Raw genomic sequence first — 230,686 nt, forward strand, 5'->3', positions numbered from 1 at the left:
CCCCTATCGGCTTAGCCGGTAGGGGCTTTTTTTTATGTCACTGGAAAGCCTGCCAGCGGAAAAGCGCTCCTGCATTTTCCGCATTTCCGCCATCCGTGGCGGTCACGTCCGCGGACATTGTGATTCGGGTCATCCATGACCCTCACCCCTTGCGGGGCAGCTTGCAGCTGTCCAAAATGGCTATCCTGCCATTTTGTCAGGCATTTAAATGGGAAAATCCCCGGTCTCGAAAGAGGCCGGGGATTTTTTTTGCCCCAAATTTGTGATCCGGGGATGAATGCGCCTGCTTTATATTGGTGCAAATATTTCTTTTGTCGTGGCAACTACAAAACTGACAACAGTCAAAAATAGTCATTTAATACAAATAGATATTCTTCTTTCCGCTATTCCCCTCAATCAGGCCTGATTTTTGCTGCTCCTTTTCGGCGTCCAACAGAATACGTCAAATAACGTATATAAACGCAAATACGCACCGAATCAGTGCTTTTAGTTCAGGTGTTGATTCGTTGCGGTGCGTTGTGTGCAAACAACCAGAAAACGGACATGTGACCGCGCGTGGTCAATGAACCGACGGGAGATGAGCCATGAAACTGATTACTGCAATTATAAAACCTTTTAAGGCTGATGACGTTCGCGAAACGCTCAATGACCTGGGCGTTAGCGGCATGACTTTGACCGAAGTAAAAGGGTTTGGCCGACAGAAGGGTCACACAGAGCTTTACCGAGGCGCCGAGTATGTCGTCGATTTTCTGCCTAAAACAAAAATAGAAATCGCTGTGCCGGATGAGCTTGTCGAAACAGCGGTGGATGCCATCTGCAAAGCTGCCGGGACTGGCAAAATTGGTGACGGTAAGATTTTTGTGGTTTCTCTGGAGCAGGTCGTGCGTATTCGCACCGGGGAAACCGGGGATGCAGCAGTTTAATAGACCAATTTACAGATCTTTGTTCCGACGGGGAAAATGTTCATCATGTTTAATCTCATAACAAAAAAATCATTCAGCCTGTTCGCTCTTCTGCTTTGCCTGATGCCATCCATTGCGATAGCTCAGGATGAACTCAATGGCGCGAACACAGCCTGGATTCTTACCGCAACCGCTCTCGTGCTTTTCATGACGGTACCCGGTCTTTCGCTATTTTATGCCGGATTGGTGCGTAGCAAGAACGTGCTCTCTGTTCTGATGCAATGTTTTTCAATTGCAGCAGTTATATCCGTTCTCTGGCTCCTGTACGGTTACAGCATTGCGTTTGGACCCGCCGAAGGTGGCTGGTGGGGCGGATTGAGTAAGGCGTTTTTTGCCGGCGTCACTGTGGATTCTCTGTGGGGGGATATCCCGGAACCACTATTTGCCGCTTTCCAGATGACCTTTGCGATTATTACACCGGCGCTGATCGTTGGTGCCTTTGCCGAGCGAATGAAATTTTCCTCACTGATGCTGTTTGTCATTCTCTGGTCTACGCTGGTTTATTTCCCGGTATGTCACTGGGTATGGAACAGCAATGGCTGGTTATATCAGATGGGGCTGATCGATTTCGCCGGCGGGACTGTTGTCCACGTCACCGCTGGTGTGGCTGCCGTTGTAATGGCCGTCATGCTGGGAAAGCGTCGTGACTTTCTGACCACGGCCATGATTCCGCATAACCTGACCATGACCATTACCGGCGCTGGCATGTTGTGGGTGGGCTGGTATGGCTTTAACGCTGGCAGTGCCCTGGCCGCAAACGGCAATGCCGGTATGGCATTGTTGGCGACGCATATGTCGGCAGCCGCAGGCGCGTTGACGTGGATGTGCATCGAATGGATCCGGCATGGCAAGCCCAGCGGTCTGGGTGCTGTAACCGGTCTTATTGCAGGTCTTGCGACCATCACCCCGGCAGCGGGCTCTGTTGGTCCGGCGGGCGGCATGGTGATCGGCGTCATGGGCGGTTTTCTGTGCTTCTTTGCCACCAACTATCTTAAACACAAGCTCAAGATTGATGATTCGCTGGATGTGTTCCCGGTACACGGTGTTGGCGGCATGCTGGGCACCTTGATGGCAGCCGTGTTTGTGTCGCGGGAACTCGGTGTTTTCAGTGGTAACGGTTACGCGGAGGGCATGGCGCTGGGATCACAGCTGGGCGTGCAGGCAATTGGTATCCTGGCAACCGGTGTTTATACGGCTGTGGTGACCATCATTCTGATGAAAGTTGTTGGTATTCTGACGTCGGGCAACCGCGTCACGCCTGAGCAGGAGCAGACGGGTCTGGACATCAGCGATCACGACGAAAAAGGCTATTCCATGTGATCAGTGCGGCGGGCAGGGATGCCCGCCTTTGATCTGACTTATACGGGAGGCGTGGTTCAGGGCATCGGGCTGACGCCGATCAGCACCGTATGCAAAACCATGGCGAACGCTGCCCAGGCAATAACACCAATGACAATGGTAGCCATATCGCCTTTGAGCGTCCCGGAGGCTCTGATAACGCCATTTTTTCGATCTCTGCGTCGCAGCACGGCAAAGCCGGCGATAGCCCACACCAGTAAACTGCCAAACAGCAGCACATCAGCCAGGCTGCCGTTAGCCAACAGGTGCGCAAAAGCCCATATTTTGACCGCTGCGAGCATGGGGTGGCCAAGTTTGGCTTTGATACGGTTTTGCGGTACGTAGGCTGCTGCCAGCAAAATGAATGCGATCAGGGTCAATGGCATGGCCAGATGCCGGGCCCACACGGGTGCCATCCACAACCAGTTCGGGTTGGTGCGTGCATCACCATAACCTATGACGATTAACACAAACCCAAGGATGGCGACCGCCGAATACAGCAACTTCCAGGTGTTGGCTCCCAGCTTTCTGATCATGCCCTGACGCCAATCGTCAGCGACAATGCCCGTGAAATGCATGCCCAAAAATAACAATAATCCTGCAATCAGCAGCGCCATAGAAAGAGTTTCCAGTAATCCGGTGAATGTGAGTGGCAGCATACTCAAGTCTGACAGGGTGTAGCAAGCAATGACTGACGCTAAAGATGCGGTTATAAGCTGTTAGCACACGGCGATGATATTTAGTATGATGCTGCTTCTTGAGAAAGATGGATATAACGCATGTCTGAGCTAATAGCTGCTGGTTTCAATCTCGCCCTTTACGGTATGGGCTTTGTTTTTATCTTCCTGATATTACTGGTTATGTTGACCACATTGATGTCGTCCCTGGTGCAGCGATTCCTGCCCACACCGGCGGTGACCATGCCGCGCAGGAGTTCAGGTAAAAAGCAGCCTCAGCGGCCATCTTCCAAGGCTACAGATCAGGGGAAACTGGTTGCCGTGATCAGTGCAGCCATCCGTCAACACCGCTCAGGTGCAGACCAATAATACATAACAACCGCTCCGTATTTGCGGCTGACTTTCCGGGGAACCATATTGTGCGGCGACCAAGGCTGCGCAATGAAATAACAAGAAGGGCTTGAGTACATGAGTGATAATAAAAAGCCGTTAGGCATCACAGACGTTATTCTGCGCGATGCGCACCAATCACTTCTGGCAACAAGGCTGCGGCTGGATGACATGTTGCCCATCGCGGCCAAGCTCGACAAAGTCGGGTTCTGGGCCGTCGAATCCTGGGGCGGTGCGACATTCGATGCCTGCATCCGTTACCTGGGTGAGGACCCCTGGGAGAGAATACGCAAACTGAAAGAGGCCATGCCCAACACGCAGCAGCAAATGTTGTTCCGGGGGCAGAACATTCTGGGTTATCGCCACTACGCCGATGACATCGTCGATCGCTTTGTTGAACGTGCGGCTGTCAATGGTGTTGACGTGTTCCGTGTGTTCGACGCGATGAATGACACGCGCAACCTGCAGCGCGCCATCAAGGCCGTCAAAAAACAGGAACGTCACGCGCAGGGTACCATGGCGTACACCATCAGCCCGGTTCATACCATTGACTCCTGGCTCAGTATGGCGCGGGAAATTGAAGACATGGGCGCGGATTCGCTCTGCATCAAGGACATGGCCGGCCTGCTTGCGCCCTATACTGCCTACGAACTGATCACCGGCCTCAAGAAGACGATTTCCATACCGGTACACATGCAGTGTCACGCCACCACCGGATTGTCGACCGCGACTTACATCAAAGCGGTCGAAGCCGGTATCGACAATCTGGACACGGCGATTTCGTCCATGAGCCTCACTTACGGCCATACGCCGACAGAAACCATGGTAGCCATGCTGGACGGTACGGAGCGGGCCACTGGGCTGGATATTGAATTGCTTGAGGAGATTGCCTCCTACTTCCGGGATATCCGCAAGAAATATGCGCGCTTTGAAGGGGCGCTGAAAGGCATCGATTCGCGCATTCTGGTAGCTCAGGTCCCGGGCGGCATGCTGACCAACCTGGAAAACCAGCTGCGCGAACAGAAGGCCACTGACCGGCTGGACGAGGTTCTGGAGGAAATACCCAGAGTGCGCGAAGACCTGGGCTTCATCCCGCTGGTGACACCAACCTCGCAGATTGTCGGCACGCAGGCAGTTCTGAACGTGTTGGGTGGTGAGCGTTACAAAAATATCACCAAGGAGACCGAAGGCGTCTTGAAAGGCGAATACGGGGCAACCCCGGCGCCGGTCAATGCGGAGCTGCGCAAGAAAGTACTGGCGGGCAAGGAGCCGGTGACCTGCCGTCCCGCAGATTTGCTGACACCTGAATTTGATCGTCTCAAGGAAGAGCTGGCCGGGATCGCCAGTGACAAAGGCTTCAAGCTGGAGAACGATATCGACGACACGCTGACGTATGCCCTGTTTCCGCAGCCAGCACTAAAATTTTTCCAGAACCGTGATAATCCGGATGCCTTCGAGCCTGCTCCTGAAGCGGAATCTGCCAATGCGGCACCTTCAGCAGATCCCCGGCAAGATAAGGCCCCGGCTGGCAGCGTCTCGAAAGATGGTGTCTACACCGTGGAAGTTGATGGTAAAAGCTACGTCGTCAAGGTCAGCGCGGGTGGTGACGTGACCGAGATGAAAGCTGCAGCCAAGGCCGAACAGCTGGACTCGCCACCCGCCCAGAGTAGCGGTGAAGGGCATGATATCAAGGCGCCACTGTCAGGCAGTGTCTATCGCATTGTCGCCACTGAGGGTGCCGAGGTGGCTGATGGTGACGTGCTGCTGGTTCTCGAAGCCATGAAGATGGAAACCGAGATTCGCACTAACCGTGCGGGCGTGGTGCGCACGGTCCATGTTGATGAGGGAGAAAGCGTCAGCGCAGGCGATGCCCTGGTGACTCTGGAGTAAGCAGCATGGATCAGTTGATAGAACTCTGGCATGCAACCGGCATGTATCAGATCGAAATGAAACAATTGGCGATGATTCTGGTCAGCCTGGGTTTGATGTACCTGGCGATCGCCAAAAAATTTGAGCCATTGCTTCTGGTGCCCATCGGCTTTGGCGGCCTGCTGGCCAATATACCCGGCGTCGATATTGCTGTCGGGCAAGGGGTTCTGGCGCAGTTTTATTCGATTGGTCTGGAAACAGGCATTTTTCCGCTGCTGATCTTTCTTGGCGTCGGGGCGATGACTGATTTCGGGCCTCTGCTCGCGAATCCGAAAACGCTGTTGCTCGGTGCTGCGGCGCAGTTTGGTATTTTTGCCACAGTGCTTGGAGCATTGTTTTTTACCGACCTGGGCTGGTTTGACTTTAGCTTGCAGCAGGCCGCAGCTATAGGGATCATTGGCGGTGCTGACGGGCCGACTGCTATTTATGTGGCGGGCATACTGGCGCCGGAATTACTTGGCGCCATTGCCGTTTCGGCATATTCGTACATGGCGCTGGTGCCATTGATACAGCCGCCCATCATGCGGGCACTGACCACCGAAAAAGAGCGGCGTATCGAAATGTCGCAACTGCGTGTGGTCTCGCAGCGGGAGAAAATTTTGTTCCCTCTGGTGCTGCTGATCCTGGTTGCGCTGGTCATACCAAGCGCGGCACCGCTATTGGGGATGTTCTGTTTCGGTAACCTGATGAAGGAGTGTGGTGTTGTCGATCGCCTGACAAAAACTGCACAGAACGCGCTGATCAATATCGTCACTATCATGCTGGGCCTCGCGGTCGGTTCCAAACTTATCGCGGATGAATTTCTGGTGCCCAGTACGCTGGGTGTGCTCGCTCTGGGTATTGTTGCCTTCTCCATCGGCACCGCGTCAGGCGTTCTGATGGCCAAGCTGATGAACGTTTTGTCATCCAGCAAGATCAATCCCTTGATTGGCGCCGCCGGTGTTTCGGCGGTACCCATGGCCGCACGCGTTGCCAATCGGGTGGGCACTGAAGCCAATCCGCACAACTTCCTGTTGATGCATGCCATGGGGCCCAATGTTGCAGGTGTTATCGGTTCAGCGGTAGCCGCCGGTGTGCTCATCCAGCTGGTTGGCTGACGACACAGACCACATGTCTGCATGGATGTGTGCGACTGTGTGTGCAAGCAAGCGTATGTAAGATAGTCGCTTGCACACCTTCGCCCGCTCATGTCACACTGATGTCACGGTAAATGTTTAGTGTCAACTTTGTTGCAATAATTATACAGAGCCGCTATTTGTGTCATTAAGCCCTATATTCTATGTCCTCGATACCAACGTATTAATTCACGACCCCTCGGCTATCTGGAATTTCGACGAGCATCAGGTCGTCATTCCAATGACGGTGCTTGAGGAGCTCGATAATCTGAAAAGTGGACGTGGCGCTGTCGCCGCAGATTCGCGCCAGGCAATTCGCGAAATCGACCGCATACTCGGCAAAGCGACACCGGTTGACGTTGAGCAGGGTGTACCAATAGATCGTGGCAAACAGTTGCCAAGTCTCGGCACACTCTCAGTGTTGATGACCGAAACGCCACAGATTCACCGCATGCTCCCCGAGCACCTGAACGACAACAAGATCCTGAACGCCGTTGCACTGTTGAAACAACAGCACCCGGCCCACCATGTGGCGCTGGTGACCAAAGACATCAATATGCGTCTCAAGGCAAGGGCCTGCGGCATTGATGCCGAGGATTACCAGACGGACCAACTGCTCAGCGATATCGCAGAACTCAACAAAGGTTATATCGATTTTGGTGACAGTTTCTGGGATCGAATCAGCGCAGTGGAGACAGAACAAACCCACAGCGGTGAAACATTCCATCAGATTCCGCGAAGCGCCGTAGCGCAGGAAGTGTACCCGAATCAGTTTTTCTTTGATGCTGCCGGTTTCCTGGGTCGGGTGTCGCGCCTGACGGAAACCCATATCATTCTTCGCCACCTGGACAAAGACAGGCTTATGCAGCGGGAGACCTGGGGGTTAAAGCCCAGAGATATTTTTCAGGCCATGGCGATGAATCTGCTGTTGGACCCGGACGTGCATCTGGTGAATCTGACGGGCTCTGCCGGATCAGGTAAAACCATTCTTGCGCTGGCGGCCGCAATCGAGATGACGCTGGATACCAAGCTGTTTCGCCGTATCATAGCCACCAGGAGCACTCAGGGGCTGGACGAAGACATCGGTTTTCTGCCGGGCACTGAGGCGGAGAAAATGGAGCCCTGGCTGGGTGCGATTACGGACAACCTGGAAGCCCTGCACTGGGATGATGAGAATGCCGCAGGCAGTATCGATTATGTATTGGCCAAGGTGCCGCTACAGTTCAAATCCCTGAACTATATTCGTGGCCGGAGTTTTCAGCACAGCCTGATTTTGATCGATGAGTCTCAGAACCTCACGCCCCACCAGATAAAAACCATTGTCACCCGCGCGGGCACGGGGTCCAAGGTGGTCTGTCTCGGCAACCTTGCCCAGATAGACACACCCTACCTCAGTCCAACCAGTTCAGGCCTCACCTACCTGACCGAACGTTTCAAGAACTTCGCGCACGGTGGCAATCTGCAACTGCAGGGTGTTCCACGCTCCTTGCTGGCAGCCTACGCCGAAGAGCACCTCTGATCAGTCGCTGTCGACCAGCTGGTTCATGGTATGCGACGGATTGTCCGGACAGGGTTTGCCTATCTGGTGAGCCGGGACACCCACCACGGTGGTATGCGCTGGCACATCCCTGAGTACAACACTGCCGGCGCCCACTTTGGCGCTGCGTCCCACTTCGATATTGCCCAGTACTTTGGCACCGGCAGAAATCAGCACACCTGAGCGTATCTTCGGATGCCGGTCGCCCTGTTCGTTACCGGTTCCGCCCAGGGTAACGGACTGCATGATTGAGACATCGTCTTCAATCACTGTGGTCTCGCCGATCACAATGCCGGTGGCATGGTCGAACATGATGCCTTTACCCATCACGCAGGCCGGATGAATATCAACGCCGAATACTTCCGAGTTGCGGCTTTGCAGATACAGCGCCAGGTCGCGTCTGCCTTTGTTCCACAGGAAATGCGCCACGCGGTGCACCTGAATGGACTGGTAACCTTTCAGATACAGGATGACGGGCAGAAATGCGCTGGTAGCCGCGTCACGATCGTACACCGCCTGGATGTCACAGGCAGCATAATCAACGATAGCAGGCGACTCTTTAAACGCGGTGTCCACCAGTTCGCGGATGGCGACTGCTGACATCACGTAATTGGCCAGTTTGTGCGCCAACAGGTAACTGAGTGCCGAGCTCAGGCTTTTGTGATTCAACACACACGCGTAAACATAGCTCGCCATCAGAGGTTCACGGCCGATAAGCTCGCGGGCTTCTTCCTGCAGTTGTTCCCAAATATTTTCCGGCATCCCGATTCTCCATCGCTAACAATCTGGCGGAAGCCGGATTATATAGCAGGACGACGCTTATGACACGGTGACATCCGTGCTTGCGGTTGCGGACAGAACATGATGGTGTTGCAGCGTTTCGGAGCCGTCATGACGGGCGGCAAGCAATGCCTTGCGCATGATGGTATTGGCCAGCCGTGGTATTCCGTTACTGGCCTGCCAGACGGTATCAATGATGCGTTCGGTGAGCAGCGTTTCAGGGTCGGCTCCGGCGCGAACAATGCGTTCGCTCAGGTAGCTCCGGATCTGCTTTCGATCAAACGGGTGGATTTTGAAGCTGTTGCCTGCCAGATCCGCGAGAGGTCGCAAGGCAATACCCTGCAATCGCTCCTCCAGCTCCGGTTGTGCGAACAGTACCGCTTGCATTCCCTGCCGACCGGCTTCCGGCGGAGACAGCCAGTCGATCAGGCGAAGCAGAAATTTTTCGGGCAAGGCCTGTGCTTCGTCGACCAGCAGAACGGTACGGCGCTGATCCGGGGCTTCCTGCGTGAGCAGGTCTTCGCCAAGCATCTGGTCCAGGTCCGAGTCCAGGTCCAGGTGCGGATAGGGCAAGTATAAGGGACGGTATCGGCTTTTGTGGGATCGAAGGCTGTTCAACAGTTTGCGGCAAAGCACGGTTTTGCCCAGTCCGGGCTCGGCAATAACGGTTTGCAGCGGTGCACCGTTGACCAGAGCGAGCAACAATGAATCGAATATCTGCAGGCAACCATGTCCGTCCCAGAACATTCTGAGGTCGGGTGTGTCGCTAAAAGGTGCGAATGTGAAGTCCAGCGGATTCAGCGTCATTTTTGCGGGATGCCTCCAGAGAGCTTCAGGCTAAATCAGTCGACGGCGGTTTTCAAGCATATAGCGCTGAACGCAAGGCTAATGTTTCGCCAGTCACTGCCGTTAGCTAATGCATAATAAGATCATATCTGCCACAGCGGCAGGGCAATGTAATTCAGAGCAGGGACCCGTCATGTTCAGCAAATTTACCATTCGCACCCGTATCGGGCTCATTGTTTTCATCAGCGTGATAGCTATTATTGGTTTGAGCGTGACGTTGCTTTTGCAGGCGCGTGAGCGTTTCATGGACCAGCTGCGTGAAGGCAGCGTCAATCAGGTACAGATGATCCACGAGGCGCTGAGCGGGCTTGATGATCAGATTCGTGCCGGCACCCTGGCTGAATCCGAGGCCAAGCGCCTGGGGCGCTTCATGATTAACAACACCATGGTCGATGAGCGCAATTACCTGCTCCTGTACCATCGGCTTGGACAAATCCTGGCCCACCCGTTGCGCAATGTCGACAGCGCACTTGATACCGACGCACAGGTCAGGCAGGCCATGCAGAACGCCAGTACCACGCCGGAAGAACGCATGCGGGACCTGGGGTACCGTGATCCGACGCCGACCATGACCGAGATTATCGAGCGCTACACCGGCAGCGACTACACCGGTTTTGCGGAGTACCTGTATTTTCCGGATCCCTTGTTCGGATATCGATTCCTCACCTTCACCGACGATCCTCTGGCGCATCCTGAGGCGGAAGTGAAGACTGTGTATGCCGAGCTGTTTGAACCCTGGGGCTGGGTTATTATTCACGGTCTCTACGAGGATGACATTCGTGCCGAGTTCAATGCCTGGGCGATGAGCTCAGCGGCTATCATTCTGGTCATTCTGCTTGTGCTCGTGGCCATCGCCTACTTCCTGTCGGCGTCGATTACCCAGCCTCTGAGCACGGCTCAGGCCTACATGCAGGACATCGCGCAAGGGTCGGGCGATCTCAGCCGCCGTTTGACGGACGATGGCAATGATGAGCTGTCTCAACTGGGCGCAAGCTTCAATACCTTTGTCGGCAAACTGGCTGACATCATCCGACAGGTGTTGTCCACCAATGCCGAAGTGACTGGCAAGTCCGCGCAGTTTTCCGACATGATCCAGCGCACAGCCGGTCGATCAGCATCGCAGCTGGAGGAGACCGAGCTGCTGGCGTCATCCACAACTGAGCTGTCGTCATCCCTGGCAGATGTTGCCGAAGGTGCCCAGACCAGTGTTGCCGCTGCCAATGAGGCCAACGGCGCAACCCAAAAAGCGACCGCTGCGGTCTCCAATACGCGCTCTTCCGTGGAAAAACTGTCTGGTTCACTGACATCAATCCAGCTGAAAGTTCACGACATGCGAGATCACAATGAAAAAGTCCATTCCGTACTGGAGGTCATTGAGGGCATCGCCGAGCAAACCAATCTGCTGGCGTTGAACGCCGCCATCGAAGCCGCCAGAGCGGGTGAGCAGGGACGCGGTTTTGCGGTTGTTGCCGATGAGGTGCGCAGCCTGGCACAAAAAACCCAGGCATCCACACTGGAGATAAATACCATTATCCAGAACCTGCAGGACAACACGGTGCAAATCGTTACCGCCATGGATCAGGGTGTCAATCTGTCCAAGGAGTGCGTGGGATCGGCAAACTCCGCCAATGAACTATTGGAGTCTGTTCTGGCCTCGGTATTGTTGATTTCGGAACGCAGCCAGGACATTGCCAGTGCGGTAAAACAGCAGTCCGAGGTGACGGACGGGATCGCCAAAAGCAGCGTGAAAATCGCCGCTGACGGCCGTCTGAATACCGAAGATTATCTGAAGTGCAAACAGTACCACGAAGAAATCGATATGTTGTTGAGTGCTCTGGATGGCCTGGTCAATCAATTCAAACTGGGAGATGGCGTTCGCCGCTGAGGCAGTTTTTCGCGCGTCGACGGCGAGTCAGTGAGGCCTTTTACCGGGCCTCATTTGTTATCGTGACCCGTCGCGCGTAGCCGCGCTGTCTTTCACCGGCGCCGCTGACCACTTCCAGCGCCAGCTGATAGCGACCATCAGCAAAATCCCGGGTATCCAGCATTAACTCAAAACCGACCATGGGTGCGCTGGGATCACTGTGTGCCTGGCGGATGTCGACCACGTCATGGCGCTCCACCGAGCGGCGGGTTTCACCGACCACTTCACCGTTCAGCAGTATCCGTATTCTGCTGACCCCCACGTTGTTATTGACTGCCCACCCGCTCACAACAATCTGACCACTGACGGTTTCGCCATCAACAGGCTGGTCCAGCCAGATGTGGCCGGGCCTGGGGCAAGTCGTGGCCGCCGCTGTGGCATCAGCCTGTATGTTGCTGCCAAGATAGAAGCTGAATATCTTGTCGCCCTGGTACAGAAAAAATTGATCCAGCAAGGTCAGTTCGCTGAACAGACTGCAGGCTCTGTCCATGACTGCGAGTTTTTCATCGACACTCAAGGCACTGTCTTCGGTGATAAAAACAGCCTGTTCACCGGGCAACTGGCGCAGCCCGGCTTCGTCTTTTTGCCATATTGCATATTGCGCGTAACGCCCGTCACGAACTGTTTTGTCCTGGTCTATGGTGTAGGTCCGGGCGTCATCGATGGCAAATTCAATTTGTGCACTGGTGTAATAATTGTCAGTGACGACAACACCGTCTGCAGGTATGTCATATCTTTCCTGCAGCGCCTTCAGATGGTTCATCAACGGCTGCCAGCCGGCCATCTTGTTGGAGAGCACGCCGACGCCGAAGTATGCCTGCAGTTGCTGATTGAAGCCCTGTGAACCGATGCCAACAAACAGCAGCAGGGTGCCGATGAGTCCGGTGACCGGTATCGCCCCTACCACAAAGCGGCTCCGTTTTTCATGGTAACGCCCGGTCAGCCAGCCTCCTGCCGCCGACAGCGCCAGTGGCGCGTACACGAGCAATGGCAGATAGCCTGACAATGGCCAGTGCAGGGTTGTGCGCGTGGTGTCGCTCCAGGGTGCCAGAAGCAGGTAAACACCAAGATTTGTCGCGGCGAAAGCGGCAAACAGACCGGCACGGGTGTCGCCCTCGCGGGCTTTTTTGAGCAGAATCCATAATGTCAGCCAAAGCGTCGCGTACATCAATGGCGTCACGATGGTGCCCTGAATCACAGGGTGCAAAAGCCCTTCCAGCTGAAACTGCCATGGGTGTCTGCTGAGCAGGTGGTAGTCTATGCCACTGAGGTCATGAACCAGATTAAAACTCAATGCCGGATAAAGTCCCGACATGGCGATCAGGCCCGACACCCATAGTCTGGCGCTGCGCCAGTAATACCAGTGGCTGCGGCTGACGAACATGAAAATCAGTGCAGCCAGAACATACAGGGAGAAGCGGTAATGTGTGCTCAGGCCCAGCGCGGCAAATGCCCCGGCCAACAGCCACCAATGCCAGTGACCACAGCGCGTGGCGCGCTCAAGGCATCCCAGGAACAATAGCCCCCAGAAGATCAGCGGCACGTCAGGCACCGCAAGCAGGCCCAGAAAAGCCGCCATGGGCAGGCAGAACGTCAGCATGGCGGATATCAGGGCATGCCTGTGGCCGGTCAACGGGCGTGCCAGCCAGTAAACCAGGGCAGGGGTGCTGCAGCCCATCAGTAAAAACATTGAACGTACCGCAATAGCGTGATGTCCGAACAGCTCCGCGCCGAGACCCGCCAGCAGCGCCGCCATGAATGGCAGATCACTGTAGGCGAGGGCAGGAAACTGCGATGCCTGCCAATAAAATATCTCATCGCTGTACAGTTCAAGCCGGATTGCCAGAAAAAGTTTGATGGCAGTTGTCAGTATTGCCAGCAGGCACAAAATGCCGACGGTCCTGGCGATGGATCTGGGTTCTGTCTGAGGCATGGGGTTGCTCAACGCGGCACTGTTTGATGACCGGCATTATAAGAATCACTCACTGTAAGTAAAACAAAAAGGCGCATATTAGGGGCGTTATGCGTCGCTTTCGAATTCAGGGTGGAGGTACAGCGCTTATCCGTGTTCTAATCCGTGCATTCGAGTTTTTGTGACGAACGCATGTACGCCTGTATAGATCTAGGTTCCAACAGTTTCCACCTTCTGATCGCCCGTTGGCACGAGGGTAGCTACGATATCGTTGAACGTTTCAGTGAGAAGGTTCAGCTGGGCGAAGGCTTGGCTGAAAGCGGGGTCATCAGTGAGCGCGCATTCGCGCGGGGCATGGCTTGCCTGGATACGTTTCGCCAGGCTCTGGCGCGTTATCCGATTGAACGCTGCTGGGCTGTGGGGACAAATGCCCTGCGCACGGCGGGCAACGCCGATCTGTTTTTGCACAAAGCCAGCGAAAAGGGTTTCCTGATTGATGTGGTGCCCGGGCTGCAGGAAGCGGCATTGGTCTATGCTGGTGTCATCTCTGCTCTGCCCGACGATGAGACCCCTCGCCTGGTCATCGATATTGGTGGCGGCAGCACGGAGCTGGTGGTCGGAAGCGGGCAGCGTTGCCTGCAGTCGCACAGTATGGCGATTGGCTGCATCAGTTGGCGGGACATCTGGTTTCGTGATCCTCCGCGCACTGAACCGGCGTTGTCGCAGGCCATGGACAATGCGGTGACCGCTGCGGCAGAGGTATTTTCCGGTATTGCCGGCAAATTGGCGGAGACGCCCTGGCGTGAAGTGTATGCGTCGTCGGGGACGGCAAAAATGTTAAGCTCGGTGTGCGCTCAGAGTGGCCCGGGCAAGCGGCAGGCAACCGGTGTTAAACTGGAGACCTTGCAGTCACTGAAGCCGGCTATCATGCGTTCAGTGCTGGAACCCGGGTTTTCCCTGCCCGGGCTCAAGAATGGTCGGCGGGAGTTGATTCTGCCGGGCTGGGCGGTGCTGAACGGATTCATGACCGCGTGTCAGGTAACAGATCTGAATTTCAGTCCGTCTGCATTGCGCGAAGGCATGTTGCACTACCTGGCGCAAGCATCCGCTACAGGCGAGTCGCCGTTGCATGCGTTGCAAGCGCACTGAGCAGCAAGGCCTGCACACCCTCCGCCGGATCATTCGCATCGGCTTCCAGTTTCAGGTAGCTTCCGTCCGCCTGCAACGTCCAGCTTTGTTGCCGGTCTGCCAGGTACATTTCCAGTTCTTCCAGAATCCGGTTAGCGCCTTTTTTCTTCAGAATCGGAAATGCAATTTCGATACGCTGTTGCAGATTTCGTTCCATCCAGTCGGCGCTGGAGCAATACATGGGTGTTGAGCTGTTGGCGAAATAATAAACCCGGGAATGTTCCAGGAAACGACCGATCACTGAAACCACGCGAATATTGTCGGATACCCCGGGTACACCAGGTTTTAAACAGCAGATGCCGCGCACGATCAGATCAATTTTTACGCCGGATTGGGAAGCGCAGTAAAGCTCACGGATAATGGTCGGGTCGGTCAATGAATTTATCTTGGCGATAATTCTGGCCGGTTTGCCTTCCAGAGCGACCTGTTTCTCCTGCTGTATCAGCTGCACGAGACCTTTCATCAACCGGAACGGTGCATGCAGTATGACCTCCGGCGATATTTTTTTCCCCATGCCCGTGATCTGCTGAAACACTTTGTGTATATCAGTGCAGACTACCTCGTCGCAGGTCATCAGGCTGTAGTCGGTATACAGCAGCGAGTTTTTGCGATGGTAGTTACCGGTACCCATGTGTGCATAACGTTTCAGGCGGCCGTTCTCGCGGCGCACAATCAATAGCATTTTTGCATGCGTCTTGTAGCCCATGACGCCGTATACGACCACTGCCCCGGCTTCCTGCAGGATGCTGGCAAACTGGATGTTCTCTTCCTCGTCAAAGCGCGCGCGCAGCTCTATGACAACGGTCACTTCTTTGCCGTTTCTCGCCGCTTCGGCCAGCGCTTCAACCAGCTCCGAGGATTCGTTGGTGCGGTACAGTGTCTGTTTGATCGAGATGACCCCGGGGTCTTTGGCAGCCTGTCTTGCCCAGTCAATAATCGGGATGAAGGACTGGAACGGGTGCAGCAACAACTGGTCTTCGCGTGTGACGGCGGTGAATATGCAGTTGCCTTCTTCCAGCGCTGGTGGCGTTCCCGGCGAGAAAGGCGGAAAACGCAGTTCCGGCCGGTTCACCATGGTGGTCAGCGCCATCAGGCGTTGCAGGTTTACCGGGCCGTTCAGGCGGAACAGTTCCTCTTCGGTGAGATTGAAGCGCTCAAGCAAAAAGTCAGTCAGCTCTGCGGGGCACCCGGCACCTACTTCCAGTTTGGCGGCGGCGCCGAACCGGCGCAGGTGAAGTTCGCCCTGCAGGGCGCTGGCAACATCTTCGACCTCGACATTGCTCATCTCCAGGTCGGAATTCCGCGTTACCCGGAACTGATGACACTCTTTCACTTTCATGCCGGGGAAAAATTCCTCGACATGGGCGTGAATGACGGATGACAGGAAAATGAAGTTGTCCCCGTCAGGCATGATATGGGTCGGTATCTTGATCAGTCGCGGCAGTGCTCTGGGGGCCGGTACAATCGCAAGTCCGCTGTCACGACCAAACGCATCCTTGCCTTCCAGTGACAGAATGAAGTTCAGGCTTTTGTTGACCAGGCGCGGGAACGGGTGAGCCGGATCCAGTCCCAGCGGACTGATGACCGGCAGGACTTCATTGCGAAAATAATCCTGGGTCCAGGCAACCAGATTGTCATTCCATTCGTGACGGTAGAGGAAACGAATATTTTGCTCCGCCATCGCCGGCAGCAGCTCTTCATTCAGGATCCGGTACTGCTCCTGCAGGGCAAGTCTCACTTGTTGGTGCAGCTGGCTCAGGACTTCCTGGGGATACTGGCCATCCGCGCCCGGACGCTGGCGGCCAAAACCCAGTTGTTTCTTGAGTCCGGAGACCCGGATTTCGTAGAATTCATCAAGATTGGAGCTGAATATCAGCAGGAACATGAGTCGTTCCAGTAACGGGTGCTGCTGATTCCTGGCCTGCTCCAGTACGCGCAAATTGAACTGCATGTAACTGAGTTCGCGGTTCAGATAATACTGACTGTCGCCCAGGTCGATATCGGCAGATACGGCCGGGCAGCGGCTGACTTCTTCGCTTGAATTAGCATCTGTAAGTTTGACCACAGATGACTGACTGCTGCTCATAGCTCTTACCTTTGAAGACGCGATCGGGTATTCTATATCAGCTGGATGTCGATTACATGGAATTCAATGTGACAGTTTTTTGAAGGCTGTGTATCGCGCAGATGCAGGTGCCGATACCATGCCGCTTTGTCATATTATTGTCATATTTTATCTGTAGTGTACGGGTGCCGGAGAGAATGCTCCGCAACAAGCCCGCAAGGAATCCTTTGTTATGAAAACAGATGCAGGTGTTCACGGTCACCACATTTCGCAGCAGTTCAATCTGGAGCTCGAAGAGATCAAGAGCAGCATGCTGGAGATGGGGGGTCTGGTCGAAAGGCAGCTGGGCGATGCCCTGGCAGCGCTGATCTCGGCTGACAGTGAACTGGGTCGTACCGTTCGTGCCAACGACGATGCGGTAAATGATATGGAGCTGAACATAGACGAGGCCTGTAATCGCATTCTGGCCCGTCGGCAGCCGGCTGCAAGCGACCTGCGTCTGGTGCTGGGTATCATCAAGGCAACCAATGACCTTGAGCGTATCGGCGACGAGGCGGCGAAGATTGCCCGCCTGGCCATTGAGCTGGCGGATCAGGGTGATTCATCAAAAGGCTACGTTGAAATCCGTCACATCGGTGAGCGTGTGCGCCACATGGTCAATATGGCACTGGACGCGTTTGCCCGGTATGACGCCGAAGCGGCGCTGGCGGTTGCCAGAGAAGATGTCAGCGTCGATCTTGAGTACGGCACTGCCATGCGCGAGATGATCACGTTCATGATTGAAGATCCGCGCAGCATTACCCGTGTCCTGAATGTCATATGGGCTCTGCGTTCGCTGGAGCGTGTCGGTGATCACGCCAAGAACATTGCCGAGCATGTTGTGTACATGGTGATGGGTACGGATGTCCGGCATGTCGGTCTGTCGGGTATGGAAGAGCAGGTAAAGTCCGAGCTCAGATAATTCGTTTCAAGCCCGCCCGGAAACCTCTTTTTCACCTGTGCGCGCTGCCGCCTGTGCGGCGGTCAGCACGCGATCTGCCGGTAACAGACAACTGAACTGGCTGCCTTTTCCTACCGTGCTGGTGATTTCCAGACGACCGCCGTGCCGGGCCAGAACGTGTTTCACAATGGCCAGCCCAAGCCCGGTGCCGCCGGTATCGGTAGAGCGGCTTTCATCAACCCGGTAAAAGCGCTCTGTCAGTCGGGGGATATGGTGGGATTCGATACCGGGTCCATTGTCGGACACCGTGATGCGAAGACCCTCGACCGATCTGCTGGCCGACAATTCGATACTGCCTTCCGCCTGGGTATATTTGGCTGCATTGATGGCCAGATTGGAAATGGCGCTGTAAAGCTCATTGATGTTGCCCCGAATGTAGATGTCCGGATCACAGTCCAGCGAGAAAACCTGATTCTTGTCATGCGATACCTGTTCGGCGTCCTGCTTGATTTCGCGTAACAGGGACTGCAATTGCACGGCAGATAACTGTTTGGATGCCGAGCGGGTCTCCAGTTGTGACAGGGTCAACAGGTCCCTGATGATATTTTCCATGCGCTGGGATTGCTGGTACATCTGCTCCAGCGGTCTGCCCCAGCGCGGCGGGATGTTCTGGCGATCATCCAGCATGGTCTCCAGGTAGCCGGTAATGACCGTGATGGGGGTGCGCAACTCGTGCGAGACATTCCCGACAAAATCTTTCCGCATCATTTCCAGGCGGTGCAGCTGGGAGATATCCCGCACCAGCATCAGTCGCTCACCGTCACCGAAACTGGTGATCTGAAATTCAAGCATCAGTGACGGATTGACGGGTGAGCCAAGCTTCAGCGGGCTGTTAAAGTGCGCTTTGTTGTAGTAGTCGATGAATTGGGGTTCGCGGATAAGGTTGGTGACCGGTTGATTGCGATCCTTCGGGCTCTGGAATCCCAGCAGGCGCGATGCTGCCGGATTCCACCACTCCAGGCCGTTTTTGCTGCTGATCATGACAACCGCCATCTCCAGCGCGCCGGTTGACTCCTGCGCCTTGTCGATGATGCTGCGCAAATGTGTCAGCGCATCGCGTTCGCGTCGTTGCAGCAGGTAGATACCGTCAAAAACAAAGCCCCAGATGCCTCTGCCTTCCGGCGGCGGGCTGGGTTCGGACAGCTGGTTATCGCGCAGCCAGTTGTACAGGCGCCGGAGCTGGCGCAGATGGTAGATCAGGTAGACTACGGTGCCGACCAGCACTACCAGAGCTGGCGCATTGGTCAGCCAGCCAATCAGCAGCAATGCCACAAAGATCAGTGACAGTCGTTTTATAGCGGAGTGCCAGTCAGATAACAAAGGTCAGGCCTTTCCAGGTTGAGACTGGCGCGACTATAACCAAAACAGGCACGTCGTACCAGTGCGTTTGGTCCGGGTTCAATCGGCTCTGGTAGAAAACCGGTAGCCGGCCCCGCGCACAGTCTGGATCAGGCCCGCGTAGTTTATGCCCGGTCCCGAGGCGGATGTCAGGGCTTTGCGCAGTCGGCCTATATGCACATCGACAGTGCGTTCTTCAAGGTAGACGTTGGCGCCCCAGACCTGATCCTGGATGTGATCTCGCGAAAATACCTTCTCCGGATGCGTCATAAAAAAATTCAGCAATCGGTACTCTGTCGGGCCCATATCTACCGCGTGATCGTCAAGCGTGACACGATGGCTGGCCGGGTCGAGTTCGAGGTCGAACACACGGATGGGCTTGTCTCTCAGGTTGCCTGTGCTGCGTCGCAATACCGCCTTGATTCTGGCGACAAGTTCCCGGGGCGAAAAAGGTTTGGTGACGTAGTCGTCCACACCGACATCCAGCCCCTGCACTTTGTTGTCTTCGCTGGTTTTTGCGGTGAGCATGATTATCGGGATATCCGCCGTCAGTTCTTCGCGCTTCAGTCGCCGTGCCAGTTCGATGCCACTGCCACCCGGTAACATCCAGTCGAGCAAGACAAGATCGGGGCGGCGATCCACAATATTGACGTGCGCTTCGAGCGCTGTTTCCGCTGTCATGCTGGAAAATCCGGCAGTGTCCAGTGCGATTCCGATCATGTCACGAATGGCTGCTTCGTCATCGACAATCAGGATGGTCTGTTCAGTCGTCATACTATTGCTACCTTCGCCGTTGATGCTGTAGCGTATTAAATCAGTGAAATATTACATTTTCATGACATTTTGCAAGCAAAACACTGCCCGCATTGAGCCAAAGCAACGATTTGTGCGTATTTACCTGACTCTAATCTAGAGTCTTGTGTCAATGCGGACCATGCCTGATGTATACTGCGTTTCGCAAAACCCACAAGGTTGCAACCCTACCCACAATGCAGGTTACGCTAGCTGCAGTAAATCAGAAGTTAAGGAGAGACCATGGACATTAAGTCAGTCAAAGTTTTAAGTCTTGCCATTGCGCTTGGAGCGCTTGGCATGTCAGCGCAGTCGGCCGTTGCAGATGAGGACCGGTTTTATATAGCGCCCGGTGTTCAGTGGATGGATTTTGACAGTGCGCGTCAGTCCGATGACGAGTTTGGCTACACAGTTGGTCTGGGTTACGGGTTGAGCGACAACCTGGCGCTGGAATTGAATCACGCCAATATCAAGATGAACACGCTCGCCGGCATGGAGCGACTGCGCAGCATCCGCCTCGATGCGGTTTACAAGCTCGACAACAGTGTTGGCGTGCTGTCACCGTATTTTGTTACCGGCTTGGGTCACACCCACTTTTATTCTGACGATGACACAACGCTGAATGCCGGTGCCGGTCTGACCTATCGTTTTAATGATCGTGTTGAGTGGCGCACCTCGGCCCGCACATTCTACGGGTTTGATGACGGTACCTATGACTTTGGCATAGACACCGGTCTGGTATTCCACCTGGGCGAGTCCCGTGCGGCTGCCCCGGTAGGCCCGACGCCAGCGCCTGCAACACCGCCTGCCGTTGTGGATTCGGACGGTGATGGTGTGCCCGACAGCCGTGATGCCTGTCCCGATACGCCACGCACCTATGCCGTGGACGATCGTGGATGTCCAATCATGATTGAAGAAGTCGCACGCATCGAGCTGAACGTTGAGTTTGCCTTCGACAGCGCCGAAGTACCGGCGGCGTATTTTGATGAAATACGTCGAGTGGCCGACTTCATGGAAGAACATGACGATACGGTTGCTGCACTGGGTGGACACACGGACAACATTGGTGCCGAAGAGTACAACCAGGACTTGTCCGCGCGCCGTGCCGCAGCGGTGCGTCAGGTGCTGATTGACCGCTTTGGTATCAGTGCCGCGCGTATCACCTCGTCAGGTTATGGTGAATCGCAGCCGGTAGCCAATAATGCGACGGCAGATGGTCGCGAGCGCAACCGTCGCGTGGAGAGCGTTCTGTCTTCAACAGAGCAGCGCCCGCAGCTGCGCGATTGATGTAACGCTTGTTCCGTAAATAAAACTCCCTGTCGTCCCCCGGATGGCAGGGAGTTTTTTATTATCAGAGCGGTATGGCATGACTGACAAAGAATTTTCCGGGTATCGGGCCGATGCTGATGTGACCTGGCGCAGGGTCGGGCAGCACTGGCCACGCCCATCGCAAACCTGGCGCCAATGCCTGCTTGACCCCGGGTCTCTGACGCAGCGATTGCAGACGTTGAGTAACGGTCATTTCAAAGTTCAGGTCCTGGACGAAGGCTGGATTTACGGCAGTCCGCATACGTTACCAATCTTCGGTAGTCGCAAAGCGACACAATTGATGTGGTCGCGCCGGGTGCTTTTGTGCGGGTATGATCAACCCTGGGTTGCCGCGCACTCGCTGATTCCGATCAGCAGTGTGCAAGGCTCATTGCGTCAACTGCTGTGGTTGCGCGACCGCCCTCTGGGAGGCTTTCTGTTCCGTCACCCGCATTTGCGCCGGGATGAGCCCGAGTTGGTCCGCATGGATGAGTGCTGGGGGCGGCGCTCGGTTTTCCATCTTGAGGGTAAATCCCTGCTGGTGGCAGAATTTTTCCTGCCCGAACTTATCAGGCAAATTCAGAATCAACAAAATGCGTTTAATACGACAGGACTCAGACCATGAGTAAAAAAGAAAGGACGGCTGTTGCAGGAACACTTGGCGGGTTGCGTATCGTTGACCTGACGCGAGTTCTGGGCGGGCCCTACTGCACCCAGGTACTCGGTGATCATGGCGCGGAAATCGTAAAGATTGAACCACCGCAAGGCGATGAGGTGCGGGACTGGGGGCCTCCGTTCCACGAGGGCGATGCCGCCTATTTTATTGGTGTCAATCGCAACAAACGGGCCATGGCACTTGATCTGCGCCAGGAGGAAGGCAGGAAACTGCTGCTGCGTCTTCTTGAGGATGCAGACGTGCTGTTGGAGAATTATAAACCCGGTACCATGGAGAAGTGGGGGCTGGGCTACGAGGACGTTCTGAAAGAACGCTTCCCGCGGTTGATTCACTGTCGCATCAGTGGTTTTGGTGCTGATGGCCCGCTGGGTGGTTTTCCCGGCTATGACGCGATCGTTCAGGCGATGGCTGGGTGGTTCAGCGTCAATGGCGAAGCAGACAGTAAACCAACGCGGCTGGGTGTTGCCATGGTTGATATGGGAACGGGGCTGTACAGTGCCATCGCAATACTGATGGCGCTGTATGAGCGCCAGCGCTCAGGGCAGGGGCAATACATAGACATGACACTGTACGACTGTGCAGTGTCCCTGATGCACCCTCACGTAGTGAACTACAATATGTCGGGGCAGATTCCTGTCGCCACTGGTAACGCGCACCCCAATATCAGCCCTTATGAAACCTTCAGAACCCGCACCGTCGATATTTTTATCGGCGCCGGCAATAATCGTGCATTCGGTAAACTGTGTGATGAAATCGGGGCGCGGGCGCTTGCGGATAATGCCCGTTTTGCCAGCAACGCTGACCGTGTCAGGAACCGGGAGAGTCTAAAGGCAGAAATTGAATCGCGATTGATGAAAATTGATGGCGATGAGCTTTGCCAGCGCTTGTTGTCTGCCGGGTTGCCGGCCGGGCCGATATACAACACTGCTCAGGTGGTGGAGCATCCCCATACTGTTCACCGGGACATGAACCTGTCAAAGGATTGGTACAAAATGACCGGCATACCTATCAAGTTTTCGCGAACCCCCGGGCGGCTCGACCGATTGCCACCGAAGTTTGGTGAGCACAACCGGGAAATCCTGGCAGAAATGGGCATCGTCGGAGACGCCTTTGATCAACTGGTGGCCAGCGGCATCGTGCCGGACAAGCGTAGCTGAGGGTCTGGGGTTCGTTTGCGTCTGTTACCCAGGCTCAAGGCTGTTACCCAGACTCAAGGCTGTTACCCAGACTCAAGGCTGTTACCCAGGCTCAAGGCTGTAAACAGTCATTGTCACATTGTCGGTGCGGACTGCTTTGCCATCGAGCAGGGCGGGTCGAAATTGCAGTCCTTGCAGGCCGTCCCGACCACGTATGCGGGCGGCAGTGCTGTCGGGTTCGGCTGCGATGACCCGTGTCCGATCTGTCTGTCCGTTGACACCGATGCTGAAGTGCAGGGTGGCGCTGATACCCGCTGCCTCGCTCATAAGTGAATTACCCGGCAAAGCCTCATAACGCAAACCGGGAATGCCATTGTGGACTATTGCCATTGCGGGCATCTCTACCTGATTGATGGTCGCCTGGTCACAGACCGGTTGCCTGACGTCCAGGCGGGCTGAAAAAGACGGCATTGGCAGTGGCACCGGACAGGAAAAAAATGCATTCAGGTCGTCCAGGGAATGCCCTGCCTGCAAAAAAAGTTCCCAGGCACGTGCGTAATAACTGCTGGCAGAGCCGGTTGTGTTTTGTCCCCGATCGGGTCCGGCGATTGCGCCAATGCGCAACTCGTATTGCTGACGCAGCAACACCGAGTCGCCCAGGTACAATTGCACCATGGCGGCAGCCTCCGGATCGGTGCTGGACAATTCTTCCGCCTCTTCGTTTGGCGGCGTCGACACAGACGCCAGTTCCTTGATCAGCACGTAGTGTCGCATCATGGCGGAACGATGTGACCGTTCGACAACCGTGCTGGTGCGCGCACCATAAGCCGCTTCAATATCCTGGATGCTGTTCAGACGCTCAGTCGGGCGTAAATTGCTGGTTTGCAGGCCTTGCGTGCGATTAATCAGCTGTCTGCTGGTATTGGAACTGTCCACTATCCCCAGGGCAATGTTCAGCTCCGCCAGTGCATGATCATAGATCATGGTCTGCATGACAGCTGGTTCAGCTGCTGTTTCGCGCGCCAGTGCCAGGGCTGACTCCTCAATGTCTCGTAGCTGGAACAGATAAGCGGCCTCGTGCTGGCGCGGTCCGCGGCTCAGCAGAAGGCGGGTCCAGTCGCGCATGACTTTGATATTATTTATTTTTTCGCTATCAGAAAGAGTGTTGGAGCGCTCCAGCAGCCACGACAGATAGGTCAGGCGATCCTGCATGCCCAGCCAGTTCTGTTGTGCCGCCATGATGGAGAGCTGGCGATGCACCAGTGCTATCTGGCCGTCTGTGTACAGGCCGTCATTGACGCGCAGAATCTGAATTTGCTGTTCGACGACCTCGTTGGCTTCTCTCAGTTCGCCAACGGAAATCAGTGCTTCGCTCAGACCGTTCAGCGCGTTCAGAACGCCGGGGTCGTATTGGCCCTGCACGCTTTGCAGCAGGGCTACCCGCTCGCGAAGAATATTGAGGTGCTCAACCTGCGCTGCCAGTGATGAACCGGGAGGCAGGCTGTCGTTCTGCGTCCTGTCTGAGGCTGCCGGTGAGTCGACAGATGCGGCAGCCCCGGCAGAAAACCACATGCCGAGGGCCAGACAGCATGCGCATATGGTCTTGCTTACAGCCAGGCGTGCGTCATCCCGTGCGTGTGTTGACGACATAATTCCCCTCCCCACTGATTATTGCCTGGGCGATGATGCTTGGCATGTTGCTGCCTTTGTTTGTCTTTGTCATCGCCAATGCGGGTGTTTCCTGAGTATATACAAAATATCGCCCCAGAAAAGTGATTGCGTCGACGACACAGGTCTTGTCGACGAGTGCTTGACTAAACATGGGGATTTAATTAGATTGCGCTATCAACCAAATGTTGCATGTAAATTTATGACTTTTTCATCCGATCGACTGTTTGCTCTGGCACTGCCCGCATTTGCGGCAGCTGCACGCCGTGCGCGTGCGGCGGCGCTTTGCTGCGCCTGCGCGACAGAGTGTGATGGGGAAGGGACTGATCGACTGAAATAAAGTAACAGTTAACAAACCAATCAAAAACCTCTGTGCGCCGACGGCCACAGAGGTTTTTTTTTGCCTGATTTTTAACCCTGTCGTTGACTGACATGATGTGATGAGCGAGGAGATTATGGACGTAATGCAAATAGAGGATTCACTGGGGCTGACAGTATGCAGGCGTCAGCCTTTGGTTATAGAGCGAGGCGAGGGCGCGTTTGTATGGGACGATCGCGGCAACCGCTTGCTGGACCTGACCGCTGGCTGGGGGGTGACAAGTCTGGGCCATGCGCATCCGGTCATACTGTCGGCGTTGGCAAACCAGGCTGCCTGCATTATACAAAACCCGAATTCGGGGTTTACCTACTCGCCTGCTCGCGCGCGCCTGCTTGTTGAATTGCAGCAGGTGCTGCCTGACGGGCTGGATCGCATCTATTTCGCCAACAGCGGCGCGGAGGCCAACGATGCCGCCCTGAAATTCGCCAGAAAGATCACCGGCAGGCAACGGGTGCTCGCGATACACAATTCATTTCATGGCAGGACACTGGCAACGCTGTCGGTATCTGGTAGCTCAGGCAACAGTGCGCGCTTTTTACCGAATGTACCGGGCAATGATTTTGTGAGTATTGACGAATTTGGCGCCGAAATCGATGGCGATACTGCCGCCGTTATCATTGAACCGGTTCAGGGCGAAGGGGGTGTCAAGGCGGTCCCGCACGATGTCCTGCAAACCCTGAAACAGCAATGTCGCTCACACGGGGCATTGTTGATCATTGATGAAGTGCAGACCGGATTCTGTCGTACCGGGGACTTTTTTGCCATCAGCGAAAGCGGCGTCACACCCGATATCATGACCATGGGCAAAGGCATTGCCGGTGGCTTGCCGTTTGCGGCGTTTGCCATGACGCAGGAACTGGCCGACGCTGTGCAGCTGGGTGATCACGGTGGTACCTATTGCGGCAACCCGCTTATGTGTGCCGTATCGGCGGCGGTTGTTGGTTGCCTGCGGGAGCAGCGTGTTGACAACCATGTGAAAGCTCTCGGGCAGGTAATGCTGCAGGACCTGAGGGAGCTGCAGCGCGCTTTTCCGGACCTCATCTGCGAGGTGCGGGGTCGTGGTTTCATGGTAGCTCTCGCCTTGCACGAGGATGCCTGGGTCTGGCCCTTGACTGATGCCTGTCAGCGACAGGGTGTCATTGTGACGCCGACCCGGAATGCGGTTGTGCGATTGCTGCCCAGCCTGCTGTTGACGGCCGGGGAATGGCAGCTGGGCCTGTCCGGAATACGGGCGGCGCTGGTCGAATTGCGACAGCAGTGCGCCGGTCAGGCGCGCTGTGCATGAGGTATATCACTGGTTGTTAGGCAGACTGCTGGTAGGCTAGTATGCAGGTCATCCGATTGCTCAATATTGTTGATATACAGGAGTTTATATGAAGAATAACAAGATGTTACTTGCCAAAAGGCCTGTTGGCGAACCGGGCGATGACTGTTTCAGTCTGGTTCAGGAGGATGTCGCTGAAATACAGGACGGACAAATTCTGATCAAGGTCCTCTGGTTGTCGCTGGATCCTTACATGCGCGGGCGCATGAATGATGTCAAATCATACGCGCAGCCGTTGCAGGTGGGAGATGTCATTACCGGCGAGTCCGCTGGCGTGATTGTGGCATCAAAGTCCTCTCGTTATGCGGTCGGTGACCATGTGACTGCCCATATGGGTTGGCAGACCATGATTGTCGCCGATGATGATGATCCCAGGCTGATGAAAGTTGACCTGAACAACGGCAGCCTGTCAGCGCACCTCGGCGTTGTCGGCATGCCGGGGCGTACGGCGTTTTTTGGTTTGACCGAAGTCGGTAAACCGCAAAGCGGAGAAACCCTGGTGGTTGCTGCGGCTTCAGGTGCAGTCGGTTCGGTGGTAGGGCAAATTGCACGTACCCTGGGTTTGCGCGCCATTGGTATTGCCGGTGGCGAAGAAAAGTGTCGCTATGTCAAGAAAGAGCTCGGCTTTGATGATTGCCTGGATTACAAGAGTGGCGATCTGGCGGAGAAGCTGAAAACGGCCTGTCCCAATGGCATCGACATCTATTTCGAAAACGTTGGTGGTGATGTCACCAGGGCTGTCGCTCCGCTTCTTAACAAGGGGGCGCGGGTGCCCATCTGTGGTTACATCTCGAATTACAATGACACGGACATTACCAAGGGCGAAACGCCCTTCCATATTCTGAAAACACTGGATGATGTGCCCGAGCACCGCTTCTTTGTTGTGACCGAGTGGCAGGATCGCTGGCCTGAAGCGACCGAAAAACTGGGCGCCTGGGTCAAGGCGGGTAAAATCAAGTATCGGGAATCTGTTGGCGAGGGCCTGGAAAACGCACCCGAGCTGTTCCGTGGATTGTTGCGTGGCCGCAATTTTGGCAAACAACTGGTGAAAATAGCGGACGAATGAGATGACTGAAACACACGTATCTTCTCTGGCTGTTGGGCGGCTGTTTGACCTGGCCGGTAAAACGGCGCTGGTAACCGGGGGCAGTAGCGGTCTGGGTCTGATTATGGCTGAGACCTTGCTGCGAGCCGGTGTGCGCGTGGTGATAGCCTCGCGTAAACAGGACAAATGTGATGAAGCATTGGCACAATTGCAGCCGCTGGGTGATTGCCAGGCGGTTGCTGCCGATGTCACGCAGCCAGAGGACCGGCAACGGCTGCGGGATTTTTTGCAGCAGCAGTTTGGTGAGCAGGGGCTGTCGATATTGGTGAACAATGCGGGTGCCAATTGGGGGGCCAAAATCGAGGACTACCCGGACGACGCCTTTGCCAAAGTCATGACCACCAATGTGAATGCGGTATTTTCGCTGACCCGCGAGTTATTGCCGCTGTTGGGGCTGGCTGCCACGGCGCAGGATCCGGCGCGGGTGATCAATATCGGGTCCATGGACGGCCTGCAGGTGCCTGTTGTGCAGCGGGTGCCAACATTCGCTTATTCGGCCAGCAAGGCTGCCCTGCATCACCTGACGCGAACCCTGGCTGTTGACCTCGGGCCTCGTCATATCACCGTCAACGCGGTGGCGCCCGGCTTTTTCCAGTCCAGAATGACTGATTATGTGTTACGCGAATTTGGTGATGACATTGCCGCTGACAGCCCCATGGGCAGGGCCGGTGAGCCGGAAGAAATAGCCGGCGTGCTGGTCTACCTGGCGTCACGGGCAGGTGCCTATACCAATGGCGCCGTGATCCCGGTTGATGGCGGAACCCATATCAGCAAAGGTACGCGAGCCTGGATGGAGGCTGATCAGCAGTAAGCGTTTCCGTGGCCCCGGTACGCTGTTATAATGATAGGCAGCAAAATTCATAGAAATTATAATTGCTATCAAGTGTCTGTCGACAAATACTTGTCGGTAGATGCAGATACCGTAATTTGCTGAAAAAGGTAGCTGAAAAAATTAGCTGAAGAGGGAGCAGACATGAGTTTATTCGATCTTGGCGGTAAAGTAGCGCTGATCACCGGTTCCACCAAAGGTATCGGTCTGGCTATCGCGACGCATATGGCCGACGCTGGCGCCAAAGTAGTGATATCCAGCCGCAACCAGGATGCCTGTGACGAAGTCGCTGCCGGTATCAACGACAGAGGTGGCGACGCACTCCCGGTGGCCTGCAACATCAATTACAAGGAACAGTTGAAGACACTGGTCGACAAGACCATCAAACATTTTGGCAAAATCGACATTCTGGTCATCAATGCTGCCCTCAATCCGTTCTACGGTCCGTCTCAGGACATCCCCGATGAGGCCTTCGACAAGATCATGCATTCCAACATCGGCAGCGCGCACCGGTTGTGCCAGTTGGTGTTGCCAGGCATGGCAGAAAACGGTGGTGGTGCAGCCATCATCGTGTCGTCTATTGCCGGGCTCAAAGGCACTGACGTGCTGGGTGCCTACGGTATCTCCAAGGCCGCGGATATGCAGATAGCGCGCAACCTGGCGGTCGAATGGGGTCCGAAGAATATCCGTGTCAACTGTATTGCCCCGGGGCTGATCAGGACGGACTTTGCCAAGGCGCTGTGGGAGAATCCGGAGACTTACAAAGCAACGGTGTCAAAGTACCCCCTGCGCCGAATCGGTGAGCCGGACGAGATAGCAGGCGCGGCGATTTACCTGGCATCTGATGCCGGCAGCTTTACCACGGGACAGACACTGGTTGTCGACGGTGGTGGCACTATCACGGGGTGAGAGTACAGGCACTGGGTGAGTACAGGCACCGGGTTAATAGTAACCAGACTTTTATAACACGAAGAATATCATGAGGAACCGCGAATGAATCTTGGACTGTCAGAAGAAATGCAAAAAGTGCGCGAGAAGATTCGCGAATTCGTCGAAGTTGACGTCGTTGCTGTGGAGAAGGAGTACCACGACGAAGTCAGTGTGGGCGATCGCTGGTCTCACACGCCACGGCAGGACGAAATCATGGAAAGTCTCAAAGCCAAGGCCAAAACCCTGGGTTTGTGGAATTTTTTCCTGCCCAAGAGCCAGGGCGGCGCTGGCATCAGCAACCTGGAATATGCACACCTGGCCGAAATCATGGGCCGCAGTCGCCTGGCTTCCGAAGCATTTAACTGCAGTGCACCGGACACCGGCAATATGGAAGTGCTCGAACGTTATGGTTCGGAAGAACAGAAAGAGCGCTGGCTGAAACCTTTGCTGGCCGGCGAAATCCGTTCGGCGTTTGCCATGACAGAGCCTGATGTTGCCTCATCAGATGCCACCAATATCGCCACGCGTGCGGTACTCGATGGTGATGAATGGGTCATCAACGGTGAAAAATTCTATATCTCCGGCGCTGGCGATGCGCGATGCAAAATCATGATTGTGATGGTGGTGACCGACCCGGAAGCACCCAAACACAGCCGCCAGTCGCAGATACTGGTACCGATGGACACCCCCGGCGTTGATGTTCTGCGACCGATGGAAGTGTTTGGCAAGGACGATGCACCGCACGGTCATATGCACATCCGGTTCAGCAATGTCCGTGTGCCAAAAGAGAGCATCATTCTGGGCCGCGGGCGTGGTTTTGAAATTTCTCAAGGGCGTCTGGGGCCAGGTCGCATCCATCATTGCATGCGTTCCATCGGCGCTGCTGAGCGCGCACTGGACCTGATGTGCACACGGGCGCTGAGCCGTGAAGCGTTTGGCAAACCGCTGTCAGAGCTGGGTGGTAACTACGATGTGATTGCTGACAGCCGAATCGAAATTGAGATGTGTCGACTGCTGGTTTTCAAGGCTGCCTACCTGATGGATACCATTGGCAACAAAGCGGCCCGTGATGCGATTTCGCAGATCAAGGTGGCTGTGCCCAATATGGCTTTGCGGGTTATTGATCGTGCGATTCAGATGCACGGCGCCACGGGTGTGTCGCAGGATACGCCGCTGGCTGCGTTGTGGACGTCACAGCGCACACTGCGCCTGGCTGACGGCCCGGATGAAGTCCACCGCCGGGTTGTTGCGCGCAAGGAACTGGCACGCTTCGCCTGAATCAGGAACTCGCGCATTGAAAATTGCCATTGTCGGAACCGGTATCGCTGGTCTTACTGCCGCCTACAAGCTGCATGACCAGCATGATATTACTGTATTCGAGGCCGATGACCGGCTGGGCGGCCACACGGCGACCATTGATGTGACTGTTGATGGTCGTCGGTATTCGGTTGATACCGGGTTTATCGTGTTCAATGACTGGACCTACCCCGGTTTTATCACGCTGATGGACGAACTGGGGGTTCGCTGGCGCGACTCGGACATGAGTTTTGGTGTCAGTTGTCAGACCAGTGGCCTGGAGTACGCCGGGGTCAGCGGTCGCTTTGCCATGTACGACGGGTTGTTCGCACAACGCAGGAATCTGCTCTCACCGTCGTATATCAGTATGCTGCTCGATATTCTGCGCTTCAACAAACAGGCCATCAGTGCTTGTGAGCAGGGACAGATTCCGGACCTGCTGCTTAAGGACTATGTACAGCACCTGGGCTTGAGCGACAAATTCAGAGACTATTATCTGGTGCCCATGGCCTCTGCCATCTGGTCGACGCCGTTTCGCCAGATGCTCGAGTTTCCGGTCCGTTTCATGCTGCCGTTCATGTATGCCCACGGCTTGCTGAATGTGCACAACCGTCCGCGCTGGCGCACCCTGGTCGGTGGCTCAAGTGCCTATATCAAACCCATGAGCGCGGGGTTTGCCGATCGGATTCGGCTGTCGACCCCTGTGCTTGGCCTCGAGCGTTCTGCCAATCACGTAACCTTGTACACCAACGACAGCGCGGAGCAATTTGATCAGGTTGTGCTCGCCTGTCACAGTGATCAGAGCCTGGCGTTGTTGCGTGACGCCAGCGCGGATGAGCGTGATGTTCTGTCGGCCGTGCGCTACCAGCCCAATGATGTGGTGCTACACACCGATACCTCGGTGATGCCTGCGAACAGACGCGCGTGGGCGAGCTGGAATTATTACCTGACCGCTGACCGCAGTGGACTGCCACGTGTCACTTACGATATGAACCGTCTGATGGGGATTACCGGTGACTCACAGTTTTTAGTCAGCCTGAACGATACCGACCGGATAGATGCAGCAAAAATACTGGGCCGGTTCGACTATGCCCATCCCGTCTTCAGCCGCGACGCAGCGCATGCCCAGACACAATGGTCACTGATCAACGGTGTTCAGCGCACCTGGTATTGTGGCGCGTGGTGGGGCAAGGGGTTCCATGAAGACGGTGTGGTCAGCGCACTGCGGGTTGCCGGGGCGCTGACCAGTCAAACCTGACTCTCAGAGTGAGGTGACCAGGTCTCAGGTCAGATTGCCAATTTCACCCGGCCAGTCCCTATTGTGTGGCAACTCGCGGCGATACAGTTCCTGCAGAGACAATGTCTCCATATCCAGTAACAGCAAACGCAGATAGGATGCCTGATCCTTGTTTTCCGCGCTCTGACCTACCGTCAGTAAAATGCCGGCATCCAGTGGCGACCATTGCAGATTAAAAATCCGCTCATCGGTGGTGAATGCCACCCATGGGTCGGCGTCGGTCAGGGCCGGGCGCAGGTTCAGGCTGGAAATGCCGTCCCGAAATTCAACGTAAGCCAGCAACTGGCCATCGGGTGTCAACATCGCCTGTCCGGGTCTGAGGTCCGTTGCGGGTGGTCGCTGTAGCGTCTGCAGGGCATTTTCTGGCGCGTTGCCAAGCCTGGTAATGTACAACGGTGCCGCAGCGCTTTCCGCCAGGTTTGTGGGCAGGGCCCGTGCATCCTGCCCAAGTCCGGAATCGGCATGCCCGGACGAGCCGATAACCCGATCGTAGACCGGCGGCGAGACGTGCTGTGCATCTGCGGTAAATGCCGGATCTGTTGGCAGCTGTGCCACCGGTAAACGGCTCTGGCCGTCATCACTGACCCGCAGCACCAACGCCAGTGCCAGAATAAAGCAGGCCGCTATGCTGGGCGTCCAGCGTGTGATCCAGCGTCCCGCGGCAGTTTTGCCTGACGGTGGCAGCGTTGGCTCATCACCCGGGCGTCGGCTTTGCAATGGGCGCACAGAGTGCGCATCGACAACAGTCGGTGTCCGGGTCAGCCGATACCCGCGTTTGGGTATGGTCTGGATCAATGCCGTGCGATTGGCGCCCGGTGGTGTCAAACAGCGACGCAGATCAGACACCGCGCGGGTAAGGGAGTTTTCATTGACCACAACCCTTGGCCACAGCACCGAAATGATGTCGTCACGACTGACCACAGATTCGGCAGACGCGGCCAGCAGGCACAGCAGGCGCATCAGCCTGGGTTCAACCTGTTGTTGCGCCTGACCGCCCCCGGCCTCGCCAGCATCGCCCCGGAACCTGATCAGGTTGCGTGTCGGATAGACATGCCAGCAATCCAGCACGAACGCCCGGCAGCTGATCAAAGCTGCGTATGACACGGCGTTCTCTGCGGGGTCCGGCTGTGTATTGGATTCGCTCATGCTTGTGCTTTCCATATCGCTCATGGCTGTTGCTGTTCGCTCATGGCTGTTGCTGTTCATATCTTACCGCAAGGCTATGTCCATATAGGACCGCGGCAGGCCCAAAAAGTGCCAATTTCACAAATTCTGGATGTTTTTTTCCGGTTTTCCTCAGGTATATGGCGTCTGACGGGCCTATCTTCAAGTCCGTAGTCGGGCAGCGCTGATACCAGCCTGACCCTATAATTTACGGAGGTTACTGGCGATGACATCACAAATCAGGTTCAAGAGTTTCACACACAGGTATCTGCTCAAGGCCATGCTGGCTGTGGCTGTTATGGCCGCCGGACTTGCCTCAATAGCATCTCTGCAGGCGGAAACACAGCAGGTTTACGACAACAGCATGCCGTCTCTGGCCCCCATGCTGGAAACAGTCACCCCGGCAGTGGTCAATATTTCGGTTAGCCGGGTAGAGCGCATGCCTGATGTATTCGGTTTCGGGAGCAATGGACAGCAGCCACCGGTCAGGCGATCGCGAGGTGCCGGTTCCGGTGTTGTCATAGACAGCGAGGATGGCTTCATCATCACCAATCACCATGTTGTGGCGGGCGCCGATGCCATCACGGTGGGTTTGCTGGATGGCCGTGTGCTTGAAGCTGAGTTGATCGGCAGCGACGAACAGACAGATATTGCGCTGTTGCAGGTAGAAGCCGATCGCCTGAGCGCGGTTGAGCTGGCGGACGTCAGTCGCTTACGGATTGGCGACTATGTGGTAGCAATAGGCAATCCGTTCGGCATTGGTCAGACAGTGACCTCCGGCATTATCAGTGCGCTTGGACGCGCCGGCATCAACAACGACAACTACGAGGACTTCATTCAGACGGATGCGGCCATTAATGTCGGCAACTCCGGCGGGGCGCTGGTTGATCTTCAGGGGCGTCTGGTCGGTATCAACACCGCCATCATATCGGGTTCCGGGACCAGTTCCGGTGTCGGATTCGCAGTGCCGGTCGACATGGTTGCGGCGGTCGTGACTCACCTGGAACGTGATGGCGTCGTCCGGCGCGGTCAGCTGGGGGTCATCATTCGGGACCACACGCCCCTGGTTGAGGAAACGCTGGAACTGGGTGCCGAGCGTGGTGCCCTGATCATGCAGGTCATGCCAGGTTCGGTGGCAGATGAGGTTGGACTGCAGGTCTCCGACCTGGTGGTTTCCATCAACGGCAAGAACATTGTCGGCAGCCGGGAGTTGCGCAATGCGGTTGGCCTGGCAGGTGTCGACCAGGAACTGGAACTGGGCATTCTGCGGGACGGAGAGCCCGTCAGCGTCACTGCCTTGATCGTCGCCGGCGAAGATCAGGCATCGGTTGCGACGAACGGTGAGCCCAACAATGCACGTCGGGCAGATGAGACGCGGTTTCTGGGCGCACGCTTACAGGATGTCGTGGGTGCGGAGACTGGTGTTGAGATCGCGGATGTTGATCAACGCAGCCCGGCGTGGGCGGCAGGTCTGCGTCCCGGAGATATTGTTCAGGAGGTAAATCGCCAGCCTGCAGCATCGCTGAGCGAGTTTAATCGATTGTTGAGCAAGGAACCCGAGGTAATTGCCCTGGGTGTAGTGAGGGGTGGACAAAAGCTGTTAGTGATTTTGTCCTGAGCCCTTTTTAGCCGGTCTGCCGCCCTGGCAGGCCGGTTTTTTTATGTTGATTGCAATGTCTGGCATTGACTGCCAGGGCTGCAAACACTTGCAAATTCCGGGTGACATGGTATTTTCCATGGCAAATCTCTACACCCACGGAATGCCGTATTTTGCCAGTCACCGCAAAACTCCGCTTATTATCAATATTCTCTGATCCACGATGTGTCGTGTCCGTGATCTGCTCCCTGATATCGACGCTGGCGCTGGCCGATGATCCGGCTCCCTCAACTTACTCAACATCCTCAGCATCGCTGCTTCAGCAGGGCACCCAGCCGACGTTCTATCAAGTGCCCGGGCAGTTGCCGACGCCGATAACGCAAGGCGATATTGCTGACTTCAGCACCTACAAGCGCTGGTTGCAGCAGGAAGTGACGGAACAGGGAATTCCGGGTGTGGCGTTGGCGATTGTTTCGTCGTCGGATATCCTGGATTTGCAGACCTACGGCCTGCGGAGTGTGCAGCAAGACCTGGCGGTGGACAGCGATACCGTTTTTCGTATTGCCTCGGTTTCAAAAACGTTTGCCGGCACCGTGGCCTCGCAATTGGTAAGCAGCAATATATCCACCTGGGACGAGCCCATTTCAACCATCCTGCCCTACGATATTGGCACCGACGCCGCGACCAGGCAGATGACACTGCGGCATGTGCTCAGTCATACAACCGGGCTGATGCCACACGCCTTCTCCAATATGCTGGATGCCGGTGTGGCCTATCAGAAGATTCAGGAAAAATTTCACGAAATTCCTACCGTATGCCCGCCCGGTAGCTGCTATGGTTATCAGAATGTGGTCTTTTCCCTGGTCGCCGATGTTGTGGAGGTCAGCCTGCGAACCACATACGATGATTTTGTGGTGGAGAACATCTTTCTGCCGCTGGGCATGAACCAGGCATCGATGGGCTATGAAGCGTTCCGGGACAACCCCAATGCCAGCTCACCTCATCAATTCGCACGTGGCGGCTGGCGCCTGAGTTCGGTAAATGAGGCTTATTACACAACCGGGCCGGCGGCCGGCGTCAATGCAACCATCCTTGATATGGCCCGCTGGGCCCAGGCCAATCTTGGCGGCGCACCCGACGTGCTGCCTCGTGCACTGCTCGATATTCAGCATACACCCGTGGTAGAAACGCCGCGCGGCAACTACTTCAATCGCTGGCCAAAAGTCAAAAATGCCTGGTACGGCCTGGGCTGGCGAATTCTGGATTATGACGGCATGCGTGTGATTCATCATGGCGGCGGTGTGCGTGGCTACCGCTCCGAGATTGTGCTGGTACCAGCTTACGATATAGCACTGGTTGTCATGTTCAATGCTGAAACCCGGCTGGCCAACGATGTCGTACCGCATTTTCTGGATAATCTTCAGGCCAATATCAACGCGCTTTAACCGGCGTTCCCCGAGCCATCAGACGTTAATTTGCAGAGAACACTATGAATGACACCCTTGATTTGTTGAAGTCCCATCGCAGTATTCGAAAATTCAATGAACAGGCGCTGCCCGCAGGTTTGCTGACGGATATCCTGGCCGCTGGTCAAAGCGCAGCCACCTCCAGTTTCCTGCAGGGTGCCACCGTGATTCGGGTAAGCAATCCGGAGAGCCGGGCGCAACTGGCGGCATTCGCGGGTAATCAACCCTATGTAGCCAGTGCGGCCGAATTTCTGGTGTTCTGTGCTGACGTGCGCCGGGCGGGCAACTGTTGTGAACGGTATGACAAACCTTTTTCAGGTGATTACACCGAACACTTTATCATTGCCACCGTTGATGCAGCCTTGATGGCGCAAAATACGGTTGTCGCTGCCGAGTCGGCCGGGCTTGGCATCTGCTACATCGGTGGGCTCCGCAACAACCCGCGCCAGGTGTCTGATTTACTGAAACTGCCGGTGGGTGTTTACCCGGTGTTTGGTTTGTGTCTGGGATACCCGGACCAGGACCCTGAGGTGAAACCCAGATTGCCGTTGTCCGTTATTGTCAAAGAAGAGGTCTATGACGATAGCCAGGACGCCGCTGTCATTGAAGAATATGACGAGCGCGTGCGGGCGTATTACCGTACGCGAACCGGCGGCGGCCATGGCATTTGCTGGAGCGAACAGGTGGCTGCCCTGCTCAGTGAAAAAGCCCGGCCACATATGCGGGGTTTTCTGGCTGAACAAGGCTTTGACATGAAGTGAGTAACAGGCAGCGACTGGCGTGCCTGTCAAATGACCCTGATTGATCGCAGCTGGTCGATGTCAGCCTGCGAATATCCCAGCTCCTGCATGATCTGATCCGTATGTTCACCCAACAGCGGTGCACGGTGTTTCACCGCGGTTGGTGTAGCAGACAGGCTGAACGGGGTGGTCATGACCGGGGCGGCTTTGGCTGCGCCGGGATACTCCAGCTGCTTTAACATGCCGCGTGCTGCTACATGCGGGTCATCCAGTACCTGTTGTGGTGACATCACCGGACCCGCGGGTATGCGAGCCGCTTCCATGGCCGCCAGAACCTCTGAGGAACTGCGTTCTGCGCACCAGCGAGCCAGGCGCTCGCTGATCAGTTCGCCATTGTCGCCGCGGGTGATGTCATCCTTGAATCGTGGATCGTCCAGCCACTCCGGTTCACTCATCAACTCCACCCAGCGCGCGAACAATGGACCGCCAACGGACTGAATCAGCACCCAGCCGTCCCGTGTCCTGAAGGTGTCAGCAGGTCCTGATGTCTGCGACCGGTTGAGGGTCGCGCTACGGTTACGCTCAATCATGGCCTGTTCAATCAGGGTGCCGTTCATCATGGTCAGTGCCGTATTGAACAGGGAGGCTTCCACCACCTGGCCCTGACCGGTTTTCTGACGTTCCAGCAGCGCCGCCATGGTGCCAACGGCGCTGAGGCTGGCGGTACCAAAATCAATAAAAGGCGCATAGGATTTAACGGGTTGCTCCGGGGTGCCGGACATGTACATGGCGCCCGACATGGCCTGGCCGAGTCCGTCAAAGCCCACCCGGTTGCTGTAAGGCCCGCCGGTACCAAAGGCTGAAATCATGGTCAGGATAATGTCAGGTTTGATTGCCGTCAGGCTGTCATAATCCAGACCCATGGCATGCAAGGTGTCCGGTGGCAGGTTGGCGACAACAACGTCAGCGCTGGCCACCAGCTTTTTCACGATCTCCCGGCCTTCGGGTTTCATCGGGTTCAGGGTCATGCCCAGCTTGTTGCGGCCCATCTGCATGAACAGGGCGCCATCACCGGTATCACTGACCGGGGACAGGAAACGGTCTTCACTGCCTTGCACTTTCTCGATACGAATGACCTCTGCGCCCATGTCGCTGAGCAGGCTGGCGCAAAATGGCCCGGCAATGTAGCGACCAAAATCCAGTACCCGAATACCTTCCAGAACGTTGCTCATCTGTGTCTGTTTCCCCCTGAATTAAACCTGGCCGGATTCTATCACAGCTCTGGTACGGCGCGCTGCCGGGTCGGCGTAGCGTCCGGTTTACAAACACAAGGCCACTTCTGGTACTCTTCGGGCATCAAGTTTTTTTGCAACTGAAGGTGGAAACCATGAAATCGTTGAAACTGCTGGTCCCTGTTTATACTGCCGCTATTAGCATTGCCGTTGTGCTGGGTGCTGGTTCGTTGCAGGCAGCGGAAAATCCGGGTTATGAATTTGACCCGGGTCGCAGCCAGGGCGGGATCGGCAAATTTTACATGGGTCGTGAGATATCCGGTGTCATGGGCCACCAGGCGGCCGGCTGGCTGGAGCGGGAACAACGGACACATGAGGAAATGCCTGACGAGGTTGTCGCCAATATGGGCCTGGAGCCCGATCATGTGGTCGCTGATATAGGTGCCGGTACCGGTTATTTCAGTTTCCGAATGGCGCCTCTGGTGCCCGAAGGCAGGGTACTGGCAACCGATATTCAGCCAGAGATGCTGGAGCTGCTGGAGCAGCGCAAAACGGAGCTGGGCATCACTAATGTAGAGCCCGTCCTGGGCCGTATAGACGACCCCGGTTTACCGGCAAACAGCGTGGATGTGGTGCTGCTGGTTGATGCCTATCATGAATTTTCGCACCCGTTTGAAATGCTGGATGGCATCAACGAAGCACTGAAACCGGGCGGGCGCGTGATTCTCATTGAATATCGCGCCGAGGATGACAGCGTGCCCATCAGGCCCTTGCACAAAATGACGGAAGAGCAGGTGGTGCGTGAGATGAGCGTCTTCGGCCTGAACTGGGATGACACGCTGGACTTTCTGCCCTGGCAGCACATGATGATTTTCAGCAAACCTGAGTAGCACTCAGGTTGTACATCAGAAGGTCTTGCGGACCTTCAGCGCCAGCTTCTGACCATTGCCCCAGCATGCGTTCTGGATCTCGCTGATATTGCCCGAGGCAGCGGAGCCGTTGTAACGGACGCGGTTGCGGCAGGTTTTTTCGTCCAGCGTATTGTTGGATTCCAGCCGGAAGGTGACGTCATCAAACAGCACTGTCGACACAAACATGGTCAGGCTGGGCCCGTTGTCGATCTGGTCGATGGTATTGACCTCGATATCGCGCTCGCCGCCATTAAGCGGGTGCCCGTAGTCGAAGCCATAGTTCAGGTTCCAGTTGACTATGTCGTGCTGGAAGCCCAGTTCAGCACGGCCGCGGCCATTAATGCGCTCAGTGCTGCCGAGTATCGGGTTGGTCACCTCTGAATCAAACAGATACAGACTTGATGAGAGAATGGCATCAGGCAATCCCAGGATACCGAGTCGGGTGCTGCCATCCAGATACACCCCCCAGCGCTTGGCATCACCAATATTGCCGGCGGCCGACACGGGCTGGTCAGGGTTGCTGGAGGCATTGATGCGACCGATCTGGTCTTCCAGGTCGCGCATGAAAAACCGGGAACTGACGACGCCAGCATCGTTGGGAAGGCGGTATTCCATGGTGAGTTCGTAACGTATTTCCTGGGTCGGCACCAGGTTCGGGTTACCGGCGTCAGCCTCTTTGTCATTGTCGCTGGTATTGGCCGTGGCCGAGAAGTTGGCGAAGCTCAGCTGCTGAACCTGCCGCGCCACAGTTGCGCGCAGTTGCAGTGAGCTGGTGATGTTGAAGCGGTAATCGATGGACGGGCGCCAGAACTGGAAATCCCGGCTCTGGTTCAAAGCGCCGCTCTGGCTGATTTCCGACGTTTCATAAACCAGGCTGCTCTCCAGTGTCATGCGATCATTCAGTGTCCAGTTGTGAACAGCGAATCCTTCGTAGCGCATCTCTTCAACGCTGGAACCCAGATTGGACAGGCCCAGCGCAGGACGAAGGTTGCCAAACTGCGGAGAGGGCGCCGCAGTGCCGACGTCCCGGCCGATCAGCAGGCTGGAATCGAGAATGGTCTGCGCGCGCTCAGCGCCCAATTGCATGTCCTGAACGTCTGACAAGGACCAGCTATAGGTGCTTTGCGCAATGCGCTCCCGGGTTCGGCTATTGGACTCGATATACAGCGACTTGCGTTCGGCGTCTGATGATTGCGGTGCATCGTTTTGAAAGCGTTCGCGGATATTGTTGTCGGTTTCATCATTGACGACAAACAGGAACAACAAATTGCTGCCGTCGTCGAATTCAAGCTCATAGTCACCGCCAAGCTCCCAATTGTTTTTCACATAGTCGATTGGTTCGCGCTCGGCATGGTCAATAACATCGGGTGTTTGCGGGTTGCGGTATTGACGGACGGAGTCGACAGGGTGATCCGAGGTGCCGTAAAGTGCGTTTAACTGCATGCGATGCTGGCCCATGCGGTAGCCCATTACGGTGCTGGCTTCATAGGCCATGCGGTCACGAGTCTTGCTCTCGTCCATGATTTCCGTTGGCACCAGCCCGGGGGTGTAGCTGGTTTCCAGGCGTTGTTCGCGGTTGTATTGCGGATCTGCCTGCAGATTGAACAGAGCACTGAAGTTGCCTGTTTGCCGACTGTGAGAAATGGAGGCGCCGGGCTGCAAGGTGCCGTCAGAGTGACGGTCACTGCTGATCTCGACTGACGTGCTGGCACGGGTGTCCGCATCCTGCAATACAACATTGACGACCTGTCCGGAGCCACGAACAGCCAGTTCACTGGAGGTGCCGCGAATAATTTCGATACGCTCAACTTCGCGGGCCGCAATACGTCGCAGCTGGTCCCGGGGGGAGTTGCTCTTGCCGGCCAGGCGTTGGCCATTGATCAGCAGGTCACCGCCGCTACCCAGGCCGCGGCCACCACCGCCATCACTGATGCTCACGCCGGGGATCCGGTCTATCATGTCATTGACGGAGATCGGGTTGTAAGGCTGGAAGAAAGACGCCGGATAAATCACGGTGGAATCTTCAGCGCCCGTATCAGCGAACTCCTGAGCAATTTCGTCAGCATTTGCCAGTTGGCTGGTATTTGTTAAGCTGATTGCCATAAGGCCGAGCGCGCCGATACGAAAAAACGGCGAAATGGGCGAGATAAGCATGCTGCGAATCATTGTGGATTCAGTCCTTGTGCTTGCGTAAAGTAGCAATGGGGTTGTCAACGTTTGGAATAACTCTAATGTTATCAAAAAAATGGCGCTCACTGTTGTGACAATTTGTGAGAATCCTGGGGCGGATTGCCATAATTCAGGCCGAAAAATGACGCAAAAGGATCAATCAGATGCGAATATTGATGACAGGTGGCACCGGTTTTATCGGCACGCATCTGGTAGCGGAGCTGCTGAGCGCGAAACACGAGCTGACGGTGCTGGTGCGTGACTATGCCAGGGGCCGTCTGCTTCTGGGCTCAACCCCGGAGCTCGTGCGCAGCCTGGACGAGATTGAACACGACAGGCATTTTGACGCCGTCATCAATCTGGCCGGTGCCGGAATCGCCGATAAACGCTGGACGCGGGCCCGCAAGCGGCTGTTGCTAAACAGTCGCCTGCAAACCACAACGGCGCTGGTACAGCTCTTTCAGCGCCTTCAACAACCTCCGGCAGTGTTCCTGAGTGCTTCTGCAGTGGGTTTTTACGGTGCTCACGGGCCCGAACCGTTGACCGAGACCTCGCCGGTGCATGATGAGTTCAGCCATCAGCTCTGTCGGCGCTGGGAGGAAGAGGCACGCAAGGCCGAGGTGCTCCATATCAGGGTGTGTGTTCTGAGGCTGGGTGTTGTCCTCGGGTCCGGCGGCGGTATGCTGGGCAAGTTGCTGCCGATGTTCCGCCTGGGGTTGGGGGGGCGTATTGGTGATGGTGAGCAGATGCTGTCATGGATACACCGGGCTGACGTTATTGCGGCGATTCAGTTTTTGCTGGCCAAAGACACTGAGTCGGGGGTATTCAATCTGACCGCCCCCGCTGCCGTGACCAACCGGGAGTTTACTCGTGAGTTAGCCGCGGTAGTGAAAAGGCCGGCGTTCCTGCCGCTGCCAGCGCCGGTCGTGCAATTGATGTTCGGAGAAATGGGTGATCGCTTGTTGTTGCACGGCCAGAATGTCATACCTGCCCGATTGCAGGCGGCGGGGTTTGAGTTCCGGTACCCGGATCTGCGCCCGGCATTATCAGCCTGCCTTTGCGATTCCGGATCGAATTAAGGATAATACCGAGCCCGCTCAGCGGGTACGCTACTGTTGTCGTCCGTCAGCGGTGGCTCATGGTCAACACAGCATTTCGCATAAGCACGTGAGGGGGAAACCAGACTATGCAACGCGAGTCAATGGAAGTCGATGTCGTTATCGTTGGGGCCGGACCAGCTGGCCTGGCGACTGCCTGCCGTTTGTTACAACTGGCCAAGGAAGCAGAAAAAGAGATTTCCGTCTGCGTGCTTGAAAAAGGTTCGGAAGTTGGCGCGCACATTCTGTCCGGCGCCGTCTTCGAGCCGTCGGCGTTGAATGAGCTGTTTCCGGACTGGAAAGAGAAGGGCGCACCTTTGCATACAGCGGTGACCGGTGATGATATTTATTACCTGCCCGGTGAAAAGAAGTCCATTCGCTTCCCCGATTTACTGGTACCAAAGCCCATGCGCAATCATGGCAACTATATTATTTCTCTGGGCAATCTGTGTCGCTGGCTGGCAGAGCAGGCGATGGAGCTGGGCGCAGAAGTCTTCCCCGGTTTTGCGGCTGCTGAAATTCTCTATCATGACGACGGCACCGTGAAAGGTGTGGCGACAGGTGATATGGGCGTAGATGCCAAGGGTGAGAAAAAAGACGCCTACGAGCCCGGATTTGAGTTCCACGCCAAATACACCATTCTGGCAGAGGGCTGTCGCGGACATCTGGGCAAGGAGTTGATCGCCCGCTTCGAACTGGATAAAGACAGCGATCCGCAGCACTATGGTATCGGCCTGAAAGAAGTCTGGGAAATACCCGCGGAACTGCACAAGGAAGGGCTTGTTGTGCACACTGCCGGTTATCCCATGATCGGCGCCAGCTATGCCGGTTCCAGCGGCGGTTTTCTGTACCACGCCGAAAACAATCAGGTCTATCTGGGCTTGATTGTTGACCTGGGATACAAGAACCCGCATATCAGCCCCTTCGACGAATTCCAGAAATTCAAGCAGCACCCGGTTATCCGCCAGTATCTTGAGGGTGGCAAGCGACTGAGCTACGGCGCGCGTGCATTAAACAAGGGCGGCCTCAACTCTTTGCCCAAGATGAGCTTCCCCGGTGGCCTGCTGATCGGTTGCGATGCCGGCACGCTGAACGCTGCCAAAATCAAGGGCAGCCACACGGCCATGCGCTCGGGCATGCTGGCGGCCGAGTCGCTGTTTGAATCATTGCAGCAAGACGCAGTGAAACCGGGTAATGATCTGACGGAGTACGGTGCACGCGTGAAGTCCTCTTCACTGTATGACGAGCTGCACAAAACCCGTAATTTCAGCGCCGGATTTCACAAGTTTGGTTTCTGGGTTGGCAGCAGCCTGAGTTTTATCGAGCACAATATTTTTGCCGGTCGTTTCCCGCTGACCTTCAACGACAAATCCCATGATTATGCGCAGCTCAAACCGGCGTCCGAGTGTCCCAAAATCGACTATCCGAAGCCGGATGGAAAAATCACCTTCGATAAATTGTCATCGGTGTTCCTGTCCAACACCAATCATGTGGAAGATCAGCCCTGCCATCTGCAGTTGATTGATCCGGAAGTGCCGATAAAGCACAACCTGCCCATATATGATGAACCGGCGCAGCGTTACTGTCCGGCGGGTGTCTATGAGGTGCTGGACGATGGTCAGGGCGGCAAGCGCTTCCAGATCAATGCGCAGAACTGTGTCCATTGCAAAACCTGTGACATCAAGGATCCGTCACAGAATATCCAGTGGGTGGTGCCGGAAGGCAGCGGCGGTCCCAGCTACCCAAATATGTAAGGCACCCCAATATGTAAGGCGCACGGACGCCTGACAGCCAACAGGTGCTGTCAGGCATAGGAGTTTTGTACCGGAATATTCCGCTCGCAATCACGGTCTTGTAACCCACAATACAGAATTTACAACGGGGCGCAGGGGAGCAGGGGAGTAGGAAAAGTCAGTGCAAAATTGTGTGTTACGAACATTATGTCGTGGCATCGTCGCTGGCGTTGCGCTGGTGATGTTGTCGGCGTGTCAGTTGCTCAGTCTCAACCCGGGTTTTGCACCCGACGCTGACATGGAGCAGCGAGCACTGGGAGGCGAGCCTGTTGCAACGCCAGTTATCGATCTGCTGGCTGTTGATGACGCTATGGCCAGCTTCATGGCACAGCATATTGACCCCGGGTTGCAAGGCTGGGATCTGGTCGCGCGATTACAGGAGCTGTTATTTTCTCCGCAATTTCTCGATGTAAAGTATGACGATTCGGCGAACCTGACGGCATCGGAAGCGTTCGCGCAGCGCCGGGCAAATTGCCTGTCACTGGTCAATCTTTATATCGCCATGGCCCGGCATCACGGGCTACAGGTGCAGTATCAGACCGCACAGATCAGGCCGCAATGGGACCGGCGCGGCGAGTTACTGGTGCTCAGTGAACATATCAATGCACTGGGTAGCCTTGGCGGCAGCAGTCAGTACATTGTCGATTTCACGCCCAATGTCCAGTTACAACAGCAAACGGCCGAGGTCATCAGCGATGAGCAGGCGCTGGCGCTTTATTTCAACAATATCGCTGTTAGTCATCTGGTAAACGGGCGCATTGACGAGGCGCTGACCTGGTTTCGTTACGCGTTGGCAACCGACCCCGATCTGGCAATTGCCTGGAATAACATGGGCAGTACCTGGAACACCGCGGGCGATGATGAACTGGCCGAATACAGCTATATGAAGGCGGCCTGGCTGGATAAAAATTACCCGACGGCAGTTAATAATCTTGCCCGGTTCTATTCTGTGCGGGGCAATGAGGCCGAGGCTGCGCGCTATCGCCGCGCAGTGCAGGGCTACAATAATCGTAATCCCTATTACCATTATGTGCAGGGCAACATCGCTTTCAGTGAAGAGGATTACGATCAGGCGGAAAAACACTACCAGCGTGCCATACAGCGAAACCGCCTGGAGCCCGATTTTTATCTGGCCCTGGGTCTGACTTACCGGGAACGGGGGCAGGAGGCGCGGTACCGGGAAGCAACCGAATTGGCTGTCGCCCTGCGGGAACTGGGTGATCAGACCTACCGGGCCAGCCAGGCCCGGGTCAGAAGGGTGGATAATCGTTCCATACTGCGAGCGAGCAGTGCAGGCTTCAGCGTTCGCTTTATAGAATAGTGCCTTTTGCAGATTGAGGCGTTATATAGAATGCTGATTTGATTTTGCGCTGTCTTTAGCTCGCAACACTCACTGTGATGTTTATGTTGTAAGGGCTCAACAGTGCTTCAGTCTCTTCCTTCCGGGCAGCGTCCTGCAAAACCACGCTTGCTGTCATACCCTTTTTACTGTCAATTTTCGTTTCTACCATGGCATTGATGTGCTCCCGCTCCAGGTGCTCCTGAAGCACCGCCGCACTGATTTGCTGCCGCAGGGCGGGGCGAAAGATCTTGCCAACGGCCGTCATCGGCATGGCATCAATGATTTCTATCCGTTTGGGCACTGCCGCGCGTTCTGTCACATTGCTTTCGCAATAGTTTAGCAGCTCCTGTGCACTGGTCGTGCTGCCGGGCCGTGTCACCACAAAAGCCATTGGCAATTCTCCCGCATACGGGTCCGGCATGCCCACGGCGGTCGCACTGATCACGTCCGGATGCTGGTTCAGTGGTTCCTCTATCATCTCCGGGTCAATATTGTGACCACCGCGGATAATAAGATCTTTGGCGCGTCCGGTCAGATACAGGAAACCGTCATCATCCAGATAACCAAGATCGCCGGTATTGAACCACGTCTTCTCTATCCAGGCTTGAGCATTGTCAGATTCGGCTTTGTAACCGGCAAATACCTGTGGTCCCTTGACCAGGACAACACCGCTCTCGCCGGTTGCACAATCTTTGCTGACAGCCGTACCGTTGAGCTGGACGACCCGGACCCGCGAATAAGGCAGGCGCAGGCCCACGCTGCCCGGCGGTTGCACCTCAGGCGGGCGGGTAATCAACGAGGTGGTTTCGGTCATGCCGTAGCCGTTGGTGACGGAGAGCTGATACTTATCTTCAAAACGTTGCTCAAAAGCAGGTGACAAGGGTGCGGCACCTGAATTGATGCGCTCAAGGCTGCTGATATCTTCATCACCCACCGGCACCTGTGCCAGTGCTGTCAGTACTGTGGGCACGGCCGCAAAACTGTTGGCCCGAAAGCGGGCAACATGGTGCCAGAGGTTCTTGATGACTTCCGGGTTGCGGAAACCGGCCGGGGTGAGCAACACAATACGGTTGCCGGCAGCGAAGGCGCCAATGCCCAGAATGATGACACCGAATATGTGGAACAGGGGCAGGCCACAGAGCGCCGTTTGCCGCCCCAGATGCGAGTTGATGACTTGTGACAACTGACCCAGGTATGCCATGTTGCCATGCGTCAGCTGGGCTATTTTGGGTTTGCCAGTCGTGCCACCGGTGTGGAAGCAGGCGGCAATGGTATCAGGCGTCAACTGCCTGGGCCTGGTCAGTGACTGGCCGTCCTGTTCGGCGACGGCCACATTGTAATCCACCAGTTTTATGTCACGCCCGGCAATTTCCGGCATGCTGCAGGGGTCTGTCAACCCGGCCTGGTGCACCACCAGAATGGTATGGATGTCTGGCAGTGAGAGCAGGATCTGCAGTAATTTTTCCCACAGCTGGACATGGTCAGACGGTGCCAGGCAGGCAATGATGCGCGCATCGGCAGCCTGGATGATTTCGGAGATATGGCCGGGTTCCAGTAGCGGGTTAATCGGGTTGGCGATGCCGGCAACCTGACTGCCCAGAATCAACGGGTGAGACTGTGGCAGTATGGGTAACAGAATGGAAACGGCTTCATTGCCTTGCAGGCCCAGACTACTCAGCAAATTCGCGGTTTGCCGGGTCACGCTGGCCAGGTCATTAAAACTCAGGGTCTGGGGGATTTCGTCGCGGCGCCCGGTGAGCAGAAAATCCAGGGCCGGATCGTCACCGTAGCGCTCGGCGCTCTGCTCAATCAGTTCAAACGCAGTTTGTGCAGGGAATTGTTCTGGCAGCGGTTTTTTTTCGAAGGCCTCGATGTCCGGCATTGTGTCGAGTATGGGTCTGTTCATTATTCGGTGCCTCTCCTCTGCTGTTTTTGTGCACCGAGTTATAACATGATCAGCTAACCCGCGCGACAGCCATTTCGCACATCTGCAACAAGCCTTCGCGGAAGCTGGAGTCAGGCAGTGATCTTATCCGGGCGCGCGCCAGGTCGGCCTGTTCATGAGCCTTCTGACGGGTATAATCCAGGGCGCCCGTGCTGCGAATGATACGAATGACCTGGTCAAGGTTTTCCTGGCCGCCGTCAACAATGCTTTGTTGCAGTAGCGCTTTATCAGCGCCGCTGCTGTGCTGCAAGGCGTGGATCAACGGCAGGGTCGGTTTGCCCTCGGCGAGGTCATCGCCAATGTTTTTGCCCATGGCGGAGACGTCGCCGTCATAGTCCAGCACATCGTCCACCAGCTGGAAGGCCATGCCCAGATGCATGCCTGCTGCCTTCAGCGCTTGCCGGGTCTCGCTATTTGCGCCAGCCACGATGGCGCCGCAGTACGCAGCGGCCTCAAACAGCACCGCAGTTTTGTCGCGGATGACGCGCATGTAGTCGGCTTCGCTGGTGTCCGTGCGGTGTTTGTTCAGTAATTGCAGAACCTCACCTTCGGCAATGACATTGGTCGTGTCGGCCATGACCTGCATGACCTCCATATTGCCAATTCTGACCATGACCTGAAATGCGCGTGAGTAGATGAAATCGCCTACCAGCACGCTGGAGGGATTGTTCCATTGTTCATTGGCGGTAGGGCGCCCACGGCGCATGGACGACATGTCCACCACATCGTCATGCAACAACGTTGCGGTATGAATAAACTCGATGACGGCGGCCAGCTTGACGGCATCGTCGCCGGTAGCGCCGCAGCAGCGGGCGCTGAGCAGCACCAGTATAGGACGCATGCGCTTGCCGCCTGCATTAATGATGTAGTGGCCGATATTCTCGACCAGGTCGACATTAGAATGCAGCTGGTCGACAATAAACTCGTTGACGGCCTCAAAATCGGTCGCAACAACGGCGCGGATCGTATTGTGCATGGGCTATAATATACCGTCTATCTGTAGGGTGCGCTGGACAGGGAGTGCGCCGGCAATGCTAGGGGTGAAGCTCGAAGCTGTCAAGCGACACAGATAATGGCTTGCCGTCGTGCCACATTCACTGCATAAATCAGTGAGAAATGCTTGCCACAAGCCCCTGCTTCTCGTAAAATGCCCGCCCTTATAGATTAGAGCGCAACGGCCATGGCCGCGGCGCTACAGGTTTGCGGTCCCGCGCAGTTGTCAGGGAAGCAGGCCAGAGTTCCCAAATACTGGAGTTTCATATGTACGCGGTTATCGAAAGTGGTGGCAAGCAGCACCGGGTTGTTGAAGGCGAAACCTTGAAGTTGGAAAAGATCGAAGTTCCGACTGGCGAGAAGATCAACTTTGACAAAGTGCTGATGGTAGGTGAAGGCGAGTCCGTCAAGATCGGCGCGCCTTACGTTGACGGCAGCACCGTGACCGCTGAAGTGATTGCCCAGGGCCGCGCGCCCAAGGTGACAATCATCAAATTCAACCGTCGTAAGCACTACCGTAAGCGTCAGGGCCACCGTCAGTGGTTCACGGAAGTTCGTATCACGGGCATCAACGGCTAAGTTTTCAAGGGCTAAGACAGTCCGGGAGTAGATCATGGCACATAAAAAAGCAGGCGGTAGCACCAGTAACGGTCGCGATTCGATATCCAAACGACTGGGTGTAAAACGATTCGGCGGCGAGCAGGTACTGGCCGGTAACATCATTGTTCGTCAGCGTGGTACACGTTTCCATCCCGGCACCAATGTCGGTATTGGTAAAGACCACACGCTGTTTGCGAAAGCGCACGGTCGCGTACTTTTTGAAGTAAAAGGTGCAAAGAACCGCAAGTTTGTCAGCATTGTAGAGGCCTGAGGGTCTGATACCTTGCGCGGCCGGCTTCTGTAACCGGCAAGCAACAGCGGTAATGTGATCAGTAAAGCCCTGTCAGTTGACGGGGCTTTTTTGTATGGGTGGTAAGCAAAGTGAAGTTTGTAGACGAGGCTGAAATCACAGTCGAAGCAGGCAGGGGCGGTAACGGCTGTCTGAGTTTTCGTCGGGAAAAATTTATTCCTAAAGGCGGGCCCGATGGCGGCGACGGCGGTGACGGCGGTAGTGTCTACCTGGTGGGCGACAACAACCTGAATACGCTGGTCGACTTTCGTTTTCAGCGGCGTTATATCGCACAGGCTGGTCAAGGTGGCATGGGAGCCAATTGCACCGGCCGTGCCGGTGACGATCTGTTGGTGCGGGTGCCGGTCGGCACCAGTATTGTCGACAAGTATACAGAAGAGCTGATTGCTGACATCGCCGAGGATGGCCAGACGGTTATCGTTGCCAAGGGCGGTTTCCATGGCCTTGGCAATACCCGATTCAAGTCCAGCACCAACCGCTCGCCAACCAAGCATACAAAGGGCACCGACGGCGAAGTCCGAACCCTGCAGTTGCAGCTTAAGGTCATTGCCGATGTCGGCCTGCTGGGGTTGCCCAATGCGGGCAAATCCACCCTGTTGCGTGCAGTGTCTGCGGCCCGCCCCAAGGTGGCCGATTACCCATTCACCACGCTGGTGCCCGGTCTGGGCGTGGTGCGTATCGAGATGGAACGCAGCTTTGTGATGGCCGATATCCCGGGCGTTATTGAAGGTGCCTCTGAAGGTGCAGGTCTGGGTTTCCGCTTTCTCAAACATCTCTCGCGCACACGCTTGTTACTGCACGTGGTTGATGCGGTGCCGCTGGATGAATCCGATCCTGTTGCCCACGCAAAAGGCATCGTAGATGAACTGGCCGGTTTCAGTGCCACGCTGGCGCAAAAAGAGCGCTGGCTGGTACTTAACAAAACTGATATGGCGGATGCTGAAACCCTGGCACAGCTGCGCCAGCGGTTTGTTGACGAACTGGGCTGGGACATTCCTGTTTACCATATTGCCGCGATCAACGGTGAAGGCTGCAAGCAGTTGTGTCACGACATCATGCGATCGGTTGAAGAACATCGACGCCTGTTGGCCAGTGACGAAGATTATCGTGAGGTTGAGCGCGCGCGCGACCAGCAGATGGAGTTCGAAATTCGCCGCAGTATTGAAAAAACGCGCAAACACCGCGCAGCCGATGCCAGTGACGACGACTTCGACGATTTTGATGATGACGATGAAGATGGTGTGACTGTCGTTTATGAATAAACAGAAAGACGGCACCGGCGCGCGGCGCTGGGTCGTAAAAATTGGCAGCTCGCTGATTACCAACAATGGCAGCGGGCTCGATCGTGTGGCGATAGAGAACTGGGTGCGCCAACTCGTCAGCCTGCAGCAGGGCGGTATCGAGGTTGTCCTGGTGTCGTCCGGGGCGGTCGCTGAGGGTGTCAAACGCCTGGGCCTGAAAAAACGCCCCAGGGAAATCCATCTGCAGCAGGCAGCTGCCGCCGTTGGCCAGATGGGCCTGATTCAGGCCTATGAGAGCTGCTTCCAGCAGTATGGTGTGCACACTGCCCAGGTGCTGCTGACGCACGATGATCTGTCTAACCGCCGTCGTTATCTCAACGCGCGCAGCACCCTGGCTGGGCTGGTGGATATGCGTGTGGTGCCGGTGATCAATGAAAATGACACGGTGGCCACGGCAGAATTGTGTTTTGGTGACAACGATACGCTTGGTGCCCTGGTGGCTAACCTGCTGGGAGCAGATACCCTGGTCATTCTGACAGATCAGAAGGGTCTGCATGAAGCCGATCCGCGCACACAGGCCGATGCGCCATTGATTGCCGAAGCGATGGCCGAGGACAATCGGTTGTTGGCAATGGCGGGGGGTGGCGGCAGTCTCGGTCGTGGTGGCATGATCACCAAGATCACCGCCGCTCGACTGGCGGCCCGCTCGGGCGCGCGCACAATCATTGCCAGCGGCAGGGAGCCTGATGTCCTGACCAGGCTGGCGCAGGGCGAATCCATTGGTACCCGGCTGTTACCCGACAAGCAGCCCATGGCGGCGCGCAAGCAATGGCTTGCCGGCCACCTGAAGGCAAAAGGCCAGCTGGTGATCGATGCTGGCGCGGTCAGGGTTTTGCGTGAATCAGGCCGCAGTCTGTTGCCGGTTGGGGTGACTGCAGTCAACGGCCAGTTCGATCGTGGCGAGATGGTGGTTTGTGTTGATGAAACCGGACAGGAGATTGCCCGGGGTCTGGTCAACTATGACAGCCGTGAGGCGGCGCAGATACTGCGGCAGTCGAGTCGACAGATAGAAACTGTGCTGGGATACGTCGGTGACGTTGAAATGATCCACCGCGACAATCTGGTACTGACCGAGTAAACTGCGGTTTTTGATTGTCCGCAGAGCCTGAAATTCAGGCACAAAAAAAGCCGGTTGTGACCGGCTTTTTTTAAAGCTGTTTTAAGGCAGCTTTTTTTAGGTTTACGCTTTCAGTGCCAGAATGGCAGCATTCAGACGGCTTTTGTGACGAGCGGCTTTATTCTTGTGAATAATGCCTTTGTCTGCCATACGGTCGATGACCGGAACTGCACGGTTATAAGCAGCTGTGGCGTTGTCATAGTTACCTTCCTGGACCGCGGTCACTACTTTTTTAATGTAGGTGCGAACCATGGAACGGAAACTGGCGTTGTGGCGGCGAGCGACTTCATTCTGACGTGCGCGCTTACGGGCTTGTACGGTGTTGGCCAACTGATGCTCCTTACGATACTGTCAACGTGTGGCGAAATTCAAGACGCAGTACTATGCCGATATTCGCGCCCCATGTCAAGACTCTGTTATCAATACTATGACACAAGTTGCGCCGTTTCGAAACCCGTCATGGCAATCCATGATTGTCCCCCTGTCGTAACTCCGGACGTATGTTAAGCTGTATGGCTATCATTGGTGAAACCAAAGGAGTATTGAACCATGACCAAGATTGATATCGGAATCAAGCAGTCAGATCGTGCCGAAGTCGCTGAAGGCCTCAAGCGCCTGCTGGCAGACTCGTACACGCTCTACCTGCAGACCCACAATTTTCACTGGAACGTGGAAGGCCCCCGATTCCGTGAGCTGCACTTGATGTTCGAAGAGCACTACACAGAGCTGGCGGTGGCAGTGGACGATATCGCAGAGCGCATTCGCACGCTGGATGTGCCGGCGCCGGGCACTTACAAAGAATTTGCCCGCCTGAGTTCGATCAACGAAGTGGACGGCGTGCCGGATGCCAAGAAAATGGTGGACCTCCTCACCCATGGTCACGAACAGGTGGTGAAAACCTGTCGCGATGTCCTGAAACTGGCCAACGAAGCCGATGATGAATCCACTGCCGCAATGGCCTCGGATCGTATGCGCATCCACGAAAAAACCGCCTGGATGCTGCGCGCCATCAACAAGTAATGTCCACCGGCGAACTCCCGACAGAGCTGGCTGTCGGGAGCCGGCAACAGGTCTTCAGGTCTTCAGGTAAAAAGGTACCACACCAGGAAGACCAGGCTAAAGGCGGTCAGGTAGACCATTCCCACCCATGCCCACACTGTCATCCCGGCAGAAATGCCTTTCCCCCGCACCAGGCTGAAGTTGAGCCAGGCAAAGAACGGTGTGGTCAGGAACGCCAGCGTCATGGCGAAGGTCAGCATCGGGCTCAGCGCACTCTGGAAGAACAGAATAACCGCCATGCCCGTGACGGCCTGTGCAATAATCCAGGCCGTCAGGGTCCGGTTGCGACGCTCTTTGCCTCTGCCCAACAGAAGATGGAAGGACTCATCCAGGGTGCGGGCATAACCGTCCAGCACTGCCAATGTGGTGCCAAACATGCACATGAAAGCAATAAAGGCGATGAACAGGCGCGCCCACTCGCCTATGGTAGCGGAATACATGGCAACCAGCTGTTGCGCAAAGGCAGCCCCGGCCATGGCTATTTCCTGCTCCGTGCCATGCTGCAGCAAAGCACCCAGCGCGACGAAGACCACTGCCAGCACAACGGCGACGGCGTAACCCAGATTGAAATCAAACAGTCCGTCAGGCAGGGACACGCGGGTCAGCTTCTGTTTGGAGCGAAGCCACATGGAACTGATGGCTGACAACTCGATGGGCACGGGCATCCAGCCCATGGTGGCGACGATAAAGGCCAGTGCGGACAGTTGCCAGGGCGAAGGACTGACGTAGTCGGCTGGCGCCATCGGGCCGTTCTGCCAGGCAATGGCCACGGCGATCAACGTGCAGATGGTCAGTACCAGCATCAGCGCCCGTGACAGGCCGTCAAGCACACGGTAATGCCCGGCCAGCAGGATCAGCAGGCAGACTGCCAGCAGAAGCAGGCAGAGCAGGGTCAGCGACAGATTGCCGGGGATGAAATACTGCAACAGACTGGCCGTCAGCAACAGCACGCCGGCGGTATTGACCACCGCCGCAATCAGGTTCAGTGCGGTGAACGCGATCAGCCAGCCCCGGCCCTTGTCCTGATAACCTTCCACCAGACTTTTGTTGTGCCACAGCGTGTACTGCACGCCAAAGCGGAAGAACGGATATTTCAGCACATTGACCAGTACAATCAACCATAACAGTTGCCAGCCGAACAGGGCGCCAGCCTGGGTGGAGGCGACCAGGTGAGAGGCGCCAACGGCGGCGGCCGCCATCACCAGGCCGGGGCCTGTCGCTTTCCAGCGCTCTATAAGTCTTGATTTTTCCATAGTATTTTTTTTATTAACCCGTCTTCTGATATCGTATTTTTCCATGATGGTGCGATAATACGCCCTGCGCAGCATAATGGAATGCAGGCCACCGGTACAGACCCCGGGATTTGAGAGCAGACTTTGACCAGGCAAACAACTGACAATCAGGGATCCGAACCCCCGAAACTGCGCCGCGGGCTGCTGCGCTCCAGCGCGGTTACTGGCAGCATGACCTTTGTTTCCCGTATTCTTGGCCTGGTCAGGGATGTGGTACTGGCGCGTGTCTTCGGCCCGGGCGATGGCGCCGATGCATTTTTTCTTGCCTTCAAGATACCCAATTTTTTGCGCCGCCTGTTTGCCGAAGGCGCCTTTAACCAGGCATTTGTGCCGGTGCTGTCGGAGTATCGCAGCACGCGCAGTCTGGCTCAGGTGCAGGAACTGGTTAATGCAGTGGCAGGGTATCTGGGTTCGGTATTGTTGCTTATTACGGCAGTGGTGGTGCTGGCAGCGCCCTGGATTGCGATTCCCGTTGCCTACGGTTTTACCGCCGATCCGGTCAAATTTGCGCTTTTTGTCGACATGTTGCGCATTACATTTCCGTACCTGCTGCTGATCTCACTGACTGCCTTCGCGGGCTCCATACTCAACAGTTATGACCGGTTTGCGGTGCCGGCACTGACACCGGCGCTGCTGAATCTGTCTTTGATTGCTTCTGCCTTATTGCTCAGCCCGTATTTTGCGCAACCGGAGATTGCGCTGGCCTGGGGCGTGCTGATCGCCGGGGTTGCCCAATTGTTGTTTCAGTTACCGTTTCTGGTGCGATTGCAGTTGATGCCCAGACCACGTCTGGTGAAACAGCACGAAGGTGTGGGTCGTATCATCAAACTGATGATACCGGCCCTGTTTGGCGTTTCCGTCAGTCAGATCAATTTGTTGCTGGACACCTTTATTGCCTCTCTGCTGGTTGCAGGCAGCGTGTCCTGGCTTTACTTTTCCGAACGGCTGATGGATTTGCCGCTGGGCATCTTTGCGGTAGCGGTCGCTACTGTGGTGCTGCCCAGTTTGTCGCGCCGCCATGCCGAGCGCTCCAGGGAAGAGTTTGCGGCGCTATTGGACTGGGCACTGCGTCTGATTCTGTTGATCGCGGTGCCAGCCAGTCTGGCGCTGGTGCTGCTGGCGCAGCCCATGATCATCACCTTGTTCCAGAACGACAATTTTACTGCCAACGATGTGGTCATGGTGACTTACAGCCTGCAGGCGTATTCCCTGGGTTTGCTGGCTTTCATGAGTATCAAGATTTTTGCGCCGGGATTTTATTCACGGCACGATACCAAAACACCGGTGCGCATTGGCATCATTGCCATGGTGGCGAATATGGTCATGAACATCCTGTTGGTGTTTGTGCTGGATATGGCCCATACCGGCCTGGCGCTGGCGACATCGCTGGCCGCCTATCTGAATGCGGGACTGCTGTTCATGGGCCTGCGCCGGGAAGGCGTGTTTGATTTTCAGCCCGGCTGGCTGGTGTTTGCGTTACGCCTGGTTGCTGCCAATGTCGTCATGTGCCTGTTTCTGCTTTACATCGTCGGCGACTGGAGGCTATGGCTGGCATGGGATATCTGGCAGCGGATCCAGCAAATGGCCCTGCTGTGCTTTGGTGGCATGGCCCTGTACCTGCTGACGCTGTGGGTAACGGGCATGCGGCCTGCCGACTTTCGTCGACAGGCCTGAGCTGTATCAGGGCACGGATCAGGGTTTGCGGAATAGCAGGGTAAAGCGGTCGGTGCGCCCGGTTACGGATTCGTGGCCGACTTCAAGTGTCAGGTCATCCGCTACGCTGGCGTGCAGGTCACTGAAATCGACCAGTTCAAAGCCGGCATCCTGGATCTCCTTGATCACCAGCACCGGATCAAGGCGTCGGCCGTTTTCGCGGTTGTCCGGCTCCAGATGACGGCGGGTATGATCTTTGACGCCGTACAGGCCGCCGGAGCGCAGGCTGTTGAATATGGCATCGTTAAGATGCGCCCGGCTCTCTGCATTCATGTTATGCAGGTTGCGGAAGGTCAGCACCATGTCCAGATCTTCCACCTCAAACTCAAAAGGCGCCAGCTCACGTAACGTCATTCCGTCAGGCAGATTAAGGACTTCCACTTCATCGAAACCGGGCTCGTTGAGTACCCGTTCCGCTACTGTGTCGGTGCCAATGGCAACATAGAGTTTGCCGCTGCCACGCAGCGTCGGCGCCAGGATCTTGGTATACCAGCCAGCACCCGGGACCAGTTCCAGCACCTGCATGTCATCGCGCAAACCGAAGAATTCGAGCGTTTCGACAGGCCTGCGTTCGATATCATCACGGGCGATTTCCGCCGGGGTACGTGTGGCACCCTGCATGGCCATTTCGATCTTGTTGCGGGTACTGTCGAAGTCGTCAGTCTGCGCCCATGCCGCGGGTGCTGTGAATCCCAGGCCCAATGTCAGGCTGAGTGCCAGTGCGCCTCCTGCTTTGAAACCGATACGTTTGTTCATGTTAAGTCTCCTGGGTGAATATCCGGCGGTTGTCCCGGGTCAGTGTCAGGCACGGGATACAAATTTTCCGGTAACGGTGCTGACCTTGATCATCTCACCGGTGGTGAGGTATTCCGGCACCTGAATTTCAAGACCGGTGCTCAGTGTGGCCGGTTTGGGCCGTGCAGTTGCCGAAGCGCTGCCGCCACCAGGCGGGGTGCTGAGCACTTCCATGACCACGGTCTGAGGCAACTCTATGCCCAGCAGATTGCCGTCCATGATCAGTGCGGTAATGCCGTCAAGCTGGTCGGTGATATAGGGAATGTCATCCTCAACCTGCTCCGCGTTGATACCGTACTGACTGTAGTCCTCGGTGCTCATGAAGTACAGCATATCGTCTTCGCGGTAGGAGTACTGTACGTTCATGCGGCTGCAGTCAGCGATTTTTACAACATCGTCGCCTTTGTAGGCTTCGTCCAGTTTTTGCTGGGTTTTAAGGTTGGTGTAACGCACTTTGTACATGGTGACGCCCCCGCGCGAGGACGGGCTTTTGGCCTCAAGCTGGCGTATCAGGTGCGGTACGCCGTCAATATCAACAATCATGCCGCGTTTCAGTTCATTTGCTTTCATGACGACGTTTTCCTCAAGATCAGGCGCATACTGTCCGCGCCGGAAACGAAATGTACTGTATCCCCGGCAACCTGTAAATATTCGGTTTGCTGACACCGCGCGCACCCGGCCTGTGGCAGGTGGACAGTGGTCACGCACAGCTTTCGCTGCCGACGGAATAAAGGTATAAACAGGTGGCAGCATGAACAGTTTGCAGAGCAGTAACAAGAGCAGCGACAAGAGTAAGTAAAGATGCCAAAAACAAAACACGAAATTGATAATTTTCATATTATTTCAGCCGAGGAGCTGCCCACGCCGGCGCAGTTGAAACAGGAGATGCCGCTTGCCGGCAGGGCACTTGATACCGTGTTGGCGGGGCACCGCGGCGTCAAGGGTATTCTTGATGGCGAAGATGATCGTCTGATTGTGGTGGTCGGGCCATGTTCGATTCATGACACTGAGGTGGCGATGGACTATGCGCGCCTGCTGAAACCGCTGGCAGATGAATTAAAGGATACCTTGCTGATTGTGATGCGCGTGTATTTCGAGAAACCGCGAACCACCGTGGGCTGGGAAGGGTTGATCTACGACCCGTATCTGGATGGCAGTCACCGGATAGAGCATGGTTTGCGCATCGGCCGACAGCTGATGCTGGATATCAACGAACTGGGGTTGCCCATCGCCGTTGAAGCACTTGATCTGATATCGCCACAGTATCTGCAGGATCTGGTGAGCTGGACTGCAATAGGCGCCAGGACCACAGAGTCACCAACGCATCGCAAGCTGGCCAGTGGCATCTCGTCGGCCATCGGTTTCAAGAATAATGTTGACGGCGGTTTGTCGGTAGCGGTCAATGCCATTCGCTCGGCATCAGCGATCAACACGTTTATCAGTGTTACCGAAGAAGGCAGGGTTGCTGCGTTTCGCACCTCGGGCAATCCGCATTGCCATGTCATTCTGCGCGGCGGTAAAGAGCCGAATTACGAGGCCAGGTACGTGGCCGCTTGTGAGGAAGACCTGCGCAAGGCCGCGATCACCGAGAATATCATGATCGATTGCAGTCACGGCAACTCAAGCAAGCAGTATGAACGACAACTGGACGTTCTGCAGGACGTTACCGCGCAGATTGAAGGCGGCAATCGGTCCATAATCGGCGTCATGCTGGAAAGTAATATCAACGCGGGCAATCAGCCGATTCCGGATGATCTTGAGGAGATCCGTTACGGCGTTTCCATAACAGATGCCTGCCTGGACTGGGCAGCGACCGAGGCGGCATTGCGTGACACGGCAACCCGTTTGCGTTCGATTCTGCCCGCCCGAAAACGCGGCTGACCGGGCAGGTGATGCCGGGGCCGTCCGCCCATACGGGTGGCGCATGAGGGATGAATTGTTGATCTGTATCAAGCGACAGTCACTTGGTCAGGTGTTACGGGTCCGGTCATTGCCCGCTCGCTAGTATTTCACTATGATGATTTCACTATAAAGGCAGCAAGCAGTTTTTTGTTAATTGGGCAGTTTTTTGTTAATTGGAGAGTCGGGATATGACGGATTACAAAAAGATTCTGGTCGCGGTTGATGGCTCTGATGAGTCAGACAGGATTATCACCAAGGCACTGGCGATCGCTGGCGACAGCAACGCACAGCTGGACGTGGTGATGGTGTTCGAACCTCTGCTGGGCAGCTACTCATTCGAGTTGAACATGGCTGACTTCGAAAAAGTCCAGAAAGAACACCAGGAGCAGGTTGCCAGTAAAATGCGGGCAAAAATGGCGGCAGTGACCCCATCAGTGCCAGCATCCCAGGTACATTTCCTGCGCGGCAAACCGGCCTCTGAAATCAAGAAGCTGTGTGAAGAGCTCGGGACTGATCTGCTGGTCATTGGCAGTCATGGCCACAACCCGGTGCGTGCCGTGCTGGGTTCCACCGCCAATGCCGTATTGCACGGCATTCATTGCGATGTCCTGACTGTCCGGGTATAACAGTTTCATTAGGTCGACAGTTTCCTGAGGTCTCAACTCTTCAGGACGGCAGCGATACTTTGAGCCAGATACTCGATGTTGCTGCTGTTGATGCCAGCAATATTGATGCGGCTGGAGTCCACCAGGTAAATACTGTAATCGTTGATCAGGGTATGTACCTGACCCGCGCTCAATCCCAGGAAAGAGAACATGCCTTTTTCCTGCTCAATGAAACTGAAGTCGCGATCAAGGCCCTGTTTGTTCAGTTCAACGACCAGGGCTGAGCGCAGGTTGTTGATGCGTTCTCGCACCTCGGTTAATTCCAGCTCCCAATCCTGATTCAGTTCTGTATCGGCAAGAATCTCGGCAACCACACTGGCGCCATGGTCAGGCGGCATGGAATAAATGCCGCGTGCGGTAGCAGAGATCTGGCTGGTGGCTGCCCGGGCGGCATTGCTGCTGTCGGCAATCACCGTCAGGGAACCGGTGCGTTCGCGGTAAAGACCGAAGTTCTTGGAGCACGAGCTCACCACGATCAGTTCCGGCAGGGTTTCTGCCAACAGGCGTACGCCAAAGCTGTCGTCAGCCAGACCGTCGCCCAGTCCCTGATACGCGAGGTCAATAAACGGCGTGAACCCCTTGCGTTGTGCCAGCTCTGCTACGGCTTGCCACTGCGCCTGATTCAGGTCGGCGCCACAAGGGTTGTGGCAGCAGCCGTGCAGCAGCACCAGGTCGCCGGCACCTGCCGTGCTGATCTGTTCCATCATGGCATCAAAGCGGATGCCGTGATTGTTGTGATCGTAGTAGGGGTAGGTCTCGATTTGCAGACCGGCTTCACCCAGCAGTGGAATGTGATTTGCCCAGGTCGGATCGCTGACCAGAATTTTGCTGCCCGGTTTTACTTTCTGGATAAACTCTGCGGCCAATCGCAGGCCGCCGCATCCGCCAGGGGTTTGAAAAGTTGTGCGGCGATCACCCAGCGTGTGGCGCAGAGTAGTGCCCAGCACCAGGTCGGCAACCCGTTCGTTGAAGGCCGCCGACCCTGCGGGTGACACGTAGGTTTTAGTCGTCTGATTCTGCAGCAGTCTGGCTTCCGCCGCTTTCACTGCCCGCATCACCGCTGTATTACCTTGCTCATCTTTATAAACACCCACACCCAGATCGATTTTACGGGGATTGGGGTCAGTACGGTGCGCAGCCATCAGGCCCAGGATGGGGTCGGCGGACAACGGGTTCAGGCGTTCAAACATGCGAATGTTCCTGTTCAGGTGTTGGCTGGGTTAGAAGTGCTTGCGCAGTGTCTGTGCTTTCAGGGTATTTTGCAGCAGCGATACAATTGTCATCGGCCCGACGCCGCCCGGTACCGGGGTGATCCAGCTGCACTTGTCCTTGACGGCAGCAAAATCGACGTCACCTGCCAGCCGGTAGCCGGATGTTTTGCTGGCATCGGGCAGGCGGGTAATGCCGACATCGATGACCACAGCGCCGTCTTTGACCATGTCGGCGCCAACGAATTCGGCCTTGCCAATAGCAACGATCAGTATGTCTGCACTGCGACATATGGCCGCCATATCCTTGCTGCGGCTGTGCACGATGGTGACTGTGCTGTTTCCCGGGTTGGTATTGCGCGACATCAGCAACGACATGGGGGTGCCGACGATATTGCTGCGACCGACAACCACGCAGTGTTTGCCTTCGGTTGCAATATTGTGATGACGCAGCAGCTCCATGATGCCATTGGGTGTTGCCGAAATGAACGTTGGCAATCCCAGGCACAGACGGCCGACATTCTCCGGACAAAAACCGTCGACATCCTTGGCCGGGTCTATCGCCAGTGTGACGCGGGTTTCGTTGATATGAGCAGGCAGGGGCAGCTGGACAATAAAACCATCAATGTCATCATCGCGGTTGAGTTTGTCGATTTCGGCAAGCAGAGCCTGCTCGCTGACGTCACTGTCCAGGCGCACGAGGGTCGATTTGAAACCCACCCGCTCACATGCCAGCACTTTGTTGTTGACGTAGGTTTCGCTGGCGCCATCACTGCCCACCAGTACGGCAGCCAGATGCGGGATTTTTCCGCCAGCGGCACGCAGCTGCTCGACTTGCGCGGCTATCTCCGCCTTGATCGTTTCTGCTGTTTTTTTGCCGTCGAGTAATTGCATGATGGAAGCCCCTGTTGCGTAAAGGAGGCAATCATAAACGAGCGCTGGCGGTGGCTCAAGCTACCATTTGCCGGTATTGGGCATGCTCAGCCAGGGTTCCTGTGCCGGCAGAGGGTCGCCCGCCTGCAGCAACTCTATCGAGATGTTGTCCGGCGAGCGGATAAACGCCATACGGCCATCGCGCGGGGGCCGGTTGATGGTGACACCCTTGCTTTGGAGAGAAGCGCACAGGTCATAGATATTATCGACGCGATAGGCCAGGTGGCCGAAGTTGCGGCCTTCACCGTACGCTTCCGGGTCCCAGTTCCAGGTGAGCTCAATCTGGGCGTTTTCATCGCCTTCGGCGGCCAGAAAAACCAGCGTGAAGCGCCCCTGCTCGCTGTCGCGCCGGCTCAGCTCCCTGAGGCCGAGTTTGTTGCAGTAGAAGTCCAGAGACGCATCAAGGTCGCTCACGCGCACCATGGTGTGCAGATATTTCATTGTGTTCTCCCGGGGGTCTGGTTTCGCGGTTTACTGCGGTGTGTCCTGTTCTGTGGGGCTGATATCCAGGCGCAGAGGGACATATTCGCCGGACTGGTTCCAGTCGCCTTCCATCGCCGTCACCGTCCCGTCGTCGGCCAACACCAGGCTGCCATAGTATTCAACCTGGATGCTGCTCAGCCGAATGGTGACCTGTTTGTCCTTGATGTTGACACTGTCGACAGGCAGGCCGGTGCGGAACTGACCGGGGATGTCCAGTGTGCCGGTGTGAGAGTCACCGTTGTCTGCTTTGTGCAGATTGAATATCACATCGATGGGGTCGTATTGTGCGGCGACCAGTGTGCCTTGCCAGCGACCCGTGAGATCCTGCGCCAGGGTGCTGCTGGCAGCCAGCACGGCGGCGCAGGCCAGGGCAAGACTTAAAACAGAATGGTGTATGTATTTGGTCATGGCAACAGCATAGCGCGCGCCTGCTGATAAAAAAAGAGGTTGCTGCCCCAAAGACAGCAACCTCGTCCAACACTTCAAGCCTGGGGCTTATCGTTGAAGCATTATTTCTTCAGGTACTCAAACGTCAGGTTGTAGGCCACGTTGCTGGTAATCGGCCCGATCTGGGTCTGAGTAGTGGTTGTCGCCGTAAACTGTGCGCGGTAAAAGACCCGGTCGTCAGTGACACTGACTTCACTGACCTCAATGTCGCCGAAGGTGCTGGTGTCGACGCCGTCAGCGTCTGCCAGTGCCTCTTTGACATCGTCTTCCAGCGTACTGATTTCGGCATTACCCGGCGCCGGTATGCTGTCAATGGTAAAGGTGAACGGTGTGCTGACGCCGCTGGTAGAAACCGTGCCGGAAATCGTCAGGTTATAGTCACCTTCGGGCACTTCAACGACCGGCTCTTCGATCGGATCAACAGGCTGACCGGTCAGTTCGGCCAGTGTGTTGGCAATGGTACCAATGGTCACCGGCGCGCCGTCACCAAATTCTCCGCCCAGGACATAGACAGTATTGTCCTTGATGCCAATGTAGATTCCGGTGCTGTCGTAGTAGCGGTAAATATAGCCGTCCAGGATGCTGAACGCAGTGTTCACAGCCGTGCTGGGAAACAGGTCTGCATACAGTTCTTCGGCCTTGGCGACCAGATTACTGACCTGGCTCATGTCCGGAGGCGTGCCGCCGAGCAATGCGCAACTGGTGGAGTTGCTGACTTTGTCGCCAGTGAACTGACCCAGGAAAGTACCTGATGCAGACAGTACATTGGCCTCGTTAAAACTGCCGGATTCGACGTCGGATATTGCCAATTGCACATCCAGAGCGGGCACACTCCAGGTCGCCTCAGCGCCGGAGACCGTCGGGCTGCTTAACACCAGGTCCGCGATGCAGACGGTGCCGCCGGCAGCGATAACCATGTCTACGGTGGTGCCGTTTTCCAGGGGAGAGCCGCTCTGAGCTGATCCAAAGGTCAACGAGTAGGTTCCTTCCAGCGATGCCGGGATTGATGCTGATTGCGCGTGTACTGCACCGTTGCCGATCATCAGGGTTGCTAACATGCAGGGCGCCAGGATCTGCCGCAGCGTGTTTTTAAAATTGGCCATTACAATTGCTCCATATCTATCATGTGTCGTTGAGGGTCATCGGACAGTGATAGCCTAGGTTATTAGTGTGGTGGCGGGCACCCCCTGATCGGGGGGCACGATCAATCCCGCGGGTAAAAATGCTATTATCCCAGTCTGGTAAATCAGCGACTTAGTTACTTTGGATAAAAAATCTATTTATGGAAGCAGATAACAGAAGCAAATATGTTTTGACAGTATCCTGTCCCGAAGCCAACGGTATTGTGCGTGCGGTCAGTGATTTTCTGTTTCAGCGCGGGGCGACGATCAGTGAGGCGGCCCAGCATCGTGACCCGGTCATTGACCGGTTCTTCATGCGGGTGGAGTTTGAGGAGGTGGAAGCTCACTTGCCTGCCACCGAAAAACTTGATGAGGACTTTGCTGCTGTTGCCAGGCAGTTTGACATGCAGTGGAGTTTTTTTGATCTGCGTAAACGCCCGAAACTTTTGCTTGCGGTATCGCGGCACGGACATTGTCTGAACGATATTCTGCATCGCTGGAGCAGCGGCGCTCTGCCAGCGGATGTGATAGGCGTGGTCTCCAATCACGAGGATATGCGCGGTATAACCGAATGGTATGGCCTGGACTATTTTTACCTGCCATTGACGCCAGATACTAAAGTCGCGCAGGAAGAGGCCATGCTCGATATCGTCACCAGCAAACAGGTGGATGTGCTGGCGCTGGCGCGCTATATGCAGATCCTGTCGCCGCGCATGTGCGAGGTGATGGCCGGTCGTGCCATCAACATACATCACTCTTTCCTTCCCGGCTTTAAGGGCGCCAACCCCTACCGCCAGGCTTACATGCGTGGCGTCAAAATTATCGGGGCGACAGCCCACTACGTCACTACCGAGCTCGATGAAGGACCTATTATTGAACAGGCAGTTGAACGCATTGATCACAATTTTGATATTGATGAGTTGATGCAGATTGGTCGGGATGCCGAATGCGCGGCGTTTGCCCGTGCCCTGAAATGGCATTGCGAGCATCGCATTATTATCAATGGCAATAAAACCGTGGTGTTCAAGTAATCGGCCGTTGTCCCGGAGGTCCTCAAGGAGAGGGTAGATGTTGATTGCGCTTGGTACACTGGCCGGTGGGCTGGGTTTGTTCCTGTTGTCCGTGTCGATGATCACAGATGGCCTCAAACTGGCTGCCGGTGGCGCCCTGCGCAATATTCTCGGGCGCTCGACAGCAACACTCTGGCGCGGCATTGGGTCAGGCGCTTTCCTGACCAGTCTGGTGCAATCCTCCAGTGCCGTGACAGTGGCTACCATCGGCTTCGCCAACGCCGGATTGCTTGGTATTCATCAGGCTCTGGGCGTTGTGCTTGGTGCCACCATTGGCACAACAATGACGGGTTGGCTGGTGGCCGTGGTCGGTTTCCAGTTCAGCATAACCGCGTTTGCGCTGCCGCTGATTGGTGTCGGCATGCTTTTACGCCTGGTGGGACCATCGCGGCGTCTTGGTGCTCTGGGCGAGGCCATCGCTGGATTTGGCCTGTTTTTTATCGGCATTGATTTTCTGCGTGGGGCGTTTGAAGGCTTTGCGCAAACCATGGATCTGGCCAGCCTGTCGCCTGAAGGTTTTGTCGGCGCTGTTGTGTTCGTCCTGGTGGGGTTTGTGATGACGCTGCTGACACAGTCATCCAGTGCCGCCATTGCCATAACCCTGACTGCTCTGACAGGCGGCCTGATCAGTTTTCCGGCTGCTGCTGCCGCAGTGATTGGGGCCACCGTAGGCACCACGTCTACATCGGCGTTGGCGGTAATCGGCGCCACGCCCAATGCCAAGCGGGTGGCAACGGGCCACGTCATGATCAATGGTTTTAATGCGGTTGTGGGCATCGCGATGTTACCCGCTGTGATCTGGCTGGCTGCCAACAGTGACATTATGCAATCCAGCCCAGCGCTCGGTCTGGCTTTTTTTCATACCACGTTTAACGTGGCCGGTGTGTTGCTCCTGATTCCAGTCATGAAACGCGTCAGCACCTGGCTGGAAAACCGCTTTGTGGGGGTCTCGGAGATGCTGGGTCGCCCGCAATACCTGGACAGTAATATCCTTGCTTCGCCATCGCTGGCCATGGATGCATTTTTTCTTGAACTCAAGCGCATGGCAGAACTATCCCGTGCTCATGCAGTTGCGGCGATGAACAGCGAGGGTGCCCCAGAGCCCGGCCTGCAGGCGCAGCATGACGGACTGCGACAGTTGGTGCGCTATGTTGAAAAATCGGTGACTGATCTGGAGAGAGACCGCTTTGGCAGTCATGTGGCCGTGCAGTTGCCCATGATTCTGCGCATTGCCAATTACATAGATGAGGCGGTGGCACACGCGCAGGCCAGCGCCGAAACTGATTCCGATGTTGAGTCTCTGCTGCAGACGGCGGTGCGTGAGAATATCCTGGCCTATCGTAAAGCGGTGTTGAATCAAGTGGCTCTGTGCGACCCACAGCGACCGGATTTCAGCGTGGAAGAGGTCGACAATGCCTACCAGGCACTGCGCGTGACCTGGCGTGAACTAAAAACCGAACTGCTTGATGCCAGTGTTCGCGGCCAGGTGCCGGTGCAAGGCCTGAATCCGGCAATCGACAGTCTGCGCATGATATTGCGGGTGGCGGAGCGGACAACCCGCATCGCTATTCGGCTGACGGAGCTGAGGCAGCCGGACGGTGCTGAGGTGGTGAGTGCCGCAGTCGACTCATACTGAGCCTGTATTACATGATTGTCATATATCTGTCATACAAGATCATTATAGTGGCGCATGTGATAACTGATTCACTTTTGTTGCCCTGAAGGAGATCGAACTGATGTTGAGATTCAAACAAATTTTTGCTGCTGTAGCGGTAGCCGGTACCGTATCGCTGTCTGCTCAAGTGGCAGCGGATGTTGATCCGAATCTGCCTGACTACGAACGAGCATCCGGTGTGTCCGGCAACCTGTCCAGTATCGGTTCTGACACCCTCAATAACCTGATGACGCTGTGGGCGGAAGAGTTCAACAAATTTTACCCGAACGTCAATGTGCAGATTCAGGGTGCCGGTTCCTCGACTGCGCCGCCCGCGCTGACTGAAGGCACTGCCATGCTGGCCCCGATGAGCCGTGGCATGCGACAGTCCGAGATTCAGGCGTTCGAAGAACGTTTTGGTTACCCACCCACCGAACTGCCGGTGGCAGTGGACATGCTGGCGGTCTACGTCAACCGTGACAACCCCATTGAAAGCCTCAGCCTGCCGCAGGTTGATGCCATATTCTCGGCCACCCGCCGTTGTGGCTTCGATCAGGATGTCACGCGCTGGGGCCAGCTCGGCCTGACCGGCGACTGGCAGAACCGCGATTTTGCTCTGTACAGCCGCAACGCGGTATCCGGCACCTATGGCTTCTTCAAAGATAACGCCCTGTGTGGCGGTGACTTCAAGCCCAGTATCAATGAGCAGCCCGGTTCATCATCTGTGGTACAGGGGGTCACCGAGTCGACCAACGGTATTGGTTACTCCGGCATCGGCTACCGAACCTCCGGCGTGCGCGCTTTGCCGCTGTCGGCAACCCATGGCGGCGAAGTATTTGAAGCAACGGCGGAAAATGCTGCATCAGGGGATTATCCGCTGTCCCGCTATCTGTTTGTCTACATCAACAAACATCCGAATCGCGAACTTGACCCGATGATTCGTGAATTCGTCAAGATGCTGTACAGCAAGCAGGGCCAGGAAGTGGTCAATCGTGATGGTTTTGTCACTTTGCCAGCGGCTCTGGCCGAGCGTATTTTGGGTGAACTGGGGATTGAGTGAGGCTGTCATCATCATGTCATGCAGATGATCTAGTCTGCAGTCTCTCCCCTGGGAAGATAGAACGACAAGGATGTCGACCTTAATTTGAAATAAGACAGGTTTGTCACAAAACGGTCATATTGGGCTGTTAAGCTCCGCACCGAAATCAGCCGTTAACGCTTGAATCCAGCCTCAGGAAGGTTAAAATCAGCGGCCTGATATCAGAACCTGAAATCAGCACCTCACAAAGAGCCAGGACAGAGCTTGCCGATGACCGACAACACCCCAGATTTACCTGCCCCGGGCAAAAGCAGCAAGAGTCTGTTGCCCGACTACACCAGACGTCAGGCATTGCGCAAGAAGCGTATGCGGCGTGACAAACTGTCGCGCTGGGGCATTACCGCAGCGGGTTATGGCGTGGTGATGGCGTTGGCCACCATTTTTATCTACCTGTTTTATGAAGTCGCCCCTATTCTGCGCGGCGCAACAGTCACCCCTCAGGACAGTTACCAAATCCCGGATACCGGCGCCAACACCTATCAATTGCTGCTTGACCGGTACGAAGAGCTGGGTATTCAGTATACGGACCGCGGCGAGGCTGTGTTTTTCAACGCCAATACCGGTGCCGAGACCCAGCGTTTTGCCATGCCGGTTCCGGATGATGCCAGCGTGACCAGCTTCGGCGCGGCCGAAGCCATTTCCAATACCACGGTTTTCGGTTTCAGCAACGGTGAGGCCGTTGTCGCGCGTCACGCCTTTGATATCACTTTTCCCGGCAATGTCAGAAGTATCAGCCCGCAAATGCAATTCCCGCTGGGTGAGACGCCAATTGTGATAGATGAGCAAGGCAGCGCCCTGCGACTGATCGCGGTCGAGAATATGCAGCGTGGCGCTGGCGGCACCGCCGTCGCCGCTATCACTGACGACGGTCGCCTGTTGCTGGCTAACATAACCACGCGGACCAATTTGCTGTCGGGCGCGGTACAGGTCAACCGCACGGTCAATACGCTGCCCGGATTTCCCGGGCGGGCAGAAAAACTGTTGCTGGATAAGTCCCTGCGCAACCTGTTTGTCATTGATGACCGAGGGTTGGTGCATTATTACGACATCACCACGCCGGCGCAGGCGCGGCTGGTGCAGTCCGTTGATGTTGGTGGCGGTAGCCGGGTGACGGCTGCCGAGTTCCTGGTGGGGGCTGTTTCCATCATTTTTGGTACTGAACAGGGTGACCTCAGTCAGTGGTTCCTGGTCCGTGATGAACAAAATGAATACAGCCTGGAAGAAGTGCGCCAGTTCAACTCCCATGGTGCCGCCATCACTGCAATCGCGCCCGAATATACCCGTAAAGGGTTTGTCGCCATCGACGATTCAGGCCAGCTGGGTGTGCACTATGGCACTTCGGCGCGCACCCTGTTCCTGGATTCAGTGTCGGAACAGCCCCTGCGGCAAGTGGCCATTTCCCAGATCAATACCGGCCTGTTATGGCTGGACGGGCAGGGGGATGTGGTCAGCGCCGATCTGTGGAATGAGCACCCGCAGCTGTCCTGGGATGCCATGTGGAACAAGGTCTGGTACGAAGGCCGTGCTGATCCGGAATACATCTGGCAGTCCTCCTCGGGCTCGGATGAGTTCGAGTCCAAATTCAGCTTGATGCCGTTGACCGTGGGTACGCTGAAAGCAGCATTTTATGCCATGTTGTTTGCCATGCCACTGGCCATCGCCGGGGCCATCTATACCGCCTACTTCATGACACCCAAGCTGCGCGGTGTGGTCAAACCCAGTATTGAGATCATGGAAGCCTTGCCGACCGTCATTCTTGGTTTTCTGGCGGGTTTGTGGCTGGCACCCTTCGTCGAAGACCACCTGCCTGCAGTCTTCAGCTTCTTCATATTGATGCCATTATTGATGCTGCTGTTCGCCTATCTGTGGACCCGATTCGCGGGCGGTTTGCGCAGTCGCGTATCCGATGGCTGGGAAGCCGCGCTGCTGGTGCCGGTTATTCTGGTGTTCGGCACGATCTGTATCCAGGCCAGCCCCTGGGTGGAAGTGTGGTTCTTTGATGGCAGCATGCGACAGTGGTTCACCAATGTGGGTATCAACTACGATCAGCGCAACGCCCTGATTGTGGGTATTGCCATGGGTTTTGCGGTTATCCCCACCATTTTTTCGATTGCTGAGGATGCGGTTTTCACTGTGCCTCGTCACCTGACTCAGGGCTCGCTGGCGCTGGGTGCCACCAGTTGGCAGACGGTCATGGGCGTGGTCCTGCCCACCGCAAGTCCGGGCATTTTTTCTGCCGTGATGATGGGTTTTGGTCGGGCTGTGGGTGAGACCATGATTGTGTTGATGGCTACCGGCAACAGTCCGGTGGTCAATTTCAATATCTTCGAGGGCATGCGCACGCTGTCGGCAAACATCGCCGTGGAACTGCCGGAAACGGCGGTGGGCTCATCGCACTTCAGGGTATTGTTCCTGGCCGCACTGGTGCTGCTGGCGCTGACTTTTGTTGTTAATACCATCGCCGAGATCATCCGGCAGCGATTGCGGCAACGCTACAGTAATTTGTAACAGGCTTCTCAGAGCCACAGGCAACACCGCCCTGTGGCTTACGATTGCAGAGAGAACATGGCATGAGACAATGGTTTAAAAGTGGCACACCCTGGATCTGGCTGAATGGCGGCGCAGTTGCCATGTGCATGATCATGGTAATAGGCCTGATTGGCCTGATTGCAGTCAGGGGCTTCGCCCACTTCTGGCCGTCGGATGTGGCGGTTATAGATATGACCGACGCCAGTGGTGAGCAAAGCACCATCATGGGGGAGCTGGTGCGCAGCCAGGTTATCTCGGCTGCTGTCGCGCGCGACTCCGGCGAAACCGTGCCCGATGATATCGAACTGGTGACGCGTCACCTGTTCAAGCTGGGCAACCGTGATCAGACTGGTCGCGATTTTGTCTGGTATCTCGAACTAGGCATGGGGCCCTGGCAATACCCCGAGGATGTGTTTGTTGTCGAGCGCCGTGAATGGGGCAATTTTTACGGTCAGCCATTGGCGCTAATACGCGAAGGCAATGTCATCAGTACACCGGGCGACGCTGACTTCTGGCCGCAGTTGCAGGCGTCAGTTGATCGCAGCCTGGCCCTGTTCAATGAAATACGACGGCTGGAGCGTGGCGAAATCGGGCGTATCAACACCGGTATCGAGCAATTGCGGCTGGACGAGCGCAATCTGCAACTCAATCCGCCACCGGCAGATATCGAGGCCAGGGAGCGTGAGCGGATAGCCGCTGCCAGTGCCCGCTTTGACGCCGATTATGCCGTTCTGCGTGAGGAACTGGATGCCATTTACCAGAGCACGCAACGCGATACCCTGCGTATGCAAACGGCCAATGGCAACGAGGTCGACATTACTCTGGCCACCATTGTCCGTGTCACCGCACCCAATGCCATGTCCGTATTTGCCAAACTGGTGCAATACGTCGAACGCTTGTGGGAATTCATGGTGGACGAGCCGCGTGAGGCCAATACCGAAGGCGGTATTTTCCCGGCAATTTTTGGCACGGTGACCATGGTTCTGGTCATGTCCATCATGGTGACACCGTTTGGCATTCTGGCGGCGATCTACCTGCGAGAGTATGCCAAACAGGGCACCATGACCCGTATCATTCGCATCTCGGTGTACAATCTTGCCGGTGTACCGTCGATTGTTTACGGGGTGTTCGGTCTGGGCTTTTTTGTGTATTTCCTGGGCGGCAACATCGATCAACTGTTTTACGAAGCCTCTTTGCCAGCCCCGACATTCGGTACCCCGGGCCTGTTCTGGGCCTCTTTGACGCTGGCGCTGTTGACCCTGCCCATCGTCATTGTGTCAACCGAAGAGGGCCTGGCGCGTATTCCCAGTACCATCCGGCAGGGCAGTCTGGCACTGGGTGCCACCAAATCTGAAACGCTGTGGAAGGTGATTGTGCCGCTGGCAACGCCTGCGATGATGACCGGTCTGATCCTGGCTATCGCCCGCGCCGCCGGAGAAGTCGCGCCACTGATGTTGGTGGGGGTTGTGAAACTGGCACCGACACTGCCTATCGATGGCACTTTCCCGTATATTCACCTGGAAAGAAAGATCATGCATCTGGGCTTCCATATTTATGATGTTGGTTTCCAGAGCCCCAACGTTGAAGCCGCTCGCCCACTGGTTTATGCCACGGCGCTGGTGCTGGTCATGCTGATTGTGATTCTCAACCTGACAGCCATCAGCATTCGTAACCATTTGCGTGAACGATATCGCAGCGCCAGCGATTAACAAATTAAAGGAAGAGTAACGCACGATGACAACTCAGACTGCCAACAACAATCCTGCATCAACTGCCGGACACGATCGTCCCGCGATATCGGCGGCCGGCGCGCGCAAGGTTTCCGAGCGTGAAGCACTGTCCCTGGCCGACGAAAAATCCAAGATCGAAGTCAACGACCTCAATCTCTACTACGGCAATGAACATGCGCTCAAGGGCATCAATCTGACCATTCCGGAGAAGCGGGTCACTGCCTTTATCGGACCTTCAGGTTGTGGCAAGTCAACACTGCTGCGCTGCTTTAATCGGATGAATGACCTGGTGGATATTTGCCGTATTGAAGGCGAAGTCATCATGGACGGTAAAAATATTTATGACCGTGACGTGGACGTGGCCGAATTGCGTCGCAACGTGGGCATGGTGTTTCAGAAGCCCAATCCGTTCCCGAAAAGCATCTATGAAAACGTGGCCTACGGGCTGCGCCTGCAAGGCGTCAGTTCGCGTCGTGTGCTGGACGAAGTGGTTGAGAAATCGCTGCGCGCTGCTGCGTTGTGGGACGAGGTCAAGGACAGGTTACAGGACAACGCCTTTGGTATGTCAGGCGGTCAACAACAGCGTCTGGTGATTGCGCGTGCCATTGCCATTGAGCCGGAAGTTATCCTGCTGGATGAACCGGCGTCGGCGCTGGATCCGATTTCAACATTAAAAATTGAAGAGCTGATCAACGAACTCAAGCGCGACTACACCATCATCATTGTGACGCACAATATGCAACAGGCAGCACGCGTGTCCGATTACACTGCGTTTATGTATATTGGTAATCTGGTCGAGTATGGTGATACTGATACTTTGTTTACCAATCCATCCAAAAAACAGACCGAAGATTACATTACCGGTCGTTACGGCTAGCAGGTCGTTGTTCATCACCCCGCCAGAGTGATTACCTTCTGTTACTGCCTCCAGGTCCATCGCAGCAAGGCATCACCCAGTTCCTGTCCGGGACCGGCGTGTGCCTGTGCGTGGTTAACCAGCGCGACCACGACGTAGTGTTTGCCTGAGCGGGCGTGCACATATCCCGCTATGCCGGTCACACCATTGAGTGAGCCGGTTTTGACGTGGCTGCTGCCGTGGCCATCACCCCCCGCCAGTCTGTTCTGCATGGTGCCGTCCAGCCCGGCCAGCGGCAATGATGCGACGAACTCCGGCATCGTGGGTATGACAAAACCGCGTTGCAGGACTGCGCCCAGCATGGCGCTGGTCAGCCGGGTGTCGCGGCTCAGCCCCGAACCGTTTGCCATCACCATGTCGCTGTGATCGATACCAATGTCGGTCAGGTACCCGCGCACTGCGTCAACCCCCTTGTCAATGCCTGCCGGTTCCCCGGCGTGCTGCAGGCCCAGTGTCAACAGCAGTTGCCGCGTCATCAGGTTGTTGCTGTATTTGTTGATGGATTTGATGATGTCGGCGAGAGGTGGTGATTGCCATACAACAAACGGGCTTGCATCGTCGGTTGTGCTCAGGCTGTTTAAAGTCGCCTGACGAAGTTCACCGTCAAACTCTCCGCCCAGTTCCTGCCACAAAGCCTGAAACAGGCCGTAGTTGTATTGTGGTGCATCCAGCACGGCGCGGGTCATGCTGTATTCGCCGCAGCTGGCAGGATGCCTGCCGCTGAAGGTAACGGTGTTGGTGTCTTTGTTGTCACTGAAACTGATACCACGCTGGAAGCCGGTGCAGGCAGAGTTGCTCTGCTGCAGCTGGTTATTGATGGTCAGATTTGGCAGCGTCGGATCGCTGCGTATGATGACGTCCCGACCGTTCTGGTGGGGGTAGAAGTAGAAATTGACGACCTGAAAATTGAACAGCAGGGCATCGGGGGCAACGTTGTAGGCACGGCCTGACTGATTGTCTATTGCGGAGTCGTTATTGACTGTCGCATCGAACAGGCTGTTGTCGATGACCAGGTCGCCGGTGATCCGGTTTACACCGCGGCGTTGCAGCGTTCTAAGCATGCTGCGTACGTGCTCTTGCACCAGAAAGGGATCAGCGCCACCACGAATCAGCAGGTCACCCTGCAGCGTGCCGTTGCTGACCGGGCCCAGCGCATATAGTTCGGTTTTCCAGGTGTAGTCGGGACCGAGCAGTTCAAGCCCGGCGAGTGTGGTCAGGGTTTTGATGGTGGAGGCGGGGTTCATGGCTTGTGCGGTGTTGACAGCGAGCAGGGGGGTCGGGTTGCCCACTTCCTGGACCAGCAGTGTGTAGGCGTTGGCGGGGAAGTTGTGGCCGTTGGTGACGACGCGTACTTCGGGGGGTATGTCGCTGGTGTTCTGGGCTGTTGCATGCTGAGACAGTGCGCTCAGGAGGAAAAGGGCAAAAACTGTGGTGGCTTTGTGGATGAGGTTTAGGTGCATCATAGGCCGTTCTATAGGGTTGTTGATGGTAATCACTTTCGCTGACATGGGGGTTGTCGTCAAGGGTTTCTTGTTGGACTGAATGCTTGAATGCCGGACCGGGCGATAGCGGATGGCTGCTTTCGGGGACGCCCGTAAACCCTTCCCTGGGGGGCTCGGATGCGACCATCCAGGGTCGCATACGCCCCTCAAGCCGCCATCCGCCACCGCCCGGTCCTGAATGTGTGCAGTCCCTGAGCCGGTTAAATCTACTGGACATTCATGATGCGGCGTTTGACCTGGGTGGTGCCTAGCTGGTTGTCGAACATGTCGATGGTGGCTTTGACGCGGGCAGTGGTGGTGGTTTGTTCGGTGGCGTTGTTGACGGGCTGGTCGGGCAGGGTCGGATTGAAGAATGCGTAGGTGTCGTTGTGTTCGGCGCTGGCATAGTCGTAGCCAGCGTCTTCGTCGCAATCAAGAAAGGCACTGCGACGTTCGCGGGTCAGGCAGTCGGGGTGCATGGAGCGACTCTCACGGTCCTGCCCGGCGCGGTTGCGTGCGGCGGTGCGCAGATCGGTGAGTGAGGGGACTTGTACGGATGGCGGCGCAGCGGGTGTGGCAGGCTCTTCTATCAGGGTTGGCTGCTGAGCGAGGGTTTCAGTTGTTAATGTGTCCGGCTCGGCTGTCTCAGTGTCTGTTGACGGTATGGCCTCGTCGGTTGTCACTGGGTCGTCTGGTGGTGATGGCAGTTCCTCGTTGTTGCTGGCTGCAGTGGCCTGCGTCGGTGGTTGTTGCAAGCGTATCTGAATGCTGGGCTGGGCGGTCGTTTGCTCTACCTGATGACCATCGCGGTTGGCGGCGTAGGCGGCCAGGGCAAGAATAATCACGTGCGCGGACAGGCTGATCAGCAATGTGACTGGCAGGATCCGGGTTGATTCGGGGATGTGCCGGGTATCCGGGTCGTCGTCCAGCTGCAGATCGGTCAGGATCGGGGGCTCTGGTCGAGTATCCTGATTTGTATTCTGCGGATGCTGGGTGGTGTTCATCGGCGGTTGTAATTGTTGGCAACGATGCCCATTGGACTGTTTATATGTCTGTCAGTTCCGTTAGGCGTTGCCGGTCTGCGGGAGCACTTCGTATCCCGGTTCGAGCGGTGGGGTGTGACTGCTTTCGGGGACGCCCGTAAAACTCTTCTGACCGCCATGGAAGGCGGAAATGCAGGTTTTGCAGGAGCAAAAACCGGCCATGGGGGGCTCGGATGCGACCGTCCAAGGGTCGCGTACGCCCCTCAAGCAGTCACACCCCGCCACCCGAACCTGTTGTAGCGTTTCACTGCAGAACCGAGTCAATCCTATGAGTATTGCGTTCAGGCGGTCAGCATGGGTGCTAGGAATTTTGCGGTGTGGGACTTTTTGCTTTTGGCGATTTTGGCCGGAGGACCCTGGGTGACGATTTTACCACCGGCATCGCCGCCTTCAGGACCGACATCAATGACCCAGTCCGCTTCTGCAATAACGTCCAGATTGTGTTCGATGACAATTACCGAATTGCCCGTGTCGACCAGGCGATGCAGTACGCGCAGCAGTTTCTCCACGTCGGCCATGTGCAGGCCCACCGTCGGTTCGTCCAGCACATAGAGTTTATGTGGCGGTTTGCTGCCCCGGAGTGCAAGGTGCGGTTTGGCCTTGGCCAGCTCTGACACCAGTTTGATGCGCTGGGCTTCGCCGCCACTCAGAGTGGGGCTTTGCTGACCCAGCGTCAGATACCCCAGACCGACATCCTGCAGCAGACGCAGCGGATGATAAACCGAAGGCACCGGCTCGAAGAACTCAACGGCCTGATCAATGTTCATGGCCAGCACTTCACCGATATGCTTGTTCTTGTATAACACGGACAGGGTTTCAGCATTAAAGCGCCAGCCACCACAGTCTTCGCAATCCACCCGCACATCGGGCAGGAAATTCATTTCTATTTTCTGCATGCCATTACCGGCGCAGGTTTCGCAACGGCCACCGGAGACATTAAAAGAAAAACGACCCGGCAGATAGCCTCGCAAGCGGGCATCCACAGTGTCGGCAAACAGTTTGCGAATGGTGTCCCAGATGCCAATGTAACTGGCCGGGCACGAGCGCGGGGTTTTGCCGATGGGAGTCTGATCCACCTGCAGGATGGCATCGATCTCCTGCCAGCCGGTAATGTCGTCGCAGCCGTGCCACTTGATGGCTTTACGCTTCCTGCCTTTCTGAACCAGTACCTGGCGCAGGTTGTCGTACAACACAGAACGGATCAGTGTGCTCTTGCCACTGCCGCTGACACCACTGACAGCCACCAGTCGCCGCAGCGGAATACTCAGCGAGATATTGCGCAGATTATTGAGCTGGGCGCCGCTGATTTCCAGCGACTGCGGTTCCAGAGCATCACGTGCCTGCTGGTCGCGCAGTTCCATCAATGGATGACGAAGAGGGTTGGCCAGGAATTGACCGGTCAGCGAGCGCTTGTTTTTCTTCAACTGGGAAAATGTGCCGGATGCCACAATCTCTCCACCCAGTATGCCGGCGCCGGGCCCGACATCAATCAGATAGTCGGCTTCAGCCATGGTGGCATCGTCGTGTTCCACCACGACCACGGTATTGCCATGCTGCTGGAGTTCACGCAGGGTCTTGATCAACAACTGGTTGTCGCGCGCGTGCAGGCCGATGGTGGGTTCGTCCAGAATGTAACATACACCCTGCAGATTGGAACCGAGTTGGGATGCCAGCCGGATGCGTTGGGCCTCGCCTCCGCTCAGCGTCGGGGCCGCCCGGTTCAGGCTGAGATAACCCAGGCCAACCTTTTGCAGAAATTTTAATCGGCTGTTCAGCTCCACAACAATATCGCGGGCGATGGATTGCTGTTTTTTATCAAAACGGACCTGGGCCAGCGTCTTCTCAGCCTTGTCGACTGACTGGGCTGTCAAGTCGGCAATGTTCCATTGCTGGAAACGCACCGCCAATGCCGTCGGATTCAGGCGACTGCCTTTGCACTTGCCACAGGTTTTACCGGCATGTTCGTGATCGCGTTCGAGCCAGGTGTCTTCCTCACCGGTCTGCTCCTCGTCAAATTGTGCTATTACCTCGCCCGTCCCGAAACAGCTTTTGCACCAGCCGTGACGCGAATTGAACGAGAACAGGCGCGGATCCAGGTCATCAAAACTGTCACCACAGGACGGACATGCCCGCCGGGTTGAAAACAGGCTGTCTTTGCGTGATTTTTTGCCACTGGGTCTGGCAGCGACCATAAGCAGGCCATTGCCCACCGCCAGTGCCCGATCCACCAGCGCGGTCAGGGCTGTTTCCTGTCGCGCGTCTACCTGGCAACTGCCTATCAATACTTCAATATTGTGTTCTTTGTAGCGATCCAGCACGGGCCAGTTATCGGCGGGCAGGTAGTTGCCATCGACACGCAGTTCGCTGAAACCTTTGCTCACCGCCCAGGCGGCGAGCTCTTTGTAAATACCCTTGCGCGCGACGACAGCAGGTGCCAGCACATTGATATCGACGCCCTTCCAGTCCTGCATCAGGCGGGCCAGAATCATTTCCCGGCTTTGCGGCTCGATGGGGACATCACAGCGTGGGCAATGCTGTGTGCCCAGTTTGACAAAGATCAGGCGCAGGAAATGATAGATCTCGGTCAGCGTGGCCACGGTACTTTTGCGGCCGCCACGGCTGGTGCGTTGTTCAATTGCGACCGTGGGCGGAATGCCGTGAATGGCATCAACATCGGGTCGTGTCGCTGGTTGCACAAATTGCCTGGCATAGGCATTCAGTGACTCCAGATAACGGCGCTGCCCTTCGGCAAAAACAATATCAAATGCCAGCGTACTTTTGCCGCTGCCGCTAACACCGGTGACCACGGTAAATTGGTTCCAGGGAATGCGGACATCGACGTTTTTCAGGTTGTGCTCGCGCGCGTGATGTATCTGGATTGCCTGTACCGGTTTAACAGCCTTGGTGGTTTTTTGGCCGGGCTTTTGTAAGGTCTGGTTTAAATTCCGGCCAGCCTGACGTTGATTGCCCCGTTGTTGATTAAGCAGCCGATCGCTTTCATATTGCACCAATGCCGCGGCGGTATATCCGGGTCTGCCGGCGAGGAAGTCGTCCGGGCTGCCCTGGGCTACCAGCTGTCCGCCATCATGACCGCCTTCCGGACCGATATCGATAATCCAGTCGGCGCTGCGGATAATATCAAGGTTGTGCTCGATGACGAGCAGCGAATGGCCGGCGTCAATCAGTTTGCGGAAAGCCGCCAGCAGCACGCTGATGTCATGGAAATGCAGCCCGGTCGTGGGTTCGTCAAACAGAAACAGTATACCTTTGTGTCTGGACCTGCCTTTCTTGTTGCGCTGGCGTGACACGTCAGCCAGATGGCCTGCCAGTTTCAGTCGCTGGGACTCACCACCACTGAGTGTGGGTACCGCCTGGCCCAGCTGCAGATAGTGCAGCCCGACATCCACCAGTGGTTGCAGGCAGCTGGTCACTTCAGCATCGTCAGCAAAAAACTCCAACGCTTCACTGACGGTCAATTCGAGCATGTCTGCGATCGACAGGGCCCGGCTGTCATCACGAGGATCAAGCAGGGTGATGTCCAGGATTTCGCGCCGATAGCGACGACCATGACACTCGCTGCAACGCAGATAGATATCACTGAGAAATTGCATCTCCACGTGTTCAAAACCGTTGCCGGCGCAGACCGGGCAGCGGCCGTTGCCGGAGTTGAAGCTGAATATTCCGGGAGTATAAGCCCGTTCCCTGGCCAGGGGCTGAGCAACAAAACGCTTGCGAATAACGTCAAAGGCCCCGACATACGTGGCGGGTATGGAGCGGGTGGTCTTGCCTAGAGGACTCTGATCAACCAGCACCACGGTGTCCGGGTGCTCATATCCGTGAATGGACTGATGACTGCCGGGCGCTTCCGTTGTAATCCCGTATTCACGGCACAAACCACGGTACAATACGTCGCGCATCAGCGTGGATTTGCCCGAACCGCTGACACCGGTCAGGCAACACAGTCCGCCGAGTGGAATGTCGACATCGATGTCTTTCAAATTGTGTTCACTGGCGCCTTTGATACTGATGTACCGGGATGTATCTCCACCGCTGCTGTCATTGACTACAACCAGGTCCTGGACATTACGCTCTCCGCGCAGGTACTGGCCGGTCAATGATTGCCGGTCACGCAGCAGTTGTGCCGGTGTGCCCACGAAGCGCACTTCTCCGCCGTTCTTGCCGGGTCCGGGGCCGATATCGATGATCAGATCAGCAGCCAGCATGACCTGCGGATCATGCTCAACCACAATCAGTGAATTGCCTGCATCACGCAATCGATGCAGGATATTGACCATGCGCTGCATGTCCCGTGTATGCAGACCGATGCTGGGTTCGTCCAGCACGAACAGGGTGTTGACCAGCGAAGTGCCCAGCGCTGTCGTCAAATTGATGCGCTGAACTTCGCCACCACTCAGGGTTCTGGATTGTCGGTCAAGCGTCAGGTAGCCCAGTCCTACGTCCAGCAGGTAACCCAGACGCGAACGAATTTCGCCCATCAACAGATCGGTGGCGGTATCCAGGTTCGATGGCAGTTTAAGCTGTGCAAAAAAGTCAGCGCACTGTTCCAGTGGCAATTGCATCAATTCATTGATGGCATACTGCTGTGCCAGTTTCCACCAAAGGGCTTCGGGTTTCAGGCGCGCACCATGACAGGTACCGCATTCGGTGTAAGCGCGGTAGCGGGATAGCAGCACACGAATATGCATTTTGTAGGCACGGCCTTCCAGCCAGTTGAAAAAACGGCGCACACCGTACCAGACACCTTCGTCCCAATCCCCTTCGCCTTCCAGTACCCACTGTTGCTGTGCCCGGCTGAGCTTGCGCCAGGGTGTATCCAGTGGAATTTTGCGTTTGCCAGCCGCTTTCTCCATGTCGAGCTGACATTCGTGGTAGCTCGGGCTTTGCCAGGGTTTGACGGCGCCTTCGCGCAAGGTTTTGCTGGTATCGGGAATGACCAGATCAAAATCAACACCGATAATACGGCCGAAGCCTTTGCAGCTCGCGCAGGCGCCTATCGGCGAATTGAAGGAGAACAGGCTGGGGCTTGGGTCACTGAACTCGCGATCGCAGTGGGCACAATGCAGGCGGCTTGAGTATTTTAGTACCTTTGCCGAGTCGGTATCCGGCGCAGCGTATATCACAACATGACCGCTGCCATGGTGCAGCGCGGTTTCGATGGCTTCGGCCAGTCGGGCCTGATTTTCCGGTGTCAGGCGCAGTCGGTCCTGCACTGCATGTACCTGACCCTCAGTCTTGCTCTGGATGCGGGTGTAACCCTGCTGCGTCAGCCATTGCATGACCTCCTCGTCAGTGAAATTGTGTGGTACCGAGACCGGCAGACAGATGTGCAGGCGTGTATCCGGCGCCACTGAATCATACAATGCCGCAACAATGCTCTGTGTCGAATCGCGTTTGACTTCACGCTGGCAGTCCGGGCAATGCAAGTGCGAAAGGCGGGCATACACCAGTTTCAGATAGTCATTCAGTTCGGTCATGGTGCCGACTGTAGAGCGCGAGGTTCTGACCGGATTGGTCTGATCAATGGCAATGGCGGGCGGAATGCCTTCGATGCTGTCCACCGCAGGCTTGTCCATGCGATCAAGAAACTGACGTGCGTAGGCGGAAAAAGTTTCTACATAGCGGCGCTGGCCTTCGGCATATATCGTGTCGAAGGCCAATGTTGATTTGCCCGAACCGCTGACCCCGGTGATCACGATCAACTGATTCACGGGTAGTTCAAGGGTCAGATTTTTAAGATTGTTCTGGCGGGCGCCACGGACGATGATGGATTCGACCACTGATGTTGATTTTTTTTGCGTCATAGGAGTTCAGGTAATAGTGTGTCAGATAGTAGGGCGTCAGAAAATGGGGCGTCAGAAAAAGTATGATGAGTGCCATGATAGCGTTATGTAGGCCAGATATTGTCCTATTTAAAGCAGGGTGCCGTTAAAAAAGGTGGCAGGGCTGGTGTAAGCTCAGCGTGATTGCCTGCTCTGTGCTTTGATCGCTGCCTGAATGCGTTGCCGGGTGCCAGCGTAATTGTCACTGAAGTCACCGCCAAGCTCAACGGCTTTGTCTGCCAGTGTCAGCGCCTGCGCCAGTTCTGATTGCTGCAACAATATCTGCGCCAGATTATTGTAGGCGGGTGCGTAGTCTGGGTGGAAATCAATGGTCTGGCGGTAGTGCCGCGCGGCGCCATCAAGATCATCCTGGCTGTACAACAGGTTGCCATAACCCATCAACAGACTGCTGTTGCCGGGCCAGCGCTCAAGGCCGCTTTGGTAGGCCCGGCTGCTTAGTTCGGCCGGGTTGTTGCCCTCCAGGGCGACAACGGCATTAAAATAGCGTTCAGGTGTTGCGCTCAAAGGCATGATGCCGGGTTCAACAACCAGCACCGCCCAGTGATCGGCGCGCGCCCAGGTGCGCTCGAAGGTCGCCAGCGGCACTTCATAGTTTTCGGTCAGGGCGGAGTTGAGAATCACATGCCCCTGTACCAGGTCAAAACCCTTCAGCACCGCAAAGTGCCATTGCGGATACCAGTCCAGGCCCAGGTTCTGCATCACCAGCACCGGGTGGCCGCGGCTGACTTCGCTGAACATGGCCTGCAGGGTAGGGGGTAATTGGTAGGCCAGCCGCCCGAAACTGCGGGCGGCGGCTACCATTTCAATCTGAAATGAACCCTGTCGCCCTGGCACATAGACCAGCGGCACAAGATCATCCGGGCTTACCTGAACCTGGCTTGCACCAAGCACGGTGGCCAGCGCGGCGGGGCCGCACTGGTAATCTTCCTGCGGATAAAAAGGCACATCGGGGACAAGGACGGCGTCACTGAACTGTGCCGGCATCTCATGCAGCAGCGCCGCGGATTGCGGCGGCGATACACAGGACGCCAGCAGGATCAGGCTGAACAGAGGCAGTAACAGCGCTTTCATGCAGACCTTGCCCGAATGTTCAGATTCCCGGGAAAATGTCAGTCACGCCGGCAATATCCAGCAGGATGAAAATCAACAGAATGGTCAGCACGGCGCCCAGCGCACCTTCACCAGCAGGCAACTGATCGAGTTGGCCCTGGATCTGCAGCAGTTCTGCTTCGGTCAGGTTGTTGATACGGTTTTCGATGTCGGTTGCGCTGATGCCGTAGGCCATCATGGTGCTCTGAACATCATCGCGCGCCATCAGGTTCAATACGCTGTCACGCTGCATTTGCAGTTCCGACTGCATTGCCAATTGCTTGTTGTCTACTATGTCGGCGGTTGCAGGGGCGGCGATGCCACCGGCAAGAAAAGCAGCCATCATCGTGTACATTACAGGCTTTTTTAGGGTATTTATCATGGGTAACATCCTTTTTGGTTGAGTATGACAGCGTCTTGATTAAGCGCTGTGGCTGATACGCTGGCCAGGCCTGCCAGGCAAATTTTGTATGCACATTTTCGTCTGCCTACAAACCTTGCCCCGCGGCGGCCACCTGCTATGCAGCCAAGGGTGTATTAACCACCTTAGCCGGTTGATAGTCAAGTGACATCGGTATTTTGTCCGGGTCGAGCGTTTGTCAGAAAATAAAAAAACCACCGTCAATCAGAAACTTATCGCCAGTATGGTAGGCGCTGGCAGCGCTCGCCAGGTAAACGGCAATGCCACCAAAATCATCCGGCTTGCCCCAGCGGCGCATCGGTATCCGGGGCAGAATGGCATTGGCGAACTTTTCGTTATTATAGTTCTTGTCCGTCATCTCAGTATGAATGTGTCCTGGCAGAATGCTGTTGGCAGTGATACCAAAGCGGGCGTATTCCACCGCCAGACCCTGCATGATGGAGATCACGGCGCCCTTGCTGCCGGCGTAGTGCTCGCCGCGGGCCATGCCGCACAAAGCGCCGAGTGATGAAACTCCGATCAGACGACCACCCGGATCACCGTTCTCCGCGCGTTCCGTCATGTGCCCGGCAGCGGCACGTAAGGTGTAAAAAAAGCCATCGAGGTTGATGTCCATGACCTGTCGCCAGTTGGCGGTTGGCATCTGGTGAAAGCGATCAAAGCCCGAGCCAACGCCTGCATTGGCGATGCAGGTGTCGACCCGGCCAAAGTGCTGCACAGTGTTTGCGAAACAGTCGCTGACCTGGTTTTCATCGGCGACATCACAGACCATTGCGAGCACTTTTTGTCCGGGATGGGTGGCTATCGCGCTGAGCTCCGCGACTGCCTGCTCGTTCTTGTCCGCATTGCGACCCCAGATGCAGACACTGGCACCTGCCATCGCCAGGGCTCGCGCGAACCCAAGGCCAATACCGCCGTTGCCGCCGGTTATCAAGGCAACTTTTCCGCTCAGGTCAAAATAATTGTTATTCATGGTGTGATCTCCTTGGGTGTGATTTTGTTCTATGCATGGCAGTCACAGTGCGTGGCAGTCACAACTAGTATGTTAGTATCAAAAACGACAGCTCCACAAAGCAACAGAAGTACAAAAGCAGTCAACAATGGAAATACCAATAACTGAACAGGAGTCAGGTTATGCCAAGCAAACAGCTATTAGGATTGATTCTGCTGGTGGTCGGCGCAATCATGCTGTACTTCGGATGGCAGTCCACCCAGTCGGTCGGTGATCAACTGACCGAAGCCATGACGGGGCGATTTACCGATGAAACCATGTTGTTTCTGATTGGTGGCGTCATCGCACTGGTCGCAGGTGCGTATTTCGCGCTCGGGCGCCGATAACCGTTATCGGTCTGTCCGGGGCCCGGCTCCTCAGGCATCTTTAATGCCGTTGAAGATGGTTTTGCGGGGTCGGGCCATGACCCGTTCGACCATGGGTATAAAAAACGCCAGCGGTCTGGACTCGTAGTCCGGGTCAAACGCCTTGCCATCGTACACTTCGCAGAAATGCCGGGTGTACTCGTAGTAGGGCGAGTCCCGGTATTTATCCCGCATGTTCCGGTCACCGCCCAGGTGATGAAAGTAGTCGTAGCCCTGAAAGATCTGATGATGGCGCAGCAGCCAATGGTTGGCTTCGGAGACAAAGGGTTTCAAAATGGCAGCGGCAATTTCGCCATGATCGTAGGTACCCAGGGTGTCGCCGATATCGTGCAACAGGGCGACCACCACGTATTCTTCATCCTCGCCGGCTTCCCAGGCGCGGGTCGCAGTTTGCAGGCAGTGTTCCAGGCGATCGACCGGAAAGCCGCCGCAGTCACCTTCCAGCAGACGCAGGTGTTTGATAACACGCGTCGGCAGTTCGCCGGCAAACCCCTTGAAGGCTTTGCCAATGATCTGCCAGTCTTCCTGACTGCTTTCCTGGAAACTCTTGAAGCTGGCTTGCTGCTGATCGCTCATGTTGAACCTGCCCTGACTGTTGTTGATTGTTCATCATCGCCGCCCGATTCTATCATGGCACAGGGAGTTTGCCAGGTCCGGCCAGCCTCGGGGGGCGGCAACCTGAATGCAACCGACTTGCCCGTTAACGCAATTTGCGTAACTGCTGACTGAGCGTTGCGCGTGACAATTCGCCGACATGTGCATCGGTCATGTTGCCGTCCGCATCAAAAAAGTAGGTGCTGGGTAAACCCCGGGTATCGAGCAGGCGCGCGGACACGGCGCTGGCATCCAGCAGCACATTGTTCAGGGTCAGCCCTTCGTCTGCCAGATAGTCCATGATCCGGTCAGCCGATTCGGCCTGATTGATAAACACATAGTTGACCCCGCTGTCGCGCTGCTGGGCCGCTTCCAATACCGGCATTTCCCGCCTGCATGGCAGGCACCAGGTGGCCCACAGATTGACCACCATGGGCCGGTCATTGAGTGATTGCAGATTGACTTCGGCGCCGGTGAGAGAACTCAGTGCTATGGGCGGCAGGGCGGGGCGGGGCGGTTCGGTCCGGCTGATGCTCAGGGTGCCGCCGCCCCACACTGCGGCGCCACTCAGCACTGCCAGCGCCAGTGGTTTGCGCATGCCGGGATGTTTCCAGCCGCGATACATGCCAAACAAGGCGGCAGCCGCAATACCGGCCACAAAATCAAAGCCGCCATCGCGGATATCGATAATGCTGAGCGGCTCAATCAGATAGTCTTCCAGGTACAGCAACACAAAAGCCAGGCGTGAACTGATAAAACCCAGCACCAGCATACCGGTAAGCGTCGGCTCCAGGCGTATACGCCGGTGACGGGTCAGCAGCCAGCCAGCCAGCAGCGCGATGGCAAAACCGGCGAGCACCAGCAGGCGCTCAACAGACAGGGCAAGGGGACCAGCAACTGTGATCAAAGACAACACCTCCGGAAGCACGGCCGCCCGCTGCGGCTGGACGGGCGCAGATTATAACATCCATGTCTGCGGAGCGCTGCCGCGCAGGCGCTGGTGCCGGGCTGCAGCCAATTGCATTGGTTTTTTCCGGCGCTGTGGTTTATCGTCACGGCTTGAAACTTAAAACAGCAGGAACCGGTATGCAGGAGCCGATATGAAAGTCATCAGCAATCAACGCCTGTTCGGTGGCGAACAGGTTCGCATCGAACATCCGTCAGAGTCGCTGCAATGTGTTATGCGCTTCTCCGTCTATCTGCCATCGGGCATGTCGTCAGACCAGAAACTGCCCGTGCTTTACTGGCTGTCGGGACTGACCTGCAATGATGAAAACTTCAGCACCAAGGCCGGCGCGCAGCGCGTGGCTGCCGAACTGGGCATGGTACTGGTCGTGCCCGACACCAGCCCGCGCGGTGCTGCCGTGCCCGACGATGACAGCTACGATATGGGGCAGGGGGCAGGCTTCTACGTCAACGCCACCCAGGCGCCCTGGAAAGCGCACTACCGTATGTATGACTACATCGCCAGGGAATTGCCCGGGTTTGTTGCCACACATTTTCCGGTGAATGCCAGGCAAGCCATCAGCGGGCATTCCATGGGCGGACATGGTGCGCTGACTATCGCCGCCAGGAATCCGTCGCAATACACCTCGGTGTCAGCATTCGCACCTATCGTCAATCCCATGGCCTGCAGCTGGGGTCAAAAAGCACTGACACAGTATCTGGGTGATGATCGCAGTGCCTGGGCTGAGCACGACAGCGTTGAATTGATTAAAGAACATGGTTTGCCATTGCCCCTGTTGGTGGATCAGGGCACCGCCGATGAGTTTCTGGCGGGGCAGTTGCTGACCGAGAATCTGGCAGCAGTCATCCGGGACAAGGCGGACGCGACTATTCGTTATCAGCAGGGTTATGATCACAGTTATTATTTTATAGCGTCATTTATCGAAGACCATTTACGTTTCCACGCAAAGTATTTGCTTGCGTAGCAGTATCAGCAGAGGACAAAGCAGATGAAAACAAGAGCAGCCGTGGCATTTGGTGCCGGAAAACCACTGGAAGTGCTGGAAGTCGATCTGGAAGGCCCCAGGGCAGGTGAGGTGTTGGTGGAGCTGAAAGCCACCGGTGTGTGCCACACGGACGCATTTACGCTTTCGGGTGATGACCCGGAGGGCATATTCCCGACCATTCTGGGGCATGAAGGTGCCGGTGTGGTGGTTGAAGTGGGGGCGGGCGTCAAATCTGTGGCGGTGGGTGATACGGTGATTCCCCTGTATACACCGGAATGCCGGGAGTGCGACTACTGTCTGCATCCCAAAACCAATCTATGTCAGGCCATTCGCAGCACTCAGGGTAAAGGCGTAATGCCTGATGGCAGCAGTCGTTTCTCGCTGGATGGCAAGCCTCTGATGCATTACATGGGGTGTTCCACGTTTTCCAACTATACCGTGTTGCCCGAAATTGCTGTGGCCAAGATCCGCAACGATGCACCGGTAGATAAAGTCTGCTACATCGGTTGCGGTGTCACCACCGGAGTAGGCGCGGTGGTGTTTGATGCCAAAGTTGAGCCGGGATCGCGTGTTGTGGTTTTTGGTCTGGGCGGCATCGGCCTTAATGTTATTCAGGCTGCGCGCATGGTCGGGGCGCGACAGATTGTGGGTGTCGATATCAATCCGGCCAAGGTCGAGCTGGCAAAAAAATTCGGCATGACAGATTTTATCAACCCGAAAGAAGTCCATGATGTGGTAGAGGCGATTGTGGAAACCACCAAAGGCGGTGCGGACTATACCTTTGAATGCATCGGCAACGTCAATACCATGCGGCAGGCGCTGGAAGCCTGTCACAAAGGCTGGGGTGAATCGATTATTATCGGTGTCGCCGGCGCGGGGCAGGAAATCTCGACACGACCGTTCCAGCTGGTGACCGGCCGGGTGTGGCGTGGCAGTGCGTTTGGTGGTGCCCGCGGCCGCACCGATGTACCAACGATCGTTGACTGGTACATGGAAGGCAAGCTGAACATTGATGATCTGATTACGCATACCATGCCACTGGATAAGATCAATGATGCCTTTGATCTGATGCATGAGGGTAAATCGATACGCAGTGTCATTTTGTACTGACTGTTTCGTCAACGGTGTTGTTGCTGCCTTATAAGCCGCGTTGCCATTCTTCACGCAATGGAATGCGGCCGGGCTGATTGATGGCGGTGCGAATGGTGTTGAGCATCTGGTTTTTGTCTTTACCCAGCACGCCTTTCAGGACCAGATAGTTGGATGCATGATCACTGCGGAAGATGGTGCTTTCCAGCTCCAGGTGATCCAGAAAGACTTCCATTTCGCGAAACAGTTCCGGTTTGTTGAGCTGACGCCAGCGGCCATTGAAATTCGTTTTAAAGCGTTCGCTGCCGTGCGGAAAATCGACTACCAGGGTGGACAGATATTCCGGCTGCGCAGCATTCATCAGGCGTGCGCTTTCGATGGCATGGCGTTCACTGAGTTCCGGGCCGCCCAGACCGTTAAGCACCATGACTGAACTCTTGATGCCAGCGGCTTTCATTTTCTCCAGTGCTGACAGTGAGCTGGCGAAACTTTCGCCTTTCTCAATCAGTGTCAACAACTCGTTGTCACCGGTTTCACAGCCGACATACATCAGGCTGAGTCCTTTGGCACGCAGGTCGCGCAAATCCTCTACCGATTTGTTTTTCAGGTTGCGCGGCAGACAATAGGCACTGACACGGGGTTTATGCGGCAACCAACGGTTCAGCATGTCCATGATCTCATGCAGTCGGCGAACTGACAGGGTCATGGCATCACCGTCTGCCAGAAACACCCGGTAGACGGGGTAGCCGGCGTCGACGATGCTTTTTAGCTGTGCTTCCGTTTGCTCGAGCGGGACGGGTTTAAAACGTTTCTGTTCGGCCGTATACATGTCGCAGAACGTGCAGTTGTTCCAGGAACAGCCGTTGGTAACCTGCAGGATAAGGGATTTCCACTCGCTGGGTGGACGAAAAACCGGTTCAATATAGGATATGGGATACATGGTTGCCAGTATAACAACTGTGCGCGACCCTGGCGCCAGCTTCGCGTAAAATACCCGGTTTTATCGCGGACGGGTGGTATACATGGATATCGTGGTCGCTGTCGTACTGGTTTTTGTTGGCGCATTTGTCCAGACGGCGGTCGGTTTTGGTCTGGCGGTGATTGCTGCACCCGTGCTGTTTTTCATCAACCCTGATTTTGTGCCGGCGCCGGTCACGGTATGTGCCCTGCTGCTGTCCTTGATCAATGCCTGGGCGTTTCGTGACGGTGTGTCCCTGCAGGGATTAAAATCCGCCGTGATTGGACGCATACCCGGTTCGCTGGCCGGCGCCGGTCTGCTGCTGATGATCGACAAGGACATGCTGGCGCTGTGGATAGGGCTGACGGTGTTGTTTGCAGTAGGTGTCAGCCTGTCATCATTACGCTGGCATCCCACGCCCGGGCGGATGATGACAGCCGGGTTTCTGTCAGGGTTCATGGGCACCAGCACATCCATCGGCGGACCGCCCATGGCGCTGCTGTGGCAGCATCAGGATCTGGCTTTGATTCGTGCCAATCTGGCCGCGTTTTTTGTGGTCAGCTGCCTGATTTCATTGATAATTCTTGCGCCTATTGGGCATTTTGGCCTGATTCATCTCTGGCTGTCTCTGCCTCTGTTGCCAGCAACTGTTCTGGGTTACTGGGTCGCCCGCAAAACCATGCATCGACTACCGGCGCAGGCTATCCGGGGTGGCTCATTGGCGTTATGCGCATTTTCAGGCCTGTACGCAGTGTTTTCAGCGCTGCTGTAATGGCTGAAAACAGTGGCCGGGAGGCAACACTGTTTTAGACCACACGCTTGATGTACACTGATGAGCTGCAAGGTTTTTACAGGGAGATATCCAGCGTGGATGATAACGTCGTGGAAACAATAACTAACAGCTGGCCACAGGACACAAGTATCGAGGCTTTCCGTCGCACGTGGATACTCGAAGGCGAGCCGCTGTGGCAGCGCGTCTTTGCCGTACACCATGAGCGCATGCAGATAAAGAACGGTAAAACAGCGCTGCGCAACCTGCAGAAAATTTTTACCTGCACCTTTCGTCTGGCTAACAGTCAGGGTTTCCACTCCATGAGTCTGCGCGACTTGAGCCGTGAAACTCAGATCAGCATGGGCGGGCTCTATGCCTATATCGGCAGCAAAAGTGACCTGGCGTCCGCCATTGAGGCTGTTGTCAGGCAAACCATCGATGACGTCATGTCCGACCTGGAACAACACAAGCTGGATCCCTACCATCGGCTGAAAGCTGTTATAAATGCCGACCTGTACATGAATGACATCATGCATCCCTGGTACTATTTCTGCTTTATTGAGGCCAAAGGTCTGGATAAAGCACAGCGTGAAGCTGCCACCCGGATGGAATTGAAATTTGACCAGCGACTGCAGGAAATATTCCGTGACGGCATAGAGTCAGGCGTATTTCATCACGACGGCAACCTGGCCCTGTTAGCGTCAAGCACAACGGCTATGCTGCAACAGTGGTACCTGAAGCGCTGGAAGTTTCAGCATCTGAAAGTCAGTATTGCAGACTACGCCGCATTCGTTTTTCAGCACGTTCTGGGTAGTCTGAACTGTGCCGCGCAGGCCGAAGAAGATTCTAGTCTGCGTTCTCAGGCCTGATACCTTTCTTGTCGGCGTAGAAGGCACGAATCTGTTTGATGTCGGCCTCTGCGTCGCCGGTAGGATAAAAAAAATCTGCCAGACCGGCCTCTTTTTTACTCACGTCAAGATACCCCATCAGAATAGGGACGCCCGCATTGTTGGCGATGTGATAAAAACCGGTTTTCCATTCCGCCACTTTTTTACGAGTCCCTTCCGGTGGCACCAGCACCACAAGCTGTGGGTTTTCCTGATACCGCGCTGCAACCTGCTCGACAATGCCGTGATGTGCGCGCCGGTCAACTGGTATGCCACCAAGCCAGCGCATCAGACCACCAAACGGGAACATGAACAGGCTGTGCTTGCCCATCCAGTGCAGTTTCAATTGCAGTTTCAGTACCACCATCAGCATCAACGGGAAGTCCCAGTTGCTGGTATGCGGGGCACCGATCAGCACAAAGCGTTGATCTTCGATGGGTTTACCTATCGCCCGCCATCCCAGCAATGTCAGAATGCCAGCCGCCATACCTCGCAATAAGGGCGTCAGCAGGGGTGTGTTAAAAACGGTGGTGCGCATTGTTGTTATTTTTTTGGGTGCTGAATCGGGCATTTACCAATCCTGAAAATAATCGTTAAAGTCTTCTTCTTTGAGTGGACGGCGGGGGCCGTCAATACTGCCCAGGTAAATGAACCCGAGGATGCTTTCCGGCCCTGTCAGGCCCAGGGCCCGGGTCACGGTTTCATGCGTCGCCATGGGGCCTGTGCGCCAGATGGCACCCACATCCTGCGCGTGTGCGGCAATCATCATGTTTTCCACGGCGGCGCCGGTTGCCAGTTGCTGTTCCAGCACGGGTACCTTCGGGTGGTCTTTGGGGCTGCAGATGGCAATAATGATCATGGGTGCGCGCAGGGGCTTGCCGCGCAACTTGTCGAGTTTTGCCGCTGTGATATCAGGCTCATCCTGCAGCGTCGCCTGCACAAAAATATCTGCCAGGCGCTCACGGGCCGCTCCCTGCACAGTCAGGAAGCGCCATGGTCGCAGCAGTCCGTGGTCAGGAGCGCGCATGGCCGCCTTGAACAGGTTGTTGAGTGTCTGTTGATCCGGTGCCGGGTCTGTCAGTCGGGAAACCGATACCCGGCTGTGCAATGCGGTTAGTGCGTCCATCCAAATGTGTCCGTTAAAATGTCTGTCTGGTTTTTCAGCTACAGCGTCGACTACAGTTGTCTGACGTCGGCATGAGGGTCCTGGACAATGCCCTCTTCGTTTTTTTTGCAACTTACCCAAAGGATAAATCACGGATGCGGGGCTGGCCAGAGTTTTGCAAAACCGTCCACTGTGGGCAGATCAGGCAACGCCGACCACGTCAAGCTGGGTGCGTTCCTTGTTGAGAACGCGGCGGAAGGTCAGCCACGACAACAGGGCCATCAACAGATTGCCCAGGAAGGCGCCGGCGAAAAATCCGGGCAGGTCAAACAGCGTGCTGCCAAGCCAGGCCAGCGGTACATAAAATACAAAGAAGCGCGCCATGCTCAGATACAGGGCCACCATGGGGCGGTGAATGGCGTTCAGGGCCGAATTGCACAGAATTATGATGCCCTGCATACCGTAACTCAGCGGCATGATCCAGATGTACAGGCGGATGATACTGGCCACCTCTTCGTCGCGGGTAAACACCCAGGCGATCAGTGAGGCTCCTGCTGCCATCAGCAGGTAAATCAGTAGTTGCCAACCCAGTACAAAACGCATCGACAGTCGGCAGGCTTCTTCAATTCGATCCAGGCGGCCTGCCCCCAGATTCTGGCTGACAAATGGCGGCAGCGTGCTGGACAGGGCCAGGATCACCATGCAGGCCATGGATTCCAGTCGCGAGCCCACGCCAAAGGCCGCGACGGCGGTTTCCCCATAGCCGGCAATAATGGCGGTCATGACGCCGGCGGCAACAGGGGTCATCATGTTGGCGCCTGAGGCAGGAATGCCGATACGCAGCATTTCACGTGCGGACGTTTTGAACACCTGGGCAGAAGGCAGGCCCTTGTGGATCAATTCATGGCGAATGGCCAGAAAGTAGAACAGGTACACGCAGGCGGCAACCCAGGAAAACAGCGTCGCCAGCGCGGCGCCCTGAATACCCATGGCCGGCACCGGGCCCCAGCCAAAAATCAGGAGGGGGTCCAGTGCAGCATTTACCAGGCCTGCGGCTGCCATCACAATACTGGGCGTGCGGGTGTCACCGTTGGCACGTAACACCGAGTTGGCGCAGATCAGGGCCACCAGCAGGACGCTGGTGGGCAGCCAGATATCCATGTAGTCGCGAATGGCTGGCAGCATTGCCGGGGATGCGCCCAGCAACAGGAAAATCTGATCCAGCAACAGATAACCAACCAGCGCCAAGGCGCCAGCCAGGGCAATGGCGACATAGTTGGTGACGGTAGAGGCTTCTTTGGCTTTTTCGATTTCGCCGCGGCCGATGTATTTGGCGACCACCGCCGAGGTGCCGATGCTGAGCCCGATGGCCAGGCTCATGATGGTAAAGGTGACCGGAAAGGTGAAGCTGATGGCTGACAGGGCTTCGGTGCCCAGCATACTGATAAAAAAGGTATCAACAAGGTTGAAACTGAACATCATGAACATGCCCAGAATCATGGGTATGGTCATGTTGACAAGTGTCGACGCAATGGGACCGTCGGTCAGCTGGTAACGCTTGTTTGCCCTTTTTTCTGCCATGTCAGGCCATCGTGGTTAACGGATTATGATGCGCAGGTTTTATGCTTTCAGTGATTGCCTGATCTGAAGCAGGTGTTTAAAGACCTTGGGGTTGGCAAACAACAACTCTTTGCTGCCCTGGGTTTGTGGATTGCCCTGCGGGTCGCTGAGCAGGGCGCCTGATTCCAGCAGAATCAGCTGTGCCGCAGCCAGCGAGGTGTGGTGCTGAGGGCGACACCAGCCGGCGTCAAGACGGCCCGCGGCCACGTATACCATATCAAGCGGCGCGCATCCGCTCATGCGGACGTAAGCGGGCAATGCCAGCAATTGTTCCTGTAACTGGATCAGAAAGCTGTCCGTGGCAGGTTGTGGGTCCAGCCCGATATAGGCGTTCTCCAGCGATGTCAGTTTGCCGGTGCGCATACGACTGTCGTTCAACTGCGCACCGGCGCCACGGCTGGCGCAGAACTCCTGACCGGCGGCCGGGTTCAGCACCACACCGTGGGTAATGCCTTTGGCTGTTTTCAGGGCAATGGAGATGCAAAAGGAACCAAAACCACGCTGAAAATTGCGATTGCCCGCCAGAGGATCGATCAACCAGATGTTGTCAGTGTCGGCACCGGCCGTATAACCGCTCAGGCGCGACTCTACGCTGAAGTCCGGATAGGCTTTGCGCAGGTGATACAGGATGGTACGCTCGGCGTCCACATCCATGCTGGTAATCAACTCACCGTTGTTGTCTTCGATGATGCTGACACGGTCCAGGCGGTCGCTGACGTGGATGATCTGTTCGGCTGCGCTGCGCGCGGCTCTGAGGGCGATATTGATAACGGGATGCATGATGGTCGCTTAAATGTTTGGTTATGTCGGTGTTAAAAGACGGTGAATGATAGCAAAATGCTGGCAGTCAGTCCTTAACTAGTTGTTATAATCCCGCCCCTGAATAAAACTATCCGCTGGAGTCGTGTTTTGCCCGAAGACAAGCCCACAAGCCATCCCCCAGGCCACCCCACAGGCGACCTCATAGAAAGACCGGATCAGAACGCTGCGCTCGACCTCAGCCGGGTCCATGTTGTGCTGGTCAATACATCCCATCCCGGTAATATCGGCGCTACTGCCAGGGCACTGAAAAATATGGGAATTGCCAATCTGCGCCTGGTCGACCCGCGCGATTACCCCAGTGATGTGGCAACGTGGCGAGCGGTTTCCGCCACCGATGTGCTAGAGCGGGCGAAGGTGTTTCCGACCCTGGTCGATGCGGTGGCTGACTGTTCCATGGTGATTGGCACCAGCGCGCGCTCGCGGCGGATGCCCTGGCCCATGCTGTCGCCCCGACAGTGTGCCAGACATGTGCTGATGGAAGCTCAGCGCGCTGCTGCCAGCGATGGCGGACAGATTGCGCTGGTGTTTGGCCGTGAAGATACCGGGCTGACCAATGAAGAACTGCAACAGTGCCACTATCATGTGCAGATACCAGCAAATCCGGACTACAGTTCACTGAATCTGGCTGCTGCGGTCGCGGTGATCTGTTATGAAGTGCGCATTGCCATGCTCGAGCGCGCCGGTGACAGGCTGCTGGGCGCAGATGCGCCAATGTATGACCCGGCGAGTGAAGACGAGTACTGGGACGTACCCAAAGCCGATGGTCACCAGATGGAGCTGTTTTATGAGCATCTGGAAAAGACGCTGGTGGCGATGGATTTTCATGACCCGGAAAACCCGCGTTTGTTGATGCCGCGTATGCGGCGCCTGTTCGGGCGCATTCGCCCCGATAGCATGGAAATAAACATATTGCGCGGTGTGCTGACCTTCGTTGATGAGCACGTCAGGCGCGCCAATGTCAGCCAGACCCAGACAGACTTGAACCAGACAGACAAGACCGATAAGGATACCCAGTAGTATGACCGTCATGTTCAACAAAATTGCTGAAGAAATCGCCGCCCGCCCGGAGCAGGTTGCTGCCACTGTGGCCATGCTGGATGATGGCGCCACGGTGCCTTTTATTGCGCGTTATCGCAAGGAAGTCACAGGCGGGCTGGATGATATTCAGTTACGTAAATTGCAGGAGCGCCTGATCTACCTGCGGGAGATGGACGAGCGCCGTGATGCCATATTAAAAAGTATCCGCGAACAGGAAAAACTGACACCGGAACTGGAACAGCAGATTCGTGCAGCCGACACCAAGACCACACTGGAAGACCTGTATCTGCCGTACAAGCCCAAGCGCCGCACCCGCGCCCAGATTGCGCGTGAAGCCGGTTTACAACCGCTGGCTGACATGTTGTTCGCCGAACCCGAACGTTCGCCGGAACCGGAAGCTGAGGCCTTCATCAATGCAGAACTGGGTGTGGCCGACGTCAAAGCGGCGCTGGACGGTGCACGTCACATTCTGATTGAACAGTTCGGCGAGGATGCAACGCTGCTGGGTAAACTGCGTGATTTCTTCTGGTCAAACGCGCATCTGTCGTCAGAGCTGATACCGGGCAAGGAGCAGGAAGGCGCCAAGTATCGCGACTATTTTGATTTCTCCGAAGCCGTCACCAAAATTCCACCGCATCGGGTCATGGCGTTGTTCCGCGCCCGCAATGAAGGCATTCTGAATCTTAAGGTTGATATTCCGGTGGATCCCGCTGCGCCGCCGGTCAAACACGGTTGCGAAGTGATGATCGCCTCGCACTGGAAAGTGCTTGATGAAGGGCGCGCCGCTGATACCTGGTTGCAGGAGGTGGTGCGCTGGACCTGGCGCGTGAAAGTGCATACGCATCTGCAAACGGATTTTCTCACGCAATTACGCGATCTGGCCGAGGAAGAGGCTATTCAGGTATTTGCGCGCAACATCAAGGATCTGCTGCTGGCACCACCGGCGGGTAAAAAAGTCACCATTGGTCTGGACCCGGGTCTGCGTACTGGTGTGAAGATGTGTGTCGTAGATGCCACCGGCAGGGTGCTGGACCATGGTGCCATTTTCCCGACCGCGCCACAGAACAAGGTCGTTGAGGCAGCCGCCGTGTTGCGTGCCATGTGTCAGAAATACGATGTGCAATTGATCGCTATTGGTAACGGTACCGCATCACGTGAAACTGATCAGTTTGTGGCCGCGTTCTGCAAAGATCATCCGCAGTTTGGCCTAAATCGTGTGCTGGTCAATGAAGCCGGAGCGTCGGTCTATTCTGCTTCCGAATTCGCCTCGCAGGAATTGCCGGATCTGGATGTCACCATTCGTGGCGCGGTATCCATCGCCCGGCGCCTGCAGGATCCGCTGGCCGAGCTGGTGAAGATTGAGCCCAAATCCATTGGTGTGGGCCAGTACCAGCACGACGTCAGCCAGGTCAAGCTGTCGCGCAGCCTGGACGGGGTGGTGGAGGATTGCGTGAATGCGGTGGGCGTGGATGTCAATTCGGCGTCGGCGCCGCTGCTGAAACGGGTGTCCGGGCTGACCCAGTCGCTGGTGGGTAATATTCTGGAATTTCGCGACAAAAACGGTCAGTTCCGCAGCCGTGATGATTTAAAAAAGATACCCAGATTCGGCGACAAAACTTTTGAGCAGGCCGCCGGTTTTTTGCGCGTTCACGAAAGCAGCAATCCGCTGGATGCGTCATCGGTGCACCCGGAGTCCTACCCGCTGGTGGAAGAAATTGCACGACGCCATGGCCGTGAAGTCAAATCGCTTATTGGCGACAGCGCCTTCTTGCGTTCCCTGAAAGCCAAGGATTATGTTACTGAGGTTTTTGGTTTGCCGACCGTGGAAGATATTCTGCGTGAGCTGGAAAAACCGGGGCGCGATCCTCGGGGCGAGTTCAAAACGGCCACATTCAAAGAAGGCGTGGAAACCCTGTCTGACCTGGTGCCTGCCATGATTCTGGAAGGTACGGTAACCAATGTCACTAACTTTGGTGCGTTTGTTGATATCGGTGTACATCAGGATGGCCTGGTGCATATTTCGGCGTTGTCGGACAAGTTTGTGAAAGATCCGCACCAGGTGGTCAGCGCCGGGCAGATAGTCAAAGTCAAAGTGCTGGAAGTCGACAAGGAGCGCAAGCGTATCGCCTTGACCATGCGCCTGGATGACCCCTTGCCGTCGGAAACCGGTGCCAGACCATCACGACCGGGTCCGACATCAGCGGAGTCCAACAAGCGCAAGAAGGACTTTGCGGCGGCGGCTCAGAACAAGCGGCAGACGGGAACGATGGCCTCGTTGTTTGAGCAGGCTCTTAAGAACAAACGCTGAGGGCTCTTAAGAAAAAACGCTGAGGGCTCTCAAGAAAAAACGCTGAGGGCTTTCAAGAACAAACGCTGAGGGCTCTCAAGAACAAACGCTGACAGGAAGCTGGCGCGGCTTTGGCTTCCTGCGTCTCTCTACCTCCTGCATCCATGCAGTCGTCGGCTTTGGCTCCCTGCGTCTCTCTACCTCCTGCATCCCTGCAGTCGTGCGTTGTTCTTAGAGGCTGCGTGTGCGTTTGGGCCGGGCATTTCTCCGCGCCTTCGCCGGGCGCGCTTTACGGCCCGGCTTGTCATCAGGTACCAGCTGATGCAGGCCATCACCGATCAGATCGGCCCGCCCCATCTTGCGCAGCGTGGTGCGCAGTATCGGCCAGTTCTTTTCGTCGTGATAACGCAAAAAAGCCTTCTGCACCCGGCGATCTTCGATGTTCTTGATACTGCCGACCTGCTCGCTTTTGTAGGTTACTTTTTTCAGTGGATTTTTACCCGAGTAATACATGGCCGTCGCCAGCGCCATGGGTGAGGGGTAAAAGGTCTGTACCTGATCCGGCTTGAATTTGTGTTTTTTCAGCCACAGGCCCAGGTTCATCATATCTTCGTTGTCAGATCCCGGATGCGCGGCAATAAAGTAGGGAATCAGGTATTGCTTCTTGCCTGCCTTGGCGGAAAAGTGATCAAACATTTTCTTGAATTCGTCGTAGGAACTGATGCTGGGTTTCATCATTTTCGACAGCGTTTTATCTTCGCTGTGTTCCGGCGCGATCTTCAGGTAGCCGCCGACATGATGGGTGACCAGTTCTTCCACGTACTCCGGGTCTTTTAACGCCAGGTCATAACGCAGACCAGAGGCGATGGCCACGCGCTTGACGCCGGGTATGGCACGGGCCTTGCGGTACAATTGGGTGGTTGGCTTGTGGTCGGTTTCCAGGTGCTGGCAGATGGTCGGGTATACACACGACAGCCGTTTGCAGTTTTTCTGAATGTCGTGTGATTTGCAGTTGAGCTTGTACATGTTGGCGGTGGGGCCGCCCAGGTCGGAAATCGTGCCGGTAAAACCAGGTACCATGTCGCGTATTTTTTCGATTTCTTTCAGAATCGATTCTTCCGAGCGGCTCTGAATGATGCGGCCTTCATGCTCTGTAATCGAACAGAAGGTGCAGCCGCCAAAGCAGCCGCGCATGATGTTGACCGAAGTCTTGATCATGTCATAAGCCGGAATTCGGGCATCGCCGTACGACGGGTGCGGCCGACGCTGATAGGGCAGGTCAAACACGCCGTCCAGCTCATCCGTTTCCAGCGGAATGGGCGGCGGATTCACCCAGATATCCAGGGTGTCGTGTTTCTGCACCAGGGTTTTGGCGTTGTAGGGGTTGGACTCCTGGTGCAGCACGCGTGAAGCGTGGGCGTACAGTGCCGGGTCGTTCTTCACCTTGTTGTAGGACGGCAGCCGGATATAGGTTTTGTCCGGATCGGTGTCGAATTTGCGCTGCAGTGGCAACGGGATAATCCGTATTGCCGTCACCTCGTCGTCGGCCGCTTTGGCTTCAGTTGCCTCGCGAACTTTGCGTGCATCGGGTTCGGTGATCTGATCGTGCGGCACATCATACGGGTTGGGGATATCGTCAATCCGACCTGGCCAGTCAATGCGGGTGGAGTCGATTTCGGTCCAGCCGGGCGGTGCCTCGCGGCGCAACACAGCCGTACCGCGCAGATCGCTGAGCTCCTTGATGGTGCGGCCATTGGCAACACCATGGGCTATTTCTACGAGTGCGCGCTCGGCATTGCCGTATAAAAGTATGTCGGCATTGGCGTCGATCAGCACCGATTTCCGGACCTGATCGCTCCAGTAATCGTATTGCGCGATACGGCGCAGACTGGCTTCGATGCCGCCGATGACGATCGGGGTCTTGTAGTAGGCTTCGCGACAGCGCTGGCTGTAGGCAATAACGGAGCGATCCGGGCGCTTGCCGGCTTCCGCATTGGGCGTATAGGCATCATCGGTGCGGATGCGCAGATCCGCGGTGTAGCGGTTGATCAACGAATCCATGTTGCCGCCAGTGACACCAAAAAACAGGTTGGGCTCGCCCAGGGCCTTGAACGGTTCAGCGCTGTCCCAGGCCGGTTGTGCAATGATGCCCACGCGGAAGCCCTGCGCTTCCAGCAGGCGGCCGACCACGGCCATGCCGAAGCTGGGGTGGTCAACATAGGCATCAGCGGTGACAATGATGATGTCGCAGCTGTCCCAGCCCAGGGCGTCCATTTCCGCGCGTGACATGGGCAGGTAGGGCGCCGTGCCAAAACATTCGGCCCAGTAGGGCTGATAGGAAAACAGGTGTCTGGGTTTGACGGCCTGCTTGCTCTCCGGGACGGTTTCAGGTCGCGACCGGGATTTTGTCGAGGTTTCAGGCTGGGCAGGTGTTGACATCAGGCGGGGGCCTTCCGGCGGCTGGCCGGTGCTTTGAAGTTGGGTACACAGAAATAAGGTACAGACCGCTATTCTACAGCATTTACCGGCTGTCTAGAAATAAACTCATGGGCATCTCGGTGCCGTTGATATCAAGTACCTCATTCTGCACCCGGATCGTGCTGCGTGCCCGGCCATTGGCAATGTGCGCCCAGCCCTGCTGCTGGTAGACAACAAGCGCATCAGCCGCCGGACTTTGCAGCAGGGCAGTGGCATTGGCGTCTATCGACAGTGTCATCTGCAGTGCCCGCAGAACTGCTTGCCAGCCCTGCCAGGAAGCGTGGGCGGGCCAGCTGGCACGGGTTTCCAGCCAGTGATCACCGGCAAAGGCGGTGAACCCGGTGATGGCATCAAATTCCAGATATCCCTGCGTGTTGAGTCGAAGCAGACCGGAGCCGGAAAAATTGGCTTCATTCTGGTCAGGCGAGGGCAGCAGGCGAATGTCGGCGAGCGCGAACATGGAGTCGTACAGATGCCACATGATGGGGCCATGATTCAGGTGCAGAATGGCTGATTGTTGCACCGGTGACAGACCGTCAGCGGAAAAAATGCTGCTTGCCATGCTGAACTGAACGTCGCTGCTGAACCAGCCAGAGCGTACGCTTTCAATCTCGATATTGAGTGCCTGCGCGCGCTCCAGCGATTGCAGCAGAGGCGGGCGCAGCAGCAGGCCGATCAGTGGTGGCGTAACCACAGTGACCAGCAGCACGGGAATCAGAATCAGCAGCAGTGTCAGGCTGGCCAGTTTTTTCAAGGTGGACATAACTTGGGTAGTCAATCGCTTGTGTGAATGAGTCGGCGAGGTAACGGGTTGTCACTATAACAGATTGGCAATTTGACACGATAGGAGGAGTCCGCCCGGCGTTAATCCGTTTGCAATACATTGGCCTATTGGCTATCGTTTATCGGCTTTTCATAGAGGTTCCGAGTGTCTTTTTCTGCCTGTTGCTGGCCGGATGCACGGAGAAGTCATGATGGGTTGGAAAAATAAGCAACATGTAACCGTAATTTGGCATTTTACATAAGAAAAATTAAGTGAGGTTTTGCATGTCAAGATGGCTTGGAAGTATCAATAAAGCCCGTGTTATGACAGGCGTTCTATCCGGTGTCGCCTGCTTGCCCCTGTACGCACAACAGAGCGCCCAGAACACTGATCAGGCAGCTGCGCAGCAGCCCGATGTTGAAGAAGTTGTTGTTACCGGCTCCTACCTGCGCGGCAGTCCGCTGGATGCGCCGTCACCGGTACAGTCTGTTGACAGAGCGTCAATGGAAGCTCAGGGCGCTTCCCAGATATGGGATGTCATTAAAAATCTTGAAATTAACTCAGGGTCTATTTCCAACGAAGGTGCCGACGGCAGTAACGCCGCACTGGGTAACCTGTCCGGTACCGCCAATATCAATCTGCGCAACCTGGGTGAAAACTCAACGCTGACCCTGATTAATGGGAGGCGCCAGGTCGCCGCTGCCACGACCACGCCGTCCGGCGGCGAGTTTGTTGATATCAATACCATCCCACTGGTGATGGTGGATCGTGTTGAGATACTGACCGACGGTGGTTCGGCTCTGTATGGCTCTGATGCCGTGGCCGGCGCTGTCAATATCATTATGCGCACGGACTTTGAAGGGCTGGAGATATACGGCGACGTGCAGAACATCGAGAGCGCCGGCAGTCGATTTGATAAAACCGGCAGCGTCATCTGGGGCTGGGCCAATGACAGTGGCAGCACCAACCTGGTGCTGGCGGGTGAAATGTTTCGCCGCGATCCGGTGCCGATCACCGCTGCGCGCTTCTATGACGAGCGCTCCGAATTTACCGGCGTGGTGGGCGGTCTGGGCACGCTGATCAATCAGGCTGCGTTTGGCGCCCGGCTCAATGAGGCCTATATCAACCAGAGTGCGATTGATCAGGCTGTTGCGGAAGGTGGCACCAATGCGTTGCGTTACACCGACCCCCTGTGTTCGCAGTTGACCTCGGCAGATGGTTCACCGCTGTTTACCGGTACGCGCACCGCTCAGCGTGGCGAGCCCAATAGCAGTTGCCGGGAAGATGATGCCCAGTGGCGTCTGCTGACGGTGGGCATGGAGCGCGACAGCCTGTCTGCTGCGTTCAATCACAGTTTTAATGAAGCGGCTGAATTCTATTCATTCGGCCAATGGTCACAGAGTGACATTGAGCGTTCGGACTCGGGTTATGTGACTGCACGCGGCCCCAGCTTTTTCCTCGCTCAGCCCGGGGCGCACGCCGGCAATCCGGCCTGGGGTGGCTACGGCATTGGCCAGACCGCTGAGCTGGGCTATTTTGCCCCGGCCGTGGGTTTAAGTCGTCCGACCGCCTCTGACATCCCCAATGCACCGATCTCGCTGGCCAATGGTGGCCCCAATGTGCCCATGTCGGGCACGGTACAGACCGGCAATTTCCCGCGCAGCGGTGGCAACACCAACATGAACACCACGGAAACCATGGGCCTGCAGGCCGGTGTCAAAGGTGAGTTCTACGCGCTGAATGATCGTCGTTTTAACTATGACGTCGGTGTGTCCTGGAGTGGCACCAGTTTTGAGCTGGAATATCAGACCTTCCAGCGAGACCGCGCCGAACTGGCCGTCAACGGCCTGGGTGGCCCCAACTGTACCCCCAACGGCGTCAGTGACTTTGACTTCCGCAGTGCCCGTGGCGCGGTTTCACCGGCTCTGCCCACGTTCTGGGACTTCCTGGGTGATACCTTTACCCAGGAATACTTCCCCGGTTTTGTGCATACCACACGGGAAAGCCTGTCGCTGGCACTGACCAGCAACAACCACGGGCAGGGCGGCTGTGAGTTCTACAACCCCTTCCTGACCTCGGTGACCGATCCTGATCTGGGTAATTCCCAGGCCTTGCTGGACTGGATGACGCCGACCGTGCTGCGCGCCGACAAGCGCAACAAGCTGGCGGTGTTTGATGCCGTGGTGACCGGCGAGATGTTTGAAATGGCTGGCGGTATGTCCCAGTTTGCGCTGGGTGTGCAATACCGTCAACAGAACAACAAATCCAAGGCGCCCTACCTGAATGACCCGGGTATCCCGAGCGCGATCCTGGGCTGGAATGCCAGTGGTGACGTGGACGAAACGCATTACGTCAGCAACAACTACGAATGCTCTCAGTGTATCTTTAACTACGACCTTGATCGCAACGTGCGAGCGATTTTCTCTGAATTTTCGCTGCCATTGCTCAATAATGTGGAGACGCAGTTCGCTGTGCGCTACGAGGATTACGGCGGCTCAATCGGCGGCGAACTGACCCCCAAGGTTGCCGCCAGCTGGCGCCCGGTCGAGGAACTGCTGTTCCGCGGTTCGTTCTCGCAGTCGTTCCGCGCGCCCAATCTTGCGGTGATTGAAGAAGGACTGGAAGCGGGTCAGGTGACCTTCCGCGACCCGCTGCGCAATCAGGCCGTGCGTGCGGGGCTGGCGGCGGTGACCAATGCCAACGCCGAGCCCAATACCACCTACAGCGTTGGTGCTCCGGCACCGGATGTGGGCAATGAGTCGGCCAATACCTTCAGTGCCGGCTTTATCTGGACGCCGTTTGGTGTGCTGGACGGCCTGAGTGTGACCACGGATTTCTGGCGCTTTGAAGTCAAGGACCGGGTGATGCCGCAGCCGGCAATCTCGTCTATCGCCGGTGAGCTGGATGCATTTGCGTCAGCAGCTGCCAACACAGGCAATTATGTGCTGAACTCGTCGCTGGCCAATGATGCTGCCCAGCCCTATGTTGCCTGTGACCCTGGCGCCCTGGAAGCACAGTGGGGCACTGACCCGCAGGCATCACAGAACGAGGCAGGACAGGTCATTGAGGGGTCGCGTCTGGACTGTGTGGTGGATCCGCGTGAGTACGTGGTGCCCAACGTGGTCCGTACGCAGGGCAGCACGGAAGGCGCACTGGTGACTATTGTCAGTTCCACAATCAATGCCGGTGAGGTGATTTCCGACGGTTTTGACCTCAAGCTGGGTTATGACTGGGCGACTGATCTGGGTCGTTTCCGGGCCGGCCTGGACTTCACCTATGTCAATCAGTACACGCTGAAGGATGTGCCCGGGCTGGATCTGGGCCTGCTGGAAAGTGGCGTGTTTGATGCTGCCGGTACCACCGGTGATGGCATTCTGGTGCGTTCACTGCCGGACAAAAAGGGCAATCTGACCCTGAACTGGTCCAGCCTTGATCTGCGCCACAGCGTCACCGTGGTCAACCGCTTCATTGGGTCCTACGACGACCTGGCTTACCGCAACACCTTTGAGAACGGTAACGACTACGTGCGCTCAGTGGTGCGTGACAAGGTGGATAGCTACAACAGTATCGACCTGCAGTACAGCTATACCCATGAATGGGCTGACAGTCGGTTTGGCACCAGCATCTTTACCGTGGGTGCACTGGATGCCTTTAACGCAACACTGCCATTTCGTTATGCCGGTGCCCTGAACTACGATGCCACCGTCTTTGATGGCCGTGGTCGCCGCTTGTATGCCAGGGCCTTGTTACAGTTCTGACAACCTGAGGGCAGACCGGGTTGTCTGATGCCCGGACTGACAAAAAGCCCCGCTGGCTGATCTGCCAGCGGGGCTTTTTGTTTTTTAGCGACAACCCGGCACCTTTTTGCGGTGAAACGAATTTTTGTAGCCTCATATCGGCAAAAAGCAGAACCAATATCAACCTGGCAAATATGCGCCATTCCCTGAGTTTATGCTGTCTCCGCAGAGGAGGCAGGCATTGCCTTTCCGGTGCCCGATAAAATGTGTGAACTGGTTCAATTTCGATTGCATTGGCTGTTTCAATTGGATACAGTTTGTGGCGATTCCCTGTAGTTCCGGTCTACCTGTATGGATACCTGGCCGGAGTAGTATTGAGTTGCTTGAGTTGTAATAACACTAAAAAACGCATCTAAGCAGTGCATACGTTTCTAAAAATAATAATCACGGGGGAATATCCATGTCCAAATGGCTTGGTTTCCGAAATAAGACCCTGGTGCTGACCAGTGTAATGTCAGGTGCAGCCTGTCTGCCTGTTTTTGCCCAGGATGCTGAACAATCCGATATCGAAGAAGTTATTGTCACCGGTTCCTATCTGCGTGGCAGCCCATTGGATGCTCCATCTCCGGTGACCACCGTTGACAGAGCGTCAATAGAAGCACAAGGCGCGGCCCAGATCTGGGACGTGATCAAAAACCTCGAAATCAATTCCGGTTCTTTCACCAACGAAGGTGCAGGCGAAGGCGCTGCCCTGTCAGGTACGGCCAACGTCAACCTGCGTAACCTGGGTGAGAACTCCACGCTGACGCTGATCAACGGCAAGCGTCAGGTGTCTGCTGCTACTGTCACCCGTAGTGGCGGCGAATTTGTTGATATCAATACCATTCCACTGGTCATGGTTGAGCGCGTTGAAGTGCTCACTGACGGTGGCTCCGCCTTGTACGGCTCGGATGCGGTTGCGGGCGTGGTCAACGTCATCATGCGCACCCAGTTTGAAGGTCTGGAAGTTTACGGCGATATCCAGGCGCTGGAATCGGCGACCGATAAACAGGATAAAACCGGCAGCGTGATCTGGGGCTGGGCCAGCGACAGCGGTGATACCCACTTCGTCATTTCCGGTGAAATGTTCCGCCGTGACCCGGTGCCGGTTGAGGCTGGCAATTTCTATGATGAGAATGCCGAGTACACCGGTGTTGTCGGTGGCATGGCGGGCAACATCAGTGCCACCATGGCCAACCCGGCTTTTGGTTCACAAATCAACCAGGCCTACATCAATACTGCCATCACGCAGCGCAACATTGCTGAAGGCGGATCATCCAACACGGTCCTGACCGACCCATTGTGTGACGACCTGACCTCTGCTGACGGTCGGCCGTTCTTCACGGGGACTCGAACCGACCGCCGTGGCGCCAACAGCGGTGTCTGCCGCGAGTTCACTGAAGAGTGGAATTTCATGACCGTGGGTATGGAACGCGACAGCATCGCGGGTGCCTTTAACCATACCTTCAACGAAAAAGCCGAGTTCTACTCCTTCTTCCAGTATTCCGACACCACGATCGAACGAGCTGACTCGGGCGCTCATGGCTCTCGTGGTCCCACTGTGTTCCTGGCGGCGCCGGGTTCACATGCGGGTAACCCGCAATTTGGTGGATATGGCATCGGCATGACCGCCGAACTGGGTTATTACGCTGGCAAAGCCGGGCTGACGCGGCCGACCAGCATTCCCAATGCGCCGAATACGCTGGCTAATGGCGGTCTGAACGTGCCGTTCTACGCCAGTGTGCAGGATTCGAACACGCCAAGAATGGGTGGCAACTCCAATATCACCGAATCGGAAACCCTGGGTGTCCAGGCCGGTATCAAAGGTGAGTTCTACGCCCTCAATGATCGACGGTTTAACTACGACGTGGGATATTCCTGGAGCGGCACCAGCTTCGAGCAGGAATATCAGACTTTCCAGCGCGACCGTGCCGAACTGGCCGTTAATGGCCTGGGTGGCGCCAACTGTACCCCTAACGGTATCAGTGACTTCAACTTCCGTGACGAGCCGGGCCCCTTCGGCGGTGCGATTCCCACCATGTGGAACGTCAGCAACAATGCCTACTATAAAGGTTATACCCAGACATTCTTCCCGGGTTTTGTGTTCACCACCCGCGAAAGCCTTTCGCTGGCTTTGACCAGTAATAACCAGGGTCGCGACGGTTGTGAGTTCTACAACCCCTTCCTGACGCAGATGACCAATCCGGACCTGGCCAACAGTGATGCGCTGATGGACTGGATGGCACCCACTGTCAAACGTGCCGACAAGCGCAACAAGCTCGGTGTGATTGACGCGGTGATTTCCGGTGAATTGCTGGAACTGCAGGGTGGTATGGCCCAGTTTGCGCTGGGTGCGCAATATCGCATGCAGAACAACAAGTCCAATGCTCCGGCCATGAACCAACCAGGCCTGCCTAATGCCATTCTGGAATGGGGCACCAATGGTGAGCCCAACACCACGCACTATGTCAGCAACAACTTTGAGTGTTCAGAGTGTATTTTCAACTACAGTAATGACCGCAACGTCTCTGCTGTGTTTGGTGAATTGTCGCTGCCGCTGATCGAAAATGTGGAAACCCAGATAGCGCTGCGCTACGAGGATTACGGCGGCAATATCGGCAGCGAAGTGACGCCCAAGGTGGCATTGAGCTGGCGGCCGACAGAAACCCTGTTGCTGCGTGGTTCATTCTCGCAGTCATTCCGTGCGCCTAACGTCGGTATTGTGGAAGAGGGGCTGGAATCATCCAGCAACACCTTCCGCGATCCGCTGCGTAACCAGGCAGTGCGTGCCGGTCTGGCCGACGTGAACAACGCCAATGCGTTGCCGAACTTTACCTACACTTTGGGTGGTCCGGCACCGGATGTGGGTAATGAATATGCCGATACGTTTAGTGCCGGTTTTGTCTGGTCACCAACGGGTCGTCTGGAAGGATTCAACCTGACCGCTGATGCATGGCGCTTTGAATTGTCCGACAAGGTACTGCCGCAGCCAGGCATTTCGGCGATCGCGGACGAACTGGCCCTGTTCCAGGAAGCAGCCAAAGATCCGTCAAACTACGTGCTGAATGGCACCATTCCGTCCGGCAGGACCGGTGACTGGGCCAACTACGAACAGTTGACGCCTTGTGATCCGAATGCACTGGCGGCTCAGTTCGGCACTGATCCCAACACTCAGGGTACGCCGGGTGGTGAAACCGGTTTCCGTGACGTAGAGGCAGGTTCTCGCCTGGACTGCGTGGTGAATCCGGCCGCTTACCAGATAGAAGGCGTGGTGCGGACCTTTGGTGTGTCCACGGGCGCACTGACCACAACCCAGCTTAGTACCATCAACGCAGGCGAGATCATCGCCGATGGTATCGACGTGAAGGCCAGCTATGACTGGACCCACGACTGGGGCCGGTTCCGTCTGAGCCTGGACTATACCCACGTTAACCAGTACACACTCAAAAATGTACCGGGCCTGGAGTTGGGTCTGTTGGAAACGGGTGTGTTTGACGCTGCCGGTACAACCGGTGACGGTAACCTGGTGCGTTCATTGCCGGATAACAAAGGCAATATCAACCTGGGCTGGATGGGCAACAGCGGTCATGGCGCGTCCATTATCGCCCGCTTCATCGGTTCATACAGTGACCTGGCGTATGAAAATACCTTTGCCACTGCCAATGACGAAGTGCGTGCTTTGATGAGCCGTAAGATCGACAGCTATCACACCATCGATCTTCAGTACAACTACACGCATCAGTGGGCCAATGCTGCAATGGGCACCACCATCTTCACGGTGGGTGTGCTGGATGCGTTCAACGCGGACCTGTCTTACCGCGAATCAGGCAGCATCAACTACGATGCGGGTGTGTTTGACGGCCGTGGTCGTCGCCTGTACGCCCGAGCGCTGCTGCAGTTCTGATACTGCGCAGTTGTCTGAAAAAAAGCCCGCCTCTGGCGGGCTTTTTTTTGCCCGCCACACGCTAAATTGTGAGCCTGTTCAATTTTGATTGCATTGCCTGTTTCAATTAGATACAGTTTTTCCAGATTCCCTGATGTACCGGTAAATTAAGGATAGCCCACCGGTGAAGTAGCGAGTTGCTTTAGCTAACGACGAGTAAAGCAGTACGTTCCTAAAATAATAATCACAGGGGGAATACCCATGTCTAAATGGCCTGGTTTCCGAAGAAAAGCTCTGGTGCTCACCGGGGTCATGTCAAGTGCAGCCTGCCTGCCCGGTCTGGTTACCGCGCAGGACAACGAAGAAGCAGATATAGAAGAAGTCATTGTCACCGGTTCCTACCTGCGTGGCAGCCCGCTGGATGCGCCATCACCGGTGCAGGTGGTGGACAGAGCGTCCATCGAAGCGCAAGGCGCCGCCCAGATCTGGGATGTCATCAAAAATCTGGAGGTCAACTCCGGCTCCATCAGCAACGAAGGCTCTGATGGTGGTCTGGCCGAAATGGGCGCGGTGTCCGGCATGGCCAACGTCAACCTCAGGAACCTGGGTGAGAATTCCACGCTGACCTTGATCAACGGCAAGCGCATGGCGCCGGCTGCGACGTCAACACCGACAGGCGGGGAGTTCGTTGATATCAACTCCATTCCGCTGGTCATGGTGGAGCGCCTGGAGGTGCTGACTGATGGTGGTTCGGCGCTGTATGGTTCAGATGCGGTGGCCGGTGTGGTCAACGTCATCATGCGTACTCAGTTCGAGGGCCTTGAACTGTACGGTGATATCCAGGCCATTGAAAAGGACATGGGGAACCAGGACAGGACGCTCAGCGCGATCTGGGGCTGGTCCAATGACACGGGCTCCACGCATTTTGTGATATCGGGCGAAATGTTCCGCAGAGATCCGGTGCCTATCACCGCAGCCCGTTATTTTGACGAACGATCCGAATTTAATGGCACGGTGGGCGGCTTTGGCGTGCCGCTGGCGAATGCGGCCTTTGGCTCCAGAGTCAATCCCGCCTATCTTAACGAAGAGCTTATTGCTCAGGCTGTCGCTGAGGGCGGTAACGCGAATCCCCGCTATACCGACCCGTTGTGTTTTGAACTGACATCAGCTGATGGCACGCCTTATTTTGTTGGTACGCGCACCGCCGATCGTGGCGAGCCCAGCGCCAGTTGCCGGGAAAATACCTTTGAATGGTCGCTACTTAATGTTGGTATGGAACGCGACAGCGTTGCCGGTGCTTTCGAGCATGCATTCAGTGATGAGGTGGAGTTCTACTCCTTTGCCCAGTATTCAAACAGCGATATTGAACGCGCTGATGCGGGAACCTATAGCGCCCGTGGTCCAACCATGTTCCTGGCACAGCCCGGCGCGCATGCCGGTAATCCAGCCTGGGGCGGCTACTCAATAGGCCAGCCTATGGAGCTGGGTTACTTTGCTCCTGCCATCGGACTGGCACGACCTACCGCTGCAGATATCCTGAATGTGCCGACGGATATCAGAAATGGTGGTATCAACGTGCCGAGTTATGGCAACCCGAATATCGGCAGTTCACCACGGATGGGTGGTGGCAACCAGATCAGTCGCACTGAGGCGGTAAGTGTGCAGGCCGGCCTGAAAGGTGAATTTATTGCCATGAATAACCGTCGTTTCAACTATGACGTCAGTTATTCCTGGAGCGGCACCAGTTTTGAGCTGGAATACAAAACCTTTCAGCGCGATCGCGCACACCTGGCTGCCAATGGCTTGGGCGGCCCCAACTGTACGCCGAACGGTGTGCCGGATTTCGATTTCCTCAGTGCCCGCGGCCATATATCACCTGCCATTCCGACCGGCTGGGATTTTGTCGGCGCCAGCATGACGCAGTTGTTTTTCCCGGGCTTTGTATTCAACACCTTTGAATCCTTGTCCTACGCACTGACCAGTAACAACCACGGCAAGGACGGTTGTGAATTCTATAATCCCTTCCTGACTCGACAGGCTGACCCCAGCATGGCCAATTCACCGGAACTGATAGACTGGATGTTGCCCACCATTCGCCGCTCGGACAAGCGCAACAAGCTGGGTGTGTTTGATGCGGTACTGGCCGGGGAAATGTTCGAAATGGCCGGTGGTATTGCCCAGTTTGCAGTCGGCGCCCAATACAGGGAACAGAATGCCAAGTCCATCGCGCCGGAAATGAACCAGCCGGGCCTGAATGCGATCGCCGGTTTCCGCGCTGACGGTACGCCTGAATACCGCTACGTATCCAATAACTTCGAGTGCTCGGAGTGTATCTTCAACTATGATCATGATCGCAGCACGCGTGCGGCCTTTATGGAGCTGTCATTGCCTTTCATGAGTCAGATCGAGTCGCAGATTGCGTTGCGTTATGAAGACTACGGTGGCCAGATTGGTGGTGAGCTGACTCCCAAGGTCGCACTAAGTTGGCGTCCGACGGACGCCTGGCTGGTGCGCGGATCGTTCTCCCAGTCCTTCCGTGCGCCGAATATCGGTGTGCAACTGGAAGGGCTGGAAGCCAGCTCAACTACCTTCCGCGATCCGATCAGCGCACAGGCGGTGCGGGCTGGCATGGTGCCGCCAACCAATGACAATGCTGAACCTGAAACCACCTATACTGTTGGTTCGCCGGCGCCGAATATTGGCAATGAGTACGCCAATACCTACAGCGCCGGGTTTATCTGGACGCCCCAGGGTCGTTTACAGGGGCTCAGCATCAATGCTGACTTCTGGCGCTTCGAGGTTGAAGACCGGGTAATGCCTCAACCGGGTATTTCAGCGATCGGGCCCGAGATTGCTGCATTCGAAATCGCAGCAGCGAATCCTGATAACTATGTCTTCAACGGCACCATTTCCAGTAGCCCCAGTGCTGCCTATGATGGTCTGGATCCTTATCAGTCCTGTGATCCTGCAGCGCTGTCAGCGCAATGGGGCGATGACCCAGAGGCATCAAAAACCGAGTCCGGGCAGGTAATTCCCTTATCACGACTTGACTGCGTGGTGGATCCGCGAACGTATCTTACCGAAGGTATTGTGCGGGCAGCCGGGAGTACGGATGCCAACCTGATTACCATCAGCTCGGCTGCAATCAATGCCGGTGAGGTCACAGCAGACGGGGTCGATCTGAAGGCTTCTTACGCCTGGGAAACCGACCTTGGCCGCTTCCGCGTCGCGTCCGACTTCACGTTCGTTAATCAGTACAAGCTGAGCAACGTGCCCGGTCTGGAACTGGGTCTGCGCGAGACCGGCCTGTTTGATGCTGCTGGCACCACCGGTGATGGTTTGCTGGTGCGCTCGTTGCCAGACAAAAAAGGTAATGTGACCTTAAGCTGGACTACGCCCAGCATGAAGCACACGTTTACCGTGATCAACCGGTTTGTTGGTTCCTATGACAACCTGGCGTATCAAGACACCTTTGACAATGGTAATGACTATGTAAGGTCGATCGTCAATCGCGAAATTGACAGCTACCACAGTGTTGATCTGCAGTACAACTACGTGCACGAATGGGCCAACCCGAATCTGGGTACAACGCTGCTGACGGTGGGTGCGCATGATGCGTTCAACGCCGAACTCCCGTTCCACTACAGCGGAGCGCTTAACTACGACGCCTACCAGTTTGATGGCCGTGGGCGACGTCTGTATGCGCGGGTTTTAATGCAGTTCTAGCCAGTTGATGCAGTTCTAGCCAGCTGATGCAGCACAAAAAAGAGGGGGACAGGTCGCCAACAACCTGTCCCCCTCTTTTTTAATCGATCTGTTCTTCTGGCTAGAACAATTCGTCAGGTACCTCGGGCAGGTGCTCAAAACCCGGACGGGCAAAGTAGTAACCCTGGAACAGATCCACGCCTTCATTGGCCAGCCAGCGGTATTCCTCTTCGCGTTCCACGCCCTCGGCGAGAATATCGATATTGAGTTTCCGGCAGGTCAGGATAACGCCCTGGATGATGGCCTGTCGCGCCGGTTTCTGATCGACATAATCGATCAGTGCACGGTCGATTTTGATGTAGTCGGGTTGGAATTCTGCCAATAAATTCAGACCGGAAAAACCGGCACCAAAGTCGTCGATGACGGTCGTGAAACCCAGCTTCTTGTAGGTTTCGATAATACTGACCAGGTGCGTCTTCTCACGAACTTCTTCGCTCTCGGTGACTTCAAAGTGAATCATCTCCACTGGGAAGCCGTATTCCTTTGCCGCTGCCAGCGTGGTGCGAATACACAGCTCCGGGCGATACACCGCATTAGGGGTGAAGTTGATATTGAGGGCCACTTTCAGATTCAGCCGGGTCGCCAGCTCAATGGCCCTGACGCGACAGGTCTGGTCAAAATTATACAGGTTATTGTCATTGATCTGGTTTCGCACATAGGCAAAACCCTGACCTTCGGGGCCACGGGCGAGTGCCTCGTATGACACGATCGCGCGGGTGCTGGCGCGAACAATGGGCTGAAAGGCGAAACTCAGGTCGAATTTATGCTCGTCGTTGTCTCGACACGCGCCGCAGCCCAGCTCGGGAGCGTCAGCGTTGTGTAGTTTTATGGTCTGCAATGCAACCTCACGATATCCACGTTTTGCCTTTATGCCAGCATCAGTTTATCACGTTGAAACATAATCAGAAAACCGTCCCGAAGAATCCTGCATCCAGCCTGGAGAATGACAGATTTCCGGCTATTTTGTCCCGGTATGGCGCCAACAACAACGATGTGTCGATTATGATATACGCTGGCCAGACCATGTCGGACGTTCACAACGTCCCCTTGATGATGCCGGACCAGTGCTGTGTTTTTGTCTCTACCGACATGGCTGCATGCGCCGGGCTGGTTGACGGGAGCCGTTGCAGATGCAGGCGGTCTGATACTGCAGACAACTGGGGGGCGACATGTTTCATAAACACGGTTTCCGCCTTCGCGCCGTTGAAATAGATGCGTTCAATACCAGGGTAGCGAATCAGGAAATCTGCGAAGTCATTCGGCACAATGGAAGACGCAATGATATCGGAATCCAGGCTTCCTGACCGGGTGCATGTCTGCAGCACATCCCACAGGGCAATCTGATTTTCCTGCAGAGCCGCCAATCTGGCTGGGTAGGGCGCAGTGGCCGATATGTTCAGGAGCTTGCCAATAATGGTCCAGAAGCTGTTGCGAGGGTGGGCATAATATTGCTGCGCACGCAGTGAGGCAACACCGGGCATGGAGCCCAGAATCAGAACCCTGGCATCGGCGCGGACGACCGGGGCGAAGCTGTGGACACGGTGGGTCATGACACTCTGTTTCTCCTGGCTATTAGCAGGTGGTTATTAGCAGGCGGCGCTGGCGCTTATCGCAGCTGGCGCGAGTGTTGGATTACACAGTCGTCATCAACTTGTCATTGAGCCTTGTTAGTTTGACCGATCACGGTAATCAAATCACTTGTGCAGATATTACGGTTACGGCAACACTCATGACAGTCAACGAACAGCGGCAGGCATTACTTGCCATTTTACAACAGGATGCGATCACAACGCTGTTTCAGCCCATTGTATCAACGGTGGAAAAACGTGTCGTGGGTTACGAGGCGTTGACGCGAGGGCCTTCGAACAGTCCTTTACACTCGCCGTTGACGCTTTTTGCCACTGCCAGACATTTCGGGCTGTTGACCGATCTGGAGATACTGTGTCGCCGCAGTGCGGTGCACAATTTCTGTCAGCAGGCGTTCGAAGGTCTGCTGTTTCTCAACGTTTCTCCGGAAAGCCTGCTGGAGCAGCAGCATTTCCCGGGGCGTACCTTGTCCATTCTCAAGGACTACGGCATCAGGCCGGATCAGGTAGTGATCGAACTGACCGAGCACTCGCCAATCGACAATGTCGGGTTATTGCAAAGTGCTCTGCATCACTATCGGGATATGGGCTTCTCGATAGCCCTGGATGACCTTGGCGCAGGCTACTCGAGTCTGCGTTTGTGGACAGAGTTGCAACCGGAGTTTGTCAAAATAGACCGGCATTTCATCGACGGCATCCATCGTGACCCCATGAAACGTGAATTTGTCGGCTCCATATTGAATATGGCGAAAGCATCCCGCTCGCACGTGATCGCCGAAGGTATAGAGCTGGCTGAAGAACTCAAGGTCCTCGAAAGTATGGGCGTGGACTGGGTCCAGGGTTACTGGCTGGGTCGGCCTGAGCCGGATCCGGTGGCCAGTCATCATGTTTTGTTGGCGAAACTGACTCTGGACGATACACCGGCGCATGATCCGGGGCTGAACAGTCTGGTTATTTCCGTTGCCGGTGTGCATGTCAGCGAAAAAGTCAGTCAGGTTCTGCAGCGGTTCCAGCAACAACCCAGCTTGAACAGCCTTGCTGTGCTGGATGATTTTAATGTGCCAGTTGGTACGGTTCATTGCCACGCGTTGAGCCAGGCTATGCTGAAACAATACGCTCACGAGCTGCACGGTCGCAAACCCATAGGCCATATGATGGACAACGATTGCCTGACCGTTGACGTTCAGCAAAGTCTGCAACGTGTCAGTCGCCTGTTGACCAGCCGCGCGCGGCAGCGCCTTGAGGAAGATTTCATCATCACGCGGGATGGTGAGTATCTCGGCTTGGGGCGCGTGATTGATGTACTGCGCCAAATTACCGAATTGCAAATCCGGCAGGCTCAGTTTGCCAACCCCCTGACCCTGTTGCCGGGCAATATTTCCATTCAGGAATGCCTGGATCGCCTTCTGAAGCACGGTCTGACAGCGCATTTGTGTTACATCGACCTGGACTCGTTCAAACCGTTCAATGACGTGTATGGTTACGGCAAAGGCGACGAGGTGCTGCTGGGCCTGGCGCATACTCTGCGTGACATTTGTGATCCGGATCAGGACTTTGTCGGCCATATTGGCGGCGATGATTTTATGCTGGTTCTGCGCGGCAATGACTGGCGCCAGCGTCTGGATGCAGTAAACCAGAGTTTTCAGATCCTGTGCCGGCAATTGTACAAGCGCGAGCATATCGAGGCTGGTGGTTTCCATGCCCCCGATCGCGATGGTGAATGGCGCTGGTATGACCTGTTGAGTCTTTCCGTTGGTGTACTGGAACTACCTGAGCATGCCAGCAAAACAGTGAATGCCAGCCAGCTGGCTGAGCTGGCATCGCGCAACAAGCATGAAGCCAAGAAAATCCGCGGTTTCAGTGTGGTATGCAATCACCTGGATCACCTGACTGCGTTGAATGCCGATCTTGTCCGCCTCCGGCAACTTGACAGCCCTGTTGCCCAGACCGCCGGATAATACCTCTTCACGTCCCATTCCAGCCGATAAAATAGTCGTCGATTCGGTACAATGCCGCGCATGGATAGCTGAAGTGAATTTGAGGAGTGCGTGGAATGTGGTTTAAGAGTATCCGTCTGTATCAATTTACCCGGCCCTTCGGGCTGACTGCCGTAGAACTGGATAAAAAGCTGAGCGAGTTTCTGTTTCAGCCCTGCAGCAGCTTCGAGCGCAGCCGCTTTGGCTGGGTCAGCCCGCTGGGCAAAGAGGAAGAGGCGCTGACCCATGTTGTCGGCGACTGCATCATGGTGTGCGCGCGCAAAGATGAAAAACTGCTGCCCGCCGCGGTCGTCAATGACGCCGTCAACGAGCAGGTCGAAGAGCTTGAAGCAAAACAAAGCCGCAAGGTCTACCGCAAGGAGAAATTACAGATCAAGGATGATGTCACGGCGGCCTTGCTGCCAAGAGCGTTCTCGCGCACCCGCAAGGTGTTTGCCTACATTGATCACAAGGCGGGTTTGCTGGTTGTCAACAGCAGCAGCGCCAGCGCCGCTGAAGAGTTGATTTCCGGGCTGCGCGAGTGTCTGGGCTCCATGCCCGTGGTGCCGGCAGACGTGCAGCAGGCGCCGGGCTCGGTGATGACGGGCTGGTTACAGGCTCAGGTCGCCGACGGGCAGTTTGAGATCAGTGAAAACTGTGAGCTGTTCAATCCGGCCGAGGATGGCAATTCGATACGATGTTCGGGTCAGGACCTGACCGCCGATGAGATCAGGGTGCACCTGGAGGCCGGCAAGCAGGTCAAGAAGCTGGGTGTGGTATGGAATCAGAGCCTCAGTTGTGTGCTGGCCGATGACCTGACCATCACTCGGCTGCGTTTTGAAGACATGGTGCTGGAAAAGGCTCAGGAAGCCGATGCGGAAACTGCAGCGCAGCAGTTTGATCAGGACTTTGCCGTCATGACACTGACGCTGGCGGGGCTGTTCAACGCGGTGTTTGAGGTTTTTGGTGGCGCCAAAAGCCACGCCGGCTGAGGTCGCTGACGTCTCTGATGACGGTTTGTCGCAGACTGGCTGTCAGGTATCGGAGGCGTCAGCGCCAAGGGCCTCCAGCGCCTCCTGAACCTGCTTAAGCATGGTTGCGCCGCTGTTGTCGGCTGACTGCATGCCTTCAGACTGAGCGGTTAACAGTAGCCGGGCGTCGTCATCCCAGCGGCGCAGAATCTGGATTTTCTGGGCAGTGCTCAGCTGCGCCGCCTTGACAACCTGATCCGGGGAGTCAAAGGCGTCGGCGGGATCCAGTAGCATATCCTTGAAGTCCATGGTCAACCTCCTGCGGTGAGCGTAGCGTCCAGCGTGACATCGGCTTTCAGCAGTTTGGATATCGGGCAGCCTGCCTTGGCTTTGTTGGCGATGGCCTCAAAGGCAGCCTGGTCTATAGTCGGGATTTTTGCCTGCATCACTAAATGTACTGCGGTGACGGCAAAACCATCTTCCACTTTATCCAGTGTCACGCTGGCCTTGGTGTCGATGTTGTCAGGTGTATAACCTTCTTCACCCAGCAGCATGGAGAACGCCATGGAGAAGCAACCGGCATGCGCTGCGCCGATTAATTCTTCAGGGTTGGTGCCGGGTGCATCCTCAAACCGTGTGTTAAAGCCGTACGGATTATTCTTCAGGGCGCCGCTTTCAGTGGAGATGGTGCCTTTGCCCTGTTTCAGATTGCCTTGCCAATGCGCCGATGCGTGCTTTTTCATGGGGCTTTTCCTTTATCAAGTATCCAGATGACAGCTAAACATATCGTCGGGCGATGGTAAAGCCGCACCGGTTTTGATTCCTCGGTCATATTCAGTACTTTACTATATGTGCCAAACCGTACATATGATTCTGTCTGAAACCTGTAAGCTTGAGCTGTATTGCCCGACAATCTGATTCTGATTCGCCACTATTGCATCCAGTTGATATTGGGTCGGGTCTGACGCTGGCACTCGCCAAGGAGACAAATTTTGACCGAACGAAAACCGATCACTGAGCAGAAGAATCCTGGTCCCGCCGAGACGACCATCAAGCAGAATGTGCTGCTGTCGTTGCTGGACGACGATGCGCTGTCGCGACTGGTGCCTCACCTGGAACTGGTTGAAATGCAGCTGGGCGCGGTGGTCTATGAACCGGGCCACATCATGGGCCATGTGTATTTTCCCACTGACAGCATTGTGTCCCTGCTGTATGTGATGGAAGACGGATCGTCTGCAGAAATTTCAGTGGTGGGCAACGAAGGCCTGGTCGGTATCTCCCTGTTCATGGGCGGCGATAGCACGCCCAGTCGTGCGGTGGTGCAAAGCGCCGGTTACGGTTATAAGCTGAAAAGCAGTATCCTGATGAAGGAATTTAATCGTCATGACCGGATGCTGACCCTGTTGCTGCGTTATACACAGTCGCTGATGACACAAATGGCGCAAACGGCGGTATGCAACCGCCACCACAACGTTGATCAGCAGCTTTGCCGGTGGCTGTTACTGTCACTGGACCGCCTGAGTGGCAGTCATCTCAATATGACCCAAGAGTTGATCGCCAATATGCTGGGTGTGCGCCGCGAAGGTGTCACCGAGGCAGCGGGCAAGCTGCAAAAACTCGGTGCTATTGCCTACAGCCGCGGCAAGATAGCGGTGCTGAATCGGGAGTTGCTGGAGCAGCTGAGTTGCGAGTGTTACGAGGTGGTGAAAGCTGAAAACGACCGGTTGTTTGCATTGTTGAAACAAGAGGCCTATCGTCAATAGGCAACAGTAGGCAATTTACTCTATATATACGGTGTCGGACAGACAGACAGGTGAGGTTTTCATATACTTTAGGGCGGTACAAAATTGCAGCGTAATTCACCGTGCCCGGGATTGGCGCGCTGTGGTACAGGGTGTATTTATGTCTGCAAACAATTCAACCCCACTGCTCAATCGCTTGCTGGATGTATTGTCGGCAGACGTGCGAGAGCAGGTGCTGGACGAATGCAAACTCGTCAACCTCAAGTTCGGCGATGTTCTGTGCGAACTTGGTAAAAAATCGGCCCATGTTTACTTTCCTCTGAATTGCCTGGTTTCCCTGGTCATCATTATCGATGATCATGCGCCCTTTGAGCTGGCTATGATCAGCCGTGATGGCATGTTGGGTGCCAGCGAGGCACTGGGCGTTGGTGAAGCACCCCAGCGTGCCGTCGTGCAGGGGGCCGGGGAGGCCATACAAATGCCGGTGCAACTATTCAAGGATGTGTTGCAGGAACAGGCGCATTTTCAGTCCGCAGTTAAACGTTACCTGTTTGAGTTGATGACGCAGATCAACAGAACGGCCGGTTGCAGTCAATTCCACCGGGTCAACAGCCGACTGGCACGCTGGTTATTGTTGACTAATGATCGTTCAGGTAGCCGCAGTTTTGCCTTGACGCAGCAATATCTGTCGGAAATTCTTGGTGTGCAGCGCAGTGCTGTCAGTATCGCCGCCAGCGACATGCAGAATAAACAACTGATCAGCTACACGCGTGGCGTGATAACCATCCTGGACAGAGCCGGGCTGGTCGCTGAAGCATGTTCCTGTTATGACGTGATTGCCGGTGGCACGCGATCGCTCTGATTGCCTGCAGCAGCAACCGCAGAGGCCGCAGAATAAGCAGAATAGACAGTGATTAGCTGGCGCGATGCTGATCCGTACTGGACAGGGCATCATGCGTAAACACCGGTAGCGTTATGCCGCTGGCGGCATCCTCTATCGCGTCGATGTGAATGACCGGTGTGCCGGCCAGCACATTGCCAAACACATTGGCAAACGCAACATCGGCTGCGTCCCTGCCGGTGCCCAGACGAACCAGCCCCATGGGCTGGGTGACACCGCTGGGGTCAAACAGATACCAGCGCCCGCTCAGCATTACTTCCACGTAGGCATGAAAATCGGGCGGGCCAAGACCGGGGTCGGCGCCGTAGTCGATACCTGACACAAACCTCGCCGGTATATTCAGTGCGCGACACATCGTTATCATCAAATGCGCGAAATCGCGACACACGCCCTTGTGATCAAGCAGCGTTTCCAGGGCTGACGTTGTTCCGCCGGAGCTACCGCTGACAAATTGTGTTCGACGTGTCACCCAGTCACGTATGGCAATGACGCGGTAATAGCCTGGATTCATGTGGCCAAATTCAAAATTGGCCAACGCTGCAAATTTGTCTGACTGGCAGTATCGGCTGGGATAGATGTAAGTCAGCACATCCAGTGGTATTTCTGACACTGGCATTTCATGTAAAGAGTCCGGATCTTCGTGATGGTGATTGATGTCAACAGTACCCTGATATGACAGGGTCAGGTCACCTTGCCTGGCCTGCAGCCGAAGGTAGCGAATACCTTCGGCATCCAGAGTCAGGGTCCTGGCAATAACATCCTGTCGGATGGTGAGAGTTTCCTCAATCACCGTCTGTCTATCTGTCTGAGCGGGGTGGAAGTTAAAGATAAAGTCACTGTGTGAACTGAATATCTGATAGCCCAAGGTGATGGAAAATTTTAATCTGACCATATCAACAAGAATCTCTGAATGAGCGAAAATGGGGTACTTACCTGCTTATATCGAACTGCGTGACGACCTACTATGGGACACCTTTTTCTGTAAGTTGTAAACATTAACCATGAGTTTTCATTCCGACGTGACTGACATCGAAGCGGACAGTATTTCTGCGGGCAGTATTACTATTCATACAAAACACTGGCTGGTCCTTGTGGCAGGCGAGACAGTTGGCCTGACCTATATAGAGTATCTGTTGTTAAAAACCCTGATGGAAGAACGGGGCAAGGTCGTCAGCCGGGAGTCGCTTCTGAAGCGTGTGTGGTCCTACGGCAACGTCACCCTTCTGGAGACCCGAACTGTTGATGTCCATGTGGGCAGATTACGCAAAAAACTGGGCGAGGCCGGTGAACTGATCATTACAGTGCGTCATGTTGGCTATCGTATGGCGTTTTCGCCGGAATGGGTCAGTCGTTAACAAGTGGTGCACCATGATACCCGGTGCTTTGTTATCAGGGGCTGACCACTCGCATGCGCACAGCGTGACGCACCAGCCCGGCGATATTGGTTGTGTCGAGTTTGCGCATTAACTGGGTGCGATGTGATTCAACCGCCTTGACCGAAAGATTGAGCAACTCGGCTATTTCCCGGGTAATCGATCCCTCGGCGACCAGTTGCAGAATTTGCCGTTCCCGCAGGGAAAGACGAACACCGGCGTCATCATTATGCCTGAGGTAAGCCTGCACCAGGGTGCCAGTCACCTCCGGACTGATATACAGCCGGCCCCGACTGACTTCGTGCAGGGCCTGCATCAGATCCGCTGAGGCTTGTGTCTTTAATACGTAGGCTTTAACGCCGGCACGAAATGCCTCCTGAAAGCAGCTTTCATCCCGGTCCATTGTCAACATAACCACTTTTGTTGCCAGACCCAGCTGGGCTATCTCCCTTGCCACTTCGAGGCCGTTCTTGCCCGGCATGTTGATATCGAGCACGACCGAATCCGGCACAAGTTCTGTTGTCATGGCCAGCGCGTCAGGTCCATTTGATGCCTCGCCGACAATGGTGACACCGGCAGTTTCCAGCATATTCCGCACGCAGTGGCGAAACATGACGTGATCATCTGCCAGGACTATATTCAAGTTTGTACCACTCCCATTCCAGGTTAGTTCAGGCTTTGATCATGCCGCGGCGAATCGCATAACGGACCAGATTGGCAATATTGTGAATGTCCAGGCGCTGCATGATATGAGTGCGGTGCGATTCGGCCGTTTTAACGCTGACAAAAAGCATGGCAGCGATGGTTTTTGTGGTGTGTCCTTCTGCGATAAGCTGGAGTACCTGGCGCTCGCGTTCACTCAGTGCGTCTACGTCTTTCGAGTCACCACCGGACACGTAAGCGTTCACCACGGCGTCGGAAATGCCGGGGCTCAGATAAACCGAGCCCTTCATGACCTCCTGAAGCGCCTTGATCAGCTCGGAACCGGTCTGGTTCTTTAATACATATCCGCGAATACCTGCCCGTAGCGCTTCCAGTACACAGGTGTCATCGTCATACATGGTGAGCAGAATGATCTGGGTATCGGGGGAACGACGCTGTATATCGCGCGCCGAGTCGATACCATTGAGGAGCGGCATGCTGAAGTCAAGTATGGCCAGGTCAGGTGTCAGTTGTCGGACAAGGCGGATCGCTTCATGGCCATTCTCGGCTTCCCCGACTACGTCGAATTCTGCTTTTTCCAGCATGGTTATCAGGCCCTGTCGGAACATGGCATGATCATCAGCTACAACAACACGTTTTTGTTTTAAATTGTTCATAAAGGTATCGCCACTTGTAGTGTAGTTCCCAATCCAGGTTTTGACAAAATTTCACATCTGCCGCCCAGGGCCCTGGCTCTCTCTTTGATGCCGATCAGGCCGAGGCCGGACGAGCATTCGGTTTTGTTTCGTGATGGTCTGAAACCATCGCCTTTGTCACTGATGGAGCAGTAGATGGAGTCATGATCGCGCCACACATGGACCTCGGCGTAGCTGGCGTTGGCGTGACGGCACACATTGTTAAGTGCTTCCTGCACGGTACGGTAAATAACGGTCTCAACGGCGGGGTTGATCCTGCCGCCGGCGTCGCCGCTCAGGTCAATGGTCAATGAACTGCGCGACTGGACACCGTCTGTCAGCAGTTTAAGTGCCGGCATCAGTCCCAACTGGTCCAGCACGATGGGGCGTAGTTCATGCGAAAGGTTGCGCAGCTGCGCGCAAATTTCATCCAGCAGACCGAACACACCCTGTATGCGCGTTGACGTATCAGGGTCAGAGTTCTTGGCAATTTCTGCCAGCTCAAGATAGACCACCGCCAGCATCTGAGCCGAATCGTCGTGCAGTCTGTGGGCGATGCGTTTGGCCTCGTTTTCGAAGACATCGTACAGTTTGACCAGGGCGTCATTGGATTCGCGATTGCTTAAGCGGGCAACTTCAAACGGGGAAAGCACTTCACGCAGAAAGTTGCTGGCAGCGCTGTTAATGCTTTGCCGTTCCGATCGGGAATGTCCGGCCGCCAGAATCAGTTCATTCAGCGCCAGTTGGTGGGTTTCGGTCAGATCAAGCAGACCAACACCGTTGCGTAACTTGTCTCTGCCGATATCGTAGGCAACCGTCAGACCGTCTTCATCTTTGGTATTAAAATACGAGTTGAGCAGTGCCTGGTAGTGGTTCTGCCCCCTGAGTTCCGTTAGTGTCTGCATTAAGTCGCCCATCCGTGTAACGTGCGTCAATTTAATGGCAGATTAGCAGTTCCAGCAATTCCTTCTGTGCATCTACGCACATAGACGTCAAATATATGCAGTTTATTTTCGAGTCAGCCATTTGTTGCTGTATTCAGGCTTTAACCTGCCCAGATTTGTCCCCCAGCCACATCAGCATGTCTACCCGTACCCCTTGCCCGGGCTTGCTGGTTATCGTGAAGCTGTCTGCGATTTGTTTCAAACTCGGCAGGCCCAGGCCCAGGCCACCAGAGGTGGAGAATCCGTTTATCATCGCGCGGGCGATGTTCTGTATGCCGGGGCCCTTGTCGGTGGCGATAATCTGCAATCCAACTTTACCGTCGCCGGCAATTTTGACCAGCGTGATCTCGCCGTGTTCAGCGTAAAGAATAATATTCCGGGCCAGTTCCGAGATGGCGGTGGCGACCAGCGTGGACTGCGTGGGGGTGCAGCCAATCTCCTGCGTCATGATGCGACCTTTTTGCCGCGCTTCGACAATGTCCTGAGGACCTGAAATACGGATTTGTTTGCGATCGCCGATTCCCTGAACCGCAGGGGAGTCGTGGGTTGCAGGGTCGTGTTGCGTCACGGGAAGGTAGCTTACTGATTCTTCGTTCATATAGTTTTTCTCGTAACATTTTCTCATAACAACAAAATTGAATCTGGTAAAAACCTAGCATTTGGCATGACGTACGTATGTACGAAATCGTACATAACGTGGCAGTTGTTCAGATCATTTGGCACCTGATCATTTGACACCTGATCTTGACAACAGACACGTACGTCGGATGACAAGCGCATGGATCTTCCTGCTTCTCAGTTGTTACATGAACGTTACCGGTGGCATGCGAATTAATCGAAAAAATCAGGTCTAAAAATTCGGCTGGCAGGACCTACCTGGTAGTCCTTGTTATTTAACCACCATGAAACACCAGGCGCTGAAAGGTATTCAGCTGGAGAAAAATTATGTCCCATCACCACCGTATGCTGAGTAACGCATGCGCAATCGCCGCGCTATTCTGCGTTTTCCACGCTGAGGCTCAGCCTTTTTCATCAGGAGGCATACTCGAAAACCCCGGATCTGCCGTCGCCAGGGCCGCAGTGGGAAAGCACCAGATCAACGGCTTTGTGCCGGATCGCGGGGCCTTCAGGTTCCCTGCACCCTATAACACTCAGGGATTCCGGCTGACCAATGCCAGTGACTGCAATGGCAATGACTGCGTGAACTATACCGGCTATTCATACTGGCGCAACATGAATAACCATATTGGCAAAGAATCCATGCTTATTTTTCTGGGCCTGGATCGCCATCGTGGAGGTCGTGGCCCCAGTTTGTACGAATTGAACAAAACCACAGGTAATCTGGTTGACCTGGGTGCATTGTTTCCCGAATCCCATCGTCTGAGCTGGGCCAGCGGCGAGGGCTGGTATTTCAGTGCAACCATGCCCACCAAGCTTTACCTCAATGACGGGCCCAAACTTGTCCGTTTTGATGTAATCACCGAACAGATGCAGACCGTTTTTGATGTCACTAATCAGTTGGGCGCGGGGTACCACGTGTTCCAGGTGCACTCCAGCGACAATGATCGTGTGCACTCGGCAACCGTGCGTGACAACAAAAACTACGATGTACAGGGTTGCATGGCTTACGATGAAAATACAGGCAGGTACCACGTATTTCCTGTTACACGTGAATTCGATGAATGCCAGATTGATCGCAGTGGCGAATTTCTTATCATCAAAGCCAATATTGATGGCAAAAAGGGCGAAGACAACCTGATTGTTACCCTGCGTACCGGCGAACAGCGATTGCTACTGGATGAAGACGGTGCCGGTGGTCACTCTGATGTCGGGCACGGTTACATGATTGCCGCGGACAACTGGGACAAAAAAGCCAACAGCTGGAAAATGTGGGATCTGACGCAAAGCCGACTCCAGGGCAAACCGGTATATAGCAATAATGATTGGAAAAATTTCGCCCCCGCACATCTGTCTCATACCAATGCCCGCGCAGACCTGCCTGGTCGACAGCAATATGCATGTGGCAGCAGCGTCAATCGGGGAAAGGGGGTTCACGCCAACGAAGTTGTGTGCGTTACCCTGGATGGCTCTGGTGCCTCCGTTGTGGTCGCGCCGACGATGACCAATCTTGATGCTCCCGGAGGGCGCAATGAATATGCCCGATTCTCCAAAGGCAATCTTGACGTTACCGGTAAGTATTTCCTCTGGACCAGCAATCTGGACGGTGGAAGACTGGATGTGTTTGTGGTTCGTGTTCCGGATCAGCTGCTGACAGGTATCACTGATCACGGCGACAATGACTATGACGAAACCGACTATGACGACAACGATGACAACGACAGTTCTCCCGGTAACTGGCAGCAACCCGTTCAACCGGTCAAAGTCGAGCAACCCACTGTCACCCCCGGTGCGGTTACCTGGCAGCCCTCAGGCAACCTGCATACGTCAGGTGGCACCGTAGTCAAGACGGGTGGTTGTAGCGGTTGCCCCGATGTGGGCATGGTATCCACGCAAGCTGCCACACCGGACTTTGGCAAACTTGAATTTACCGTGGATTCTACCTGGGAGATGATGGGTGCAGGATTTACCCGCTCGCAGTCGATACCCGACGCCTCCGCTGCCGAATTTGGTCTGTGGTTCCAGAGTGGGCTTGCAGTAGTCAGGGAATATGGTGGTTATCGAGCCGATACCCCTTACAATCGTGGCGACCGTTTTGCTGTGTTGATCAATAATGGCAAGGTCGAATATACCCGCAATGGCGTCGTGTTCTATACCAGCTACGGCAGGGCTACTCACAATCTGTATTCGGCACTGACCTTCTTCCATAAGGGGGCCACGATGTCTAACGTGTTATTTTCCGTAAACCGTCCGGGTTCAACAAACCCTAATCTGGTCGGACCGTCGCAACCGGCAGACAACGGTGCAAAAAAACCGGCAACCGGCGTGGACTGGGGACGCGTGCTGAATGTGCGAGTTGACGGCGGCTGGCTGGTCAAATCAGCAGGCTGCCAGGGCTGTCCGGACTCAGGTGCAATTTCCGCAAAGATCGCCGCTGGCGGTTCAGCACGCATGACATTCACAGCTGATTCTACAGACCCGCTGCTGTTTGCCGGTTTTACCCGTTCACAATCCATACCGGATGCGAGTTCGCTGGATTTCGGTCTTAGATTGCAAAATGGTATCGCCGAGGTGCGTGAATATGGCGCGCACCGCGCAGACACAAGTTTCCGGTCCGGTGACAGCTTCAGCATCGCCGTCAGGAACGGGAAAATTGAGTATTCACGCAATGGCGCGGTGTTTTACACCAGCTCAAACCGGTCAACCCAGCCTTTGTATTCAGGGGTGTCATTTTTTGGACTGGGTGCCGCATTACGAGATGTCGAATTTGAAACCGACTGATGAGCCAGGGTGTGGCTTGACTGGCAACAGTACAGGTCACACTGCCAGGCGAATCTCAGGGATATGATGTTGCGTCGCAAACCAGTCAACGGTGCGACGCAGGCCTTCGTCAAAGTCCACTTCCGGCGCAAAAGCGATCAGTTTTTGCGCTTTTTTAATGCATGCCTGTGAGTGTTTTACATCGCCCGCGCGTGCTTTCTCAAAAATCGGGTCAGCATCACAGGTAATATGATTTTCCAGTCTGCTGACAAGATCCAGCAGGCTCCAGCGATTGCCACAGGCAATGTTCATTACCTGACCGCGGGCATCGGAGCTGGTTGCTGCGGCGATATTGGCCTGTACGATGTCGTTGACATAGGTGAAGTCGCGAGACTGGGAGCCGTCACCGTAAATATGGGGCGGTACGCCTTGCACCATGGCGCGGACGAAGCGCGGAATGACAGCGGAATACTCCGAATCAGGATTCTGTCTGGGCCCGAATACATTGAAGTAGCGTAGCGCAACTGTATCCAGACCATAGGCCTTATAGTACAGCTGGCAATAGTGCTCACAGACCAGTTTGGACACCGCATAAGGAGACATGGGATCAGTTGGCATGCTTTCGTGTTTGGGAAATACCTCTGAGTCACCGTACACGGCAGAAGAGGAGGCCATGACAAAGCGTCTCACGTCAGCCTTGCGTGCCGCTTCCAGCAGATTCATGGTGCCGGTAACATTGATGTCATGTGTCAGCGCCGGTTCCATCATCGAACGTGCGACCGAACACAGGGCGGCCTGATGAAATATGGTATCAACCCCCTCGACCGCAGCGCTGACACAGGCGGGATCACGAATGTCCCCTTCGATGACGGTGAGGTCAAGACCGGAAAGATTCTCGCGTTTCCCCGATGAAAAGTTGTCGAGCACGCGCACGGATTGACCTTGCGAACACAGATAGGCAGCGATGTGGGAGCCGATAAAGCCGGCGCCCCCGGTAACGAGATAGTTCATTTTGTTCCTCCTGGATGGGACTTGTTTACGAACGGTTGGTGATGCAGAGAAAGAGGACTGCTAGCGTTTCCAGACAATCTGTTGCTGTCCGATCAGGAAACGAAAGAATCCGATGACGGTGGCCCAGTTGAGCACACAGAATGCGTACGGAATTGCCAGTGCCCGACTGCTTGTCCGGCGTGAGGCCGAAATCATGCCAATCAGAGCTGCACTGTAGAAAATCATCTGTAGCAGGAAAGTGGCACGGAACAGCAGATGCTCTAATAAAAATGCATTACTGATCAGCAGCGTGAGCAAAAAAACCGGTGCTGTGAGGCGAAGTAATTTGTGGGATACCGTCTGTAGCCAGATTCGATTGACTGCCGGATTCAGCAACCAGGTTTCTCTGGACAGCAATTGGAAGTTGCCTGCAATGGTGCGCACTTTTCTGCCAAATTCACTGCGCGCGTTGACCGGTGCAGAATCGGTTGCCGCGGCCTCTGGTTCAAACACAACGCGATAGCCCTGGCGCACCACGTTCATCGGTATCAGCAGATCATCCAGCAGCGTATCCGGTTTGATGGTCAGGAACAGGTCTTTGCGTATGGCGTACAGGGCACCGCTGACCCCCACAGAAGAATCTATCCCGGATTCCAGGCGACGTATGAATTTTTCATAACGCCAGTAAAATCCGACACCACTGGCCATCCCGTTGTTGCCGGTCGGACCGGCTGGGGCAGGCGCCAGGTGTAGTTCACCGCTGACGGCCCCGACGCTGGCATCCCGGAAATTCCTTGCCAGGGCCCGGAGACAATTGGGCGCCACGGATTGCCTGGCGTCCATCAGAACCACAAGGTCACCAGCCAGTTGCGGGATGATCGCATTCAGGCTGCTGGGCTTGCCGCTTTGGGTTCGTCTGCGGTGAAGCTGTATGCCGTGTTCGCTGTACTCGCTTACAATTCTTTCAGTGCCGTCGGTAGAAGCATCCGAGGCGATAACAATCTGCAGTTTGTTTTTGGGGTAGTCCAGCGCCAACAGATTCAGTATTTTGTTTCTGATCGTTGCCTGTTCGTTGTAGGCGATAATCAAAACACTGATTCCGGGTTCGTAATCACCGGCGCACGGCGGATTGAGTCGGAACCGGGCCCATGCCGCGAGCACTAGTGGATAACCCATAAACACGTAGAACAGCATGATGGCGCTGAACCCGAAAAGTACTGACATGGCACTGCTCCGGTCACAATAGTTTTGTGGTTTGGCGGATAGTCTTATGGAAAACAGTAGGCCGGTCGCTCAGAGACAGACAAGGCTGCACACAACAGATCGAAATCAACGCCGGGTGTAATTTCTGCGCTGGCACCCTGGTGCTCGTCAGCAGCAGCGCGCAGCCGGTAATCGGACGTCCCGGCGTTGACAAATCCCACGGCCGCGGATTCCCGCACACGTCTGATACCATCAGGGTAGGGTGTCCGGTCAGCGCCTATCAGGATGTTGCCGGTAATGATCGCAGGCGATTCAAGATAGGCGTTCAGGCTTTGTGTCCCCGGTGCTGTCCCGGTGCCACTGATACCGGTGCTGTTGTGCATGAAAATATTGTTCCGGATCTGCGCCCCGGGGATGGGATCGCCTTCCAGCCAGATGATGGCGTCTGTCTGCATCGCGGTATTATTGTTTATCACGATATTGGCAGGGCTGTTCAACAGCTGAAACAGACGGCCGTTGCCCCACTGATCGCCGATGTCGTAAAACAGGTTGTTGCTGATTGTCAGATGTTCGCTACGGTGGCTGCGATGCAGATTATCCCGGCCCAGTATGCTGATACCCGCGCCGACATGGCGTACTATATTGTTGGTAAAAGTCACATCCTGTACACGAGACCACGGAGAGCCGCCGTCTTGATTCCGGACCGTAAACAAAATGGCAAAACCGTTTTGCGATTGAGCCCAGTTGTGTTCAAAAAGATTGCCCTCAATCAGCACACGTTGAGCGTTTTTCAGCTCCAGCAGATTCTTCACTGTCCATGTTGAACCATCGTGCGACGGGTGCATGCGCTGCCATGACAAGGGCTTGGAAAAGTGATTGCCAAGGATGCTGATGTCTGACGGTACGCGGTGTTTGATTGCCGGGTCGGCGCCACCGAACATCAGATTCTCGCCGGCGGCTTCAAGATAATTGTTGCGAATCAGAAACGGACCGGTGCCTTCCCAGCCGGCAACCGCCTGCGCATCGTCCATGCTCTTGAAGCCGGACAGGTGCGAGTCGATCACGGCGATATGGGCACCGTTCATGACCACACCACGGCGGGTACCGTACACCGGGTCGCCGTGCAGGTAACTGCGCTCAAAAACAATGTGATGGGGCATTTGTGCCAGGCTGTTGTCGCCCGAACTCAGTTCCACCAGATTGGTAGTCGTGCGCCGGGTGCCGGCAACATGGTTCGCCACATTGCCCCGGTTACCGGGTTTTATTTCGATACCAATGAAACGATACCGCGCCGCCGCCGGATCGGTTTTGATAACGGCAGTACCGCTTGCCACCAGTGTGGCCATGGCGCCTGCATCGGATGGCGAAACCCGTGTCCCCGGGTCGGGCAGCGAGAGCCCGTTGTCACTGCGACTGACAATGGTGATCCAGTCAGGGCCGGCGTGCTGGCGCAAAACAAAGGGGCCGTAATACCTGGCACCCGCTTCCAGTTCAATGATATCGCCTGATCCGGCCTGGTTCAGTGCTTGCTGCAAACTGTCGTCAGGTCCCACCCGAAGCGTACGCCCTGATGCCTGTGTTAAACCGGCGTCGTTGGGTAATTCGACGCTCAGCGGCGGCATGGCTGTCGCCCGCACTACGGTTTTGGTGTCGGCGACAGCCATGAACAGGATCCCTGTCATGGCAGTGCTCAGGTACAGGGCATGACGGACATTCATGCGGCTTTGGCTTTGGCGGTCTTTTCCATTTTTATCCTGAGCCAGCCCCGGGTCAGGTCAATCACGGTCTGGTCAGCGCGTGCGTTTCTCATGACCCGTGCCGCTTCTGCGCTGTCGCTGCCAATCACCAGCACTTCGGCGTGTTCTATCAACGCTTCCGCTGTGTCACACATCAACATGGATATGTGCGGGATTTCTTCCACAATGTATTGTCGGTTGGCCCCCGTCAATTTGGCGATGGCGACATTGGCATCCAGTATCTTGATGGCCAGTCCCTTGCCAATCAGGGATTCAACAACTGTCACCATCGGGCTTTCTCTCATATCGTCAGTGTCAGGCTTAAACGACAGACCCACCACGCCCACTTTTTTTGCACCCGATGCCAGCACCGAGTTTATCGCACGCTGAATCTGGGCCTGATTCGACGGCATGATGGCGTTGAGCAGCGGCATGTTGACGTCCAGATGATGCGCGGCATAAAGCAACGCTTTGACATCCTTGGGCAGGCACGAACCACCGAAGGCGAATCCGGGTCGCAGATAGGCTGCTGACACATTGAGTTTGGTATCCATGGCAAAGATGCGCATGACTTCCTGGGCGTCAACTGCAAGGCGTTCACAGGCATCACCGATTTCGTTGGCAAAGCAGACTTTGAGTGCATGGTAGGTGTTGGATACGTACTTGACGGTTTCCGCAGTGGTGATCTGCGTCACCACAAACGGCGCCTCAACGCTTGCGTACAGGCTTCTCAGCAGGGCACTGGTGGCATCATCTTCGCAGCCCACAAGCGTATACGGTGGATTGGCAAAATCATGCAGCGCAGTACCTTCACGCATGAATTCAGGGTTAACCGCGACCTTGATTCTGGATCGGGCATAGGCGCCTGCCGCTTTGTACAAGGGTTCAATGACGTTCTTCTGGGTGGTTCCGGGTAATACCGTGCTGCGCACGATAACAGTAAACTGTCGACTCTCTGATTGCAGAGCGGCGCCTATTTCTTCGCTCACGTGTCGCAGTGCACCCAATTGCAGTTCACCGAATTCATTGCCAGGGGTGCCCACACAGATAAACGCCAGGTCAGATTCGAGAATCGCCTCTTCGCACGATACAGTTGCGCGAATTTGACCTGTTTTTGTCAGCTTGGCCAGTAGCTCATCCAGACCGGGCTCAACGATCGGTGACTTGCCGGCATTGAGCAGCATCACTTTCTCTTCGTTGATGTCAACGCCAATCACGTTGAAGCCGGCATTGGCAAAACAGGCTGCACTGACACAACCGACGTAACCCAGTCCGAATATACTGATGGTTTTGATATGACTCATAACTGATCCTTGCCGTGATTTGATTCAAATTGTTGATGGGTAGAATTCTGTGCTGAAGGCAACGCCTCCCGGCACAGGTTCTCGAACTGGCGTGCGACCTGTGACCAGGCGTAGTTGGCCTCCATGAGCTGACGCCCGGCCATGCCAAGATCCTGCGCAAGCTCCGGGTTACGCAGTAGCCGTACAGTCTGTCTGGCAAATTCCTTCTCGCCGTCAGCGCGCAATAGATGAACGTCGTTGCGCAGGTTCAGGCCTTCGGCGCCGATGGTGGTAGAGACCACGGCTTTTCCCATGGCCAGCGCTTCATAGATTTTCAGTCTTGTGCCACCGCCCACTCGCAGCGGTACGATATACACGGCGGCTCGATGCAGCCATGGTCGTATGTCCGCAACGGTGCCGGTGACTTCAACGTCGGCGATCTTCGCTGCTGCCTGCAGACGCTCAGACGGATTGCGCCCGACAATGCTCAGTCTGGCATCGGGTATCTCCAGCCTGATGATGGGCAGGATCCTGTCCATGAAGTGCAAAATGGCATCTTCGTTTGGATGCCAGTCCATGGAACCACTGAATACCAGTGATGTCGGATGTTTGCCTTTGGCAGCGTCGGGCTTGAAGAAGTTGATGTCGACCCCGGTTACCACGGAGGTGATTCGGGCCTCAGGGCTGCCCTGCAGCAACAACCGGGCATCTTCTTTGGAGACTGCAATGGTGGCCGCTGCTGCATTGCAGGCCTGCGTTTCACTGCGCCGCATTTTTCGCCACTCGATGGCCAGCAAAAATCGCTTTAGCCAGTTTTTTTCGTTGTCGTATAACCTGCGCCATATCATGTACTCCACGTTATGTGAGAAAAGAATTTTGGGTGTTCTGCCCTGCAACGGTATGTTGGGTACAGAGGTCAGGAAGTCAGCAATACAAAGATCAAATCTGCCGCTGTTTAACTCGGATTCGACTTCCCGGCGCAGCGCCGGGCACTGGTACTTGTAGAGATCAACAGGCAGGGGTGTCAGCCAGGATGCAGCCAGAGACCCGATGAACTTCCTGCTGTCTTTTTTGGGCGGTTTGAACAGGAAGGATTTAACGCGCTGGCAGTCAGGAAGATGACTGCTCAACGCTGTATTTTCGCTTTCTGAATCGCTTGTGGTCAGAACGGTAACGTTGTGATGGCGGGATAGCTCGTCAATGATATGAAAACTGCGCAGACGCCCGCCAGAGGTGATTGGCCACAATCCCCCCATCTTCACCCAGAGAATATGTAAACGATTGTCCATCTTGTTAACCTGCAAATGTGGCGATCGAGCCGGGTGCGTGGTGAATCAGTTTCTCAACTGAAGCGGTATCCGAGTACACCTGTGACGGATGCTCGCCGTCGACAAAGATGCGTTGCCAGATCTCCAGATTCAGCAGCAGCCACAAGCGCTCGCCATGATCGGCCTTGCCCTGGCGGTGTTCATGCGCCAGAGCGTGAACCGCTTCGGTATCAAACAGTCCTCGCGAACGGGCACGTTCACTCAGCAGCATGTCTTCCAGCAATGGCCAGAACTGACCACGCAGCCATGCGCTGATAGGTACCGGGAATCCCATTTTTTTGCGTTGCAGAATTTCAATTGGAACAGTGTCGCGCACCGCTGCACGCAACAAAGACTTGGTCTGCCAGCCTTGCAGCTTGAAACGGGTCGGGATGGCTGACACCAGCTCCACCAGATGATTGTCGAGAAACGGCACGCGGCTTTCCAGCGAAGCAGACATGCTCATCTGATCCTGCTTCATCAGCAGCTCTACCAGATAGGTCTGCAGATCAGCGTGGCTCATGCACTGAATAATGTCGTCACCGGCAGAGGCAAAAAAACCCAGTGCGTGACGATGCGGATCACTTGCCGGAGCGTCGGACCCGTTTAGTACGGCGGCACGTTGCTGGTCACGGAACACGGAAAAATTTTCACAGAACAACTGGCGCGGCTCTGTGCCCAGGGACAGAAAACTGCGCTCCGCGTACCGGCGTATTTGCCTGGGAAGCCGGGGGATCATGTCGGCTATGCGTTGTCGGCCCCGGCTGGTGCTGACGCTGTTAAAACGATTGCCCCAGCGTTGATTCAGCGCGGTGACCCGATACCGGTAGTCGTAACCGATAAACAGCTCATCGGCGCCTTCACCGGTCAGCACAACTTTGACATGTTCGCTGGCCAGCTTTGACAGCAAATGCAATGGCACACTGGAGGTAAACGCCAGCGGTTCGTCCTCGTGCCAGATCAGGTGCGGCAATGCCGCGAAGAACTGTTCCGGCGTGACCTCAAGCTCGTAGTGATCAGAGCCTGTGGCGGAGGCCGCCATTTGCGCATAAGACAGCTCGTTGGCGGCAGCTTCGCTGAAACCCACCGAAAATGTCTTGATGGGCTCGTCAATCATGGGTGCCATGATCGACGCCAGCACCGTAGAGTCAAGTCCGCCGGACAGAAACAGACCCACAGGCACATCACTGATCAGATGACTGCGCACCGCATTTTCCAAAGTACTTTTAATCTGTTCTACATAGTCGTCAGCCGTGCTGGTGTTGTCGTCTTTGGTAGCGGGAGGTTGCCAGTAACGCTTGATCCTGAGGCCATCATGTGGCGACCACGTCAGGGTATGGGCGGGCAGCAGTTTGTGTACGCCGGTAAAAAAGGTCTCGCTACCGGCAACGTACCGGGTAGCGAGAAAATCGGCGAGCACTTCCTTGTTGAACGTATGCGTTTGCGTTGGCGCGATCAGCAGCGCCTTAATTTCCGAGGCAAAACGCAATTCAGAGTCTGATACGCTGAAATACAGCGGTTTGATTCCGAGCCGGTCACGACCCATAAATAGTCGCTGGCGAGCACTGTCCCAGATCGCAAAAGCAAACATGCCTTCGAACATGCGGATGCAGTCGGCGCCAAAGACTTCGTAACTGCGCAGCAGCACCTCAGTGTCAGAGTCCGTCGCAAACGACTGCCCCAGGCCTTGCAGTTGGGTGCGCAGGCTCTTGTAGTTATACAACTCACCGTTGTAGGTAATCCAGCTGGTATTGCTGCTGTTGGGCATGGGCTGATGTCCGCCCTTCAGATCGATGATGGCCAGGCGACGGTGGGCCAGCCCGATCCGCCCTTGTGTCATGATGCCCGCGCCATCGGGACCCCGGTGGCGAAGCGTATCGCGCATTTCGATCAGATTGTCCTCGTCTACATGAGACCAGGAATCGAATTTTAGTACTCCGGCTATACCACACATGCAGCTGTTCCCTGGTTGACACTGATGTCGTCGTCTGTAATCACGATTCGATCATCGTGGTTCTGGTCAATCCGGATGCGCAGGCAGCTTGACCGCTGGTCATTAACTGATGGTGCCAGCAGCACACCTGGTGGTTTCGCTGCGGCGTCGAGCTGCGGATACAGCACCGTGACAAAACGCACCGGCCCTGAGCTCCTTGCCGCGCAACTCAGTGCCGGCGCCGGACTGCGTTGTCCGTAATTTTCGGATACCCAGCCAGCCGGTGGAGACTGCTGGCCGTTCTGTATCTGGCATGTCAGCTTATGGCTGGCACTGACGTGCATAAGAAGACAGCTGCCACGTGTTCCGATGGCTCTTAGCCAGCCCTCGCGTTCGAGGTGCACAGAAATCGGTGCGAACTGGAAACGAAGATCGTAGTCATGCGATGTCGTTGCACTCAGGTCATCAACCACGATCCAGTAACTGCGTCTGATAAAAACCACCCGACGTCGATGCACAACAGGGTCGGGCAGGTCTGTCCAGGCGTTGGTACTGGCATCAATCATTGACACATTGGGCGTGGTCCAACAGCTGCGCACAGAGGCCTGGGGGCGGTGTCCATGCCACGAAAAAGGCCCGTTGGGCATGGCCTGGGAGCGGCCGTCTACGCTCACCGTGCTGTGTGCCTGCGTACAGCGAAAATAATTGCGCCATTGCGGCTCACTGGTGTAATTGCCGGTACCCGGATCAATCAGGTAATTGTCGCCGAACGCACTGCACTGAAGGGATAGAAGATCTGCGTGCCCATGTGCTGCGCTGTCTGAACACCCCAGTGGGCCGACATCAAATATGAGTTGATGCCCCTGCGGGCGCCAGCCGTCGCGCATGATCAGGTAACCACCGTCAGCGAAAAGGCAGGACTCTACGACAGGCGGGGCTTTCTGTTTCAGCGCCATGAAACGATAGTGGCCGACCGGACCCAGCAGGCAAATCAATTCGGCAGTACTGTCGCCCGCGGCCCAGGCGTAATCTTCGCGTTCAAACAAGGCCGCGGCGATGGCAAACAATGCCTGGTAGTCACCGGGTTGCCTGTGCACAATTGACAGCAGAGCGCCGCCATCCGTATCACCTATCTGTGGCACGGTACCGTCTGGCCGACGCAGGTTGAGCAGGAAATCAACCATGGCCTGAACGCGCATCGAGAAGCCTTTGGGCAGGGTCTCACCATTGCGCTGAGACAGAATCATAAACTGCAGATAGATTTCCACGGTGTAGTACTGGTAGCGAGTTGATTGCTCAAAGTACACACCGTCGTTGTGAACCTGTCGGTTAAATTGATGCAGAAGTATTTTTCTGCCCAGCGTGCGCCAACGTTTGGCTCCGCCTATTTCAGGGAATAAAACACCGGCATAGTACAGGGCAAGTGCCTCGCCGGTAAGGTGAGTATTGGGTGAGTAGTAGGTTGAGAGGTAACGTTCAACGTGCTCGGCATGGGTCCTCAAACACGACATCATGCTGGCCTGGAATTGTGCTGATACGTCAGTTGAATCCTTGAACAGAACCAGTGCCCAGCACCATGAAATGAGGCGATAGGCGACTTCCAGCGAGCTGCTCCAGTTTATGCCGTAGCCAGTGGGGTTGTCCCGCATCCACGCCTGCATGCGCCGGGAAAATACCGCCGTGTATTTGTTGTCACCGGTAAGCTTCCAGGCTAGCCCCAGTTGAATCAGCCATTGATGACGGTTCAGTTCCCATACCACCTTGCTGTCACCGACCTCGGCAAAATCCAGTGCATTGATGCGACTCCAGTGCACAAGAGGTGAGATGGTCCCGGAGACTGCATCCAGATGCCAGTTGATCAGGTCATTGCTGACACTCAACTGGTTCGTGCCATGGTAAAAACTCAGGCGGCCGTAGCCCAGCGTATGGAAATGACCAGCGCAAACAGCATCGGCTGACTCAACGATTTCGCTGCGTATCCGCGGCAGATAGCTGGCCAACAGATCCGGCGCCTGCACCGCGGTGGCGCCGGTAAAGAAGCGATGACCTGCGGCATGTTGAAAATCTGCCTGCAAGCGTTTCATGGCCTTGCCGATGTCTCCCGACCGGTACAGCGCCGCGGGGTCGGTGGAGTCACCGCCGTCTCCGGCGAGCGTGGCAAACAGATCATGCTCCTGTTGCACTTGACTTCGGGCACTGTGTCCGACCCGTTCTGCGGTTTTGAACATGGCCTGCCGTCCTCGAAAGGCGATTTCCGCAGGGGCCATGGTTAGCAGCTTTTGCATTTTCATGTCGGTGCTCCGCTGTACAGATCCATCCAGTCCTTGCGAACCTGACGCCAGGTATATTTATCAGCGTCAGTTCTGGCCTGGGTTGCCAGGGTATTGGCTTCGTGGTCATGTTTCAGGAGCCAGAACACGGCTTCAGCAATGCGCTCAGGCTCGTCGGCCGGCACCAGCATGCCGTTCTCCTGATCCTTGATCATGTAGGCAATATCACCGGTTGGTGTGCTGATGACGGGCAGCCCCGCAGCAAAGGCCTCCAGAATAGAGACCGGCTGGTTGTCGACTACCGATGAGTTGATAAAGATGTCGGCATTGTCGTAAACGGCAGCAATGTCAGCGGGCTCTACACGCCCGATAAAATGCACGTCGGTCAGACCTTTCTCTGTGGCATAAGCCCTCAGTGATGCTTCCAGGCTGCCGTATCCGGCGATAATCAAGGTTGCGTCCGGCAGTTTCGCTTTGATCAGGGCAAATGCCGCCAGCGTGTTTTCGATGCGGTAGATGGATTCCAGATTCCTGACCGAGAGCAGACGAGGCTGCAGCGGTGAGCGCAGGCGGTAATTGAATTGATCAAGCCGGATAATATTGGGAATAACCTGTGTGACGTAGCCATAGTTGGCAAACACCTGTTTAAGATACACTGATGGCACAACGATCCTGTTGACCATCGCCAGCCATGGATGTACGCGCTTGCCCCAGTTGCGCAGGTGATCATCGGCTTCACCACTGTGGTAGTTGAGTATCACTGGTTTGCCATACTGACGACTGGCCTTTATTGCCGGTACCTGAGCCAGCAGAAATGACCAGTAGGAGGCTGAAAACAGGTGAACTATGTCGACCCTGGCGATTCGTTTCAGCGACCAACGGTAGAGCACCTGATTCAATAGGGTGCGCAGGTAGGGCAGTTTGCGCAGCCAGCGAAGCCCGCCGGGAAAGGTCGGGTTCATGGGGATGAAATCAATCTCGAAACCTTCGCCCCGTAGCGCTTCCACCAGTGCTGCTGCCTGTATTCCCTGTCCGCCCAGAATGTCGAGTCCAGGCGCAATCACCGCAACGCGTCTGAAAGAAGTCACATCGTCGACTGATCTGCTCGGCATTGTATTTGCTGACAATTCCATTATGGAAAGTTGATCCTTGGTGGTGATGATTTTGGTGTCGCCCACACTCCGTCCCATCCCTGGGCGAAGGGGTCGATCAGCGTCACCAGCAGTCCCTGAAAATCTGATTTTGCAAGCAGGCTTTTCAGCTATGTGACGCACAGGGTCAGGATAGGGGGTTGCATGCGTCACCTCTATCAGGTGAAGCACTGAAGCTGGCATGGAAAAACCCTTGGTCGGATCCGTGGTCAGCGTATCGGCCCGGGCAAAATCTGTTCAGCGGCCTTCCGAGTAACTGAATAACAACTCCGGACAATGAGCAGCCGTCGTGCGATTCTCTGACACCTGTGACCGGTGGTGCGTCGTGCGCAGGGCGCGGGGAACCAGGTTCTGATCCATGAAGGTGCGACACCACAGTTCGAAGGAGACAAGCATCCAAAGGTGCTGATCAAGAGGGCGGCCACGCTCCTGCAACAGCAACAGCTTCTGGATATACGCTGCATTAAAAATGCCACGTGCCAGGCTGCGTTCTGACAGCAACAGATCCCTGACAAAACTGTTCAGTTCGCCACGAAACCAGTGGCCCAGCGGCACGGCGAATCCCTGCTTGCGCCGGTCGATAATGGCATCAGGCAGCGTACCGCGCATGGCCTCCTTGAATGCATATTTGGTGCGGCCTTGTTTGACACGCATGTCCGCCGGAATGGTGGCGGCGAATTCCACCAGTTTATGGTCAAGCAGGGGCACGCGTGCCTCCAGTGAGTTGGCCATGCTCATGCGATCCACTTTGGTGAGAATGTCCAGCGGCAGATAGGACTTGATGTCCTGGTACTGCAGCGCTGACAGCCAATGACTGTCACCTGAGTTCAGCAGTGCGCTTTTGGCGTGTTGCCAACTGTCTGCGGCCAGTATCTGTTCTGCAATCTCCGGTCTGAACAAGGATGCTTTCTGTTCTGCTGCAAAAAGACTGGTTGCATCAAGATAGCGATCGGCGCCTTTAAGCGTCATGTGGCGCAGAAAATTACGGCCCCTGGCACCTTCCGGCATCAATGTTGCCAGGGCACTGGCCATGCGACTCAGCGGTTGTGGCAAGTGCAGGCGCTGCCGCTCCTTTCCTTCCACCATGTACTTGTCGTAACCGGCAAAGATTTCATCACCACCATCGCCCGACAGGACAACTTTGACATGTTTGGTGGCCAGTCTGGAAACCATGTAGGTGGGAATGGCTGATGAGTCACCGAAGGGCTCATCCAGGTACCAGGCCAGGTCGTGCATCTGACTGGCGATGTCGGCGTCCAGAATGAGTTCATGATGATCACTGCCGATGGCATCGGCCACCTCGCGAGCAAACGGCGTTTCATCGTAGGCCGGATCAACAAAACCAATGGAGAACGTTTGTATCGGTGAATTTTGTTGTTGCGACATGAGGGCTGCCACTGAGCTTGAGTCCAGTCCACCGCTGAGGAATGCACCCACTGGCACGTCACTGACCATACAGTAGCGAACCGCTTCATCAAGCTGCGCTCGCAGTTCTTCAATGGTGTCTTTTTCGCTGCGATCGTGGTTGGCAGTGAATTGCACATTCCAGTACTGTTTCAACTCCGGTTCGCCGCCCTGGCGCAGTCTGAGCAGGTAACCCGGCTGCAGTTTGTGCACGCCCGTCAATACGCTTTCATCGGGGGGCGTAGACAGAAAAGAGAAAAGATAACTGACGGACTCCCAGTTGAACGTTTTTTTGATGTCAGGAAGTTGCAAAAGCGCCTTCATTTCAGAGGCGAACAGCAGGCGTCCCCGGGCTTGCGCGTAATACAGGGGTTTGATGCCGAGTCGGTCACGGGCCAGAATTAGCAGTTCTTTTTTCCTGTCCCAGACTGCGAAGGCAAACATGCCACGCAATTGTTCGACACAGGCTTCCCCCATCTCTTCATACAGATGCACAATTACCTCGGTATCAGAGTGGGTTCTGAACTCATGTCCGCGCGCAAGCAATTGCTGACGTAGCTCCTTGTAGTTGTATATTTCCCCGTTAAGTACCACGCAGATATCCCGGGCCTGGTTCCACGCCGGCTGATGACCCTGTTCCACGTCAATGATACTGAGCCTGCGCATGCCCAGCCCGGCGTTGGCTTCAACAAAATAGCCATCATCATCGGGTCCACGATGTACCATTGCGTCGCACATGGCTTTCACTTCATTGTGATACACGGGCTCCCCGCGTATTCCTACTATTCCGGCAATGCCACACATAAATATTCCTTCAGGGGTCGGTTCGATAGCGTAAGAAAGGGCTGGCTATCCAGGCCCGGAGCTGAGATTTTTCTTCGACACTCAGCGGCCCCGGGCCCAGAAGTAGCACAGCATAAGTCAGTGAGTACAAAGCGCTGACACTGAACAGCGTCATCAGGGCGCCCTGTTGTACCTGATTTAGCAGCAACAGGCAGGGGAGGGCTGCCAGACCGGAGATGAGCGCGGTATACAACTGGCTGCGCCAGGGCAGCACTTGTGACCAGGTGGTACTTAACAATGTTTTTACACGATGCAGGGCGACTACCTTGATAACGGCAGCCGCCAAGGTAGTGACCAGAACTGCGCCTATCAACTGCATCTGGGTAATGAAGAACTGGATGAGAGCGACGATGATGGCGAGTCGCAGCAGGTTCTGAAAAATCAGGTAACGATTCTGGGCGAAAACGCGCAGTACGCCATCAGTCAGCAGACAAACCAGCAAGGTGCTGGTCGTCCATACCATGAAGACGGGGACGCTCGCACGATATGCTTCTCCAAACAATATAACAATCAGCACCGGTGCCACTAACAGTAGAAGTGCAACCAGCGGAAACAGCATCAATGAAATTTTGCGAACCGAGTCAAGCCAGATGGCAAGGGCAGCAATGCGATTGTCTTCCGTTACCTTCTGACGCATATTCACCATCATCACATTTGATGTTGATGACATCAGAATGTCTATCAGCGGCACCTGCAAACAGCCCACCGCATAGATGGCAAAAGTCGCTGCATCAAAGTAATACGATACGGCGTACAAATGGAAATTGAGCTGCAGGACTTCAATGACGCCGGCGAGTCCGAATGGCAAGGCGTAGGCCAGATGTTGGCGTAAATGATGGCTATCGGTTTTTAACTCAATCGCCGACGAGCGAGTCAGATACAACAGTGTTACGCAAAGCCGGATTAACGCAAATGCGACCGCGCCACCCATCAGCCAGCCCAGGTCTGCGACCCACAGCACCGGTGCCACAAACAGCAGCGCGCGCACCAGGTCGGATCCCGCATAACTCACCGAGGCACCGACATGATGTTTCCTGACGGTGAGTACGATTTCCAGCACCAGCCCCAGCAGTATCAACAGCAGGTAGATGCCAACGTAGGGTAGCCATGGCGTCAGACCAGGGTTGTTGAGCAGCGCCGCTACATTCTCGCGTTGCCACCACAACATCATTGCACACACCGATCCGGCCGCGCCCATCAGGAGAAGCGCATTTACAATATAGGCACCGCCACGCCTGGATTCCATGGGCAGGAAATAGTACAGACTTTCGGCCATGCCCAGTTGAGCGAACCCGAACAGTGTGGCATGAATCAGGAATAACTGTTTATAGGTACCAAAGTCGTTCTGGTCGAATACCCGGGCCAGCACGATGGGAATAAAAAAAGCCGCTATGAACCCCAGCAACCGGCCTGACATCAGCACCATGACCGGACGGAAAAGTGCTTCTGGCGCCGTCATCTTTTCAGGTGGTCCTGTGTGCACTGGTTGGTGCGTTGAAAAACGCCGTTAACCAGACATCTGAGAATGGCTGGCGAAAACGTACCGGTTTCATCGACACAAGCGTTTTGCCACAACACCTGACGTGGCATGGTGTAAAGCGGGCGAATATGACTTTGGTGATCACAGATCGCATACGCAGCTTCGTAGCCCGCCACTTCGATGGCTTCAGCGATGCGTTCGTCAAACTGCCCGTCAGGGTAGGCGAAATGTTTCACCGCAACCCCCAGTTCTCGCTCCAGTGCTAAGCGGGAGCCACGTGTCTCGCTGTTGATACTTTCTTGCGCGTGCCTTGGCAGCAGGGCGTGCGAGCGAGTATGAGATCCAATGGTCATGCCCTGAGCGGTCAGTGTGCGTAACATATCCCAGTCCATCGGCGCCAGTTCCTCGCGCAGCCCTGCGGGAATGTTCACCTGCTCGCGCAACAACGCCAGAATATCGAGTACCTCTGACTGAGAGAAACTGGCCAGTACATGCCTGACGGCGTAATAGGGTTCAGGGTGTTGTTGCAATGCACTTTCCAGGTCAGTTACCAGCCCAGGGTTTTCCTTGCATTGCAACGGTGCAGGTGCCTTCAGCCATTGTGACAGCATCAGGTACAATTCATCATGCGTCTGCAATTTTGCCGTGCCCACCAGATCGCTAACAACAAAAACCGATGCCGGTATACCTCTGCGCTTTAATATCGGGAAAGCATTCCAGTAGAAATCAGCGTAACCCTCGTCAAACGTGACACTGGCCAGCTTTTTCCCTTTGCTTCCGTTCTCATGGGGAGAACTCTTGCCATGGGCCAGAATTTCGTCGAGGGAGACCATGGTGTAGTGGCGGGCGAGCCAGTCGAGCTGCTTTTCAAACATGTCGACGCTTACCAGCAGAGAAGGCATCGAACGGGTGGCGGCATCGGCGAAATCCTGCACCACCCGGTGGTAACAGATGATCAGGGGACGATCGGCGAATCCGTTATGGTTACCAATGACTTTATCTACGGACAACTGGCAAATGGTTCTGGCGGTCGCACTTTTTACAAAGCGTCTAAGGGTGGACATACAATCTCCAAATTCGTTTCTGGCTGTCAGGCCTGGGCAAAAACCCGTTCCCTGATGCTGTCCGGGGCGTGCTCTACGATCAGTTCCTTTGTGCGCTTGCGCAGTGCCAGGTAGCGTTGACAGAGTCGGCCTTTGGCTGTTGGCGGGAATATGTTTAATCTCAGCAATTCACGTGCGCTGGTTGCCCATGCATTTTTGTACTCTTCTTCGCCGCGCAGCAGGTCATACTCGATGGCATCTTCGATTAAGGCATTCTGTACGGTAAGACCGATGGCCAGGTAACCAACGCTGTATTGGCTGAATTGCGGATCAAATCCGGCCTGGTAGTAATAGAAAACGTGATTGTAGAAAAAGCCGTACACAGCCGCCGCCGGTTTGTCATCCAGCCACATGATGAATAACCGGAGCCAGTTGTTGTGCAGGGCAATGGCAGAAAAAGTCTGGTGAAAGTCGCGTAGTGCCTGTGAGTCGAATGCATTTGATCCGCCCTTGCCGTTCCAGCGCTGCAAATGCAGCTCTATCAGTGTAGCCAGATTTTGACCGCGTTCAGATTCCAACTGCGTCTGCTCGAAGCGCAGCGAGTACTCCTTCTCCAGCCTCCTCAGTTTCTTGTCGAAGCGGGATTTACCGGACTGGTGAGTCTTCTTCATATAGCTCTCCCAGGTCTGTTCCCTGAGATCAATGTAGGGGCAGAGACACTGAGCCTGTTGCCCGGTGCGGCAACCAAGATCGTTCAGCCCCAGCATTGCCATCGCCATGACTCTGGAACTGCGTTCGGTAGCGCTGATCTCCATGGCATAATTGCGCTTGAACAGCGCCGCAGTGATTGCCGGCATAAAGCTGGTTTCGGCGCCATTGCGAACGATCAAACTCAAATAGTCTGAGCCCACATTGCCGGTACCCATAATCTCCATGACAGAAAACGGCACCATGCGCCTGAGGTCCGGTGGCTTAATTGTCATCGGTGCGATTGCCATCAGCCGACCGTCCTGGCGAATGGTGAGAATCGCCAGTTTGCGACGTTCGGCCAAATGCTGCCACCAGGTGAACAGCCATTCCCAGGTCATAAACAGGGTGTTGCAGGTGCTGCTGCGCAGGAGTTCGTTCCACTCATGCTGAAGCGCCCGGAAGTCCTCGGTATCACTGATCCATTTGCTTTCAAAGGTGCTCAATTTGCATTCTCCCTGGTCGCCGGTTCAGTGTGCCTGTGCAATTCGCGCTGATAGATCTGTTGGGTTGCAGTGACCATTTTTTCCATTGAGAATTGTTCCATACACATTCGTCTGGACGCGGCGCCAAAACGCGCAGCCATTTCCGGATCATCCAGAATGGTATTGATCGCTGTCGCCAGCGCGGCAACGTTCCTGACCGGCACCAACAGGCCATTGATCCCATCAGTGACCAGTTCCGGATTTCCGCCCACATCTGTTGCTACCAGAGGCAGACCGGCAGCCATGGATTCGATCAGTGAATTTGACAGACCTTCGCTGTGTGATGGCAACACCGACAATGTTGACTGGGACAACAGCGACGCCGTGTCAGCGCGATGTCCGGTAAACCAGACAAACTCATTTATGCCGAGACTATCGGTCAGATCCTGCAGACGCTGATGATAGTCTGCGTCCTGGAAAATTCTGCCGTTTCTGGATTCGAGCCGTTCCCCTACAATCAGGAAATGCACATCCGGGTGGCGTTTCTTGACGTGCTGTGCAGCATGTAGAATCTCGTCAATGCCTTTTTGCGGGTTCAGCCGCGCCAGCATGACTACAAGCCGTGCGTCAGCGGGAATGCCCAGCTCAGCGTGAATGCCCAGCTCAGCGTGAGTGCCTGATGCAGTGCTGGCCTGTTCAAACGGACGCATGTCGATACCGTTCCTGATCACTTCGATCTTGCGTTCATTTACGCCCTGGTCAATCAACCAATGGCGAATGGCTTCAGCATTGACCAGGATGTTGTCGGCAAACCTGCACGTCCAGCGCTGCACACGTTTTTGCATGGACGAAAGGTACACACCGCGGTCACGAATGGAGATAATCACCACCGGAATGCCTGCCAGGCTAGCTGCCGGTACTGCAATCAGGTTTGAATAGAAGTTGTAGCTGTGGCAAATCTGAATGCGTTCCCGGCGCATGAATGAGGCCAGCTTCCAGATTTGTGTGTAGGTCTTTAATTGATAAAACGTGCCAATCGGAAATTCGTGCACAGGTATACCTGACGCTTCCAGATCATCCAGAAACGGCCCGAATTTCTTGAGGCAGGCAAACTGCAGATGAATCAGATCGTGATCCAGGGCCTTGCTCAATTTATGAATCTGGCCTTCTGTGCCGCCACTGGCGAAGTTGGTAGTGACCTTAAGCAGACGTATACGCGCCGGTGAAGTCGAGCTGACAGATGTTTTAGTACTCACAAACGATTCCCTTCCGCGACATTCAATGTGTCAGGCAACGATATCTGGCTTAATGCCATGGCCAGCCCGGCGATATAGTAGAAATAGAAATGGTAAGCAACAGGGTGAAAAAAAGCGGCAACACTAAACGCGATGAGACTGACCTTGATGCCTTCGGCCAGGCAGTGAAGACCATAGAGCTGCGGCTGGGCTCTGGTCTGCAACACCATGGCGTGAGCTGCTTTTATCGCTGCAATCAACAACATCAGGAAAAGAATCACACCGGGCAGACCCAGTTCCACGCCAATTGTAAGGTAGACATTATGGATCTCTGTCCAGGTGCTGCCGCGGGCATCATTCATTGCCAGTGCATTGGTGCCGACACCGGTTCCCAGAAACGGATTTTCCAGGACCAGTCTTACGGCGGTAACGGAATCGCGGAGTCGAATCTGCGCAGACCCGGTTTCGTCCGACTGCACATCAGTAATGGTGCTGAGTCGGCCAATATAGTCACCAGGCATGATCGGTAATGCCACTATTGCGATCACCAGAATGGCGGGTGCAAAGAAGCGTCCTGGTCGCCTGCGCAGCAGGAAGAGATAACAGACAAAGGTCACCGCCAGGGTCAGAAACCCCGCGCGTGAAAACGTCGCTATCACCCCGGCCACCATCAATGTCACCATTGCGAGCAGAATCATCTTTCTCAATACACTGGTCGCGCCAAGGAACAGTCCGATCGCCAATGGCAGCAGCAGGTTCAGCAACAAAGCCATGTCGTTGGGATTTTCAGCCAGCGGCGCGTCGTAACCGACGATGCGCTGACCACCCTCCATGGTGACACCTGACAACAGATTGTTGATCGCAGTCAACGCCAGTGGCACCGCCATGATTACCAGGGCCCAGCTGATACCTTTTAACCGTTCTGCTGAATTGATCACTGATGCCAGCAGCAGGAACACAATAATGGTCTTGAAGTATTTTCCGGTCAGAAAGTTCAGACTGCCACCTGGCCACAACGATAAAGGGATGGAACATATCGCCCAGGCAGTCAAACCCAGCGCGATAATGACACCGGGTGGACAGTGCAGGACGGGCAGGCCGCGCGCCAGGCGGCTACCCACATGAACTGTGGAAACCAAAACGATTGACAGCATGGCGATACGCAGCGGTGCCAGTACCGGGAATATCTGTTGTGGCGCCAGAAACAGAATAAAGGTGAACAACAGCAACGCATAAAACGGCAAATTGCTTTCGTCAGATGAACCTTTGTTGGGTCTGGCGTTGGGGCGGCCGTTGCCAGCTGCATCAGCCGGTTGGTCGGGTGATGCATCCGGGCGCCACCATCCTGGTGTTCCTGTAGTGCGCACTAAATCACAGGCTCAGTATCTTCGCACTGCCACCGTTGATACCGCGCATGGTGCCTCGGGTATCAACGATAAGGGGTGCGTATACGGACATGCTGTGATAGTCGAATTCCTGATGATCGGTCAGAATCAACAAACAGTCGCATGACGACAAGACCACGGTAGTGAGCTCTACAGATTGGTAGGTGTCCCCGGCCAGGGAGATTTCGGCGACATGCGGATCTGAGTAAGTGATATTGGCGCCGAGTTTGATCAGACTTTCAATCACGTGTATCGCAGGAGACTCACGCGTATCACCCACGCCGCGTTTATACGCTACACCGATGGCCAGGATGTTGGCGCCATTTATGCTCAGCCTGCTCTCGTTCAGGCCGTCGCTGACGAGATCTACCACGTGACCGGGCATCGATTGATTTATCTCTTCCGCCAGTGGAATGAAACGTGCCTGATAATTGCTGAATTTCATTTTCCAGGACAAATAGGCCGGGTCAATCGGAATGCAATGTCCGCCTATGCCCGGGCCAGGATAAAAAGGCATAAAACCAAAGGGTTTGCTGGCGGCGGCGTCAATGACTTCTCGCGAATCCACGTCAAGCTGACGGCACATCAGGGAGAACTCGTTGGCCAGCGCTATATTCACGCTGCGAAATACGTTCTCGTATAGCTTTGCCAGCTCTGCAACCCTGGGGCTTGACACTTTAACGACACGGTCAACAATCTGACGATAAAACAAGGCTGCCAGATCTGTGCAGGCGGGCGTAATACCGCCGGTCACTTTGGGTATGTCCTTGACCATGAACTGTTTATTGCCCGGGTCAATCCGTTCAGGTGAGAACGCCAGGAAAACATCGTCACCGGCGGTATAGCCCTTGGCTTCGAACATTGGCAGCAACAGCTCCTCGGTGGTGCCGGGATACGTCGTTGACTCCAGAATAATCAATTGTCCGGGGCACAGGTAGAGCACCACCTGCTCCAGGGTGGCCAGTATGTAGGAAATGTCCGGATCCTTGGACTTGCGTAGGGGTGTGGGTACACAGATCAATATGACATCGGTACTGCGCAGAACCGAGAAATCCCAGCTGGCTTCGTAGTAGCCGCTATTTCTCAATTTAAGCAGGGCATCATTGCTGACATCCGGTGTCAGTGATTCACCCCGGTTCAGTTTCTTGACGCGATCGCGATCAATATCCAGGCCGATAACCCGAAATCCGGCCTGGCCAAATTCGGCTGCAAGCGGTAAACCGACATATCCCTGGCCTATAATGACCACTTTGGCTGAATGGTCTGTGATTCTTTCCGCCAACTGGCTTTGATAGTTGCACTGAATAGCTGGTGGTGAACTTTGTTGCTTGACGATATTGAGGTTTGGCATAGCAGTTGTCCTTAAAAGCGATTATTGGAGAACCAGGCATGATTGGCAATCGGGGGTGCGGATGGAGATCTGCTGTCAGGGATTTTCAGTGCCGCTGTTCGTGTCCCATCACAACAACTTTGACGGTCTCGAACAGTATTTTTGTATCCAGCCATAACGAGTAGTGCTTTATGTAGTACAGATCAAAGCGAAGTTTTTCGATTTCCTCACCCAGGTTGTTGGCATAACGATATTTCACCTGGGCCCACCCGGTGATGCCCGGCCGTACCAGACAGCGAAGGTAGTAGTAAGGGATCTGATTGCCACTTTCTGGTGTATTGCGCGACACCAGCGCATACAGCTCGTAATTGGACGATGGGTGAGGGCGTGGTCCCACGATATTCATATCGTTGCGCAGCACATTGATGAATTGTGGCAATTCGTCCAACCTGAACTTGCGCAGGATGCGTCCGATGCGTGTGATTCGGGCTTCATTGTCGCAAGCCCATTCGGAGGTTTTTTCGGTCGCTGGTGTCATGGTGCGGAATTTGTACAGATTGAAATTGCTGTTGCCCATTCCAACCCGGTTCTGTATGAAAAATACCGGACCACTGGAGTCAATTTTTATCAGGATGGCGATAAGCAGCATCAATGGCGTCAACAGCGTCAGTCCGATCAAGGCAAACATAAAACTCAAGAACCGTGACAGATATTGTGTGCTGACAGACAGCTGAAAATCCTTGGAAAGAATGAGAGAGCTGTGCGATAAAGTGTCGATGGCAAGCTTGCCGGTCAGGTTTTCATAGAATTCCTCGCCATTGTCAATCTGGATATGACGGAAAAATTTGTCCTCAACAAGGCAGTTGCAGTAGCGCGACATGAGCTGATCGCTCAAGGTCACAATAATCCGGTCCGGTTTCTGTTCCAGGATTATCTGGGACAGGCGTTTTATCCCACCCAGCACCGGAACCTTTAAGGTGTGGGCGGTGCTTGCTTCGTTTTCACAGACCATACCTATGACGGTAAGGCCGCATTCGGGGCGCGCAAGAATCTCGTTGGCCAGGGTTATTGCGAACATGCCGGTGCCCAGAATCAACACGCGTTTGTTGCGAATCTCCCGCACATTAGTGGCCATTTCTCTCATAACCTGAGTCATTGCATTCATTAAATACTATTCCCATGACTTTGTCGGGTGACATCAGATTGAAGCACTCTTCAAGCGTATGCTTTGAGGTCTTGCCTGATGAAACCAGTACAATAAATTTGTCGACCCACTTTGAAATCAATTGTGTGTCGGGATATAACGTTACCGAGGCGGTATCAAGCACCACATAGTCAAAATTGCGGCGAGCGTCATTGATCATTTCTCCCATCTGCGGTGCGTTGAGTACCTCATAAGGTGACTGAGTATGCTGTCCTGCGGTCAACAGGTGAAGATTAAACGCAGGGATGTAATCGGTTAGCTGTTGCCACTTTTCGTTGTTGCCAACAATGCTGTCGACGACACCCGGCGGTGACCACTTTTTCACCCCAAGGTAGTCTTTTATCGATTTTCTGGAGGCGCGCAGATCGAGCTCCATCAATAGCACTTTACGCATCGGATTCTGCGCCAGCGCGCCGGCAAGATTTATTGCCGTCAGGGTTTTGCCTTCACCATCAGACGGACTGGTAACGGCCACTACGACGCCTGCTTGTAGGCGAGGAAGATTTTCCACCGCCAGCCGCAAGCGCTGATAGCGCTGTGAGTCCTGCGAATTAGGCTGCAACAGGCTGACCAGTCTGGGGTTCATCGTTTTGGTGTTTTTCATGTCAAGCATTGTTGCCTGCCACTATCCAGACCAGACCTTTGGCAGTCTGACCATTGCTGTACGCGAAGGCTGAAATAAGCAAAACACTGATCACAAAAATGATTGCAACGGTCATGGCAACAAGGCCTCTTCTGAGTTTCTCTGCGGTTGTTTGAATCCGGCCTATACTGGTTATCACGGGTACCGAAGTGAAGGCCCGGACATCGTGTGTGCTGTAAAAATTCTGGTTTATTTGCTCGACGATGAATACCAGAGCGAACAGGCCACCAATCGTCAAAGCAAACGCCATAGTGAGGAGTCGTGGTCGATTCGGCGCGGATGAAAAATCGGGCGGTAACGCTCGCTCAAGAACCTGGAATTGCTGGGTTTGTTGTGATTCCAGTGACTCGACAAGACGTGCTTCCTGAAACCGGCGCTGCAAGGCGAGAAATTCTTCACGTATGGTGTTATAGGCATTGTTCATCTGGCCCAGCGTTTGTTCAATCTCGGGTGACATCTGCAATCGTCGCAGCAGCGAATCTATTTCCGCGCGCTGTGTTGCTTCCTCGTTTTGCAGTCGGCGCAGTTCTTCGCTGGCGCTAATCTCCGGTATGATGTCGCCCAGGCCTTCCGATTGCACCGTCTGTTGCTCAAGTTCCCGTATTTCATTTTGCAAACGGATCATGACCGGATGTGATTCGTTGTATCGGGCACCCATGACAATACGTTCCCGGCGCAGTCGATCCAGACGGGATTCGCCGGCCACGCCAACCACGGCCCCAAAGCCGTTAGCCTGCGCTTCGCTGCGCCGATTTAGTAACTGTACCTGGCGCTCCCTGTTGAGGCGAAGATCCGCGTTCAGGCGCTCCAGGGTTGCCAGGTTCATACTCTCCTGTTGTGGCAATTGACCCAGATTCTGATTTCGGAAAAGATCTATGTCTTTTTCCTGCGCCGACATACGCTGAGCAACCCGGTCAAGCTGTTCACGCAGAAATTCGGTTGTTCTGCTGGCCTGGCCAATACGGATTCCCTCGTATTTTTCACGGTAGATATCGGCCAGTGCATTGGTCACCTCCGCAGTCTGTTCCGCGGTCCAGCCCTGGTAGCTGATGCGCACTTCCATCGGCGCCACCTGACCTCTTTGCAGGCTGACCTGGCTGGTGGTTGACTGGGATATGTTGATGTCCTTCCTCATCCGGGCCAGCACAACCTGTGTTGGTGTACCCTGCAGCATCCCTTCGTACAGATTGAAGCGGTTGATCAGATCAAGCAGTTGCTCCCGGCTTAACAATTCCTGACGTATCATGTGCAGTCGCTGATCCAGCTGGTTGCTGCTGTCGGACGTGACAAAGGAACCTGCGATGGCATCCTGTCCGATGAGTACGGTGGTAGAGCTGCGGTACAGGTCGGGCAAGGCATAGATCAGGCTGGCCGAGGTCGCGATCGCAAAAACAAAGCCCGCAAGCAACCACCACTTTCGACGCGACCAGATTTGTAGAATATTTTCCAACAAGATTTCACCTGCACTGATATTAAAGAGTTTTGTAGAGCTAGAGCCAACGTTGTCAGCTCTCAGGGCACCATGATGATATCGCCGGGATATACCGTCAGTTCCTCAGGGCTCGACCGGCCCCTGATAACCCGGCGGTAGTCGAATTCAATGCGTCTGGTCTCGCCGTTTTCGATTCTCAGGATCATCACATCTCGTGTGTCGGCAAATGGCGTGAACCCACCGGCCTCGGCCAACACATCAAGTACCGTTACCTGGGATTGAAAGCTGAAGCGTCCTGGTGTCTTGACCTCACCCAGCACCGATACGGTGTAGCTGTTTATCTCGTCTACCGCGACCGTGATTTCGCTGAGCATGATATTGACGTACGCTTCCAGATCACGTGCTATTTCGTCGCGCAGCTCCGTAGGTGTCATGCCGGCTACGGCCATGTCGCCGAGCAGGGGATAGGTAATAAAGCCATCAGTGCGTACCGCGACGGTACGACTGAGTTCGGGTTGCTGCCATACTGTGATGGACAACACATCGGATGGGCCAATTCGGTAATCTGAGAATGTGGTTTGTTGCGCCATTGCTGCCGGCAATGCAAGCAGCGCCAGTAGAATCAAGGCGGGTTTAGTGAGACCTGGGTTGACGTCGAACATGTAAATCTCCGGTGCTTTAGCGAATGCATGGATGGCAAAATGATTTCTGAACAGCGGACGGCATTATCGTGCGCCGATGGTTCTAGCGCGCAAAAGCAACAGGCTCGGATCGGCGCGGATATGAAAACGTCAGGGTCAGCATTGCGACATTGCGTGGAATGGATCTTTTCCGATCCAGCAGGGTGGTGTGCTGGTTGCTGTGACTGAAGCTGGCGTCAACGGCGGTGTAGTCATTGATACGGTAACGGGCACCGACGCTTGCGCGAGCCACGTCAGCATCGGACAGCACGATATCTTTGCGCAGCACTTCGCTATAGCTGGCCGTTATATTGACGCTGAAACGGTTGGTGAAATCGTGGCTCATCGTTGCGTTGACAACATTGAGCTCAACAAGACCGGGTTCACCCACGAGACTAGCGGCGCTACGATCAAAACCAAAGGTAAACTGACCGTTGCTGTAGCGGCGCTGAAGCAGGATGGCCACGTTGGCGCCCACTTCATCCTCGGAATAGCTGGGCCCGGCTTGTGCTGACAAGGTAGTGAACGCACTGAAGTTATGCACAATGCCAATACGTGGTGTGTGGACCGCCTCGTTCTGATCCATTGTCCCCACCATCAGGTTGTCAAAAGCAAAATGGGTGTAAGTGTACCCGTAGGTCATTTGACTATTGGGGGTCAGAACGTGTTCGTATTCGACGTTAAGTGCGTTGGTCTCACCCTCGGCTTCATCAGCGAGTCTGTCGCGTGTGTGTGTGTAGTCAATCCGGGCGCTTGATCTTTCACTGAAACGATAACTCAGTGCCGGATTGATGCTGCTTCGCTGGCCCTGGATACGGCCTTCGCCGGCACCGGAGCTGACGTTCAATTCCGCAGGTATCCGTGATTCTGTGTGCACGGCATCCACCGAAAACACCACCAGTTCGCTCAGGCGGTAGAGCAGATCTGCGCTTGCGTAGCGGCGCATGTCGGTTGCGTCCAGGTCCGGGTTGTCGCGGTAAGATTCGATATCCTGACTGTAGCTGGCGCCAAGCTGCAGGCGCTCTGACTCATAACCTGCCGTCAAGCCCGGGCTTAGCCGGGTGATAACATCTTTCTGGCGGTTATCGGCCGTGATGAAAACGTTGTCGTCCGTCAGCACGCCAATGGCAAAACTGGGCACCACAAACGTTGTTGCCTGGACCGGGGAAGCCAGTACGGCTATACCAAACAGCCCGCTGGTTACACTTGTCGAAAATCTGATCGTCATAGGGGCACCACATCTGTGCAATTTACTTCCACGGAAACACTTCGGTTGAGCAATGCGACTGAAATCACCAGCAGGCCGGTGTGATCGTCATTCCTGAGCAAAATACCCTCGGTATTTTTCAGGCTGCCGCGCACCATGCGTACACGGTCGCCATGTTTCAGGAAAGGGTAGGCGCGGACAGGGCAATCAGATGCACAAACCGCTCGTATGGAGTCGATCTCGTGATCCGGGATGCTGGCCAATTGATCCCAGCGATCACCCAGAATGCGGACCAGCCCTTTGGTTTTGTTGATATCGATATAGTCATGTTTGCCGATGGCATGGCGAATAAACAGATAACTGCGAAACATGGGAACACGAACCAGGTGTTTACCTTTATTGCTGGCTATCCATTGATCTATTTTGGCGAAAAACAGTTCATAACCCTTTGCACTCAGCTGTTCGTAAACGGACCGCTCGTAGTTGCTGTGTGTCCACAATACATGCCAGCTTGCCTGCACCGGGGTGCAGTTATCCATGTGATGATCTTGTTGCATAACAGTCGTCAAGGCTCCGCCCCTTCCACACCGGGTTGCCGGTGTTTCAATAAGTTTCTTTGAGGCGCCCATCTTAGGTCCGGATAATGTTTATGGCGATGCGTGAATACCCTGCTTTTCATGATCAAAACCCCTTCATGTGGAGCCCTGGTCAGATCACGTGTGGATCTCCCGGATATCAGGTAAAACCCTGATGGATGTATTCGTGGTGTTTCCGTACGGTGTAAGGCTACTGAATCAGTGCCAGGGGAAAGTAACATGTACGTTGCCAGCGCAGGCTCCATCCATTTACCGACGGTCAGAGTAGCCTGGGTTGACTACGCCAAAGGCATCTGCATCGTCATGGTGGTGATGATGCATGCCACCCTCGACTATGGTGCGGCGGTAGGCAGTGAAGGCTGGTTGCACCATGTGGTTGCTTTCGCCCGGCCTTTCAGGATGCCGGATTTTTTCCTGCTGGCCGGTCTGTTTCTGTCCGCATCCATAAACAGCCCATTGCGTCAGTATGTCGATCGCAAATTCGTGCACTTCGTCTACTTCTATCTGATCTGGTTACTGATCCAGCTCGGCGTGACAGAGTCAGGTCTCTTGATTAATAACCCTGTTGAATTCGTTTCAATGTTTCTTTTCGCCTGGGTGGAACCTGTGAATACGCTCTGGTTTGTTCACATGCTGGCGATTTTCTACATGACGACACGCCTGCTGCGCAAGGCGCCCCTGTGGCTTGTTTTTATGTTGGCCGCCGGTCTGCATGTCGCCTTTCATCTTGGCTGGATAAACACCGGTTGGAGTGTGGCCGATCGGTTTTTTGATCGTTATATCTACTTTTTTGCCGGATACGCCGCTGCGCCCTGGATCTTTGCATTTGCCCGTCAGCTTCCTTCCTGGCCTCGCGCCACGGTGGTTGGACTAATCCTGTGGGCGTTGATAAATGTGGGCTTTACCGCCAGCGGCAACGATGGCATTGCCGGCATAAGCCTGCTGCTCGGCTTCATGGGGGCGGCGGCCATTGTCGCCGCGGGCAGCCTGTTGGCAGGGCATAACTGGGCCGAGGGTCTGCGCTATTGTGGCGCAAATTCCATCGTCATCTATCTGAGTTTTTTCCTGCCCATGAAAATAGCGCTGAAACTGTTGGCCGACAGCGGAGTCATTCCTGATGTTGGCTGGGCCAGTCTGCTGATAACAGGTGTTGCTGTTGTGGTGCCGCTGCTTATATACGGACTGATTAAAGATACCTGGCTGGGTTTTCTGTATAAACGCCCGACGGCGTTTGGCCTGGCGGGCAGCCAGGTTCAGACTGCCAGGCTGTAAGCCTTCAGACAACTGTTTCGCCGGACAAATGGATGCGAGCCTGTCAGGCGTTAAAGTGGTGTTCCTGTTGTTGCGGAAACCGGCTCGAAGGAACCGTCAGATGTTGCTATCACGGCGCAGGCCCGGCCTCGCCGCTTGGCATCATACAGCGCGTCATCAGCGCGGCGCAGCAGCTGATCCGATTGATCCTGGCTATGTTGCAGGCTGGCGATACCAAAACTCAAACCAACGCTGAGTCCGTTGCTGAAAGGCGTATCGTTGATGGCTGCGCGTAATTTGTTGGTAATGGCTGCAGCGGAATCTACAGCGGTGTCGGGACAGATGATGAGAAACTCCTCCCCACCCCAACGGCCGCATATATCGTTGCTGCGCATATGGCGCATCAGAACCCCGGCAAATTCCTGCAGAATTTTGTCACCGGTCAGGTGACCGTGTTCATCATTGATGTGCTTGAAATGATCGAGATCGCACAGCACCAGGGTGAGCGGTTCGCCGCTGCGACGGTGGCGTTCGATTTCCTGCTGCAACAGCAGATCCAGGTGGCTGCGATTGGACAGGCCGGTCAGTTTGTCGGTCACCGACAGGTGCTCCAGCTCGGCAAAAGCTTCTGCCCGGGAACGCTCATACAGACGGAACAGAAACCATTGAGCCAGCAGTACCTCAACAATGTTCAACCAGGCGCCAAGTGTCATCTGCGCGGGTGGCCAGGTCGGCAGCTGCAGATAAATGAAGGTAATGACATAAACAAATACCAGACCACTGAGCCAGGCACCGGCGCGGCGCCCTAACAGGAAGAACGCTACCGGGGGCAGTATGGTGACCCAGATGACGGAATAATTGCGTCCCTCAGCCAAGTGAATAAAGCTGAGCAAAACGCCTATTACAATGACAACGACCAGCCAGGACGCAATCAGTAATTGCCCGGAGCGATGAAAGTACAACAGGGCCAGAAACACCCCGAGCGCGCCTGCATAATCCAGCGCAGCGAGGGTGTACGATGCAAAAACAAATACGTTGAGGCTGCCTATCACCGCAAGATAAAGCGTCATGATGATCAGTACAGCGTACACCAGACGCGCCTGATGGCGAGCGGCGCCGGCACTGGTCAATGTTGTGGGCTGCGATTCAAACAGGAAAGCCATGGTGTTACTCCAGTGCCGGAAAGGCCAGCACGTCAATGTGCCCGATCAGCGCATGGCCGGTAGCGACATGCGCCAAACGAAATGCCTGCCAGTCGTCCAGTTCAGCCCCGGACAGGCCGTCGCCATCAGCAACCGCAGCACGAATACCGTGGATCAGATCTTCCATCAAAGCCTGTTGCTCGCAGCCCAACAGCCAGGGACTGGCACGCATTTCAACGCGGTATCCGGCACTCTGCAATGCGGTTTGCAGGTAGCTGGCAGCATCCGGCCCCAGGGCCGAGCCCATACCCTTGTTGCGACGCTGATCCTGATTGAATGCGTCCAGCACCGCCTGGTCGAGCGGGTGTGTTGGTGTCCACTCGGTGCGGCCATCGTAGTTCAGCGCGGCGTAGAATACTGTTGGTTGTTTGCGCAGCCTGGCGATCAGCGCGTCGATCAGGTCGGCAGACGCCAGATCGAACAGCGCAGAAGCGGACAGCAGGGCTGCACCGCCCAGTGGCAGGGCATCAATGTCCTGCAGATCGGCCTGGTAATCCTCCACGATTTCCGCCTGCCCGTGTCGGCGCAGCGCTTCATTAAGCAGTGCCGGATCGTTATCCACCAGGCGCCAGACACATCTGTGCGCCCCGAGTCTGGTCAACGCTCGCAGAGTGGACCCGGTGCCAGAGCCCAGGTCGACGATGATCGGTGAAATGTCTGCGTCAGACTGCAGGTAATTGACCAAGGCCGCAGCCAGCTCTTTATTGCGGGCGGCGAAATCCGCCGGCTCGCGCAAGTCCAGCCAATCGACGGAAAATCCGCTCATGGGTATGCCTCATGGTTTTTGTATTGTGTGTTGGTGGCAACTGTCTGCAGCAGTTGTATGACTTTGTCGCCGGTATCCTGCCAGCCGGGAAGCCCGGCTGCGGCTGTCCGGGCGCCCTGTTGCAGTGCCTTAAACTGTGCGGGCCGGCTCAGAATACCCTGCAGCGCTGCTGCCAGTGCGTCAACGTCATCGGGGGGTACCAGCACCCCCGCGCTTGCCGGCACAACATCGGGCACGGCACCCGCCTGCGCAGCCACAATCGGCAGGCCGAATGCGAGTGCTTCCGCGAAGACCATACCATAACCTTCAAAGCGTGACGGCAGCACAAACATGTCGGCGGCGGCGTACTCAGCACTTAAATCATCCAGGCTACCGGCAAAGCAGATTCGCTCGCCAAGGTTAAGATTCGCGCATTGTTCTTTCAGGCCGGATGCCCATACGAGGTCGAAATGATCACCGCCGACAAAGCGTGCCGTCCAATCCAGGGTGTGAATGCGTGCGAGCGCCGCTATCAGCACATCGTGGGCCTTGCGCCGGGTCAGCGTGGCCACTGTCAGCAGGCGGGGCGGATTGCCACGGCAAGGCGCAAAGACCTGTTTGTGTGTACCCGGCAGGGCAACGGTAATTTTATCGGCGGCAATATCGAACCGGCTTTGCAGTAGCGCTGCCGTCGCCTGGCTGGTGACCACAACAGCGCAGGCCAGCCTGAGCGCGTTTTTCTCGGATGTGAACAGCCGGGCGGCTGCCTCGGCGTCAAGTCCCGATTCCAGTGCCAGCGGGTGGTGGCATAAGGCAATAATGTTCAGGCGCTTGTGCTCTGCCTCTGCTATGGCGTCCATGACGCCGTAAGCCAGGCCGTCGGCCAGTACCAGGGCATTGTCGGGAATGCCTGCCAATTGCGCGCCGGCATCGGCCAGCGCCGCCTGATCAGGGGCGGGGAAGCGAGGGGAGAGGGCGACAGGGTGAACCTTGATGCCCGCGGCTTCCAGCACCACGATCAACTCGCGATCGTAGGCGTAACCACCGGTCAGTGTTGATAGTGCGCCGGGAAAAACAAAGTACAGTTCTGGCTTCAAAAAGCTCATCCGTCCAACTCAATCGGGCCATCATTGTATGCGTTTGCGGCGTGCTTACCAAATGGCAATATGACAACAAAGTTACCGGCGCAGCAAACCGGATTGTGTCGACGAGCGTAAACGATAAACGAGCGCAGTCCAATCAACCGAAGGCGGTAGCTTGCCTATTGCACGGCCGCACCGTAGTATTTGACATTATGATGAACCTCAGGGCAGTCAATACCAGCAACAGCAAACCAACAGTGAACCGGATCACCTCGGGTCGTATTCCGACTGAACATGGCGACTTTCAGCTGGTGTACTACACCAATTCCGTGGACAACAAGGAACATCTGGCATTTTGCATGGGCGATGTGGCCGGTGACGATATTCTCACGCGTGTGCACTCAGAGTGTTTTACCGGCGATGTCATGGGCTCGCGCCGTTGCGACTGCGGCGAGCAGCTGCAGCGCTCCATGGCCATGGTAGCGGCCAGGGGCCGGGGCGTGATTGTCTATCTGCGTCAGGAAGGTCGCGGTATCGGTCTGATGTCCAAGCTGGATGCCTACAACCTGCAGGATCAGGGCTACGATACTGTGGATGCCAATCTGCTGCTGGGCCACGGCGCTGATGAACGCGAATACTCGCTGGCCGCCTGTATTCTGGACGATCTGGGTGTGACCTCAGTGCAGTTGATGACCAACAATCCATTGAAGATTTCCGCCTTGCAGGCCTCGGGCATCAGGATCAGTTCGCGGGTGTCGCTGGAGGCGCCGGTGCATGCTGATAACGAAACCTATCTGCGTACCAAAGCCAGACGAATGGATCACATGTTGGTGATGCCGGTTGATGCCAGGGAAAACACCCGGGAAGACAATGAACCTCAATCAGCAAATTGAGGATTGGTTGCAGGCTCAACGCGAGCAGTTTGATGCCAGCGACCGCCCGTTTGTCACCCTGAGTTATGCCCAGAGCTGGGATGGCAGTATCACCTTGCACTCGGGTGAACCCCTGGCCTTAAGCGGTGAGCCGGCCATGCAACTGACGCATCATCTGCGCAGCCTGCATGATGGTATTCTGGTAGGCATTGGTACGGTATTGTCCGATGATCCCCGGCTCAATGTACGGCAGTGGGACGGTCCCGATCCGCAGCCCATTGTGCTCGATGCCCATTTCAGGATGCCGCCCGCCGCCCGCCTGTGTCACCTGTCGGAAAAACGTTGCTGGGTGCTGACCAGCGCAGATGCCAAATGCCCGGAAGATTCGGCCCTGGAAATTATCCGCCTGCCCGGAGACGAAACCGGGCAGGTGTCTTTGCATGAAGCGTTGCGTGAACTCAAAAAACGCGGTATCTACAGCCTCATGGTCGAAGGCGGCGCCAATGTCATTACCGGCTTTTTACGGCAGAAGCTGGTGGATGCCATGGTGCTGACCATCGCGCCCAGACTGGTGGGTGGTTACAAAGCAGTCGGGAATCTGGCGTTTGATGACAGAGATCTGTTGCCGCAGATATCACCGCTGTTTGCCGAATCACTGGGTGCAGATCTTATTATGTGGGGTCAGGTGAATTTCAAAAAGCACAATGATGGGCACAACACATGACAGCAGCCGCGCATAATCCGGAACCGGTGCTGGCAGAGCAATTATGGTTTACGGCTCCGCAGCAAGTGGAAATCAGATCGGCACAACTGGCAGCGCCAGGGCCGGGTCAGTTGCTGGTAAAAAGCCTGCGTTCAGCGATCAGCGCCGGGACGGAAATGCTGGTCTATCGAGGTCAGCTGCCTGACGAAATGGCGCTTGATGCCAGCGTGCAATCACTGCAATCGGCATCGTCATACCCGCTGCAATATGGTTACGCCTGTGTCGGTGAAGTGATTGCCATTGGTGACAGTGCGGATGCTGCCTGGCTGGGTCAACGTGTGTTTTCCTTTCAGCCGCATGCTTCGCATTTTGTGGCCACCACCGGGCAACTGACACCTGTGCCCGACGATGTGACAACCGAGGCCGCTGTGTTTTTGCCCAACATGGAAACCGCTGTCAATCTGGTGCAGGATGGCGCGCCCATGCTGGGTGAGCAGGTGGTGGTATTGGGGCAGGGGGTGGTTGGTTTATTGCTCAGCGCGGTGCTGGCGGTGCATCCGCTGTCTGCACTTTATACGCTGGATACGATAGGAAAACGCCGTCAACTGTCGACCAGGCTGGGCGCCGATGGCAGCTTTGATCCGCAGGCCGATCTGTCGGGCCTGCAACACGAATTACTGGAAAGTAAAGGCGCTGACCTGATTTATGAAGTCAGCGGCGTGCCCGATGCGCTCAATCTGGCCATTACCTTGAGCGGGTTCGACAGCCGCATTGTTATCGGTAGCTGGTACGGCAAAAAATCCGCCGCTATTGCACTGGGTGGTGATGCCCACCGCAACCGCCTGAACATTACAACCAGTCAGGTCAGTACGTTGGCGCCGGGTCTGTCAGGGCGCTGGGACAAAGCGCGCCGTTTTGACATTGCCTGGCAGATGATCCGGCGTCTGCAGCCACAAACGCTGATCAGCCATCGCAAGACACTGAGCGAGGCCGACACGTTGTATAAACTTTTGCACAATAGTCACGAGGACGTATTGCAAGCGGTTTTTATCTACGAGTAGCACCCTGCAAGCGGCACCATCGCGCTTTTTAGTATAATCGGTTTAGTTTTTATATCCAGTTTAGCCAGTATAGAGAGAAGCATTATGTACACTGTCGCCGTAACCAAAGATTTTATCGCCAATCACTTCCTGATCGGCGGTGACTGGGGTAGTGAGAACTCCCCGCATGCACATCACTATGTCGCGGAAATAAGTATCGAGGCAGCCGAGCTCGACAAGCATGGTTATCTGGTGGACATCGTTGAAATCGAAGCCGCGCTTGACAGCATTGTGGACGATTTCCGTGACAGCATGCTGAATGAAAAACCCGAATTTGCCGGGCTCAATCCCAGCATAGAACATTTCAGCCGCATCATCTGTGAGCGCATGCTGGGCAAGGTAAAGCCGCCTGGCAAGGGGTCATTAAGTGTAAAGCTTTGGGAAAATGCGACGTGCTGGGCGGCCTACCGGAAAAGTTTCTGAGTCCCGGCGTTCAGGTGGCGGGCTGTTTGTCCGGTTTTTTGCTTTGCAGCGCGCGCAGACACAATACGCCCGATATCAACACTATAACGTCGCGCAAACGCATCAAAGCAATCAGCCCCAGCGCCGCATCCACCGGTAAAGACAGGCTCTGAAAGCTCCACAGCACGGCGGCCTCCAATGTGCCTATGCCGCCGGGCAGGGGTAGCAACAGAGCCAGGCGCATGGCTACCATGATCTGCGCCAGTGCGACCGCATCCAGTCTGATATCAAAAAAGCTCAAGACCAGCCATACCTCAAAAATCATCAGCCCCCAGCCCACTAACGACAAAAACAGTGCGTTCAGTAATGCTGGCTTTTGGGTACTGACCACCGTTCTGATATCACTGCCCAGCGAATGCCAGTGTTCGCCCAGTGCGGCCAGTCTGGGGCTGCTTAACCAGCGCGCACCAACATTTTCCAGGCGTGCGGACAGCAGTGCCGGTTGTCTGACAAGCAACCAGGCTATCGTCGACAGCGCGGCCAGAAGCGCCAGCAGCAACAACAGAATCATTTGCCAATTGTTGTCAGGGTCGGTTGCCAGCACGGCAGTCTGTGGTACCAGCAGTATCAGACTGACACCCAGCATCAACATCAAAAAGTTGATCCATAGCTCATAGAACCGATCCAGCGCCAGCGACAGAACCGCGCGATGAATGCTCATGCCCGCGCGTTTGTATAACCAGTAAATCTGGAAAGGTTCGCCACCAAAATGTGGCGCTGGAGTTATAAAGCTCACTGTCTGTCCGGCCTGACGAATCAGCAGCATCTGGAAGAAACCCGGTGCCTCGCCCAGCATGCGGCCCAGCCGCCGCCAGCGCTCCGTACTCACAACGATCACCAGCACATTAACGAGGGTCCACACTAACCACTGATACCAGCTCAGTGCGCCCAGCGTGTCGCCAATGCCTGCCAATGGCATCTGGCTGAGCGTCCAGGTGACCAGCGCCAGAGCAACGGGCCACAATAACAAGGCGATCCAGCGTGACCGGGGCATCAGGCACCATCCTGTCGGTTGACCCAGTCGTCGTCGGCCTGCCAAAGGCTGAATCTGCCGCAACCCAGCAACAGGATGCTGATGGTGCAAACCAGCGCAACAACAAAGGGCGCGGAGTAAACGGGCACCGGCACCAGCCAGGCCAGGAGCATCAGCACCACGATGGCGCCGGCCCGGCCGGCGAGCCCCAACACCATCAGCGATACGCCTGTCATGAAGGTACCGGCAAGCAACAGGCCCGCTGCTGAGGAGGTCGGGTTCCAGCGATACACAACGATAAAAGCTGTCAGCAAAAGCACCAGACGCAAGCCCGGCATCAACACGGTTCGGGTCATGTGATGCACGCGCTCAAGGAGCTCCGGTTGTGCTGTGAGGCGACCACTAACCACCAGCCAGTCAAAGCAGAACCCAATCAGCAAGGGCACCATAAAACCAAAGCCGGTCACTACCGTGACGTCAGCCTTGAACGGCGGCCACAGCACCACGGCGACGTAACCCATCTGGAAGCCGGCCAGCGATCGGCGTAAAACGCTGGGTGGCAGGGGGTAGACGGGCTTGTGATTTTTTGCGCGAACCTTGAGGCCAATAACAAACAGATAGTAGGCAACGCTGACCAGCAGGTAGGAGACGTGGATTTTTCCATGCTGCAATGCCAGCAGCGGTGCTACCAGCAGGCCAAGGGCATCAAACACGGTATCAAGTTCGGCGCCCAGTTCACTGGTCTGTTTGCTGCGGCGGGCAACAAAACCGTCAAGCCGGTCAAAAATGGCGGCAATTGAATACAAGGCTGCAGCCGTCCAGAGCACAACAGGGTGATTAATCAGCAAGTCCGGAATAAGCAGAAAGCCACCGATGGCCGCAATCAGCCAGCCGCGACCAATGGTCATGCGGTTTGCCCAGCCCAGGCCTGGGTAGAGCGGGGCAGAGGCGTCAGCGCGGTTCAAGGACAGGCGCTGGTGGCTTTGCTGACATATCAGCAGCCATAAGGCCGCGCTGGCGAGCAGATACAGCAATGCCTCGATGACTGTGCCCAATGATGTCAGCAGTAACGCAGACACCATCAGGCCGGCAGCGCCGCACAAGGCGAGTCGCATCAGTTCGGCCTGCAGGTTCTTGTGGTCGGTCGATAAGGTCATCGTGGCTTGTTTACAACATCCCGGACAATAAAGTTGCAATGCCAAGAAACGCAAAAAACCCCACAATGTCAGTCACTGTCGTGAGAATAATGGATGAAGCCTGCGCCGGGTCCTGGCCAAACTTCACCAGCATGATGGGAACCACCGCGCCGGCAAACCCCGCCGCCACCATGGCCAGTATCATGGAAGAACAGATAATCAGCACCAGCCCCACGGACTGACTCCACAGAAATACCCCCAGGCCACAGGTAATCGCGATGGCAATGCCGTTCATCAGGCCGACGCGCATCTCCTTGAACATGACTTTGAGCCAGTGCCTAACGGTAATTTCACGCAAGGCCAGGCCGCGCATGGTCACTGCCAGGGCCTGCGCGCCCGCATTGCCCGACTGACCTGCCACCACGGGCAACAGCACTGCCAGCGCGGTAAAGCTGGCAATGGTGCTTTCGAACAAACCCACGACAGACGCCGCCATAAAGGCCGTGATCAGATTGATCTGCAGCCAGGGCATGCGTTTTTTGACGGCGAATAAGGGACCGGATAACGCCCGCTCTTCGCGGCTGGCACCTACCATCGCCAGCACGTCGGAAGACATGTCTTCCTGTGATACCTGCACCAGACTGGTGTGATTGATGATGCCCAGCAAGCGTTGGTCGATATCAACAACCGGCAGGTCGAGCAGTTCATGGCGTTCGAACAGCTCTGAAATCTCGTCTTTGCCGGCGGTACTGGGTACCGCAGCGGTCACCGGTTGTGCCAGATCTGACAGTTTGACATGGGGCTCCGATATGGCAATGTCCTGCAGATGTACTTTGGCGCTGAGACGCCCCTCTTCATCGACCAGGAATATGCCACGTGCGGTCCTCAGTTTCTGTTTGCGCAGCACTGTCAGGGTGTCGGCAATGCTCATGTTGCCATGGAAGGATCTGGCGCGGGTATCCATCAAACGACCCGCACTGTTTTCCGGGTAGCTCATCAAGGAGATGAGCTCCTGACGCAAAGACTCCGGCAGCACCTGAAGCAAGGCTGCCAACCGGGCCTTGCTCAATTGACCCAGCATTCGTACCGTATCCTGCGGCGAAAGCTCGGTCAGCAAGTCAGTGACATGGGTTTCCGGCAGCTTGCCAATGACCTCGGCAGCCGTGCTGGGTAGCAGGTACTTCCACACGGGAAGCAAGGCAAAAGTCGGTTGCAGGCAAAGAATCTGCGCGACCTCGTCGGCCGCCATGGATTCAATCTTCAGCGCCGCTTCTTTTGGGTACTCAAGCAGGAAGCGACGGGTCAGCGCTTCATCAACCGGATTTTGTTCCATTGGTAAGCTAGTCGCCATGAGCGTTGCCCTCATCAGAGTCGTGCCAGCTAATATTGTTGGCAGAGGAAAATTGCAGTAACCCAGCGGCGCTGGTCATCATGGCAGCCCCCAGATGTGCGATCACGGAATCGCCCGGCAGCACTGACTGTGCCGGCTTGTCACTCAGCAAGGCTTGGCGCAGCATGGTCCGGCTCAATGTGCCAAGGTAGGTGCCGTTGCTGCTGCGCACCGGCAAGACACTGTGACTGTGCCAGTCCTGCGAGTTTTTCGCGACCGGTAAACTCATCTCGGCGGGCAGGGCGGTAATACTGGTGTCCATCAGTTTGCCCAGTTCCTTTTCATCCGGGCTCAACAGCAACACGTCCAGGGTTACCACACCGGCGATATGATGTTTGTGATTGATGACGGTGAGACTGCAACCAAACGGCTTTTCAATTTTCTTTAACAAAGCCAGGCATTCCCAGGCGCTGAGCTCTTCAAAAAAATGTGGGGTGGACATGTCCATCCACGCGCCGACGGTATTTTCCTGATAAGCCAGTGATCGTGACAACGGGCGTGCCAGGCGGCCCGGTAGCTCCTGTAGCAGCGCCTCACGGCGGGTCTCGTCCTGCAAGCGCAGCAAAGATGCAACACTTTGATAATTCAACTGCGTGAATATGGCGACATTCTTTTCCAGCGGCAGTAAATCAAGTATGCGTGCGGCGGGCCAGGTTTCCATGGATTGCAACACCGGTGCCAGTGTGCGCACCGGCACCTCTTGCAGGTAGTCTGCTGCCTGTTCAGTCGCCAGTGACTGCAGCACCCCGGCAGCAGACTGCGGCTGCTCGGCCAGATAGTTCAGGCTGAGCGTATTAAAGTTTTTCATCGGCCAGCTCCCGGGTAATCACGCTGAATGAATTTTCCATGCACACACTGGCCGGTACCAGTTTGCGACCATCCGCCGTTTCCAGCACCAGCCCCGTTGCACTGAACTCCAGCACCCGTCCGCGATCGCCGCCAATGTCGACTATCTGGCCAGGGCGGACCAGCTGTTTTACGTGGCGCACTGCAATCAGGTTCTGCACCATGGATCGTGCGCCCAACCCGAAGGCCAGCGAAAACCCTGCCAATACCGCTGCAAAGCCGATGGCGAGCAGGATAACCAGGAAAGTGACATCAACACCAATTTGGCCCAGTCCAATAACAACACCAATGACCAGAAAGGAAATCTGGGCAATCTGACCAAACAGAACGGCATGGGCAATATCAGCTGCACTTGTGGCATGTTGCACCAGGTGGCGTGCGATGGTGCCCAGAATATAACTGATGACAATGATCAGGCCCCCGGACACCAGCGACGGCACAAATACCACCAGACGATCCAGCCAGGCGGCTGCGGCGGAAAAACCAACCAGGCCTACGGCAATGGTGATAAATACCAGAATGGTTGACCAGAACACCACATAACCCAGCAGCTTTTCAGTAGCCTTGGAAATGCGCACGAAGTGCAAGGTTGACCCTTGCAGCTGCCGGTCCAGCAAGCCGTTTAAGGTGCGAATCAGGCGCGTAACGACCATGCGCAGAAAACGAGCCAGTAGCCACCCGGTGATAAGCAGGAGAAGCGCACCTACGATGTTGGGCAGGTGGTCAATGATGCTGGAAAATACCTCCATGGACTGTTGCCGGATTGATTCAAGCATGGTGTCTGGACCCCGTTGTTCTGATTGTGAGTTAATGAGTGTACCTGTATACGAGCCAAAAATTCAGTAAGATTTTTGGGAGAGGGGCAGATCATGTCTGAATCGTCGTGAGCCTGAGCTGGGCTGGACGTGTGTTGCACTGGGTGGTATAGTTTTGCAATGAGACGAGTTTTCAAAACCCGAACTTTCGCCCGCTCAATGAAGAAGGCTGAGCTGTCTGATGCAGATCTGTGGGGCGCAGTCGAGGAGATGAGCCAAGGGCTTATTGATGCCGATTTGGGTGGCGACATATTGAAGAAGCGAGTTGCGCTGCCTGGTCAAGGCAAGCGCGGCGGAGCCAGGACGATCGTTGCAACCCAAATGGCAGGGCGCTGGTTCTTCCTGTATGGCTTCAAGAAAAAGGAAAGATCCAGCATTGATAAGGATGAGTTGAAGGCGCTGCAGGAGGTGGCAAAGGAACTGCTTGGCTTTGATGATCGGCAATTGGCCATTGCGCTGGCTGCCGGTGAAATTGTAGAGGTATGTGATGACAGTGACAAAGCGTAACAGTCGAATTCTGGATGAAATGCATGAGACCACGCGTGGTCTGTATGGTGCTGGCTTGATCAGCAAGCGCCGCATGGGCGAGTTCGAGGCACTGTGCCATCTTGATGTTCACGAAATACCGCCACAGATGATCAAGGCATTGCGAGAAAAGGCAAGTGTGAGCCAGGCGGTTTTCGCTGCAGTGCTGAACACTAGCCTTTCAACGGTTCAGAAATGGGAGGTTGGCGACAAGAAGCCGAGCGGGCCGTCACTGAAGCTTTTGAACCTGATAGAGCGAAAGGGGCTGGAAGCAGTCATATAATACCTTGTTGCAAGCTGGCTCAGCCAACGTTGATCAGTCCTCGAAAACGGGGTAGAACCCCAGGTTTTTGGTAGCTGATGTGCTGAACAAACACCGGAGTAAAAATGATCAAACTACACGGATTTTCTGCCAGTAATTACTACAACGTACCCAAGCTCGCCATGCTGGAAAAAGGCATCGCGTTTGAGGAGGTGTTGTCCTACACCGGGGTAGGGCCGACCTACAAGCCCGAGTACCTTGATAAAAGTCCGTTGGGCAAGGTACCGGCACTGGAAACGCCTGATGGATTTATCAGTGAATCCCGAGCGATCCTGGAGTACATCGAACGGGCCTATCCAGAACCGTCATTGCTGCCAGCATCACCCTTCGATATTGCCAAAGTGCAGGAACTGTCGCAGTTCATCGAGCTTTATTTTGAGCTGGTCGCACGCCGTCTGATCCGCAATCTCCTGGCCGGTACACAGCCCGATCCGGCGGTGCTGAAGGAAGTGGGGAGCAGTCTCAATAAAGCTGTCGCCGCATTGCCCCGACTGTCCAGCTTTGAGCAGTTTGCCTACGGTGACCAGTTCACTCTGGCCGATATTGCGGCGATCCTGAATCTGCCGATCGTGCGCAACGTGGGTAAGGCCTTCCTGGGCAAGGATCCGCTGTCCGAGGTGCCGGGACTGGATGTCTATTGCCAGCGGATGGAAGAAAGACCCCATGTCAAGAAAATCCGCAGTGACGCCGCGGAGAGTCGTCCGCATTTTATGGCACATCTGAAGGCGCTGTACGGGATTTAAATGCGCCAGTCATGAAATCCAGAACCCAAAGGCTTGACCGCTTTATCAGCCAGAACAGTGCGTATTCGCTCTCTGATACGCACATGTTGCTGGCCCGGAAAAGGATCCTGCTGGATGGCGTTGCCGCACACTCTATTCAACAACAAGTGACCCAGTTCACTCATGTTGTCCTGGACGGTGATTGTCTGCAGGATAACAAGCCGGTTTACATCATGCTCAACAAACCCCGCGGAGTTGTCAGCGCCACCAGGGATCCGAAACACAAAACGGTGCTTGATCTTGTTCAGCATCCTCAGAAGAACGAACTTCATATTGTCGGGCGGCTGGATTTTAATACCACCGGCCTGGTGCTACTGACCAACGACGGCGCATGGTCGCGCAAACTGAGCTCGCCTGAGTCTGCGCTGGCAAAGACCTATGAAGTTGCCTTGTCCAGGCCACTGACTGAGGAGTATGTTGCCGTGTTTCGTGAGGGTATCTATTTTGCTTATGAGAACGTTACAACCAGGCCAGCGTGCCTTGAAATACTCTCGGATTATACTGCCAGACTTTCACTGACCGAGGGCAAGTATCATCAGGTCAAGCGCATGTTTGGTTTCTTTCAGAATGAAGTATTGGCGCTGCACCGGGTTTCTGTCGGGCCCCTTGCTCTGCAGGGTCTGGAGGTCGGGCAGAGCAGGGTGCTGGCGCCTGTTGAGTTAGTCCTTCACAAAAGCGCCGTCAGAACGACAGTCCAAGTTGCAACACGGCGCCGACGGTATCCTTGTCACCAGCAACCGCCGCAATATCCACGTTGATGACACCAAACGGACTAAAGCCCAGCCCAACAGAGGCGGTGTCGTGAATCGCAGATTTCATGTCAGTTTTGTAACCCAGGCGCAGTTGGGCCCAGTCCCACATATCAAACTCAATGCCGATTCGACCGAACTGTGAATCCTCGCCGGTGATCCGGTTGGCGGCAGCGTTGGCATCCAGGTCCAAAGCGGCGGTGAGCCAGCCATTACGGTATCCACCGCCCAGCGCGACACGTGGCTCGATGCTCACCTGTCGGCCTGAGATGGTTGCATAGTCGGCTTTGATGGCGTTGGTGACGGTAGCGCCCACGCGCCAGTTGCCAAATGCCTGCTGCACACCCAGGTCCAGATTGAAGCCGTTGTCATCAGTTCTGAACTCATCAGCATCAAAGTTGTTGTCGTCGAAGTTGTCAATTCGTGCCTGGTATTCAATCAGGTCTACACGTTGATATTTGACTGTGGCGCCATAGGAAAAATCACCATTGCTGCGCGCGAAACTCAGGCCGCCCTCGGTCAGGCTGGTGCCAGTGGCAAAAACCGAGCTCTCCAGATCTCGAGTATCGAGTGGGATCGACGTTGCCAACACCTGGGCAATGCGTCCAAGGTCATTTTCATTGGTATTGGCAACCACATCGATTGCCAGATCTGTGCGTACAAACGCGCTAATGGTTGCCATGCGGGTGGGCACACTCATATACAGCCCACCACCTGCTTCTACCGTGGCGTGGCTCCCGGATATCGCACGAAAGCGTTCGGCCAGCTCAGCAACGCGTTGCATGTCCGGTACCTGGCCGTCGAATTGTTCCAGTCTTTGTGACAGCGTCTCGGCCCCGTCAATCAGATCATCTTCATCCGAACCGATGGCGCCCAGGGTCAGGTGCAGGCTGAAGTCCTGTGAGTCATCCAGATTCGCCGGGGCGGCGGGATTGAGGATCAGGCCTTGCAGATAATCCGTGGTGGCTATGCCGGCATCTGACATGCCAGTGGCTTTGCCATTAAAGGTGTTGGCTGTTGCCAGCGAGGACGCCAGGGAAAATGCCAGGGTAACGCTAAACGTGGACGCAGGATAAAGCTTCATAGAGTAGTTTCTTCTAATTGTCGTGTGTGTGGGGCAGTCAGAACACCGAACGGTTGTCGCCTCGGAAAATAGTGCTCAAGAAAAAGGTGTCGACACAAAGTGGAGAACCTTTAGGTGTTGATGTTGATTGTACCCAGGGCAGGATTGATTCGTAATCCGCATTGGCGGATTACTCACCCCGTCGGGGCGGCTTGCAGCCGTCCTGATTGCGGTGCAATCAGTCGAACCGGCAGGTTCTCATCTGCCGTCCGGAACACAAACGAAAATGGGTCACCCTTGGCGGGCGACCCATTATTGTTTGGTGCCCCGGGCAGGATTCGAACCTGCGACCTGCCCCTTAGGAGGGGGCCGCGCTATCCAGCTGTGCCACCGGGGCTAAAGGTAAGGCTGAGGTCTGAATCGGATAGCGCCGGCGATTATAGCAGAGGAATAGCACAGTGGGCAGGATGAACTCGGCCCGTCCTGAGCCTCACCCTTCAGGCTTTCACTCCGGCTCTGCCCAGCGTTCCTTGATCTCAAGGATTTGCGGCAGTTCTTCCAGGAACAGCTCAACCAGATGCGGATCAAAATGCTTGCCGGCCTCGCTGCGTATCAGCGCTACCGCTTTCTCCACTGGCCATGCTTCCTTGTAGGGGCGAGCGGTGACCAGTGCATCAAACACGTCAGCAATGGCGACGATTCGCGCTTCGATGGGAATGTCTTCGCCAGCCAGACCGTCCGGGTAGCCGCTTCCGTCCCATTTTTCGTGATGGTGCAGTGCGATGCGGCGGGCGGTGAGCAGCAGGCCGCTGACCTGTTCGCCAATGATATGGGCACCAATCAAGGGGTGTTGTTTCATGGTGTCCCATTCGTCGGCGTCCAGTTTGCCGGGTTTGGCCAGAATGGCATCGGGTATGCCGATTTTGCCGATGTCGTGCATCGGTGAGGCATGCAGGATCTCTTCCTGAGCCGCATCGGAAAAACCGGCCGCGCGCGCCAGAATCTGGGAAAAATGACTCATGCGGATAACATGCAGGCCGGTTTCATTGTCTTTGTATTCCGCCGCCAGCCCGAGTCGCTGCACCACCTGCAAGCGTGTCTCGCGCAACTCATCAACACGGACCAGTGACAGATGGTTGCGTACCCGTGCGCGGACCACGGGCGGACTGACAGGTTTGGTGATGTAATCCACAGCGCCGGCGTCAAAACCGCGCGTTTCGTCCAGAGCATCGTTCAGTGCTGTGACAAAAATGACGGGTATGTGGCGCATTTTATCGCTGAGCTTTAACGTTTCGCATACTTCAAACCCGGTCATGTCCGGCATCATGATGTCCAGCAGGATCAGGTCGGGCAGTTCCTGCTGGCACAATGCCAGTGCCTTGTTTCCGTCGCGGGCAAACAACAGTCGATAGTCGTTTTGCAGGATCTGACGCAGGACATGCAGATTGGCCGGTTCGTCATCAACCAACAGCAAAGTTGGCTGGTTTTTCAACTCATTGGGCATGCGAGGTTGCCTCTTGCAAAACGATGATGGCCTGCTCAAATTCAAACGCGTCCAACAGCTCCAACAGTCGTTCGTGAGCCGGGCTGCTCAAGGAATGGCTGGCAGCATTGAGCAGATCATCGTCAACTTCGCCGCGGCTCAGGCTTTTGATCAGACGCGGTATTGCCGTGTGGTCGACTGGCGCTTGGATGGCAGGTGTTTGGATGATCGATGCTGGAGCGGCGGTCGCGCTGTCATTAGCAACCGTTCCAGCAGGAACCGACTGCTGATCCAGCCACTGGCGGAATGCGGTGACAGCGGCGCGCAAGGCAGACAGATCAGGCATCGCGTCGGCGCCAGCGTCGACTTCAATCTGCGCGGCGTGATCAGCGATTGCTGACAGGCCCAGGTTGGCTGCTGCGCCGCGCAATTTGTGGGCGGTGGCAGCGGTGGTGCCTGGCTTGCCGTCACGCAAGGCGGTGGCCAGTGCGGGCAACATGGTCGCGTCGCATTCCCGGTAGAATGTGCGCAAAGCGCGCATCAACGCCGACTCGTCACCCCAGCGATGGATCGCTGCGGCCCAGTCAATGATCGTACCGGCATCGGCATCGGCAGTAGTTGCCCTGGTGTCCTGCGCGTGTTTCTCCGGGTGCAGGTAACCGGTCGCCAGCCGCGCCACCTCCCGATAGAACTCCTGCCAGTCCAGCGGTTTTGTCGCAAAGCCGTCCATGCCGGCGTCCCGTGCCGCGGCCCGGTCGCGATCCATCACACTCGCGGTCAAGGCGATAACAGGTGTCGCCGGCATATCATTATCGCGTTCATGCCGGCGAATTAACCGGGTTGCCTGCAGTCCGTCCATGCCAGGCATTTGTACGTCCATCAGAACGATATCGTAGGCGTTTGCCCGATACAGTGCCACGGCGTCTTCACCGCTGTCTGCTCCGTCGACATGGTGACCATCGCGTTGCAGCACAATTTTTAACAGTTCGAGATTTTCCACGACATCATCAACGGCAAGAAACCGCAGGGATTTACTGTCATGACGCATGGGTGTTTTGTTGACAGGTGCGTGCGCAGTGCCAGGTGCGAGCGGCAGGCACACGGTAAATGTTGAGCCCTTACCGGGCGTGCTCTCGGCGCGCAGTTCACCCTGCATCAACTGCGTCAGTTGTTGCGCGATGGTGGTCCCCAGCCCTGTGCCGCCGAAGCGTCGACTCATGCTGGCGTCGGCCTGTGAGAAGGGCGAGAAAATATGTGGCAGACGTTCGGCATCAATACCGATACCGGTATCGATAACGTCTATTTTTACCCCATCGCTGCTGTCGTCCACGATCAGCTGCACGCTGCCTTGTTCAGTGAACTTGACCGCGTTACTCAGCAGGTTGAGCAGCACCTGGCGCAGGCGCAACGCATCTCCTTTGTACCAGCGGCGGGACGACCGATAGTCCAGGGTGAGCGCAATATCCTTGTTGCTCGCCTGCAGCGACAGAATGTTGACCAGGTCGGCACATAGTTGTTCCAGGTCAAAATCCAGCAGTTCCAGTTCAATGGCGCCACGATCCAGTTTTGCGGTGTCGAGAATGTCATTGAGCAGTTTTAGCAGGGAACGGGCAGCTTTGTGCACGGTCTGTGTATGACGATATTGCTGCTCCTCCAGTCGGGAATCCAGCAGCAACTCGCTGAAGCCAATGATGGCGTTCATGGGGGTTCTGATTTCGTGACTCATATTGGCGAGGAAGGCGCTTTTTGCTTCCGTGGCCTGTTCGGCGCGCTCTTTTGCGCGGTGCAGCGCCTTGACCATTTCCCGTCGTTCCGTCAGGTCGTTGGCGAGCACAAAAATCTTTAATGGATTGCCGTCGATATCAAAAATAGGATTAAAGAACGCCTGCACCCAGCGTTCGCCGGCCGGTGTATCCAGTCTGTATTCACCACTGTGATAGTGGCCTGCTGTCAGTTGTTGCCAAAAATCTGCCGGGAACTCTTCTGCGACAAAAAGTTGTGTCCAGGGGCGATGCATCAACCGAGTACGCTGCTGCGACCACAGCGCCTCCGCATTGCTGTTGGCCGAGATCAAGTGTCCCTGCAGGTTGAACTCCAGCACGGACTGCGCCCGGCTGATGGCGGCAACAGTGCCTTCGAATTCCGCATTTCTGCGCCTGCTTTCGGTGACATCGATGATGACCCCGTCAATCCAGCGCGGCTGGCCCGCCTCATCAAATGTTGCGCTGGCGCTTTCTGTGACCCAGCGTTCGCTGCCATCGCGATGCAGAACCCGGTAACCCAGGTTGTACTGGCTACCTTGATCCAGTTTTTTCATGATGTCTTCAAACAGCCCGTTGCTGTCATCGGGATGCACGCTTTCATCAAAAGTGCGCTGGCCATTCAGGTAGTCTTCGGCCGGGTAGCCGGTCAAGTTGGAAACAGCATCGCTGATGAACAGCATTTGCCAGTGTCGGTTCGGCAGGCAGCGAAAGGACACACCCGGGATGTTGGCAATCAGCGAGCTGTATTGCTGTTCACTGATCTTGATTTTGTGCAACAGGTCCCGGTAACGCAAGATGCCATTGGTCGCGGCGACCAGCACACCGATGACCAGTACGATCAGACCGATGGCCATCGCCAGGTAGGTATTGTCATTTGCGATTGCCGTGGTCGTTGTTTCATGGCCCACAAAACGTGCGCCCATCATGCCGGTGTAGTGCATGGCGGAAATCGCCAGTCCCATGCAGATACCGGCCAGAGCGGCGCTGACTGTTTCGCTGAGCCCGGTCAGCAGGCGCAGGCCGTAATGAATCCACAGTGCCAGCATGGCCATGATGACGGCCACCACCACGGAAGCGATAAACCAGAGTGGCTCGTATTTCAGGTCGGCGTCCATCTGCATGGCGAACATGCCCAGATAATGCATGGTGCCTATGCCGGCGCCAACAAAGATGCCGCTGACAATAAGTCTGGCCAGACTGACATGAGGCCCCGAGAGAAGACTGAGGGCAAGCCAGGATGCGAGCAGGGCCGGCACCATGGAGACCGTTGTGAGGACAGGGGCGTAGCTGACCGGTAACGGCAGGGTGAAGGACAGCATGCCGATAAAATGCATGGCCCAGATGCCCAGGCCCAGGACAAGCGAGCCGGAAATCAATGCGATGCGACGACTGTTGTCTGTGCTGGCCACACGAACAAGGCTGGCAAGTTGCAATGCAAAACCGGATGCCAGTATCGCGATCATCACCGACAGCAGCATCAACGGCAGACTGTGATGGCCGTTCAGGAGCCGGACTTGATCGTCTGGCGCGATGGTGAAGAGGTTAAGCAGTTCCAACAGCGACAATCTCCGTCCCCTTAAATCAGGTCAAATCCCTTGTCGCGCGGCGTTGCAGGCCATATGCTGAATCACGCCGGGCTTCTGGCAGGCCAGTTTGCAGATGCAATAGTCGTAGGCGCGCGCACTGGGATCCAGTTCGGCGGCCTCATCGATGGCAGCCGTGAGGTCCGCTTGCGCGGCCTGGCGGGTCAGATAAGGCCCCGAGATGTTGACCTGCAGGGTTGGTTCGTCAGGATCAGTGGCGACGATATAGAAATTTTCGAGATTCATTAAATACAACGCGCTGTCTTTCGAGAAGAGAACGGCAAAGTAGCCAGTTTATTACTGCTGATTGTGCTAATAGTTGTGCTAATAGTTTGGCTAGTAGCTTGGCTAATAGTTTTGCTAACAACCAGTAACGATGTAACAGCAATCAGTAACAATAATGGCGGCACATTATCCTCCTTTCTTTAGCATCCGCATAGCCTTTGTTGCATAAAAAGCGTGATAATTGCTCAATATGTGTGTTGTACCCGCTACGCTACCATCAAATACCTTAACAGAGCCTTAAGTGAGCAAACTCAGCATTATTATTCCGGTATTAAACGAGGCAGACGTCCTGCGCCGACAGCTGCCTGCCTTGCAGGCACTGAGCAGGGACGGTCATCAGGTGATTGTGGTTGACGGTGGCAGCACCGACAACAGCGTCGAGGTGGTCCGGGGGCAGGTTGACGATTGCCTGCAATGCGCGCCGGGTCGTGCCAGGCAGATGAATGCTGGTGCTGCGCGGGCCACCGGCGATGTTTTGCTGTTTCTGCATATCGATACCATGTTACCTGACCGGGCTGCAGATCTGGTGCTGGCGGCGCTGGTCGGCGGCGCGCACTGTTGGGGGCGGTTTGATGTCCGTCTTGACGGTCAACACCCGGCTTTTCGGGTGATTGCCGCAGCCATGAATCTGCGCTCGCGGGTGACCGCTGTTGCCACCGGAGACCAGGCTATCTTTGTCCGGCGTGAGGTGTTCGAGCGAATGGGTGGCTACGCGGACGTGCCGTTGATGGAGGATGTGATGATCAGCAAGACCCTGCGCCGTCTGTCCCGTCCGGTCTGCCTGCGCCCGCCCGTGGTCAGCTCCAGTCGTCGTTGGCAGCAGCATGGTATCCTGGCCACGATCTGGTTAATGTGGCGCTTGCGGCTGGCGTTTTTTCTGGGTGCCAGCCCGGCAGCGTTGCACCGCCAGTATTATCGTGACCGATCCCCGGCAGTCCAGGACAGGGAGTCCTGAACATGACCTATCGCTACCCGCAGGCGAGGATACTTTTTTTTGCCAAAACACCTGTTGCCGGGCAGGTAAAGACACGTCTGCAGCCAGTGCTGGGGGAGGCTGGCGCACTGCAATTGCATCAGCAACTGATGCGTTATGGCTGGCAGCAGCTGCAGCGCGCGGCGCAGGCACCGCTGCAGCTTTGGGCGTCGTCCCACGGTGGTGAAGATTTTTTTCGGCAACTTGAGGGCGTTCCGCACATTCATCGGCAGCGCGGCCATGATCTGGGTGAGCGAATGCACAATGCGACCTGTGATGCGTTGGCGGATGCCGAGTTTGTGGTGGTAGTCGGCGCGGACTGCCCGTCGGTTGATGGTGCTTATGTGGCGCAGGCTCTGGCACTTCTGGCGGCCGGCACGCCGGTGGTGCTGGGACCTGCCGAAGACGGTGGTTACGTGCTTATTGGGCTGCGTGAACCCATGCCGGCGGTGTTTGGTGACATCCGTTGGGGTCAGGCCAGTGTGATGCAGCAGACCCGTGAACGCTTGCGGGCGGCCGGTATTGGTTGGCGGGAATTGACCGTCAAATGGGATGTCGACCGACCGGAAGACCTGGTGCGCCTTGATTCCCTGCCGGGCTGGGGATGAGGCCTTTATCGAGTGCTGCTGTCGCGGTCAGGCATGGCCCTGCATTCAGGCAATGCTCTCGCGTTGCAGCTGGGTGACAAAACGGTTGACCGCAATCTGGTCACCCCGGCCCATATTGCCGAAGCGAAAACCCAGCATGGTCTGATTCTGATCCTGTTGGTATTGCACATACACTGCCTCGGCGGGGCAGGCAAATTCATGGTCTATCAAGGGCAGTTTCATCACCAGGTCAAATTCTTCCAGCATGCTGGGCGGTGGGTTTACTTTGCCCTCTACTATCAGACGAAAACCGGTCGCTGACATGTTCTGTACGCGGCCCTGTATGCCCTTCGGGTGATTTTTGTTGGTGCAGGTTGATGCCACCATCAGGGTGCCGGGAACCCAGGCGCGGAACGCATCACGACGCTGCAGGTACAGCAGGCGTTCGGGAAACTTCATCTGGTAATACAGGCCGTCGTCATCTTTCATGACCCGCTCAACGACCAGGTCTTTGGCATGCACACGAATTCCGCTGATCGAGGCGCGCATGCTGAAAGGTGTGCCGGCTTCCGCCTGGCGGTGTGCTTCGCGTGGCGTGAACTCATCAAGCTGGAAAGTACGATTTTTCAGACTGACGTCGAGCACCAGTGAGCTGTACATGGCGCCATTGCCGTTGAACTGAATGCTGATGCTGGAACGATCCGACTGCAGGGTTCTCAGGACACTGAAAATATCCCCGGCCGAGGTATAGTATCGTTCGTTATTGGAAATTGTCGCCATGAGAGTCGGTAACCTGTCTGGATCAACAAGCGGATCAGGCGCTGCCCAGATCCCGTTGTTCACTGCCGCCCAGCGTATTGCCATGACTGGTATACAGGCCTGCCAGGGCCGAAGGCCCGCGCAGGATGCTCAGGGTTCGCTGCGTGTTCAGTCGACTGCGGTGTACGATAATGCTGTTGGTCTCGCTGAGTTCGCGACACTGTTGCAGGCGAGCCTCAATGCTGTCAAGTAATGCGGTGAATTCGTTATCACCGCCCTTGCCCAGCAAACGCTTGAGATGCTGCAAATTGGTCTGGTCAGCAGGCACACCGGCCTGCTGCAAAAGTTTGCGGCGCGTGTGGTCATTGGTTTCGATGCTGGCCAGTACGCTTTGTTTGCGGGCCAGCAGGGTGTTGAGTTTTTCGAGGTCGCGCTGCTCCAGGCAGGTTTTTTCAGCCAGCAGCACTTCGGCCAGTGTATCCAGCTGAGTCCGATCACTTTCCAATAGCTGTTGCAGGCCTTTATTGCTCATCAAATAATCTGTCCATGCCACACATCAGGCTGTTGGCCGGCCCGGTCACAGGCCGCGCTCAAACGCCAGAATCTTGTCGGCAACGCGCTGGCTGTCCACGGCGTACTCACCGGCATTGATCTGGTCGCGAAGCGCATTGACGCGTGAGACATCAGTGTCCGGCAGCTGTTTAATGCTGGCTTCAAGAGACTGCAGGTCGGCTGCGCGGCCACTGATGGACACCGCATCGGGCTGGCTGGTGCCAGTGCTGCCCTGGTTGCCCACGTTGCCACCGCCAACACCGTTACCAGTGTTGTTGTCAGTGCCGGGCTGATTGCCCGTCTGCCGCACTGAGCCGCGATTGTCAGTTGCTGTCGATGTGTTGCTAATAGTAGGAATACTCATGGTCTGCTACCTTGACTTGTAGACTTGATTAGCCTTCTGTCCGATGTAACGGCACATTTTGCGGTAACTTTAGTGCCTGGGTGACAAAAAACAACTAAAAACCACAAAAAAATCGAAAAGCAGACGCTGAACCTGCGTGTTGGCGACAAATTACTGTCGTTATCCCTTGTGCCTGTCGTGCGTCGGTCGTGTGCCGGTCTTGTACTGGCACAGTCAAAATATGACTTTCGCTTCGCCGACGCCTGTTACCACGGCCTGAACAACACGCTCGGAGCTGTTATTGCGTACCGGGATCTGTTTGCCTGCCTCGCCTGCCTGCAGCGCTGTACCGGTGCCACGAATGGCAATGCTACCACGCTCTGCGACAAGTACAATGGTGTCGCCCCGACTCACCAGTATGGGTGCTTCCAGCAGGTCGATGCCCAGTACCGTGTCGGCCGAGACGGCCCGGCGTACTGCCTGGCCGACAGCCACGGTCGGGTCTTTGATGACCTGGCCGCGAAGGGTGCTGATATCGTGCTCCTGCAGACTCAGGTCGCCCGGGCCAAGGACGCTGCCCCGGGGCAATGCGCGGCTGCTGACCACAACGTCCTGAAAAATGCGCACGCTGGCAGCAATGTGCCGGGTCCAGGGGCCCTGGTCGCGGCACTCAATGCGAACGGTGACGCGCCCACCATTGGGGCTGTGCCGGTTCAGGCTGGCCTGCAAGGGCTCCTGGCAAACGGGCACCTGCAGTCTGGGGTCCAGTGCGGCGACCTCTATCTCTACCCGGCCGGGCTCTGAGGCGTATATATATTGCAATTCACTGAGCGCGGCCTGACGCAGGCGCTGCTGGCCACTGAGCCCCTCCGCTGAGCCGCTATCAACGGCTGACAGCTGGCTCGCGGCCATGCTGGTGATTGTTGCAGCAATAATAGCCACGGTGGTGATAGCGGCCGCTTTCAGGCTCGATAAAGATTTTTGTCGATTTCTGGCAGTCATTCGTCAAATACCCGGCGTCCAAGGTGTTTTTTCAGCCTTTTTGCTGATCTGTGACTGGGTAAAGCAATAATTGTGCCGCGCTGTGACAATTATTTACCCGGACAGACCTTATGAAACTGCGTGCGCGGACGACATATGTAGCCAATGTGAGAATTTTTTACACCGTGATGTCAAATTTTGTACTTGAGAATGGGAGTCTGCGATGGCCGGCGTGCTGGACAGCGTTAATCAACGAACACAATTGGTAGGCCAGAACCGGCTTGAGCTGCTGATGTTCAGGCTTAACGGCAATCAGTTGTATGGTATCAATGTGTTCAAGGTGAAAGAGGTTCTGCCGTGTCCGCCGTTGAGCGTGCTGCCACACAGCAGCCGCGTGGTGCGCGGCGTCGCTTATATCCGGGGACGTACCATTACTGTTCTGGACCTGAGCATAGCCATGGGCAGCCGGGCGCTGCAGGACGAAGGCAAGGGCTTTATCATTATCGCTGAGTACAATAATTCGGTGCAGGGCTTTCTGGTCCGGGCTGTCGAGCGAATCGTCAACCTGAACTGGGAAACCATACATTCGCCACCCAAAGGCTCCGGCCGGGGGCATTACCTGACTGCGGTTACTGAGGTGGACAGCAAACTGGTAGAAATACTGGATGTCGAGCGTATTCTGGCGGAGGTTGCACCAGCGCCGCGTTTGTTGAGCGAGGCCCTGATCAGCAAAACCGAGCGCTCCGATGCCATCAACACCATATTGATTGTGGATGACTCCAGTGTGGCGCGCACACAGATAAAACGCTGTTGTGAGGCCATTGGCCTGAAAACGGTGGTGCTCAATGACGGCAAACAGGCCTTCGCACATTTGCTGGGGATGCTCGAAAAAGGCGAGAATCCGTCTGACAAATATATCCTGGTGATTTCCGATATCGAGATGCCGGAAATGGACGGTTATACGTTGACGGCATCCATCAAGAATGACCCCCGGCTCAGCGATCTGCACGTGATGTTGCATACGTCACTGAGCGGTGTGTTCAATCAGGCCATGGTGGAAAAAGTGGGTGCTGACGATTTCCTGGCAAAATTCCACCCGGATGAGTTGGCCCAGCGTGTGCTGAAACAACTGGAACGGCGTCAGATCCCGGCGTAAGCGCCTGATTCGAGTGTTATATGGTAGACGAACAACAACAGTTTGCACTGGAAGACTATCAGGCCTTCCGGACTTTCCTGAATCAGGCCTGTGGCATCGTATTAGGCGATAACAAGCAGTATCTGGTGGCAAACCGTATCCGCCGTATCCTGGAAGAACACCAGCTGACGACACTGAGTGCGCTGGTGACCCGCATCAATCAACATTCGGTGCCGGGGCTGCGGGAAAAGGTGATTGATGCCATGACCACCAACGAAACCTTCTGGTTTCGTGACAGTGCCCCGTTCGACGCCTTGCGGGACGTCATTCTGCCGCGCCTGGTGCTGGAAGAAAAGCGCAGCAGCCTGCGCATCTGGTCGGCGGCCTGCTCGTCGGGGCAGGAGCCGTACTCCATCAGCATGATCTTTGAAGAATTCAAAGCCAGGCATCCGGGCGTGCTGATGCGCGATCCGGAAATTATCGGTACGGATATCTCAAATTCCATGCTGAGCAATGCCAGGCTTGCCGAGTACGATGGCCTGAGTGTGAGCCGGGGGCTTAGTGACTCTCGTCGGCGCATGTTTTTTGATGAATTGCCTCAGGGCCGTTTTCGCCTGAAACCGGGTATTACCCGGCGGGTCAATTTCAAACCCCTCAACCTCCAGGACACCTATGCCAGCCTGGGGCGTTTTGATGTGATCTTTTGTCGCAACGTGCTGATTTATTTTGCCGCCGATTTCAAGGCCGATATTCTGCGCCGCATGCGCAGCAGCCTGAACCCGGGATCCTATCTGTTGTTGGGAGCGTCTGAATCGTTGCCGGCGACGATCAGTGATCTGTATCAGATGGAAAGGCTGAGCGCCCACACCAGTGTCTACCGAAACCAGTTGCCGCCAGGCGGCAAACTGTAGACTGCAGTCCAGGCAATCCATTGCCGCTGTCATCTTTAAATATCCCTAACTATTTGAAAAATAGTCATTTTAATTAGTGGCACGGGTCTTGCTATTTTCTTGCTGAATCGAATCGGCAACGTAAACAGCAGGAATCAACCGATGGCCATAAACTTTACCAACGCACTGGGCGTCCACGAACATGCCCTGACGCTGCGAACCCAGCGCACCACCATGCTGGCAAGCAATATCGCAAACGCTGACACCCCCGGCTATAAAGCCCGTGATATGGACTTTGGCAGTGTGCTGGCGCAGGCCACGTCCGGCCGCGGTGATGTTGCCATGCAGCAGACCCATAGCCGCCACATCACCGGCATGCCCGGCCTGAACGATGCATCGGCGCTGTATCGGGTACCCTCACAACCATCACTCGACGGCAATACCGTCGATGAGCAGGTCGAAAATGCGGCCTTTGCCCGCAACGCGCTGGAGCATCAGGCCAGCTTCCAGTTTCTCAATGGCAAGTTCACGGGCATGATCAAAGCCCTGAAAGGAGAGTAAGCATGAGCCTGATGGGAGTCTTTGACATCGCCGGTTCCGGCATGAGCGCGCAATCGCTGCGACTGAATACGACCGCCAGTAACATGGCCAATGCCAACAGCGCGGCCAGCAGCGCTGAGCAGACCTACCGTGCGCGCCACCCGGTGTTTATGCCGGTGATGAATTCTGCCATGCAGGATGCTTTCGCCGAGCCGGCGCACAACGCCGCGTCTACCAGCGTCCGGGTCGCCGGCATCGTGGAAGATGCACGGCCGTTGCAGCCACGTTATGAACCGGGCAACCCGATGGCAAACGAGGAGGGCTATGTGTTCTACCCGAATGTCGACATCGTGGAAGAGATGACCAACATGATTTCATCGTCACGGGCCTTCCAGCTCAATGTGGATGTTATGTCAGCCGCCCGAACCATGATGCAGCGTGTCTTGACGCTGGGTCAGGGTTAACTGGGCACAGGAGAATAGAACATGGAAATTGGCAATAACAACAACGCATTAAACCGGGTTCTGACCGAGTACGCCCCGGCCGAGGAAAAGACTGCCCCTGCTAACAAAGAACTGGGCCGCGACGCCTTCCTGAAATTGCTGATCGCCCAGCTGGAAAACCAGGATCCGACCAAGCCTGAAGAGAACGGTGAATTTATCGCGCAGCTGGCGCAGTTCTCCCAGCTTGAAGAGACACAAAAATTGGGTGGTAACTTCGAGGAATTCGCCTCGGCATTCCAATCAACAAAACACCTGCAGGCGACGTCACTGGTAGGACGTCCGGTGCATGTCGAGTCTGAATTCAGTCCCCTGGGAGAAAGCGGTGCCATCAGTGTGCTGGCGGAGTTCGATGAAGCTGTTCAGTCTGCGTCACTGACCGTCTACAACAAAGGTGGCGAAATCGTTGACAGTTTTGAGCTCGGACAGCAGCCCGCAGGCAGGCAGGAGTTCATCTGGACCGGCACCGATGCCAATGATGAGCGCTTCCCCCCGGGTGACTACTACTTTGAAGTGTCCTCCTCCGGTGGTGAAGAAGCCAGTAGCGTGCCAGTTTATCTGAGCGCCAATGTTAACAGTGTCACCATCGAGTCCGGTGGCGCCCTGACTCTGAACCTGGCGGGTATCGGCAAGGTTTCCATGGATGACATCATCCAGATTAATTAACAACAGTACATTCCAATTAAATAAAGATTAAATCAACGAGGTGTCACCATGAGTTTTAATATTGGTTTGAGTGCGCTCAATGCGGCGCAACAGGAAATCAGCGTTACCGGTAACAATATCGCCAACTCCAGTACCACGGGTTTCAAGTCCTCACGCACGGTGTTTGGTGATGTTTACGCCGCATCCGTGCTGGGCGGCGGCGGCAAGCAGGCCGGTAGCGGTGTGACGCTGCAGGAAATCAAACAGAACTTCAACCAGGGCAATATCAGCTTCACCAACAGCACCCTGGACATGGCCATCAACGGCGAAGGTTTTTTTGTGCTCAGCGGTGAATCGGGCACCAGTTACACGCGAGCCGGTGCCTTTGGTACCGACAGAAACGGTTTTATTGTCACCGGCGCTGGCGAACGGCTGCAGGGCTTTTTGCCATCGCCCACGGGTCAACCTACTGGCGGCGGTCCGCTGGAGGATCTGCGCGTAACCACCGGTGAGATTCCACCGCGTGCCACCACCTCAGTCGCCTCGGTGATCAACCTGGATGCCAGCGCGCAGCCATCAGCGCTGGTTGGCAATACCATCACCAGCAATAATGGTCGCTCCAGTGCGCCGGTGGCAATAACCTCAGGTGATGATCTGGAAAACGGTTATGAGGCAAACAGCATCAGTGTGCTGGGCAGTGACAATGTGACGCGCTTGATAGACGTGGCGGAAAATTCGTCAGCCAACGCCGTTGCGCAGCAATTCTCGGCAGTCAATGGCGTCACGGCTCGGGGAACCAGTGTTGCGTATTTGACTGACTTCGTTAACGATGGCACTACCGGCGATGTAAATTTTAATATCGGTAATCTCAATTTCTCTCAAGTTATTGATACGGCAACTCCAGCCACAATTGAAACCAGCTTGCAGTCTATTGCTGACAAAATCAACGCAACGGTCACTAATATCAGTGCGCGTGTTGTTGACGGCACTGATATTGAAGTAACACACAACACCGGTGCCGATCTTCGCTTCCATGGCGGCTCAACCGGTGCCGGTAGCTTTAACGTTTACGGTTCTGAATATGACAGCACTGACGAGGAATACTCAAAATCAACAGACGGACCGGTTGCGGTAAACACGACTGACGGAAGCTCCGTGCTGGTGGGCGGTATTGTTAATTTTACGCTGGACGAGAATGTTACCTTCACTGCTGCTGAAGAAAACGGTGATGGTGATACCATCGATCAGACCACCGCGACTGGCAGCATTTTTGGTGATATCAGCGGCGAAGACGCGCTCGATGGTATACCGTTTTCAACCAATCAGTTTGATCCCAAGAACCCGGACACGTATTACCGTTCCACCGCCGTGACCATCTACGACTCACTGGGTAATCAACACTCGCTGACCAAATTTTTTGTTAAAGAGCGACCTGACGAAACCGGCAGCAATAATCTGTGGAGTGTTTACCTGCAGGTCGATGGCCGTAATATTGGTTATGACCCTAATTCGACGGATGGTGAACCGGTATTGGCGCGTTTTGATCTGCGCTTTGATGACAACGGCATCTACGATCCCAATCAGACGCCGATCCAGATCACCAACTGGACGCCGGTTGATGAGTTGGGTCGTCAACAGGGTGCCGGTCCTATCCCGGGTGATCCGAACGTGGCTGAACAGCTGACCAACTCCAACTTCACCATTGATCTGAGCGAGCTGACCCAGTTTGGCGGCGACTTCTCGGTACAGTCCAACAATCAGGACGGTTTCGCCAAAGGTCAGTTGACCGGTCTGGAAATTAACCCCCGCGGCCTGGTCTCGGCACGATTCTCCAACGGCCAGTCGCGGGCGCTGGGCGAGGTGGCATTGGCCAACTTCTCCAACCCGGCGGGATTGTCCAACCTGGGTGGTACCAAATTTGGTGAAACCAGTGAATCCGGTGCGGCATCAGTCTCGGGTGCGGGTACGGCAGGACTGGGTGCCATCCAGTCGGGTGCGCTGGAAGACTCCAACGTCGATCTGCCCGCGCAACTGGTGCAGTTGATCATCTCGCAGCGTAACTACCAGGCCGCGGCTCAGGTGATCGGTGCGCAGGATACCGCGACACAAACCATTATCAACCTGTAAGTAAACTGAAGCGACCCTGCGGCAGACTGTCTGGTCTGCCAGCGGAGCGGAGTTCACCATGGACAAGGCAATCTACATCAGCATGACCGGCGCATCACAGATCATGCGCGCGCAGACCATCCATGCGCACAACATGGCCAATGCCGGCACCACCGGTTTTCGTGCCGATCTGGAGCAGGCGCGCTCCATGCAGGCGTTCGGGCCGGGCATGCCGTCGCGTGTCTTCAGCATGGCGGAAAATCCCGCCAGCGACTTTTCGCCCGGCGCCCTGCAGGAAACCGGCAACCCGCTGGATATGGCGGTGCGGGGAGAAGGCTGGATTGCGGTGCAGGCACCTGATGGCTCCGAAGCTTACACGCGCGCCGGCGATATGTCGGTCAGTCCGTTCGGCGAACTGTTGACCGGCAGCGGCTTGCCGGTACTCGGCAACAATGGTCCCGTGGCGTTGCCACCGTACGAGTCGGTCGCCGTGGGCAGTGACGGTACGGTGTCAATCCGCGAGCTGGGGCAGGGCGCTGAAGTGCTGGCCGCCATTGACCGTGTAAAGCTCGTAAATCCGGGCAATGAGCAGCTGATCAAGGGCGCGGATGGTTTGTTCCGCCGCGCCGACGGCACGGATTCCGTGGCTGACGGCGCGGTAACCCTGGTCTCCGGTTACCTGGAGACCAGCAACGTCAATGTGGTGAATGCCATGGTGGAAATGATCAGCCTGACCCGCAGTTATGAAATGAATGTGAAACTTATGCAAACCGTGCAGCAGAATTCCGAAGCATCGGCACGGCTTTTGCAAATCCAGTAAATAGATAACGCACCCTCAGGGGAGTAAACAACATGCACTCAGCACTTTACGTATCACAGACCGGCCTGGCTGCTCAGGACAATCGCCTGACCGCGATCTCCAACAACCTGGCGAACGTGGCGACCAATGGTTTTAAACGCGACCGCGTGGTGTTTGAAGATCTGCTGTATCAGATCCAGCGTCAGCCCGGGGCCAACTCCACCCAGAACACTGAATTACCTTCAGGTCTTCAGCTGGGTACCGGTGTCCGCGTGGTGGGCACACAAAAAATTCATGCCCAGGGCGCGCTGCAGAACACCGGCGAGCCGTTGGATGCGGCAATCAATGGCCGTGGTTTTTTCGAAGTGCAGATGCCCGATGGCAGCACCTCGTATACCCGTGATGGCCAGTTCCACCTGAGCGCAGACGGTGAACTGGTCACTGCATCGGGCATGCTGATCAATCCGGGCCTGACCGTGCCGCAGGGCGCGCAGTCACTGACCATCGGTACCGACGGTGTGGTGACGGCCAAGCTGCCCGGCCAGGCGCAACCAGTCAACATCGGTAACCTGACCCTGGTGGACTTTGTTAACCCCGCCGGTTTGCAGTCATTGGGCGGCAACCTGTACGCAGAAACCGTTTCCAGTGGTAACCCGCAACAATCAGCAGCGGGCACCAATGGCCTCGGACTGATCGTGCAGGGATCGCTGGAAAATTCCAATGTCGAAGTGGTGGAAGAGCTGGTGGACATGATTACCACCCAGCGTGCCTATGAAATGAATTCGCGGGTTATTTCCAGCGCGGACCAGATGCTGCAGTTTGTGACGCAGAATCTGTAAACCTGATTAGCCGAGGATAAACGAGATGGTTAAGCGACAACTGATTCAGATCCTGATCCTGCTGCCCATACTGGCGCTGGCTGCCTGTGCCTCGCGTTACCCGGCACCGCCGAGTCCGGATGATCCCCGTTATGCACCGGTGATGGCGTCCTATATGCCGCAGGAGCGGGTCGCCAACGGGGCCATCTATCATCAGACCACGGCCGTTAATCTGTATCAGCGTCGCGCGCACCGGCTGGGTGATGTGTTGACCATCAATCTCAATGAGGCGACAAGTGCCACCAAATCTTCGGGCACTTCCTTCAGCCAGGAAAGCTCGGCCAATGTGGGGGACACAACATTACTGGGCAATCTGTTTGACACCACCACGGGTGTGAATGGCGGTTCGGACTTTGGCGGCTCAGCGAACAGTGATCAAAGTAACCAGTTGCTGGGCAACATCACCGTCACCGTCACCGACGTGCTGCCCAACGGGCTGCTGGAAGTACGCGGTGAAAAGTGGCTGCAGATCAACTACGGCAGCGAATTCATTCGAATCAGTGGCCTGGTGCGCACGGCGGATATCGCACCGGACAATTCCATCGATTCAACCCGGGTGGCCGATGTGCGCATTGCCTACAGTGGCACTGGTACGCTGGCTGACAGCAACGAACCCGGCGTGCTTAGCAGGTTTTTTGTCAGTCGCTGGTGGCCGCTGTAAAGCGCCGGTGCTTTTGTTAATCGGAATTTGCATTAAACAGTTAATACCTGAGGCGTCACATGTTTACACAACAGCACAGTCAGTCTAAAAAGTCGTTGCTAGCGGGTATCCTGATTGCCATGCAATTGTTGTTGTTGGCAACACCGGCACACGCCGATCGTATCAAGGATATCGCCACGCTCAATGGCGTGCAGTCGAACCAATTGACAGGTGTCGGCCTCGTGACCGGCCTCGACGGGTCAGGCGATCAGACAACACAGGCTCCGTTCACGGCGGAATCATTTGCCGCCTACCTGGATCAGTTCGGCATTCCGATGCCGTCGGGACAGAACTTCCAGCTGCGTAACGTGGCCATCGTGTCGGTTCAGGCAGAACTGCCGGCTTTCACCAAACCCGGCCAGAACATTGACATCACGGTATCGTCGCTGGCAAATGCTGCCAGTCTGCGCGGTGGTACCCTGGAGCGCACACTGTTGACTGGTATTGACGGTGAAGTGTACGCCATTGCCCAGGGCAATCTTATTGTCGGCGGTCTGGGGGTGGAAGGCGCCGATGGCTCCAGCATCACTATTAATGTTCCCAGCGTTGGCCGCATACCCGGCGGCGCCCAGACGGTGCGGGAAGTGCTGACCGCATTCAACATCGGCGAACATATTACCTTCAACCTCAAGCGTGCTGACTTCACGACAGCCCGACGCCTGTCCAAAGCCGTCAACGATTTTATGGGCGCTGGTACAGCCGAAGCCGTCGATGCTGTCTCTGTCCGGGTACGGGCACCGGCTGACCCGCAGGCCCGCGTCGCCTATGTCTCCGAGCTGGAGAACATTCAGGTAGAGCAGGGTGAGGCCTCGGCGCGGGTGATTGTCAATTCGCGCACCGGTACCATCGTGATCGGTGAGCATGTGCGCGTATCACCGGCAGCGATCACTCACGGCAGCATGAGTGTCACCATTGCGGAAAGTTTTGGTGTCAGCCAGCCCAATCCGTTTGCGGACGGCGAAACCGTGGTGGTGCCTCAAACAGCCATCAATGTCACCGAAGAAGACAGTCGTATGTTCCTGTTCGATCCCGGCACCACCTTGTCTGACATTGTCCAGGCCATCAATGCGGTCGGTGCGGCGCCGGGAGACCTGGCAGCGATTCTTGAAGCCCTTAAGCAGTCCGGCGCCCTGCGCGCCGACCTGATTGTGATCTGAGGACTGCTCATGACCATCAGCATGCAAGATGCATCTGTTTACACCAACGTCGGTGGTCTTAACTCGATCACGCAACTGGGCCGTGAGAATTCGCCTGAAGCCTTGCGTGAGGTGGCCAAGCAGTTTGAGTCCATGTTCATCAACATCATGCTCAAGGGTATGCGCGCCGGTGAAGAGGCGCTGTTCTCGGAGAACTATCTGCGCAGCAATGAAACCAAGTTTCATCAGGAAAGTTTTGATAACCAGATCAGTCTGGATATTGCCAATGCGGGTGGCATCGGCCTGGCTGATACGCTGCATCGTCAGTTGATGCACCGCTATGAGCCTGCTGCCAATACGCGGGAGTTCGATCGTGCACTGAATGATGTGCGCCGTTATCCGGGTTCTGCGCTGGCCAGTGAACCAGCGGCGGTGGCGTCACCTCGAGCCGATGCCGGGATCACCGGCGTTGATGCTGTTAGTGAATTTAAGACACCTGATGCTTTTGTTCAGACATTGTTACCCATTGCTGAAACCCTTGCTCACGAACTGGGTGTTGATCCGCGTGTGATGATTGCGCAATCGGCGCTGGAAACCGGCTGGGGACAAAAGATGATTACCGGCGCCGATGGCAAGCCCAGCTACAACCTGTTTGGCATCAAGGCTGGCGACAGCTGGCAGGGTGATCGCGTCAGTGTCAGCACCCTGGAATTCCGCGACGGCGCCATGCAGCGCGAGCAGGCCAGTTTCCGCGCCTACGGTTCCTTTGAAGAAAGTTTCCGTGACTATGTTGACCTGCTGCGTTCACAGCCGCGTTATGCGCCGGCACTGCAGCATGCCGCCAATGCTGATGCCTTTGGGCAGCATTTGCAGGACGCGGGTTATGCCACCGATCCTCAGTACGCGGACAAGATCAGTCGCGTGTTGCGCAGCCCGGCGCTGGATTCTTTATCAACCCCTGTCCAGGGAGTGAACTGACATGAGCAGCCTGATCAACACCGCGATCAGCGGCATTCGGCTCAACCAGACTGCGCTGTCGGTAACCGGCCACAATATTGTCAACGCGAACACTGAAGGCTACAGCCGGCAGTCGGTATCACAGTCAACCACTATCGCTCTGAGGACATCTGCCGGGTATCTGGGCACCGGTGTGCAGGTCGATGACATCACCCGACATACCGAAAAATTTCTGGTTGATCAGGTCGTCCAGGATATCGGTACGCTCAGTGACTACGACACGTATCTGTTTAATATCTCGCAAACCAATAACCTGCTGGCGTCCGAGCAGACCAGCCTGTCCAGGGCAATGAATGACTATTTTGATGCCCTGAATGAAGCCGTTAACGACCCTGGTTCACTGTTGGGTCGACAATTGCTGTTGTCCCAGACCCAGCAAATGGTGGCCAGTTTCGATTCGGTTGAGTCGCGCATGCTGGAACAGAATTCATCGGTTAATAAACAGATGCAGGCAGCGGCCGGCGCGGTCAGCTCGCTGGGACAACAGATTGCCGAGCTTAATCAGGTCATCGCCGATTCACAGGGCGGTGGCAGTTCACAGAATCCCAATGACCTGCTTGATGAGCGCGACACCCTGATTCGCGAGCTGTCAAAGTATGTCAACGTCAACACCATCAGCCGTGAAGACGGCGGTCTGGATGTGTTTATCGGCCAGAACCAGCCTCTGGTCGTCGGCGCTGATACGCAAACGCTGGTGGCAGCACCCGGAACGCTGGATTCCAGCCGGTTTGAACTGTACTTCCGCAAAGGCGGTGAATTACAGAACATTACCCGTCAGATGGCAGGCGGCGAGCTTGGCGCACTGGTGCGTTTCCGCAATGAGGCCCTTGATCCGGCGCTTAACTCGCTGGGACAAATCGGCCTGGCGATCACCGACGGCATCAACCAGCAGAATCAACTGGGCATGGACCTTGAAGGCAGCCTGGGTAATCCGATTTTTAAAGATATCAATGACGCTGTAGTGGCCCGGGACCGGGTCAAGGCTGACAGCAGAAACGCGCCGCCCAACAATAAAGACATGAGCATCACTATCGATGACATTTCGGCGTTGACCACCAGTGACTATGAACTGACCTTTCCGGGCCCGGGCGGCCAGCAATACAGCATCGTGCGCAAGTCCGATGGCGAGGTCATGGAAAAGGGCATGCTGAGCAACGCACGGCCGCAAGAGATCAGCATCGACGGTTTTACCCTGAGTATTGATCAGGGCACGTTTTCGGCCGGTGATCGCTTTTTGTTGCAGCCCACCCGTACCGGTGTCGGCCAGATGCAGGTGCAGATCACCCGGCCGGAAGAGTTTGCCTTTGCCTCGCCCATACGTATCGATAGTGCCAGTGGTAATCAGGGTGGCGCTGAGGTTCTGAGCTCGCAAGTGATCAGTACCGACACATCGCTGTTTGACAATAACGGCAGTTTTAATCCGCCACTGGCCATCAGATTTACATCCGCCTCCACCTATGACGTGCTGGACTATTCCAATCCGGCCAACCCGGTGCAGATGGACCCGCCGCTGACTAACCTGCGTTTTGTGCCTGGCGCGCAGAATGCCCTGTTGCCCTCGGATCCTGGCGGCACCACAGTCCGCAGTGACAGTGCCGTCACCGGGGTGTTGCAAATCGGAGCTACAGACAATGCGTATCCGGGTGAAACCATCACGGTGGAGACGACCGACCCCGCGACCGGTTTTATTACCCAGCAAAGTGTGACCACCGATGCTGCGGAAGAGGCGTCAGTGACTGCCCGCCGCCTGTCCGCACTTGATGGCGTCAGTACCACCGCCTACACCCAGACCAGCTTGCAGGATTTCACCACCGGTGCTCCGGGTGAGCCTTTGCAATTGTCCCTGAACGGTGAAGACCTGACCGACCCGAATTTTGTGCTGCCGGGCGAGGCAGTGGCGCAGGATGTGCCGGTGCCGCTGACCGCCGATTTTCTGCGTGACCGGATCAATGGCAATGCTGACCTGGCTGCACTGGGTATTACCGCCAAGAGTGACGGCGTCAAACTCAGCGTTTTCGCCAGCACGGGCATCGATCTCAAGTTCAGCGTGGACGGTGGCGGGTCGTTGACGGTGGGTGACGACGCCGATCTGGTTACGGCCCCATTGCCCGCAGACCCGGCGACGGATCTGACCATCGGCGGCAAAATAGATGTGCAACTGGCCGCCAACACCGTGCTGAGCTCTGACCAGCCTGCAGGTCTGTTTGGTGCCTCGCCCACGGCGCAAAGCAATTTCCTGGGTGTGCAGATCAACATGACCAGTGGCAGCGGTGCCGATGGGCAGCCCAGTGCGGGTGACACCTTTACCATCAACTACAATACCAATGGCTCGGCCGATAACCGTAATGGCGCCGCCATGCTGGCGCTGGGCAGTGCGCCGATGTTGTCTGGCGGCAATCTTACCGTTCAGGACGCCTACGGTCAGTTGGCGGAAAAGCTGGGCATTCTGACCAGTCAGGCGCGGGTTAACCAGAGTGCCAGTGAATCCATGTTGCGTCAGTCCATGGATGCCATGCAATCGGTGTCCGGTGTCAACCTGGAAGAGGAGGCCGCCCGCCTCATTCAACTGGAACAGCACTACAATGCGTCCGCGAGGCTGATCGGGCTGGCGCGGGAACTGTTTGATACCCTGCTTAATATGTAATTGCCGAGGTAATCCTTAAATGACAGTCAGACTATCAACCAGTCAGATTTACAACCGCGGCCTCAATGCCATGCTGGATGTGCAGAAGGCTGCCAATCGCACCCAGGAGCAGATCTCCACCAATAAACGGGTGTTGTCGCCTGCCGATGATCCGATTGCTGCGGCGCGTATCCTGCAACTGAGACAGGAAAAAGCCAATACCAATCAATTCAACAACAGTCTGTCCACACTGAATAACCGTTTGCAGCGCGAAGAGACCGCGATCGCCGGTATCAGCGATCAGATCCAGAAGGCCCAGGAACTCATCATCCAGTCAGGCAACGCGGCGTTGAACAAGGATCAGCGTGGTTTCATTGCCGTGGAATTGCAGTCGCTGGTCGACGGCATGGCGCAGTTGATGAACAGCCGCGATGCCAGTGGCGAGTATCTGTTTGCCGGTTTCCAGGGCAAAACCCAGCCCTTTCAGAAAGGCGCCGACGGTCGCTTTGCCTATCAGGGTGACGAGGGTCAGCGCTTTATCCAGGTCGGGCCGGTGACGTCGATTGCCGCCAATGACTCGGGTTACGAGGTGTTCATGGACATCCCCGGCGTGCAATCAGGGTTCAGGGCGCGCGCCAGTGAAGGCAACACGGCGGTGCCGCCGGCGCAGATTGATGGTGCGGTGGTTCGCAACCGGGATCAGTTCGAAAGTTTTTTCCCGGAAAGCGCCGTGATTGAATTTAATCCGGAAACGGCCGTCACGCCACCGGGCATCAACTACACCATTAAACAGGTCTCCGACGGGCGCGTGATCAGCGAGAATGCGCGTTACGTGTCGGGCAACGACATTGAATTTAATGGCATGTCCGTGCGTATTCAGGGGCAGCCGGCGCCAGGAGACACCTTCATGGTGGAATCTGACAGCAGCAAGGGTCTGCTCGCGGGCATTGAAGACTATATTGCGGTGCTGCAAAAGACCGGCAACTCAACGGCCGATCGGGAGATCAGGGATCAGGCCCTGAGCCGGACCATCACCAATCTGGACAGTGCCCAGGGCAAGCTGCTGGATACGCGCGCGGCGGTGGGTGCGCGGCTGAATCAGGTGGAATCGGCAAAAGCCAATAATGACGATTTCGATCTGGTGGTTGATACCGCCTTGTCGGAGCTGGAAGACCTGGACTATGCCAAAGCCATCAGCCAGCTGACGCAGGAGACGTTTGTGCTGGAGGCGGCGCAGGCCAGTTTCAGCAAGGTCAGTAAATTGTCCCTGTTCAATTATTTCTAAAAGCTCAACTATTTCCAAGAGTTCAACTATTTTTAGAAGCTTGACAGTTTTTCAAGGTTCAACTATTGCTGGAGGTTTGACTGCTTCCAGAAAATGTTATTTTCCCCTAAAGAAATTATTTATCTGCCGATAAATACCCCTTGACGCGAGTTTTCATCAACTGCAGGCGCTTTGATTCAGCGCCCAGCTGGTCACGGTTGTTTTTAACCATCTGAACAATATCGCTGTCCTGTTCGCGGATATTTTTGATACCCTGCTGAACAGTGGGGATCATATCCTGTACCAGCGTTTCACGGAAAAACTGATCAAGCAGGTGCTCGCGCCTGGCATGCAGCAGGTCGATGTTTTCCCAGTCCTGGCGTTTGGCACTGTGCAGCAATTGCTCAGACACTGCCATGATGTCCTGCCATGCGGCCTGCTGTCGGGCGCGCGCTGTTGTGTAGTCGGGGTGTTGATCGGGCGGTGCCATAAATGATGATCCCGGTGTCACTGGAATTGATGCTACCTTTATATAAAGTATATTAAATATACCTGTAGTAGAAACCACTATAACTGCTGTGCAAAAAAAATTCTAAAGAAAATTAATTTCTGCCGAGTTGCAAAAAAATTCCACCCCACGCCTAAAGCTTTGTTTTTCTGTGTCGTTAAACGTGATAACGCATAAGGTTGAGCACATTCAAGACTCTCCGGATGCGGCTAGTTTAATACGTAAACTCAGGAGTAACTAAGCATGGCTCAAGTCATAAACACCAACATTGCTTCACTGAACGCGCAGCGTAATCTGAACAGTTCACAGGCTGGTACCAACCAGGCACTGGAAAGACTGTCTTCAGGTCTGCGAATCAATAGCGCGAAGGACGATGCGGCCGGTTTGGCGATCTCCACGCGTTTTGAATCTCAAATCAAAGGTCTGAACGTTGCGATCCGTAACGCAGGTGACGGTGTGTCTCTGGCACAAACTGCGGAAGGCTCGCTGGGTTCCATGACCGAATCACTGCAGCGTATCCGCGAACTGGCTCTGCAGGCATCAAACGGCACCAACAGCACTGCTGACCGTGAAGCACTGAACGCAGAAGCACAGTTGCTGATCGAAGAAGTCAGCCGTGTATCTGAAGGCGCAAACTTTAACGGTGTTAACCTGCTGGACGGCTCGCTGAGCACATCCTTCCAGGTCGGTGCCAACGCCGGTGAGTCTATCGGTGTTTCCATCGGTAAACTGACTGCCGATACACTGGGTGTGTCAGCCAAGTCAGGTGTCAGCGCAACATCTACTGACTCTGCGCTGTCTGGTGGTGATCTGGTACTCAACGGTGTCACCGTCGGTGCTTCACGCGCCTCTGATGATTCTTCCTCAACTGCCAACGCAAGCGCCAGTGCGATTGCCAAAGCTGAAGCCATTAACCGTGTATCTGCCGAGTCAGGTGTGACTGCGCTGGTTGACGAAAACGTGGCTGCGGGCACTGAAATGACAGCCTCAGCCCTGGCTGGCAGCATCACCATCAATGGCACTGAAATCGCCATTGAAACCACAGCTGACGCGGCGTCTTCGCGTTCTGCGGTAGTGACTGCAATCAACGCACAGTCATCACTGACGGGTGTAACCGCGATTGATACCGGCGATGACGCCCTGGGTGTCAGCCTGGTGGCAGAAGATGGCCGCAACATTGAACTGGATCTGTCTACCAGCGGTGCCTTGACAGCAGCGGCAACTGGTCTTGCTGCGTCCGACACCTACACCGGTGGCGTGACCCTGGTTGCCAACAGCGGCACCAACAGCATTGAGGTGGCGGGTTCCAACGTTGCCAATGCGGGCCTGACTGCAGGCACATTCACAGCTGGCGTTGCGACTGTCAGCAGCACCAGTCAGGTGGCGGCGCAGGCTACGCCGGCAACAGCGGGCGAAGTGGCCGGTAGCACGGATATTTCCACGTTTGCTTTTGATTTCAGCAGCACTGATCAAGTAGCAGAAGTGGCTGGTACAACTGATATTTCCGGTGCATTCCCGTTGGATCTGACTAACGCTAGCAGCCAAGATATTCAATTTACAATAGACTTGGATGGCCAACAAGATACTATTACGTTGGATGGTACGTTCAATACGGACACTGATCTGCTGACCGCGATTAATGGTCAAATCGCTAACACTGATGTGACAGCAAGTGTTGTTGGTGGGGTTTTGACTTTTACACAAGGAACAGCAACTACCGGTACACTTGAGATTAATGACACTGGCGTTGCTAGCGACAGCATTGATACAGCTTTTGGCGCACTGAATGGAGCGACCGACACCGGTACAGTCGACACCAGCGCCAGCTTTGACGTGGAAGTGGACGACAACGGCACCATCCAGACTGTTAACCTGACCACCAACATTGCCAACTCCGCTGATCTGCTGACCGCCATTAATGGCCAGCTGACTGGTGCAGAAGCCACTATCGACGGCACCACCGGCTTCCTGACCATCACCTCTGACACCACGGGCGAGACCAGTATCATCGAGACGTCCAACGCAGCGGGTGAATCAGCCCAGATCGGTTTTGTTGCTGCCACGGGTACCGGTACCAACATCGGCGCTGACAACTTCAGCAACCTGGAAGCCGGCGACATGACCATCAATGATGTCAACATCGGCGCCGCGCGGGCCAGTGATGATACCGCGTCTTACGACGGTGCTGCTTCCAGCAGCAAGGAAGCGTCAGGTATTTCGATTGCCGCTGCCATCAACCGTTCTACTGACTCTACCGGTGTTACTGCAACCGTTAATGCCACCACCACGGTTGGTGCTACAGCCACTGCCGGTACGGAAGGTCAGACTGGTACACTGTACATCAACGGTGTTGATATCGGCCTGACCACTCAGGAAAACGCTGACTCCAACCGTGCTTTCGCGGTCAGCCAGATCAATGCCGCATCGGGTCAGACTGGCGTGATTGCGGAAGATAATGGTACCAGCGTCACTCTGACAGCAGCTGATGGTCGTAATATCTCCCTGGCAATGGATACGCAAGGCGGCTCCACGTCCGCGAACTTCGGCCTGGGTGGCGTTGCTGACGCTGACTTCTCCGATGGCGGAGCTACCGGTCTCACTCGGGCCAACACTGAAGCAACCACAACCTACTCAACTGTGACATTGAGTTCAGCAGGCACCATCGATCTGTCTGGTGGCACCAACGGTAACGACGACCTGGCTGATCTGGGCTTCCAGAAAGGCGAATTTGGCGGCGGTGTATCCGGTCAGTTCCTGAATGAAGTGGACATCTCTACTCAGAAAGGCGCGACCGAAGCACTGGCGGCGATCGACAACGCACTGAACTCAGTGAACAGTGCACGAGCTGACCTCGGTGCGGTGCAGAACCGTTTCGAAGCCACGATCTCCAACCTGGCGATCAACTCTGAAAACCTGTCAGCTGCCAACTCACGAATCCGTGATGCGGACTTCGCGGCAGAAGCAGCCAACCTGGCACGTTCACAGGTTCTGCAGCAGGCTGGTATCTCCATCCTGTCGCAGGCTAACGCCTCTGGCCAGCAGGTACTGTCTCTGCTCCAGTAAGCAGTCAGTAGCAAGAGAAAAAGCTAAAGTCCGCCCGGTGTCTACCGATAAGATAGTAGACGCCGGGCGGATTTCCGCTTTTCTGGAGCCCCTGAATAAGATCAGGTATACGAACGTGATCTTATTCAGGGGCTTCGTCGAATTGTTTGTGCGTCAATGTAGTTCGGGCATCCGTCCGGGCCGTGGGTTCAAGGTGCTTGTGTGGGAGGCGTGCTGTGAGTGAAATCAGTATCACCCGATTCCAGCCTGCGGTCGTCGCCAGGGAGAAGGTCAATTCTGTTCAGGGCGTCGAGAACGAGGTAGGTGCGGAGCATACTGATAATACGCCGGACGAGCAGGGCTCAAACAAAAAGGACCCGAAACAGCAAAATTCAGACAAACAGGATTCCGGGAAAAACGCGGATAAAGCCCCGGCTATTGACGACAAAGCAGATGAGTCTGACGAAGAAATTCTCGAGCAGGCTGTCACCAAACTCAATCGTTATGTGCAGACCGTGAAACGTGACATCGTTTTCGACATTGACCCCTTGAGTCAGGAGCCGTCAGTGACCGTTGTCGATCGCGAGTCGCGCAAGATATTGAGACAGTTTGACAGCAAAGAAGCGCTTGAGCTGGCCAGACAGATTGATTCGGATGAGCATATTTCCCTGTTCAAAACCCAGGTCTAGCAGACCGGTTGATAACATTCCCAAAGTAAAAAAGGCGACCTCATGCAAGGTCGCCTTTTTTGTGTCGTACGAATGGCCTGAGATCAGTCCTGCGCAGCCGCCTGGCGTGCTTCTTCTTCGGCTATGCGAGCGCCGGCCAGAGTCCCCGGCAACGCGTAGTTGCCCTCGTGGCAGGCATACTCGTACAACGGGTCATCGTAAGCGGTCAGCGCCAGTTCACCGGTAAAGCTGGACTCGAACACGGTCGGGTCGTTCACAGTGAAGGTGTAGATGATCTTGCTGTCGGACTCCTTGCGGAAGCGTTCAGTCACGGTCAGATTTTCCGAAGCGCCCCGGAAATTCTGCCAGGGATTGAAGTGTTGCGTTTCCACTACCAGCGTATCGCCGTCCCAGCGGCCGATGGAGTCGCCCATCCAGCGATTCATCACCTCGGCATGGGCATCACGCTCGTCCTGAATCTTGATGATGCGGGCATCATTGATCATCTCGGCGACAATCACCACGTAACCGGGTGACTGTACGATCTGGTAATGGCTGTTGTACATCACTGGCAGCATGGGCGGCCCGGAGTTGGAGCCAAAGGAGAGCAGGCAGCGCTCACCCACGCCGCGACCTTCAGGACCATCAAAGGGGTCAGGACCGGTTTCACGTTCGCGCGCCCGCTGTGCCAGGAACTCGTCGGTATAACCGGGCATCTGACCATCGGGCGGATCAATGATGATGGAGGTGCGGAATTCACCGTCAATGGTGGGCATGAACATGCCGCGATCGGTCCAGAACAGATCGTAGTTGCCCACGGGGGGCAGGTCCTGGGCGGGCGGCGGCGGGCGGTTGGGATCCAATGGCTCATTATCCTGCTCAACGGCCATTTGCGCTGCGCGTTCGAGCTGGAAGGCTTCCTCCCGGGTATAGGCCTGACGCTCGCCCAGTTCGCGCGGACGCGTCAGCGGGGTGACAGTGGCGTTGCGCCAGACACCCTGAAAATCGGGGTCACCGTAAGCGGTGCGGGGCACGGTATAGTCGTCATCTGGCTGGGCCATGACACTGACGGAGAGTAAACCCGTCGATACAATGCCGAGCCCCAGCAAGGCCACCGTGCTGGCAAGCGATTGTCTACTGGGCCTGTGTCTATTGAACATAGCTTCTTCTCCTTATCAGATTGCTCTGATTCTAGCGAGGCTGGGGCTGACACTCAATCCTTTTGCGCTCAGGCAAGCGGCAAAGATTTGCCGCTTGCCGGGTCAAGAATATCTGCTGTTGACCGATATCCTGATGTAAGTAGCTGATATTGCAAAGCTGGCGTGGCTGGCTTGGAACTTGCTTTATCAAAAATCCAAGGCAACAAATAGATGACAATCACTGTATGGCAACTATTCAATCATTGGGTATCGGCTCGGGTCTGTTGACCAGCGAGCTACTCGAATCGCTGCTGGAAGCTGAGCGGGCGCCGGTCGAATTGCGTCTGGACCGTGAGCAGGCGATCGCAGAGGCCAAACTGTCTGCCTTTGGCGAAATCAACAGTGTCGTGAGCGAGCTGCAGGATGCCATGCAGGCACTCAATAGCACCTCAGCGTTCAACGCCAGCCAGGTGGTTTCCAGTAACGAATCTGCCTTGACCGCCACCGCTGCCAGTACTGCAGATGCGGGCAACTATTCAATCCAGATACAGCAGCTGGCGCAACAACAAACCATCGCTACGCAAGCCTATACCTCGGTCAACGAAGCGATTGGCACAGGGGAAATCAGCTTTCGTTTTGGTACCACAGATATTGATGGTGATGGTCTCTACCAGGGTTTTACCGCGAACGACGAGATCGCCGAGCGCAGCCTGGTGATCGATGAGAGCAACAATACCCTCGCGGGTATTCGCGACGCGGTCAATGCGGCGAACTTCGGGGTTGAGGCTACCATCGTTGATGATGGCAGTGGCTTCCGCCTGTTGTTTACCAGTGCCGAGTCTGGCGCTGACCAGAGTATAGAATTGACCGGCACCGGCACCGCGGGGCTTGATGCTTTCAACTTCAATGCCGGAGCGCAGACCGCAAGCCAGACTCAGGCCGCGCAGGATGCCCTGTTTACGGTGAACGGCCTGGCCATCAGTCGCAGTGACAATCTCGTTACCGGGGTGATTCCGGGTGTGACCCTTAATCTCAAATCGACCACCACTGGCCCTGTCAGTCTCGGTATCGACAAGGATCCCAGTGCGCTGATGGACAAGGTGCAGGACTTTGTAGGCGCCTACAATGGCCTTAAAAGCATGAGTGATCAGTTATCGGCATTTGATCCGGATTCCGGATCATCCGGTCAGGGCAGCCTGCTGACCGGGGATACTGCCCTGCGCCGGATGATGACCGACATCAACAATACCTTGCGCCAGGTGACATCGGGCGCAACGTTCAGCTCGTTGGCTGAAGTGGGTGTTACCTCTGACCAGTTCAACGATTACCAGTTGACGTTTGATCGCAGCGAGTTTGAAACCGCGTTTGCAACCGATCCGCAGGCGGTGACCGGTCTGTTTGCTGCCACCGGCACCACATCAGACAGTCAGGTTGATTTTCTGCAGGCGGGCAGGGACACCCAGGCGGGCAGCTATGATGTTGAAATCACCCGCATGGCCGAGGTGGGACGTTATCAAGGTGTCAGCGTGGCAGCATTGGGCGCGGGCAATATCGTGATTGATGCCGACAACAAGGATTTTACCGTGTTGTTCAACGGCAATGAAATTGATATCAGCCTGACCGAAGGGACGTACGCTACCGCTGAGGAGCTGGCCACCGAGTTGCAGGCACAGATTAACAGCAATGCCGATGTGATTGATTCAGAAGACAGCATGACGGTGGTGTACAACGCCGCTGAATCGCGTTTTGATATGAGCTCGAATCGATACGGTGAAGAGTCGGTGATCCGCTTTACCGATATTTCCGCTGAAGCCTCATCTACTCTGGGTCTGGTGCTGGACAACCGTGGGCCGTTTCAGGGTAATCAGTTGAATAGTCTGGCCACCACCGGTGGTTTAAGCAGTGATCCATTTATTGATCCATTGGTGATAGATGAAGATACCGCCTTCAGTCTCAGCATCAATGGTATCAGTACCGGGTCGTTGTCCTTGCCAGGAGATGCAGCGACACCGGTTACTTACACTACCCCCGATGAGTTGACGGCGGCGTTGCAAACGCAAATTAACGACGCTTTGGCGGCAGACGGCATCACCGTCAATGTGAATTACCAATACAATGCCGACAATACGCAAGGACGTCTGGTATTTTCCACCGCTGATGCCGGCGATGAGATTGCGTTTACGGACGTTAATTTTGCCGCTGCCAGCAAGCTGGGCCTGTTTCTGGGTACCGGTGCTGCCGAAACGTCCATTAGGGGCGTCGATGTTGAAGGCACCATCAACGGCATTGAAGCGGTAGGCAGCGGGCAGTTACTGACCGCATCCAGCGGTGTGGAAGCGGCCCGGCCCGGGTTTTACCTGAATGCTGCACACGGTGATCTTTCAGGCAGCACGGCGACTGACAGCTTCCGGGTCGAGGTTGATGGCGTATTGTCCGGATCCATCTCGCTGGGTACGCTGGGTAACAGCTCTCCGGAAACGGTGGCCGCAGCCATGCAGACAGCGATTAACAATAATCCGGCAATGATTGCTGCCGGTGTGGGTGTTATTGTTGATTACGACACACCCTCAGGTTCGTTTGGCATTATTTCCAATTCAACCGGGGCATCATCGAGTGTGAAGATTGCCGAACTGCAAGGCAATGCCGGTAATCTGTTGGGCTTCAATATTGGACGAGGTGCACGCGGGGAAGCCGGGCAGGACGCCAGCGGTGAGCCCGACCCCTCGTCCGGATTGCGTCTGCGTATCAATGGCGGCGACGTCGGTGATCGTGGCACGGTGGATTACACCAGGGGTGTGGCCGATCGCATGAAAAGCCTGATCGACACATTTCTGTCGCCAGGCGGTGTGCTCAGCGGCCGCCAGGAGTCGCTTAACGGTGAGCTTGAAAAAATAGCAGAGCGCCGTGTCGAGTTGGACGAACGCATGGCACGCTCCGAGCGTCGTCTGCAATCGTCATTCACGGCCAATGACCTGATTATCTCGCGTTTCAACACCACGGCAGACTTTCTGACCTCGCAGCTCGATATGCTTGAGGCCCTGGTCACGCCAAAGCGTGAGTAACAACCGTATTTGAACGTCCACATATCACTCAGAACGCAAACCATCAAATTCAGCCAAGGGGAACAAAATGTATTCAATGACGCAGGCCGCCGCTCAGTACAAGCGCATCAACAATGAAAGCGGTATCGAACATGCCAGTCCGCATCGCCTGATCCAGATGCTGATGACCGGCGCCATGGATCGCCTGGTACAGGCAAAATCCGCCATGGAACGGGGTGAAACAGAATCCAAAGGTGTTTTGCTGGGCAAGGCCACGGGCATTATTGCGGGTCTGCAGGGCAGTCTGGAGCGTGATCAGGCACCGGAGCTGGTGGATAATCTGGAGCGACTGTATGACTATATGCAGCGTCGTCTGTTTGAGGCCAATGTCAGCAACGATCCGGCATTGGTGCAGGAAGTGACAGACCTGATGCGTACCGTCAAGGCCGGGTGGGACGAAATTGACCCGGCAGCACAAGCGGCATCATGATGCCAGTCAAGTTTTTGACGGCTAACGTTTGACTCTGCTGGTCCGGGCAGTGTCTAATTGAAAACAAAGATGGCTGAAAAGAATCGATAACAATCGATCACAAAGTCGCAACAGGGGCAGGTCGGAAGATGCAGCGCACGTCAGTGCTGCGGCGGCCTGCCGGTACCGGGCATGACAGAGATACTACTGATAGAAGACAGCAAAAAGCTGGGGCATGATTTAAGTATTGTGCTCGAGTTCCTGGGCGAGCACCCGTTAATCGTGGCGCGCGCACATTGGCATGATGATGCAACTGCCCAGGGCGTTGATCCGGACAAGCTCAAGCTTATTCTGGTGGGGCATTACAAACCTTCCCTGATGACCGGTTTGCTGGACGACCTGACCGATTGGCACGAAGGAGTGCCCCTGGTGCTGCTGGGTGATCAGGAATTGCCCGATTTCCCTGCCAAGATCTCAACCCGCATCGTCGCCACCATTCCCCTGCCGCTAAGCTACCAGCCTATGCTGGATGCCTTGCACAAGGCGCAGGTATATGGCGATCACTACGCCCGTCTGCGCGATGTGGGCAGTGTGCGCGACTACAACATGTTCCGTAGCCTGGTGGGTAACAGCGCCTCGGTTGAGCGTATCCGCCAGGTGATGTCTCAGGTGGCGGACACCGAGGTTACAGTGCTGATCACCGGCGAATCCGGCACCGGCAAGGAAGTGGTGGCGCGTAATCTGCATGCCAATTCGACACGGGCGGGGAAACCGTTTGTGCCTATCAATTGTGGCGCTATCCCACCTGATCTGCTGGAAAGTGAGCTGTTTGGTCACGAAAAAGGTGCGTTTACCGGGGCCATTTCCACCCGGGTCGGTCGTTTTGAACTGGCGCAGGGCGGCACCCTGTTTCTGGACGAAATAGGCGATATGCCCTTGCCCATGCAGGTGAAATTGCTGCGGGTGATACAGGAGCAGTGTTACGAACGAGTGGGTGGCACCAAAACCATGCAGACGGATGTGAGAATCCTGGTGGCCACGCATCGCAATCTGGAGGATATGATTGCAGCCGGCACATTCAGGCAGGATTTGTATTACCGGATCAATGTATTTCCCATTGAAATGCCGTCCTTGCGCGACCGCGCTTCCGATATACCGTTTTTGCTCAACGAACTGATTTCCCGTCTGGAAAACAGCAAGCGTGGCTCCGTGCGTTTTAATTCGGCCGCAATACGCGCACTGGGCAAGTACAAGTGGCCGGGCAACGTCAGGGAACTGGCCAATCTGGTGGAGCGTATGGCAATCATGCATCCACATGGCGTGGTGGGCGTGCACGATCTGCCGCGCCAGTACCAGCCGGAGGAAACCGTGTTGCCTCAGGTAATTGACGATGCGGCGGAAATGATTGACGCTGAACCAGCGCCAGTCAGTGGCTCGCAGGGCGAACCTGAGCATGCAGTGAACGGTTCGCTGAAGAGCAGTGTTGTTGATGCGCTTAGCCAGGGTGCCGGCAATCTGCTGCCACTGAACGGTCTGGATCTGAAGGAGTATCTGGCCAACCTGGAGCGTAATCTGATAGAACAGGCGCTGGATGACAGCGGTGGTGTGGTGGCGCGGGCGGCAGACCGGCTGAATATCAGGCGCACGACACTGGTGGAGAAGATGCGCAAGTATGAGATGCAGCGCTGACCTGTATTATTCCCGGGTTCCGAGACTGATGTCGCCCATGGTGAGTGTTTCCAGCAGCAATTCCGTGCGGTCGCCTTCTTCTATCTGCACCAGCTTTGCCAGCACAAATTCATGCGCCAAAGCCAGCCAGATAATGGTGCTGCGGTCGGCTTCGGGTTCGCGCACGCGCTCTATCATCACGGTATCCAGCGGTCCGGCCAGTGTGTCCACCGTTTCCCGGGCGCTAATCTGGTAGGTCTGCATCTCCGGTTCGGTGCCATCAAGAATCTCGTATTCCAGTGTTGTGCCTGGTACCAGCAGTTCGGGCCGGGCGTTAAGCTGGGCGCTCATCTGAGCGGTAAAGCTCAGGTTGTCCAGCAAACCTGCGCTGATCGCGGTCTCCGATTGCCGATCATCCCGGCTCACACTGGCGCTGCCGCTCTCCCAGTCAAAGCTGATAGTTTCCTCGCGTTTGCGCAGGCCGCTTTGTCTGAAGGCATAAGACACAGGCACGGCGCCACTGTCCAGCCAGTAGAAATGACTGGTTTCGGCGACGGTAATCAGGTTGGCACCCAGGACTTTCAGGGACAGGCCGTGGCTAAGTTGGTAGACATTGTCACCGGTCTGCAGAAGGTGACGGTAGGCATCCGTGCTCAAACCGCGCGCGCGGGCTTCATAGCCTGCCTCGTACGGCGTGGGCGCAATCAGTGCAGGGGCTGCCGGGGCATCCTGATCTGCATGCGCGCGGCTGTCGGCGCCGACAGTGACGACAGCAACAGCTATTGCAGCAAGGCCTATCGTATTGCGAAACAGCGTCATATACCTGCCCTTTAGTGAGTGTCTGGTGATTATCGCAAGACATCAGTGTGCACCCGGTTAGCTTAACGCTGGCCAAACGCTGGTCAATTGGCGTGGGTCTGGCTGTTTTCCTGACTCTGAACACCACAAGTCGGTAAACGTTGCTGGTCCAGCGTGACGCCATCGACATCGAAAACCAGACGCCCGGCGGCAAACCATGCCAGTACTTCAGGGTATATTTTGTGCTCTTCGATAGCAACTCGCTGAGCCAGCGTGTCTTTTGTGTCGTTGGCGGCAATTTTGATGACCGCTTGCCGCACGACTGGGCCGCCATCAAGTTCCGGAGTGACAAAATGCACACTGGCACCGTGCAGCGCCTCGCCAGCGTCCAGAACCCGCTGGTGGGTATTGGTGCCTTTGTAGGCAGGCAGCAGTGACGGGTGGATATTCAACAGGCGTCCGGCGTAATGCTGGACGAATGCGCTGCTGAGGATGCGCATGAAGCCGGCCAGCACCACCAGGTCGGGTGCAAAGGTGTCTATTTCCTGTCTCAGGCGGGCGTCAAAAGCTTCGCGTGACGCGAACGCTTTGTGGTCGAGTACACATGTTGCGATACCCGCCTGCGCTGCCCGCTGCAGACCAAACGCGTCCGCCCGGTTGCTGATTACCGCACTGAGCTGGTAACCACCGGTGTGGCTTTGGTCGATGATGGCCTGCAGATTACTGCCATTGCCGGAGATCAGAACCACAACCCTGCAGGCAGGGCTCTTATTGTCCTGCTTCACGCATGGTCACCGGTCAGTTTGACCACCGGCTTTTGCTGCTCGCTTTTGCTGATCTGCCCCAGCACGACGGCGCCGCGGGTTTGCTCGCGCAGGATGGCCAGCGCCTCATCGGCCTTGTCGGCAGCAACACAGACGATCATGCCGATGCCGCAGTTGAACGTGCGCAACATTTCGCGATTGTTGATATTGCCGCTCATCTGCAGCCATTCAAAGATGGCCGGTCGTTGCCAGGCATTGGTGTCAATTTCTGCTTCGGTGAAATCGGGCATCACGCGCGGCAGATTCTCTATAATGCCGCCGCCGGTAATATGCGCCATGGCGTGCACCGGCACTGTTGCCTGCAGACTCTGCAGGGCTTTGACGTAGATTTCGGTCGGGGCCAGCAGCACGTCACCCAGGGTGCTGTCACCAAAGGGGTCATCCAGTTTGGCGTTGGAGATCTCCAGCACTTTGCGTATCAGTGAGTAACCATTGGAGTGCGGGCCGGAGGACTCCAGGCCAATCAGGCAGTCACCGACCTGCACCTGGCTGTTGTCGATGATGTTGTCCTTTTCGACCACGCCGACGGCGAATCCGGCCAGGTCGTAGTCGCCTTTCTGGTACATACCGGGCATCTCAGCGGTTTCGCCGCCAATCAATGAGCAGCCGGCCTGGCGACAGCCCTCGCCGATACCACTGACAACTTCAGTGGCGACATCCACATTGAGCCCGCCGGTGGCGTAATAATCCAGAAAAAACAGGGGCTCGCCGCCACAAACGATGAGATCGTTGACGCACATGGCAACCAGGTCGATGCCAATGGTGTCGTGTTTGCCCATGTCGATGGCCAGTTTCAGTTTGGTGCCGACACCGTCTGTGGCCGACACCAGCACTGGCTTGCGATAGCCTTCGGGGATTTCACACAGTGCGCCGAACCCGCCCAGGCCGGACAACACCTCGGGGCGTCGGGTGGACTGGGTCACCGATTTGATTTTTTCCACCAGGGCATCGCCGGCATCTATGTCCACGCCCGCGTCTTTGTAGCTGAGGCTGGTCTGGGCAGGTTTACCGTTGGCGGAAGAGGGCGCTTTAGTCGTCATGAAGAGGTGAAATCCCTGAATTGAAAAATATTACTGCGTATTTTAACAGTTGCCAGCGCCTTCGTCAGGCGATTATGTAAAACAGTCAGGTGATCGGTTATGATGACGCGCATGACAAAACGACTTTTATGTTTATGGGCAGGTTTACGGGCAGGTTTACGGGCAACTCTACGGGCAGGTTCATCGGCACCGGCCAGGCGTATGCCGGGCATGCTTTTGCTCCGGGCTGCGCAGATACTGCTGCTGCCGGTACTGGCCATGGTAAGCGGTTCGCCGGTGCTGGCGTTACCGGTTGACGGCCTGTACCGGCAGGAAATTGTTGTCGAGAACCAGAGTCAGGCAGAGCGCGAACGCGCCTACCGCGCCGCTTTTGCGCAGGTGATCGTCAAGGTTACCGGTGAGCGTCGCTGGCTGGAGCATCCCCAGGTTCGTGAGGCAACCCAGCGTGCATCGACCTATGTTGCCGAGGTCAGCTATCGCTCGGTCATGCTGGAGCCTCGCCTGGATGTGCGTTTCGACCAGGATCTTGTTGATGACTTGTTGAACCGCGCAGACATACCGGTGTGGGATCGTAACCGGGCCAGTGTTTTACTCTGGGTGACAGTGCAGACGCCGGATGGCCGGCGCGCCATGCTGGGTTCCAGCACGGAACATGTCCTGCTGTCGCAGGCCCGTGAGTTTGCCGGCGCGCGCGGTGTGCCGATTCTGATACCCCTGCTGGATTTGACTGACCGGCGCATGGTTACCGTTGATCAGGGCTGGCAGCTTGATACGGATGCACTGCGCCAGGCCGGTGAACGCTATGGCGCCGACAGTGTCCTGGCTGGTCGTCTGTTGATAACGCCGGACAATGAAGTGGTGGGGCTGTGGCAGTTTGTGTTTCGTGATCAGGTGCACGTTTTTGACCATGTAGACAACAGCGCAGAAACCTATATGGATTTTCCGCTGGATGCGGTGACCACGCGTCTGGCCGAACATTTTGGTCTGGTGCTCAGTGAGTTTGAGCAGGAAGACGAGGTCATACTGCGTATTGAAGGCATCACGGATCTGGCCAGCCATACCGACCTGATGAACTACCTGGGATCACTGTCGGTGATCCGGGATGTGAACGTGTCAGCCCTTCGTGCCGATACCATTGAGTTGCGCGTGAACCTGGCCGGAACGCGTCAGCATCTGACCGAGTTCATCAGTCTGGGGCGCGACCTGCAACCGGTCAACTTTGAGCTGGGCGCAGTGACTGCTGACCTGCTGCATTATCGCTGGACCGGGCAGTGACACCGGCATGATCGACCCGCCCGCCAACAATCCCCGGCAGTTAACCTTGCGGCTAAGCCTCGATGACGAGGCAACCTTTGCCAACTTCTATTGTCCTGCGGCGGCAGAGCAATCAGCCAATGCTGCGGTGGTTGCGTATTTGCAACAGTGTGCCGGCCATTGGGCGCAGCGCCAGTCAGGTGATGAAGGTGGCACCTTGTTAAAGGCGTTTGTCTGGCTCTGGGGGGGCGCAGGTGCCGGTTGTTCGCATTTGCTGCAGGCCGTGTGTCACGAACTGGATGCACGTGGACAGGCGGTGTTTTACCTGAGTCTGTCGGGCTGGCGGGAGATGACGCCCGATGTTCTGTCCGGGCTGGAACAGGTGGCAGTGCTGTGTCTTGACGACATTGACGAGGTGGCAGGTCACCCGGAATGGGAAGAGGCACTGTTCCATCTTTACAACCGAATGGCAGCCCTGCAAACGCCATTGTTGCTGGCGGCGCGCAGCAGTCCGCAATACACCGGTTTTACATTAAAGGATCTGCATTCGCGTCTGCAGTCGGCGGCTGTATTTCAGCTGGCCGTGCTGGATGATGAAAACAAAATGGCGGCCCTGCAGATGCGTGCCTCGCACCTGGGCTTTGAGCTGAGCGAGGAGGTTGCCGGTTATCTGGTGCGGCGCTGCGAGCGCAGCATGAGCGCACTGATGGCCATGTTGCATGAGCTGGACAGACATTCACTGGAGCTGCAGCGCAAAATCACGGTGCCCCTGATCAAGTCATTGATGAATTGGTAGGCTCTGGCTGGCTACAGGTTTACGCCCAGATGCTTTTTGGCCATTCGGATGTACACCAGCAGCGCACAGAACAGCCCCACACACAGGAAGCTGTAAATCAGCCCATAGAACAGCTCACCGGGCACAAAGGCAGTGACTACCGCGTGGGTAAAGTACATCAACACCACGAAGCTGAGCCAGGCGTAGGTGCGCAGGGTATTACGCCGCAAACCGGGCAGGAAGATAAGCAGGGGCAGCAGGCGGAACAGCCACAGAAAAACGGCTACGCCGATGGGTGCCCCTCTGAACAGGGTCAGTATTGCGTCCGCCGTAAACAGGCCCAGCATACCAAAATAGAATGCCAGCACGGCTTTGCGTGACTGGGTGACGATGGCAGGTGAGGCCGCTGTTGATGGCTTGGCTGACGTCTCGGGGTCCCATATTTTGGTCATGTCATAGGCTCTTTTTGGTTGAGTTTAAGTGCCAGGTCGCCCAGGCGTCGACCCAGGGCCAGGCACAAGGCCTGCTCATCTTCGCTGAGCGGCAGATCGCTGTCCGGGCCGGCCACGTGACTGGCCCCGTAAGGTGTGCCGCCGGTCTGTGTGCGCATCAGCGCCGGTTCGCTGTAAGGTAAACCACAAATCAGCATGCCATGGTGAAGCAGGGGCAGGCTCATACTCAACAATGTCGATTCCTGGCCACCGTGCTGACTGGAGCTTGATGTGAACACAGCCGCAGGTTTATTGACGAGCGCACCGCTGGCCCACAGCGCTCCGGTGTTATCCAGAAAATATTTCATCGCCGCTGCCATATTGCCGAAGCGTGTCGGGCTGCCCATGGCCAGGGCTGAACAATGACGCAAGTCGTCTTCGCTGCAATACACCGCGCCATTTTCTGGTATGGCCGGGATGCTGGCAGTGTGATCGGGAGAGACCGACGGCACCGTTCTTAGCCGCGCCTCAATTTTGCCGGCCTGTTCAGCGCCGCGCGCTATCAAGGCCGCCATGTCCGCGGTGGCGCCATGGCGGCTGTAATACAGTACCAGTACATAAGGTTCAGGCCGGCTCACGGGATCAACTCCAGTACTTTTTCCGGCGGACGACCGATAACGGCTTTGTCGCCGTAGACCACAATCGGGCGTTCAATCAGGCGCGGATGTTCGCTCATGGCTTCAATCAGGCTGTTTTCCCCCAGGGTATCGTCCATCAGCTTCAGCTCTTTGAACTCGGCTTCGCCTTTGCGCAGCAATTGCCTGGCCGGTATGTTGAGCAGTTTCAGCAGGCGTCGCAATTCCGCCGGTTGGGGCGGCGTTTCCAGGTACAGCACCTGCTCCGGTTCGATACCGCGTGCCTGCAAAAGTGCCAGGGTCTGTCGCGACTTTGAGCAGCGGGGATTGTGGTAAATAACAACATTACTCATGACTTGGACTCGGTATCTGAGCTGGCGATAAGATCTGGCAGCGTGATGTCGCCGCAGGTCTCAGCCCAGCTTGCTTCGGCTTCATCCAGCACCTTGCGGATCTGCATCTGTTCTTCACAACAGGAACGAATATCCAGTCGATCCTTGGCATAGAAGCGCAATTTCCGTCTGAGCTCATGCAATTTGCAGTTATTTACCGTGGACACCGGCAGATAGCAGGGCGGACTCTCATCGGTGGCGCGAATGAATTCTATTGCCATCAGAATCTGCAGGGCGGATTCTATCATGGCCGGACTCATTCGGGTGTAGGCTTGCAGTTCATTCGCAGACCATGGCTCGACGCCTTGCTGGAAGCGTTTGACAATCAGATAGGCAATGGTGAGGTCGAGCTCCTCTTTCATTCTCAGGCTGAGTTTTGGTGGCTCGCGTCCGGAGTAGGTCTTGTACGGGTGCTGATGATAAAACGCCACCGATGAACCGATCAGCAGCATCAGCCAGCCCAGATAAATCACCAGCATCAACAGAATAACGGCAAAGAATGCGGCATAGATCACGGCATTCGCCGAATATTCCGTAATGAAGTTCTGGAAAACCCAACCCATCAGTTTCCATGCAATGGTGGTGACGATGCCGCCAATGAACGCTGATTGAAAGCGCACCTTGGTGTTGGGGATAAAAATGAAGGCCAGCGCAAATGCCAGCGACATGAACAGAAAGGGTGTGACGAGCCCGATAAACTGCAGGATGATGCCGCCCGTGGGCAGGCTTTCCAGCAACCTGACAAAAAAGACTGTGTTGACATAAGAGGCAATGCCGACGGACATCAGGATAAGCAGTGGCGCCACAATAATGGCAAACAGATACTCACTGATGCGGCTGCCGATGTTGCGCGCGTGGCTTACCGACCAGATGTAATTGAATGACAATTCGATGCGCTGCATCATGGTCAATACCGTATACAGCAGCACCCCGAGGCTGACAATGCTGAGGACGTCGACGCGGACATTGTCGACAAAACCGACAACGTTTTTTGCAATATCAACACTGTATTCACCCATGAACGGCTGCAGCAGGCCCAGCAAGGTGGGTTCCAGTTCGTTGTGCACGCCCAGGCCCTTGAGGACGGCAAAGGCCAGTGCCAGCAGCGGCACAAACGCAATAACCGTGTAGTAGACCAGGCTCATGGCGCGTAGGCTGAGGGCGCCCTGTGCCAAATCTCTGGCCACCGCATAGGCGATTTGCAAGGCCCGGAAGCCGGCGCGCTGCCAGCGGTTTCCTGCCGGGCGGTCAGCCCACAGGAAACTGTCAGCCTTGTCTTTCAGTTCGTACAATGACCTTAACTGCATATCACTCCTGTCGAGATGCCTGGTACAGCGCCGCCTGTGACCATGGTTCAGCCGGGCAGGCGACTCTGCAGAAATGGCAGTATAGCGTCAAGTGCCACCATTTCGGGCTCGGCGGCGCGGCGGGATTTGTATTCCAGTTGATTGTTTTCCAGTCCCCGGTCAGATACCACCAGCCGGTGTGGAATACCCATCAGCTCCATGTCGGCAAACTTTACCCCGGGACTGGTTTTTTTGTCCCGGTCATCCAGCAGCACGTCATAACCGGCAGCTTCCAGTGTCTTCAGTAACTGGTCACTGACCTCCACTACGCGTTCGGATTTGTGTGCATTAAGTGGCACGATGGCGATCTGGAAGGGCGCGATGGCGTCAGGCCAGATGATGCCGTTGTTGTCATGATTCTGTTCGATGGCCGCTGCCACAATACGGCTGACCCCGATGCCATAACAACCCATGGTCATCAGCACTGATTTGCCGTTTTCGTCCAGCACTGCCGCGTTCATCGCCTTGCTGTATTTGGTGCCCAGCTGGAAGATATGGCCCACTTCGATGCCGCGTTTTATCGATAGCGTGCCTTTGCCATCAGGGCTCAGGTCGCCTTCTTTTACCCGGCGGAAATCGGCGACAGTATCAAAATGACAATCCTTGCCCCAATTGGCATTGGTCAAATGAAAACCATCCTGGTTGGCACCGCAAACGAACTCCGTCATGTGCTCAACGCTGCGGTCAGCGATGGCAGGGAAGGGCAGTTGCACCGGACCCAGGCAACCGGGTCTGCAACCGACAGCGTTCTGTATCTGCTCGTCGCTGGCGAACTCGACCGGTGCGGCAACACCATCCAGTTTCTCCAGCTTGACTTCATTGACCTCCTGGTCGCCACGAATCAGCAGGGCAATCAGGCCATGTTTATTGTTGTCATCGTCAGACTTGACGATCAGGGTCTTGATCAGTTGTGAGGCAGACACTTGCAGTTGTTCTGCGACGGCCTCAATTGTATGCGCATCGCCGGTATTGACCTTGCTGGCAGCTGTGTCGCTGACAGGTGCAGGGCCGGCAGCCAGATCCGGAATGATGCCGTCGGCCAGTTCGATATTGGCGGCATAGTCGCCCGTAGAGCTGAAAACGATATCATCTTCGCCCGAATCAGCCAGCACATGAAATTCATGCGATACGCTGCCGCCGATATTGCCGGTGTCCGCCAGTACCGGGCGGTAGTCCAGCCCCAGCCGCTCGAATATGTTGCAGTAGGTCCGGAACATGACGTCGTAGGTCTGCTGCAGCGAGTCCTCATTGATGTGAAAAGAATAGGCGTCCTTCATCAGAAACTCACGTGCGCGCATGATGCCAAAGCGCGGGCGACGCTCGTCACGGAACTTCATCTGAATCTGATAGAAATTGGCCGGCAATTGCTTGTAGCTGTTGAACTCGTTACGAATCAGATCGGTAATGACCTCTTCGTGGGTCGGGCCCAGGCAAAAATCACGGTTATGGCGATCAACGAAACGGAGCAGTTCGGGGCCCATCTGATCCCAGCGTCCGGATTCCTGCCACAGCTCTGCCGATTGCACCACCGGCATTGACACTTCCATGGCGCCTGACCTGTTCATCTCTTCGCGCACGATGGCAGTGGTTTTGTGCAATACGCGCAGACCGGCCGGCAGCCAGGTATACATACCGCTGGCAAGCTTGCGGATCAGGCCCGCACGCAACATCAACTGGTGACTGATGACTTCCGCATCGGCCGGGGTTTCTCTGAGTGTGGCAATAAGATATTGACTGGTGCGCATGCGGGTCCTGCTGTGGGTTCTGGGTGCGTGATGGGAGTGGTTCGGGCCGTACTGTTCAGGCCGTTCTGGTCTGGCAACCGGCTGGCGGGGGATGCCCGCCAGCGGTGTCTGCTACTGATATCGCGTGTTACTGGGCGAATTCTTTCAGTTTTTTCAACGGCAGTATCTTGACGCGAGTGCTGGCCGGCTTCTTGGGTATGTCCATGGTTTCGCCTGGTTTGAAGGGATTGGGTACACCCTTTCGCGCAGGCTGGGCGGGGCGTTTAACGGCCTTGATTTTGAGCAGACCGGGCAAAGTGAATTCGCCAACGCCGCGCTTTTTGATGTGACGTTCGATCAGCGCGCCCAGCTCGTTGAGCACTGCGTCGACCTGCTTTTTGCTCAATTCGGTGTTCTGTGCGATCTCGGCCAGGATTGCCGTTTTGGTGTATTTGTCAGTAATTGCTGTGGTCTTTTTGGCTATCGGTTTTGCAGCGGGTTTCGCTGTCGTTTTTGCTGTCGGTTTGGTAGCTGCCATGCTGATTCTCGTGTGTAGTGAGGTGAATTAAAAATCTTACGTAACATTTTGCGAAACGTCGTAGGCGGAAATGACCGCACAAGCCGTTATTTATAAAGGATTGCAGGGTCTGCCGCAAGTGCTGAAAGGCCGTAGTATGAGCGGTTTTGCAAAATGTTTTCCATCCCTCTGCCCTGACTGCCAATATTGATGCATCATTTGCAGCAACTCAGGTGATGAACCCTGGAAAATTAAGGTATAATCGGCGGCTTTTGAATTAAATTGCTTTCTTTGTAATTGAAGTGAGACTTATTTTATGCCGATTTATGAGTATCAATGCAAGGAGTGCGGCCACCGTCTGGAAGCCATCCAGAAGTTCAGTGATGCGCCGCTGACCGAATGTCCGGCATGTCACCATCTGGACGGTCTTAGCAAGCAGGTGTCAGCGCCCAGTTTCCGCCTCAAGGGTGGTGGCTGGTACGAGACCGACTTCAAAACCGGCAATAAGCGGCACGGCACCCAGGATAGCAGTGCGGGCGACAGCCCGGCAGCAGGCGCCACCAAATCGGGCACAGGTAATGCACCTGCCTCGGGCACTGCCGCCTGATTTTTTTTACCAGAACCCATCGTTAGAACAACCTTGCAGGAAATCAGTATGCGCAGCCATTATTGCGGAGAATTAAACGAAGCCATAATTGACGAAACTGTCAGTCTTTGTGGCTGGGTCCATCGTCGACGTGATCATGGCGGCGTCATTTTTGTGGATCTGCGCGATCGCGATGGTTTGTGCCAGGTCGTGTTCGACCCGGATCGCGCGGAGACTTTTGCGCTGGCCGAGAGCCTGCGCAATGAATTTGTCGTACGCGTCACCGGGCGGGTTCGTGCCCGTCCCGAAGGCACCATCAACAAGGATCTGCCCAGCGGTGGTATTGAGGTGCTGGCGCACGAGCTGGAAATTCTGAGCGTGGCCAAAACGCCGCCGTTCCAGCTCGATGAGCATGCTTCAGTCAGTGAAGATGTGCGCCTGCGTCACCGCTACATTGATCTGCGTCGCCCCGAGATGATCGATCGTCTGCGCTTTCGCTCCAAGGTGACCAATACCATCCGTAACTACCTGGATGAAAACGGGTTCCTGGATATTGAAACACCGATTCTGACCCGGGCCACGCCTGAGGGCGCGCGCGACTATCTGGTCCCCAGCCGCACCCACCCTGGCGAGTTTTTTGCGCTGCCACAGTCGCCGCAGTTGTTCAAACAGATTCTGATGGTGGCCGGCATGGACCGGTATTACCAGATCGCCAAGTGTTTCCGTGATGAAGACCTGCGCGCTGACCGACAGCCTGAATTTACCCAGATCGACATTGAGACTTCGTTCATGAACGAGGAGCAGATCATGTCGACCACGGAAGAGATGATTCGCCAGACCTTTAAACGACACCTTGATGTGGATCTGGGTGTGTTCCCGCGCATGACCTGGGGCGAAGCGATGCGTCGTTTTGGTTCGGACAAGCCGGACCTGCGTATTGATCTGGAATTTACCGATATTGCTGATTTGATGGCGAGCGTGGATTTCAAGGTGTTTGCTGGTCCGGCAAAAGACCCGGACAGTCGTGTGGTGGCCTTGCGGGTACCGGACGGTGCATCACTGAGCCGCAAGGAAATCGATGACTACACCAAATTTGTTGGTATTTACGGTGCCAAGGGCCTGGCCTGGATCAAGGTCAATGATATCAATGCCGGCCTGGAAGGGCTGCAGTCACCCATCATCAAGTTCATGCCGGAAGATGTCGTCAGGCAGGTGCTGGATCGGTTACAGGCGGCCACTGGCGACATCATTTTCTTTGGTGCGGACAAGGCCGGTATCGTCAATGAAGCCATTGGCGCGCTGCGCCTGAAAGTGGCGGCAGACCTTGGCAAGGTACGTGCAGGCTGGGCGCCCTTGTGGGTAGTGGACTTCCCGATGTTCGAGCGTGACAAGGAAGGTAATCTAAATTCCCTGCACCATCCGTTCACCGCGCCTTCATGCAGCCCCGATGAATTGCGTGACAAGCCCGATCAGGCATTGTCGCGTGCCTACGACATGGTATTGAATGGCACCGAGCTGGGCGGTGGTTCCATCCGTATCAACCAGCCACAAATGCAGAGCGCCGTGTTTGACCTGCTGGGTATTGGCGAAGCCGAGGCGCAGGAGAAATTCGGTTTCCTGCTGACCGCACTGGCATCCGGCTGTCCTCCGCATGGCGGCCTGGCCTTTGGTCTGGATCGTCTGATCATGCTGATGACCGGCGCCACGTCGATTCGTGAGGTGATTGCCTTCCCGAAAACCCAGTCTGCGGCCTGTCCGTTGACCGATGCGCCGGGCCCGGTGTCGGCCAAGCAGTTGCGCGAGTTGAATATCCGTTTGCGTGAGCAGCCGGCTGCGCCGTCTGCCTGAGGCAGAACATGACGCTCATCCTGGGCATTGATCCCGGCTCGCGCGCCACCGGTTTTGGCATAATCGAGTCCGTTGGTAATCGCCTGAAATATGTCGGCAGCGGGTGCATCAGGCCAGCCCTGGGGGAGCACCCGCAGCGGCTGAAAGAAATCTTCCGTGGCATCAGTGATGTCATCGAACAATACTCGCCGCAAGAATGCGCCATTGAAGAAGTATTCCTGGGCAAAAGCGTGTCGTCGGCCCTGAAACTTGGGCAGGCGCGTGGCAGCGCCATGGTTGCCTGCCTGCACCTGGACCTGCCGGTGTCGGAATACACCCCGCGTACCGTCAAACAATCTGTCACCGGTTCCGGTGCTGCCGATAAAGTGCAGGTTCAGCACATGGTGAAGGTGCTGCTGGGCTTGCAGGGCAAGTTGCAGGCTGATGCCGCAGATGCGCTGGCCATCGCGGTGTGTCATGCTAATACCCGACAAAGTATGATCAAACTTGCGTCAGCGCGGAATTTCAGCCGCGGACGTTTCCGTTAGTCATGTCGGTATCTGATAGCGGGTCGTTTTTAATGCTGTGGCTGAATACTGCGTTTGGGAGAGTGTGAGTGATAGGACGCCTGAAAGGAATTGTGCTGGAGAAAAAAGCACCGGAGCTGTTGCTGGACGTCAACGGTGTGGGTTACGAATTGCAGGCGCCAATGAGCACTTTCTATCAATTGCCCGCCATCGGGCAGGGCGTGTTGCTGCACACGCATCTGGTCGTGCGCGAGGATGCGCATTTGTTGTATGGCTTTTTTGATCAGCAGGAGCGGGCCTTGTTTCGTGCGCTGATCAAGGTCAGTGGTGTCGGCCCGAAAGTGGCGCTGGCCATTCTGTCCGGTGTCACGGCTGATGAATTTGTGCGCCTGGTGCGCCAGGATGACGACACCGCACTGACCAGGATCCCTGGCATCGGCAAAAAGACTGCCGAGCGGCTGCTGCTGGAAATGCGCGATCGCCTGAAGGACTGGCAGTCACCGGCATCGCCGGATGAACTGGCTGGCGCGAGCAGAACTGTGTCCGGCAGTAATGCTGTCAGTGAGGATGCCGAAACTGCGTTGATCGCATTGGGCTACAAACCCCAGGAAGCTGCGCGCATGATTGTCAGAACGCTCAAAGACAACCCGGAGCTGACGCGCAGCGAAGAGATCATCCGTCTGGCGCTGAAAGGCATGGTCTGAATTTGATCACTGAATTTGATCAGGGCATAAATGGATAAACGAACAGCAACACGGTACTGCGTACATGACAAGTGACAATGATCGTCTGATTTCGCCCTCGCTGGCGCCGCAGGAGCAATCCGTTGATCGCGCCATTCGTCCGCTGGTGCTGGCCGACTATATAGGTCAGGACGACGTCAAAACCCAGATGCAGATTTTTATCAGTGCCGCGCGTAATCGTGGTGAACCGCTGGACCATACCCTGATTTTTGGTCCGCCGGGCCTGGGCAAAACCACACTGGCCAATATCATTGCCAACGAGCTGGATGTGGCCATCAAGACCACCTCCGGTCCAGTGCTGGAAAAGGCCGGTGATCTGGCGGCGTTGCTGACCAATCTTGAAGAGGGAGATGTCCTCTTTATTGACGAAATTCACCGCCTGAGCCCGGCAATTGAAGAAATTCTTTATCCGGCAATGGAGGATTATCAGCTTGATATCATGATTGGTGAAGGGCCTGCCGCCCGTTCCATCAAGCTGGAGTTGCCGCCTTTTACCCTGGTCGGCGCCACCACCCGGGCAGGTCTGCTGACATCGCCGCTGCGCGATCGTTTTGGCATCATCCAGCGCCTTGAGTTCTACACGCATCCGCAGCTCACCGAAATTGTTACCCGGTCTGCCCGCATCCTGGGCTGTCAGATTGATGAATCCGGCGCCTTTGAAATTGCCCGTCGTTCGCGTGGTACCCCCCGGATTGCCAACCGCCTGCTGCGCCGCGTGCGGGACTTCAGTGAAGTCAAGCATGCCGGGCAGATCAGCAGTGAGATTGCCGGGCTGGCGCTGGATATGCTCAGCATTGACAACAATGGTTTTGATCACATGGACCGGCGTCTGCTGCTGACCATGATCGAGAAATTTGGCGGTGGGCCGGTGGGCGTTGACAGCCTGGCGGCGGCGATCAGTGAGGAGCGTGATACCATCGAAGATGTGCTGGAGCCCTACCTGATCCAGCAGGGTTACATGATGCGCACCGCGCGCGGGCGCATGGTGACCTCGCATGCCTATCTGCAGCTGGGTTTGCCTGCCCCTGTCCAGCCCTGAGGCAGGCGTCTGTGGCCGATCGGTTCACAAACCCTGTATCAGGTCACAATATAGCCATATTTAATCAGTCTTTGGTCATTCGTCCCTGTATTATAAGTTGTTAATTTGACTTATAATGCGGCCTGTTTTTATATCCGCAAACCGGCTTCTCGAGCACGGTGGTATAGCAGATAAGGGAGTACCTGGTGCAAAACTCGATGAGTGTCTGGACGCTGATACTGGATGCAACCATAATTGTGCAGCTTGTCATGCTGACGCTGCTGGCTGCTTCTATTGTCTCCTGGGTCATGATTATTCAGCGCTGGCTGGTGCTTAGCAGCGCCGAGCAAGGCATGTACGGGTTTGAAAAGCGCTTCTGGTCGGGCATGGATCTGAGCCAGCTCTACCGCGAAGGCAGCAGCCAGCAGAAAGAGAACCAGCCCACCGGGGGTATGGAAAACATATTCCGCGCCGGTTTCAAGGAATTCATGCGCCTGCGCCAGCAGGGCGGTGTCAGTTCCGAGGGTGTCATGGCCGGCGCCCAGCGCGCCATGCGTGTTGCCTACTCGCGTGAAGAAGAGAAGCTGGAAAAGAATCTGCCGTTCCTGGCAACAGTCGGTTCCGTCACCCCATACATCGGCCTGTTTGGCACCGTCATTGGTATCATGAACTCCTTTATCGGGCTTGCCGAGCAGAATCAGGCAACACTGCAGGTGGTGGCGCCGGGTATCGCCGAAGCGCTGATTGCAACCGCCATGGGCCTGTTTGCAGCCATCCCGGCCGTGGTAGCGTATAACCGTTACTCACACCGTGTCGATGTGATTGCCCAGAACTACATTACCTTTACCGAAGAATTTGCCGGCATCCTGCATCGTCAGGTCGCCAGTGTGCAGAAATAAGCGGTTGATGCCAGCCCACTCACGGTAGCGAAAAGCAATGGAAATTGTCAGAAAACGACGCAAGCCGATGTCAGAAATCAATGTGGTGCCCTACATTGATGTGATGCTGGTACTGCTTATCGTGTTTATGGTGACGGCGCCCCTGCTGACGCAGGGCTTGCGTGTTGATCTGCCGCAGGTAGACTCTGAGCCCATGGACATGGACGAAAATGCCGAGACGCTGGTGATTGAGCTGACCGCGGATAATGAATTCTATATCAGTCTGGGTGTGACCGAACAGGACGAGCAGACGCCTGTGGAGTTGGCAACAATTGGCCAGCAGGTCGCCTCGATCGTGAGCGCCAACCCGACCATTCAGATATTCGTTGAGGGTGATGCCAGCGCCAGTTATGGTCCCTTTATCAGTTTGATGGAAGCATTGCGCGTCGCTGGTGTTGAAAGCCCTAACCTGGTAACCAAGCCACTGGAATAAGTGTTGTGACAGCGTTTAACGGTTATCCGATCTCTGTTTTTCTGGCTGTGCTTTTGCATGGTGTGGTACTGGGCACACTGCTGTTGTTCCAGCAGGCGGAGTCCGAATCGCTGGACCTGGTGCGCCCGCAGGCGGTCAAGGCCTTGCTGGTGTCGGAGAATCCACAGGCGCGTAACGAGCGCGTGCAGCAACAGCAGGTGCAGCAGCAGCGCGAACGTGAACAGCAGGAACAGGCCGCCCGCCAGCAGCGCGAACAGGCGCAGCAGGAACGGGAAAGACAGGAGCAGCTCAGACAGGAGCAGCAGGCGCAGGAACAGGCCCGCCAGACTCAGCTGAGACAGGAGCGCGAGCGCGAGGAACAGGCGCGCGCCGAACGTCAGCGCGAAGAGCAGCGCCGCGAAGAAGAGGCGCGACGCCTGGAGCAGGAGAGGCTGGAGCAACAACGCCAGCAGGAGGCTGAACGTCAGCGCCAGGAAGAACAGGCCCGGGCTGATGCCGCTGCAGGTGAAGCCGCAGAAACCGAAGCGGAAATTACGATGGCCTATACGTCGGTGATTCACGACCTGGTGCAACGCAACTGGTCACGACCACCGAGTGCAAGAAACGATATGACAGCCGTGTTGAGGATCCGACTGGTTCCCACGGGCGATGTGGTGGATGTGGAAATAGTCAGGTCGAGCGGTGATGCTGCTTTCGACCGCGCAGCGGAAAATGCCGTGCGGGCCGTGGGCCGGTTTACCGAACTTCAGGGCATGCCGCCGCGAATGTTCGAACGTAGTTTTCGTTCGCTGTTGTTAACATTCAGACCGGAGGATTTATTAAATTGAACTTACGCAGCCTGCTGGTACTGGTATTGACATGTGTTTTTTCTGCGAGCGTTCAGGCCGCTGAACTGAACATCGAGATCACCCGCGGTGTCGACAATCCCATTCCCGTCGCCGTGGTGCCGTTTGCCTGGGAAGGCGATGGCGCCCTGGACGAAGATGTGGCGCAGATTATCGGCCGCAACCTGGAACAGGTGGGTGAATTCAGAGCTCTGTCGCGAGCCAATATGCTCAGTCTGCCCAGCGAAGAGCGCGAAGTGCACTATCGGGACTGGCGGATTCTGGCGCAGCAGTATCTTGTCATTGGTAAAGTAAGCCGCGTGCCTGGTGGTCAGATGGTGCAGGTGCAGTGGGAATTTTTTGATATCAACCGCGAGCAGAAAGTGCTGGGCGAGGTGCTGACCGGCACTGTCAGCCAGCTGCGTGATATTGCGCATGAAATCAGTGATGTGGTGTACCAGGAAATCACCGGCAGTCGTGGCGCATTTGCCACCAAGATCATGTACATTTCGGCCGAAGGCGCGATCGGCGACATGACCTACAGGCTGCACTACGCGGATTATGATGGTCGTCGTGCTCAGGTACTGCTGGAGTCGCGTGAACCCATCATGTCGCCGGCCTGGTCGCCCGACGGCAGCCAGATTGCCTATGTGTCGTTCGAAACCAATCTGCCGCGCATCTATATCCAGGATCTGGCATCGGGCCAGCGGCGTCAGGTGACCAATTTCCCCGGTATCAACAGCTCGCCGGTGTGGTCGCCCGATGGTCAAAAACTGGCCATGGTTTTGTCCAAGGATGGCAGCCCGGACGTTTATGTGCTGGACCTGGCCACAGATCAACTGACACAGATTACCGATCACCCGCGTGCGGAAACCGAACCAGCGTGGACCCTGGACAGTCAGAATGTCCTGTTTACATCTGACAGAACCGGTCAACCACAGATATACCAGGCTGATCTGACCGGAGGTTTCCCGGAGCGGTTGACCTTCGACTGTTTTTATTGTGCCAAGGCCCAGTTTTTGCCCGATGGGGTGAATATGGTCCATGTCCGTCGTGCGACCCGTCAGGATAACAGTTATAGTATTGCCATTCTGAATATGGAAACCGGCCGGGTCATGACTCTGACAGACACCGCACTTGATGAATCTCCCAGCGTGGCACCAAACGGCAGTATGATCATGTACGGCACAACCTATAATGGCAGGGGCGTCCTTGACGCTGTTTCCATTGACGGGCGTGTAAAGTTCCGTTTACCATCCCCGCAGGGCGATGTACGCGAGCCATCATGGTCTCCGTACCTGAATTAAGGTATTGTTGTACAAGAAGTTGTGATATCGGGCATTGTGGAATTTAATGTAAATAGCTTGTCTATTGGAGGACGCTAATAGTGGGTATGCAGATTAGTAATATTTTTAAAACAGCGGCACTGGCACTGACGATTGCCGGCCTGGCGGCGTGTAGCTCAACCAGCGACACAGAGGAAATGCCGACGGAGACCAACAATACAGCTGCTGCGGATGCCGCTGCTGCCGCGGCCCGCGCCGAGCAACAGCGTCTGGAGCGTGAGCGCATGGAGCGCGAACGTGAAGAGCAGGCTGCGTTGAACACAACCGTGTTCTATTTCGATTTTGATGTTGCTGAGTTCCAGCCTTCGGATCGCGAAACTCTGATTGTGCACGCACGCAATCTGGCGTCCAATCCGAGCCGCAGTGTGCGACTGGAAGGTCACGCAGACGAGCGCGGCACCCGTGAGTACAACCTTGCCCTGGGCGAGCGTCGTGCCAACAGCATCCGCGATTTCCTGATTGTAAACGGTGCTTCGCGCAGCCAGCTGGAAACAGTGAGCTACGGTGAAGAGCAGCCAGCCGTTCGTGGTCAGACCGAAGATTCTTATCGTCAAAATCGTCGCGTCGAAATTCGACCGGCGGGCTGATAAGGCATGAAGCGATTTCTTGCGGTATTTGCAGGTGGCGTGACGGCAGTTGTGTTCAACACGACCGCTTTCGCGCAGGCCGGATCTTCCAATAATGAAGCATTGATGCTGCTGCTGGATCAGTTCCAGGATTTACGCAGTGAGATGCAGACCATGCGGGGTATGGTGGAAGAGCACGGCTATGAAATAAGACGCCTGCAGCAGGATTCGCTTGACCGTTATACTGACCTTGATGCGCGCATCAGCGCGCTGTATGAGGACCTGGGCGCGGTACGTGCTGGCAACAATGCCGGCACGACCCCACCAGCAGCAACGACCGGTGTCTCCGCAGCAGGTTCTGCGGTGACACCGGCCCCGTTGCCATCCACATCACCCGGTAATTCGATGCCTGTTGCCGCCGCAGCGTCGACGCCCCAGGCTGCTCAAGCCATTGGTAGCAGCGCGACTCTGTCGGCAAACACAGGGTCGTCAACCACGGGATCGGCAGCCACGGGCATGCTCACTGAACAGCAGCTATACGAACTTGCACTTGATTCGCTGCTGCAGCAGGAAGAGTATCAGCGTTCCGTGCAGGAGTTTGATCAGTACCTGGCGCAGTATCCTGATGGCCGGTTTGTAACCAACGCCTACTATTGGCAGGGGCAGGCTTACGTTAATCTGTCCATGTTTAATGAGGCACGGAATGCCTTCGAAACCATTCTGCAAGACTATCCTGATGGCCGCAAAATTGAAGACGCCATGTATTCACTGGGCACAGTTTATCATCGCCTGGGTGACAACGCGCGAGCCCGGCAGTTGCTGCAGGATGTCCGTGCGCGATTCCCCAATACCTCTGCGGCCAATCTGGCTGATATCTACATGAGATCGCTGAACTAGCAGGTTGTTGAACCCCAAGTCTAACCCTGCGTCCGGCGCTTTGCTTTCCTCACGAATTTGAGCTCATGAACACATCCGTCAGTTTGCGTATCAACGAAATCTTTTTTTCCCTGCAAGGTGAAAGTAGCACGGTTGGTTTGCCTACCACCTTTGTGCGCCTGACCGGCTGCCCGCTGCGCTGTGGCTATTGTGATACAGAGTACGCCTTCCACAACGGTAAAATGATGCCCATGGACGATATCGTCGCACAGGTGGTCGCAACCGGCGCGCGGTATGTCACCGTGACCGGTGGTGAACCTCTGGCGCAGCCTGCCTGCAGGGATTTGCTGGTTGAGCTTTGTGACAGAGGGCTACGGGTGTCGCTGGAAACCAGTGGCGCCATGGACATCGCGGACCTTGATTCCCGTGTGACCGTGGTCATGGATCTTAAAACACCGGGATCGGGTGAATGCGATCGTAACCTGGAAAGTAATATCGGTCGCCTGAAGCCCCGGGACGAAGTCAAATTTGTCATTTGTGATCGCCGTGACTACGACTGGGCTCGGGCCAAAATTGATCAATACGCCCTGACTGACCGGGTGCGGGAAATCCTGTTGTCACCCGCATTTGGGCAGGTGGCGTATCGGGATCTGGCTGAATGGGTGCTGGCGGATCGTCTGCCTGTGCGTATGCAGGTTCAGCTGCATAAAATTATCTGGGGTGATGCGCCGGGCCACTGACGCGAGCCGTCTCCCGTTGTATGCTATCCCTTTTCCGTTTTCCCAATAAAGACAAGACAAGGCAGAGCAGTGACAGAATCAAATCAGGGCAGCCTCAACAACAATATGAAAAAAGCCGTTATCCTGGTATCGGGCGGGCTCGATTCCGCCACCTGTCTGGCAATCGCGCGCGCTGAGGGTTACGACTGCTACGCCCTGAGTTTTAATTATGGACAGCGTGCCAGCAGCGAGCTGGACGCAGCCATGCGCCTGGCATCAGCATTTTCCGTGCATCAGCATCAGGTTATCCCCCTGGGTATCGGGCAACTGGGCGGCTCTGCGCTGACTGATTCGTCAATGCTCATGCCTGAGTCGGGCGTGGTTGCTGATCAGATTCCTGTCACCTATGTACCGGCGCGAAACACCGTGTTTCTGTCGTATGCGCTGGCGTGGGCAGAAGTGCTGGAAGCAGAGGCCATCTTTATCGGCGTTAATGCGCTGGACTATTCCGGGTACCCGGATTGTCGCCCCGAATTCATTGCTGCCTTCGAACAAATGGCCAATCTGGCGACCCGGATAGGCGTCGAAGGGCGGCCCATCAAAATCAAGACACCTCTGATCGATTTGAGCAAGGCTGACATTATCACCCTGGGGCACCGCCTGGGGGTGAACTACGGTCTGACCGTATCGTGTTACCAGGCGGACGTGCGGGGTCGTGCCTGTGGCCGCTGCGACAGTTGCCGGTTACGGCGTAAAGGCTTTATTGACGCAGGTGTTGATGACCCAACGCCCTACCTTGATGCGCCTCAGGACAGTTGAATTCCGGGTTTTTTGACAAAAATACTTGAGTTTTTTCTCTTGCGTAGTATGATGCGCACTCTCTTTTGCAGGGCGATGGTCCCGGAAAGATTTCCCTTCGGGGGGCGTTAGCTCAGCGGTAGAGCAGTTGGCTTTTAACCAATTGGTCGATGGTTCGAATCCATCACGCCCCACCACTATTTACCTGGTTACTTTTTATTCCTGTTCAGATCATTCTGCAGCTGACCAAAACCTTCCTGAAGAAAACGTCTCGCAGCGCGGTCAACTCCATAGCTATGGTATCATCCGCACTCTTCTTGACAGTATTAAGACCGAATTATGAATCAATCATCTGCACAGGATAACCGACTGGCCGCCGACACCCTGCTGGTGCGCGAGTATCTGGCAGCCGTGCCGCACAAAGCAGCGCCCGATCAGGCCGAAAATCAGCGTTATCGTGATGCCATCAAGGCTTTGCTGAAAGAGCGCAATGCAACGTTGGTCGCCCATTATTATACGGATCCGGAGATCCAGGCGCTGGCCGAAGAAACCCATGGTATTGTGTCGGATTCACTGGAAATGGCGCGCTTTGGCCGTGACTGTGATGCCCGGGTGCTGATGGTTGCCGGTGTGCGGTTCATGGGCGAAACCGCCTCTATCCTCAGTCCTGAAAAAACCGTACTGATGCCGACCACGGAAGCCACCTGCTCACTGGATATTGCCTGCCCCATCGACCGTTTTTCAGCGTTTTGTGATCAGCACCCCGATCGTGTCGTGGTGGTTTATGCCAATACCTCGGCAGCCGTGAAAGCGCGCGCCGACTGGGTCGTGACCTCAAGTATTGCATTGGAAGTGGTAGAACACCTGAAAGATCAGGGTAAAAAAATCCTGTGGGCGCCCGATCGTCACCTGGGCCATTACATACAGCACAAAACCGGTGCCGATATGTTGCTGTGGGACGCTGCCTGCATTGTGCATGAAGAGTTCAAGGCCAAAGGCCTGATGGACATGAAAACACTGTATCCGGAGGCAAAAATACTGGCGCATCCGGAGTCGCCATCATCGGTGCTGGCCATGGCTGATGTCATCGGTTCCACCAGCCAGTTGATCAGGGCCGCGACGGAATTGCCGGATCAGACTTTTATTGTGGCCACCGACCAGGGCATTTTCTACAAAATGCAGCAACAGGCGCCGAACAAGACGCTGATCGTCGCCCCGACAGCCGGCAACGATGCCAGTTGCCGAAGTTGCGGCAGTTGTCCTTGGATGGGCATGAATTCCCTGCAGGCCATGTACGAGTCATTGCGTGACGGTAGTAATCGTATTCAGGTCGACAGGGAGCTGGCCACCAAGGCCATGGTGCCACTGCAGCGCATGCTGGATTTCTCGCAGCAGCGTCAGTTAACCGTCAAGGGTAAAGCCTGATACCTGATTAAGAGCCTGATCAGCTTCTGCCTTCGTTCCGCTCGCGCTGCAGGGTCTCGACATCGCTGATGCGTTGGCGCAGGCGCGCGATCAACGGGATGTTCTCCTCGCGGCCATTTTCGATGCGCAGGGCATAACTCAGCTGTTCACGCGCGCTGCGGAAATCACCCACCAGAATGAAGTACTCGGCCCGGGCCTGGTGCACCTTGCTGATGTCACCGGCCTGACCCTGAGTCTCGGCAATCATATACCACAGGTTGTGATCATCGGGCCGCCGCTGGACGTGCGCTTCCAGAACCCGGACGGCCGCATTGTAATCGCGGGTCTCGATCAGCGCGTCAGCTTTGGCCATGGTGAGCGGATGGTTGGCCGGATTTATACGCAGGTGATGCTCTATGTATTCCAGCGCCTGGTGCGCCTCACCGCTGCCGATCAGGATATCGGCTTTGCTGACCACATAGGTGATGCGGTTGGCCTCTTTGGCCAGCAGTTGTTCCATCAGATCCAGCGCCCGGTCGTACTGCTCGTCCTCGAAGTAGGCCATGGCCAGGCCATAACGCGCTGCATCAGCAGGGCGGCTGTCCATGTCGTCCTGCAAAAGCTGATTAAAGTCGATGATGGCATTGGCCTTGTTGGCCTCATAATGAACCTGCACACGGGCGCGCATCAGCTGATATTCGAGATCGTCCGGCGCGGCGCGTGCCGGATACTGGTTGGCGCGGCTGCGGGCATCCGATACGCGTGATTCGGTTACCGGGTGGCTGAGCAGAAATTCGGGTGGCCGCGATGAAAACCGTGACATGGCCACCAGGCGCTCAAACAGGCTGGCCATGTCATCGGGATCATAGCCCGCGTTGTAGAGCGTGCGCAGGCCCAGACGGTCAGCTTCTGCTTCGTTCTGGCGGGAGAAGCGCAGCTGGTTCTCTATCGAGCGGCCCTGCGCTGCCATGACGGCTGCCGGGCCCGCGCTGCTGCCGGTGCCCATCAGCACCACGCTGGCGAGCAGGGTGGCCAGTTCCGGGATTCGCCGACGCTGAGCATCTTCAACGCCGCGGGCAAAATGTCGCTGGCTGACATGGGCCAGCTCGTGGGCGATGACGGAAGCAAATTCACCTTCCGTGTGTGCGTTCAGAAACAGACCGCCGTTGACGCCGATAACGCCGCCGGGTGCGGCAAATGCATTGAGCGCAGGACTGTCGATGATGACAAAGGCCAGACGGTAATCCTGCAGGTCGCTGTGTACCGCCAGGTTATGAGTGAAATTGACCAGGTAATCATTCAGCAGGGGGTCGCTGATGGTCGGCGCACTGCGGCGCACCGAGCGCAAGAAGTCACGGCCCATTTTGTATTCGTCGTCCAGCGAGTAAATGCCGGATATGCGATCGCCCAGCGTCGGCAATTGCGTCTGGCCAATACCCGGTGCCGAGGCGCCTAACAGCGCAACACTGACTGCAATGGTGGTAATGTGACGAAATCTGCGCATAAAAAAGACCGACTGCTGATGGTATCTGCTGGCTCGCTTAAGTAGACCGATAATAGCACAAATAATTCCATGGTCTGCAAAGTCGGACCCTGGCGGTAAAGGCCTCAACACAGCGCTATGCAGGGCTTCCCATTGCTTGATAAAATGCGGGCCTATGGGAACTCATGCTGATCAAGAACTGGATGTCACCGGGCTGCAATGCCCGATGCCACTGCTGAAAGCCAAACTGGCGCTGAATGCTCTGGCACCCGCGCAGATACTGAAGGTTATTGCCACAGATCCTGGCTCCGAGCGGGATTTTCACGCCTTCGTACAACAGAGCCGACATCAAATCCTTGCATTTGAAAAGCACGCTGAAACCTACAGTTACTGGATACAGAAAGGCTGAGTTGACCATGCGCAATTTTTTCAAGGGATTTGTTGACCGTTATTTTCATGACGAAGAGGCGGTGATCTTTACCCTGATACTGCTGACGGCCCTGGTGGTTCTGCTGACAATTGGCTCCATCATCGCGCCGCTTATTGCTGCGCTGATTCTGGCCTATCTGCTGCAGGGTCTGGTTGGCACGCTGCAACGCCTGGGACTGTCTTATCTGCTGGCGGTTGTCATCGTGTACACGCTGTTCATCAGTGCCTTCACCGCCGTGTTGCTGCTGCTGCTGCCGCAGGCCTGGCGCCAGGCAGCGTTGCTGGTCAATGAGTTGCCCAGATTGATCAGCGAAGGACAATCCTTGTTGTTGTTGTTGCCTGAAAGTTATCCGAATTTGTTAACGGAATTGCAGATTCAGGAGTTTATCCGGGGTTTGCGCGGCGAACTGGCGTTGTTCGGCCAGTATGTGGTGTCGTATTCCATCGCCAGCATCCCGAATATTTTCTCCTGGCTTATTTTTATCATTCTGGTGCCGGTGCTGGTGTTTTTCATGATGAAAGACAAGACCGTGCTGGTGAACTGGGTTGCCGGTCTGCTGCCACGGCATCGTCCCCTGATGCGGCAGATCTGGCAGGAAATGGATCTGCAGGTTGCCAACTATGTGCGCGGCAAGGCGCTGGAAATTGCCATCCTGGGTTTTGTCAGTTACATCGCATTCATGCTGATGGGAATGAATTACTCGTTGTTGTTGTCTATTCTGGTAGGCCTGTCAGTGATCATTCCCTTTATCGGGGTTGCAGTGGTGGCCGTCCCGGTTGCTGCGGTATCCTATGTGCAATGGGGCATGGGCAGCGAATTTGTCACTATCATGGCGATTTACACGGTGATTCAGCTGCTGGATGCCAATGTCCTGGTGCCGATCATTTTCTCCGAGACGGTGAATCTGCACCCGGTTGCGATTATCGCTGCGGTATTGGTATTTGGTGGTCTGTGGGGGCTGGCAGGGGTGTTTTTTGCCATCCCGCTGGCCACCCTGATCAAGGCCATCATCAACGCCTGGCCCACCCATCAGGACGTTGGTGGCCCCTAGCGATTTTTCGCCGGCCGCGCGCTGTGGTAGAGTCTGCAGCCTGAGGCGGTGCGCGCAGGTTTTTTTTAGACGTTTCAAGTCGAGGTTTGCATGATTCAGGGCAGTATTGTTGCCATCGTTACACCGATGTTAGCCAATGGTGATATTGATTATCCGGCGTTTGACAGATTGCTGGAATGGCATGTTGAAAGCGGCACCAATGCTGTGGTGGTGATGGGCACGACCGGCGAATCACCGACCATGAGTATGGACGAGCACACGGCTGTTGTTGCCCGTTGCGTCAAAACCATCAATGGTCGTATTCCGGTCATCGCCGGCACGGGCTCCAATTCCACCAGCGAGGCCATTTACTACACCCAGGCTGCCAGGGACCACGGCGCAGATGCCTGTCTGCTGGTCACGCCCTATTACAACAAGCCCAGCCAGGAAGGCCTGTATCAGCATTTCAAGACCATAGCTGAAAGTGTGGATATACCACAGATTCTGTACAACGTACCGTCTCGCACCGGCTGTGACCTGCTGCCCGAAACAGTCGACCGGCTGGCCGATCTGAAGAATATAGTCGGTATCAAGGAAGCGACCGGCGATCTTGATCGCGGCAGGCATGTCATCAGCCTGTGCGCTGAACGCATCGCTATCTACAGCGGCGATGATGCCACCGCGATGGATCTGATTCTGATGGGGGCCAAAGGCAATATTTCCGTCACTGCCAATGTCGCACCGGCGCAGATGCATGAAATGTGTCGCCTGGCGCTGGCAGGAGACAGTGAAAAAGCCAGTTTGCTGAATGCGCGCCTGGCCGGTCTGCATAATGCACTTTTCCTCGAGTCCAATCCGGTGCCGGTAAAATGGGCATTGTTCGAACTGGGTTACATCCAGAACAGTGTCCGCTTGCCTCTGGTGCCATTGAATGACGCGTATCGAATTCCGGTCCGTGAAGCCATCCGGCATGCCGGGCTAGATTAATTCGTCACAGGTTGAACAGTCATGTTGTTAGCAAGCACCCGAATAGATAAGTTCCGATTGTTGCGCACGTTGCCCGTGATATGGATGGCTGCCAGTTTCAGCGCCTGTTCATGGCTGGGTGTGGGCGGGGAGGATGGCTGGTTGCGTGATCGCCAGGGCGAGTACCTGCGCGCAGAGATCACCGCCCCGATGGAGATACCGCCGACTCTGGACAGCTACACCATTGACGAGCTGTACTACATCCCTGAAGAGGCGCCGGGCGATCGTGCTCTGTATATCGTGCCGCCAGCACCCAAGCCCATCGACTCACGCGTTCGTGAAGGTGTTGTAGTGCAGCGCTTTGGCGAGCGCGCCTGGATCGTGATAGGCGCCACCAGCGGACAGGTATGGCCAAGGCTGCGCGATTACTGGTCAACCGAAGACGTCGATTTACATGTTGAAAGCCCGGAAACAGGGGTGCTGGAGACAGTCTGGTTGCCGCAGGCCGATACGGATGTGCGGCACAAATATCAGGTCCGGGTGGAGCCCGGTCTGCATGCGGGCAACTCGGAAATCTATGTTCGCCATGTCAGTGATAACGGTGAGCGTGCGGCCAGTGAACCGACACAGTTTCCGGACGAATCAGACAGTCAGGAGCGTGAGAATGTGATTCTGGCGTCAATTTCCCTGTATCTGGCAGATCGTACCGACCTGTATCGCGCCTCATCGGTATCGATGCTGGCCGGCAGTATTGAAGTTCAGGGCAAGGCCCGCGTTGTGGCCGCGGATGCCGGTGACACCCGGCTGGAGCTCAGAATAGATCTCGATCGCGCCTGGAGTCAGCTCAATCAGGCCATCAACAATGCCGAGATCGAGATACTGAACACTGATCGTGACGAACTGGTATTTCAGGTGGCGTTCTCGGGTGATGAAAATGAAGAAGAGCCCGGTTTCTTCGGTCGTCTGTTTGGTGGTGGTGACGACAATGAAACCATCAATTTTGATATCAGCGTGACTGAAACCGAACAAGGCGTCAGCGTGCGTGCGGTACCGACATCAGGGCAGCCAGCGCCTTACGAGCAGGATCTGTTGATCCGAACGATCAACGACAATCTGATCTGACGGTGATCATGACAGAATCAGTGTCGCTGGTTCTCGCCCTTGGTATGGCAGGTGCAGCCCTGATACTGGGGGTGCTGGTGGCAGTTCTCATCCTGCGTATGCGCTATCGCGATCGCATCGTGGAATTGCAGACCCTGCTGCAGCAGGAACAAATCCAGACCCAGGAAAAGCTGGCGGTGCTGGCGCAGGCGCGTGAGGAGATGCGGGCGCAGTTTCGTGTGCTCGCCAGTGATGTGCTTGATGAAAAAACGCGCCGTTTCAGCGAAACCAGCCGTCAGGGCCTGGGCGA

At 55.7% G+C, this 230,686-nt stretch carries 200 protein-coding genes, 2 tRNA genes and 1 pseudogene (1 of these 203 cut by a window edge); 106 read left to right on the plus strand and 97 right to left on the minus strand.

What is annotated here, in order from left to right; translation table 11 throughout:
* Nucleotides 1-584 precede the first annotated feature (584 nt).
* Together WD071_RS09675 and WD071_RS09680 are read left to right on the plus strand one after the other, a co-directional pair.
* Entirely contained in the window at nt 585-923 is a 339-nt protein-coding gene (locus WD071_RS09675; RefSeq protein ID WP_368048166.1) for a P-II family nitrogen regulator, read from the plus strand.
* 45 nt (nt 924-968) lie between these two features.
* The gene (locus tag WD071_RS09680; protein WP_368048167.1) at nt 969-2,282 is read left to right on the plus strand and encodes an ammonium transporter; all 1,314 of its coding nucleotides are present in this window, start codon (nt 969-971) and stop codon (nt 2,280-2,282) included.
* Between the two features lie 56 nt (nt 2,283-2,338).
* Here WD071_RS09680 and WD071_RS09685 read toward each other — a convergent pair whose 3' ends face one another.
* The gene (locus WD071_RS09685; protein ID WP_368048168.1) at nt 2,339-2,917 is read right to left on the minus strand and encodes an NnrU family protein; all 579 of its coding nucleotides are present in this window, start codon (nt 2,915-2,917) and stop codon (nt 2,339-2,341) included.
* Between the two features lie 162 nt (nt 2,918-3,079).
* Between WD071_RS09685 and WD071_RS09690 the strand changes: the two genes are divergently transcribed.
* The 4 genes from WD071_RS09690 (at nt 3,080) to WD071_RS09705 (ending at nt 7,930) form a co-directional block, all read left to right on the plus strand.
* Complete coding sequence (locus WD071_RS09690; RefSeq protein ID WP_368048169.1) at nt 3,080-3,346, plus strand: OadG family protein; 267 nt, start codon at nt 3,080-3,082, stop codon at nt 3,344-3,346.
* 99 nt (nt 3,347-3,445) lie between these two features.
* Nucleotides 3,446-5,257, plus strand: a complete 1,812-nt coding sequence (gene oadA / locus WD071_RS09695; protein WP_368048170.1) for a sodium-extruding oxaloacetate decarboxylase subunit alpha — start codon at nt 3,446-3,448, stop codon at nt 5,255-5,257.
* A 5-nt stretch (nt 5,258-5,262) separates the two neighbouring features.
* A complete protein-coding gene (locus tag WD071_RS09700; RefSeq protein ID WP_368048171.1) occupies nt 5,263-6,393 on the plus strand; it encodes a sodium ion-translocating decarboxylase subunit beta in 1,131 nt (376 codons plus the stop codon).
* A gap of 160 nt (nt 6,394-6,553) precedes the next feature.
* Nucleotides 6,554-7,930: a PhoH family protein gene (locus WD071_RS09705; RefSeq protein ID WP_368048172.1), complete on the plus strand. Its 1,377-nt coding sequence runs from the start codon at nt 6,554-6,556 to the stop codon at nt 7,928-7,930.
* Here WD071_RS09705 and cysE read toward each other — a convergent pair whose 3' ends face one another.
* Nucleotides 7,931-8,710: a serine O-acetyltransferase gene (gene cysE / locus WD071_RS09710; RefSeq protein ID WP_368048173.1), complete on the minus strand. Its 780-nt coding sequence runs from the start codon at nt 8,708-8,710 to the stop codon at nt 7,931-7,933.
* A 57-nt stretch (nt 8,711-8,767) separates the two neighbouring features.
* Nucleotides 8,768-9,535 carry an ExeA family protein gene (locus tag WD071_RS09715; RefSeq protein WP_368048174.1) on the minus strand — a complete coding sequence of 256 codons (768 nt, stop codon included), beginning with the start codon at nt 9,533-9,535 and terminating at the stop codon, nt 8,768-8,770.
* Nucleotides 9,536-9,707: 172 nt separating this feature from the next.
* On the opposite strand from WD071_RS09715, the gene WD071_RS09720 reads away from it, so the two are divergent.
* On the plus strand, nt 9,708-11,459 hold the full coding sequence (locus WD071_RS09720; RefSeq protein WP_368048175.1) for a methyl-accepting chemotaxis protein: 1,752 nt from the start codon (nt 9,708-9,710) through the stop codon (nt 11,457-11,459).
* Nucleotides 11,460-11,499: 40 nt separating this feature from the next.
* On the opposite strand, the gene WD071_RS09725 is transcribed toward WD071_RS09720, so the two are convergent.
* Nucleotides 11,500-13,431, minus strand: coding sequence for a glycosyltransferase family 39 protein (locus WD071_RS09725; RefSeq protein ID WP_368048176.1), 1,932 nt, complete (start codon nt 13,429-13,431; stop codon nt 11,500-11,502).
* Between the two features lie 171 nt (nt 13,432-13,602).
* Here WD071_RS09725 and WD071_RS09730 point away from each other — a divergent pair, with 171 nt between their 5' ends.
* The gene (locus WD071_RS09730; RefSeq protein ID WP_368048177.1) at nt 13,603-14,559 is read left to right on the plus strand and encodes a hypothetical protein; all 957 of its coding nucleotides are present in this window, start codon (nt 13,603-13,605) and stop codon (nt 14,557-14,559) included.
* Here the strand turns inward: WD071_RS09730 and ppk1 are convergent.
* A complete protein-coding gene (gene ppk1, locus WD071_RS09735; RefSeq protein ID WP_368048178.1) occupies nt 14,519-16,684 on the minus strand; it encodes a polyphosphate kinase 1 in 2,166 nt (721 codons plus the stop codon). The genes WD071_RS09730 and ppk1 overlap by 41 nt on opposite strands.
* A gap of 211 nt (nt 16,685-16,895) precedes the next feature.
* Here ppk1 and phoU point away from each other — a divergent pair, with 211 nt between their 5' ends.
* Nucleotides 16,896-17,624 (plus strand): phosphate signaling complex protein PhoU, encoded by a 729-nt coding sequence (gene phoU / locus WD071_RS09740; RefSeq protein ID WP_368048179.1) that lies wholly within the window; start codon nt 16,896-16,898, stop codon nt 17,622-17,624.
* 6 nt (nt 17,625-17,630) lie between these two features.
* On the opposite strand, the gene phoR is transcribed toward phoU, so the two are convergent.
* On the minus strand, nt 17,631-18,983 hold the full coding sequence (gene phoR / locus WD071_RS09745; RefSeq protein ID WP_368048180.1) for a phosphate regulon sensor histidine kinase PhoR: 1,353 nt from the start codon (nt 18,981-18,983) through the stop codon (nt 17,631-17,633).
* Nucleotides 18,984-19,061: 78 nt separating this feature from the next.
* Entirely contained in the window at nt 19,062-19,775 is a 714-nt protein-coding gene (gene phoB / locus WD071_RS09750; RefSeq protein WP_368048181.1) for a phosphate regulon transcriptional regulator PhoB, read from the minus strand.
* Nucleotides 19,776-20,036: 261 nt separating this feature from the next.
* Here phoB and WD071_RS09755 point away from each other — a divergent pair, with 261 nt between their 5' ends.
* The 3 genes from WD071_RS09755 (at nt 20,037) to WD071_RS09765 (ending at nt 22,934) form a co-directional block, all read left to right on the plus strand.
* On the plus strand, nt 20,037-21,080 hold the full coding sequence (locus WD071_RS09755; protein WP_368048182.1) for an OmpA family protein: 1,044 nt from the start codon (nt 20,037-20,039) through the stop codon (nt 21,078-21,080).
* A 79-nt stretch (nt 21,081-21,159) separates the two neighbouring features.
* Nucleotides 21,160-21,726, plus strand: a complete 567-nt coding sequence (locus WD071_RS09760) for a chorismate lyase (RefSeq protein WP_368048183.1) — start codon at nt 21,160-21,162, stop codon at nt 21,724-21,726.
* Nucleotides 21,723-22,934, plus strand: a complete 1,212-nt coding sequence (locus WD071_RS09765; protein ID WP_368048184.1) for a CaiB/BaiF CoA transferase family protein — start codon at nt 21,723-21,725, stop codon at nt 22,932-22,934. The genes WD071_RS09760 and WD071_RS09765 overlap by 4 nt, the downstream gene beginning before the upstream one ends.
* A gap of 81 nt (nt 22,935-23,015) precedes the next feature.
* On the opposite strand, the gene WD071_RS09770 is transcribed toward WD071_RS09765, so the two are convergent.
* Nucleotides 23,016-24,563, minus strand: a complete 1,548-nt coding sequence (locus tag WD071_RS09770) for an energy transducer TonB (RefSeq protein ID WP_368048185.1) — start codon at nt 24,561-24,563, stop codon at nt 23,016-23,018.
* 473 nt (nt 24,564-25,036) lie between these two features.
* On the opposite strand from WD071_RS09770, the gene WD071_RS09775 reads away from it, so the two are divergent.
* From WD071_RS09775 to WD071_RS09800, 6 genes are all read left to right on the plus strand, one after another.
* On the plus strand, nt 25,037-26,245 hold the full coding sequence (locus WD071_RS09775) for an aspartate aminotransferase family protein (RefSeq protein ID WP_368048186.1): 1,209 nt from the start codon (nt 25,037-25,039) through the stop codon (nt 26,243-26,245).
* A gap of 88 nt (nt 26,246-26,333) precedes the next feature.
* On the plus strand, nt 26,334-27,350 hold the full coding sequence (locus tag WD071_RS09780; protein WP_368048187.1) for an NADP-dependent oxidoreductase: 1,017 nt from the start codon (nt 26,334-26,336) through the stop codon (nt 27,348-27,350).
* A gap of 1 nt (nt 27,351) precedes the next feature.
* Nucleotides 27,352-28,200, plus strand: coding sequence for an SDR family oxidoreductase (locus WD071_RS09785; RefSeq protein WP_368048188.1), 849 nt, complete (start codon nt 27,352-27,354; stop codon nt 28,198-28,200).
* Nucleotides 28,201-28,362: 162 nt separating this feature from the next.
* Nucleotides 28,363-29,127 (plus strand): SDR family NAD(P)-dependent oxidoreductase, encoded by a 765-nt coding sequence (locus WD071_RS09790; protein ID WP_368048189.1) that lies wholly within the window; start codon nt 28,363-28,365, stop codon nt 29,125-29,127.
* A gap of 84 nt (nt 29,128-29,211) precedes the next feature.
* On the plus strand, nt 29,212-30,426 hold the full coding sequence (locus WD071_RS09795; RefSeq protein WP_368048190.1) for an acyl-CoA dehydrogenase family protein: 1,215 nt from the start codon (nt 29,212-29,214) through the stop codon (nt 30,424-30,426).
* 16 nt (nt 30,427-30,442) lie between these two features.
* Complete coding sequence (locus tag WD071_RS09800) at nt 30,443-31,702, plus strand: NAD(P)/FAD-dependent oxidoreductase (RefSeq protein WP_368048191.1); 1,260 nt, start codon at nt 30,443-30,445, stop codon at nt 31,700-31,702.
* A gap of 24 nt (nt 31,703-31,726) precedes the next feature.
* Here WD071_RS09800 and WD071_RS09805 read toward each other — a convergent pair whose 3' ends face one another.
* A complete protein-coding gene (locus WD071_RS09805) occupies nt 31,727-32,887 on the minus strand; it encodes a transcriptional regulator (protein ID WP_368048192.1) in 1,161 nt (386 codons plus the stop codon).
* A 244-nt stretch (nt 32,888-33,131) separates the two neighbouring features.
* Between WD071_RS09805 and WD071_RS09810 the strand changes: the two genes are divergently transcribed.
* The 3 genes from WD071_RS09810 to nfsA all read left to right on the plus strand — a co-directional run bounded on the left by WD071_RS09810 (nt 33,132) and on the right by nfsA (nt 36,729).
* Entirely contained in the window at nt 33,132-34,523 is a 1,392-nt protein-coding gene (locus WD071_RS09810) for a Do family serine endopeptidase (protein WP_368048193.1), read from the plus strand.
* 209 nt (nt 34,524-34,732) lie between these two features.
* The gene (locus WD071_RS09815) at nt 34,733-35,947 is read left to right on the plus strand and encodes a serine hydrolase domain-containing protein (RefSeq protein WP_368048194.1); all 1,215 of its coding nucleotides are present in this window, start codon (nt 34,733-34,735) and stop codon (nt 35,945-35,947) included.
* A 44-nt stretch (nt 35,948-35,991) separates the two neighbouring features.
* On the plus strand, nt 35,992-36,729 hold the full coding sequence (gene nfsA, locus WD071_RS09820) for an oxygen-insensitive NADPH nitroreductase (RefSeq protein ID WP_368048195.1): 738 nt from the start codon (nt 35,992-35,994) through the stop codon (nt 36,727-36,729).
* Between the two features lie 26 nt (nt 36,730-36,755).
* Here the strand turns inward: nfsA and WD071_RS09825 are convergent, their stop codons facing one another.
* On the minus strand, nt 36,756-37,940 hold the full coding sequence (locus WD071_RS09825; RefSeq protein WP_368048196.1) for a CaiB/BaiF CoA transferase family protein: 1,185 nt from the start codon (nt 37,938-37,940) through the stop codon (nt 36,756-36,758).
* A gap of 155 nt (nt 37,941-38,095) precedes the next feature.
* On the opposite strand from WD071_RS09825, the gene WD071_RS09830 reads away from it, so the two are divergent.
* Nucleotides 38,096-38,830: a class I SAM-dependent methyltransferase gene (locus WD071_RS09830; protein WP_368048197.1), complete on the plus strand. Its 735-nt coding sequence runs from the start codon at nt 38,096-38,098 to the stop codon at nt 38,828-38,830.
* Between the two features lie 15 nt (nt 38,831-38,845).
* On the opposite strand, the gene WD071_RS09835 is transcribed toward WD071_RS09830, so the two are convergent.
* Nucleotides 38,846-41,005: a TonB-dependent receptor plug domain-containing protein gene (locus tag WD071_RS09835; protein ID WP_368048198.1), complete on the minus strand. Its 2,160-nt coding sequence runs from the start codon at nt 41,003-41,005 to the stop codon at nt 38,846-38,848.
* Nucleotides 41,006-41,184: 179 nt separating this feature from the next.
* On the opposite strand from WD071_RS09835, the gene WD071_RS09840 reads away from it, so the two are divergent.
* From WD071_RS09840 to WD071_RS09850, 3 genes are all read left to right on the plus strand, one after another.
* Nucleotides 41,185-42,099: a TIGR01777 family oxidoreductase gene (locus WD071_RS09840; protein WP_368048199.1), complete on the plus strand. Its 915-nt coding sequence runs from the start codon at nt 41,185-41,187 to the stop codon at nt 42,097-42,099.
* A 107-nt stretch (nt 42,100-42,206) separates the two neighbouring features.
* Nucleotides 42,207-43,871 (plus strand): electron transfer flavoprotein-ubiquinone oxidoreductase, encoded by a 1,665-nt coding sequence (locus WD071_RS09845; RefSeq protein ID WP_368048200.1) that lies wholly within the window; start codon nt 42,207-42,209, stop codon nt 43,869-43,871.
* Nucleotides 43,872-44,043: 172 nt separating this feature from the next.
* Nucleotides 44,044-45,231 carry a tetratricopeptide repeat protein gene (locus tag WD071_RS09850; protein ID WP_368048201.1) on the plus strand — a complete coding sequence of 396 codons (1,188 nt, stop codon included), beginning with the start codon at nt 44,044-44,046 and terminating at the stop codon, nt 45,229-45,231.
* A 55-nt stretch (nt 45,232-45,286) separates the two neighbouring features.
* Here the strand turns inward: WD071_RS09850 and WD071_RS09855 are convergent, their stop codons facing one another.
* Together WD071_RS09855 and WD071_RS09860 are read right to left on the minus strand one after the other, a co-directional pair.
* Nucleotides 45,287-47,158, minus strand: coding sequence for an acyl-CoA synthetase (locus tag WD071_RS09855; protein ID WP_368048202.1), 1,872 nt, complete (start codon nt 47,156-47,158; stop codon nt 45,287-45,289).
* 49 nt (nt 47,159-47,207) lie between these two features.
* Nucleotides 47,208-48,173, minus strand: a complete 966-nt coding sequence (locus WD071_RS09860; protein WP_368048203.1) for a polyprenyl synthetase family protein — start codon at nt 48,171-48,173, stop codon at nt 47,208-47,210.
* A gap of 284 nt (nt 48,174-48,457) precedes the next feature.
* On the opposite strand from WD071_RS09860, the gene rplU reads away from it, so the two are divergent.
* The 4 genes from rplU (at nt 48,458) to proB (ending at nt 51,479) form a co-directional block, all read left to right on the plus strand.
* Nucleotides 48,458-48,769: a 50S ribosomal protein L21 gene (gene rplU / locus WD071_RS09865; protein WP_368048204.1), complete on the plus strand. Its 312-nt coding sequence runs from the start codon at nt 48,458-48,460 to the stop codon at nt 48,767-48,769.
* Nucleotides 48,770-48,803: 34 nt separating this feature from the next.
* The gene (gene rpmA, locus WD071_RS09870) at nt 48,804-49,061 is read left to right on the plus strand and encodes a 50S ribosomal protein L27 (RefSeq protein WP_368048205.1); all 258 of its coding nucleotides are present in this window, start codon (nt 48,804-48,806) and stop codon (nt 49,059-49,061) included.
* Between the two features lie 110 nt (nt 49,062-49,171).
* On the plus strand, nt 49,172-50,362 hold the full coding sequence (gene cgtA, locus WD071_RS09875) for an Obg family GTPase CgtA (RefSeq protein WP_368048206.1): 1,191 nt from the start codon (nt 49,172-49,174) through the stop codon (nt 50,360-50,362).
* Complete coding sequence (gene proB / locus WD071_RS09880; protein WP_368048207.1) at nt 50,355-51,479, plus strand: glutamate 5-kinase; 1,125 nt, start codon at nt 50,355-50,357, stop codon at nt 51,477-51,479. Before cgtA ends, proB begins: the two co-directional genes overlap by 8 nt.
* Before the next feature lie 102 nt (nt 51,480-51,581).
* On the opposite strand, the gene rpsT is transcribed toward proB, so the two are convergent.
* Nucleotides 51,582-51,848 (minus strand): 30S ribosomal protein S20, encoded by a 267-nt coding sequence (rpsT, locus tag WD071_RS09885; RefSeq protein WP_070118870.1) that lies wholly within the window; start codon nt 51,846-51,848, stop codon nt 51,582-51,584.
* 219 nt (nt 51,849-52,067) lie between these two features.
* Here rpsT and WD071_RS09890 point away from each other — a divergent pair, with 219 nt between their 5' ends.
* The gene (locus WD071_RS09890; RefSeq protein ID WP_368048208.1) at nt 52,068-52,538 is read left to right on the plus strand and encodes a Dps family protein; all 471 of its coding nucleotides are present in this window, start codon (nt 52,068-52,070) and stop codon (nt 52,536-52,538) included.
* A gap of 62 nt (nt 52,539-52,600) precedes the next feature.
* Here WD071_RS09890 and WD071_RS09895 read toward each other — a convergent pair whose 3' ends face one another.
* Nucleotides 52,601-53,830, minus strand: a complete 1,230-nt coding sequence (locus WD071_RS09895; protein WP_368048210.1) for an NRAMP family divalent metal transporter — start codon at nt 53,828-53,830, stop codon at nt 52,601-52,603.
* 123 nt (nt 53,831-53,953) lie between these two features.
* Here WD071_RS09895 and murJ point away from each other — a divergent pair, with 123 nt between their 5' ends.
* Nucleotides 53,954-55,543 carry a murein biosynthesis integral membrane protein MurJ gene (gene murJ / locus WD071_RS09900; protein WP_368048211.1) on the plus strand — a complete coding sequence of 530 codons (1,590 nt, stop codon included), beginning with the start codon at nt 53,954-53,956 and terminating at the stop codon, nt 55,541-55,543.
* 18 nt (nt 55,544-55,561) lie between these two features.
* Here the strand turns inward: murJ and WD071_RS09905 are convergent, their stop codons facing one another.
* Nucleotides 55,562-56,338: a class I SAM-dependent methyltransferase gene (locus WD071_RS09905; protein ID WP_368048212.1), complete on the minus strand. Its 777-nt coding sequence runs from the start codon at nt 56,336-56,338 to the stop codon at nt 55,562-55,564.
* Between the two features lie 45 nt (nt 56,339-56,383).
* Nucleotides 56,384-56,947 (minus strand): elongation factor P-like protein YeiP, encoded by a 564-nt coding sequence (gene yeiP, locus WD071_RS09910; RefSeq protein ID WP_368048213.1) that lies wholly within the window; start codon nt 56,945-56,947, stop codon nt 56,384-56,386.
* A 231-nt stretch (nt 56,948-57,178) separates the two neighbouring features.
* Between yeiP and WD071_RS09915 the strand changes: the two genes are divergently transcribed.
* A complete protein-coding gene (locus tag WD071_RS09915; RefSeq protein ID WP_368048214.1) occupies nt 57,179-58,258 on the plus strand; it encodes a 3-deoxy-7-phosphoheptulonate synthase in 1,080 nt (359 codons plus the stop codon).
* Nucleotides 58,259-58,467: 209 nt separating this feature from the next.
* Nucleotides 58,468-58,905 carry a universal stress protein gene (locus WD071_RS09920; protein WP_368048216.1) on the plus strand — a complete coding sequence of 146 codons (438 nt, stop codon included), beginning with the start codon at nt 58,468-58,470 and terminating at the stop codon, nt 58,903-58,905.
* Between the two features lie 32 nt (nt 58,906-58,937).
* Here WD071_RS09920 and WD071_RS09925 read toward each other — a convergent pair whose 3' ends face one another.
* The 5 genes from WD071_RS09925 to WD071_RS09945 form a co-directional block, all read right to left on the minus strand.
* Complete coding sequence (locus tag WD071_RS09925) at nt 58,938-60,134, minus strand: aromatic amino acid transaminase (RefSeq protein WP_368048217.1); 1,197 nt, start codon at nt 60,132-60,134, stop codon at nt 58,938-58,940.
* 30 nt (nt 60,135-60,164) lie between these two features.
* Complete coding sequence (locus WD071_RS09930; protein WP_368048218.1) at nt 60,165-61,046, minus strand: bifunctional 5,10-methylenetetrahydrofolate dehydrogenase/5,10-methenyltetrahydrofolate cyclohydrolase; 882 nt, start codon at nt 61,044-61,046, stop codon at nt 60,165-60,167.
* A 60-nt stretch (nt 61,047-61,106) separates the two neighbouring features.
* Nucleotides 61,107-61,526 (minus strand): VOC family protein, encoded by a 420-nt coding sequence (locus WD071_RS09935; RefSeq protein ID WP_368048219.1) that lies wholly within the window; start codon nt 61,524-61,526, stop codon nt 61,107-61,109.
* 30 nt (nt 61,527-61,556) lie between these two features.
* Complete coding sequence (locus WD071_RS09940; RefSeq protein ID WP_368048220.1) at nt 61,557-61,976, minus strand: hypothetical protein; 420 nt, start codon at nt 61,974-61,976, stop codon at nt 61,557-61,559.
* 101 nt (nt 61,977-62,077) lie between these two features.
* A complete protein-coding gene (locus WD071_RS09945; protein WP_368048221.1) occupies nt 62,078-63,118 on the minus strand; it encodes a hypothetical protein in 1,041 nt (346 codons plus the stop codon).
* A 179-nt stretch (nt 63,119-63,297) separates the two neighbouring features.
* Here WD071_RS09945 and purU point away from each other — a divergent pair, with 179 nt between their 5' ends.
* The 6 genes from purU to pstB all read left to right on the plus strand — a co-directional run bounded on the left by purU (nt 63,298) and on the right by pstB (nt 72,095).
* Nucleotides 63,298-64,167 (plus strand): formyltetrahydrofolate deformylase, encoded by an 870-nt coding sequence (purU, locus tag WD071_RS09950; protein ID WP_368048222.1) that lies wholly within the window; start codon nt 63,298-63,300, stop codon nt 64,165-64,167.
* Between the two features lie 37 nt (nt 64,168-64,204).
* Nucleotides 64,205-65,842, plus strand: a complete 1,638-nt coding sequence (locus WD071_RS09955) for a Na/Pi cotransporter family protein (RefSeq protein ID WP_368048223.1) — start codon at nt 64,205-64,207, stop codon at nt 65,840-65,842.
* 103 nt (nt 65,843-65,945) lie between these two features.
* Entirely contained in the window at nt 65,946-66,920 is a 975-nt protein-coding gene (locus WD071_RS09960; protein WP_368048377.1) for a PstS family phosphate ABC transporter substrate-binding protein, read from the plus strand.
* A 249-nt stretch (nt 66,921-67,169) separates the two neighbouring features.
* The gene (locus WD071_RS09965) at nt 67,170-69,467 is read left to right on the plus strand and encodes an ABC transporter permease subunit (RefSeq protein WP_368048224.1); all 2,298 of its coding nucleotides are present in this window, start codon (nt 67,170-67,172) and stop codon (nt 69,465-69,467) included.
* Nucleotides 69,468-69,529: 62 nt separating this feature from the next.
* The gene (gene pstA / locus WD071_RS09970; RefSeq protein WP_368048225.1) at nt 69,530-71,197 is read left to right on the plus strand and encodes a phosphate ABC transporter permease PstA; all 1,668 of its coding nucleotides are present in this window, start codon (nt 69,530-69,532) and stop codon (nt 71,195-71,197) included.
* Between the two features lie 25 nt (nt 71,198-71,222).
* The gene (pstB, locus tag WD071_RS09975) at nt 71,223-72,095 is read left to right on the plus strand and encodes a phosphate ABC transporter ATP-binding protein PstB (RefSeq protein WP_368048226.1); all 873 of its coding nucleotides are present in this window, start codon (nt 71,223-71,225) and stop codon (nt 72,093-72,095) included.
* Between the two features lie 41 nt (nt 72,096-72,136).
* Here the strand turns inward: pstB and dacB are convergent, their stop codons facing one another.
* The 6 genes from dacB to WD071_RS10005 all read right to left on the minus strand — a co-directional run bounded on the left by dacB (nt 72,137) and on the right by WD071_RS10005 (nt 83,002).
* Nucleotides 72,137-73,597: a D-alanyl-D-alanine carboxypeptidase/D-alanyl-D-alanine-endopeptidase gene (gene dacB, locus WD071_RS09980; RefSeq protein WP_368048227.1), complete on the minus strand. Its 1,461-nt coding sequence runs from the start codon at nt 73,595-73,597 to the stop codon at nt 72,137-72,139.
* A gap of 245 nt (nt 73,598-73,842) precedes the next feature.
* On the minus strand, nt 73,843-74,619 hold the full coding sequence (locus WD071_RS09985) for a hypothetical protein (protein ID WP_368048228.1): 777 nt from the start codon (nt 74,617-74,619) through the stop codon (nt 73,843-73,845).
* Between the two features lie 320 nt (nt 74,620-74,939).
* Nucleotides 74,940-80,480 carry an excinuclease ABC subunit UvrA gene (gene uvrA, locus WD071_RS09990; RefSeq protein ID WP_368048229.1) on the minus strand — a complete coding sequence of 1,847 codons (5,541 nt, stop codon included), beginning with the start codon at nt 80,478-80,480 and terminating at the stop codon, nt 74,940-74,942.
* A 153-nt stretch (nt 80,481-80,633) separates the two neighbouring features.
* On the minus strand, nt 80,634-81,590 hold the full coding sequence (locus WD071_RS09995; RefSeq protein WP_368048231.1) for a PA2778 family cysteine peptidase: 957 nt from the start codon (nt 81,588-81,590) through the stop codon (nt 80,634-80,636).
* A gap of 19 nt (nt 81,591-81,609) precedes the next feature.
* On the minus strand, nt 81,610-81,990 hold the full coding sequence (locus WD071_RS10000; protein ID WP_368048232.1) for a PA2779 family protein: 381 nt from the start codon (nt 81,988-81,990) through the stop codon (nt 81,610-81,612).
* Between the two features lie 217 nt (nt 81,991-82,207).
* Entirely contained in the window at nt 82,208-83,002 is a 795-nt protein-coding gene (locus tag WD071_RS10005) for an SDR family NAD(P)-dependent oxidoreductase (protein ID WP_368048233.1), read from the minus strand.
* Between the two features lie 161 nt (nt 83,003-83,163).
* Between WD071_RS10005 and WD071_RS10010 the strand changes: the two genes are divergently transcribed.
* Entirely contained in the window at nt 83,164-83,367 is a 204-nt protein-coding gene (locus WD071_RS10010) for a DUF3185 family protein (RefSeq protein ID WP_368048234.1), read from the plus strand.
* A gap of 30 nt (nt 83,368-83,397) precedes the next feature.
* Here WD071_RS10010 and WD071_RS10015 read toward each other — a convergent pair whose 3' ends face one another.
* Together WD071_RS10015 and WD071_RS10020 are read right to left on the minus strand one after the other, a co-directional pair.
* The gene (locus WD071_RS10015; RefSeq protein WP_368048235.1) at nt 83,398-83,982 is read right to left on the minus strand and encodes an HD domain-containing protein; all 585 of its coding nucleotides are present in this window, start codon (nt 83,980-83,982) and stop codon (nt 83,398-83,400) included.
* Between the two features lie 124 nt (nt 83,983-84,106).
* Complete coding sequence (locus tag WD071_RS10020; RefSeq protein WP_368048236.1) at nt 84,107-84,907, minus strand: prolipoprotein diacylglyceryl transferase family protein; 801 nt, start codon at nt 84,905-84,907, stop codon at nt 84,107-84,109.
* A gap of 193 nt (nt 84,908-85,100) precedes the next feature.
* On the opposite strand from WD071_RS10020, the gene fghA reads away from it, so the two are divergent.
* Nucleotides 85,101-85,931 (plus strand): S-formylglutathione hydrolase, encoded by an 831-nt coding sequence (gene fghA / locus WD071_RS10025; protein ID WP_368048237.1) that lies wholly within the window; start codon nt 85,101-85,103, stop codon nt 85,929-85,931.
* A gap of 24 nt (nt 85,932-85,955) precedes the next feature.
* Nucleotides 85,956-87,062, plus strand: coding sequence for an S-(hydroxymethyl)glutathione dehydrogenase/class III alcohol dehydrogenase (locus tag WD071_RS10030; protein WP_368048238.1), 1,107 nt, complete (start codon nt 85,956-85,958; stop codon nt 87,060-87,062).
* A 28-nt stretch (nt 87,063-87,090) separates the two neighbouring features.
* Here WD071_RS10030 and WD071_RS10035 read toward each other — a convergent pair whose 3' ends face one another.
* Nucleotides 87,091-87,981, minus strand: a complete 891-nt coding sequence (locus WD071_RS10035) for a radical SAM protein (RefSeq protein ID WP_368048239.1) — start codon at nt 87,979-87,981, stop codon at nt 87,091-87,093.
* Nucleotides 87,982-88,063: 82 nt separating this feature from the next.
* Between WD071_RS10035 and WD071_RS10040 the strand changes: the two genes are divergently transcribed.
* Together WD071_RS10040 and WD071_RS10045 are read left to right on the plus strand one after the other, a co-directional pair.
* The gene (locus tag WD071_RS10040) at nt 88,064-88,771 is read left to right on the plus strand and encodes a sulfite exporter TauE/SafE family protein (protein ID WP_368048240.1); all 708 of its coding nucleotides are present in this window, start codon (nt 88,064-88,066) and stop codon (nt 88,769-88,771) included.
* A gap of 110 nt (nt 88,772-88,881) precedes the next feature.
* Nucleotides 88,882-89,640: a TetR/AcrR family transcriptional regulator gene (locus tag WD071_RS10045; RefSeq protein WP_368048241.1), complete on the plus strand. Its 759-nt coding sequence runs from the start codon at nt 88,882-88,884 to the stop codon at nt 89,638-89,640.
* Here the strand turns inward: WD071_RS10045 and WD071_RS10050 are convergent.
* The 4 genes from WD071_RS10050 to WD071_RS10065 form a co-directional block, all read right to left on the minus strand.
* Nucleotides 89,618-90,229: a lysophospholipid acyltransferase family protein gene (locus WD071_RS10050; protein ID WP_368048242.1), complete on the minus strand. Its 612-nt coding sequence runs from the start codon at nt 90,227-90,229 to the stop codon at nt 89,618-89,620. The two genes, WD071_RS10045 and WD071_RS10050, sit on opposite strands and share 23 nt — an antisense overlap.
* Entirely contained in the window at nt 90,230-90,784 is a 555-nt protein-coding gene (locus WD071_RS10055; RefSeq protein ID WP_368048243.1) for a nitroreductase, read from the minus strand.
* A gap of 180 nt (nt 90,785-90,964) precedes the next feature.
* The gene (locus WD071_RS10060) at nt 90,965-92,344 is read right to left on the minus strand and encodes an MATE family efflux transporter (protein ID WP_368048244.1); all 1,380 of its coding nucleotides are present in this window, start codon (nt 92,342-92,344) and stop codon (nt 90,965-90,967) included.
* A gap of 39 nt (nt 92,345-92,383) precedes the next feature.
* Entirely contained in the window at nt 92,384-93,163 is a 780-nt protein-coding gene (locus WD071_RS10065) for an inositol monophosphatase (RefSeq protein WP_368048245.1), read from the minus strand.
* Nucleotides 93,164-93,346: 183 nt separating this feature from the next.
* Between WD071_RS10065 and WD071_RS10070 the strand changes: the two genes are divergently transcribed.
* Complete coding sequence (locus WD071_RS10070) at nt 93,347-94,222, plus strand: RNA methyltransferase (RefSeq protein ID WP_368048378.1); 876 nt, start codon at nt 93,347-93,349, stop codon at nt 94,220-94,222.
* Between the two features lies 1 nt (nt 94,223).
* Nucleotides 94,224-96,551, plus strand: coding sequence for a Tex family protein (locus tag WD071_RS10075; RefSeq protein ID WP_368048246.1), 2,328 nt, complete (start codon nt 94,224-94,226; stop codon nt 96,549-96,551).
* A 213-nt stretch (nt 96,552-96,764) separates the two neighbouring features.
* Here WD071_RS10075 and WD071_RS10080 read toward each other — a convergent pair.
* Together WD071_RS10080 and WD071_RS10085 are read right to left on the minus strand one after the other, a co-directional pair.
* Nucleotides 96,765-98,969 (minus strand): annotated as a pseudogene (locus WD071_RS10080) (YgiQ family radical SAM protein); the annotation flags it as partial.
* Between the two features lie 82 nt (nt 98,970-99,051).
* Nucleotides 99,052-99,771 carry a hypothetical protein gene (locus WD071_RS10085; protein ID WP_368048247.1) on the minus strand — a complete coding sequence of 240 codons (720 nt, stop codon included), beginning with the start codon at nt 99,769-99,771 and terminating at the stop codon, nt 99,052-99,054.
* 323 nt (nt 99,772-100,094) lie between these two features.
* Here WD071_RS10085 and WD071_RS10090 point away from each other — a divergent pair, with 323 nt between their 5' ends.
* The 3 genes from WD071_RS10090 (at nt 100,095) to WD071_RS10100 (ending at nt 111,156) form a co-directional block, all read left to right on the plus strand.
* A complete protein-coding gene (locus WD071_RS10090) occupies nt 100,095-103,529 on the plus strand; it encodes a TonB-dependent receptor (protein WP_368048248.1) in 3,435 nt (1,144 codons plus the stop codon).
* A 439-nt stretch (nt 103,530-103,968) separates the two neighbouring features.
* A complete protein-coding gene (locus tag WD071_RS10095; RefSeq protein ID WP_368048249.1) occupies nt 103,969-107,451 on the plus strand; it encodes a TonB-dependent receptor in 3,483 nt (1,160 codons plus the stop codon).
* Between the two features lie 240 nt (nt 107,452-107,691).
* Nucleotides 107,692-111,156 (plus strand): TonB-dependent receptor, encoded by a 3,465-nt coding sequence (locus WD071_RS10100; RefSeq protein ID WP_368048250.1) that lies wholly within the window; start codon nt 107,692-107,694, stop codon nt 111,154-111,156.
* A gap of 100 nt (nt 111,157-111,256) precedes the next feature.
* Here the strand turns inward: WD071_RS10100 and WD071_RS10105 are convergent, their stop codons facing one another.
* Together WD071_RS10105 and WD071_RS10110 are read right to left on the minus strand one after the other, a co-directional pair.
* Nucleotides 111,257-112,033: an EAL domain-containing protein gene (locus WD071_RS10105; protein WP_368048251.1), complete on the minus strand. Its 777-nt coding sequence runs from the start codon at nt 112,031-112,033 to the stop codon at nt 111,257-111,259.
* 196 nt (nt 112,034-112,229) lie between these two features.
* Nucleotides 112,230-112,745, minus strand: coding sequence for a DNA-deoxyinosine glycosylase (locus tag WD071_RS10110; RefSeq protein ID WP_368048252.1), 516 nt, complete (start codon nt 112,743-112,745; stop codon nt 112,230-112,232).
* Between the two features lie 179 nt (nt 112,746-112,924).
* Here WD071_RS10110 and WD071_RS10115 point away from each other — a divergent pair, with 179 nt between their 5' ends.
* The gene (locus tag WD071_RS10115) at nt 112,925-114,739 is read left to right on the plus strand and encodes an EAL domain-containing protein (RefSeq protein ID WP_368048253.1); all 1,815 of its coding nucleotides are present in this window, start codon (nt 112,925-112,927) and stop codon (nt 114,737-114,739) included.
* Between the two features lie 95 nt (nt 114,740-114,834).
* Entirely contained in the window at nt 114,835-115,749 is a 915-nt protein-coding gene (rdgC, locus tag WD071_RS10120; protein WP_368048254.1) for a recombination-associated protein RdgC, read from the plus strand.
* Between the two features lie 42 nt (nt 115,750-115,791).
* Here rdgC and WD071_RS10125 read toward each other — a convergent pair whose 3' ends face one another.
* Nucleotides 115,792-116,037, minus strand: a complete 246-nt coding sequence (locus WD071_RS10125; protein ID WP_368048255.1) for a hypothetical protein — start codon at nt 116,035-116,037, stop codon at nt 115,792-115,794.
* Between the two features lie 2 nt (nt 116,038-116,039).
* On the minus strand, nt 116,040-116,471 hold the full coding sequence (locus tag WD071_RS10130; protein ID WP_368048256.1) for an OsmC family protein: 432 nt from the start codon (nt 116,469-116,471) through the stop codon (nt 116,040-116,042).
* Between the two features lie 306 nt (nt 116,472-116,777).
* Here WD071_RS10130 and WD071_RS10135 point away from each other — a divergent pair, with 306 nt between their 5' ends.
* Entirely contained in the window at nt 116,778-117,491 is a 714-nt protein-coding gene (locus WD071_RS10135) for a Crp/Fnr family transcriptional regulator (RefSeq protein ID WP_368048379.1), read from the plus strand.
* 139 nt (nt 117,492-117,630) lie between these two features.
* Nucleotides 117,631-118,332, plus strand: a complete 702-nt coding sequence (locus WD071_RS10140; RefSeq protein ID WP_368048257.1) for a Crp/Fnr family transcriptional regulator — start codon at nt 117,631-117,633, stop codon at nt 118,330-118,332.
* A 52-nt stretch (nt 118,333-118,384) separates the two neighbouring features.
* On the opposite strand, the gene WD071_RS10145 is transcribed toward WD071_RS10140, so the two are convergent.
* Nucleotides 118,385-119,263 carry a transglutaminase family protein gene (locus tag WD071_RS10145; protein ID WP_368048258.1) on the minus strand — a complete coding sequence of 293 codons (879 nt, stop codon included), beginning with the start codon at nt 119,261-119,263 and terminating at the stop codon, nt 118,385-118,387.
* A gap of 109 nt (nt 119,264-119,372) precedes the next feature.
* Between WD071_RS10145 and WD071_RS10150 the strand changes: the two genes are divergently transcribed.
* Complete coding sequence (locus WD071_RS10150) at nt 119,373-119,726, plus strand: winged helix-turn-helix domain-containing protein (protein ID WP_368048259.1); 354 nt, start codon at nt 119,373-119,375, stop codon at nt 119,724-119,726.
* A gap of 34 nt (nt 119,727-119,760) precedes the next feature.
* Here the strand turns inward: WD071_RS10150 and WD071_RS10155 are convergent, their stop codons facing one another.
* The 4 genes from WD071_RS10155 to WD071_RS10170 form a co-directional block, all read right to left on the minus strand.
* Nucleotides 119,761-120,387: a response regulator gene (locus tag WD071_RS10155; RefSeq protein WP_368048260.1), complete on the minus strand. Its 627-nt coding sequence runs from the start codon at nt 120,385-120,387 to the stop codon at nt 119,761-119,763.
* A 28-nt stretch (nt 120,388-120,415) separates the two neighbouring features.
* Nucleotides 120,416-121,063: a response regulator gene (locus tag WD071_RS10160; protein WP_368048261.1), complete on the minus strand. Its 648-nt coding sequence runs from the start codon at nt 121,061-121,063 to the stop codon at nt 120,416-120,418.
* A complete protein-coding gene (locus tag WD071_RS10165) occupies nt 121,060-121,986 on the minus strand; it encodes a phosphatase RsbU N-terminal domain-containing protein (protein ID WP_368048262.1) in 927 nt (308 codons plus the stop codon). The genes WD071_RS10160 and WD071_RS10165 overlap by 4 nt, the downstream gene beginning before the upstream one ends.
* A gap of 133 nt (nt 121,987-122,119) precedes the next feature.
* Complete coding sequence (locus WD071_RS10170) at nt 122,120-122,623, minus strand: ATP-binding protein (protein WP_368048263.1); 504 nt, start codon at nt 122,621-122,623, stop codon at nt 122,120-122,122.
* 347 nt (nt 122,624-122,970) lie between these two features.
* Between WD071_RS10170 and WD071_RS10175 the strand changes: the two genes are divergently transcribed.
* A complete protein-coding gene (locus WD071_RS10175) occupies nt 122,971-125,424 on the plus strand; it encodes a hypothetical protein (protein WP_368048264.1) in 2,454 nt (817 codons plus the stop codon).
* 36 nt (nt 125,425-125,460) lie between these two features.
* Here the strand turns inward: WD071_RS10175 and WD071_RS10180 are convergent, their stop codons facing one another.
* The 21 genes from WD071_RS10180 to WD071_RS10280 form a co-directional block, all read right to left on the minus strand.
* Nucleotides 125,461-126,414 carry an SDR family oxidoreductase gene (locus WD071_RS10180; RefSeq protein WP_368048265.1) on the minus strand — a complete coding sequence of 318 codons (954 nt, stop codon included), beginning with the start codon at nt 126,412-126,414 and terminating at the stop codon, nt 125,461-125,463.
* A gap of 60 nt (nt 126,415-126,474) precedes the next feature.
* Complete coding sequence (locus tag WD071_RS10185) at nt 126,475-127,617, minus strand: glycosyltransferase family 2 protein (protein ID WP_368048266.1); 1,143 nt, start codon at nt 127,615-127,617, stop codon at nt 126,475-126,477.
* A gap of 44 nt (nt 127,618-127,661) precedes the next feature.
* Nucleotides 127,662-129,314, minus strand: coding sequence for a hypothetical protein (locus tag WD071_RS10190; protein ID WP_368048267.1), 1,653 nt, complete (start codon nt 129,312-129,314; stop codon nt 127,662-127,664).
* The gene (locus tag WD071_RS10195) at nt 129,311-130,636 is read right to left on the minus strand and encodes a nucleotide sugar dehydrogenase (RefSeq protein ID WP_368048268.1); all 1,326 of its coding nucleotides are present in this window, start codon (nt 130,634-130,636) and stop codon (nt 129,311-129,313) included. Before WD071_RS10195 ends, WD071_RS10190 begins: the two co-directional genes overlap by 4 nt.
* A complete protein-coding gene (locus tag WD071_RS10200) occupies nt 130,633-131,904 on the minus strand; it encodes a glycosyltransferase family 4 protein (RefSeq protein ID WP_368048269.1) in 1,272 nt (423 codons plus the stop codon). The genes WD071_RS10195 and WD071_RS10200 overlap by 4 nt, the downstream gene beginning before the upstream one ends.
* 4 nt (nt 131,905-131,908) lie before the next feature.
* Nucleotides 131,909-133,876, minus strand: a complete 1,968-nt coding sequence (asnB, locus tag WD071_RS10205) for an asparagine synthase (glutamine-hydrolyzing) (RefSeq protein ID WP_368048270.1) — start codon at nt 133,874-133,876, stop codon at nt 131,909-131,911.
* Nucleotides 133,864-136,146 (minus strand): alginate lyase family protein, encoded by a 2,283-nt coding sequence (locus WD071_RS10210; RefSeq protein WP_368048271.1) that lies wholly within the window; start codon nt 136,144-136,146, stop codon nt 133,864-133,866. Before WD071_RS10210 ends, asnB (WD071_RS10205) begins: the two co-directional genes overlap by 13 nt.
* Nucleotides 136,143-137,237, minus strand: a complete 1,095-nt coding sequence (locus tag WD071_RS10215; RefSeq protein WP_368048272.1) for a glycosyltransferase family 4 protein — start codon at nt 137,235-137,237, stop codon at nt 136,143-136,145. The genes WD071_RS10210 and WD071_RS10215 overlap by 4 nt, the downstream gene beginning before the upstream one ends.
* A gap of 276 nt (nt 137,238-137,513) precedes the next feature.
* A complete protein-coding gene (gene asnB / locus WD071_RS10220) occupies nt 137,514-139,484 on the minus strand; it encodes an asparagine synthase (glutamine-hydrolyzing) (protein ID WP_368048273.1) in 1,971 nt (656 codons plus the stop codon).
* Nucleotides 139,485-139,494: 10 nt separating this feature from the next.
* Nucleotides 139,495-140,982, minus strand: a complete 1,488-nt coding sequence (locus WD071_RS10225) for a lipopolysaccharide biosynthesis protein (RefSeq protein ID WP_368048274.1) — start codon at nt 140,980-140,982, stop codon at nt 139,495-139,497.
* Entirely contained in the window at nt 140,979-142,067 is a 1,089-nt protein-coding gene (locus WD071_RS10230; protein WP_368048275.1) for a polysaccharide deacetylase family protein, read from the minus strand. Before WD071_RS10230 ends, WD071_RS10225 begins: the two co-directional genes overlap by 4 nt.
* 26 nt (nt 142,068-142,093) lie before the next feature.
* The gene (locus WD071_RS10235) at nt 142,094-143,239 is read right to left on the minus strand and encodes a GNAT family N-acetyltransferase (protein ID WP_368048276.1); all 1,146 of its coding nucleotides are present in this window, start codon (nt 143,237-143,239) and stop codon (nt 142,094-142,096) included.
* On the minus strand, nt 143,236-144,474 hold the full coding sequence (locus WD071_RS10240) for a glycosyltransferase (protein ID WP_368048277.1): 1,239 nt from the start codon (nt 144,472-144,474) through the stop codon (nt 143,236-143,238). Before WD071_RS10240 ends, WD071_RS10235 begins: the two co-directional genes overlap by 4 nt.
* Nucleotides 144,471-145,820, minus strand: a complete 1,350-nt coding sequence (locus WD071_RS10245; protein ID WP_368048278.1) for an O-antigen ligase family protein — start codon at nt 145,818-145,820, stop codon at nt 144,471-144,473. Before WD071_RS10245 ends, WD071_RS10240 begins: the two co-directional genes overlap by 4 nt.
* Nucleotides 145,821-145,824: 4 nt before the next feature.
* Nucleotides 145,825-147,189 (minus strand): nucleotide sugar dehydrogenase, encoded by a 1,365-nt coding sequence (locus WD071_RS10250; RefSeq protein ID WP_368048279.1) that lies wholly within the window; start codon nt 147,187-147,189, stop codon nt 145,825-145,827.
* 85 nt (nt 147,190-147,274) lie between these two features.
* The gene (locus WD071_RS10255) at nt 147,275-148,303 is read right to left on the minus strand and encodes an exopolysaccharide biosynthesis polyprenyl glycosylphosphotransferase (protein ID WP_368048280.1); all 1,029 of its coding nucleotides are present in this window, start codon (nt 148,301-148,303) and stop codon (nt 147,275-147,277) included.
* Entirely contained in the window at nt 148,293-148,976 is a 684-nt protein-coding gene (locus tag WD071_RS10260; RefSeq protein WP_368048281.1) for a tyrosine-protein kinase family protein, read from the minus strand. The genes WD071_RS10255 and WD071_RS10260 overlap by 11 nt, the downstream gene beginning before the upstream one ends.
* Before the next feature lies 1 nt (nt 148,977).
* Nucleotides 148,978-150,465, minus strand: a complete 1,488-nt coding sequence (locus WD071_RS10265; RefSeq protein WP_368048282.1) for a GumC family protein — start codon at nt 150,463-150,465, stop codon at nt 148,978-148,980.
* A gap of 62 nt (nt 150,466-150,527) precedes the next feature.
* A complete protein-coding gene (locus tag WD071_RS10270; protein WP_368048283.1) occupies nt 150,528-151,109 on the minus strand; it encodes a polysaccharide biosynthesis/export family protein in 582 nt (193 codons plus the stop codon).
* An 82-nt stretch (nt 151,110-151,191) separates the two neighbouring features.
* Entirely contained in the window at nt 151,192-152,355 is a 1,164-nt protein-coding gene (locus tag WD071_RS10275; protein ID WP_368048284.1) for a hypothetical protein, read from the minus strand.
* Complete coding sequence (locus WD071_RS10280; protein WP_368048285.1) at nt 152,352-152,873, minus strand: transcription termination/antitermination protein NusG; 522 nt, start codon at nt 152,871-152,873, stop codon at nt 152,352-152,354. Before WD071_RS10280 ends, WD071_RS10275 begins: the two co-directional genes overlap by 4 nt.
* A gap of 276 nt (nt 152,874-153,149) precedes the next feature.
* Between WD071_RS10280 and WD071_RS10285 the strand changes: the two genes are divergently transcribed.
* Complete coding sequence (locus WD071_RS10285) at nt 153,150-154,202, plus strand: acyltransferase family protein (protein WP_368048286.1); 1,053 nt, start codon at nt 153,150-153,152, stop codon at nt 154,200-154,202.
* Between the two features lie 50 nt (nt 154,203-154,252).
* Here WD071_RS10285 and WD071_RS10290 read toward each other — a convergent pair whose 3' ends face one another.
* From WD071_RS10290 to WD071_RS10300, 3 genes are read right to left on the minus strand one after another with little or no spacing between them, the layout of a single operon-like run.
* A complete protein-coding gene (locus tag WD071_RS10290; RefSeq protein ID WP_368048287.1) occupies nt 154,253-155,344 on the minus strand; it encodes a GGDEF domain-containing protein in 1,092 nt (363 codons plus the stop codon).
* A gap of 4 nt (nt 155,345-155,348) precedes the next feature.
* Nucleotides 155,349-156,149: a hypothetical protein gene (locus WD071_RS10295; protein ID WP_368048288.1), complete on the minus strand. Its 801-nt coding sequence runs from the start codon at nt 156,147-156,149 to the stop codon at nt 155,349-155,351.
* Nucleotides 156,146-157,225 (minus strand): glycosyltransferase family 4 protein, encoded by a 1,080-nt coding sequence (locus WD071_RS10300; protein ID WP_368048289.1) that lies wholly within the window; start codon nt 157,223-157,225, stop codon nt 156,146-156,148. The genes WD071_RS10295 and WD071_RS10300 overlap by 4 nt, the downstream gene beginning before the upstream one ends.
* A gap of 197 nt (nt 157,226-157,422) precedes the next feature.
* Between WD071_RS10300 and ribA the strand changes: the two genes are divergently transcribed.
* From ribA to WD071_RS10320, 4 genes are all read left to right on the plus strand, one after another.
* Nucleotides 157,423-158,103 carry a GTP cyclohydrolase II gene (gene ribA / locus WD071_RS10305; protein ID WP_368048290.1) on the plus strand — a complete coding sequence of 227 codons (681 nt, stop codon included), beginning with the start codon at nt 157,423-157,425 and terminating at the stop codon, nt 158,101-158,103.
* Nucleotides 158,081-158,806: a RibD family protein gene (locus WD071_RS10310; protein ID WP_368048291.1), complete on the plus strand. Its 726-nt coding sequence runs from the start codon at nt 158,081-158,083 to the stop codon at nt 158,804-158,806. Before ribA ends, WD071_RS10310 begins: the two co-directional genes overlap by 23 nt.
* Nucleotides 158,803-159,846 carry a hypothetical protein gene (locus tag WD071_RS10315; RefSeq protein ID WP_368048292.1) on the plus strand — a complete coding sequence of 348 codons (1,044 nt, stop codon included), beginning with the start codon at nt 158,803-158,805 and terminating at the stop codon, nt 159,844-159,846. Before WD071_RS10310 ends, WD071_RS10315 begins: the two co-directional genes overlap by 4 nt.
* An 84-nt stretch (nt 159,847-159,930) precedes the next feature.
* The gene (locus WD071_RS10320) at nt 159,931-160,308 is read left to right on the plus strand and encodes a 6-pyruvoyl tetrahydropterin synthase family protein (protein WP_368048293.1); all 378 of its coding nucleotides are present in this window, start codon (nt 159,931-159,933) and stop codon (nt 160,306-160,308) included.
* A 10-nt stretch (nt 160,309-160,318) separates the two neighbouring features.
* Here WD071_RS10320 and WD071_RS10325 read toward each other — a convergent pair whose 3' ends face one another.
* Genes WD071_RS10325 through WD071_RS10345 form a run of 5 tightly spaced genes read right to left on the minus strand, consistent with a single transcriptional unit; the run spans nt 160,319 to nt 165,468 of the window.
* A complete protein-coding gene (locus WD071_RS10325; protein WP_368048294.1) occupies nt 160,319-161,341 on the minus strand; it encodes a lysylphosphatidylglycerol synthase transmembrane domain-containing protein in 1,023 nt (340 codons plus the stop codon).
* Complete coding sequence (locus tag WD071_RS10330; protein WP_368048295.1) at nt 161,341-162,477, minus strand: CDP-alcohol phosphatidyltransferase family protein; 1,137 nt, start codon at nt 162,475-162,477, stop codon at nt 161,341-161,343. The genes WD071_RS10325 and WD071_RS10330 overlap by 1 nt, the downstream gene beginning before the upstream one ends.
* Nucleotides 162,478-162,487: 10 nt before the next feature.
* Nucleotides 162,488-163,807 (minus strand): magnesium transporter, encoded by a 1,320-nt coding sequence (mgtE, locus tag WD071_RS10335; protein WP_368048296.1) that lies wholly within the window; start codon nt 163,805-163,807, stop codon nt 162,488-162,490.
* Entirely contained in the window at nt 163,797-164,654 is an 858-nt protein-coding gene (locus WD071_RS10340; protein WP_368048297.1) for a hypothetical protein, read from the minus strand. The genes mgtE and WD071_RS10340 overlap by 11 nt, the downstream gene beginning before the upstream one ends.
* Nucleotides 164,641-165,468, minus strand: a complete 828-nt coding sequence (locus WD071_RS10345) for a hypothetical protein (RefSeq protein WP_368048298.1) — start codon at nt 165,466-165,468, stop codon at nt 164,641-164,643. The genes WD071_RS10340 and WD071_RS10345 overlap by 14 nt, the downstream gene beginning before the upstream one ends.
* Before the next feature lie 159 nt (nt 165,469-165,627).
* Here WD071_RS10345 and WD071_RS10350 point away from each other — a divergent pair, with 159 nt between their 5' ends.
* From WD071_RS10350 to WD071_RS10365, 4 genes are all read left to right on the plus strand, one after another.
* Nucleotides 165,628-166,014 (plus strand): type II toxin-antitoxin system RelE/ParE family toxin, encoded by a 387-nt coding sequence (locus tag WD071_RS10350; RefSeq protein ID WP_368048299.1) that lies wholly within the window; start codon nt 165,628-165,630, stop codon nt 166,012-166,014.
* Nucleotides 165,995-166,315 carry a helix-turn-helix domain-containing protein gene (locus WD071_RS10355; RefSeq protein WP_368048300.1) on the plus strand — a complete coding sequence of 107 codons (321 nt, stop codon included), beginning with the start codon at nt 165,995-165,997 and terminating at the stop codon, nt 166,313-166,315. The genes WD071_RS10350 and WD071_RS10355 overlap by 20 nt, the downstream gene beginning before the upstream one ends.
* Nucleotides 166,316-166,419: 104 nt before the next feature.
* Nucleotides 166,420-167,097, plus strand: a complete 678-nt coding sequence (locus WD071_RS10360; RefSeq protein ID WP_368048301.1) for a glutathione S-transferase family protein — start codon at nt 166,420-166,422, stop codon at nt 167,095-167,097.
* Between the two features lie 11 nt (nt 167,098-167,108).
* Complete coding sequence (locus tag WD071_RS10365; protein WP_368048302.1) at nt 167,109-167,894, plus strand: pseudouridine synthase; 786 nt, start codon at nt 167,109-167,111, stop codon at nt 167,892-167,894.
* Here WD071_RS10365 and traF read toward each other — a convergent pair.
* The 5 genes from traF to WD071_RS10390 form a co-directional block, all read right to left on the minus strand.
* Nucleotides 167,818-168,969: a conjugal transfer protein TraF gene (traF, locus tag WD071_RS10370; protein WP_368048303.1), complete on the minus strand. Its 1,152-nt coding sequence runs from the start codon at nt 168,967-168,969 to the stop codon at nt 167,818-167,820. The two genes, WD071_RS10365 and traF, sit on opposite strands and share 77 nt — an antisense overlap.
* A gap of 299 nt (nt 168,970-169,268) precedes the next feature.
* Nucleotides 169,269-169,345, minus strand: a tRNA-Arg gene (locus WD071_RS10375).
* Nucleotides 169,346-169,453: 108 nt separating this feature from the next.
* Nucleotides 169,454-170,452, minus strand: coding sequence for an HD domain-containing phosphohydrolase (locus WD071_RS10380; protein WP_368048304.1), 999 nt, complete (start codon nt 170,450-170,452; stop codon nt 169,454-169,456).
* Nucleotides 170,442-173,750, minus strand: a complete 3,309-nt coding sequence (locus WD071_RS10385; RefSeq protein ID WP_368048305.1) for an MHYT domain-containing protein — start codon at nt 173,748-173,750, stop codon at nt 170,442-170,444. The genes WD071_RS10380 and WD071_RS10385 overlap by 11 nt, the downstream gene beginning before the upstream one ends.
* A gap of 30 nt (nt 173,751-173,780) precedes the next feature.
* A complete protein-coding gene (locus WD071_RS10390) occupies nt 173,781-174,023 on the minus strand; it encodes a hypothetical protein (protein ID WP_368048306.1) in 243 nt (80 codons plus the stop codon).
* A gap of 280 nt (nt 174,024-174,303) precedes the next feature.
* Here WD071_RS10390 and WD071_RS10395 point away from each other — a divergent pair, with 280 nt between their 5' ends.
* Complete coding sequence (locus tag WD071_RS10395) at nt 174,304-175,017, plus strand: TIGR04283 family arsenosugar biosynthesis glycosyltransferase (RefSeq protein WP_368048307.1); 714 nt, start codon at nt 174,304-174,306, stop codon at nt 175,015-175,017.
* Nucleotides 175,018-175,019: 2 nt separating this feature from the next.
* Nucleotides 175,020-175,643 (plus strand): TIGR04282 family arsenosugar biosynthesis glycosyltransferase, encoded by a 624-nt coding sequence (locus tag WD071_RS10400; protein ID WP_368048308.1) that lies wholly within the window; start codon nt 175,020-175,022, stop codon nt 175,641-175,643.
* Nucleotides 175,644-175,688: 45 nt separating this feature from the next.
* Here the strand turns inward: WD071_RS10400 and WD071_RS10405 are convergent, their stop codons facing one another.
* The 4 genes from WD071_RS10405 to flgA all read right to left on the minus strand — a co-directional run bounded on the left by WD071_RS10405 (nt 175,689) and on the right by flgA (nt 178,278).
* The gene (locus tag WD071_RS10405) at nt 175,689-176,402 is read right to left on the minus strand and encodes a flagellar brake protein (protein ID WP_368048309.1); all 714 of its coding nucleotides are present in this window, start codon (nt 176,400-176,402) and stop codon (nt 175,689-175,691) included.
* Between the two features lie 34 nt (nt 176,403-176,436).
* The gene (locus WD071_RS10410; protein WP_368048310.1) at nt 176,437-176,913 is read right to left on the minus strand and encodes a flagella synthesis protein FlgN; all 477 of its coding nucleotides are present in this window, start codon (nt 176,911-176,913) and stop codon (nt 176,437-176,439) included.
* Nucleotides 176,914-176,958: 45 nt separating this feature from the next.
* Entirely contained in the window at nt 176,959-177,297 is a 339-nt protein-coding gene (gene flgM, locus WD071_RS10415) for a flagellar biosynthesis anti-sigma factor FlgM (RefSeq protein WP_368048311.1), read from the minus strand.
* Between the two features lie 213 nt (nt 177,298-177,510).
* A complete protein-coding gene (flgA, locus tag WD071_RS10420; RefSeq protein WP_368048312.1) occupies nt 177,511-178,278 on the minus strand; it encodes a flagellar basal body P-ring formation chaperone FlgA in 768 nt (255 codons plus the stop codon).
* 202 nt (nt 178,279-178,480) lie between these two features.
* On the opposite strand from flgA, the gene WD071_RS10425 reads away from it, so the two are divergent.
* The 13 genes from WD071_RS10425 (at nt 178,481) to flgL (ending at nt 192,511) form a co-directional block, all read left to right on the plus strand.
* Complete coding sequence (locus tag WD071_RS10425) at nt 178,481-179,413, plus strand: chemotaxis protein CheV (protein WP_368048313.1); 933 nt, start codon at nt 178,481-178,483, stop codon at nt 179,411-179,413.
* A 20-nt stretch (nt 179,414-179,433) separates the two neighbouring features.
* Nucleotides 179,434-180,303 carry a protein-glutamate O-methyltransferase CheR gene (locus WD071_RS10430; RefSeq protein ID WP_368048314.1) on the plus strand — a complete coding sequence of 290 codons (870 nt, stop codon included), beginning with the start codon at nt 179,434-179,436 and terminating at the stop codon, nt 180,301-180,303.
* 141 nt (nt 180,304-180,444) lie between these two features.
* On the plus strand, nt 180,445-180,843 hold the full coding sequence (flgB, locus tag WD071_RS10435) for a flagellar basal body rod protein FlgB (RefSeq protein WP_368048315.1): 399 nt from the start codon (nt 180,445-180,447) through the stop codon (nt 180,841-180,843).
* Nucleotides 180,844-180,845: 2 nt separating this feature from the next.
* Nucleotides 180,846-181,286 (plus strand): flagellar basal body rod protein FlgC, encoded by a 441-nt coding sequence (gene flgC / locus WD071_RS10440; RefSeq protein WP_368048316.1) that lies wholly within the window; start codon nt 180,846-180,848, stop codon nt 181,284-181,286.
* 21 nt (nt 181,287-181,307) lie between these two features.
* Nucleotides 181,308-181,988, plus strand: a complete 681-nt coding sequence (locus WD071_RS10445; RefSeq protein WP_368048317.1) for a flagellar hook assembly protein FlgD — start codon at nt 181,308-181,310, stop codon at nt 181,986-181,988.
* Nucleotides 181,989-182,036: 48 nt separating this feature from the next.
* Nucleotides 182,037-184,094 carry a flagellar hook-basal body complex protein gene (locus WD071_RS10450; protein ID WP_368048318.1) on the plus strand — a complete coding sequence of 686 codons (2,058 nt, stop codon included), beginning with the start codon at nt 182,037-182,039 and terminating at the stop codon, nt 184,092-184,094.
* A 58-nt stretch (nt 184,095-184,152) separates the two neighbouring features.
* Complete coding sequence (gene flgF, locus WD071_RS10455) at nt 184,153-184,893, plus strand: flagellar basal-body rod protein FlgF (protein ID WP_368048319.1); 741 nt, start codon at nt 184,153-184,155, stop codon at nt 184,891-184,893.
* Nucleotides 184,894-184,925: 32 nt separating this feature from the next.
* On the plus strand, nt 184,926-185,711 hold the full coding sequence (flgG, locus tag WD071_RS10460) for a flagellar basal-body rod protein FlgG (RefSeq protein ID WP_368048320.1): 786 nt from the start codon (nt 184,926-184,928) through the stop codon (nt 185,709-185,711).
* 25 nt (nt 185,712-185,736) lie between these two features.
* Complete coding sequence (gene flgH / locus WD071_RS10465; RefSeq protein ID WP_368048321.1) at nt 185,737-186,411, plus strand: flagellar basal body L-ring protein FlgH; 675 nt, start codon at nt 185,737-185,739, stop codon at nt 186,409-186,411.
* Nucleotides 186,412-186,530: 119 nt separating this feature from the next.
* Nucleotides 186,531-187,607, plus strand: coding sequence for a flagellar basal body P-ring protein FlgI (locus WD071_RS10470; protein ID WP_368048380.1), 1,077 nt, complete (start codon nt 186,531-186,533; stop codon nt 187,605-187,607).
* Between the two features lie 21 nt (nt 187,608-187,628).
* The gene (gene flgJ, locus WD071_RS10475) at nt 187,629-188,564 is read left to right on the plus strand and encodes a flagellar assembly peptidoglycan hydrolase FlgJ (protein WP_368048322.1); all 936 of its coding nucleotides are present in this window, start codon (nt 187,629-187,631) and stop codon (nt 188,562-188,564) included.
* A gap of 1 nt (nt 188,565) precedes the next feature.
* The gene (gene flgK, locus WD071_RS10480) at nt 188,566-191,247 is read left to right on the plus strand and encodes a flagellar hook-associated protein FlgK (protein WP_368048323.1); all 2,682 of its coding nucleotides are present in this window, start codon (nt 188,566-188,568) and stop codon (nt 191,245-191,247) included.
* A gap of 19 nt (nt 191,248-191,266) precedes the next feature.
* On the plus strand, nt 191,267-192,511 hold the full coding sequence (flgL, locus tag WD071_RS10485; protein WP_368048324.1) for a flagellar hook-associated protein FlgL: 1,245 nt from the start codon (nt 191,267-191,269) through the stop codon (nt 192,509-192,511).
* A gap of 115 nt (nt 192,512-192,626) precedes the next feature.
* On the opposite strand, the gene fliT is transcribed toward flgL, so the two are convergent.
* Entirely contained in the window at nt 192,627-192,980 is a 354-nt protein-coding gene (gene fliT / locus WD071_RS10490; RefSeq protein WP_368048325.1) for a flagellar protein FliT, read from the minus strand.
* 261 nt (nt 192,981-193,241) lie between these two features.
* Between fliT and WD071_RS10495 the strand changes: the two genes are divergently transcribed.
* Both WD071_RS10495 and WD071_RS10500 read left to right on the plus strand, forming a co-directional pair.
* Nucleotides 193,242-196,061, plus strand: coding sequence for a flagellin (locus tag WD071_RS10495; RefSeq protein WP_368048326.1), 2,820 nt, complete (start codon nt 193,242-193,244; stop codon nt 196,059-196,061).
* Between the two features lie 215 nt (nt 196,062-196,276).
* Entirely contained in the window at nt 196,277-196,729 is a 453-nt protein-coding gene (locus WD071_RS10500) for a flagellar protein FlaG (RefSeq protein ID WP_368048327.1), read from the plus strand.
* Between the two features lie 83 nt (nt 196,730-196,812).
* Here the strand turns inward: WD071_RS10500 and WD071_RS10505 are convergent, their stop codons facing one another.
* A complete protein-coding gene (locus WD071_RS10505) occupies nt 196,813-197,868 on the minus strand; it encodes a hypothetical protein (RefSeq protein ID WP_368048328.1) in 1,056 nt (351 codons plus the stop codon).
* Nucleotides 197,869-198,092: 224 nt separating this feature from the next.
* Between WD071_RS10505 and fliD the strand changes: the two genes are divergently transcribed.
* The 3 genes from fliD (at nt 198,093) to WD071_RS10520 (ending at nt 203,046) form a co-directional block, all read left to right on the plus strand.
* A complete protein-coding gene (gene fliD / locus WD071_RS10510; RefSeq protein WP_368048329.1) occupies nt 198,093-200,909 on the plus strand; it encodes a flagellar filament capping protein FliD in 2,817 nt (938 codons plus the stop codon).
* Between the two features lie 67 nt (nt 200,910-200,976).
* Entirely contained in the window at nt 200,977-201,378 is a 402-nt protein-coding gene (gene fliS, locus WD071_RS10515) for a flagellar export chaperone FliS (RefSeq protein ID WP_368048330.1), read from the plus strand.
* Between the two features lie 171 nt (nt 201,379-201,549).
* Nucleotides 201,550-203,046 (plus strand): sigma-54 dependent transcriptional regulator, encoded by a 1,497-nt coding sequence (locus WD071_RS10520; protein ID WP_368048331.1) that lies wholly within the window; start codon nt 201,550-201,552, stop codon nt 203,044-203,046.
* Nucleotides 203,047-203,052: 6 nt separating this feature from the next.
* Here WD071_RS10520 and WD071_RS10525 read toward each other — a convergent pair whose 3' ends face one another.
* The 4 genes from WD071_RS10525 to WD071_RS10540 all read right to left on the minus strand — a co-directional run bounded on the left by WD071_RS10525 (nt 203,053) and on the right by WD071_RS10540 (nt 205,899).
* Nucleotides 203,053-203,844 (minus strand): DUF3108 domain-containing protein, encoded by a 792-nt coding sequence (locus WD071_RS10525; protein ID WP_368048332.1) that lies wholly within the window; start codon nt 203,842-203,844, stop codon nt 203,053-203,055.
* Between the two features lie 83 nt (nt 203,845-203,927).
* Nucleotides 203,928-204,608, minus strand: coding sequence for a phosphoribosylglycinamide formyltransferase (purN, locus tag WD071_RS10530; RefSeq protein ID WP_368048333.1), 681 nt, complete (start codon nt 204,606-204,608; stop codon nt 203,928-203,930).
* On the minus strand, nt 204,605-205,687 hold the full coding sequence (gene purM, locus WD071_RS10535; RefSeq protein WP_368048334.1) for a phosphoribosylformylglycinamidine cyclo-ligase: 1,083 nt from the start codon (nt 205,685-205,687) through the stop codon (nt 204,605-204,607). Before purM ends, purN begins: the two co-directional genes overlap by 4 nt.
* The gene (locus tag WD071_RS10540; protein ID WP_368048335.1) at nt 205,684-205,899 is read right to left on the minus strand and encodes a hypothetical protein; all 216 of its coding nucleotides are present in this window, start codon (nt 205,897-205,899) and stop codon (nt 205,684-205,686) included. Before WD071_RS10540 ends, purM begins: the two co-directional genes overlap by 4 nt.
* Between WD071_RS10540 and WD071_RS10545 the strand changes: the two genes are divergently transcribed.
* Nucleotides 205,898-206,962: a DUF2066 domain-containing protein gene (locus WD071_RS10545; RefSeq protein WP_368048336.1), complete on the plus strand. Its 1,065-nt coding sequence runs from the start codon at nt 205,898-205,900 to the stop codon at nt 206,960-206,962. The two genes, WD071_RS10540 and WD071_RS10545, sit on opposite strands and share 2 nt — an antisense overlap.
* Before the next feature lie 7 nt (nt 206,963-206,969).
* Nucleotides 206,970-207,737 (plus strand): DnaA regulatory inactivator Hda, encoded by a 768-nt coding sequence (hda, locus tag WD071_RS10550; protein WP_368048337.1) that lies wholly within the window; start codon nt 206,970-206,972, stop codon nt 207,735-207,737.
* An 11-nt stretch (nt 207,738-207,748) separates the two neighbouring features.
* Here the strand turns inward: hda and WD071_RS10555 are convergent, their stop codons facing one another.
* The 6 genes from WD071_RS10555 to WD071_RS10580 form a co-directional block, all read right to left on the minus strand.
* Entirely contained in the window at nt 207,749-208,168 is a 420-nt protein-coding gene (locus WD071_RS10555; protein WP_368048338.1) for a DUF2069 domain-containing protein, read from the minus strand.
* Nucleotides 208,165-208,785 (minus strand): NAD(P)H:quinone oxidoreductase, encoded by a 621-nt coding sequence (wrbA, locus tag WD071_RS10560; RefSeq protein ID WP_368048339.1) that lies wholly within the window; start codon nt 208,783-208,785, stop codon nt 208,165-208,167. Before wrbA ends, WD071_RS10555 begins: the two co-directional genes overlap by 4 nt.
* Nucleotides 208,782-209,135 carry an arsenate reductase (glutaredoxin) gene (arsC, locus tag WD071_RS10565; protein ID WP_368048340.1) on the minus strand — a complete coding sequence of 118 codons (354 nt, stop codon included), beginning with the start codon at nt 209,133-209,135 and terminating at the stop codon, nt 208,782-208,784. Before arsC ends, wrbA begins: the two co-directional genes overlap by 4 nt.
* Nucleotides 209,132-210,481 (minus strand): YihY/virulence factor BrkB family protein, encoded by a 1,350-nt coding sequence (locus WD071_RS10570; RefSeq protein ID WP_368048341.1) that lies wholly within the window; start codon nt 210,479-210,481, stop codon nt 209,132-209,134. The genes arsC and WD071_RS10570 overlap by 4 nt, the downstream gene beginning before the upstream one ends.
* 47 nt (nt 210,482-210,528) lie before the next feature.
* Entirely contained in the window at nt 210,529-212,265 is a 1,737-nt protein-coding gene (locus WD071_RS10575; RefSeq protein ID WP_368048342.1) for a proline--tRNA ligase, read from the minus strand.
* Nucleotides 212,266-212,392: 127 nt separating this feature from the next.
* Complete coding sequence (locus tag WD071_RS10580) at nt 212,393-212,782, minus strand: HU family DNA-binding protein (protein ID WP_368048343.1); 390 nt, start codon at nt 212,780-212,782, stop codon at nt 212,393-212,395.
* A gap of 295 nt (nt 212,783-213,077) precedes the next feature.
* Between WD071_RS10580 and WD071_RS10585 the strand changes: the two genes are divergently transcribed.
* From WD071_RS10585 to nadA, 15 genes are all read left to right on the plus strand, one after another.
* Complete coding sequence (locus WD071_RS10585; RefSeq protein ID WP_368048344.1) at nt 213,078-213,368, plus strand: FmdB family zinc ribbon protein; 291 nt, start codon at nt 213,078-213,080, stop codon at nt 213,366-213,368.
* A 48-nt stretch (nt 213,369-213,416) separates the two neighbouring features.
* A complete protein-coding gene (gene aspS, locus WD071_RS10590; protein WP_368048345.1) occupies nt 213,417-215,195 on the plus strand; it encodes an aspartate--tRNA ligase in 1,779 nt (592 codons plus the stop codon).
* A gap of 8 nt (nt 215,196-215,203) precedes the next feature.
* The gene (gene ruvC / locus WD071_RS10595; RefSeq protein ID WP_368048346.1) at nt 215,204-215,722 is read left to right on the plus strand and encodes a crossover junction endodeoxyribonuclease RuvC; all 519 of its coding nucleotides are present in this window, start codon (nt 215,204-215,206) and stop codon (nt 215,720-215,722) included.
* A gap of 68 nt (nt 215,723-215,790) precedes the next feature.
* A complete protein-coding gene (ruvA, locus tag WD071_RS10600; protein WP_368048347.1) occupies nt 215,791-216,405 on the plus strand; it encodes a Holliday junction branch migration protein RuvA in 615 nt (204 codons plus the stop codon).
* A 64-nt stretch (nt 216,406-216,469) separates the two neighbouring features.
* Nucleotides 216,470-217,483, plus strand: coding sequence for a Holliday junction branch migration DNA helicase RuvB (ruvB, locus tag WD071_RS10605; RefSeq protein WP_368048348.1), 1,014 nt, complete (start codon nt 216,470-216,472; stop codon nt 217,481-217,483).
* A 197-nt stretch (nt 217,484-217,680) separates the two neighbouring features.
* Nucleotides 217,681-218,361, plus strand: coding sequence for a protein TolQ (gene tolQ / locus WD071_RS10610; RefSeq protein ID WP_368048381.1), 681 nt, complete (start codon nt 217,681-217,683; stop codon nt 218,359-218,361).
* Nucleotides 218,362-218,398: 37 nt separating this feature from the next.
* Nucleotides 218,399-218,833, plus strand: coding sequence for an ExbD/TolR family protein (locus WD071_RS10615; protein WP_368048349.1), 435 nt, complete (start codon nt 218,399-218,401; stop codon nt 218,831-218,833).
* Nucleotides 218,834-218,838: 5 nt separating this feature from the next.
* The gene (locus WD071_RS10620; protein ID WP_368048350.1) at nt 218,839-219,660 is read left to right on the plus strand and encodes an energy transducer TonB; all 822 of its coding nucleotides are present in this window, start codon (nt 218,839-218,841) and stop codon (nt 219,658-219,660) included.
* The gene (gene tolB / locus WD071_RS10625) at nt 219,657-220,964 is read left to right on the plus strand and encodes a Tol-Pal system beta propeller repeat protein TolB (RefSeq protein ID WP_368048351.1); all 1,308 of its coding nucleotides are present in this window, start codon (nt 219,657-219,659) and stop codon (nt 220,962-220,964) included. The genes WD071_RS10620 and tolB overlap by 4 nt, the downstream gene beginning before the upstream one ends.
* Before the next feature lie 86 nt (nt 220,965-221,050).
* A complete protein-coding gene (gene pal, locus WD071_RS10630; RefSeq protein ID WP_368048352.1) occupies nt 221,051-221,590 on the plus strand; it encodes a peptidoglycan-associated lipoprotein Pal in 540 nt (179 codons plus the stop codon).
* Between the two features lie 6 nt (nt 221,591-221,596).
* A complete protein-coding gene (ybgF, locus tag WD071_RS10635; protein WP_368048353.1) occupies nt 221,597-222,466 on the plus strand; it encodes a tol-pal system protein YbgF in 870 nt (289 codons plus the stop codon).
* A gap of 65 nt (nt 222,467-222,531) precedes the next feature.
* On the plus strand, nt 222,532-223,185 hold the full coding sequence (queE, locus tag WD071_RS10640) for a 7-carboxy-7-deazaguanine synthase QueE (RefSeq protein ID WP_368048354.1): 654 nt from the start codon (nt 222,532-222,534) through the stop codon (nt 223,183-223,185).
* Nucleotides 223,186-223,290: 105 nt separating this feature from the next.
* Nucleotides 223,291-223,983 (plus strand): 7-cyano-7-deazaguanine synthase QueC, encoded by a 693-nt coding sequence (queC, locus tag WD071_RS10645; RefSeq protein ID WP_368048382.1) that lies wholly within the window; start codon nt 223,291-223,293, stop codon nt 223,981-223,983.
* A 101-nt stretch (nt 223,984-224,084) separates the two neighbouring features.
* A tRNA-Lys gene (locus WD071_RS10650) sits at nt 224,085-224,159 on the plus strand.
* Between the two features lie 142 nt (nt 224,160-224,301).
* On the plus strand, nt 224,302-225,387 hold the full coding sequence (nadA, locus tag WD071_RS10655; protein WP_368048355.1) for a quinolinate synthase NadA: 1,086 nt from the start codon (nt 224,302-224,304) through the stop codon (nt 225,385-225,387).
* A gap of 19 nt (nt 225,388-225,406) precedes the next feature.
* On the opposite strand, the gene WD071_RS10660 is transcribed toward nadA, so the two are convergent.
* Entirely contained in the window at nt 225,407-226,870 is a 1,464-nt protein-coding gene (locus WD071_RS10660; protein WP_368048356.1) for a M48 family metalloprotease, read from the minus strand.
* A 154-nt stretch (nt 226,871-227,024) separates the two neighbouring features.
* Between WD071_RS10660 and WD071_RS10665 the strand changes: the two genes are divergently transcribed.
* From WD071_RS10665 to WD071_RS10685, 5 genes are all read left to right on the plus strand, one after another.
* Entirely contained in the window at nt 227,025-227,258 is a 234-nt protein-coding gene (locus WD071_RS10665) for a sulfurtransferase TusA family protein (protein WP_368048357.1), read from the plus strand.
* A 7-nt stretch (nt 227,259-227,265) separates the two neighbouring features.
* Nucleotides 227,266-228,330 (plus strand): AI-2E family transporter, encoded by a 1,065-nt coding sequence (locus tag WD071_RS10670; protein ID WP_368048358.1) that lies wholly within the window; start codon nt 227,266-227,268, stop codon nt 228,328-228,330.
* 90 nt (nt 228,331-228,420) lie between these two features.
* Nucleotides 228,421-229,296: a 4-hydroxy-tetrahydrodipicolinate synthase gene (gene dapA / locus WD071_RS10675; RefSeq protein WP_368048359.1), complete on the plus strand. Its 876-nt coding sequence runs from the start codon at nt 228,421-228,423 to the stop codon at nt 229,294-229,296.
* A 21-nt stretch (nt 229,297-229,317) separates the two neighbouring features.
* Nucleotides 229,318-230,397, plus strand: a complete 1,080-nt coding sequence (gene bamC / locus WD071_RS10680) for an outer membrane protein assembly factor BamC (RefSeq protein ID WP_368048360.1) — start codon at nt 229,318-229,320, stop codon at nt 230,395-230,397.
* Between the two features lie 8 nt (nt 230,398-230,405).
* Nucleotides 230,406-230,686, plus strand: the beginning of a protein-coding gene (locus WD071_RS10685) for a DNA recombination protein RmuC (RefSeq protein WP_368048361.1). 976 nt of this gene lie beyond the right edge of the window; only the first 281 of its 1,257 coding nucleotides appear in the window; its start codon is at nt 230,406-230,408; the stop codon falls past the right edge of the window.

The organism is Pseudohongiella sp., assembly GCF_040877505.1.
Taxonomy (GTDB): Bacteria; Pseudomonadota; Gammaproteobacteria; order Pseudomonadales; family Pseudohongiellaceae; genus Pseudohongiella.

Bases quoted from the DNA above. Each gene is read 5' to 3' on its own strand.
- WD071_RS09675 (WP_368048166.1), top strand. From the start codon at position 585: ATGAAACTGATTACTGCAATTATAAAACCTTTTAAGGCTGATGACGTT.
- WD071_RS09680 (WP_368048167.1), top strand. From the start codon at position 969: ATGTTTAATCTCATAACAAAAAAATCATTCAGCCTGTTCGCTCTTCTG.
- WD071_RS09685 (WP_368048168.1), bottom strand. From the start codon at position 2,917: ATGGCGCTGCTGATTGCAGGATTATTGTTATTTTTGGGCATGCATTTC.
- WD071_RS09690 (WP_368048169.1), top strand. From the start codon at position 3,080: ATGTCTGAGCTAATAGCTGCTGGTTTCAATCTCGCCCTTTACGGTATG.
- oadA (WP_368048170.1), top strand. From the start codon at position 3,446: ATGAGTGATAATAAAAAGCCGTTAGGCATCACAGACGTTATTCTGCGC.
- WD071_RS09700 (WP_368048171.1), top strand. From the start codon at position 5,263: ATGGATCAGTTGATAGAACTCTGGCATGCAACCGGCATGTATCAGATC.
- cysE (WP_368048173.1), bottom strand. From the start codon at position 8,710: ATGCCGGAAAATATTTGGGAACAACTGCAGGAAGAAGCCCGCGAGCTT.
- WD071_RS09715 (WP_368048174.1), bottom strand. From the start codon at position 9,535: ATGACGCTGAATCCGCTGGACTTCACATTCGCACCTTTTAGCGACACA.
- WD071_RS09720 (WP_368048175.1), top strand. From the start codon at position 9,708: ATGTTCAGCAAATTTACCATTCGCACCCGTATCGGGCTCATTGTTTTC.
- WD071_RS09725 (WP_368048176.1), bottom strand. From the start codon at position 13,431: ATGCCTCAGACAGAACCCAGATCCATCGCCAGGACCGTCGGCATTTTG.
- WD071_RS09730 (WP_368048177.1), top strand. From the start codon at position 13,603: ATGTACGCCTGTATAGATCTAGGTTCCAACAGTTTCCACCTTCTGATC.
- ppk1 (WP_368048178.1), bottom strand. From the start codon at position 16,684: ATGAGCAGCAGTCAGTCATCTGTGGTCAAACTTACAGATGCTAATTCA.
- phoU (WP_368048179.1), top strand. From the start codon at position 16,896: ATGAAAACAGATGCAGGTGTTCACGGTCACCACATTTCGCAGCAGTTC.
- phoB (WP_368048181.1), bottom strand. From the start codon at position 19,775: ATGACGACTGAACAGACCATCCTGATTGTCGATGACGAAGCAGCCATT.
- WD071_RS09755 (WP_368048182.1), top strand. From the start codon at position 20,037: ATGGACATTAAGTCAGTCAAAGTTTTAAGTCTTGCCATTGCGCTTGGA.
- WD071_RS09760 (WP_368048183.1), top strand. From the start codon at position 21,160: ATGACTGACAAAGAATTTTCCGGGTATCGGGCCGATGCTGATGTGACC.
- WD071_RS09765 (WP_368048184.1), top strand. From the start codon at position 21,723: ATGAGTAAAAAAGAAAGGACGGCTGTTGCAGGAACACTTGGCGGGTTG.
- WD071_RS09770 (WP_368048185.1), bottom strand. From the start codon at position 24,563: ATGTCGTCAACACACGCACGGGATGACGCACGCCTGGCTGTAAGCAAG.
- WD071_RS09775 (WP_368048186.1), top strand. From the start codon at position 25,037: ATGGACGTAATGCAAATAGAGGATTCACTGGGGCTGACAGTATGCAGG.
- WD071_RS09780 (WP_368048187.1), top strand. From the start codon at position 26,334: ATGAAGAATAACAAGATGTTACTTGCCAAAAGGCCTGTTGGCGAACCG.
- WD071_RS09785 (WP_368048188.1), top strand. From the start codon at position 27,352: ATGACTGAAACACACGTATCTTCTCTGGCTGTTGGGCGGCTGTTTGAC.
- WD071_RS09790 (WP_368048189.1), top strand. From the start codon at position 28,363: ATGAGTTTATTCGATCTTGGCGGTAAAGTAGCGCTGATCACCGGTTCC.
- WD071_RS09795 (WP_368048190.1), top strand. From the start codon at position 29,212: ATGAATCTTGGACTGTCAGAAGAAATGCAAAAAGTGCGCGAGAAGATT.
- WD071_RS09805 (WP_368048192.1), bottom strand. From the start codon at position 32,887: ATGAGCGAATCCAATACACAGCCGGACCCCGCAGAGAACGCCGTGTCA.
- WD071_RS09810 (WP_368048193.1), top strand. From the start codon at position 33,132: ATGACATCACAAATCAGGTTCAAGAGTTTCACACACAGGTATCTGCTC.
- nfsA (WP_368048195.1), top strand. From the start codon at position 35,992: ATGAATGACACCCTTGATTTGTTGAAGTCCCATCGCAGTATTCGAAAA.
- WD071_RS09825 (WP_368048196.1), bottom strand. From the start codon at position 37,940: ATGAGCAACGTTCTGGAAGGTATTCGGGTACTGGATTTTGGTCGCTAC.
- WD071_RS09830 (WP_368048197.1), top strand. From the start codon at position 38,096: ATGAAATCGTTGAAACTGCTGGTCCCTGTTTATACTGCCGCTATTAGC.
- WD071_RS09835 (WP_368048198.1), bottom strand. From the start codon at position 41,005: ATGCTTATCTCGCCCATTTCGCCGTTTTTTCGTATCGGCGCGCTCGGC.
- WD071_RS09840 (WP_368048199.1), top strand. From the start codon at position 41,185: ATGCGAATATTGATGACAGGTGGCACCGGTTTTATCGGCACGCATCTG.
- WD071_RS09845 (WP_368048200.1), top strand. From the start codon at position 42,207: ATGCAACGCGAGTCAATGGAAGTCGATGTCGTTATCGTTGGGGCCGGA.
- WD071_RS09855 (WP_368048202.1), bottom strand. From the start codon at position 47,158: ATGAACAGACCCATACTCGACACAATGCCGGACATCGAGGCCTTCGAA.
- WD071_RS09860 (WP_368048203.1), bottom strand. From the start codon at position 48,173: ATGCACAATACGATCCGCGCCGTTGTTGCGACCGATTTTGAGGCCGTC.
- rplU (WP_368048204.1), top strand. From the start codon at position 48,458: ATGTACGCGGTTATCGAAAGTGGTGGCAAGCAGCACCGGGTTGTTGAA.
- rpmA (WP_368048205.1), top strand. From the start codon at position 48,804: ATGGCACATAAAAAAGCAGGCGGTAGCACCAGTAACGGTCGCGATTCG.
- proB (WP_368048207.1), top strand. From the start codon at position 50,355: ATGAATAAACAGAAAGACGGCACCGGCGCGCGGCGCTGGGTCGTAAAA.
- WD071_RS09890 (WP_368048208.1), top strand. From the start codon at position 52,068: ATGACCAAGATTGATATCGGAATCAAGCAGTCAGATCGTGCCGAAGTC.
- WD071_RS09895 (WP_368048210.1), bottom strand. From the start codon at position 53,830: ATGGAAAAATCAAGACTTATAGAGCGCTGGAAAGCGACAGGCCCCGGC.
- WD071_RS09905 (WP_368048212.1), bottom strand. From the start codon at position 56,338: ATGAACAAACGTATCGGTTTCAAAGCAGGAGGCGCACTGGCACTCAGC.
- yeiP (WP_368048213.1), bottom strand. From the start codon at position 56,947: ATGAAAGCAAATGAACTGAAACGCGGCATGATTGTTGATATTGACGGC.
- WD071_RS09915 (WP_368048214.1), top strand. From the start codon at position 57,179: ATGCCAAAAACAAAACACGAAATTGATAATTTTCATATTATTTCAGCC.
- WD071_RS09920 (WP_368048216.1), top strand. From the start codon at position 58,468: ATGACGGATTACAAAAAGATTCTGGTCGCGGTTGATGGCTCTGATGAG.
- WD071_RS09925 (WP_368048217.1), bottom strand. From the start codon at position 60,134: ATGTTTGAACGCCTGAACCCGTTGTCCGCCGACCCCATCCTGGGCCTG.
- WD071_RS09930 (WP_368048218.1), bottom strand. From the start codon at position 61,046: ATGCAATTACTCGACGGCAAAAAAACAGCAGAAACGATCAAGGCGGAG.
- WD071_RS09935 (WP_368048219.1), bottom strand. From the start codon at position 61,526: ATGAAATATCTGCACACCATGGTGCGCGTGAGCGACCTTGATGCGTCT.
- WD071_RS09940 (WP_368048220.1), bottom strand. From the start codon at position 61,976: ATGACCAAATACATACACCATTCTGTTTTAAGTCTTGCCCTGGCCTGC.
- WD071_RS09945 (WP_368048221.1), bottom strand. From the start codon at position 63,118: ATGGCCAATTTTAAAAACACGCTGCGGCAGATCCTGGCGCCCTGCATG.
- purU (WP_368048222.1), top strand. From the start codon at position 63,298: ATGGAAGCAGATAACAGAAGCAAATATGTTTTGACAGTATCCTGTCCC.
- WD071_RS09955 (WP_368048223.1), top strand. From the start codon at position 64,205: ATGTTGATTGCGCTTGGTACACTGGCCGGTGGGCTGGGTTTGTTCCTG.
- WD071_RS09965 (WP_368048224.1), top strand. From the start codon at position 67,170: ATGACCGACAACACCCCAGATTTACCTGCCCCGGGCAAAAGCAGCAAG.
- pstA (WP_368048225.1), top strand. From the start codon at position 69,530: ATGAGACAATGGTTTAAAAGTGGCACACCCTGGATCTGGCTGAATGGC.
- pstB (WP_368048226.1), top strand. From the start codon at position 71,223: ATGACAACTCAGACTGCCAACAACAATCCTGCATCAACTGCCGGACAC.
- dacB (WP_368048227.1), bottom strand. From the start codon at position 73,597: ATGATGCACCTAAACCTCATCCACAAAGCCACCACAGTTTTTGCCCTT.
- WD071_RS09985 (WP_368048228.1), bottom strand. From the start codon at position 74,619: ATGAACACCACCCAGCATCCGCAGAATACAAATCAGGATACTCGACCA.
- uvrA (WP_368048229.1), bottom strand. From the start codon at position 80,480: ATGACGCAAAAAAAATCAACATCAGTGGTCGAATCCATCATCGTCCGT.
- WD071_RS09995 (WP_368048231.1), bottom strand. From the start codon at position 81,590: ATGAAAGCGCTGTTACTGCCTCTGTTCAGCCTGATCCTGCTGGCGTCC.
- WD071_RS10000 (WP_368048232.1), bottom strand. From the start codon at position 81,990: ATGATAAATACCCTAAAAAAGCCTGTAATGTACACGATGATGGCTGCT.
- WD071_RS10005 (WP_368048233.1), bottom strand. From the start codon at position 83,002: ATGAATAACAATTATTTTGACCTGAGCGGAAAAGTTGCCTTGATAACC.
- WD071_RS10010 (WP_368048234.1), top strand. From the start codon at position 83,164: ATGCCAAGCAAACAGCTATTAGGATTGATTCTGCTGGTGGTCGGCGCA.
- WD071_RS10015 (WP_368048235.1), bottom strand. From the start codon at position 83,982: ATGAGCGATCAGCAGCAAGCCAGCTTCAAGAGTTTCCAGGAAAGCAGT.
- fghA (WP_368048237.1), top strand. From the start codon at position 85,101: ATGAAAGTCATCAGCAATCAACGCCTGTTCGGTGGCGAACAGGTTCGC.
- WD071_RS10030 (WP_368048238.1), top strand. From the start codon at position 85,956: ATGAAAACAAGAGCAGCCGTGGCATTTGGTGCCGGAAAACCACTGGAA.
- WD071_RS10035 (WP_368048239.1), bottom strand. From the start codon at position 87,981: ATGTATCCCATATCCTATATTGAACCGGTTTTTCGTCCACCCAGCGAG.
- WD071_RS10040 (WP_368048240.1), top strand. From the start codon at position 88,064: ATGGATATCGTGGTCGCTGTCGTACTGGTTTTTGTTGGCGCATTTGTC.
- WD071_RS10050 (WP_368048242.1), bottom strand. From the start codon at position 90,229: ATGCCCGATTCAGCACCCAAAAAAATAACAACAATGCGCACCACCGTT.
- WD071_RS10055 (WP_368048243.1), bottom strand. From the start codon at position 90,784: ATGGACGCACTAACCGCATTGCACAGCCGGGTATCGGTTTCCCGACTG.
- WD071_RS10060 (WP_368048244.1), bottom strand. From the start codon at position 92,344: ATGGCAGAAAAAAGGGCAAACAAGCGTTACCAGCTGACCGACGGTCCC.
- WD071_RS10065 (WP_368048245.1), bottom strand. From the start codon at position 93,163: ATGCATCCCGTTATCAATATCGCCCTCAGAGCCGCGCGCAGCGCAGCC.
- WD071_RS10075 (WP_368048246.1), top strand. From the start codon at position 94,224: ATGACCGTCATGTTCAACAAAATTGCTGAAGAAATCGCCGCCCGCCCG.
- WD071_RS10085 (WP_368048247.1), bottom strand. From the start codon at position 99,771: ATGTCCACCTTGAAAAAACTGGCCAGCCTGACACTGCTGCTGATTCTG.
- WD071_RS10090 (WP_368048248.1), top strand. From the start codon at position 100,095: ATGACAGGCGTTCTATCCGGTGTCGCCTGCTTGCCCCTGTACGCACAA.
- WD071_RS10095 (WP_368048249.1), top strand. From the start codon at position 103,969: ATGTCCAAATGGCTTGGTTTCCGAAATAAGACCCTGGTGCTGACCAGT.
- WD071_RS10100 (WP_368048250.1), top strand. From the start codon at position 107,692: ATGTCTAAATGGCCTGGTTTCCGAAGAAAAGCTCTGGTGCTCACCGGG.
- WD071_RS10110 (WP_368048252.1), bottom strand. From the start codon at position 112,745: ATGACCCACCGTGTCCACAGCTTCGCCCCGGTCGTCCGCGCCGATGCC.
- WD071_RS10115 (WP_368048253.1), top strand. From the start codon at position 112,925: ATGACAGTCAACGAACAGCGGCAGGCATTACTTGCCATTTTACAACAG.
- rdgC (WP_368048254.1), top strand. From the start codon at position 114,835: ATGTGGTTTAAGAGTATCCGTCTGTATCAATTTACCCGGCCCTTCGGG.
- WD071_RS10125 (WP_368048255.1), bottom strand. From the start codon at position 116,037: ATGGACTTCAAGGATATGCTACTGGATCCCGCCGACGCCTTTGACTCC.
- WD071_RS10130 (WP_368048256.1), bottom strand. From the start codon at position 116,471: ATGAAAAAGCACGCATCGGCGCATTGGCAAGGCAATCTGAAACAGGGC.
- WD071_RS10140 (WP_368048257.1), top strand. From the start codon at position 117,631: ATGTCTGCAAACAATTCAACCCCACTGCTCAATCGCTTGCTGGATGTA.
- WD071_RS10145 (WP_368048258.1), bottom strand. From the start codon at position 119,263: ATGGTCAGATTAAAATTTTCCATCACCTTGGGCTATCAGATATTCAGT.
- WD071_RS10150 (WP_368048259.1), top strand. From the start codon at position 119,373: ATGAGTTTTCATTCCGACGTGACTGACATCGAAGCGGACAGTATTTCT.
- WD071_RS10160 (WP_368048261.1), bottom strand. From the start codon at position 121,063: ATGAACAATTTAAAACAAAAACGTGTTGTTGTAGCTGATGATCATGCC.
- WD071_RS10165 (WP_368048262.1), bottom strand. From the start codon at position 121,986: ATGCAGACACTAACGGAACTCAGGGGGCAGAACCACTACCAGGCACTG.
- WD071_RS10170 (WP_368048263.1), bottom strand. From the start codon at position 122,623: ATGAACGAAGAATCAGTAAGCTACCTTCCCGTGACGCAACACGACCCT.
- WD071_RS10175 (WP_368048264.1), top strand. From the start codon at position 122,971: ATGTCCCATCACCACCGTATGCTGAGTAACGCATGCGCAATCGCCGCG.
- WD071_RS10180 (WP_368048265.1), bottom strand. From the start codon at position 126,414: ATGAACTATCTCGTTACCGGGGGCGCCGGCTTTATCGGCTCCCACATC.
- WD071_RS10185 (WP_368048266.1), bottom strand. From the start codon at position 127,617: ATGTCAGTACTTTTCGGGTTCAGCGCCATCATGCTGTTCTACGTGTTT.
- WD071_RS10190 (WP_368048267.1), bottom strand. From the start codon at position 129,314: ATGAATGTCCGTCATGCCCTGTACCTGAGCACTGCCATGACAGGGATC.
- WD071_RS10195 (WP_368048268.1), bottom strand. From the start codon at position 130,636: ATGAGTCATATCAAAACCATCAGTATATTCGGACTGGGTTACGTCGGT.
- WD071_RS10200 (WP_368048269.1), bottom strand. From the start codon at position 131,904: ATGGACAATCGTTTACATATTCTCTGGGTGAAGATGGGGGGATTGTGG.
- asnB (WP_368048270.1), bottom strand. From the start codon at position 133,876: ATGTGTGGTATAGCCGGAGTACTAAAATTCGATTCCTGGTCTCATGTA.
- WD071_RS10210 (WP_368048271.1), bottom strand. From the start codon at position 136,146: ATGAAAATGCAAAAGCTGCTAACCATGGCCCCTGCGGAAATCGCCTTT.
- WD071_RS10215 (WP_368048272.1), bottom strand. From the start codon at position 137,237: ATGCCGAGCAGATCAGTCGACGATGTGACTTCTTTCAGACGCGTTGCG.
- asnB (WP_368048273.1), bottom strand. From the start codon at position 139,484: ATGTGTGGCATTGCCGGAATAGTAGGAATACGCGGGGAGCCCGTGTAT.
- WD071_RS10225 (WP_368048274.1), bottom strand. From the start codon at position 140,982: ATGACGGCGCCAGAAGCACTTTTCCGTCCGGTCATGGTGCTGATGTCA.
- WD071_RS10230 (WP_368048275.1), bottom strand. From the start codon at position 142,067: ATGTCCACCCTTAGACGCTTTGTAAAAAGTGCGACCGCCAGAACCATT.
- WD071_RS10250 (WP_368048279.1), bottom strand. From the start codon at position 147,189: ATGCCAAACCTCAATATCGTCAAGCAACAAAGTTCACCACCAGCTATT.
- WD071_RS10255 (WP_368048280.1), bottom strand. From the start codon at position 148,303: ATGGCCACTAATGTGCGGGAGATTCGCAACAAACGCGTGTTGATTCTG.
- WD071_RS10260 (WP_368048281.1), bottom strand. From the start codon at position 148,976: ATGAAAAACACCAAAACGATGAACCCCAGACTGGTCAGCCTGTTGCAG.
- WD071_RS10270 (WP_368048283.1), bottom strand. From the start codon at position 151,109: ATGTTCGACGTCAACCCAGGTCTCACTAAACCCGCCTTGATTCTACTG.
- WD071_RS10275 (WP_368048284.1), bottom strand. From the start codon at position 152,355: ATGACGATCAGATTTTCGACAAGTGTAACCAGCGGGCTGTTTGGTATA.
- WD071_RS10280 (WP_368048285.1), bottom strand. From the start codon at position 152,873: ATGGATAACTGCACCCCGGTGCAGGCAAGCTGGCATGTATTGTGGACA.
- WD071_RS10285 (WP_368048286.1), top strand. From the start codon at position 153,150: ATGTACGTTGCCAGCGCAGGCTCCATCCATTTACCGACGGTCAGAGTA.
- WD071_RS10290 (WP_368048287.1), bottom strand. From the start codon at position 155,344: ATGGCTTTCCTGTTTGAATCGCAGCCCACAACATTGACCAGTGCCGGC.
- WD071_RS10295 (WP_368048288.1), bottom strand. From the start codon at position 156,149: ATGAGCGGATTTTCCGTCGATTGGCTGGACTTGCGCGAGCCGGCGGAT.
- ribA (WP_368048290.1), top strand. From the start codon at position 157,423: ATGATGAACCTCAGGGCAGTCAATACCAGCAACAGCAAACCAACAGTG.
- WD071_RS10310 (WP_368048291.1), top strand. From the start codon at position 158,081: ATGAACCTCAATCAGCAAATTGAGGATTGGTTGCAGGCTCAACGCGAG.
- WD071_RS10315 (WP_368048292.1), top strand. From the start codon at position 158,803: ATGACAGCAGCCGCGCATAATCCGGAACCGGTGCTGGCAGAGCAATTA.
- WD071_RS10320 (WP_368048293.1), top strand. From the start codon at position 159,931: ATGTACACTGTCGCCGTAACCAAAGATTTTATCGCCAATCACTTCCTG.
- WD071_RS10325 (WP_368048294.1), bottom strand. From the start codon at position 161,341: ATGCCCCGGTCACGCTGGATCGCCTTGTTATTGTGGCCCGTTGCTCTG.
- WD071_RS10330 (WP_368048295.1), bottom strand. From the start codon at position 162,477: ATGACCTTATCGACCGACCACAAGAACCTGCAGGCCGAACTGATGCGA.
- mgtE (WP_368048296.1), bottom strand. From the start codon at position 163,807: ATGGCGACTAGCTTACCAATGGAACAAAATCCGGTTGATGAAGCGCTG.
- WD071_RS10340 (WP_368048297.1), bottom strand. From the start codon at position 164,654: ATGAAAAACTTTAATACGCTCAGCCTGAACTATCTGGCCGAGCAGCCG.
- WD071_RS10345 (WP_368048298.1), bottom strand. From the start codon at position 165,468: ATGCTTGAATCAATCCGGCAACAGTCCATGGAGGTATTTTCCAGCATC.
- WD071_RS10350 (WP_368048299.1), top strand. From the start codon at position 165,628: ATGAGACGAGTTTTCAAAACCCGAACTTTCGCCCGCTCAATGAAGAAG.
- WD071_RS10355 (WP_368048300.1), top strand. From the start codon at position 165,995: ATGACAGTGACAAAGCGTAACAGTCGAATTCTGGATGAAATGCATGAG.
- WD071_RS10360 (WP_368048301.1), top strand. From the start codon at position 166,420: ATGATCAAACTACACGGATTTTCTGCCAGTAATTACTACAACGTACCC.
- WD071_RS10365 (WP_368048302.1), top strand. From the start codon at position 167,109: ATGAAATCCAGAACCCAAAGGCTTGACCGCTTTATCAGCCAGAACAGT.
- traF (WP_368048303.1), bottom strand. From the start codon at position 168,969: ATGAAGCTTTATCCTGCGTCCACGTTTAGCGTTACCCTGGCATTTTCC.
- WD071_RS10380 (WP_368048304.1), bottom strand. From the start codon at position 170,452: ATGCCCAATGAGTTGAAAAACCAGCCAACTTTGCTGTTGGTTGATGAC.
- WD071_RS10390 (WP_368048306.1), bottom strand. From the start codon at position 174,023: ATGAATCTCGAAAATTTCTATATCGTCGCCACTGATCCTGACGAACCA.
- WD071_RS10400 (WP_368048308.1), top strand. From the start codon at position 175,020: ATGACCTATCGCTACCCGCAGGCGAGGATACTTTTTTTTGCCAAAACA.
- WD071_RS10405 (WP_368048309.1), bottom strand. From the start codon at position 176,402: ATGGCGACAATTTCCAATAACGAACGATACTATACCTCGGCCGGGGAT.
- WD071_RS10410 (WP_368048310.1), bottom strand. From the start codon at position 176,913: ATGAGCAATAAAGGCCTGCAACAGCTATTGGAAAGTGATCGGACTCAG.
- flgM (WP_368048311.1), bottom strand. From the start codon at position 177,297: ATGAGTATTCCTACTATTAGCAACACATCGACAGCAACTGACAATCGC.
- flgA (WP_368048312.1), bottom strand. From the start codon at position 178,278: ATGACTGCCAGAAATCGACAAAAATCTTTATCGAGCCTGAAAGCGGCC.
- WD071_RS10425 (WP_368048313.1), top strand. From the start codon at position 178,481: ATGGCCGGCGTGCTGGACAGCGTTAATCAACGAACACAATTGGTAGGC.
- WD071_RS10430 (WP_368048314.1), top strand. From the start codon at position 179,434: ATGGTAGACGAACAACAACAGTTTGCACTGGAAGACTATCAGGCCTTC.
- flgB (WP_368048315.1), top strand. From the start codon at position 180,445: ATGGCCATAAACTTTACCAACGCACTGGGCGTCCACGAACATGCCCTG.
- flgC (WP_368048316.1), top strand. From the start codon at position 180,846: ATGAGCCTGATGGGAGTCTTTGACATCGCCGGTTCCGGCATGAGCGCG.
- WD071_RS10445 (WP_368048317.1), top strand. From the start codon at position 181,308: ATGGAAATTGGCAATAACAACAACGCATTAAACCGGGTTCTGACCGAG.
- WD071_RS10450 (WP_368048318.1), top strand. From the start codon at position 182,037: ATGAGTTTTAATATTGGTTTGAGTGCGCTCAATGCGGCGCAACAGGAA.
- flgF (WP_368048319.1), top strand. From the start codon at position 184,153: ATGGACAAGGCAATCTACATCAGCATGACCGGCGCATCACAGATCATG.
- flgG (WP_368048320.1), top strand. From the start codon at position 184,926: ATGCACTCAGCACTTTACGTATCACAGACCGGCCTGGCTGCTCAGGAC.
- flgH (WP_368048321.1), top strand. From the start codon at position 185,737: ATGGTTAAGCGACAACTGATTCAGATCCTGATCCTGCTGCCCATACTG.
- WD071_RS10470 (WP_368048380.1), top strand. From the start codon at position 186,531: ATGCAATTGTTGTTGTTGGCAACACCGGCACACGCCGATCGTATCAAG.
- flgJ (WP_368048322.1), top strand. From the start codon at position 187,629: ATGCAAGATGCATCTGTTTACACCAACGTCGGTGGTCTTAACTCGATC.
- flgK (WP_368048323.1), top strand. From the start codon at position 188,566: ATGAGCAGCCTGATCAACACCGCGATCAGCGGCATTCGGCTCAACCAG.
- flgL (WP_368048324.1), top strand. From the start codon at position 191,267: ATGACAGTCAGACTATCAACCAGTCAGATTTACAACCGCGGCCTCAAT.
- fliT (WP_368048325.1), bottom strand. From the start codon at position 192,980: ATGGCACCGCCCGATCAACACCCCGACTACACAACAGCGCGCGCCCGA.
- WD071_RS10495 (WP_368048326.1), top strand. From the start codon at position 193,242: ATGGCTCAAGTCATAAACACCAACATTGCTTCACTGAACGCGCAGCGT.
- WD071_RS10505 (WP_368048328.1), bottom strand. From the start codon at position 197,868: ATGTTCAATAGACACAGGCCCAGTAGACAATCGCTTGCCAGCACGGTG.
- fliD (WP_368048329.1), top strand. From the start codon at position 198,093: ATGGCAACTATTCAATCATTGGGTATCGGCTCGGGTCTGTTGACCAGC.
- fliS (WP_368048330.1), top strand. From the start codon at position 200,977: ATGTATTCAATGACGCAGGCCGCCGCTCAGTACAAGCGCATCAACAAT.
- WD071_RS10520 (WP_368048331.1), top strand. From the start codon at position 201,550: ATGACAGAGATACTACTGATAGAAGACAGCAAAAAGCTGGGGCATGAT.
- WD071_RS10525 (WP_368048332.1), bottom strand. From the start codon at position 203,844: ATGACGCTGTTTCGCAATACGATAGGCCTTGCTGCAATAGCTGTTGCT.
- purM (WP_368048334.1), bottom strand. From the start codon at position 205,687: ATGACGACTAAAGCGCCCTCTTCCGCCAACGGTAAACCTGCCCAGACC.
- WD071_RS10545 (WP_368048336.1), top strand. From the start codon at position 205,898: ATGCTTTTGCTCCGGGCTGCGCAGATACTGCTGCTGCCGGTACTGGCC.
- WD071_RS10540 (WP_368048335.1), bottom strand. From the start codon at position 205,899: ATGCCCGGCATACGCCTGGCCGGTGCCGATGAACCTGCCCGTAGAGTT.
- hda (WP_368048337.1), top strand. From the start codon at position 206,970: ATGATCGACCCGCCCGCCAACAATCCCCGGCAGTTAACCTTGCGGCTA.
- WD071_RS10555 (WP_368048338.1), bottom strand. From the start codon at position 208,168: ATGACCAAAATATGGGACCCCGAGACGTCAGCCAAGCCATCAACAGCG.
- arsC (WP_368048340.1), bottom strand. From the start codon at position 209,135: ATGAGTAATGTTGTTATTTACCACAATCCCCGCTGCTCAAAGTCGCGA.
- WD071_RS10570 (WP_368048341.1), bottom strand. From the start codon at position 210,481: ATGCAGTTAAGGTCATTGTACGAACTGAAAGACAAGGCTGACAGTTTC.
- WD071_RS10575 (WP_368048342.1), bottom strand. From the start codon at position 212,265: ATGCGCACCAGTCAATATCTTATTGCCACACTCAGAGAAACCCCGGCC.
- WD071_RS10580 (WP_368048343.1), bottom strand. From the start codon at position 212,782: ATGGCAGCTACCAAACCGACAGCAAAAACGACAGCGAAACCCGCTGCA.
- WD071_RS10585 (WP_368048344.1), top strand. From the start codon at position 213,078: ATGCCGATTTATGAGTATCAATGCAAGGAGTGCGGCCACCGTCTGGAA.
- aspS (WP_368048345.1), top strand. From the start codon at position 213,417: ATGCGCAGCCATTATTGCGGAGAATTAAACGAAGCCATAATTGACGAA.
- ruvC (WP_368048346.1), top strand. From the start codon at position 215,204: ATGACGCTCATCCTGGGCATTGATCCCGGCTCGCGCGCCACCGGTTTT.
- ruvB (WP_368048348.1), top strand. From the start codon at position 216,470: ATGACAAGTGACAATGATCGTCTGATTTCGCCCTCGCTGGCGCCGCAG.
- tolQ (WP_368048381.1), top strand. From the start codon at position 217,681: ATGAGTGTCTGGACGCTGATACTGGATGCAACCATAATTGTGCAGCTT.
- WD071_RS10615 (WP_368048349.1), top strand. From the start codon at position 218,399: ATGGAAATTGTCAGAAAACGACGCAAGCCGATGTCAGAAATCAATGTG.
- pal (WP_368048352.1), top strand. From the start codon at position 221,051: ATGCAGATTAGTAATATTTTTAAAACAGCGGCACTGGCACTGACGATT.
- ybgF (WP_368048353.1), top strand. From the start codon at position 221,597: ATGAAGCGATTTCTTGCGGTATTTGCAGGTGGCGTGACGGCAGTTGTG.
- queE (WP_368048354.1), top strand. From the start codon at position 222,532: ATGAACACATCCGTCAGTTTGCGTATCAACGAAATCTTTTTTTCCCTG.
- queC (WP_368048382.1), top strand. From the start codon at position 223,291: ATGAAAAAAGCCGTTATCCTGGTATCGGGCGGGCTCGATTCCGCCACC.
- nadA (WP_368048355.1), top strand. From the start codon at position 224,302: ATGAATCAATCATCTGCACAGGATAACCGACTGGCCGCCGACACCCTG.
- WD071_RS10660 (WP_368048356.1), bottom strand. From the start codon at position 226,870: ATGCGCAGATTTCGTCACATTACCACCATTGCAGTCAGTGTTGCGCTG.
- WD071_RS10665 (WP_368048357.1), top strand. From the start codon at position 227,025: ATGGGAACTCATGCTGATCAAGAACTGGATGTCACCGGGCTGCAATGC.
- WD071_RS10670 (WP_368048358.1), top strand. From the start codon at position 227,266: ATGCGCAATTTTTTCAAGGGATTTGTTGACCGTTATTTTCATGACGAA.
- dapA (WP_368048359.1), top strand. From the start codon at position 228,421: ATGATTCAGGGCAGTATTGTTGCCATCGTTACACCGATGTTAGCCAAT.
- bamC (WP_368048360.1), top strand. From the start codon at position 229,318: ATGTTGTTAGCAAGCACCCGAATAGATAAGTTCCGATTGTTGCGCACG.